We start from the raw sequence: 230,686 nt of genomic DNA on the forward strand, positions 1-230,686 counted from the left end.
CAAAATACAATGTCATTTTTATGGCAACGATAATGCTTATTACATTCTTTTTTGCAAAATATATAGTTTCATTTTTTACGAATGAGGTTCTTATACAAAATATTGCTGTTGAAGCTTTGCAGATTATGAGTTCTGGATATATTTTCTACGGAATCGGAATGGTATTAATTAATACTTTTAATGGTGCTGGAGATACTTGGACCCCTACATTGGTTAACTTTTTTGGATTCTGGTTATTACAGATTCCATTAGCATATATATTAGCAAAGCATTTCAAGATGGGACCAACGGGCGTTTTTATAGCAATTCCAGTTGCTGAAACGGCTATAACTTTGGCAAGTATAGTTCTTTACAAAAAAGGAAAATGGAAACGCATTCAGGTATAAAATTAAATTTGTACAATATTTCTTAAATGTTTGCCGTTGGAATAGACTAAACAAACCAAAATTTAATTAGTATGAAAACCAACATCAAAATTTCAGGAATTCTTAGCGCAGCTCTATTATTATTTTGTCTTTTTGCATTTAAACCACTAGAAGAAAAAAAAGTGGTCGTAATTGATGCAGGTCATGGTGGTGACGATCTTGGTGCAGCGATGTACGGTTTTCAAGAAAAGACTATTTCTGAAGCTATTGCCAAAAAAATTAAAGCATTTAATAAAGATAGTAATCTTGATATTGTTTTAATTCGTGATAGTGATAGTAGTATGGACTTGCATAAAAGAGTCTCATTAATAAACAGCTTAAAACCAGATTTAGTAATTTCATTACATGTCAATGCTTCAAAAGAAGCCCAGGCAAACGGAGTTGATGCCTATATTTCATCAAAAAATGAGTTTTATGAAAAATCAAAAGAAAGTGCAGAAAGAATTGTTAATGGAATTTCTGGAGATAATCTTTTAAGAAGGAGAGTAAACGAAGCCCCTTTTTATATCTTGAAAAATTCTAATTGTGCAGCAATAACATTGCTAATGGGGTTTTTGTCAAACAATAAAGACAGAGAATATCTTACTAGTGAAGCGGGACAAAATGAAATTGCAGCCAATATCTTAGAGGCAATAAAATAAACGATAATTATACAGCATAAAAAAGACCTTCAATCGAAGGTCTTTTTTTTATTTTTTAAACAAACTCATAACCAGCATATACTTCCTGGATTTCGTTCATTACATTAAACAATCCTTGAGGATCATCAATTGTAACTAGTTTTTGTTTGTATTCTTTAAAGGAATGGATTCCTTTAAAGTAATTAGTATAATGACGACGCATTTCAACAATTCCTAAGCGTTCTCCTTTCCATTCCATCGACCACGTAAGATGGTTTCTAGCAGCTTCTACACGATCGCTAACTGTTGGAGCAGGTAAATGCTCACCAGTTTCAAAAAAGTGCTTTATTTCGTTAAAAATCCATGGATAACCTATTGCAGCTCGACCAATCATAATCCCATCGATGCCATATTCATTTTTAAACTTCAATGCTTTTTCAGGACTATCTATATCTCCATTTCCAAAAATAGGCATTGTAATTCTTGGGTTGTTTTTTACACGAGCAATATGCGACCAGTCTGAATGACCTTTGTACATCTGAGCACGGGTTCTTGCATGAATAGTTAGCGCTTGAACTCCAATATCTTGTAAGCGTTCGGCAACTTCATCTATGTTAATAGAGTTATCATCCCAACCTAAACGGGTTTTTACAGTAACAGGCAAAGTAGTACTATCGATTACAGCTTTGGTTAAACGTACCATTAAGTCAACATCTTTTAATACTCCTGCACCAGCACCTTTACAAACTACTTTTTTTACAGGACAGCCAAAATTTATATCTATTAAATCAGGATTTACAGTTGAAACGATTTTTGATGACATTGCCATTGCTTCTTCGTCTCCACCAAAAATCTGAATTCCGACAGGACGTTCGTAATCAAAAATATCCAATTTCATTCGGCTTTTAATTGCATCACGAATTAATCCTTCCGAAGAGATAAATTCCGAATACATTAAATCGGCTCCATGGGTTTTGCACAATCTACGGAACGGTGGATCACTCACATCTTCCATGGGAGCAAGTAGTAAAGGAAATTCAGGTAATTCTATGTTGCCAATCTTGACCATCTTCAATATTTTTTGCAAAATTACAACATTTAGTTCAATTTGCACTAAATTGAAGTTCAAAGGTTCAGAGAAGTAAAGGTTCAAAGGTTTTTGACACCAAAATGTAAATCTTTGTATATCTGTACTTTTGCTGTTTTGTATCGAAATTAACGATTATCAAAAAAACGAATTGGTTTACGGCTCATCGGATTAAAAACTAATGGATTTAGTATTTCTTTTGAAGTAAACTCTATTTTTGGAGTTACTCTTAATTTGGCTCTAAAGTGATCTTTGATTTCAGACAATAATTCATCAGATTGATTTTTCACTGCAATTTTAATCAGGATTTCGTCGGTCCCTAAATCATTGGTGAATATTTCGATAATATGATTTTCGATAGCATCAAAATCGCTTAAAACATCATTCATTGCAGGTGGATAAAGAGTTGTCCCTTTATATTTTATCATTTGTTTTTTGCGTCCAATCACTGGCCCAACACGTAATGTGTTTCTTCCACAAGCGCAAGGAGTGTCATGTAACTGAACAATATCACCAGTTTTAAAACGTAGTAGAGGCATGGCTTCGATACCCAAAGTAGTAAACGTTAGTTCTCCAGCTTCACCATTTTTAACGGGGTTATTATCTTCATCAAGAACTTCTACAATGATTAGTTCGGGATGATGATGTCCTCCATTTTCATGTTCGCACTCAGTAAATGCGGTGCTCATTTCGGTAGAAGCGTAAGTTGAAAATAGCTTTATATCCCATTTTTCAGTGATCTTTTTGGACAAAATATTCATTGAAAAATCCTGGTTTCTAAGTGGTTCTCCAATACAGATTGCACCTTTTATGCTCGAATTATTATAATCGATATTATGGTTTTCGGCGTACTCAATCAGTTTTAATAAAAAGGAAGGAACTGTTATTAAATAAGAAGGATTGTATTTTAAGATGGAATCCCATTGCAGTTCAGGTATTCCTGCACCAACACGAATTACACCAACTTTTAATTTTCGTAATCCTAAAAAGTAAGCTAATCCAGCCATGAATTTACGATCAATTGTGGTCATAAGCTGTACAATATCGCCTTCTTTAATCCCTGCACAATCAAAAGAAATAGCTTCATTATAAGCCAATCTATCTAAATCAGCATCGGTTAAGCCAAAAGTCACAGGATCTCCTAAAGTTCCTGAAGTAGATGCAAAATCGATAACTTTAGTAATGGGTACACACAAGAAGTCATCGTTATTGTTCTGAAGATCTTCTTTGGTGGTAACAGGTAAAAGTTGAAGATCTTCTAATGTTTTAATAGCAGAAATATCAATCTTTTTATTTTCAAAAAGAGCTTTGTAAAAAGGAGATTTCTGACTTATATAAGTCAAAAGTTCAGTTAATTTTTGTTCTTGAAAAATTTTAATTTCTTCTAAAGAACCTTTTTCTATTTCTGGAATCATTTTAACTTGCTTTTGATTTTTTTAATATATTTTTCAACTTTCTGTTTTTCAGGAAGTGTTGTGATCTCTTTTGTTAATGCTTTTTCAAAGTGGCTTTGTGCTAAAGCATATTCTTTTTTCTGATAAAAATAGAATCCAACTTTGTAATAGACTACCCAGTAATCTGGATTTAAAGATTGATATTCCTGAATAAATTCAGCAGAAATTTTATCTTTATTCCTTAGGTATGAGTCGATTTTTTGATCTTCAGTTCTGAATTTTTGATAATTTTTAAATTCGGTTGTAGATAAAAAAGAATCTTTGGCTATATTCAATTGACTTTGTGACAAAGATACAATTGTATCAGTTTGTTCCCGATTTTTAAATATTTTATTCAAGTCATAACAAACAAATTCGCCTAGTTGATATGGATTGGAAGAAACCCAAACTAATTTTTCTTCAGGTTTAAAAATTATACCGTGATGAGCCATTAATTGATTTAAGGATTTTTCGTTGCCATAACCAAGTTTTATGTTTCTTAAACCATCTCTGTTTCTAAGTATTTCGGCAGCTTTCTTAGGATTGATTTTTGGAGTTTCTCCAAAAAGTTCTTGCATTCTGTCATATCGGTATTTTGAATGACTGTTAAGAATTTGTTTTTTATTTCGTTTATCATCTTTTAAAGCATCACTTTGAAAGTGATTTGAACAGATAAGCTGGTTGTTATTTGGTACTTCATAAACTCCAAATTTGTGTGGAGAAACTTCGATTAAAACTGCTTTATTGTCGCTGGCACTTCCCACCATAATTGATTCTGAAACAAATACGGTTGCTTTTTTTGCAATAGCAATTGCTTCATCAATGTTGGCTGCATATTGTAAAATTTCACGAGTAAGAATAGAAATCGGAGTTTTTGCAATTAGCGGAATTTTTGATTTTCCAGCATTGATTGTTACAGTTATTCCTTCTTGATTCATTCCCGAAACTGCTCCAATCATTCCTGGCCAAGTTACCATCATAAACGGATGCCCTGTTTTTGGTTTTATAAAGGCTACGATTTTGTCTTTTGCGAAAGCATCATTTACATAAAAATCGAAATTACGTCCGAGGATTAAATTTCCATTCTCAGATTTTTCATCCCAAGCAGCAAATGAGGAGCAACCTACTAAAGCTAAATCTTGTAATGCATGGCCAATGTCATGTGCTGCATGTAAATATAAATTGCGTAAATACTGTGATGCGATTGCATCATAATCATGAGATGTGTATTGAGAAACACCGTAAATTTCAGTTTGATATTCTTCAGGAACGTTGAGATATAATTTTCTGTTGTACCATTTTAAAAAATTACGAAGCATATTTTGCTTAAACTTTGAAGGCACTAAATCTTTAATTTTAGAGAAGAAGATGCGTTCTTGTTTCTTTAAAAGAGAATCTGTTAGTGCTCCAGAATTAAGACCAATCTGGTAAGCATCTCCTTCGAGATATAGTTCCCAAAGACCTTGTTTGTTTTTTAAGAAGGTATTATTTCCAGATGAGAATACCGAATCGGATTGTTTTTTTACAACGGGTAAAATAGTATCATAATTTGCTATATCAGGCTGATGATGCATTGATTTTGACGTGCCACATGAAAGAAACACCAACAAAAAACCAATTAGGAAGACAATCTGAATTTGCTTTTTCATAATCAAAATTATTCAGAGGCTTGATTGATTTTGTTTACTAAATATTCTTTTCCAACTATTTCAGAGCAGGTAACAACGGCTCCAATAGTTACTCCTAATACGCCATGCATGTTAATACTTTGTCCTGTTAAATACAAATTATTTAGTTTGGTTTTTGAAGCAATAAATGATTTCATGGGATTATTAGAATCTTTTATATAGCCATACATATTTCCGTTATGACCGCCAATATAATCACGATAAGAGAGTGGAGTAGAAGTATGAATGGATTGAATACAATCTTTTATTCCAGGGAATTTTATTTCAATTTCGTTTAAAAACGTAGTTGCTTTTCGGGTTTTGAATTCCTCATAACTTTCTCCACGATCATTTTTTTCTGCAGTCGTATTAAATGTATCTGCCCACGGTAATAGGTCGTCGAATTTCATATAGGTAATAAAAGTCATACCATCTGCCCATTCTTCCTCTTTCTTGGATGCATTCATCGAAGCCATGTATGCTTTTGGCCATGTATTTTCGTCGTATTCATGCGCAGTCCAGACTTCATTACTATTTTTAAAGTGATAATAGTTATGATTGATGTATTTGAATGTGTTTGGTTTAAAAACGATATATAAACTAAATGCCGAAATGACTCCTTCGAGACTCTGAATGCGACTGTAAAATGATTTTCTGAAGTTTTCTTCACCAACCATTTTCAATGTAGTTTTGGGTTCAATATTGGAAATAAAATAAGTTGCAGAAACTTCAGTTCCATCTTTCATTGTAACGGAAGTAATATTGTTATTTTCGGTATTAAAACGAACTACTTCTTTGTATTTGTAAACTTCTCCACCATGTTTTTTTAGTTGCTTGATGAGTTGCTTTGTAATTTGACTTCCACCATTTATGCATCTCCAAGAGCTCTGAATATATGAGTTTACAGATAATGCATGTACATAAAAAGGAGATTTATCTTCAATACCAGCATATAAAAAATTAGAACCGGCAAGCACAGCTCTTAATTGTTTATTATCAGTTATCTCATCAATGGTTTGTTTGGCGTTAAGAGTCAAGATATCACTATCGTATTTTCCTTCCCAACGCAAATTGTATAAAGGGAACGAGTCACAGGTAGCTATTACTTTTTTACAATAATTCTCTATTGCTTCTTTTTCTTCAGGAAAGTGTTTCAATAATTGGTTGACGAAATTTTCATATCCTTGAGCATGAGGATATTCTTTGTTTTCATCTTCAAAGGAAATGATATCAAAACCATCTTCGTCCATTTTTTTTAATTTCAAATCATCTATAATTCCTAGATATTTGAAATATTTATACAAATTTTGTCCTTCGCTCAATCCTCCAATGTAGTGGATTCCTGTGTCAAAGATGGTTTTGTCTCGTACAAATGTTTGGAGATTTCCACCAAACTGGTTGTTTTTTTCGAGTACACAAACACTATATCCTTCTTTGGCAAGAATAATAGCCGAAACTAGACCGCCTAAACCGCTTCCTACGATAACAATATCATAACGTTCTTTCATGCTATTCATTCTTTAAGACTATAATTTTGTCTTCTTCATTTGTACAAGTATAGCCAAAATTAAGAAATGTGTCCTTTAAACTCGCGCTATTTATTAAAATAAAGCAAGATGTTAATGGAATAATTTTTTCAATAATAGAGTTATGACTATCATCCGAAATTAGAACTACATCATATCTTTTTTGCAGGACAGATTCAAGATTTTCTAAATAATGGATGGCTCTTTTTTTAACGATGTAATTTGTTTTTGCAACAGCATGTTTTTCTTCGTCTGTTGTATAGGAATCAATTTTTCGCTGTGGTTCTTGTAATGCTAATAGTAAATCTAGTTGACCATAATCATTACTTAAATGTAAGACTCTAGCTTCAGGATTTATGTGCTTGTTTAATAGATAATAGGTTTCTAAATTGGTATTTAGATTCTTTTTTACGCTGTTTATTATTTCTAATTCTTTGTAATCAAAACTATTGATAATCATTTTTTTGAAATAATCGGGGCCTTCATTTTTTTCACGTATTTTCTTGAATTCTGATTTAAAGAACGTACTTATTTGTTTTGTTTTTTCGGTATAATTTTTTCCAAAAGAAAGGTTTTCGGGAGTAATTCGATCAAGAATAGAAACAGTTATTGCACCGTCATATATAATGAAATCTCCTTTTGGTAATACTTCTGAAGTACCATGAATTACAATTGGAATAATGTCTAGATTAAAATGTTCCGCCAGATAAAATGCTCCTTTATGGAATCGTTTTATTTGATTGCTTTCAGATCGTGTTCCTTCTGGGAATACCATTAATGAATAGCCTTCTTCTATTTTTTGTCGTAAATGTTCAATGCCTCCTTCTAGTCCTTCAGAAACGGGATAAAAACCTGCTTTCCTTACTGTAGCTCCAAAAACAGGAGAATTGTAAACCCAATCACTTACTAGATAAATGATTTTTGGGCTCAACATTCCAACAGCAAGAATGTCTAAAAATGAGGAATGGTTGGAGATGAGTACAGCTGGTTTTTCAAATGTCTCATTATGAATATTAACTACTTTTTTGACTACAAAAGGATTAGTATACAAAACGGATTTCATGAATTTTGAAATGAAATAACGGAATCCTTTTATTTTTGTCTTTTCTTTTAATGGTAGTATTTTCATAATTGTCAAGCTGAAAATGGACATTAAAATGCCACCTAAGCCATAATATAAAAACGAGGTAACTCCTTGGATAAAAGAACGAAGTTGAAAAGGAGCCTTTCCATTTTTTGGACGGTTGGATAAGAACAGTTTGAATAAAATGGGATAAAAAATAAATGTAATTATCAAGGCTGCAAATACTCCAATTAGTGAAATCGAAGAAATCGATTGTAATGCAGGGTGTTTGGCAAATATCAATGCACCAATTCCTAGAATGGTTGTTATTACAGCAAGGATGATAGAGGTTCTATAGATTGCGATTTCGTTCTTTCCGGTTGTATATTCTTTTTGTAATGCACTTGTCATGAAAATACTAAAATCGACTCCATGTCCGAAAATCAGCGTACATACAATCATGCTGAAAATGTTCAATTCGATGTTAAAAAGTCCCATGATTCCGGCAGTTACAATTCCGGTTAATGCAATTGGAATACAACTTATGATAACCAGTTCGATTCTTCTGAAAAAGAAAAAGAGAATAAGAATTACTGCAACAAATGAATAATTTACAAGTAAATTGAAGTCGCTGTTAAGTGTACTAAAAAAGGTTTCATTCATTTGTTGGCGGTCAATTGCCAGTAAATTGTCATGGGATGAAGTTGATTTTACAAAGTGATCACGTTGTTGAGGCGTAACTTTTACTAATGTTGAGATGGTGAAAAAGCCATTTTTCTCACTAATAAATTCTTGTAATTGTAAGGCACTTATTTTTAAATAATCTTGATAGGAAACGGGTTTAAAGGTTGCATCGAGATGATCAAAAAATGGGGTATAGGCTGAAGATTTAAATCCAAGCTTGGTCCCTTCTGTAATTAATTGGGATTTTAAATGTTGCTTTTTATTGGAATCCCAAAATAAATTCCATTTGTCTATTTTTTGCTTTTGCTCTTTTTGCGAAAGCATAATTCCTCCTACTGAGCTATAATTTAGTATTTTGTTTTGCTGTTTTTCTTTTGCGAGAGTATTGAAAAGATGACTGTTTTTTTGTAAAACGTCTTCCATACTATTTCCATAAGATGCGAGATAAATAGTTTTAGAAGTTAAACTAGTGGTGCTTTCTTCAAGTTTTTTTTCGGCAGCCTTAATTTCTTTTGGAACGAAATTTAGCTGTGATAAATCATTATTAAAACCAACATCATTGTAGGTAAAACAACAAATGATTGTAATTAGGACACAAAAACCAATTAAGAATTTATTGTTATGAAATGAAAAATGAGCAAGTCTATCAATTACATTTTTCTTATGATCAAAATTATTTTCTTTTGGTTTGTATAGATGTGGAACGATTAAGAGTGAGAAAAATGCTGAGGACATTACAATTACCGCTGCAAAAATACCTAAGTCATTTAACGCATCTGATTTTACAAAAAGTAAACATAAAAATGCAACAGCAGTTGTTGAACTACTCATTATTACGGGCATGGTTATGTCTTTGTATAGCGTTTTTACATCACTGTTGTGTTTGTAGTGGGTAAGAATATGAATGGAGTAATCTATTGTAATTCCCAAAAGAATGGAACCGATTCCTAGTGAGATTGCAGAGATCCTTTCTTTTACAAAATATAAAAAGGCAACTGCAAACAGAGCTCCAAATACAGTAGGTAGAAAAATGATTAGCGGAATAAATACTTTTCGATAAAATAAAATCAAAATAAGCATAAGGGTAATCATTGCAATAGTTGTAGTAAGTACAATATCACTTTTTATTTGGTTTGCATTTGCTACAGCGATGAGTGCTGAACCAAAATAACTTACGGAAGTTTTTGTTTTAAATTGCTCGTTTAGATTGTCTTTTATGGTATTGAGCTTTGCTACAAAAATGGAGTTTTTTTCTGTTTCGCTAGGAGGCAGATTAGAAGTAATGAATAGAAGTAATTTCTTTTTGTCCTTAGTCATTACAAAACCATTATCTAGAGTAAAATCATCACCTACATTTAATTGTTGTAGTTTTTTTAAGGCTATAAATGAAATCCCTAATGGATCTTGTAATATAAAATCTTTGGTAATGAATCCTGATGGCGAAATTATTGATTTGTAATTTCCTTGTACAGTTGCAGCAATACTGTCTTGTTGCAATTTGGATTGAATGGTTGCATAATCTTTATCATCTAGAAAAAGAGGAACGTTGTTGTAAACAAAATCAATTGTTTCTTGAATGTTTTCTTCGTCTATTTTTCCTTGTACAGCGGTTATGTATGGTTTACAAGTTTTGGCAATACTATCGGTAAAAACAGCTGCCATCTCTTTTAAGTCTTCATCTGTTCCTCCTTTTTCGAGTTGAAAAATTACGGTAATCTTGTCTGCAAAGTTAAGTTGTTTCAGTACTTTGGCAGTAACATCAGTTTTGTCATTGGTTGGAATAAGTTTGGTAATATCTTCTTCAAATTTAATTTGTGAAGCAAAGAATCCAAATATTAAAAGCACTGCGATTGCCAAAAAAACCGATAATGATTTTCTTCGATTTACAAATAAATGTATGGCGTAGAAATAATGATGCATGCTTATTTTTTATTTTTTGATGTATTGAATAATGTTAAAATCAAGTACGATGTTAATCCGAATAATAATGCCATTAAGGTTGCTAAAATAAGACTTCCAACGACATATTGTGTTATGTTTTTTGAAACGTCAGAAAGAACCATTGACTCATTTTGTGACAAAGAAGTATCGCTAGATATAAAAAGGCTTCCCATTTTTAAAGACCCATATATTACTAATGGAATAAAAGGAGGTAAACTAACATTTGAAGCTAGAAAAGCAATGACTTTATTGAGTTTGAATAATGTGGCAAAGAAAAGAAGCAATACCGTTTGAAATCCCCAAAATGGTGAAATCCCGATAAATACACCTAATGCAATTGCAGCTGATTTTTTTAAATTGGACTCATCACTTTCTAGGATATCCTCTAGAAGGAATTTCTTAAGTCCTTTTTTTTTTATTTTTCGAATCAAATCTCTTGGTTTGATATAGACAAGAGCAATAATAACTAATACAGTATTTAAAATACTGATTCGAGTAAAATCCTTGAACGGACGAAAATGCGATACCCTCTCAAGTGGATCGTATAAAACTTTAACTGGAATGTTTTTAACTGGAATTCCTTTCCATGCTGAACGCACAATTACCTCGATTTCAAATTCAAATTTAGGCGTATAATATCTTTCAGGGATTAGTTGTAACGGATACAATCGAAATCCAGATTGGGTGTCTTCTAGGCGTATTCCTGTTTCAAACCAAAACCAGAAGTTTGAAAACTTATTTCCAAAACTACTTTTTTTAGGCACATTTTCCTGTGTCATATTGCGGCTTCCAATAAGTAAAGTATTGGGTTCATTTTGGATGAAATGAATAAACGAAGGAATATCTGATGCAAAATGCTGTCCATCAGAATCTATTGTTATTGCATATTCGTAGTTTAAAGCAATCGCTTTGTCAAAGCCATTTTGTAATGCAATTCCCTTTCCTTGATTTTCGAGATGGTGAATCTGAATAAGGTTTGGGAAATTTTCCAAAATTTCACGTGTTCTATCCGTAGATCCATCATTGACTACAATAATATCGTTGGTGTAGGTCAAAATTGAATTAAGTACTTTCTCCAACGTTTTGTGATTGTTGTAAGTGGGTACAATAACACAAAAATTAGTTTGAGTAAGTTGTTCTTCTTGGGATAAAATAGGTTTCATTTTGTGGTTTTTCTTTAACTACTTTATCGTTTGTTTTTCTGCTGTAGAGAAACTTTTAGATTGTAAGATAAAGTTTTTTAAGTATTCTTTTAGCGCAGTATTCTGATCATCGTAATGTGCTAGAATATACTTTTTATCTTCTTTAATATTTTTTTTATAACCTGTAATTCCGGGAACATTTTCCTGAATACTTAATCGAATCATTCTAATTTCTATCGAATTAGGTTCTTTTGTAATAGTACCTTCTAATAATTGAGCTCCTTCTTTAAAGCGACTCATTTTTGCAGATAATTTTTTCTCATACTTAGAATCTAATATGATGGAAGCAGCTTTGTAGGCTACCAAAATATTTTCGTCGGTATTAGCTATCGCTACAAGTTTTGAATTAAAATCTTTAGCACTAGTTTCAGAATTTGAAGCTGTTGGATATATTTTTCTGATAGTAGGAAGATCTGGTGTACTCATTAAACCTACTAATAAAATCAATGATATAACTAGTTTCATAATTAAGCTTTTTTATAAACATTGCTCAATTTTAAAGCAACTGTTTCGTTAAAATAAGTCGTGTTTTTTACTTTTACTAAACCATCTTCGGTTGTGGTAATATCTAATTCTAAGCGTAACTCAGGTGTAACTTCAGGATTAATCAACGCCATGAATTTTACATTACTCAACGTTTGCATCAGTAAGCTACTTTTAGTAATTGTTTCCGAAAGTTCTTTTATAATCTGAATCATGCATACTCCTGGCATAATAGGATTATCTGGAAAATGACCTTTAAAAACATCGTGTTTATCATTTATTAAAATGACAGCATCGTATTTAGAATCACTTGTGTTTTCTAATGAAAGTATTTTATAAAAGTCTTTTAAAACCATAGTTGTATTTTTATTTTCCGAAAGTGTATGTTGCTCCTATCTGATAAACTAAATTAGTACTATTATAATCGGCAAAACCAAATATGCAAAAATCGCAAACGGGTTTAGCTCCAAAAATACAAAAAGACAGCCATTAAATTGATGACTGTCTTCATTTAGTTTAAACGAGGTTTAAAACCTATTTAAATTCATAGTTTACCTTGTGTAGCAAAATATCAGTAAAGCTTGAATTATAATTCATTTGATTTTGCGTCGTGCTCGTTGTAGAACCTTCGAAAGGATTATACAGAGCGGGCTTATTAGCCATCCACTCACACAGTTCAATTATATTTGACTTACCTGACGTAAAGTACAGATAATTAGTGCCGTTCAATACATCAAGAACATCGAGATAGTCTTTTAGTTTCCAATAGTTTTTGTATGTTCCCACTTCGGTACTTAAATAAGGTGGATCAACCAAGAAAATAACATTATTCGTAGTCTTGTACTTTTGAAACAATACTTTATAGTCAACACTTTCAACTATTAAGCCTTTTAAATAGTCAGTTGTGTAATAATCTGTAGTCCTTATACAATTATATAACGTCTCTTTTTCGAGTTCGCTATATGACTGTACATACTTCATACTAAACAAAACACTACTCGACAATGTAATATAATCAACGTAACCAGTGGCTTTTTCTTCCTGAAGTACTCTTTTTAGGATTAACTCTCTTTCAACCGACGGTATGCGCTTGTCTTTTAAACAATTCGCAACAATTAATCGTAAATCTCTCAATAGGGCATTTGTATAATCCACGTTATTTAAACGCAATCGATAATTATCATAGTCATTGTAAATTACCGTTGAATTAGGGTAATATTGCTTAATTGTATGCGATAACAATCCTGAACCTCCAAATAGATCAACATAGGTAGCGTCATTTGGGCAGTTATCTAAAACAGTTAGAACTTGTTTTAAAAATCGTCTCTTTTGCCCCATAAAAGGTATTGGTGCAGTAGTAAATTTTCTTGTTTTTTGTTTCATTTTTGATTGATTTTGAACATTTATTCATGTTCGTTTTTTGATTGATGATTTTGATTGTATATTTGCAGCTCCTAGGATAATTTAAAACATGACAAAAAGCCACAGCAAGAAGACTTTCCAGTCCTCCAACGCTGTGGCTTTTGCTATAAAATAAATTACCCTAGGAAGTATTTATGTTGGAGGGCTTTTTTTATCCCTCATTTTTACCAAACATTTTTTTAAATATATCAGGTAATTTTATTTTTTTGCTAATCCAATTAAGGACAATTAGCACTATTATTATAAGAAATAACCATAAGTAGAAGCCAAATTGAAAGCCTTTTACATCAGCTTTTTTGTTTTTATTTAGGGTCTTTTTCTTGGTTTCCTTTTTATACCCAACGTCAACTTCAATTCTTGTCTTTTCAGACTTAATCTCATCTTTTTTCTCTGATTGGTTATACTGTTTAGAATCAGTTTGTTTATTGATTTCTCCACCTTCTAAATAAATCTCTTCTTTTAGTTTACCATCGACAAAATGTTTGTAGTGAAATGGTTTTCGATTACCGGAACTATCAATATCTGATATACTCGAAAGCTTTAAATTGTCGTTAAATTCCCATTGACGTTTTTGATAATCTAAATGTAAATCGAGCGATTCTTTAAATACCGAATCGAAATATCTTGAAGCTGATTCCTTTTCGGTTATAAATTCCTTTTCAGTTGTAACCGTCTTAGTTTTACAACTAAACAAGAACATGAATAACACAAAGTATTTTAATGTTTTCATAATATTATTTTACAAATTTAGTGATTGATTTTGCTACAGCTTTTAATGTATTAGCGTAGTTAGGGTCAGTGGCATAACCGGCTTTTGCAATCTCTTCAAAAAATCTATTGTGGTCATGTTTTACTTTTAAAGCTTCACTGTAACGTTTGTTTTTAAAAAAAAACGATGCATGATCTGCAAAACAATCTTCCGGAGTTTCATATTTTCTGAAGTAATCTTTAACCTTGTATTTAAACATTTTACGACCGTTTTTCAAAACTACCTCCTTAGAAATAATTTCAGGGAATTTTAGATCAGCCTTGGAGCTGTATTCGGTTGTCGTTAGTAATTGCTCATTTCCGTTTATTCCGTCGGTGTCTTTTACTCCAAAAAACATGTTTCCAGGTGCAACATCGCCCCAAGCAGATTCAAGTGCTGCCTGTGTTAATATTGCTACTGCAGATATTCCATTTTTGGCCTCAACCCTCTTAGCATGTGGAAGGTATTTAATAACGAATAATTCAGGTTTCATATACTTTTTGTTTTTATTTATTATACTAAACTATCAATGCTAATTAAACAATGATCAGTTTCTATTTTGTCCAGGATAAACACAATAAATCTTCCTGTTTTGGTTAACGTTTCATCACGTTGATTTTTTCCTAATACACTAGAAATTGTTTCCTTTCGTTTGCCAAATTCATAACCTCCTTTCTTAATTAGTAATAGATTAAACAAGTCTTTACAAATAACGTTTCCCGAAGTATCAACGCTTGTAGCTATAGTTAATAATTGTGCATCTAAACGTTTAAAGGAAAACTTCCAACGACGTTTATAAAGATTGACTGCAAACGTAAAAAACAAGCCGACTGGGAATAGTAATGATGCCAGAACTACAGATATAAATGCTAAAAAAGTCCCCATTATATTTCTTCTGATAAAACCCAATTTACTGGCAACGAACCGTACACTGGATGAGTTTGTGTTTCGAGCAAAAGAGCATGCTTTACTTTTGCAAATTCAAGTTCTTTCTTATTTAGATTCTGATAGCTGTAAAGACTTTCTAAATAATCGTTAAGGCTAACAATTTTATCCCATGAATATAGAACTGACTTTTCATTAATATATTCACGTATATTGTTATTAATTGCGTAATCCTTTGCTACATAAGTAATGCCCTCATCATTTACTTTCCAATCTGTAACAATGATCTCAATAATTGCTTTTTTTTCTCCATTACGAGCATCGTATAATAATGGAATTGTTGATACTATCATTTTATTTTATTTTTTACCATGTTTTCCTTCCTGCTAAATTCTCTGAAACGTCAATTATTTCATAAAGCTGTATCATCTCACCATCGGTTAGCCCTTGGTGAATAAATGAAAGCTGAATTCTTTGATTTGATATACCAAAAGGCGCATTATTTATATTTAAAGTCCCTATAAATATTGGAATATTAGGGAGCCTACCTCCGCTATTGCCTGTTGCAACATTTCGCCCAGTCACAAAAACTGAAGTTACCGCCGTGGATTGTCTCGAAATCGAATAGATGCCACGGGATTGGTCGACACCGGCTTCATATAACAATGTCCAGTTTGCTGAACCTCCACGCTGATAAGGCGCACCAAGATTTCTCTTAACAAAAATTGCCGATTCTTGTGAGCTTGAAACCCACGAGCCAATTTCAACAGTATCAATAGTAGGAGGTGCGTTATTTGTTCCACAAACAATAGTAAGTCCATTGTTAACAGTACTTTGATGAACAGAAGGAACAAACTTAGTGTCTGCATACGCATTACTTCCGTTTAATTGATAACCTAAACTGCTGTAAACACCACTTCCAAAAAATACTAATCTGAATGCTGCATCAGAATCAACAGGGTTTTTTATATTGTATTTATGATTATCTGCCGTAGTTCCTTTAAATAAATATCCTGCTTGTATTTTGTTCCAAAGCCCCTTATTAATAAGCTGATAAATTATCTGTTCTGTTGAGCTAATATCTTCGAGAGCACTAATACCTGAAGCGCTGATATAGTTACTCGATTCTGTTGTGCTTGCATAACTTAAATAGTTTATGTTAGCAGTAGTAGCATTGACTGAATTACTATTATCCGATACTTTATTAACATTATCTACCACTACAACACTTATATTACTGTAAAGGGTATTCTTATTCAAATTAGTAATAAACTGACCGCTTTTGCTTATTGACTGTTTAAAGACGCCTCCAACGTAGCAATCGTATCTCTTAATGCCATTTTTTGAAACTGGAACTGTAAACAATAATTGAAAGGCTGTATTATAAATTTGTCCTATTGATAAATCAGTAATTCTCTGAGGTCTTTTTATGTATCCAAATATTGTTTTTCTGAGTGCCATTATAATCCATAGATTGAAATCTTATTAACGTCTCCTTTTCGCTGAACAACAGTAAAAATGCTATTCTGTGGAATTGCACCGCCAGTATAGCCACCATACCAAACCTTTGGTGATGTTATTGCTGTGTTAAGTGTTACTGATGGATCGACAATACCATCGAATTTAAAACCATCTCGTAAACCACTTGCGGGAAACGTCTGCGTTGTAGTTGCTGTAAAGGTTACTATTTTACCATGCCACGAATCGTCAATTAATCCCGATGTTCCAATAAATATTTGATTATCGATGTCTTGTTTTCCTGTAATGTCCTGATTAACCTGAGCACCTGCTTGTATGCCTGATAACTTTGTAATTTCAGCAGCGGTTATCAAACGATCACCAGCAACTTTATCTACTTTGTTAGTCCCTAAAGCATCAATTAGTGTTTTTAAACTTTTACCCATTTCAGCGGTTAAAGCTTTGGTAACACCTCCTGTTGTCAGATCATTCACTAAAATAGTTTCTAACGAAACCCGAATGTTTTCGATCGCATCTACCAACTCCTGAACAGAATCTAAATCGACATTATCAGAACTCAGAAGTACGTTAATTGCATTAATTTGCGACTGCAATAGTTTTCCCTGTTCTGCCGTTAGTAGACTCTCTATCCCACCAGTGACTAAATCATTAACAACGTTCAAATAACCAATCACTAATTTGCCTAAGTCATTTAGTGGAGCATAACCGTTTGACACTCCTTTGTTTGCTTTATCTTCCTTGACTAAAAATAATTCAGCATGTGCGTTTATATCTATTTTATGTGCGTCGAACTGATTTTTTTCTGCTTTTGCATTTAAAGTTGTTGTAAGATTAGAAATAGCACTTTGAGGTATTGTTTCTTCTTTATGCCAAAAACTTGTCCATGAAGCCCAAAATTGCGCCTGTGTCGGTTTTTTTCCAGTTAAGAACCAGTTTAAAATTGTGTTTATGTTTGTTGCCATCTTATCCTATATATTCAATAAAAATTACTACTCGATATGGGTTCAATAGTGAAAATGAATTCCCTCCTCCAAAAGGTTTAATGAGTTGTCCCGGTTCAAAATCTGCCGTACCTGTATCACCTACAGTTAATCCAGTCGACCCGCCAAAACTTCCGCCTTTTTTAATTAAACTTCCATTTATTGGTGATATAATAGGTAGTTCCGTTTCCAACAGTGTTTTCGTTTTACTTCCTCCAATTTTACCAACTGTATTGAATTCAGTTTGTGAGTTGTCCAGACCAACCGGCATCCTTCCACGCCAGTCTACAACTTCCTGCCATCCTGTAGGAATTTGATTTGCGGGTTTATTCCATAACATCATTCCTCCCCCGGCTTGAAACACTGCTGCCTTTTTTTCTAAAATTGCCATTCTTGACATAAGGGAAATAATTGGATCAATCTTTTTGAAGTTTGACCATAGCCATGAAGTTTCGGCCGTTCCAAATGTTGCATAACGTTTCGTATGAACCGTTTTTACAGTACCGTTTTCAAAAGTTCGGTCTATATTTTCTTCAATTATGATTACTGTTGAACCCACAGCAGCTACAGCTTCACGAAATTCTAAAAGTTCGCCATCAATGAAAACAAAACCATTCTGAACATTCGAGCCCACAGGTTCACACCCACTAATAATTGTTAAATTACCCGCCAAGTTTCCAAAAGACTGCATGGTCAAGTATGAGGTTTCAAGTTCTTGAAGTCGTTCTGTTTTTAAGGGAAAACCACCTGTTTGATTAAAATTAGTTTTATTCATCTATGAAAATATTGTAGCGTTTACCGCCTGCTTTATAAAATTTAACATGTGCGTGTAACGCATAGATTTGTGTTTTGTAGATTAATTCCGGTACAAACACAATGAAATCCAAGCCTGTATCAGCTGTCTCAGATTCAGTTCGCAAATGGATTGTTTCCCCTTCAGTTTCGGTATTGGCAAACCTATCCTGTTGTTCAGCTTGAGTATAGATGTAAAAGGTTTCATAAAACTGTCCATCACCTATATAAATTCGCCTTTCAATTGGGTCAAATTTGTCGTTTAAAGAACCTTCTAAAGAGCAAACCTGCCCAGTATGTTCAAGTTTGTAAATGTTCTCAATACGCCAATTATTCCATTTGTAATACAAATCATTAATTGGTTGGAGTAGTACTTTTAAAAATGATATTGAATTAACTTCACGCCACTTAATTGGTAAGTTTTGCACTCCAAATTTGTTCCAACTGATATCAAACCACATAAGCTATATTATCATATGTTACTATTTTGAAATAACCACTCTCAGCTACCTTTGCTATAAATATTGGTTGTGGAATTCCATAACCACCTAATTCGGGATTTATCCATGCACTTTCAGCACTTAATAATGTTGCATCCAAAACACCGGGTACTAATTGTATTTTATCAATCAAGGCAGAAAGCTGTAGCTCACCATTAAATTTGAGTTCTTTCATAAACTCTTTTAAAGCTTCATTAACCGGGTAGTTACCATTTAATTTGCTCATTCCATTGTCCGTTAACACCAACGCATCACGTTTTATTTGCAAATTCAAATACAAATGATCAGCTTTATAATTTATAATAGTGATGTCTGTACCGGCAATTTTTATCCTTTTAAAATAATTTTCGATTGCTTCTACTTGAGTAAAATCTTCAAAATCTGAAAGCTCACCATTTACTTCGCCTGCAATTTTTATGATTACTCTACTACTGTCTTCAGCTTCATTAATTGCTGAATATTTAATTATTTTTGAAGCTTCAATTTCCTCTTCTGTAGCATCACCATTTATGAAATAATCTTTGTCCTGGACTAAAGTAAAACCATACTGAAAACGTAAAGCCATTGTTCTGTACCACGGTAGTGTACCGTGTTTTTCATTTGCAAATCTTTCATCTACTTCTTTTGTGTGAGTATCAAAAAAACTTTCATGGATAGAAATTGCCGAAGCAATAATGAATGTAAACAATCTAAATATGGCATAAATACTGTTCGATGTTAAATAAGTAGACAACACTTCATTTGAAGCGATATCCATTAACATTCCGTTATGTATTTGCGTAGTAGTTCTAGCCATTATTATTGTACTATAAAATTGTTTTCAATTATCCAAAATCCGATTCCTGAATTACCTTCAGTCAATGAAATATGTTCTTGTGTTAAAGCCGTTGCAGGTTCTATTTTATTTGATATGAAATAATTAATCACTTCCTGAGTTCCATAATCTTTTGCAGGTATTCGAATAGGTTGTCCAGGATATAAATCATCTGTAATACTTATATTGTTCAGAATTGCTATTTCTGCAACTGCTTCTGCAGTCCCACAATGTCTAATGGCAACATCTAATAAGTTTTGATTATTCAAGGCTATTATCTGTGTCATCTAATTCAAATTGTTTATAAAACCTTTTATTAATTATCCTGATAAGAGTTTTAGCATATCTGACCCCTAAACTGTCTAAATTTTCTAAGAGACTAACCAGCAATTGCCAAATAATACCCAGTAAAACAGCCCAATACAACCATGAAAAAGGGTCAAGTTCTAATTCCATTATTTTAATAAAATCAGAGTTTTTCGCAAAAGTGTTGAGGATATAAATCGGAACTAAATATGTTGCTATTTTTAAAATCATTCTTCCAAACTTTCGGCTTTCATGCCGTTCACCTCTTTTTAAAGAAGCTTGGACGCCCGTGTACCATTCGGAAACCAACAAGACAACGTATGCGATTAAAAACAAATGATTGAAACCAAATAAAAAACTAACCGCAGAGAATATAAAAGCCAAGATTAGATCGATTTTAATTATAGATGTCGAAGTATAAATGAAGCCAAATGCACTTTTTAAGAAGTCATCTAATGACATAAAACCAAATCCTTTAAAAAAATAATTTATTATTCTCATCATATTTCAATGTTTAAATTTTCAATTCCATTACTGGTATCAATTGTTGCATTGGTGTAACCATCATAGTTTAACTGAATCTTTAAATCACGTTTAAACTCATCTGCAGTAATTGTTTTTTTGATATAGTTGATTGCTCCAAAACCGGCTAAAGGAAATTCTTTTAATTCTCCTGGTTGCAAGTCTAAAATATCTTCAACATGTTGTTGATCACTATGGCCAATTGCAAAATCGCCCTTAGCAAATGACAAATAGCCGTTTTCGTCTCTCAATATATCTTGTCTCATTATTAGGTTATTGCTCCGGTTCCGGTTCCGGTATGATTCGTAGCTGTTCCGGTTGTAGTAACAGTTACGGAAACAGTACCAGATGTTATGTAATTTTTTACAGCCAAAACTAATTTATCCGCATATATAACTTTTGCAGTTTCATAGTCAGTAGCTTCCATCATTTCATCCTGAAGTGCTATAATTTCTTCTTTAAATTCGTTATCGTTTAATGCCATTAGCTTAGTAATTGATCGGTTTTTGTCATTAAATCTGCAAATACCAATTTATCTGCAGCTGAAAATTTCCCAGGGCCTGAAGGTGTCAAAATTGTAGCTTTGTTCAATTGTTCAAAACCATCGTTTAAAATCGATTTAAGATTAATGTTTCCGCTTTTGATTGCGAACTTTCCTGACTTCATTTCGAATAACATTTCACCAATTTTAATTGTAACATTTCCTCCTTTAAATTCGAATAACTGATCACTAAATTTAATGATCACTTTTTCAATCTCTGAAACTCCTAAAACAAAGGCATTATCTTCTTTTTCTAATCGTCCGATAACGACCTTAGAACCTATCTTTGGATAGACAGTATACTGACTTTCTAAATTTTCAATTATGGCATTAAGTCTAACATCTTCGTAATTATCAACCGTACAAGTGTCATTTTCTACACTTTTAACCGTACCAACTATTAGTGTAAATTTGCCTTTATTCTTATTTGAGACACTTACAACTTGCCTAAAAAGCTCATCAAATTCACTCATAGCCTGTAACTTAAATTATTCGTTCTTTTAATACCTTCAGAACCGTTAACATCAATGGTAACACTTTCAATAAAGTATCTTCCATCCTGATGCCTGTCTTTGTAAAATGGTCTGTACAATTGTGCAGCATGTCCGGGTTTGGTTCTAGGAACACACCAACTGTCTAAAGAACCTTCAAAGCCACTATAAGAAACGCTAGTTTGTTGCTTATTAGCCCACAATTGAAGTTCTGATGTTGTCATATTTGGCCATAGCTTCATATTCTTTTCGTCACCTCCCTTTTCTCCGACTGAAACTTTTAAAACGCTTCCGTTTGCTTGTTTACTTTCAACGGTTAGAAAGATTGGTTTACTTTCCTTTTGCTCAAATTTCAAACTACTTCCACGTCTTACATTTTCACTAAAATTGAACTTATGTACTTGTTCAGCTTTAAAGTCAACGATCATTCCAACACATAATGTTGTAGGATTTTTAAAGTAGGCTCTGATTCCTGCTTTATCCCTAAGCTCTTCCAAAACATTGTAAGGAGTCGCATCTTCGATTAACCATTTACCAATGCTGTAATCTGCATTACATTCAATGGAATATTTAGAGGGTAATACAGCTTTAAGGATATCAATCAATTTCCCGGACTTTATGAACTTGGTTATTCTTGGAGCTTTCTTCATCTGAAACATTTCGTCTTCGCACTCTAAAAGCAAAGGCATTTCAGCGCCTATTTTTGTTACGTAACCTTCAAACTCATTTTCAAGATTACCGTCATAACCAAATTCTATTTTCACTGCATCGCCACGTTTCATAAAATCTAAAATGGATTTACCGGAAATATTGACCGTTTTCCCCATTTCATCTACTGCAGTACGAAATTCGCGTGGTAACTCGATTTTAGCAGTATTAGTAAGAACTTGAACACTCGATTCAATACGAATAGATTGACATACTTTAAATTCTAAATTATCAGCAATTGTTATTTTTAAACTGATATTGTGATAGAGATAATTCATTAACTATTCGGTTTCAAAAGCGTAAAATTTACGGCCTTTATTGAACTTGCATTTATTGTAAATTGTATTGTGTCCTGGTAACCTTCTACACCTGTAAAATTGATTGATCGGAAATACAAACTATCAATGTCTTTTTCTTCAAATTGTTTACCAATGACTTTAACAACTCCATTGTTTATCCAGTTCTGATTTAAGCGCCGTATTTCATCACTTGGATAAATTCTGTTTTCTAAATCAATCAGCAACCCATTAATGTTGATATCCCAAGGTTTAGTCCCCCAACGTTCAACTACTATAGGGTCATCGTCATTTACTTCAGTCTCAATTAATGACTTTTCCTGTGAAAATGACATTAATAGTGGAGGCGCAAATAAACTACCTCTATCACCGTGCAAAACTGCTGAAAACTCTAATGGATCTAAGTTTGGAATTACCATTTTCACATATTCAACATTCGACTCCTGAAGCGGGAAAGTTTGAAAAGAATAATCCTGGTCTTGGCGTTTTTCAACAAATACCTTTTCAATTGCTTTTCCTGCTGCCATCATTCCGAAAGCTGCTCCATAACGTGCCACCAAATCAATAGTGATGTTTTTAGTAAAAGCAGTGACATCGTTAAATACGTGTTTGTATGCGTCCGTTACTGCCATTACAATGCGTGTTTTGGGGCAACAATGCCCTTATCAATTAAATATTTTACTTGAGCATATTTCTCTGACCAAACCGTATCAGACAACTGTTCCGGGAATGGGATATGAAGAATATGACTAATTAGTGCATCAATTTTGAAAACAATATCCTTATCAGTATCTTCTATCAATCCCGTACAGTCGTCTAGTACTTTTTTATCTTGTTCTCTCTAATAGGAATCATTTCAGCCAATGCACTTACACACGTTAAGAATAAAGCATCATCTGCCAGTACAGTCTCTTTATCTGTAAGCAAACAGTTCTTAACAAGGATATCTTGAGCTTTGGCAGGATTGACATTTTGATACTTCAGATATTGTCCCATTGTTCTACGATCAGGAACACAGACAACAACTTCTAATATTTCGTTACCATCATCATCCAGTGGTAAATCAACACGTCTTAATTTATCTGCTCCGCCAACTTTATCAATTGTTTCTTGACTTACTGTCTTTTTTTCTGTTTTTGCCATTATATTGTTTGTTTAAAATTGATTTAAGAAAAGCCCTCCCTTATGAGAGGGCTTAATGAAAAATGAAATGAAAATGAATTGGTAATTATGCTGCTACGTTCAAATCTACCTTAAGAGCGAACATTGTGTATTCTTTTTTAAGCCCCATTTCGCCAGTAACTTCACGGCCTTCGTTTTGAAATTTGACTAAAAGTCTATCTGTAACGATGATGTTGTATTCATTTGTGAAAGTGATAATAACATCAAATGGTTGAATATTTAAGATGCTTCCTCCTTTAGCAGCTAATTCTAGCGGAACAATATCATGCATCATTAAACCAATGGAGGCACTAGGTGTTTTTTTTCCCTGACTCCAACTGGAAGGATCATTACCAAGTCCATAGTTCAACTGATGTTCTTGTTCGTTTCCATAAGTTGCTGATGTTACCTCAATAGGAACGCCACTTATAAATACTTCAACATCGGCACTATCATAGGCTTTACCGTTTCTTGTGATTGTAGCCATTATTGTTTTGCTTTAAGGTTAATAGTTCCGTTCAAAAATCCAAGTACACCAGTAGGTTGTATATCAAAAGAAACCTTAAGCTCTTTTGCAACCAACAGATCACTATCAGGGTCAACTGTTGTTTTTCCGGCAGATATTTCTACAGCATTTCGCATATCTGTAAAAATATTATCTCCAATTGTCTCTAAACTAACACGGACGCCTGTAGGTAATTTACCTGCAGCATTTACCGGGTATGTTTTTTTAACTTTAGGCAGGTAAGCGGTTCTTAACTGTCTTGAACAGTCGTCCATAACACGACCGTAAGCAATTGTGTGCTCATTCATGTTGCCTTCAGCATCTATTTTAATAGGTGCGCAAACGTGGTCGTTATTGATACGGATTCCTGCTAGACCAGGATAAGTAACCCCAAATACGTAGCCTTTATCTTCAAAAGTTTGCAATTCTGCATACACTTCTTTATTGGTTTTGTGGTTAGACAATCCCGGAACCATCCATGCTAACTTTGTACTATCCATTAAATTGAAAGCCTCATTGTCGCCAATATTTTGATTGATAGCAGTAGCAGCACAAACTCCTAAAATTGTTCCTACGTCAGCGAATTTCTTTGCATCACCTGTTTTGGTTTCTGCATATTGCCAATCCTGACCAATAACCAATGTTACTTTTGTAGCTTCTACATTTTCAATGTCTCTTAAATCCGGTACAACTGAAGCAAGTCCATTAAGATTGTAACCTTCTACGAAAATGTGAGTAGGCATAAATTGATCATAAGCCCATTCTGCAGTTCCTTGAGCTAACGGAATACTTCCAAACACATCAGGAGCTAAACCGTCAACGTGTACAATTGGCCCTGCAATTGGATTTAAAGCGATGGCCAATTGGCGAACTTTATAATCTGAATCAATCAATAAACGTTTTAATTTATCGCCTGCAGTATCTTGAGCAATGGTCTTTAAAGTCTCCGTTTGAGAAACTGCCATAAAGTTTAACGGAATTCCTTCACCTGCCATCCGATAAAATTCACGTACATGTCGATATACGTTTACGTTATTTGTTTGATCAAATTCAGCGGTTATTCCATTTTGCTCAGCATCATACAAACCATAAAATGTAACAGTTTTCTTGAATGCGAGAGCAGGAATTACTGGTGACCCTATAATGATAGCCGATACACGTCTATCATTATTTTGTCTATTGGCACCAACTTTGCCTTTTTTTATTTTTACAGCATCTAAATCAGCCATTGTTTAAATTGGTTTTAAATTTATTTTTGATTGTCGGTGTCTTTGTTTCCGTTTCCTGTAACTGCAGAAGTAGTTCCAGCCGTAAGTTGATTTACTTTCCAACCATAAACCGATTTAACCGATTTACGCTCATCATTTTCAAACTCCTTTATATCTTCCAATGAAGTAGCTGCTTTTATTTTAGTAATAGTATCATTAGCGTTTAACTCTTTTTTTTCAGAAGTCGAAGCTTCGATTATTACCTTTTCTTCAGGACGTTCGAACTTGGTTAGTTTTTCATCTTTTTTAAGACTTAACCTTCCTGTATTTTCAGAAGTGAAAAATTCCTGATTTGGGTTTTCAACGTTAGCCCAAAGTATTTGATGTGTTGTGGAAGCAAACAGCTTTGCAGCTGCTTGCTTAAAAGTTTCTATACTCATAATAAATTCAAATTATACAGTTGTTGTTACTAAAGCACCAATTGCACGTGCTTTTTTAGGACTTACTAAGTATCTGTGATTGTAATTAAGAGCCGTAAATCTTGTTTGAGTATTTGGCTCATCGTAGTACATTTGTGTAGCACCTTCAGCTTTGAACATATCCGGAGCATAAAACGCTACTGATGCTACGTTATGAGTTGCAGGATTAAAGACAGCACCAAAACTTACTTTAGTATTATTAGATGCCAAATAGAAAGGCATATTGTGATACACATACACTTTGAATCCATATAACAAAGATTTTAGTTGTCCTGTACCTACATTAGCATAATCTTGGTAAAAGTTTTTTACTTCTTTCAAAAGACTTGTAACGTGCTTAGAATTCAACACTAAAATACGTTGGCCATCGTCAGGAACTCCTGCATCACTTAAAGCACCTGCTAATGCAATAATATCATCAACAGAACAAACTTTCTTACCTGAAATGGTAGCTCCTGTAGTTCCTAAAACAGGAGTATCGTTTGTATGACCTGATGGAGCTAAAGCGTGAATCGCTTTACCGAATTTCTTCGCCAAAATCGCATTCTTATGCTTTTTATTTGCTACTTCAATCTTATCATAAGTGATAGCATATAATTCGGTAGCTAAAATTTTTGTAGCTACAGTGTCATAAACATCCAATTGGAAGGCAATATCACCATCAGTCAAAGTACTATAACCGATTGGATAAGTAGTATTATTAATTAGCACTTCAGGATCAGCACCAATATCAACTAAATGGATTACTTGATTTTCGCCTCCTACAGAAGATTGTACGTGTCTGGATTCGTCAGGGATTTCATTTAAGAACGAGGCATCAAGTTCCGGCTGAAAGGATTCTACTAATTGGCCAGTCCATATTTCACGATAGACACCTTCCATCGCAATACCTGCAAAAAAGGAAGGAACAAAAAACTGTAAACCAGTGCCACCTAAAAAAATGACAGCTGTTACAATTAAGGGATTAAAGCCTGTAACTGGACTCATAAGCAAGCCTACAACTAATGCTAAAATTAAGTTAGTTATAATGGCTACAATTGATAATTTTCTTTTTTTCATAATAAAAATTTGGTTTTTGTTTAACTACGCCGCCAAGCCTATTGAACAATGATTTTTTACTTTTTACTTTTTGTATTTGGCTTTTAAAATTTCCTGAAACGTTTCCGGTTCTTCTTTAGCCAAAGCTTCAAAACCTTTTGGGTCTTCTTTTTGCCATTTGTCAAAATCCCAGTTTTCACGACCTACAGGAGCATTATTTTTACCTCCATTACCTTGCATTTGACCTGTAATAGATTGACGTGCCGGAATAGCTGCTAAAACAGTTTTTAAAACTTCAACACCGGAAGCAGTCGCAATACCTTCATAAGTTGCCACTTGGTCTTGTGTAATTTTACCCGCTTTTTTAGCAGCTTCGATTTCTGCAGTAATTGCAGCTTTTCCTTGTATAGCTAATTTTTCTTCTAAAGCTTTAGTTTTTTCATTAGCTGCTTTTACATCGGCTTCCGCTTTTGTTATTTTACCTTCATAGTGATTTCTAACAGCATCAATAATAGCTGTGTCTGAACTTTCAGCAGTTACACCTTGTAAACCCAAGGCTTCAATAATTGGTTTTTTCATATCGTTGTCTAATTTTATATGTGAGGTTTCTTTCTCCGTTAATAATGCAGTAAATTGGTAGTACATCCCTTGAGCACCTAATTCTTTAGGATTAAGATTAGCCATTAACGTATCGCTTTCCGGTTCAATAATTTCAGATATTAAACCTTCTTTCAAAGATTGTTCGGCATCGAACCAGTTATCACCTGTCATCCATTTAGAAACATAGCTTTCAGATTTACCAGTGCTATCAACTAAAAGGAATTTGAAGTTTTTTTCAATTGACCTTAAAAGCTTTCCAGTATTTTCATGGTCGTTTGCGTTACCATGGGTACTACCAGATGGGGCGTGAATCATCAAATATCCATTTCGTACCATACGAGGTTTCTTTTTGCGGGACTGACTGATTATTGCACCCATCGAAGCAGCTATACCAATGATGTCAATATTGTTAACATTTTTACTGTTTTGAATAGTGTTATATATAAGATTTCCGTCAAACACAGAACCTCCATAAGTGTGGAGCTTTACATCAATATCATTGTATTGTCCTTCCATTTGAGAAAAAATAGAAACGAATTCCATTCCATCACCATCCCAAATTTGACCGTATGCGGTTATCGTATTTTGCTTAACTAAAAAATTCATTTTTAAAACTTTGAAGCAAAGATGTGATGATAAAACACGTTATAAAAAATAGTTCGCAAGGGTTGCAACAATTTTAGTTTACACCTTGATTTATAAGGAAGTTTGCATTTAAAACACTATAAAAATATGTCAAGTTTGCTCACAAATCAGGCGAAAAAAGTAATGGCCGAACGAATGTTTGTTGAAGACGGAATGACGGCAAAAGCTATTGCTGAACAATTAGACGTATCTGAACAAACATTATCAAAATGGAGAAAAGGAAAAGAAGGAGAAAAGTCTTGGGATGATAAACGTGCTGAAATGTTGGCCTCGCCACATAAGATTAAAGAGATTTTATTAAAAGAGCTAATTCTTGTAGCAGGTGGTGAAAAATCGAAAGTAGATGCTGATGCTTTAGCAAAAATTAATAAGGTGATTGAAAGTCTTTCCGATAAAATTAGCGTTCAAGTGGTCTTTTCCGTTTTTAAAGAATTTGATAACTGGATGGCAGATCAAGACCCAAAAACAGCAATCTTATTTACTGAATGGCACAAACAATTTTTATTATATAAAATTAATCTTGAAGGCTAATGACTCCAGCATTACAAAAAATACTTAAGCAATACGAGGAGCATTGTAGAAAGGTAGGTCAAGCGACCACGATTAACATAAATGAAAAGCCTGCAGATAAAATCAAACGTATCCAAAATCTTGAAGAGGACTATGTTAGATGGTTTGAGCATTACTTCCCTATGTATGCTAAAGCTCCTTGCGCCCCTTATCATATCGAAATGGCTGATTTGATCATCAATAATAAAATTATTGATATTCTGCTTGAAATATATCGTTCAGGTGCAAAGTCAGTTCATGCTGACATGGGAATTCCGCTTTACTTATACTATACAAAAGATTTGTTTTTCATGCTTTTAATAGGTCAAACAGTCGATAAAGGGAAAAAACTAATATCTGATATTCAAGCTCAATTGCAATACAATCAAAGACTTTTAAATGATTATGGCAGTCGCTATAAATATGGTGATTGGTCTGAAGGTGATTTTAGTACCATTGATGGTGTAAAGTTCGTTAGTCGTGGTTTTCGTCAGTCAGTTCGTGGTTTAAGAGAACAAGCGGAACGACCAGATTACATTGTGATTGATGACGTTGACAGCAAAGAATTATGTAACAACGAAAAACGATCACGTAAAGCTTATGAGTGGGTTTGGGAGGATTTAAAAGGAACTTTTGACGAAGGTTCAAAACGTAAACGCTTCGTCTGTGCAAACAACAACTTTCATAAAAACACCATTATTAACCAACTAAAACAAGAGTTTGAAAGAATAAATGTAAAGGCACAAGATGCTAGACGTAAAATTAAACACTTTGTAGTTACAGCTAAAGCAGTTTTGGATTTACACACATTTGAACCTTCATGGCCACAAAAAACAGATTCCGAATATTGGCGAACCAAGTTTGAAGAAACTCCCTATCGTTCCTTTATGCGTGAATACATGCACGTACACATTCAAGATGGAGAAATTTTCAAACCGGAATACATTCAATACAAAGAAATGTTATCACTTGATCAGTATGAAGGATTGTGTTTCTATGGGGATTTATCTTATAAAGAAGCGGGAGATTATAAAGGAATGGGACTGATTGGGAAAAAGGGACGTGAGTTTCATTTGATATTTTGCTTTTTAAGAAAGTCTTCACGTAAGATATTAGCTCAGTGGTTATACGATCTTGTTGAAGATAACAAGCTACTAGATTATAACATTACATATCAAATTGAAGGATTGTTTGCAATGGATGATTTTGTAAATGATTTTGATGTTGAAGGCGATGAGCGTGGATGGTATATTCCAGTTACTGCAGATAAAAAAAGTAAAACGGATAAGTTCGACCGTATAGAAAGTATGGCAGGATATTTTGAGAGACGAAATGTATTTTTTAATATCAAATACAGAGGAAATAATGACTATCAAACTATGGAAGATCAGTTGTACGCTTTTGAAAAAGGAAGTGGAGCTAACGATGATGGCCCAGATTTCTTTCAGTCCGGAATATCCAAAGTAAACCAAATTACATTCGTAACCAAATTTGAACCAAAAACCACTAGCCGAAAAGATTTATTAAAAGACAAAAAAAACAGATTTTAGATGAGCCGATTTATAAAAGATAGTGATTACGCCGTACTAATTCGTACCGAAATTAAAAACATTTTACTTGAAAATTATAGTGAAACCAAGCTTTTAAGCGCTGAGCAAATGGCGATTTCTCAAATCAAAAACTATTTAGCGGGGCGTTATGATGTAGGATTGATTTTTACACCTCCTTTAGAACCTGTTGAAGGTGAAAACCCGGGCAATCAAATTGACACCCGAAACGCTCATATTGTGATGATCACTATTGATTGTGCATTGTACCATTTATATTGTTCAATTGCTCCAAATAAGATTCCTGAACATCGCAACAATCGATATCAAGATGTTATGGAATGGCTCAAATTGATAGCAGAAGGTAAAGGCTATGCAGACCTTCCACTAATCAAGGACGAAACTACAGGAGAAGTTAAAGACAATTTTAGATTATCAAGTAACAACAAAGCTTCTAATAACAAATGGTAGCGAGTGTAATTTAAAACACGTTTAAACTCAATTCTAAGGCACAATTATATATTTTATGAGAAAGAATACAAACAAACTACTTAACAACCGAAATAAGGGCTTTTTTTCGCCCGTTGCAAAATCTGACACTCAACCTGTAAAATCAGTAAAGCGTGCGGATGCAATCATTATGCAAGTTGCAAAAGCATATAAAGACAGAAGTAGAAAAGATATCCAATCTTGGAGAACAGCACTTATGGCAATCGACCATATTGACACACCAAGGTATAATCGTTATTTTGATTTAGTAGATGATTTAAAAACAGACGGAACTCTTGTGAAAAATGTAATTCTTAGAAAGACCGCTACGTTAAGTGTTGGATTTCAAATAAGAAATAGTAAGACGGGAGAAATAAACCAATTGGCCACTAAGCTTTTTAATCAGAAATGGTTTTATCGTTATCTGAGTCTTGAACTAGACGCTATTATTTTCGGAACAAGATTACTCGAATTTTTAGAGTTTAATGGCAAAAGAATTAAAATATCTGTTTTGCCATCTAGAAATTTAGTTCCTAGTCAGAAAAGGTTTTACCCTGATTTATCCAAAGACAAATCTTTCATTCAATATGATTCTGAAGAAAATAAGCCATGGGTTTTGGAATTAAACCAAGATGATTCTTTAGGTCTTATAAATAACATCATTCCCAATCTTATCTGGAAAAAAAATGTAGCACAAGCTTGGGCTGAATTTTGTGAAAAATTTGGAATGCCTTTAATATCTGCTACCACAAATAACAATAATGCAGCACATATTGATAATGTTGAAAAGCAATTGTTAGCATTAGCAGAAGCTTCTGTGGGTGTATTTCCTGAAGGAACAACTGTCAAGTTTGATGAGGCCAACAGAACGGATGCTTACAATGTTTACTCAAAATTTATTGAACACAATACTACTGAAATTTCGGGTGTTTTGGTTGGTTCTAATACTATTGGAAATAATGAAGCAAATCGTTCCAACACAGAAGTACATGAACGCTCATTAGATTTCAAAATTAGTCAATCCGACCGTAGAGATATAGGCTTTAATATCAATGATGAACTATTGACCTTATTGAAAATTCAAGGCTATAACTACATTTCTGATGATGACGAATTTGAATGGATTGAAAGCAAGGAGGAAATTGATCTAAATAAATTTTGGGAAATCGTTAAAGGCTTTATGGAGGAATATGATGTTGACGAGGAATGGCTATCTAAAACTTTTAGCATCCCTATTATCGGTAAAAAAAAAAGCCCCAACCCAACTTTAACGGAGAATACGAGTAATGCTGTAGCATTATTTAAAATGCCAAATTATCCAGTTTCGACATGTTGCCCTGGATACGAATTTCCAACAGCTGTAGCTAAGCCAAAAAACTTAGAGGATTTAACTAATAGACTACTTGAAGCCCTTTGGAAAAACGAAGATACTAAAGGCATTGAAGGTAATTTGATTGTTGAAGAAGCTTTACAATTAGTACAAGGTTTAAAATCCGGTTATGGCGCAATTACCGGTTACAATACTCCGGATTCCTTAGCCTATCAAATGATGGAATATAACTTGTTTGAGTTTTCAGCATCGAAGACAGAAGCACGTTTAGCTACAATGACCGATTTGCTAATTGACCAGGAGAAAAACCAAATCAGATCAGAAGCTGATTTTAAGAAACTGGCTAATGAAAAAATCAAAGATTTAAATCAAAACTATTTAACAACTGAATATAATCTATCGGTTGCAGTCGGTCAAAATTCAGCAGCATATCAACGATTTTTATCTGAAAAGGATACAGTTACATCGTACGTTCAATATCAAACTGCAGGAGATTCTAAGGTGCGAAATGAACACGCTAAATTGGATGGTAAAATTTTCAATTTAAGTGATCGTGAAGCTATGAAGTTATTTCCGCCAAATGGTCCGGGTTGTCGTTGTGAGTTTATACAATATAATCGCACTCCACAAGCAGGCGAAGTAATGAGCGGTAAAGTAGCTCAGGAAATGCTTGACGCTGAAAATGCGAACTGGTCAAAAAGTCAATTCAATCTTAACCGTGGTGATTTGAAAGAAGTGTTTACTAAATCTCAATTCTACAGCGATATAAAAGGACTTCCAAAAAAGTTAAATGATATGACGTTCGATAAATATGATTTACCTAAATGGAGTGAATTTAAATCTGATTTAAACACTATTTCACTTGACGAAAGCATTACAACAGAAAACGTAAAGGAACTGTTTAAAAAGGATAAATCCGGGGCATTTATGGGTTTTAAAGATTACTATGGTCGTAAGATGGTTTTAGCTGAAAAGAATTTTGAATTTCATACAAAAGGAAAGTATATAAAACCGAACGAAAACAGACATCAACTATTCCCACATATCAAAGATATATTGAACCAACCTGACGAAGTTTGGTATAATACTCAGGATAAATTAGACGGCAAATTTCAGTCCAGGTACTTGAAGTTTTACAATGATAAAATTATAGTAATTGATTGCGAAATGTCGAACAAAGGTCTAGAAGTTAAAACGTGGTATGAAGCAAAAAAAGAAGACCTAAACTTGCGCAAAGGTCTTCTTATTAGGAACTCGAAAAAATAACACCCTCAATTAAATGAACCCTTCACGCTATGTATTCCTTATCTCAGTGAGCGCTAATGTTAGAGGCATCATTTTTACTTGATAGTACAAAGATATAAAAAAATAACAATATGGCTAAAAAATCAAAATTAGAGTTGATGATGGAGCTTGGCGATAAGATGTTTAATAACAAATTATCTCAGGTTCAGGCAAAGCTTTCTAGTGCCACAGAAAAAATGGAAGGCAAGTTAAAAAGTTTTAACATGTCACAAATTAAAATTTTTTCCAATATTGGCGAAGCGTTTGACCCGGTTAAGATAAATCAAATGTCTGAACTATTCGACAAGGTTTCCGAATCATTAGACTTTACTAAAGAGATCAATAATACTAAGACAGCTTTACAGCAAATGGATGTGAGCAATTTAGAGGAAGTGAATAAAAAAGTACATCAAATTAGTAAGGTTTATGGTGAGGACAGCTTAGAAATTGCAAAATCTGCCAATGCAATGACCAAACAGCTTGGAGGAACTTTTGAAAGCAATTTAGCCATACTTGAAGCCGGTTATCAAAAAGGTGCAAATCTTAATGGAGATATGCTTGACCAATTTAAGGAATACAGCCCGCAAATTCGAGAGCTTGGTTTAGATGCGTCACAAATGTTAGCCATCATGTCTAATGCAGGAAAACAGGGCATATTTTCAGATAAGGCAATTGATTCTATTAAGGAGGCTAATTTATCGCTTAAAGAAATGGGACCCACTCAGGTCGATGCTTTAAAAGGTATCGGATTAAGTGTAAAAGATTTAGCCGGAAAAACTTCATTTGAGGCCGTTCAAATGATTTCTAAAGCTATGGAAGGAGCAACAGCTCAGGCAAAGCAATTAGCTTTAACAGATATTTTTAAAGGGGCTGGTGAAGATGCGGGAATGAGTTTTATTTTAGGGTTGGGAACTATGGAACTTGACCCTAACAAAATAGAATCGTTTAAACAAGCTGATGAAGGTTTAAAAACATGGATAGCTAATTTACAAACTTCAATAGCTGATGGAGTGGGTGCATGGATGCCGGCAATTGAAGCATTTGGTTCAGGTGCAAGCACTATAAACGAAATTACAGGATTATTTGGCGGTATGTATGACATTATGAAATCGCTTGGATGGACAACCAAAATTGCTACTGCAGCCCAATGGCTTTGGAACATTGCATTAAATGCCAATCCAGTAAGTTTAATTGTTATCGGAATCGCTGCTTTAATTGGAATTATTGTTCTCGCTATAAATAAATGGGACGAATGGGGAGCGGCGTTAATGTTATTTTTGGGGCCAATTGGAATGGTCGTAGGTGCTTTTAAATCAGTTTATGATCATTGGGAAAGCATTAAAAAGGCTTTCGAAACTGATGGAATTATAGGAGGCTTAAAAAGAATAGGACTTGTTTTATTAGATGCTTTATTGAAGCCATTACAACAAATTTTGGAATTAGCTGCAAAAATAGATCCGACTGGTTTAGCTCAAAAAGGCCTTGATAAAATCAAACAATTTAGAGAGTTAAACAATCTAGTTACACCAGGAGAAAAAGCTGCTAGAACAGCTACAAAATCAGCAACAGAAAACAAACCACAAAGCCCGTTATTAAAACCGCCGGTTATTGATGGCAAGCTAGCTCCCGATGGCAAAAAGAAAAAACAAGGCGATGATTTAAACAGAGTTGCCGGTTCTGCTAATCAAATACGTAAAATAGATATCCGTATTGACTCATTCAATAAAGGCGGAATAAATGTGGCTCAAAGTGCTTATGAAGGTATGACCAAAGATGATGTCGAAGCGTGGTTTAAAGAAATGATGAGACGTGTAATGATTAACGCTGAAACAGCTTAGTATGCAGGATTTTATAGTTAAACTTAACAGATTATCAAAGCTCTACAAAAGATTCCCTGAAATGGCCGCTATTGAAGCGGTCAATTTCAGTAAGGAAAGATTTGTTCGTAAAAATTGGGTTGATAAAAGTGTTAGTCGTTGGAAACCTCGAAAACCATCACCTGAATGGCATACCGATGCACAAAAAAAAGCTGCTGCACGTGGTTCATTAATGGTAAAGTCTGGACGTTTGAAACGTTCGATTAGAAAAATAAAGGTGACCAGGAATAGTGTAACAATTGGTACTGATGTTCCTTATGCTGAAGTACATAATGAAGGTGCGGTTATTAACCAGACAATCACAGTAAAAACGCATAGCAGAAAGCGCAAAGGACGTACTGAAACGGTAAAAGCACACAGAAGAAAAAGAAAAATGACAATACCGGAAAGGCGTTTTATCGGTGAGTCCGCATTGCTTTTAAGAAGAATTGAGAGATTAGTCCAAAAGGAAATAAATGAAATTTTAAAATAGTTTAAACCCCGTTTAAATATGAATACATTCTATAAAAAAACAATTGAAACTTTTGAAAAGGTAGAAAACAAACAAAAGTTTCTTGATAAAAACATCAGTCCGGTACAGTATATTGATCTGTATGCCGGTCAGGAACAATTTGAAGAAAATTTCGAGCTTTTTTCACAGCCTGCAATATTGGTGGATTGGGATGTCGATTACCAAACACAGCCCCCAACAGCAACAATTACCTTCTATTGTTGCTATGAGCAATTGCGTGATACTTCAAACATTTCACTAAATAGAGAGCTTGGTTTAAAGTTCCTGGACTACGTGGCAATCATCGATAGCATAGCCGGAACTATCGAAAGCGAAGAAACCGGAAAACCTGAAATTGTTTCTGAAGGTTTTCATAAAATGGATAGCATTGTAGATATCTACTTATTGACTTATGAATGTAGTTTTAAGGGAAGAAAAAACCCGCTTGATAAATACCAAGCGGGTGATTATGATAAAATAGATTTAAACGGAAATCTAAAGTATGAGTTTGATTAGATCAACTTTTTATAGCTTCTTTTGCAATATTAAAATCTTTTATAAAATCAGTTGTGTTGTCATTGTATTTTGTGTTTGATATTACAATAGAAGCTTTTCCATTAGGATTAACCGTGAACACTGCAAAATCTTGTTTATAATTCTTTGTGGCTTTATTTGACGGTGTTTCATTTGTTGAAAAATTGGTATCGTACAAATAAACAAATAATGTTGCAACATCATTAAAATCTCCGTTTATTTCGATTGATTTAACTACCTCCAAACCATAAGCCTTAAAAGTATTATATTTTACTTTAAGCGGCTCTCTGTGTGTTGGATTGGTGTAAACTTCAAACTGAAATCCGTTTCCACTTGGTGCACTTTGTTTTGGATTCATTTTTAAATTATCCGTTACTAATTTACGAATATTATTAAGCGAAATATTCAACTCATAATAGGTGTTTTGTAATGGCAAATACTCGTTATAAAAAGGCAATTTATTGGGGAAATCTACACTAATTGGCTGTTGAACATCATAATCCCAATCTGGACGGTTTTGGGCTATTAAAAGTGTGGGTAATAAAAGTAATGTAAGTAGTAATTTTTTCATTTTTATAGTGCTAAATGTTGTAAATTCTTATCAAATATAAGAAATAATACTAAAACGAAAATCATGCCACATAGAAAACCAAAAAACAATCCCTTTAAAAAGGATTGTTCTTTTTCTGCTTCAATTAAAATCTTTGTTATTTGTTCCATTGTGTAAATTTATTTGAACTATTAGTAATTTAATTACGGTTTTCAGTAATACCGTTTATTTATTATACTTTTTTGAAGATGTTAATACTCATCGTTATATCTTTTTTGATTAATCCATGTTACCATGTGCGCTTTTGATTGTCCTGTTTTCTTTAAATCTTCATTGTAATTTTTTAGCGACGTAAAGCATTTTATTTTACTCACTAAATCAAGTTTTTCAAAAGCTTTTTGTGATAACTCTTTTTTCCTTTTGAGTTCGTATTTTTCCCAAAAAGCGTCAAAAGAATAATCTTCAAGCTTCAGCTCAATAGTTACTATTTTTCTAAACTTAGACCATTGTTCTATCATTTCTACATTTTCAGGAAATGTCTGTTTTCGAAGCAAATTGATAAAACTGGAACCTTTTAAATTGATAAAACAGTGCAGGATTTTATCCGATTTTCTATACTGAAATATCCATTTTTCCTTCGTTTCAATAAACGTAACTTCATATGTTATAAATTCTTCCATTTTCTCTTATTTTAATAAGTACTTAACTGGTTTTGTGTGTATGAAATTCTTTGATATTTCGAGAGCTTCTCTTTTTAATCTTGCCTCATATTCAAAAATCGATTCTGTTTTATTGAGGCCTTTTTTAGGTATTGTTTTGGTATGCATTAGGCAAGTTTTTGATTTAAAACATCAATTGTTTTTTGAATTTGTCGCCTAATATAAACATCCTCAACACCCTTTATTTCCTGTATTAATAAGAGCTCTAACATATCAGCTTCATGTTATTTAAACGATATTTTTACCTTTGTTTTCGTATTAAGTAAGTCGGTTTTAAGCTTTAACTTACTAAACTTGCTTTCCAATATTGTTACAACATCCAAGGCTATTGATAAAGTTGATTTTTCCCGTCTTGTGTGAGCCTTTGAATTATAAATAGGCTGTAATGTTGCTGTGATGATTGTTATTGCTTCGTGTGATAATCTTAAATCTACTTTCATATTATAAAGGTTTTGACATTTGTAATACCACATATTGAGGGTCTAATCCTTCAATGTTTTTAACAATGAAATCTACTTTTCGGATAACCTGACAACCGGTATATTTTTTGGTTTTAGGGTCATATTCATTAAGAATAAGAATGTCGTATTCCTGATAATTCCGATCATTTTTTCGGACTTCTACTTTCTTTAATCCCAACAGTACATTTTTGTAGTGTTCAGGATGAATTTTTAATTCATGTTCCATTTAAAAAAGGGTTAATTGTTCGTTTTCTGATTTATTTTCGTGTAATTCTCTTAGCTCTTTCCTAGCATTAATGCCTAAATAAGTATCGAAGGTTCTTTTGCTAATATGAAATTCATGTTCAATATGCTTATAGAAAATTTCTTTGAAAAACAGACCTTGTTTGCGGTGATGCAAAACAATGGTCTGAACTTTCAAAACTTTTGTTAAAAAATTTTCTCTGTTATAAGCCATTTATATTATCTTTGGAGCCACACAACCGCCAAGTTGAATAGGCTCTAGATAGAAATATTTAGGGCTTTTTTTTTAGTTTGTAGATGGTTTTGGAATACCTGTAGCATGATGCCACGCTTTTGTTCCGGTCTTTTCAGCACTACTTTCATAGTTTGCTTCTAATGCTCTAAACTGCTTTATCAATTCGTCTAATTCGTCATAATTATAAGCGTTAAGCGCTTTTTTATGAATTGATGAGTTATTCATCCAATTATTAAACTTTGTCCAATTATCCGGTTCTTTTATGCCTGTTTTGGTAGCTAAGGTTAAAATCATACTTCGCTTGCGCTTCATTATCAATTCCATTTCTGCCGAAAGGGATTGTTCGCTTTCCAATTTTGGCGTTTCAGCAACACGTTTATTATTATTTAAATAGTTATCTACAGCACTATCAGAATCCGAAAACGTGTTGAATGTTCTGTTAAATTTCTTCCTTTCCATATTAAAAAAGTTTTTGTTGCACAGGTGTATTCTCTTTTTTATCCCAAATAACTAAGGTTTCATTTCCGCCATATCGGCTACGTGGATATGCTTTATATTTTGACACATACAATTTGATATCGCACATATACTCAATATCTCTAGCGGCTTTATTAGCGGGTTTATCCTTATTAGCCCAACTGGTTACAATGAATGATTTTCTAGGAAAGCTTTTAACAAGTAGCTTAAATTGTTTAGTTGTTAGTTCAGAATAATCCTGACTATCTATAACAACAATTCTTGCAGAAGCTCTACGTTTTAACCTCGTTAAAAGTTCGTCAAAAGTGCCACCAGTCATAAACATAACTTTGCCTTTTACTTCTTCCATTGAGTTACGGATAACGGCAGCTTGAAGTGATTTAGAATGACCCTGCTCATAAGAGAAATAATCTGCTTTTACATTGAACTTTAAGCATAATTCCTTAATAAACTTGACCACAAGTTCTGTTTTCCCACCCCCTGAATCACCAGTAACCGACATTTTGAAATTCTTTTCGATCAAGCCGAAACTGTCTAGCCATTCGCCTTCTATGTCATAAACATCGAAGGACTTTTCTTGAAATTGTGTGATTCCGATTGCTTTCATTTTTACTAATTTTTCATTTTTCGCTCCCACTTACGACTCGAACGTAAGCGTATGCCATTTGGGAATTTTAAACTTAAGAGATAACAATTCTATCTAAATAAAACTCTCCTTTATTCTCTTTATCTAGTATTTCAAGATCTTCCATTTGCTTCATTATTTTGTTAGCTCTATTGTATCCTAACTTAAATTTTATCTGCAAAAGTGTAGTTCTAATTTTGCCGTTTTCCTTAGCAAATTTTATAGCCTCATCTAGTAGTTCGTCATGTTCCATTTTATAAACTACTGATGTTTAAATCAATGTTTTGATATTTACCATTTTCATCTTTTAACCAAATTCTAAAGTAAGTTTTTGATGATGGCCTTCTGATTGCTTCACTAATGCAATCACAGGCTTTCGTAAAAAGTTCATTGCCTACCCTTACTTTGTATTTTGTGATTTTCAAAACTTGTTTTACATCTAATTGTCCGTTTCTTTGAGTTGAAAAAGCATCAGTTATCATGTCTTTTACAAATTCATTTTTACTTTCGATGTTCTCATTTAAAAACTGATCTAAATAATCCTTAGCAGCTAAAATGGTTAAGTCATCAAACTTGATTGGTTCAGAGTTAGATACTTCAATTTTGATACTTCTGTTAAAGTTGTACCAGGTGAAATTTCCTTTTGATTCCTTAGCTAATTCTTTAGATTTCATAAAGGCTTCAAAAGCTTCAGCTGATAACTCCTGTATCATCTTTTTGAAATCTGACAATTGCTTGTTTAATGCCAAAGCTCCTTTGATTAACTTAGCTGATGAGCGTTCGAATAACTTTTCAGTTGGTGTAATTCGATTAAAAGGAATAACGGTTCCTGATTCGTCAATCCATTTTAAATCCTTTGCTGTGTGTGTGATTTTATTCTCCATTTTCTTGATTTATTAATAAAATTTATGTTCTCTAATATCTAAAGTGTCGCTTTCTATAGGTTGTAAATTGTCCGATTCTTTTACTAATTCTAAATCTTCCGGATTAACACCGTTAATGATTACATTTCCAAAATACACATCTAAATAAGTCTTCTGCCTGTGGTTTTTTCCTGTAATGATCACTGGCATTCCTTTTGTGATTATTTCGCCTCCAACGTTTTTTATTTCGTTCAAAACTGTAGCTCGTTTGTTCTCGAAAAAGGCGTTAGATGATTTTTTAACAAAACTTTCTCTCATGGTCTTAAACTTTAATGTTAGGCATTTGGTTTTCTTCCAATTCTATAAGCTTTCTTACATAATAATCCCGCTTATGTTTTTTAGGTGCATACTCAAAATGATTTCCTTTTTCATTATCAAAAAGCCAGTCATTTAGTTCTTTAATTTGGTTTTCTAACCATTGTTTTGATACTGTCATAGTTTGAAATTTTGGTTTTAAATTATTGTCTGTTTCGGTTTGCCACATAGCCTTTGCGATTGCACCGCTGTAGGCTTTTACTATTTTGCTGAAATCATTTTTTATAATCAGCAAGCTGCTTGAGGGATAAAATGTCATCATAATGGAAAAAGTTCGTTTAGTAATGAAATAGTAACTTCTTGGTTTGTCTTTTCGGCTTCTTCAAGTGCCGTAATACAAATGTTTCTTAGGCTGTCAAAGTCTTTTACACGAGCTTTTAGCCAATTTTGAGAGGGTTTATTGTTAATGCCTAATTCATTGCAAATACACTCTATATCTTCGCCTATTGATGGGTCTAAATTTGTCCAACCAAATGACCAACGACGGTTTGTTTGTACAAAACCATTCTTTCTACGTTCAGCACCTTTTAAGAGCATTTTTTGAACATCGATTCCAATTACAATTACTGCAGCATGGCCTTCTAATTCATCAGCAATGGTTTTTACTGTTGGAATATTTCCGGCTTTTGAGTTTTCAAATTCATCAATGATCAGTACTGGATTATTTCCTAAATTTTTAATTTTTTCGCAAACTCTTTTTACAATTGCGCCTTTGGTTCCGGTAGTAGTCACACCCACTTCAATTGCTAAATTGATAGCAAACTCTTTTGAGTTTTCGATACCTGAACATTTAACCAGGAATACTTGTGTAGGATATTTTCTTTTGTACATTCCTGCAGCATAGCTTTTCCCAAGTCCGGTATCGCCATCTACACCTAATCTGATTTTCTTTTCACGTGCATTATCGAAAGTGATAATGGATTGTTTGAAATTAAACGTATTGAAGTGATTCCAGTATGTTTTTTCTAACTTGAAACCAATTGCAAAAGCGATTGCTTCATAATATTTATCAGCAATTTTCGCTTTTCCGATAGCTTCATTTCCTTTTGCAATTTGATTTACATAGGCTTTATCGATGCCGGCCAATTTTGCTAATGCTACCTGAGTAGTGTTGTTTTCAACCAAATACGCTTCAATCGCTGCAGGTATTTGCTCTAGTTTCTGAATTTGTGTTAACTTTGCCATAGATTTAAAATTTAAGCCGACCAATCAGAGCTATTAAAGTCTCTATTTACTCTCTGTTTGGTCGTGTTTTTAAGGTTATTATTCTCGTTATTTATTTGATTTTCATTATAAGTTTCTTTGTTAGCTCCAAGCGCAATAGCATGAGTGTATCCTAAATCATTTATTACTTCATTTAGTGAAGCTTCAAAATCATCTATAAATTCAGTTTGTTTTGCTTTTCTGCCTTTCAGATGCCCTAAAGCATTAGATTTAGTTTCGTCAGTTTCAGCATGTGATTGTGAAGCGCCTATTGAACGAGGACAAGTCATTATAAACTTTTCATCTAGTGTATATAAGTCTGCAAAATCTTCATCCCAAACCACTTTTACTTCAGCTCCTGTAGTGTAACCGGTAGCTTTAGCAATAATTTCAGTTCCCGCACCGCCAAACTGTGGTATTTCAAATTGAAATTGTTCAGTTTCGCTATAGCCTTTTGTACGATAAACATTTACATAACCACGCATGTAACTAACATCTACTTTCGTGTGTTTTGCGAACAAATAGCGCATTACAACAGGTTCAAGCGGTGCGCAATTAGGGTGTTTAATTGCGAAACGTTCTACAGGAGCTACACCATCACGTAGTTTCGTAGTATTCCAACGCTTAACTAATTCATGCATTTGAATTATTGCATCTTCATAAGTTGGCATATCGTCGATATTGATATGATCGGGATTTGCCTGACCTTCGATACCAGTTCCCCAAGATGTTGAAAGGAAGTTTTTAATGTCTTTTAAACTACGTTTAAACAAACGGAATTGCGTTTCTGCAGGATTCGCTTGTGAGTTACCCGCTTCAATAGTTCTTACTTTATTAAAAGCAAGGTTTAAGAAAGATTTACTTTCTTTTGATGTGAAGGCTCCGTGATTATCGGATATAAATTCGAACATAGTTTGTTTGCCTCCGTATTCGATAGCCATTTTAACAGCTTCCTGCATCATTTCGGTAGTTTCTTTATGATCGCCTTTAGGAGATACTGACCATCCGGAAATATGACGGCTTGCTACATCAGTAATCAAAATCACATATAGTTTCATTGTTGACCATTTACCGTTTGCCTTTTTGTATTTGTAATTGATAGTTCCTGAACCATCACCTGCAAATAATGAGTGTGCATATTGCAATCTTTCGGTTGTTACATAAGTCTGAACATGTTTTTTATAATGATCTTCACCATGACGAGCTTTTGCGGTCAATATTGATTTATTAAAACGTGTCAAATGATGGCAAAAAGTACGATATGCAATAGGTTGCAAATCAAATTCCTGAACATCTTCACAATAGTCACGTTCCCAAAGTGTACGGATATACTCTTTTGACGAACCGCCCGGATTCATGTATAAATGAAACATCATGGCTTGGTGTATGTCGAATTGGTATATCTGACCTGTAGTTTCGTCAACTAAAGGGTATTTGCCTACAATTTGAGCATTGTCATTTCCATATTTACCAGAAATAAAGAAGTTCAATTGTTCTTTTAAATCTCCTGATAAAGAAAATTCGTTTACTTTATTACGCAAATAAGCTGCAGAATTAATTTTAAATCCTTCCAGTTCCAACGGTGCTAACATATCAGTACACACTTGGTAGAAGTCTTGTTTTTTATTAATTCCTAAAAGCTTAAAATTGTCGTTGTATAATTGTTTTATTATCCACAAACACCAAGCACGTCCGGTTGCCATTTGTTCAGCTTGTTTTTGATTAAAGCCTACCATTGCACCGTACATGTAATAAGTTATATCAGTATTGTCAATGAACGAATTTACTTGCGTCTGAATAGCGTTTTTAACTTGGTTTTGTTTGCTTGATTTGTCGGCACTTTGCAGAGCTTCATACGCTTGTAGAAGCTCATGCTTTGCGCCAAATGTTGAGCGGTAATGTGTTGGTTTACGATCAGGCAAACAGTCATAATCATAATAGAAAGTACCGTTTACTTTTCCCCAACGCCACGCACTACCGGTATTCGGTAAAAAGTCTCCATATTTATAACCTTTTTGGACTGACTTTTTAAATAATGCTCTCGCACGGGTTCTTAAATATTCTTCCGTTACCTGACAAACTTGTAATACAAGTCGTTGCGATACCCATAGGGTTTCACCGTCTTTATAATTACGAATTAGGATGTCGTTAGGTAAAAGCTGCATCTTTGTGACTAGTTGATTAACATTTTTTCTAGTTCAGCGAACTTCTCCATGATCTTTTTTGCAGCTGCAGACTTTTGATTTCTCTCGTTTATCACAACTTTTTTACAATACACTTTACTACTACCAGTCATGGTATGAAGTAGTTCCCATGTCTTAAATTTTCTTGCTTCGGTTATTAGTATGCTCATATCTTAAAAAATTATATACCTTTGTATCGTTAGAGTGATACAAATGTAAGCAATTTGCATACAAAAGCAACAAAATGAGTACATATTTTACGCAATATGAGTACAGAAATTAATAAAAGCCTTATTTTAAACGCCTTGAAAGCCCATTACGGATATAATTCTGATAGTGATTTTGCTGATTTTTTAGGAATAAAGCGACAAACATTATCGTCTTGGCATAGCAGGAATACATTCGATGTAGAGCTTTTGTATGCAAAATGCGTCAATATTGATGGCAATTTTTTACTTACTGGAAAAGGATCGATTGAAAAACGAAATGTAAAGGATATGTCACAGTCTGAAAATGTCACAAAAACTGTCACATTTTCGGAACAAACGAAAAGTAAAGAAAATGTATCACTTTCACTAAATGAGAAACCGGACAACCTATCTAGTAGAATGCCAAAGCTTGTTACTGTCGATAGCTCCGGAAAAGACAATGTTGTTTTAGTACCTGCTAAAGCAGCTGCAGGATATTTGGTAGGTTATGGTGATTCAGAATTTGTACAATCTCTACCAACGTTCAGTTTACCTAATATTCAGAATGGTACTTTTAGAATGTTTCAAACTTCAGGACATTCAATGTTTCCAACTCTTTGCGATGGTTGCTATGTAGTAGCAGAGTGGGTTGAGAATTGGTATAAAGACATAAAAGACAATAGAGTATATGTAATTGTAAGTAATGATGGAATATTAGTTAAACGTGTCTTAAATCGTCTAAAAAAATATGATAATCTTTATTTGAAATCGGATAATAGAAAAGAATATCCAAATATTTCACTTGAACCACACCAAATAAAAGAGGTTTGGGCTGTAAAAATGCACCTTTCTTTTGAATTACCTGATCCTGCGGTATTATATGACCGTGTAGGTGACTTAGAAGCGGAAATCGACCACATTAAATCACTTTTGAAGTCCAAAAATTAAACCTTTTTTATAGAAACTTCAATTTTTGGTCTTTTTTATTAAAGTAGAATTAAACCTTTTTAAACCTTTTTAGGTATTAATGTCTTATTTTATAGTATATATTTGGTTTAGCCCCTAATACTATTAGCTCCATTTGCATAATAATTAGTAAACGCATCTGTTAAGCCTTTTTTAATTCTTGTCTCAAACGAAACTCCATTTTTCAGACTGTATCCTAATCCTCCAATAATTCCTAAATCGATATCTTGTCCTTTGTTAAAATTTCTTTCTTTGTCTTTAGGATCTACTTTAAATGTATCTGCAATAAGTATGTCACAAAAAGGACCAACTAAGACATAAAAACTTTCAGTAAAATTAAATTTATTAATCGTTATTCCTGAAATGTATTGCAGTGATGCATTTACATTAGCTTCTTGATAACCAGTAGTAAAATAACTATTTGTTCCAGAGTCATAAATAGTTGTGGTTCCCATAGAGAGGTTTCCTTTACCTCCTTGTCTGGAATATGTTAATTCAGGTTGTAATGTATAAAATTTCGAAAGTTTTAGAGCTCCAAATGCTCCGATATAAAAATCGGTTTTGTTTCCAAGATTTGAATCTGTCAATTTTGAAATGTTAATTCCGGCTTGAATCCCCGGTCTAAAAGTTACTTGTGCTTGTACTTGAAAGATTACTATAAATGTAAAAAAAGAAAATAATAAGTTTTTAAAATTCATTAGGGGGATTTATTTTGTTTTAAATGTATAAGTTATTCCAAGTTGGAAGACTTGATTTAGCACAACGTCATTATAGTGGTAATCGTTATTGCTGTCTTCATAAATATAGTCGTTTCCAAAAATGTCAAGAAAACCTTGTTTGATTCTTGCCTCAAATGATAAGCCATTTGGCAATGCATAGCCAACACCACCTACTATAGAAATATCAACATCTATAGGACGATCATAGTTTGCAAAATTATCTTTAACTCTAAAATCTATTGAAGGACCAGCTAATGCATAAAAAGGGTGACCTCCAAAGTTGAATTTATTAATGGCACTTAATGAAACATAATCTATTGAATATGTTTTTGTTTTTGAGCTACTGTAATTAGGCATTGGTGAAAAGAAATTTACATATTCGCTTCTAACCCCTTGTCTAGAGTAATTTACTTCGGGTTGAAGTGTGTAAAAACGATTGAATTTTATAGCTACAAACCCACCTAGATTGAAATCTACTTTTGCCCCATCGGCTTCAAAATTTGTTAATCGGGTAAAATTCAATCCTCCTTTTACTCCTGGTCTTACAGTTACTTGAGCTTGTGTGTATAAGGTTCCAACTAGAAGAACAACTGCAATTAATATTACTTTTCTCATTTTAATTTTGTGTTGATTAATAATTTCTATGATTTATTCTGTTTTGAGATAATTTAATTCAATTTTTAACTTTATATTTTGATGTAAAATCTCAATTTTTTCAGCAAAAATATTGTTTTCTGAACTAAAACTAATAGTTATTTTTTCTTTTGTTTGTGAGGCATGCACCACCTTTTCTAATTTCTGATTTTCTTTAGATAAAAATATAAAATTATATTGTTTGCCATCTTTAGATTGGTAAATAGTATTGGTTTGGTTTTCAAATTGTTTCTCAATCAGGTAATCCTTTCTAAGAAGCAATCGGAAGTCTTTTTTCAAGGTCGAGATAAGAATTTTTCGGTCTAATTCTGATACAATTGAGTTGACTTTAAAACTTGCCTCCGAAATTTCAAAGTCTAGTAATTTATTACCAAATTCAGTTGTGAATACAACGCGATGTGTGGTGTCATTTATTTTTTTGGCGATAAAGATCCCTGATAATTCATGACCATAAACAGTTATGTTTGCTTTATATACATAATCCATTTCGGGACTAGAAAAATAAGGCGCTTGATAAGATGTTTTTTCTAATGGTTTCGGATTGTAATCTCTCGTAATTTTTTGACCACAAGAAAACAGAAAACAGATTAAAAAGCAATTAATTAGTAAAAACGGAGTCGTCGATTTTTGCATTTATTACTTTGTTTTTAAGTACAATTCGGGTGTAATCTTCAGAAGATTCAAGTAATTTTACTTGAACGACTGTAGCATCTTCTTTATCAAAAGTCAATTCTATTTGTTTAATGTACTTCTTTAAAGTTACATCTTTTGGGATAAATTTTGCAATGTTCTGGTTTTTTGATTTAAAATAGCTAATGCTAAATTCCTTATCGTCAAACATATCGCCACTTACACTACCAACAATAAGTTTATTGATTCGACCAAAAATTTTACTGTTTCCAATATCGACAGCACTTTTTTTGCCTTCGTCATTAATCAAGATTTTACCGTTTTTAAAAACAATACTATAATTATATGGTTTTTTGTATTGCCATTGTAATAGGTTCGGTTCCTTAAAAATCATCTTTCCTGATGTTTCAATATCCTTTGATAAGAAATCTAAATGTTTGTATTGTACAAAATCAGTACTTAATGTTTTGATTTTTTTAGAAACTAGATTAACTGATTGTTTGAAAGTTGTAATCTCACTGTCAGACATTTTTTGTTCTTGTGCAAACAAGTTCATAGAGAACAGGTTCAAGATTATTGCCAATAAATATAATTTAGTCTTCATATGCTTTAAGATTCAATAATTTTTCAACCGAAATCACGGTATAATTGTTTTGTTGCAAAAATTGCAAAAACTGTTCCAAGACTAAAACGGAATGCTTAGCCGTATCATGCAAAAGTACAATTCCGCCTGGAGAAACTCGCTTTATAATGCGATTGTAAATTATTTTTGGGTCTTGGATGCCGCCATCGAGTGACCGAATATTCCAACCAATTACTTTATGACCACTTATCTGTAATGCTCTGCGAATAGATGGTGTGGTTACGCCATATGGAGGCCTAAAGAAATTTATTTTTTTTGAGGTAAATTTTTCCAGAAGTGTATCAGTTTGTTTAATTTCTTCAAGTATTTTTTTGGCATTGTAGAAATCAAAAAAATGAGAATGGCTATACGAATGATTCCCAACTTGATGCCCTTCGGATAAAAGGCGTTCTATGATTTCAGGATGTTTCTCAATGTTTTTTCCAATGCAAAAGAAGGTGGCTTTCGCATCGTACTTTTTTAAAAGGTCTAGGACTTCTAATGTAAACATGCTTGGACCATCATCAAAAGTTAATGCAATTTTCTTTTCGGTTAAAGATGGATTATTGCAATAGGCTTTTACATGGTAATTAGAATTTACTCGTGCCGAATTTATAGCAGCAATGCTTAACCAGATTATTCCAATCAATACAAACCACAAAAAATGGATTGCGATATAAAGTTTCGTAAGAAGCAATAAAAGCAATATGATGATAAAAAACAAGGATGTTTTTTTATGCGTTATCATTTTGAAATTAATGTAAAACTATGGTCTTTACCGTTTAGTTGATTGTATAATAGAATAGTATTATAGGCAGGCTTTTCTAGTGAATTGACTTTTATTAATTCTGGGATGGTTTGTGTCTTAATGATTTTAGAACCTACCCATAATCCAAAAGCTGATGCTGTATTATATTCTCCACATAAATGTTTGTAATAAACCTGTGGTGTATTTGCGAAAGCAGTAGTAGTTAAATTTTTATAATAAGAGTCGAATTCAACATCACCATTAAAACCTAAAAGAACAGCATCAATATCTGAAATTTCTAATTTATTAGATTTTAGAAATTCTATAATCTCAGCTTCGATTTCATCTTCTTGTAGAACATTTTTAATTTCTACATCTAAGAGTTGAGCGTAGGTTGTCTCTTTTTTTTCATTTTCTAAAACAAAAAAACTAGCTCCTTCGCCATAGATATATCCTTTTGTAGTTTCGCTTAAAAGGAGGTAAGGTTCATCACTATCTTCTTTAATATATCCTGCTAATTTAAAAAGAGATATTGTATAGTCTCCATTTTCATCAACTCCACCTACTAATACTGAGTTGGCCTCGTTTCCTTCTATTTGCATTTTTGCATCCAAAAGAGCCGACTCAAATGATATTGCACCATTTACATAAGTAAAATTATATCCTTTGCATTGTAATGTTAGGGCAATTTGCGCTCCAACAGTATTGTGTGTTGATTGGATAAAAGCTGTTGGTGTTAAGAACTCCTCGTTATTATCTATGATTGCTTTTAAGAATTTTTCTGAGTCTTCAATGCAACCCATTCCAGTCCCAGTAATGATAGCGTCAATATTGGCAACATTGGCTTCTTTTAGGGCATAAGCTGAAGCTACAATCCCGTTTTTGATTCCATTGGCCATTCTTCGACTTGCAACAGGAGAGATAAAATCCTTGTAAGCAGGTTTTTTTAAGAATAAGACAGTATCATTTTTATTCCATTCAGCGTCTTCCAAAAAAACGGTATCAAATGTTTTTTGAGCTGAAAGACAACCAGTACCATTTATATATGTTTTTTTCATGCGAAGATTATATTTGTTTTTTTAAGGAATAGGGAATCGTCATTCTTCATTTTAGATGTTGTTTGAAATATTGCCGATTTCATTCGCTTTTAGAAAATATAAGTGTGGAACAGTTACCGCCAAATCCAAAAGAATTTGATAATACGTGTTTGATTTCTTTATGTTTTAAAGTTGTTTGTGGCGTTAGATTAAATTCTTGCATTGGAGTTTCAAAATTCAAACTTGGGAAAACCACATTGTTCTGAATTGCAAGGATACTATAAACAGCTTCGATTGCAGCAGCAGCAGCTAAGGTATGACCTGTAAAAGGTTTGGTTGAGCTAAAATCTGGAACTGGGTTTTCTTTATAAACTCTAAGTATAGCTCTTCCTTCTGATAAATCATTATTAGGAGTTGCTGTTCCATGAACATTTATATAATCGATATCGTTTGGATTTAAAGCTGCAACATCAAATGCTTTTTTCATGGCTAGGTAAGCACCGTCACCATTTTCTGAAGAGGCAGTTTGATGAAAAGCATCATTGGCATTGCCATAACCCGAAACACGAGCCAGTACTTTTTTGTTTTCTTTTGTTACAATCTCATCAGATTCCAAAACTAAAAATGCAGCTGCTTCACCTAGATTTAATCCTTTACGTTCATCATCAAATGGTTTATTATATCCATCAGATAATATCATTAAAGTTTTGAAGCCGTTGATTGTGAATTTTGCCAAAGCATCAGTTCCACCAACAACTACACGATCTAATTTTCCTGTTTTTATTAATCTTGCACCGAGCATAATTGCATTTGCAGCCGATGAACAGGCGGTACTTATTGTAGTAACCATGCCTTTTAGTCCAATTTCGTCAGCAATTTTTTGAGCTACATCTCCGCAATTATGACTAATAATGTATTTTCTTATTTCGGGATTATCAAAATAATCATAATAATATTTCTCGGTCATATCCATTCCACCAACACTTGTTGCTGAAATTAATCCTGTTTTGTATTCGTTTATGGATGTAATCCCTGCATTTGAAACTGCTTCTTTAGCAGCAATTGCTCCAAGTAGTGCTGTTCTTGAAAAGTTATTTTCTTCGTCGAGTTGTAATTGAGCGATTAACTCTGCATTGGTTTTTTTTATTTCACCAACCTTAATAACATCGGCATGAACTGTCGAAATGTTTTCGATAGTTGTAATAGCAATTTTGTTATTTATTAATGAAATATAATTTTCTTCAACTGAATTTCCAATTGAAGAAATTATTCCCATACCAGTTATAGCAACGCCTTTTACCATTCTTTAGACTACTTAGATTGTTTGAATTTTAGACTACTTAGATTATAAATTCTAAAAGTCAAATTTTAAGAAGCCATCAAAGTCTAAACTCTAATTACGCTTCTTGAAACTACTTTAATCTTTTAGACTTCTTGGAGTTTAAACAATACTTTTATCTAAGTAGTCTAAAAATTCTAAGTAAGTCTAAGAAATCTATTTCGTTCTGTTTGCTTTAATATATGCTGCCATTGATTCGATTGATTGAAAAATTACTTTTCCTTCTTTCGGATCAACTAATTTAATTCCGTAATCTTTATCTAGAATAACGATTAATTCCAAAGCATCGATAGAGTCTAAACCTAAACCATCTCCAAACAATGGGTCATTATCATTAATGTCTTCAAGAGTAATATCTTCAAGATTTAATACAGTAATAATTTTATTTTTTAATTCTAATTTTAATGCCTCCATGGTTGTTTTTTATATAATGTTTCTATCGTTTCGTTTTGGTATTTCGGGTTTTCTTCTTTACCAATCAGGCAAAGAAAAGCTTTATATTCTTCATTAAAAAACTCAACCCATCCACAAAGTACTGTTTCTGCTTTATTAGTGTGTAAGAGTGTATTTGCATAACTACTTATGAATTCTGGATTGAAAGCGTCAAATATAAAGAAAGAATTTTCACTTTTTAGTTGATGGCGGATACTAATTTCTCCCAAGCAAATATTTGGTAAAGTATAAACAAAAACTGCCGGACTTGGGTAATAGTTTTCTTTATCAGATATTGATTCCTGATACTTTACATCAGTATCAAGACTTGAGGATTTATTTGCAAGAACTAAGGCGGTATTGTTCTCTATTTGTTTTGCCAGTTCACTATCGCTCGGCTCTAATTTCAAAAGTAATTCGGCTCCTAAAAAAGCAAGTTTGCTTAAGGAATCCATTTTGAAAAACTTCGGATAATTTATTTCAAAATTGCGGTACGCTTGTTTCGAAAAGTCAGCAAAAGCAGTTGGTTCTATTTTGAATATAGACGTTCCGTTCAAAACAATTTCGTTGTTTTCAATCGTACAATAATCGTATATGTATGTTTTGTTTTGAGTCATTTATTTTACTTTTTCAAAAATCACTGCAGTATTGCTACCTCCAAATCCTGAAGCTGTTTTTAGAAAAACATTGATGTTTTTCTTTTCATTTTTTCCGATGATGTTAATTGGTTGACTTACGCCCATTTCATCAAAACCTAAGGAAACAAAAAGTGTATCACGAAGGACTGACTCAATTGAGATTACTGTTTCTAATAATCCTGATGCACCCAACGTATGACCGTAAAAACCTTTCAAACTATTTACCGGAACTGTTTCCATCTCTAATCGATTGAAAGCAATGGCTTCCATTTCGTCATTAAAAGGAGTTGCGGTTCCATGTGCTGAGATATAATCGATATTTTCAGGTTTGATTTGGGCTTCGTTCAAGGCATTTTGTATACTTCTGAATAAACCTTCACCTGTTCTTGAAGGCCCTGATATATGATTGGCATCATTTATAGAACTATCTCCTGTAATTTTTATTTTAGCATTTTTAGCATCAGTAGAAACTAAAACTGCAGCTGTTGCTTCACCAAGACTTACACCTGTTCTATGTGCAGAATAAGGCTTGCAAGGCAGACTACTCATTGCTTGAAATGCATTAAAACCAGATAATACAAATTCAGAAACTTCGTCACCTGCAACAATAAAAACGTTGTCATAAAGCTCACTTTGTAGCATTCTTTTGGCAACCGAAACAGCTAGAATTCCAGAAACACAAGCATTAGAAACTACAATTGGTTGGGTTTTAAAACCGAAAAAAAGTGCTACGTTTTGTGCCAAGACATTTAAATGTGCATTTTGAAAACTCTCTAGAGAATCATTCTTTAATGCTGTAATATTTCCTTTTGTTGTCGAAAGTATAAAGGCTGTTTTTGAATTTAAATCTACTTCAGAATTTTTGATAACGGGATCCAAAGCCAAAATCATCATTTTTTCTAATCTAGAATAGTTGGTTTCAGAACTAACTTTGGCAAAAGCAGCATTTAGCTTTTCGTCATTTATAATCGAAGCATAAAATGGATTAGGCATCAAAGAGGAATCTTCATGCTGTTCAATTCCAGATTTACCACTCACTATAGCATCAATGTTTGATGGAACATCAAATCCTAAAGGGGTGATACAATTGGTTTGTGTGATATATACTTCTCTCATTTTATTCCTGATATTGGTATGCTTTTATTTTTTAAGCCTTTGTCTGTCTTTAATGCAATGCAGATTAAGCGGATTTATATAGGTTATTTTACGAGGCCTACTTTTCGTTTCCATTCTTCATAAAATGGAGGATTGGTAAGCATTAAATTTCCTTCTTTATTTAAAAATACTTGAACTGTTTCGCCTGTGCAGACAATTTCATCACTGGCGTTAAAAATTCTAAATCTAAAAATTATTTTAGCTGCTGGCGTATCTACAATACTTGTTTCTACTCGAATAACATCACCATAGCGTAAAGACAATTTATGCTCACAAATTGATTTTACGATTGGTGTTGTATAGCCGCTTGCTGCAACATCAAGATAGGTAATTCCGTGTTTGCGTCCGAAAGCCTCACGGCCATCTTCAAAATAGGTGATGTAATAACCATGCCAAACGATTCCGAGGGCATCGGTTTCGTTAAAGCGCACTCTAACTTCTTCAGTAACTGTTAATGCAATAGCTTCGTTATACTGCTCTTTTCTTCTTGTCATATGCTAAGGCAATTGTTGTTGTAATTATAAAAAACAGAAATAATAAACCTATTTCTGGAATGATTTCTAAGAATGTTGCGTTGCGTAATAACACATCGTAAAATGCATTTAATCCCCAGTTCATAGGAGAGGACTTAGCGATAAGCTGCATGATTTTTGGCATCGCAAATACGGGTACCCAAACACCTCCAATTGCAGCCAGAATAATAACACTTGTTGCGCCAAACGGAGCTGATTGTTCTTGCGTTTTAGCAACAGTTCCTAATACTATTCCGAAACCAATAGCAGCAAATCCAGAGAATAAAGCTACGATACTCATTAAGAATAAATGCCCTTCGATATTAAGTGGTGGTAAACCAATTTCTGGGAATAAGAAAACGGCAACGGCAACCATCATGTAGAACTGAATCATACAAATGATGGAATACGTAATTGTTTTACCTGCCATAACAACGCGATTTGAAACAGGATTTGTTAATAGCCGAACAAATGTTCCTTGTGTTTTTTCTTTTACGATATTAATTGAAAGAGGAATCACAATAAAGAACATAGCAAAAAGTGTCCATGCAGGAACATTATGCTGAGTTGAGTTTGGCAGTACTTCTTTGTTGTTTACTCTAGGAACTATTTCTTTAAAAGTGATGAAGCTTTTTTGTTCAAAACTAGCACTTCCTTCTCCTAATTGTTCTTGAAAAGCGGTGTAAATAGAATGTGTTTCTATTTGTGAAATCATCTTATCGATAGAGTTCATGACTGCATTTTTGAAACTCATTTGTACAGCAGGATCAAAATAGAGTCTAACTTCCTTTTGGTTGATTGTTCTAGGAGTTTCTGTTTTAGCTATAGTATCGGTTAAACCAATGCTGCTTACTATTTTTTGTACATTTTGGTCTATTTTTTCTTGTAGATCTTTGCTTAGATTTTCAGGAATAACAATTGCTAATTGGTATTTTCCTTTGTAGACCGCTTCTTTAGCAACAGCTTCGGTCAAAGGGATATTGTTGATTTGGCTAACTACTGTAAATAGATTGCTTTTTTGTAAGTTATCATAAACTGTTTTGGCTACAGAACCGTTATCGTTATTAACCAAAAGGATTTCTATTTTGGAATCACTCACAGTTTTAAAAGTGCTATCCTGAATTAAGGTTACAGTAATAACAAGTACTAGAGGCATCACAAATAAAATGATTAATCCTCCTAAATCCCTTTTTAATAACAGGAATTCTTTCACGACGGACATCCACAATTTATATATCATCTCTCAGTTCTTTACCGGTTAATGAAATGAAAACGTCTTCGAGGTTTTGTGCATTTTTTGTATTTGCAATTAATCCTGATGGTGTTCCTTGTGCATAAATTTTGCCTTGGTCAAGTATTGCAATATCACTACAAAAATCTTCAGCTTCAGATAAGTGATGTGAAGTATAGATTATAGTTGTTCCGTTTTGGTTGAGGTGTTTTAGATAATCTATAATGGCATTTTTAGATTGTACATCAACACCAACTGTTGGTTCATCTAGAAAGATAATTTTAGGATTGTGCAATATCCCAGCAATTAAATTAATTCTTCTTTTCATTCCTCCTGAAAAGGTTTCGATGCGTTTATCAGCAAATTTTAGTAAACCTAAAAGCTCCAAAGATTCGATTACTTTGTCTTTTAAATCCTGACCTTTTAAACCGTACATACTACCAAAGTAATGTAAATTTTCTCTTGCGGTTAAAGTAGGATATAGGGCATATTCCTGCGGAACAACACCTATGAATTTTTTTATTTTGCTGGCATTATTTGCATACGCCATATCATTAATCGTAAAAGAACCCGAAGTAGGTTTGACCAAACCGCAAAGCATCGAAATCAATGTTGTTTTTCCAGCTCCATTTGGACCTAATAAACCAAAAATTTGACCTTCGTTTATGGTAAGCGTTAAATCGTTCAAAGAATACATTTCTGCATTTTTGTACTTTTTAGATAGGGATGTTATTTGTATAATGGGATGCAAAATATATTAACTAATTGCTTTTTTTAATTTTTTAAAGAATACTTCTTCTCTATTGGCAATGTCCAAAAGTTGGTCGGCAATAGTATTGTAAGCATCATTTTTGGCACTTCGGTTTTTGTAAATCCTTGAAGCTTCTACTGCAAAATCGCGCCATGAGTCTCCAATTTGTGTCATCTCTTTCGAAAGGATTTTTAAATCTTCATTGTTCAAAATAATAGCAGCTTCTTGTAAAAAGGCAGCATATATAAAACGGAAGCCTCCACCACCAGTACCTATTTCTTCTTGCATTCTAACCATTTGAGCCAAATAATGATTGGCTTTTTTGGTTCCGTGCTGTAGCGGCCATTTTCGTATTTTTCTCGAAACCAATTTTATTCCTTTAACACCAATGATTGGCATAGGAGCAAGCATATCGCGACAAGTATTTTTTATTCCTTTGATAATTGCACTTTTTAAATCGATAGTATCAGGAATATGAATAGGGTAGTACATTTGTCCTTTTGGAGCAAAAGCACCTTTGGCAAAACGGACTTTGTCTAATTCATCATGTGTAAGCGTTGTAACGGTTTCCATTACTGGATCGCTAATAAGGTAATCAGTATCTGTTTTTCCGTAAACGACCAAGTTGTGTGCGTTGAAATGAAAGCGATATTCATCAGGAAAATAACTTAAATTATAAACACCAACTTGTAATCCTGTTGGGATATTATTTTTTAGATTTTCATCTAAAGCTTGGTTTGCTTTGGATACAGATGAAAACTTCTGTCTTTTTATTTTTAAATGCAATCTATTGGCAACTCTTCTGAATATCTGACCCGGTAGGGTTCTGTAGCTTATTGCTGGTGCATAATTAACTTTTATAAAAGGCAAATACACGAAAAAAAGACCAGAGCCAATACCAAATACCATAGGCTCACTTAGGTTTAAGCCATTGTTTTTTAGCAAATTTGAGGCTACTCCATTTTCGCAATGTGCCGATTGATGATGTGTAAAAGTAGTTTGCATTAATCTGTTTTAAAATTTTTTAATTCGGATACTGATATCGAAAAAGCATCAGCATATTTTTGTAACATTTTGTCATTTAATTTTGCAAATATAGATGGTTTAAAATGTCTTTTTACACGCCATTTCCAGATACCTACATAATTAGAAAGAATAAGGAGATCCATTCGGTTCAATTCCATAAAATAACAAATAGGACTTACTTCGCCATTTTTCACTTGCAATTTTGCATCAGCGATACGCTCATTTATCTCATCAATAGAATTAGAAAGCGCAATAGTTTTAGGCTCCCAACCTGTACTTAAAGCGGTAGTATAATTCCCGTTCTCGTCGGTTGCATATACTAACTCCTTCATGTTATTTTTGGTTAGATTCCCTTGGTCTTGTGGTACTTTTTCTTTTTCCATATTGTCTATACTATGATATTCCAAACATTAAAGTTACGATTGTAAGTGCAAGAATTATTAAAATTCCTAAATTCGTTAAAGCTATTTTTTTCTTTTTTTAATGAACAAATAGATCATTTCAATCAATATCCCAATACAATAAAGTTGAATAATGACAAATTCTAAAATGAATAATCCTAAAGCTCCATCAACATGACGATGTGTATCTCCTTCACAATATTTATGAGGGTCATATGAAAAATACCAAAACAGGTAAACGATTCCTAGTAATAGCAATAAAATGGCTATTCGTTTTAAAATATAAAAGAATATCTTTTTAGAATCCATGTTTAAATTATTGCATGATTGGATTTGTTTTTTGAATGAATAAATTGATCTCACATTCTAAAAGTTGTGTTTCTTCATGAAAGCTTTCACAACTCATGGTGCATAATGTATAATCGTCTCCAGCAAATTTTGAAACTAAAGTAGCTCGTGTAATTATAGAATTGTTCACTTTTGGCAATTCGTATATTTTGAGATTTTTTAGCGTACTGATAAAACCAATAACTCTTGTGTTTTTTTCTCCATCTGGATTGGCAAAATATTTTTGTGCTACAATAGATGAACAGGTTTGTGCTACATTTTCAATTAATCCAGCTTCAATGAAGGTGTTTTTGTCAACAAAAATATTGTCTTCTTTTATTAAAAAAGTAGTTTCGACACTTTGTGCATCTATTGTAAGTATCAAATCAACCATAAGCATAGGCTCACGATGTGGAAGATAATTTCGAATGTCTACTAAAGTGTCCATCTAAATATGTTATTTGGCCAATACGGTCTTCATTTGACCGTTGGCAATTTCTTCATTATTTAATGTCGTGACAATATCTACTAGGGTTATCCCTGCAAATTCTTGTATAATTGTTATTGTTGATCGAATTTCATCATCAACATTTGGTAGTTTTTTTATATCAATTTGTTTAATAGAGCCAATGTAGCCTGTAGGTGCTTTCTCTTGCTTTAAGAAAAAAGCATATCCAGTATGTAATGCTACAGATTGCGCCATATGTTCTATTAATCCAGCTTCTAAAAAAACACCATTTTCTGAAAAAATATTATCGCTTTGAATTTTTAAACCTGATATTAAGGATGTTTCATCAAATGAAAACATCTTATCTACCATTACAAAAGGGAACTTTTGTGGTAATAAATTCTCAACTGTTTCTTTATCTAGTATAGGTTTTTCCATAATTTAGGAAACCGTTAGATAGGCATATGCAAAAGAGAATCGACCACTTTCAGGAACTGATAATAGGATGCGATCTCCAACTTTTAATTTTCCTGAATTCATTAATTCTTCAACAGCAAGATATATAGATGCAGAACCTACGTTTCCAACACGGGCAAGATTCATGAACCATTTTTCATCGGCTATTCCAACATTATTTTCTTCTAGGTTTTTCTTTAAACCTTCAACAAAAAAGTGTGAAGAAACGTGTGGTAAGAAATAATCGATTTGGTCAGCAGTAATACCATTTTTTGCCATTGCTGCACTCATACTTTCTGCGCCTTTTGATAGAATAAATTCATCCAATAATTTCACATCTTGTTTGATAGAAAATATGGATTGATTTAGCCATTCTTCTGGAGAGTAATCACTCCAAGGTTTTATTTCTCCTGTTTCTAATTTATCTCCTCCAGCATACATGCATGTTTCTAATTCATACGCATACGAAAAAGCTTCCATCCATTCTATTTTTAAGGAGATAGGGCCTCTTGGTTTGTTCTCTAATAAAAAAGCACCTGAACCATCAGATAGCATCCATCTTAAAAAATCTTTTTTGAAAGCTATTATTGGAAGCTCTTCTAAATTTTTTAGATTAGTAACTTCTGGACTATATTTTTGTGATAAGAACCAAGATGAAACTTTCTCTGATCCTGTACAAACTGCATTTTTTGAGTTTCCTGATTTAATTGAAAGAAATCCATATTTTAAGGAATTCATTCCTGCACAACAAACTCCTGATGATGAGTTTAATTCAACAGATTTGTTTTTCAATAATCCATGTACCATAGCAGCATGGGACGGTAAGAAAGCATCTGGAGTTGAGGTTCCACATGAAAGTACCTCCATATCTTGTGGAGTGAAATCTTCATCGAATAATTTTACAATAGCATTTTTGGTTAGCTCAGCATTATTATGTGTACTTTTTCCTTTTTTATCAATCGCATAATAACGACTTACAATTTTGTTATTCCGCAAAATTATTCGTCTCGCTTTAGAAACAGTATCATTGATAAGGCCCAAATAGCTTTCCATTTCATCATTGGTGACAGCTTCATTTGGTAAAAATTTTGCGGCTTTTGTAATATATACTTCAAACATAAATATGGGGGCTAAACTCCTTGGTAATACTGAGTTTCTTTTTTTATTTTGTTTACTTTAATGGGATATGTAATAATGTGCAATATATACACTATTGGGGATATTAACCAAATCGCAAGGAATAAATAAACATTAAATAGCTTAAGAAGTACTTTTCTATTTTTGTTATTTCTCGAGATTAATCCAGACCATTTGGTAAAAATCTTGTTAGCCGTTTTATCTACTGTTACTAAATAAGAACTAATGCGAACAGCTGAATTTGCAATTAGTTTGGGTTGCAGGTCTTTTAAATTGTTTTCCTTTAAATTTGATGCAATAATATCTCCAAATTTTGAAGATTCCTGAATGTCTTTTTCTGAAACTCCTGGTAAAGGAAAAATGCCTAAATACTTTTTTTTAACTCCAGAGAACATCCATTCTACAATCGTAATTACACTAATTAAGTTACCAACACGATCTACTAAAGCTACATTTCCAACTAGATTTGCATTGGCTTCTTTTAGTAAAACTTTAATTTTTTCTTGAGCCATAATCCACATATTTCGAGAACCACTAATGGTTACAACAGGAGTGTTGTTTAATATCTTGTGTGCTTCTGGACTTTTTAAAAATGAATTAATAGGAATGGAAGGGGATAAATACCAAACTTGATAATGCAATAGAACTAAGTCAAATTTTGTATTTACAACTTCTTCAGGAATTGGTTTTAATGCCGTTGGAATTTGCATAAATGATTCTGGGAAAGCATCAAAAAATGAGTTTTTATCCCAAGGAAACGGAAATGGCTTTTCTAATTCTATTTCGTAAAACGTTACTTTAAACTCATCAGAATTCAAGAAAGGTTTAGCAATCTTTCGAGCTATACTTTCGAGTTGTCCTGATTGGGAGTAATAAATAAAAAGAACATTTTTCATTTTGTTCGTGGTTTTGGTTTTTGGTTTGGTTTAGGGCAAAAGTAATTAATTTTATGAAACGATTTCTTGGATTTTGTCTGTTCGGTTTATGCGAATGGAATCTAGTAAATTGAATCTTTCTCAGGGTCATAAATGCATATTTCTTCAATTTTAACTCTAATCAGATGTACAATTGAAGATTAATTAGGGGACTATTTCTAAACGAATTATGATAATGTAAAACTCTTTCATACTTTGATAAACGAATCATCAAAAATATACAAGAAGTTCTATGAAACTACAATTGAGTGGTTTTATTTTTTGTTTTTAAGTTGATTCCAAAAATCAAAATAATTAAACCATTGTAGCGGATATTTTTTGAGCATAGATTCAACGTTTTCGATATAGGCGCTTAATAGCCCTTTTTCATCACGATGTTTTACAATAGCTTCACGGGCATATAAATGATAATGGAGGTTTGGCTCTTTCATTACATAAACAAAAACCACAGGAACTTTTAATCGAGAAGCAATTAAAAAAGGTCCAGCAGGGAAATTAGCTTCTTCGCCCAATAATTTATCAGACAATGATTTTGTGCCTTCAAAGTAACGATCACCAGTAAAACATATCAGTTCATTTCTGCCTAGGGCAGCATTGATTTCGAAGATATGCGATAAGTCGTCTTTTATAATTATAAACTTGACAGTTGGTTTTTGGGTAACGCTCTCTAAATATTTTTTTATATTAGAATGCTCCAAGTCGGTAGTAACCAAATTGATTTGGAAATTAATGTCGATTTCTCCAAAGAAATGTTCAGCAATTTCAAAATTCCCAATATGAGCACTAATTAAAACACCTCCTTTTTTTTCGGCAAGTAGTCTCTTTAGTGTTTCAATACCATCAAATTCATAGGTAAATTGATCTCTCATTCCAGCAGAAATGGAGACTTTATCAATTATGGTTTGTCCAAAAACATAGTAGCTTTTGAAAACCATTCTCTTAGATTTAAAATAAGAATACCCTAGTCTTTTATTAAAGTAATAAAAGATAGCTTGGTTGCTTTTTTTGAGAAAAAGAAAATAATAAGAGGCAACAAAGTACAAAAGGAAATAGGCAGATTTAACCCCCGCTTTTTGTATTAAAAAAACGAATATTTTATAGCCTAAAACGGTACCTTTTGATTTACCATCCCATTCACTCATTAAGCAGTTTTAGCTTTTAGTTTTGTCTCGATAAGGTCATAAAAGTTTTGAAAAGTAGCAATGCCAACAAAATCAACTTCAACTAATTTTACGCCAAAATTTGATTCTATAGATACTACTAAATCTACATAGTCTAAACTATCTAGTCCTAGAGTGTCTTTTAAATTAGCGTTTGGTTCAATATCGTCATTATCAACTTCAAATTCATCAACCAAAAAACCATTAATCTTTTCTATTATGTCTTGCTTATTCATTATTCTATTTAAACTTTTTAACTACCAATGCAGAATTTGTTCCTCCAAACCCGAAGGAATTGGACAAAAATATATCAATTTTTCTATTTAACGTAGTTTTAACTAAATTTAATTTAGTAGCAGCTTCATCTGGGGTTTCTAAATTTATGTTTGGCGCTATAAAATCATTTTGCATCATTAGTATAGAATAAATAACCTCGCTTGCTCCTGCCATCCAGCATTCATGCCCAGTCATTGATTTTGTAGAACTTACATAAGGATTGCTTTTTCCAAAGATTTCGAAGATAGCTTTAGCCTCATTTTCATCACCAACAGGAGTAGAGGTGGCATGTGCATTTATGTAGTCTATGTCTGATGCATTTAATTTTGCATCATCAAGAGCTCTTTGCATTGCTATAGCTGGTCCTTCAACATTTGGAGTCGAAATATGTCCTCCATTTGATGAAAATCCATAACCACCAACTTCTGCAATTATAGTAGCTCCACGTTTTATAGCTGATTCATAACTTTCCAGAATTAAAGTTGCTCCTCCGCCACTAGGAACTAAACCATCTCGACCAGAGTCAAAAGGTCTAGATGCTTTGGTAGGATCACCATCTCCAGTAGCAAAAACACCTAAACCATCAAAGCTGCTCATAGCATATTTGTTGATTTCTTGTGCTCCACCACAAATTACAGTATCTTGAAATCCGCTTTTTATTAAAAAATAAGCGAGACCTATAGCATGTGAACCACTTGCACAAGCAGCACTTATAGTTAGATTAATACCTCTTAACTTAAATATTGTTGAAAGGTTCATTGTAACAGTTGAGTTCATGGACTTAAAAATTGCTCCTGAACCAATTAGGGCAGTATCCTTTTTTTCTCTAATAATGTCGGTTGCATCAATAATAGCTTTTGAAACGCTATCGTTACCATACATAATTCCCACTTCGTTGTCGTCAAAAAAAGAATCGTCTATTCCTGCATTTTTCAATGCTTCGATAGTAGCCATATAAGCATATTCAGTTTCTTCACCGATGCTCATACGTTGTCTTCGGGTTAATAAGCTTTTAAGATCTGGTCTTGGTACCATGCCTGTTAAGGCCGATTGAAAACCAAATTCTTTTCTCTCTGCATCAAATTGTATTCCTGATTTTCCGTTATACAGGGACTCTTTTACTTCATCTAATGAAGTTCCGATACAGGAGTAAATTCCCATTCCTGTAATTACAACTCTCCTATTCATCTTCTTTTTATAGTAATTTTTTAAGAATATATACCACCGTTTATGTTTATAACTTCACCAGTTATATAGCTTGATTTATTTGAAATCAAAAAGCTTACCAAATTTGCAACTTCCTCGGCTTCGCCAAAACGATTAACAGGAATTAATTTTAATAATTCTTTTTCGTCCAGTTGGCTCGTCATATCAGTTCTTATAAATCCGGGTGCAACAGCATTTACGGTAATGTTTCTTTTGGCTACTTCTTGTGCCAATGCTTTGGTAGCGGCTACAATAGCCCCTTTTGCAGCAGAATAGTTGGTTTGACCAGGAGTACCTTTTACTCCTGATACAGAAACCATATTTACAATGCGTCCGTATTTATTACGAAGCATTTTTTGTATAAAAAATTGTGTGACATTAAAAAAACCGCCTACACTTGTGTTCATAACACCATTCCAGTCTTCATGTGACATCCACATAAACAAACCGTCTTTTGTAATTCCAGCATTATTTACAATTGCTTCAACGATGGCTTCTGGATTTGCATCCTGCCATTGGGTTAATACATTTTGAACTTCTTCAAAATTAGAAACATCAAATTGTATAATTTCTGCAGTTGCGCCTAATTTTAATACTTCTTCGAGTGTTTGTTCAGCAGCAATTTTGTTTGAATGGTAATTAATAAGAATGTGATACTGCGTATCTGCGGCTAATTTTTTACAAATAGCACTCCCAATTCCTCTTGAACCACCAGTTACTAATGCACATTTCATATAGGTAAAGTTTGTTTTTTATAAGTCAATATATGTTATCGCTTTTTTTTGTTTACCGGTTTTGCAACGGGTTTCGTTATTGGTTTTGCTTCAGCTTTTGGCTTATCAGCAGCGACTTCATTTATTTCTTTTTTTTCTGTTTTAGAAAATAGCTCTGCATTTTCAAACCATTGATTACTTAATACAGTTCCGTCTGGTTTAAGAAATCCCCATTTTCCTTCATTTTTTACTCTTGCAACACCATCAATAAATCCTTTGTCTTGTTTTACAAACATTGCTATAATACCATTGGCTGTAATACCATATTGTGTTGGGATTATTAATTTTCCTGTTTCATTGATGAATCCCCAATTCTTTTCTTTTACAGGAGCCAATCCGTTTGTGCTAAAAACTTCTGCATCGCTATAAGTTGGAGGAATAATGAATTCTGCTTTTGGGTTAATGTATCCCCATTTTGATCCTACACAAACAGGAGCTAAATTTTTTGAGAACGCTTTTACTTTATCGTAGATAGGCAAAATTGTCCAATTTCCTTTTAGGTCAATGAATCCAATTTTTCCATTTTTCTTAGCGTAAGTTAAATCGTGAGTGTCAAAATCCCAGATTTTTTCAGCACCATCAACCGGAATAAAATTTCCTGCACTTACTAATCCAAAGGTTTTATCTTTTTTTGCCCAAGCTGTATTTTTAAAATAATTGCCTATTTCTTCATATGCAGGTTCTATTAATTCCTTACCTGCAGTATTAATAATTCCCCATTTTTTATTGTTCTCGACTCTTGCAAAACCATTTTCAAAAGGTTTGATAACATCGTATTTTGGATCTAAAACAATTGCCATTTTAGTATTGATTAGTCCAATTTTGTTTCCTTGCTTTATAAAAGCTACACCATCTCCAAAATCATATAACTTATCCGTAGGAGGGGCAATTTGAGTTTCTCCTTTGGTGTTAATGTAAACCCATTTTTTATCTTTGGATACAATACAGATACCATCATTAAAATCTTTTGCATTATCAAAAGTTGCAGGAATGACCCATGCTCCTTTAGTATCAATAAATCCCCATTTTCCATTTTCTTCTACAGCAGCTAAGCCTTCTGAGAAACTTTTTGCAGTTTTGAATTGTGGTTCGATTTTAAATGATCCATCTTTAGCAAGATATCCAATTTTTCCGTTTTTCTTAACTAATGCTAGTTCTTGACTATTAATAAATTGAATAAAGAATAGCAATAAAAAAATAAGTGGTTTTTTCATGATTTTTAAGATTCAAGATTAACAATGTGAAATAAAATATTAATTATTTATCAGGTAGTCTTTTACTTTTTGAACAAAAGGATACATAACCTGATCTTCTTTAAATTTAGGAATAATTGTTCTAATATCGTCATATATTTTTTTAGATACCGATGATATTTTATCTTTTTGTTCTAAGTAATCTATTGCTTGAACAATGGTAATCAGCTCAATAGCTAATACTTCGAATGAGTTTTCAATAACCTTTGCAGTAATTACAGCAGCATTTGTACCCATGCTTACAATATCTTGATTGTCGTTATTGTTTGGGATACTGTGTACATACATTGGATTAGACAACATTTGGTTTTCGGCAGTTGTTGAGGTTGCAGTAAACTGTACTCCTTGCATTCCAAAATTAAATCCTAAAGTCCCAAGATTTACAAATGGAGGAAGAATTTCGTTGATTTTAGAATTCAATAAATAATTCAATTGACGTTCTGCTAACATTGTAAGTTTGGTTACTACAATTTTTAGCTTGTCCATTTCTAATGAAATATAATCACCATGGAAATTACCTCCATGATATACATGTTTGTTTTTTACATCTATAATAGGATTATCATTTGCCGAATTAAATTCGTCTTCAAGAATTGATCCTACATTATTAATGGTTTCCAAGATAGGACCTAAAATTTGTGGTACACATCTTAAAGAGTAATATTCTTGTACTTTTTCTTTGAAGATTTCTTCGGTGTTTTCACCAGTATATAAATGATCTTCTCTTTTGCGAATCAAGGTACTGTCAGAAAGATTTTGTCTCATTCTTGCAGCTACTTCTTGTTGTCCTTTATGGCGTTTTGTTTGGTTTAATTCTTCAGAAAAATGATCATCATAAGCTTGTACAAGTTCATTGATTGCGCATGAAAATTTTAAAGACCAGTCTAATAATTTATTAGCATGGTATACATTTACAACACCAATACCCGTCATTACTGAGGTTCCATTTATAAGGGCAAGTCCTTCTCTTATCTCTACTTGAATTGGAGATAGATTTTCAATTTCAAAAACTTCTTTCGTCGGTCTTCTTTCTCCTTTGTAAAAAACTTCGCCTTCACCAATTAATGTTAGTGCTAAATGAGATAGTTGAACTAAATCTCCACTTGCTCCAACTCCTCCGTGTTCAAAAATTAACGGAGTAATATCTCTATTTATAAATTCTTTCATTAAATGAATTACTGACGGATGTACGCCAGAATTCCCTAAAGAAAGAGTGTTTAATCGTGCTAGAATTGCTGCTTTTACACAGGCTGCGTTTAATGGTTTGCCAGTTCCAGAAGAATGGCTTCTTATTAGATTGTATTGTAGTTGAATTCGATCTTCGTCTTTGATACGGTATTGTGCCATTGGTCCAAAACCAGTGTTTACGCCATAAATAACTTTGTTTGCAGAGAATTCTTTTAAGAAATCAAAGCTTTTATTTACGCGGTCTAAGACAACTTCACTGATGTTAATTTTAGTATTTCCAAAGATTATGGATTCAAATTCTTTTAAACTTAAATATTCGCTGATTGTGTTCATTTAACCCTTTTTGATTATGCTAAATTAATTTTATTTATTAAAATAAATGTAGTTATTTTGATGATGGCAAATGTAAGTTAATAATTAGTAACAATTCATATATGTTAAAGGAGTTTGTAGATGTTTTAATAATAGGTGCAGGGCCATCAGGGTGTGTATCGGCTGCTTATTTACATAAGAATAATTGTAAAATAAAGGTTGTTGAAAAGACAAAATTTCCTAGAATTGTTGTTGGAGAGAGTTTGATACCACGTGTTATGGATCATTTTGCCGAAGCAGAGTTGTTTGATAGTCTTAATGCGATGAATTTTGAAAAGAAGTTAGGAGCACGATTTATAAGAGGAAATGAAATTTGTGTTTTTGATTTTTCTAACAAATTTTCAGAAGGTTGGGACTGGACATGGCAAGTGCCTAGAGCAGATTTTGATAATACAATGGCTCAGGAGTTAATACGAAAAGGGATTGATTTAGAATTTGAGTCGGAAGTGATTGAGGTTTCTTTTGAAGGAAGTAATTCAAAAACAATTGTAAAGGATAAGGATGGAAATCTGAAAGAAATCCATGCTAAATTTATCATAGATTCTAGTGGTTACGGTAGAGTTCTGCCTAGACTTCTAGATTTAGACAAACCGTCAGCATTAGATCCGCATTCTTCTATTTTCACACATGTAGAAGATAGTAATAGACCAGCAGGGGAAGAAGGAACATTGATTTCATTTGATGTTCTCGAAACGGAAGTTTGGTTATGGGTAATCCCTTTCTCTAACGGGAATACAAGTTTAGGAGTTGTAGGGCCAACAGATTTTATCAATTCACTTTCTGAAAACAAAAGTAATAGTGAAGCATTAAAAAATGCAATTCAGCTTTCTGATTATTATATTAAAAGATTTGAAGGAACCGAGTTCTTATTCGAACCTATAAAGTTGGAGAATTATTCACGTTCTGTAAAGAAAATGTATGGAGATGGATTTGCGTTAACTGGAAATAGTACAGAATTTTTAGATCCAGTGTTTTCATCGGGCGTTGCTTTTGCTACTGAATCGGGTATGCTTGCTGCAAAGTTATATTTGAAACAATCACAAGGTATTGCTGTAGATTGGGAAATAGAGTTTACTGAATATATGAAACGTGGAATTAATGTTTTTACGACTTATGTGAAAGAATGGTATACGGGGAATTTACAAACGTTATTTTTCCATCAACCAGAGAATCCAGATGTAAAGCGTAAAATATGTGCTGTTCTTGCAGGTTATGTTTGGGATGAAGAGAATCCATTTGTGAAAAAACACGATAATGTAATTAAAAATATGGCTTACCTTTTGAATATGGAAAGTAAGCAAAAAGAAAACCCTAGTGCAAACTAGGGTTTTCTTTTTTTAATTTTATTTGTATGCTTTTTTCAGAATCATTTTTGCAAGTGTTTTAGCAGTTTTAGCATATCCTTCACCAATTCTGGATTCGTTACTAAAGTTGTTTCCCCATTGATCTCCTGGAGCTTCTTCGCTAGAAATCTCAAGTAATACATTCGATTTATTATTAGTTTCAACAAATCTTAGATTAGTAGTTACTTTTGCTGGTTGCTTCATTATTCCAGCATCCCAACCTGGATAAATCCAAACAGTTTCTACAATTAATGTATAAGGAGCAGTTGTTAAGCCCTCCTGAAAACTTACTTCTTTGTTGTCTTTAGAAAAAATAACAAGCATTAATTCTAAAAATTTAGGGTTCCAAATTAATTCTTTGGCAGAGTCCCATTTCTTTTTCCAAATTTCACCAGTTCCTTTAGATTTTGCGTTTAAATCTTTTACTCGCTCTTCAATATATTGAGCTTCGCTCTTTTTTTCTTTCATCATTGTGAATTTGCTATAGTCAAATTCAACATTGATTTCTTTTTGGTCTTTCAAAAAATTGAAATCTCCAGATAGAACTTTGATGTCTTGTGCTGACATTGCGGAAGAGAAGATTAGAAAGGCAACTACTAGTTTTTTCATTTCTTTAAATTTTGGATTAAGTGGTTAGGTTTTTTTTCGCTCAAATGTAGTTAAAATCAGTTAACAAGTGTGGCTATTTATCTTGACTAAAAAAGGATACCATTATAGTATCCTTTTTTTGTAATTTTCTGAATATATTTAGTTTTAGATATCTTTCTATATGCTTTTTCAGTAGCTTAAATAATAAAAGAGATGTTTTTGCATCTCTTTTATCTTCTTCAACAAACAATTGCTTGTAACAGATTACTTCTAATTTTTTAATATTTTGTTAGAAATCTTTTTACCATTTTCAAGTTTTACGGCTACTACATACCATCCATTTCGAAGCCCAGAAAGGTTGATTTTATTTTTATTTTTCATGGTTATAACATTTTCACCATTCATATCAAAAATATAAACGACTTCGACTTTTTCTTTTGTGTCGATGTTTAGTTCTTCTTTAACGGGGTTAGGGTAGATAATCAGAGGAGAATCAAATCTTAAATCATCATTTATAGCATTAGCACTTAATGCGCGATTGTTAGAAGTTTGATTGATGTAGTACTCTTGTAATTTTTGAATCCAGAAATGATCGTCTGTAAGAGTGGTCCCCGGGTTTCCAATTCCATCCGTACTAGCTCCTACACCTGCTCCCATTAAGACAAGTTTGGTTCCGCTACTTTTTACCTCTGCAAAGTGATTTCCAAAAACTACCTTTTTTGTAGTGGCATTAACCTGAAGTTTGGGATCAGCATGTTTATTCTGGCTGAAATAGTTATAGCGATTCGTGTCATTTGAGAAATTTACGGTATCCCCAAAGAAAAAAGTAGTAGCAGAATCTTCATAGCGCTGGCTGGTATTATTTAAAATTTGGAAAGGACCTGCTGTTCGTTCATTTAGAGTCTCTGAACCATTGATATGCCCTACGGGGATTTGCCAGAGGACAACATGTTTGCCGGAGGCTTCGTAAAGTTTTTGAACAAAATTCAGGTAATTCATCCAGTGGTCATTATTCCAGAACCAGGTATAAGAGAAGGGGTCAGCGGGATCACCTGTGTTTCCGGCGCCCATGGCATCAAGACCATATTTATCAATAGAAATAAAGTCTGCGTTATTAGACATAATTCCCATACTATTGGTGTATTGAAAAATATCTACAGCGGTTTGTTTGATTTTGTTCAATTGGGTAGTAAAGGTGCCGGTATCGGTTTCTCTGATAATTCCTTTTGGACCTGCTACCCCGGATTTTGCCCAAAGATTGAGCTGCCATCCAAATTCCATGTTAAGTTTTTCGTCTGTTCTTTTTTTGTTGAGCTCGTAATTTATTCTTTCTACTAAGGTTTTTAAAGTACCTATATTTTGCGCTATGCTTGTTGCATTTACGGCTGTTGAAGTAGTGATAGGTTCGTTGTTTTGCTGCATATACCCAAGAAAATCAGGCTCTAATACTATTCCGAAAAATTCGTCTCCCAGTTCATTTTTAACCTGATTCAGAAAAAGGTTGAGATTATTGAAATAAGCGGTCATATAGGAAGGATCTTTTACGTGTGCTAAATCTAGTGAGTAGGATTCGCTTCCGTCGGGAATGTTATAGAAAATGAAGAAAGGAATAAGCCCCATTTTTAAAGAGTTCTTTGCAAATTTTATAGCTCTGTCCGGCTGCCAGGTATTCCATCCGGCTATTGGTCCTCCATTGATGTAAATATATCTTACATCCATTCGGTTGTTTTTGAGTAGATTACTGTTGTCCATACCGTTGTTATAAAAATTAACATCATCGGTAGTGTCTTCAGATACAGATCCTACAGAAACATAATCAGAATATTTTAACGGGCTTCCGTTGGTATTGTCTATTCTTAAACCAAGATGATATACCGTACCATCTGAAGTTGTTATTTGAAGTCCGGATCTGCCTGCTTTTTTAGGGGTAATTTTTAAAGTATTTCCGGTAATAGTGTAATCAAATATCGTAATGTCTCTTCTTTTTAAGGAAGTAATATCCTTATCAAAAACGAATGTTTTGTTTATTCCATTAATCGCTTTTATTTGATTTGGAAGAGAGGCAAAAGAAACAGTCTGTGTGGCAGGATTTATAAGGTTAAGTTGCAAATTGGCTGTTGCTGTGGTACCATTGTTGTCTGTCACTACTATTTGTAGTGAATTATTTCCATAATTCTGAGGTGTCCAATTAAAGGTATAAGAATTTTGCGGATTAGTAATTACATTAAAATTAGTTCCGGCGGTGAGATCCTTAAACAGAATGCTGCTCATGGAGCTTCCCGATGACGGCTGAATAGTAAAATTAATACTTATTGGTGAAAAATTAAGTTGCGAATACGAAGTAGTGTTTGCTGGGCTAGTTATGGTTATAACAGCAGGAGAAGTAATCGCGATTTTAACAATTGTATTTACCACTGTACTTACCCCAACTGAATTTATAGAAGTATATCTTATGTTGTAATCCCCATAAGCGGTTGGGATCCAGTTGTACGATACAGTGTTACCGGATATACTCATATTGTAAGATGTATACGAAGATTCTGTTATTTTTTTTATTTCGACCTTATTTTGAGTTGCCGAAAAGCCATATAGATTAAGCGATGCTGTAAGATTGACAGCCGATAATGTACTTTTTATAATAATTTGTCCATCTGGGTAGGCAGGAGATATTGCTATTGGTATGATACACACTCCAAGAAAGGTATAGGCAGAAGACTGATCAGGAATTTCTGTTCCGGAGACCCAGTATTTTGCTTTATAGACGCCATTGTTGTATCTTATAATGTTGTTTGCATTGTAGTTGGGTGTCGAGCTGTTCCAGTCAGAAACAGTATTGCATGCTGCTGTATAAGCTAGGGATGGATTATTGATAATTAATTGTTCATCACAACTTCCTATTGCTGACCAAATACTGTTTGATCCGGGAGTAGAACCAGCTCCTTGAGACCAAGAACTGTTTTTATACACAATATTATTATAACGGACATAAGAGTTACTGGAATATTGCGTAGCTGAATACCAAGTTGGAATTCCGCAGGAGTTGCCCAGTTGTGCTTCTACTAAAGTAGGAATACAGCAGATAAAAAAAGAGAAGAATAAAAGTTTTAAATTTTTTAGCATAGTAAAAATATTTATTAAGTTATACATTCCGTTAATTCTAATTACTTAGAAATACGTATTGCTCATTTCTAAAATCAATAACCTGCAGCCTAGAAAAAAGCAATATGAATATCAAATATAGTAAGAAATTACTTTACTTGATTATTGAGAAATGTGAGTTAAATATTTGAAATACAATGTTTTGGTTTCCTTATTTCGAAAAAAAAGTAAATATTTTACTATTGAATATTTTGTGAGGAATAGTGTAAAATAAGGCGATGACCTACAATAATTAGAAACTAGAGAGGTTCTAAAACTTGTCGGGTTTAATTGATTTTAACGCATTGATACATAGTCAATAAAGCCAAAAAAAAGACGTTTTACACTAAATAAATAACATAATGTTAAAAAATTGTGATTTTATTGAAACGTTTTAAATTAAAAAAAATTAAACCCGACAGCTTTTAAAAACTTGTCGGGTTTAATTTTTTTGTTTTCAAAAAAAGAATATAATAAAAATTAAAAGCATTACCAGAATTTCACATAAAGAGATGCGATTATCAATAAAGTAATTACAATCAATACTGTTGTTTGTGGTTTTAATTTAAACATAGAGGTATCTAATTCGAAAGCTTTTGGATTTACTTTCGGACCAGCAAAACTTACAAGAACCATAGCAAGTGTTGTAAAGAAGAAAGATAATCCCATGCAAATATGGAACGGAATCTCATATGCTCCTTTTCCATTTGGATATGCAGTGTATAATAAGGTGTCGTTGCCAAATAACATTGGGGCATATTCATTAAACAAAACAGATAATACAAAACCTAAAATCACACCTACAATAGCTGCAGTTCCAGTGGTTCTCTTCCAGAACATTCCAAGAATAAACATGGCAAAAACTCCTGGGCTAATAAAACCAGTATATTTTTGAATGTATGTAAATCCACCGACACCGCCAATTCCTAAAATATCATTCCAAGTAAATAAAACAGCTAGGAGCATTGCAGCAAAAACAGCGATTCGACCAATGTTTACTTGTTGTTTTTCACCAGCTTCTTTTTGGATGTATTTTTTATGAATGTCTAACGTATAAATAGTCGAAATACTGTTTACTTTACCAGCTAGAGAGGCCACAATTGCTGCAGTTAAGGCAGCTACCGAAAGACCTTTTAATCCTGTTGGTAAAAAAGTTAATACTGCAGAGTAGGCTCCGTCTTTTCCTCCAACAAGTTGAGGTAAATGCCCATTTTGATATAAAACATACGCTGCGATACCGGGTAACATAACAATTACAGGCATTAATAATTTTAAGAAACCAGCAAATAAAATACCTGTACGAGCAGTTTGTAAATCGGCGCCTAGGGCTCTTTGAGTGATGTATTGGTTGCATCCCCAATAGTTAAGGTTGATAATCCAGATACCGGCAACATAAGATAATAAACCTGGAAAAGTTAAATACTTATCTATTTCTAGTTGCGAAGAAGTTGCGGTTGGTTTTGGGATAATCATTTTAAAATGTTCTGGGGCTTCTTGCATTAATACTTTAAAACCTGCAATTGCATTTTGACCCACACCGAAATACTGCCCGACAGTTGTTAAAGCAATATAAGAGGTAACTAATCCACCGATGATTAATACGGCTACTTGAATAACATCAGTATAAGCAACTACTTTCATTCCGCCTAATGAAATTATTAAAGCAAAAAGAGCTAATCCTACCATAATGACATGGAGGTATTCTCCACCTGCTAATCCGTTAATAGCTACTGCCCCTAAGTATAAAATCGAAGTAAGGTTTACAAAAACATATAAAAACAACCAAAAAACGGCCATAATCAAAGCAGTCGATTCGTTATAACGTGTTTTTAAAAATTGAGGCATTGTGTATATCTTGTTTTTAAGATAAACGGGAATAAACCATACGGCAACTATTATTAGAGTTATAGCAGCTACCCATTCGTAGGCTGCTACAGCAATTCCTAAAAAGAAACCTTCGCCACTCATTCCAATAAATTGTTCAGCAGAAATGTTAGATGCGATTAATGACGCACCAATTGCCCACCAAGTTAAATTTCCTTCAGCAAGAAAATAAGCCTTGGCGTCTTTTTCATCTTTTTTACGTTTTCGGTATATGGTGTAACCGTAAGTTGAGACTACAATAAAGTAGATGATAAAAACAATATAATCGGCGAGGGCAAGGTTTTGGTTCATAGGTACTAGTGTTTTGGAAGGTGGTTATATAGTAATCTTTCGTGGTTTTTAAATAGATTGAAACTTGTAAATTGTTTTATGGTAGTATTTGTCTTCTTTTCTTAGTATTGAATTTGGGAAGTCATTTTGGTTTGGTGCATCAGGATAATTTTGTGCTTCAAAACAAATACCACTTAAAGGATGGTAACTAACGTTCTCTTTTCCTTTGACTTTATCGAAACAGTTACCACCTACGAATACATGAACACTTGGCTGATTGGTATAAACAGTCATTCGCAATCCGTTTGTTGGACTATAAAGAGCGGCAGCAATATCATTTTTGGTTTCTATTATAAATGAATCATCAATATTAGAAGGACAGTTTGCAGGCGTTCTAAAATCGAATGGATGGTTTAGAAGATTTAATACATTTCCTGTTGGGATGTTCTCAGATGTTGCTTCTAATATTTTATCTGAGTTCACAATCATTTCTTGATCAGCAACACTCGAATCATGTCCGTTAAGATTGAAATAACTATGATTGGTTAAATTTATAATTGTATCAGCTGTTGTAGTTGCATGGTATTCTAATTGTAACTCGTTGTCTTCAGATAATGTATATGTTAAGCTTACGGATAAATCTCCGGGATAGTTTTCTTCAGTAGCGTGGCTTAAAAGAGTCATTGTTATTGACGGATTTTCGCCATCAGTAATTGTTTCAACTTCCCATTTTTTTTGAGAAAAACCGACAATTCCACCATGAATAGAATGATTGTCATTATTCTTGTTTAAAAGATATGTTTTATCATTTAGGGTAAAAGTTCCGTTGTTTATTCTGCCAGCATAACGACCTATTGTAGCACCAAAATAAGGAGCACTAGATAAAGAATAGGATTCTATGTATTTTTCCAAACTATCAAAACCTAAAACTACATCTATAAGCTCTCCATTTTCAAGTGGAATCATTAAAGAAGTTACAGTTGCCCCATAGTCGATAATGGTAGCTTGCATGCCGTTTTTGTTAGTCAATTTATAAGAATGAATAGCGTTGTTGTCAGGCAATATACCAAAGAATTCTCTTGTGTTTATATCTGTAAAATGTGATTTGTGTTTAATTTTCATTATTTTTTTGTGAAAAATGAAATTCAAAAATATGTATATATTGACATGATTCATACCAGCACCTACCAGTTTTTTGTATATTGCATAAAAACCAAACCATTTATGAATATAATTTCTATCCAAAATAATCTAGGTATCCCAAAATACAAACAAATTATTGCTTCAATCGAGAGTAGCATCAATAAGAAAAACCTAAAGAAAGGGGACAGATTGCCATCGGTTAATAAAGTATGTTTGGCTTTTAATTTATCGAGAGATACCGTTTTGCAAGCATACGATGAATTAAAAAAAAGAGGTATTATTTATGCCATACCAGGAAAGGGATATTACATTAAAAGTGTTGAAATCACAATAAAAGAGAGGGTTTTTCTGCTTTTTGATGAGCTCAATAATTTTAAAGAAGATATTTATATTTCCTTTCTAAGAAATATAGGAGAAGAGGTACAGGTTGATATCTTTTTTTATTATTTTAATACAAAGGTCTTTAAGAAATTGATAAATGACAATAATGGAGCATACACCAAATATGTAATCATGCCAACTGATTTGGCCGATGCCGCTTCATGTATAAATACCCTACCAGTAAATGAAGTTTATATTTTGGATCAGACTAGTGAAGCTTTAAAAACATATCCATCAGTCTGCCAGAATTTTCCAAAAGATATTTATGATGCGTTAGTAAAAGGAAAGCCTAAGCTAGATAAATACAATAAGCTTATTATGATTTTTCCAGGATTTAGAGAGCCTTTAGGAATGAAAGTGGGGTTTTTGAATTTTTGTAATGATTTTTCTTTTGAGAATGAAGTGATTACTGAGTTTAGAGAGCGAGAAGTAAAAGTTGGAGAAGTGTATATAATTCCAAATGATAGAGATTTGGTTCGGGTTATCGAAAAATCCAAGCGCCAAGATTTAAAGCTGGGGGTCGATTTTGGAATTATTTCATATAATGAAACACCATTAAAAAAAGTGGTAGAAAATGGAATAACAACTATTTCAACAAACTTTGAAGAAATGGGAAAAATTATGGCAAAGATGGTTTTGTCAGGAAAGAAACAAAATATTGAAAACAAGTCTTCTTTAATTATGCGGAATTCGTTGTAATTAGAAGTTTTATAAAATTAATAGATATATGGGATTTAAACATTTATTCAAAGCTGAGGTCAAATGGGCATCTAATACAAGCGACAAGCGACATAATTCTAAAAATCATGAAATTGTGATTGAGGGCAAACCTATTTTGAGTGTCTCAGCTGCAAAAGCTTTTAAAGGCGACCCAGAGTTATACAATCCTGAAGATATGTTACTGAGTAGTCTTGTTTCTTGTCACATGATGTCGTATTTCTATGTTTGTAGTCAGAATGGGATTGAGGTGCTTACTTATTCAGATAATGCAGAGGCTAATCTAGAAGTTGAGTTTGATGGAAGTGGGCGCTTTACTGAAGTTCGATTAAATCCAAAAGTTACGATTGCCAATTCAGATAAAATTGAACTTGCATTGGAGTTACACAAAAAAGCAAATCAATTATGTTTTATAGCCAATTCATGTAATTTTCCGATTTTGCATAATCCAACATGTGAAGCAGTTTAAATTGGTATAAAATAAAAATCCGTCGAGTAGAAGTATACAAGACGGATTTAATATTTTGATAAGAAAGTAAATTTACTCTATTTCAGAAACTCTTACGGTATTAACCATTCCTTTATCTTTAATAGGCATTGCTGCTAAGTTGATTAAGTAATCTCCTTTTACAACATATCCTTTATCTTTTACGATTTGATTTACATCAGTTACAGTATCATCTGTACTTACATCTTTATCATAGTAATATGATTTAACTCCCCATAAAAGACTTAATTGAGTTAAGATTCTTTTGTTAGAAGTAAATACTAAAATATGAGCAGATGGTCTCCAAGCCGAAATTTGGAAAGCCGTATATCCACTATTTGTAAGTGTGCAAATAGCTTTAGCTTTTATAGTATTAGCCATAATAGCTGCTTGCTGACAAATTGTTTTAGTGATAAAACGATTTGTTTTAATTTGCGGCGTATTTTGTGGAACATGAATTAGCGGAGAGTCTTCAACAGCTTCGATAATTTGTGTCATTTTTTGAATAACTTGAACTGGGTAGTTTCCTGCAGCAGTTTCACCAGAAAGCATTACAGCATCAGCACCATCCATAACAGAGTTAGCAACGTCATTTACTTCAGCACGAGTAGGTGTTAAGCTAGTGATCATTGTTTCCATCATTTGTGTTGCCACGATTACTGGAATACGAGCAGTTTTTGCTCTACGGATTAATTCTTTTTGAACCAATGGTACTTCATGAGCAGGAAGTTCAACTCCTAAATCTCCACGAGCAACCATTAAAGCGTCACAATAAGCAACGATTTTGTCCATGTTCTCTAATGCCTCAGGCATTTCGATTTTAGCAACGATTGGAATTTTAACATCCGAGTGTTTTGCAATTAACTCTTGTAAATCTTGTAAGTCACGTGGTGTTTTTACAAATGAAAGAGCAATCCAGTCTACTTTTTGTTCAATAGCAAAAATTGCATCAGCAATATCTTTCTCAGTTAATGCAGGTAAAGATATTTTAGTATTAGGAAGGTTAACTCCTTTTTTAGATTTTAGTTCACCACCTTGAATAACAACAGCAGTAACCTCAGATTTTTTGTCTGTTGTAAGGATTTCAAAGATAAGTTTTCCGTCATCAAGTAAAATACGCTCTCCAGGATTTACATCATTTGGAAAGTTTTGGTACTTCATGAAAACTTTTTTTGCAGTACCGATAATATCTTCTGCAGTAGTAAAAGTGATTACATCACCATCGTTTACTACAACTCCTTCTTCCATTACTCCTACGCGAAGTTTAGGACCTTGTAAATCTCCAAGTATAGCTGTGGTATAACCAAACTCTTCGTTAAGTCCTCTAATGATATTGATTTTCTCTTTTACACCTTCGTAATCTGCATGCGAAAAATTAACTCTAAATACGTTCACACCTGCTTCGATCATGTCTTTTATGATCTCTCTAGTACCACATGCAGGGCCAAGTGTGGCTACAATTTTGGTTTTTTTGTTTGTAAGCATTTCTATTAAAAAATTAAATTGTTTTTTGATTTTATTTTATTTGTATCAACTATATAAACCGTTGAGATAGTGTCAATGGCATTTAATATTTGTTGTATTTTTAATATATCGAAAGCTTCCTCACTCTTTTCAATTTTTAAAAAATAATCAACCTTTTTGAACTCAGGTAGTAAATATACTTTTGTGGCTACTTCCATTGAAGTATCTGAAAATAAATCTTGATTGTCATTTGGTGAATTTTGAATGACTTCGTTTTTATTCTGAATCAAATCCCAATAAAGTTCTTTTTCTTCATCATAATAATCAAATCGTGAAAAATGAGTCTCACCTTCTTTCACATTAATTTGAATTTCATTTTTACTTTTACTTAAAAGAACTGGGAAGTTTTGATTGATAAAATAAGCCAATCTATAATCTTCCATTGAAGTATGTATGGCAATCAAATTATAATCAATTTCATCAAATTCGCCTAATTCTAATTTATGAATAGCCATTTCCTGAAAAAATAAGTTGTAAATATACTATTTCTATTGCTGGTTCAATAGTTAAGATTGGTATGTTTTTGTTAATTTATAAACGAAAACGATATAGTTTTAAGAAAATCGAGTTTATTTCTTGTCCATTTTTTCTTGAAAAGCAAAATACGCACGTTGAGATGCCTTTTCTTCAGCTTTCTTTTTGGAAGTTGCTCGTGCTCTTGCGACTACTTTATCATCGATGCTTAATTTGACACCAAATAAACGTTCGCCGCCAATACCATTATCCTCAAAAATATCGTAATGAAATATCTTTTTTTCTTTCTGGCACCATTCAATCACTAAGCTTTTGTAGCTTATTACTTTACCCTCTAGACGGGTAATATCTACATACGGGCTAATTACGCTATTTTGAATAAATTTTTCACAATAAGAGTAACCTCTGTCTAAGTAAATGGCTCCGATAAGTGATTCGAAGATGTTACCATGAATGTTTTCTCCAAAATGTTGAAGTGGCACTTTGCTTTCTATAAACTGAACCAGATTTAAATCCTTTCCAAGGTCGTTTAAGTGTTCTCTACTTACGATTTTAGAACGCATTTTGGTTAAGTAACCCTCGTCACCAGAAGGGGCTTTATTGAATAAATGTGCAGCAATTACAGCACTTAACATCGCATCACCTAGAAATTCTAGACGTTCGTAGTTAATAGGATTTCCGTTTTCATCCAGTCGATTAGAAGAGCGATGTGTAAAGGCTTTCTTGTAAAATTGAATTGAAATTGGCGGGAATCCAAGTATTTTTTGAATAGAATCAAAAAAAATCCCGTCTTCTTGAGAACGGGATTTTGAAAATATTTTTTTGAAAATACTCATAAGAAAATTAGTCAACTAATTTTTTAAACAAAACACAAGCATTGTGACCTCCAAAACCGAAAGTGTTACTCATAGCAACATTAACTTCTCTTTGTTGAGGTTTGTTTAGTGTTAAATTTAATGAAGGATCTATTTTCTCATCAGCAACCGTATGATTGATTGTTGGAGGAACAAGACTATGTTTCATAGCTAGGATAGAAGCAATTGCTTCGATAGCACCAGCAGCACCAAGTAAGTGTCCTGTCATAGATTTAGTAGAGTTGATGTTGATGTTTTTAGCATGATCTCCAAAAACTGCACTAATCGCTTTTAATTCGGCAACGTCTCCAAGTGGAGTAGATGTACCATGCGTATTAATGTGATCAATATCTTCAGGTTTCATACCAGCATCACGTAATGTGTTTTTCATTACAGCAATAACTCCAATTCCTTCTGGATGTGGTGCTGTTAAGTGGTAAGCATCAGATGACATTCCGCCTCCGCCAATTTCGCAATATATTTTTGCTCCACGTGCTTTTGCATGTTCGTAATCTTCAAGTACTAATGCACCAGCTCCTTCACCTAAAACAAAACCATCACGAGTAGCATCAAAAGGTCTTGAAGCAGTCTCAGGGCTTTCGTTTCTAGTTGATAAAGCATGCATAGAGTTAAAACCTCCCATTCCAGCAATTGTAATAGCTGCTTCAGATCCACCAGAGATGATAACATCACACATTCCTAAACGAATGTAGTTGAAAGCATCAATAAGTGCATTAGCAGAAGAAGCACAAGCTGAAACAGTTGTGTAATTTGGTCCCATATAACCATTTCTCATAGAAATGTGTGCAGGTGCAATATCAGCAATCATTTTTGGGATGAAAAATGGGTTGAATTTTGGTGTTCCGTCTCCTTTACCATAGTAAAGAACTTCTTCTTGAAAAGTTTCTAAACCACCAATTCCAGCTCCCCAAATAACACCAACTCTTTGTTTGTCGATATTGTCATCTGTAAGACCAGCATCTTTAATAGCTTCGTCACTTGCAGCAACAGCGTATTGTGCAAATTTATCTAGTCTACGAGATTCTTTACGATCCATAAAATCTTCAATGTTGAAGTTTTTTACTTCACAGGCAAATTTCGTTTTATGTTTCTCTGTATCGTAATACGTTATTGGGGCAGCACCGCTAACTCCATTAATAAGCGCATTCCAATATTCCTGAATGTTATTCCCAATAGGGGTAAGTGCGCCTAATCCTGTTACAACAACTCGCCTTAATACCATAAATAATGTGTTTTATTAGCTTTAAACAAATAAAACCCACGCTTTCTTGATTGTATTATATTACAAAAGAGCCATGGGTATTACAATATAAATATATTTTTTTGATTGAAAATCAACCCAAAATTTAAATTTTTATAAAAAATAATAACACCCGACCTTTTATAGTTTATAAAAAAATCGGGTGGGAATTTATTATTTTTTAGCTTCTTCGATGTAAGAAATAGCTTGACCAACAGTAGCAATGTTTTCTGCTTGATCGTCTGGAATTTGAATATCAAATTCTTTTTCGAATTCCATAATAAGCTCAACAGTGTCTAATGAGTCAGCTCCTAAATCATTAGTGAAGCTTGCTTCTGTTACAACTTCGTTTTCGTCAACACCTAATTTGTCTACGATAATCGCTTTTACTCTTGATGCAATGTCTGACATAATCTTTAATTTTAGAATTTAATTTGTTGGCAAAAATAAAAAACTTTATTTTAAAACCACGATTTAGTTAATAAATGTAACACTAATTTATAAAATTTATTTCAACAAAGGGGTTGGAATGTTATTTAATTTGGTTTTTTATTCCGTTTTTTGCAAAAAATAAATTGATTCTACTATGAAAAAAATAATCGTTTTTGCTTCAGGTTCAGGGAGTAACGCCGAAAACATAATAAAATATTTTGCTGAGACACAAATTGCAAATGTGGTTTCTGTGTTTACCAATAACGCTAATGCGAAAGTAATTGAAAGAGCCAAAAAGTACCATGTAGAGGTCGAAATTTTTACTAAAACAGAATTAATTGAAAGTAATGTATTACAAAAAGTAAAATTAATTGATCCCGATTTGATTATTTTGGCTGGTTTCTTGCTTCAATTCCCAAAACACATTATCGAGGCATATCCTAATAAAATAATTAACATACATCCAGCATTATTACCTAATTATGGAGGCAAGGGAATGTATGGAATGCACATTCACAGGGCAATAGTTGAAAATAAAGAAAAAGAGACCGGAATAAGCATTCATTATGTAAATGAGAATTATGATGAAGGAGCAATTATTTTTCAGGAAAAAGTAGCTTTATCAGATACAGATACAGCAGAGGATGTAGCAGCTAAAATTCATGAGTTAGAACAAAAGCATTTCCCAGAAGTGATTCATAGATTGATAGCGTCTCTGGATTAGTTAGGTTTTTTTAGATAGTTTGATTAATTTCTGTGAAGTAAAAGTATTTCATGAAGTTTCTCGTTGTCTAATTATTTAAGAATCTATGTAGTCTAAATGTCTAGGCAAGTCTAATTAATCTAAGCATTTTAAAAATGGAACACGAAGTACATATATATACAGATGGTGCGGCTAAGGGAAATCCTGGCAATGGAGGATATGGTGTGGTTATGGAATTGGTAGGAACACCACACAAGAAGGAATATTATGAAGGATTCCGTTTAACAACAAATAATAGAATGGAGCTTTTGGCAGTAATAGTAGGTTTAGAAAAACTTAAAAAGCCAAACATGAAAGTTCTTGTTATTTCGGATTCGAAATATGTAGTAGATTCCGTTTTAAAAAAATGGGTTTTTGGTTGGGAGAAGAAAAAATTTGTTGGTAGAAAAAACCCCGATTTATGGAAACGTTTTCTAATTGTTTATAGAAAACATCAGGTAGATTTTAAATGGATAAAAGGACACAATAATCACCCTCAAAACGAACGTTGTGATGAATTAGCTGTTATGGCTTCAATGCAAAAACAACTGTCTATAGATGCTTACTACGAGAATGTAGGTTCTAAAGAAGCATAAAAAAACAACGTCCCTAAAAAATATTTCTTAGGGACGTGTTTTATAATAATTAAGATAGAGTTTAATCTTTGTCTAAATCTTTGGATTTGTTAAATCCTATAAGTAAACCAAGTCCAGCTATAGTAAAAATAGTAGCAGGGTATACAGCACCATCTTGAAGAGAGGTATAAGTTGTAATAAGTAAAGCTACAAAAATTCCTATTCCACTACCTATTAGCAAGAAGGCAAAATTTAAAACAAGTACTTTCCATATAGGAGTATTACTGTTTTTACCTTTCATAAAAATACTGGCATCTACGCCCTTTTCTATAAGAGCTAAACGTTCTCTGTTTCTAGTAGAGTAAATAAGATAGACAATTCCAAAGATCATAAGGAAAAGACTAATTGGTATTAAAATTTGTGGACCCATAATTTTTTTAATTTAATTGATTGATATTCCATATGACGAAAGAGGTTTAGCGAAGGTTACACATTTTGCTAAAATATTTTTTTTAATTTAGTTGTAACCTTAATGAGGTTGTCGTCGTCATATGGAATATGGATAAAGTAAATGATCAGCATTATATCAATCAAATTCTTTTAGGAGAAACCAATATGTTTGCCGTATTGGTTGATCGTTATAAAGATATGATTTTTACTTTGGCTATAAAGATGGTGAAAAATAGAGAAATTGCAGAAGAAGTTTCTCAGGATACTTTTATTAAGATCTTTAATTCTCTAAGTAAGTTTAAAGGAGATTCTAAGTTTTCGACTTGGATTTATAAAATTGCATATAATACATGTTTAGATTATTTAAAGAAGAGTAAAAAAGAAGAGCATAATGTAGTCATCGATGAACTTAAAGGACATGTAGTTCAAACGACGGTTAATGCTTTAAGTATTTTAGAAGATCAGGAAAGAAAGCGAGATATTCAGCATTGTTTAAATTTGTTGCCAAGTGAAGAGAGCTTCTTGTTGACACTTTTCTATTTTGAAGATCAAAATTTAAATGAAATTGGTAAGATCATGGATATTAGTGCTAATAATGTCAAGATAAAGTTATTCCGGAGCAGAAAAAAATTAGCCGTTATTTTAAAAGAACAATTAGAACCTGAAATATTAGATTATTATGAAAGAGAGCGATGAATATTACGAAAATCTAGTTGACAAAGTAATGGCGGAAAGTGGTTTGCAAAAACCTTCTGCTGATTTTACTTCAAAAATCATGTCACAGGTTTTAGTTATAGAGAAAAATAAAAGTATTGTATATAAGCCATTAATTTCTAAGCCAGTTTGGTTTGTAATTTTTGGATGTTTAATTGCTTTTATTGGATATGTAGTTTTTGCAGGGAATAAAGCGACTGATTATGATTTGATGAGCACTTTGTATTATTCTAAAATAGATAATTTGGTTCCAGTGTTTCAATTTTCAAAAAGTACTTCTTACGCTGTTTTCATTGTAGTTTTAATGCTCTTAATTCAGATACCATTATTGAAGAATTATTATGATAAAAGATATAGATTCTAAGTCGTTATTTTTGAGAATTATTGATTTATTTATTCTTGCAGTTGTAAGAAAATAGTAATTATTTTTTGATTGTAAGCGTTTGATTTTTAATATGTTTGCCTGTTTTATTTGGTTTTGATTTTTATGAAAATTTTGATACAATGAACCGTTGCAACTCTGAAACTTATAAAGTATCTTTGCACCTTAATTCGAAATTCATAAAATGAATAAATTACTGATTGTCGGAACAGTTGCTTTCGATGCTATTGAAACTCCTTTTGGGAAAACAGATAAAATATTAGGTGGTGCAGCGACATATATTGGTTTGTCGGCATCGTTTTTTAACCTACAATCGGCTATTGTTTCTGTAGTTGGAGATGATTTTCCACAAGAACATTTAGATTTGTTAACGTCAAGAAATATTGATATTTCAGGACTAGAAATTGTAAAAGGAGGGAAAACTTTCTTTTGGAGTGGACGTTACCATAACGACTTAAATTCAAGAGATACGTTAGCAACAGAGCTTAATGTATTGGCAGATTTTCAACCTAAAGTCCCACAAAACTTTAAAGATTCAGATGTTGTAATGTTAGGAAACTTACATCCTTTGGTACAAAGCAGTGTTTTGGATCAAATGGAATCAAAACCAAAATTAGTGGTTTTAGATACAATGAACTTTTGGATGGATTGTGCTTTACCAGAATTACTAGACGTTATAAAACGTGTTGATGTAATTACAATCAATGATGAAGAGGCAAGACAACTTTCGGGAGAATATTCATTAGTTAAAGCAGCAGCAAAGATTCATACTCTTGGACCTAAATATGTGGTAATCAAGAAAGGGGAACACGGAGCGTTGTTATTCCATGATAAAGAAGTGTTTTTTGCACCAGCATTGCCTTTAGAAGATGTCTTTGATCCAACAGGAGCAGGAGATACATTTGCAGGAGGATTTGCAGGGTTTATTACACAGAGTGAAAACATCTCGTATGGGAATATGAAGAATGCTGTGATTTATGGATCGAATTTAGCTTCTTTCTGTGTAGAGAAATTTGGAACAGAAAGAATGGTAGCATTGGATAAAAATGAAGTAGTGTCTAGATTGAAACAATTTAAATCGCTAACTCAGTTTGACATAGAACTATAAAGAATTAAGCCTCGTTCACGGGGCTTTTTTAATTTTGTTATTACAAAGAATAGTACAAACTACAACAACAACAACAACACAAACACAAATACAATGAGCGACGCTTTAAAACACGAATGTGGTATAGCTTTGGTTAGACTTCTTAAACCGCTTGAATATTACAAAGAAAAATACGGAACTGCTTTTTATGGGATAGAGAAAATGTATCTTATGATGGAGAAGCAGCATAACCGTGGACAAGATGGGGCTGGTTTTGCAAGCATCAAATTAGATGTAGAGCCAGGACAACGATACATAAGTAGAGTTCGTTCAAACCATTCACAACCAATACGAGATGTTTTTGCTCAAATTAATGATCGTATAAATGAAGAGATGGCTGCACATCCTGAGTATGCAGGTAACGTGGCACTTCAGAAAGAAAATATTCCATATATAGGAGAGTTGTTTTTAGGACACGTTCGTTATGGAACTTTCGGTAAAAATAGTATAGAAAGTGTACATCCTTTTTTACGTCAAAGTAACTGGATGCACCGCAATCTTATTTTGGCAGGTAACTTTAACATGACTAATGTTAAAGAGCTTTTTGAAAACTTAGTTGAGCTTGGACAGCATCCTAAAGAAATGGCGGATACTGTTACAGTTATGGAAAAAATAGGTCACTTTCTTGATAAAGAAGTGATGGCATTATATCAGGATTGTAAAGAAGAAGGGTATTCAAAAAGAGAAGCTTCGCCAGTAATTGCAGACCGATTGGATATTGGAAAAATATTAATGCGTTCGGCTAAAAACTTAGATGGCGGATATGCAATGGCTGGTTTATTAGGTCATGGTGATGCATTTGTTTTTAGAGATCCAGCAGGGATTCGTCCTGCTTATTTTTATCAAGATGATGAAGTTGTAGTTGTAGCATCAGAAAGACCAGTTATTCAAACGGTATTTAATGTACCATTTGAAAGTGTTCAGGAAATTGAGCCAGGAAATGCATTAATCATCAAGAAAAGTGGTAAAGTTTCGATGGAAGAAATTTTAACACCAACAGTTAAAAAAGCATGTTCGTTTGAAAGAATCTATTTTTCAAGAGGTAGTGATGCAGAAATATATCAAGAACGTAAAAACTTAGGTAGATTGATTTTACCAGCAGTTTTAAATGCAATTGATAGTGATACAGACAATACTGTTTTCTCATATATTCCAAACACAGCCGAAACATCTTTTTATGGTTTAGTAGAAGCTGCACAAGATTTCTTGAATCAGAGAAAAAACAATTATATAATAGCAAACAGAAATACACTTACTGCAGATACATTGCAAGAATTACTTGCTGTAAAAATCCGTACAGAGAAAGTAGCTATTAAAGATGCAAAATTAAGAACCTTTATTACGGAAGATAGCAGTCGTGATGGTTTAGTTGCTCACGTATATGATGTAACATACGGAGTTATAAAACCAACTGATAATTTGGTGATTATTGACGACAGTATTGTTCGTGGTACTACACTTAAAATGAGCATCATAAAAATGATGGATCGTTTAAATCCAAAACGTATTGTAATTGTATCATCGGCACCACAAATTCGTTTCCCAGATTGTTACGGAATCGATATGGCTAAGCTGGAAGGTTTGGTTGCTTTTAGAGCTGCTTTAGAATTACTAAAAGAACGTAATTTGTATCATATAGTAGATGAGGTGTATGCGAAGTGTAAGGCACAAGAGAACTATTTAGATAAAGATGTTGTGAATTATGTTACTGCAATTTATGCACCATTTGAACCACAAGAGGTTTCAGATAAAATTGCAGAAATGTTAAGTTCACCAGAGATAAATGCCGAAGTAAAAATCATTTTCCAAACAGTAGAAGATTTGCATATAGCATGTCCTAAAAATCTTGGAGATTGGTATTTTACAGGGGATTACCCTACACCAGGAGGAAATAGAGTAGTGAACCGTGCTTTTATGAATTTTTACGAAGGAAAAGACGCTAGAGCGTATTAAAACATAACAAAAGGTTAAAATGTGCATTTCATCGGTTTTTTTTGCCGTTTATCCTAATTGTTTGGAAGAAATGCACTGCTAACATACTTTTGAAGTACCATAACATTAGTAGGTTAAGTTTATGGTAGATTTGGGGCAAAAAGGGTGGAAGCAATTCCACCTTTTTTATTGGAATAAAGTCAAGGATAATGACTTTAAAAAAAGGCTCAGAGTTATAAAAAAAGGCTAATAAACGTTTTTTTTTGTAGTTCAACAGAAAAAATTGGTAGAGTTACAATGTCAGCATACATTTGAAGTACCATAACATTAGTAGGTTAAGTTTATGGTAGATTTGGGGCAAAAAAGGTGAAAGAGATTTCACCTTTTTTATTGGAGTAAAACGAAAAGATCAAGCAATAAAAAAACCCGATTAATTCATCATGAATTAATCGGGTTTTTTATGTTTTATTTAAAGACTATTTGTCTAAAGCATATCTTCTTGAAACTTCAGTCCAGTTAATTACATTGAAAAAAGCTTCGATATAATCAGGTCTTCTGTTTTGGTAGTTTAAATAGTAAGCATGCTCCCAAACATCCATTCCTAAGATAGGAGTTCCTTCGCAACCAACTTCTGGCATTAATGGATTATCTTGGTTTGGTGTTCCGCAAACATCTAATTTCCCGCCTTTAAGTACACATAACCAAGCCCATCCAGAACCAAATTGAGTTGCACCAGCTTTAGCAAACTTAGCTTTGAACTCTTCAAAAGTTCCAAAAGAAGCCTCGATAGCTGCTAATAAATCTCCTGTTGGTAATCCGCCGCCGTTTGGAGACATTACAGTCCAGAATAAGTTGTGGTTGTAATATCCACCACCGTTATTACGAACTGCAACATTTTTTTTATCTAAATTGATTAAGATGTTTTCTATCGTTTTTCCTTCTAAATCTGTACCTGCAATTGCTGCATTTAGATTTGTAGTATATGCATTATGATGTTTTGTGTGGTGGATTTCCATTGTACGAGCATCAATATGTGGTTCTAATGCGTCGTATGCATAAGGTAATTGTGGTAATTCGAAAGCCATAATATTATTGTTTTATGATTTATAATTAAATTTAATCCAAATTTATACATTTAACTTTGGAATAGAAAATACTATTTGACTATAATCAAATTAAATTAATTGATGATTTGATTTCTCAGCACTTATATTTAAAGGATTTCTTACTTCCCGTTATAAGTTGTCATTGTATTTTCGAGTCCTGCAGTTCCAAATGATTTGATGATTTCTGAGGCTATTTCTAAGCGTTCAGGTAATTTTGCTTTTTCGGTTTCATCCCATTCACCTAACACATAATCGACCTGTTGTCCTTTTTTGAATTCATCACTGATTCCAAATCTAAAACGGGTATATTGTTGTGTATTTAAAACTAAGTTAATGTTTTTAAGACCGTTATGACCTCCATCGCTTCCTTTTGGTTTAATGCGGATTGTTCCAAACGAGAGGTTAAGGTCATCAGTAATTACCAAGATATTTTCTAACGGAATATTTTCCTTGTCCATCCAGTACTTTACTGCCTTTCCGCTCAGGTTCATGTAGGTGTTTGGCTTTAAAAGTAAAAACGTTCTCCCTTTAAATTTGTATTCGGCAAGAGAGCCAAGTTTTACAGTTTCAAAAGAGATGTTTTCTTTTCGTGCAAAAAAGTCAAGTATTTTAAAACCAATATTATGTCGGGTGTTAACGTACTCAGCTCCAATATTACCTAATCCTACGATTAAAAATTTCTTCATATAATCTGTTTTCTCTTCTGATTCCACTTCTGTTTTTGTTGATGAAAACAGGTTTTTTATCCATTTTATCATATTACAAAAATAAGGTTAATTAGAGAATTTGGCAATGAGATAACTATAAAATATGACAATTAGGGAAGTTTAGCTAATCATAAAGAGTGCAAGGTTTTACAGAAAGGTGGTAAGGAATGCGGAATCATATACTGATTTTGCAGATTTGATTCTCATTTTTAATCACACAATATTGTCATTTCGACGAAGGAGAAATCGCATCCAATATTCCGAGTCTGTGTTTAATTTCTTTGGTCATTTTAGCAAAGCTATCGAGGAACTTTTATTAAGCTTATGAGAATTAAAAGTTGTATTTAGTCCTGTCCCGATTGTTATCGGGAGTAGTGGTGTCCTTTTATTTTCTTTTTAAAATAAAAAATAAAGCAAATAGCAGGATGTTATGTGTTTTGAAAACATAAAGGTGCTGCTCCCAAAAAATAAAGAGCAAAAAAAAACACCAGTTTTGCAACTGATGTTTTTTGTAATTGTTTGAAAAAAATTATTTTTTCTTTCCTTTTGCAGGAGTAGCTTTTGCAGCTTTTGCAGCTTCTTGAGCAGCTTTCATAGCAGCACGAGAAATTCTTACTTGAGCAACAACAGTGTTGTCCGGGTGCATAATTTTGTATTCTGGAGAACCAACTTTAGTAACGTATAGTTTGTTACCCATTTCAAGTGGAGTAATGTCAGCTTCAACAAAATCAGGAAGATCTTTAGGTAAAGCTTTAACTTTTAATTTACGTGTGTTTAAACGTAAAACACCACCTGCAAGAACACCTTTAGATGTACCAGTTACTTTTACTGGAACTTCCATAGTGATTTCTTTGTCTTCAAATAATTGAAAGAAATCAATGTGTAAAATTTTGTCTGATACTGGGTGTACTTGGATATCTTGCAAAATTGCATTGAATGATTTTCCTTTTCCAAGCTCAATCACAACTGTGTGTGCGTTTGGAGTGTAAACCAAGTTTTTGAACGCTGCAGCGTCTGCTGAGAAGTGTACTGCTTGATTTCCTCCGTATAACACGCAAGGAACCGCTCCAGCATTACGTAAGGCTTTAGTTGACACTTTTCCCACGCTTTCTCTTTCTGATCCTTTAATTGTAATCGATTTCATTGTAAAAATTATATAGTTATTAAAATATACTTGTTTGTAGCTTTAAGCACCAGGCTTTCCGCTTTTTTAAAATGTGAACAATGCTTGTGACTTATTGTCTAAAGCTTTTTGTTTTTACATAATAAATTTTCCACTAATGGAATTGTTGTGGTGCACCATGTGCATAACTTCAGCAAAAAGAGGAGCACAACTCAACACTCTTATTTTCTTTGATTCCTTTTTTAATGGGATTGAATCAGTTACGATCAATTCACTTAATTTAGAATTCTCTATTTTCTCATAGGCATCGCCAGATAGAATAGCATGTGTACAAATAGCTCTAACACTCAATGCTCCTTTTTCGATCATTAAATCGGCTGCTTTCGCTAATGTACCACCGGTATCGATCATATCGTCTACCAATATTACGTTTCTGCCTTTTACTTCACCAATTAATTCCATGGTGTCGATAACATTGGCAACTTTTCTTTGTTTGTAACAAATCACTACATCCGATTCTAAAAACTTAGAATACGCATAAGCTCTTTTTGAACCTCCCATATCTGGAGAAGCGATTGTTAAATTTTCCAAACCTAAACTTTCTACATATGGTAAAAAGATTGTCGAGGCAAAAAGATGATCTACTGGTTTTTCAAAGAATCCTTGAATTTGATCTGCATGCAAATCCATTGTCATAATTCTTGTTGCTCCCGCAGCATCTAATAGATTGGCTACTAATTTAGCTCCAATCGGTACTCTTGGTTTGTCTTTTCTATCTTGTCTTGCCCAACCAAAATAAGGCACTACTGCTGTAATATGTCTGGCTGATGCACGTTTTGCGGCATCAATCATAAGTAACAATTCCATCAAATTATCTGCTGTTGGAAAAGTTGAACAAACAATAAATACACGTAGCCCTCTGATAGACTCTTCATACGATGGCTGAAATTCGCCATCACTATAAGTTGACATTGTAACCTTACCTAACGGTATTCCGTATTGCGCTGCAATTTTTTCAGCAAGGTAAACACTTTTTGAACACGCAAAAATTTTAGCTTCTGGTTCTTGGTGCGACATTATAATTTGTTGTTTTGTAGTTAGTTGTGTGTGCGTCGTTTTAACGAGGTGCAAATTTATGAAATTTATTGAACACTGAAAGGAAAATTTTAAGTATTTTTATTAGAAAATGTAAAATTATTTTTTACATTTGCACCGTGTTAAAGGAATAAGCACAGTTATGACATCATAATTACTTATTCTATTGCGTTAAAATAATCAATTTTTATTCTATAAAGAAAGGTTATTTTTTCGTCTGCTAAGCCCGGATGGCGGAATTGGTAGACGCGCTGGTCTCAAACACCTGTGGGAAACCGTGCCGGTTCGACTCCGGCTCCGGGTACAAAAACCTCTTCGAAAGAAGAGGTTTTTTTGGTTTTATATAGTTTTGAAAACCTTTTTAGCTCTCTATCTCGCTTATTTTAATAGCATTAATCTAAATCGGGTGTGCCAATAATAGGAACAGTTAATTTATAGAATATAAAAAGACCACTTAATCTTTACGAATAAGTGGACTTTTTATGTTTTGTAATGTGTTTTTGCTTTTAGTATGATGTTCTTATTCAATAAACTTAATGCCTGTTGTTTTGGAATACATTACAAGTAAGTCGTAATTAAGCAGTATTCTTTTAAATTTTGGATTGGTTATTTTGATTTTTCCTTTTCTTATTGCAGTTTGTATTTCGACTAAATCAAATAAACCCCATTCTTCACCCTTTAGTTGGTCACAGAAAATACTGAGACCCTTTAGATCATTTGATTCATTTATATTATAAGGCTGTATTGCTTTTCTTTACAAGACTTTTTTTATCACTCTTTGTTAAGTCCCTTAACTACTTTATCAAAGTCAGATACTATTTTTTGAGTTTTATTAAAGTTATCGTATTCGTGAGAAGCTTTGTTTATTGCTTGTTGGTGGGAAATTGTTCCTAAACCTTCTAAAACTTTATATTCGTTAAAATTAAGAAACTTGTTCACACTTTCTGCCAAGGCTTCCATTGTAAAAGTATTTTGACGTTCAATAAGATTTTCGATATAATCAAAATATGCTGATACAGTACGTTCCAGTTGTTTGATTTCTTTTTCTTCTAAATAGTTTTTGGCTATTCCTGTGTCTAACTTTAAAATTCTTCCGTCTGGCGAATTTTTGAAAGTTGTTAATCCCATTTGTGGTTTTGAACTATCGGCTTTTAAATAAATAATTTCGGCTGCTGTTTTGCCTGTAATTGCAAAGTGGAATTTGTTTTGGACAGTAGCATAAAAGTTTTTAGTTACCTCTGCTTTTGGGTTGTAATCGATGCTACATTCTGCAAATATATCTGTGATTTGTTGGTAGATTCTACGCTCACTTGCACGGATAGAGCGAACTCTATCCAATAATTCTCTAAAATAATCTTTACCAAATGTGGTTGTGCCCTGTTTTAATCGTTCATCATCCATTGCAAAACCTTTGATGATGTACTCTTTCAGGGTGGTGGTTGCCCAAATACGAAACTGGGTTGCTTTGGTTGAATTTACTCTATATCCAACCGAAATTATTGCATCTAAATTGTAGTATTCAATGTTGCGTTTTACTTCTCTATCTCCTTCTTTTTGAACTTGTGCAAATTTTGCACTTGTTGCCTCTTTTAGTAATTCATTCTCTTGATAAATGTTTTTCAAGTGTTTGGTCACTACTGTTCTGTCTACTTCAAATAATTCCGCTATTTTCAGTTGCGTAAGCCAAATAGTTTCTCCCTGAATAAAAGCTTCTATTTTAATATTTCCATTTGGTGCGGAATATAAAATAAAGTCATTGTTATTTGGTGTTAATTCACTCACAGTAATATATTTTAGATTTTCTTGTTTTAAGCTATTATTAAAGATTCTAATTTACTAGTTCTATTTAGTTAGGTAAAAATAGGACAATATTGTGAAATATTTATTAAGCTAGGTAGTTTTGAAAAATAGTTATGTAATTTTTATTTAATAAATTTTAGCACTCTCAATCCTTTGGCTTATGTATTTGAGGTTTCAAAATAGTGTGTTTGGTTGATTTGGTGGTGTTGCCCGCCTTCTTTCATCGGGTGCTCCGTAAGGCTTTTTTAATTTCAGACCTTTTTTAGAAAAGCTGAAGCTATTAATCTCAGATAATTTAATTCTTTACGTTACTTTCTTAATCTCGTTGTGTAAATTTAGAAGTTCGTCATAACTCCAATATTTAGAGGTGTTGATATTGTATTTAGTATCGTCTTCATCGAGTAATTCTAAATGATAGAGGTAAGGTCTTCTGTTTGTTTGCTCTTTTATACAAATGTCAATGTTCTTGGTGTTTAGTGTTTCTTCCCATTTGTTATTATATCTGTATCCTTTAAGTGTTATCGTTTTACTATTTATCTCAACTTCATTTATGAAGATAATTGCTAATCGAAATGTTTTTATGATAGTATATAACGAAAGCAAAAGGCAGCAACACCCGATAAGGAGTATAACATACATTGAGGTAATCACCTTACCATTATTTATTACTATTTCGTAGCTACTCATAGATAAAAATATACCTGCAAGACATAACAAGCCAAAATAGATCAGGATTATAAAAATATCTAATCGCTCTATAAACGGAATGTACTTAGATTTAGGTTTTTTATTACTCATGTTTTATTAGTTGTTGTAAAGCACAAAATTAAGAGTGCTGGTTTTATCACAAAAAAAATGCTCTCGATTAGGAGAGCATTTTTATATATCTATATATAGTTAAGCAACTTTTTTGATAAGATCAAACATAGGACAGCGACTGCAACGCTTGTTTTCGCTCTTTTTGTATTTTTCACAACAAGAGGATTTACAGTTATCTGCACGCTTTAATTTATCAAGGATTTCTTTTTTCTTCTTCTTCTTTTTATCCTTTTTCTTGTCCTTGTCTTTTACTTTATCTTTTCCCAATTTGTCTTGAATTATAAAACTGGGACAAATATAAGTTATTTTTATATATTCTAAATAAACTTTAACTATTTTGGATTAATTGCGATAGAACTAGTTACAGTTAATTGTTGAATGTCTCTGTCAAATAGGTATAAACCACCTTTATCATCTCCAATTAAATTGATTTTGTCAAGGATAGATTTAGCAGTAGCTTCTTCTTCAATTTGCTCAGCAACATACCATTGTAAGAAGTTATGAGTAGCATAATCTCTCTCAGAGAAAGTAATATGTACTAATTCGTTAATAGATTCTGAAACGAATACTTCATGCTTGTAAAGCTCTTCAAACATTTCTTTAAACGTATCGTAGCTCGTTTTTGGAGCTTTAAGGTCGGTAATTGTAGTTGCACCTCCACGTTCGTTAACATAACGAACTAGTTTTAACATATGTGCACGTTCTTCGTCAGATTGAGTGTACATAAATTCTGCAATACCTTCTAGGCCATGTGCCTCTGCCCAACAAGCCATTGATAAATAGGTTTGAGAAGATTCTGCTTCTATTCGGATTTGCTTGTTTAGCGCTGTTTCAATATTTTTTGATAACATAATCGTGAGTTTTTTGTAAAGTTAGAAAAAATAATCTAAACCCCTTTTTGAAACCTAAAAACAGGCAACATTTGGATTAATTCTCAATAAAGTTAAGGCTTCTCTACAGGGAAAGGTTTCGAAAAAACAGCTTTATTAATGATCGGATTTAGTGATTCTTCGGGAGTAAATCCGTCAGTAAATTTTCGCATAACGTACTGTTTTGTTGTAGTGTCATAATAACCTAAAATATGGAAGTCTTTAAATTTTAAGATATTTGGCAATGTTACTTTTCTATTCTGTTCTAAAAAGTAGTTAATGTTGTCAAGGGCAAATGGCTGCTGTTCGAATTTGGTAAATTCATTGTTTTGATTCAATGTACTCTCAAAAAAAACAGTCTCAGAAGAAGAGAGACCAAAGTCCCAAGTGTATAACTGATCATTAACGGTATAATACCTTTTTTCAATTTTAGGAACACCACCTAAAGTAACTAATGTATTTTGGCTGTTTTTAAAAACAGATATAGCGATATCTAAATAGGAGAGGCGTTGCAAAAACTTACTTGTATTTTTTAACTCTTTGGTTCTTTGGTTTTCCCCTTGAATAAGTAGAGGAGAACTTTTAAAACGGATAGTGTCATTTTTCATGACTTTAAAACTTTTTAACGTTTCACCAGAATTATAGTCTTTTATATCAAATAAAAGCTCATCCTGAGTTGCATTAATCTGGTAAATTTTGTCATTATATAAAAATGAGTTGCCTAACTTTTTAGGGTTATTTATAACCGATTGAGTGAAGTTTTTCTCAGTAAGATCATTAGTCTCAAGATTAATATCAAATACTTGTGTTTTGGTAGGATTATGATCTAAAGTCAAAATGATATGTTCATTGAGCATGTAAATTTTGCTTTTTTTGGAGCTTTTAAATAAAGGATTGTACTCATCCAACTCAATTTTTTCAATAGGGTTTTCTGTTATAACCTGGTTAAAAGACAGACGCTGTGTTTTTTTGTCTAGAAAAGTGTAGGCAGAAAAATCAAATAGTTTTTCCTCTACAATTCCGTTTTTAAAAACATAAACAATTAATTCAGGTTCTACTAAATCTCTTGTAACAATATAGAATAGATTATTCTTCTGAAATGTAGTTATTACAAACTGGCTCGAAATAGGAGAATTATAACTGAGCATTTTATAGGTTTTGCCCTCTAAATAATATTTAACTACCAAAATACTTTTATAATCTTCCGTAGCCCAATAAAGAGTTGGATTACCATCTTCACTAAAACTGTATCCAATTATGGAGTGGTTTTCTAGATTGGTACGTGGAACAGTAATATCAGATTTTAAGAATAATGCACTATTGTATTTTAAGATAGTGAGGTTTTCAGTATTAGTTGCAAAGACAAAAACATCATGTGTTGCTGTATTTTCAACATTCAGAATCATATTAGATTCATCGTATTTCTTAAAATCCAACGGATATGAATTCAATACTGTTTGACCTATTAGTATTGATTTGTGGAATATAAGAAAGAAAAGGAATAGTTTTTTCATGTGTGTTTATCGATAATAGTCATTCCAAATTTATCTCTTTATTTTATCAATAAAAAATTAAATGGTGACCAATGAGATAGCTTTAGGATCTGGATTAAAGATATAAAAAAAGTCCTAAAAGAATATTGTTTCCTTTAGGACTCGATTTTTTATTAAGACCAAAATCATAGACAGAATATACTAGCTTAAATAAGATCTTGGTTGTTCATTGATTCTTGAAAATAATCTACAAACCGACCTACATGTAAACCATCCATTAAGGCGTGATGTACATGAACAGACATAGACATAGTTCGTTTACCAGTTTCAGAAACCATCATTTTACCAAAAGAAACTTTTGGGCAACTATCTGGAAAACTATAACTTCTGGCATGAGAGAGCGAAGTGAAATTGACCCAAGGAATAGCCGAAAAATGAATGACATTATCTTCATCAAAAGTTCGAGTAAAAAGACCCGTTGTATTTTGAATACGTTCAATTTCTGTCAATGCAATTTGTTCGAATGTTCTAAAATCTGAATTGTATTCGATTAAAGAAAAACCAAAAGTACCATCTTCTCTACCAATTGTTGCAGAACCATTAATAGTATCATGTACATATATTTGATCGTTGGCGATTCTGTACTTAAAAGGTTCAATTGCATTTATTGCGTCTAATGTTTTGTGTAGGTAATAAATAAAAAAAGAAGAATTTAATTTCTTGGCATTTGCATACCCAATGGTACAATCAATTTCGACGGTAACACCAAAAAAGGGTTCCTCCATTTGTTTAAAAAACAGAAAGTGTTCTTTTCTGTTCCAATTTTCCAAATCTAAAAGAGACTTCATTATATTAATTTGTTTACTACTTCAGTTATTTTTTCAAAAGTAAAAAAGTTTTCATGCTCTACTTTATGATTAATTTTTTCATGCTCCCAAGTGGTGTGAAATGGAATATGAACGGCATATCCTCCGATTCCTAAAACAGGCAAGACATCTGATTTTAATGAATTTCCAATCATTAAAAATTCATCAGCATTGATGTCCAAACGTTTTAATAGTTTTTCATAATCAATTTCTTGTTTATCAGACATCACTTCAATATGGTGAAAATAGTGCCCTAAACCAGAACGATGCAGTTTACTGTGTTGGTCTTTTAAATCCCCTTTTGTAGCAACAACCAGTTTGTATTTGCCATGAAGGGCTTGTAAGGTTTCTTCAACACCATCAAGTAAATCAATAGGTTTTTCAAGTAATTCTTTTCCGTATTCGATGATTTTACCAATAACCTCAATCTGAATTGTGTTGTTTGAAATTAGCATAGCAGCTTCAATCATCGAAAGAATATATCCTTTAATCCCGTAACCATATAAAGATAGATTCTGAATCTCAGTTTTAAATAATTCTTGTGATAGTCCTTGATGTGAAAGATAATCTTGCATTAAAACACAAAATTTTTGTTCCGTTTCCTGAAAGTAAGGTTCGTTTACAAATAAAGTATCATCGGCATCAAATGCGATTACTTTTAGTTTTGATATTTTGTCTTTATGTAACATGATAAATGAATGTTTTTTAGTTTAAGGTTTTTTTGTTTGCTTCGCCAATTCGACTAAAGCCTTGCGTTGGGTTTTTGTTACAAATTGAAATTCAAATAAACTCAGTCTAGAATCTTCAAAATCTGCGTAAAAATATTTCGTCAAGAACCAATAATTTTATTTATAAAAAAAGCGTTTCAACGAAATCGTCTTGTCATAAAAGGTAATCCTGATTCCGAACAGTAAAATAGCTCCTCCAATAAGCATTTGTACAGTAATCTTTTCATCCAGAAATAACCATGCCAGAATAGAGGTAAGTACTGCCTGACTCAATAAGCTTAAAGAAACCCTTGTAGCACGCATGTGTTTTGTGGCATAACTTAAAGAAAGCCAAGCGCACAACTGACAGATTACAGCCTGTAGCAGTAATACAAACCAACCCGTATTAGAAAATCCAGTAAAAGGTTCATCCAAAGCGTAACAAAGAATTCCTAAATAAATGCTAGAAGCTACTAAGGTAATGGTCATAAAGGACAAAACATCAACTTCCGAAAGGACATTTTTACTAACCAATAAATAGATAGAGTATAAGATACCAGATAATACAGCAAGAAGAAAAGCATTGTCAAAACTCAGATTAATAAAAAACGAAAACCCCACCAATGTAATCATCCCAAATAATGCCACAGCGGTTCCAATCCAAAAATTGGTAGCAGGTTTAGATTTTAAAAATAAATAAGAACCAATACCAACCCAAAGCGGAGATAGATTAGTTAATAAGGAAGCTTGAGTAGCGCTCGATTCTTGAATGGCAATATTCCAAACGGCAACATCCGATGCAAATAAAACCCCACAAAGAGCTGCAAGAATCAGGAATTTGGTATTCGGAAGTTTAAAACTCTTTGTCAAAAGCACATAAGGCAGAAGTAGACTTATAGCAAAAGCCATTCGGTAAAAAGCCGAAATCAATCCGGGAGCCAAACGGAGTTTGACTAAAATAGGGAAAATTGATATGCAGAGAATGCCACCAATTAAAGCCAATCTAGGTTTTGTAATGTTCATTTATATAGTATGCTATTGGGGTGTTTTATTTTTTCAGCAAAATTCGACAATTTAAAATTATTTTCGATGTTAAAAATTAAAACGCGTGAATCAATTAAGAGATTCACGCGTTTTTTTTTTGAAAATAAAAGAGAAAATGGAGATAGATTTTTAGTCTACAAATTTTCTTATAATATACTCCTTAGTCTTATTGTCATAGTAACCTAAATAATAGGAGTCAGTTTTAAATAATGTTTGTGAGGATACATCCGTGTTTTTATCAAAAAAAGTTCGAATCTTATCAAATGCCAATGGCTGTAAATCTCCTTTTATATGATTTCCTTCGCTGTCAAATAAACTTTCAATTTTAACTACTTTTCTGTTAGAATAAGAATTAAAGCTTTCCATTGTAGGATTAAATGCTACTGTTCCTATCAATGCTCCTATAAGACCAAATTGATTCATTACAGCTTGTCCACCACCTTGTTGTGCTGCCGATACGCCACCAAAAGTAATCAGAGTGTTTTGTCCAATATGGTAACAAGAAACAGCCGAATTTAAGTTATTTATTTTTCGAATAAATTGAGAGCTGTTTTCCAGAGTTCTTTTTCCTCCAAAAAAATCACCACCTTCTTGATAGATTTCAGAATTTTTAAAATCAATTGGATCAGTTGCATTTGCAGTGTATTCTTTTATAAGATTATCATCTAAATCTTTTATTGTGAAATAAAATAATTCCGAAGAGGATTTTATCTGGTATAATTTGTTTTTGAAATAGAAAGAGTTAGAGTTCAAGTATAAACGATTATCTGGAATCGTAGGTTTTTTAACCATTTTTTCGGTGGCGCTATAATTGTTTAAATCAATACTAATGACTTGAGTATAATCGACATTAAAATCAAATGTCATTATGATTTGTTTGTCATCAAAATAGCATTTTCTTTTGTTTGCAGCATCAGTTAATGAAGTTGGGTTTTTAACATTGATGTTTTGCAATGAAAAAGGACCTTCAAAAGGAAGTTGAGTTTCTTCTAAAACACCATATAAATTTGTTTTTAGATAGTTTTTATTATAAAAATGAAATCCATTTAAATCAATTATTTGTTCTTTATGATTTCCTTCTTTATCAAAAATGTGAAGTTTGAAATTATTACTTTTTTTTATAACACTCAGAATATAAAATTTCTCATTTCCACTAAATTTTTGTAAAATCTTTTCATCTTTTAAGACAAGAGTGTGTTGTTGTGTTGTAACTTTTTGATTTTTAAAGTCGTACAATTGGGTGAAAATATCTTTATAATCATTGGATGACCAAAAGAGCCTTGTGTTCTCATTGTTCATATTATAACCAATCATGTTAGAGAATATTTTAGTATTTGGTCTTTCTGTAGAAATACTATCAATTAGTTGCATTTTTTCGTTAAGGCGAATAGCTTTTACTTTTACTTTATCACTAACAAATAATGTAACTTCTTTTTTATCATCATTTATAGTTTGAAAAACATCACGGTTCTTTTTTAAATCGATAGATGTTGAGCTTATAATTTCTTGTGAAAAAGAATTTATACTAGCCAATAATAAGAAAGTAGAAAGTAATTTTTGAATCATGTTTCAGGTTTGTTTTTTTTGCGAATATCCTGTTTTTTTTTGATTTGCAATAAGACTTGTATGAAATGTTTTCTAAAAATTAAAACGCGTGAATCGATTAAGAGATTCACGCGTTTTATTATTGAGGTTAAGCATTGATAATTTTATTACAAGCTACTTCAATTTGTTTATCCGAAAAAGGCTCAAGAGCTTTCGCCAACATTCGACTCGTTTTTATACAACCAATCATTTTGGTTCTTAGGTCAATGCAGTCACCGATTTCAGATTCCAGAATAGTTTCGAAAATTTTGGTTAAATAATCTGGTTGCTCTCTAAAATCCCCTTCAAGCCAAAGGAATGAAAGGAAGTTTGCCACGGATGGCATTACATCTTCATGTGATGTGTTTTGATTTTCTTTAGTCATATCGAAAATATTAAACGCACGAAACCCCCGCTTTAGGTGTGACTAAATATCCAAAGGATAGATTTAGGGCAGTTTCCTGCTCCAGCACCTTGGCGAGGGTTCGCTTATTGTTAACTTTAAATAAATTTTTATTGAAAGTCCTTTACATATTTAGTCGAGACAAAAATACGATTATAAATTTTGGAATCACATTAAAAAACAAGAATTATCTTATATTTTAATATTCCACATCTAACATTTCATCTTTCACAAAAAAAGCTAGTTTACTGTTTCCCCATTTGGAGCATCAGCATCAGGATTAATGAAAACCAATTTTCCTTCAGCATTAGTTGTCATCAAGATCATTCCTTGACTTTCAACACCACGTAAAGCTCTAGGAGCTAAGTTTGCTAGAACCGAAACACGTTTACCGATAATTTCTTCTGGCGTAAAGCTTTCAGCAATTCCCGAAACAATCGTACGAACATCAATTCCAGTATCAACCTTAAGAACCAAAAGTTTGTTAGCCTTAGGCATTTTTTCAGCTTCAAGAATAGTTCCAACACGAATATCCATTTTAGCGAAATCCTCAAACTGAATCAAATCTTTTTGTGGTTCAGGTTGTTTGCTTTCGGCAAGATTAGCAGTTTTAGTAGCTTCTAGTTTGTCTATTTGTTTCTGAATTTCTTCATCTTCGATTTTAGCAAAAAGAACATCCACCTTTTCTGTTTCTATTGTATGGTTTGGCGAAATTAATTCATCTAAACTTGTAATATCATTCCATTTAATACTATTGTCTAATTTCAGAATTGAAGTTAGTTTATTTGCTGTAAATGGTAAAAAAGGTTCAGATAGAATGCTTAATGCAGTAGTGATTTGTAACGCTACATACATTTGAGTTTTTACTCTTTCTGAATCAGTTTTCATTAATTTCCAAGGTTCTTCATCAGCCAAGTATTTATTTCCAAGGCGAGCTAGATTCATCAATTCCATTAAAGCTTCTCTAAATCTGTAACGCTCCACTGAGCTTGCAATTACAGCAGGATATGCTTTTAATTCAGCTAGAGTTTTCTTGTCAATTTCAGTAAAATCATTCGGCTGAGGAACAACTCCGTTATAGTATTTCTGAGTCAATACAACCACACGGTTAACGAAGTTCCCTAAATTATCCGCTAGTTCATTATTATTTCTTGATTGGAAATCTTTCCAAGTAAAGTCGTTATCTTTAGTTTCAGGAGCATTAGCTGTTAATGCATAACGCAAAACATCTTGTTTCTCTGGAAAATCTTCTAAATATTCGTGCAACCAAACCGCCCAGTTTTTAGAAGTCGAAAGTTTATTACCTTCTAAATTCAAAAACTCATTAGCAGGAACATTGTCAGGCAAAATATAACTTCCTTCAGCTTTAAGCATAGCAGGGAAAATAATGCAATGAAAAACAATATTATCCTTACCTATAAAGTGAACCAGTTTAGTATCTTCATCTTTCCAGTATGGTTCCCAATCTTTTCCTTCACGAGCAGCCCATTCCTTAGTAGACGAGATGTAACCAATAGGAGCATCAAACCAAACATATAATTTTTTGCCCTCAGCACCTTCAACCGGAACATCAATTCCCCAGTCAAGGTCACGAGTTACAGCACGAGGCTCAAGTCCACCGTCAACCCAAGATTTAACTTGTCCGTAAACATTCGGTTTCCAGTCGTTTTTATGTCCAACCAAAATCCATTCAGTCAAGAAATCAGTATATCTGTCCAAAGGTAAAAACCAGTGTTTAGTTGATTTCAATATTGGAGTTTCACCAGTAATAGTCGATTTTGGGTTAATCAAGTCAGTTGCATTCAGCGTCGAACCACATTTTTCACATTGGTCACCGTAAGCTTCCTCATTACCACATTTAGGGCAAGTACCTACAACAAAACGATCAGCAAGAAACTGATTCGCTTTTGCATCATATAATTGTTCCGTTACTTCCTCGATAAAATCACCTTTATCGTATAATTTTCTAAAAAATTCCGAAGCTGTATCATGATGAATTTTAGCCGAAGTTCTAGAGTAATTATCAAAAGAAATTCCAAAATCAGAGAAAGATTTACGGATGATTCCGTCATATTTATCAATAATTTCTTGAGGAGAAACACCTTCTTTTTTAGCCTTCATCGAGATAGCCACACCATGTTCGTCACTTCCACACATAAAAGCGACATCTTTTCCTTGCATACGTAAGTAGCGAGAATAAATGTCAGCAGGCACATAAACGCCCGCCAAATGGCCAATATGAATAGGTCCGTTAGTATAAGGTAAAGCAGCAGTAATGGTATATCTCTTAGGATTTTGTAACATAAAATTGATTTTTATTTTTAAAATAAAGCAGCATAATAACTGACTTTATACATTTTAATATGATAAATTCAGTGCAAAAATAAGCAATAGAATTGAGAGTTTTACTGTTTTTATTAGGAGCAATTTCCAGCTATCCACTTTATCTTTACTTGCCTAAAGGAGGCAAGTAAAGGATGCTGTTTCTATCTGGGCTAAAATTCATCACATTTAGCCTTGATTGGTTTTGGTCGAGCAAGGCAAAATCACTGTAAATAGTTTCTGTAAACGAGTACATTTAAGTAAAGAAAATTCTACAAGAAGATTCTTCTGTGTTTTAGAAGAATCTTGCCAAGTATAACAGATAATATATGTAGTAAGTAACTGTGAGTATGATGTTTGAAAAAAAATTAAAAAAATTAAATAGGATTTATTAGACTCAAAAAAATAGTATTATATTTACCTTTTAGTAATAAAAACGGACAATGAAAAAAACAACATTAGTACTATTATTTTTAAGTCAAGTAGTGACTTATGCTCAAACACAAAAGGTTATTTCTAGAGATTGGAACTCCTTTAGTCAGACTCTGGATATACAGACAGCCACTAAGAAAAAATTTAAAGTTATTGCTTCAGTAAAAGTAGAAACAAATGACCCAGGTGCTTGGGCAGGAGTATGGGCCAGAGTAGATACTAAAAATGAAGAACCAGGCTTTTTTGATAACATGAGAGATAGACCAGTTAAAGAAAAGGAATGGAAATCATATACAGTAGAGGGTACAATAGATGCTAATACAAAATCATTAAGTTTTGGTGGATTGTGCTTGTATAACGGAAAGTTCTATTTTGATAAGTTTGAATTGTTTATAGAAAATGATAAAGGAGTATTAGAGCCTATTAAGTTGCTTAATTCAAGTTTTGAAACTGTTGTGAAAAATGATGAAATTCCAAAGTGGAATATAGGCGTGTCTAAGGGCGAGATGATAAAGGTCAAAGAATACAAAATTGCATCAACTAAAGAAAGTACAGACGGCAATTATGGAGTATTACTAGAAGGTAGTGGTATAAAACCGAAATTAGATGCTAGAATTGGTAATGTTGAAGGTGCTTCTCCACAAATAGGAGCTATGATTTCAATGCTGGAAGATCTTAAAAGACGTGTTGAAAATACAGTGAAGAACATGAGTCAATACGAAATAGATTATTTGCAGGATGCAGAAGCAAATAGAATCGGTTCATTAATCATGCACTTAGCAGCAGCCGAAGCATATTATCAAGTTTTCACTTTTGAGAACAGAGGGTTTAATGAAGAAGAAAAGAAAAAATGGAATGCGGCTTTGAATTTAGATCAAGGAGGACGTGACGAGTTTAAAGGACATGAAGTACAATACTATTTAGACATATATAATGAAGTAAGAGCAAAAACCATTTCGGAGCTTAAAAAACGAGATGATGCTTGGTTTGCCGAAGTACAGAAAGAATACGATTGGTCAAATCAATATTGCTGGTTCCATGTTATGGAGCACCAATCAAGCCATTTAGGACAGATACTGTTTTTAAAGAAACGTATTCCGCCTCAGAAGCAATTAAACTTAGAGCAAAAGATCAAAAACTAAGAATAGAAATTACAACTAAAAACTAGTCAAATACAGTGTAGCCTTTATAGAATATAGCATAACGGCTTTCTTAAATAAACCTCATAAAATAGAATAGTTTTAAACTAAGCTTCAGACTCATAAAAACAAGAGTCCAATGCAAAACGTTCGAAATATATTTTGCAATCTTTGACAAAAAAAAGATAAGAGCATTATGAGCAAGACTAAGTTAATAATTAATAAAAACGGATCTATAAAGATAGAGGGTGATTTCGAAATAATGGATTCAGAGGGGACAGTATACGGATTACAAGGAAGAGCGGCATTAGGACTTTGTCGTTGCGGATTGTCATCAAACAAACCTTTTTGCGATGGAGCACACCGTAACAATTTTGAACACGAATCAAAAGCGTTTGATTTGCCACCAATGAAAACGAATTAAGAATTCTATTCTCAAGTAAAATTACAAGAAGCCTTCTCATATATGAGAAGGCTTCTCTCTTTATATACCACATTATATATAAGGAGCGTCTTTTACCTTATATATAGGTAGTGATTTATTCATAAGAGCTACCTCAGAGTGTTTTTAAGCAAATTAGGAGCTAATGGTTGCAATCTTGGTCGGTTTTTAAAGAATCAGACAAGGGATTTTGGACTATATAAGGATTAAAGCAGGTAAATTCTATGAGATATGCTCGAAAAACGAGGTAAAAAGAAATCCTGAGCTCTTAATAATATTATGTAAACCCCCGAAAGCCCAGCAAAACCAAAGGCAACCTAAACACCACAACAGAAAAACCCCACAAAACCTAAAAGCAAAGAGTTTGTAAAGTTGGTGTTATCAGATGGTTAAGAATTAAAGCTAAAATAAACTAAAAATAGTGGTTTAAAAGTATTGTTTATCTAGATAAAGGTGGTAGTTTTGCACCCGCAACAAACAAAAACGTTCTACTGAAATACTGACAAGAGACTTTAATCAAACGGAAAATTTTTTCTGAAAAAAGATTAAAAAAAGCTTGTGAGTTTGGAAAACGAAAGTTACATTTGCACCCCGCAAAACACGGAGTTCTTTGAAATACTGCTGAGATTTACGAATGATTTTTAAGGAAAAAATTTCTTAAAAAAAACTTCAAAAAAGTCTTGCCAGTTAAAAACAAGTTCACTACTTTTGCACCCGCTTTGAGAAACAAGCGACACAAACAAAAAGAACACGTTCCTAGACATATTGAATTGACAGCCGTTTCGAAAGAGATTTCGAAACACAGAATAAAGAGTAATAGAATCGCAAGATTTGAATATAACCGATAGAATCATTAGTCGCAATATAATATAAAAAATATACGATGAAGAGTTTGATCCTGGCTCAGGATGAACGCTAGCGGCAGGCTTAACACATGCAAGTCGAGGGGTATGCTTCTTCGGAAGCAGAGACCGGCGCACGGGTGCGTAACGCGTATGCAATCTACCTTTTACAGAGGGATAGCCCAGAGAAATTTGGATTAATACCTCATAGCATAGCAACTTCGCATGAAGTCACTATTAAAGTCACAACGGTAAAAGATGAGCATGCGTCCCATTAGCTAGTTGGTAAGGTAACGGCTTACCAAGGCTACGATGGGTAGGGGTCCTGAGAGGGAGATCCCCCACACTGGTACTGAGACACGGACCAGACTCCTACGGGAGGCAGCAGTGAGGAATATTGGACAATGGGCGCAAGCCTGATCCAGCCATGCCGCGTGCAGGATGACGGTCCTATGGATTGTAAACTGCTTTTATACAGGAAGAAACCCTGGTTCGTGAACCAGCTTGACGGTACTGTAAGAATAAGGATCGGCTAACTCCGTGCCAGCAGCCGCGGTAATACGGAGGATCCAAGCGTTATCCGGAATCATTGGGTTTAAAGGGTCCGTAGGCGGTTTAGTAAGTCAGTGGTGAAAGCCCATCGCTCAACGGTGGAACGGCCATTGATACTGCTAAACTTGAATTATTAGGAAGTAACTAGAATATGTAGTGTAGCGGTGAAATGCTTAGAGATTACATGGAATACCAATTGCGAAGGCAGGTTACTACTAATTGATTGACGCTGATGGACGAAAGCGTGGGTAGCGAACAGGATTAGATACCCTGGTAGTCCACGCCGTAAACGATGGATACTAGCTGTTGGGAGCAATCTCAGTGGCTAAGCGAAAGTGATAAGTATCCCACCTGGGGAGTACGTTCGCAAGAATGAAACTCAAAGGAATTGACGGGGGCCCGCACAAGCGGTGGAGCATGTGGTTTAATTCGATGATACGCGAGGAACCTTACCAAGGCTTAAATGTAGTTTGACCGATTTGGAAACAGATTTTTCGCAAGACAAATTACAAGGTGCTGCATGGTTGTCGTCAGCTCGTGCCGTGAGGTGTCAGGTTAAGTCCTATAACGAGCGCAACCCCTGTTGTTAGTTGCCAGCGAGTCATGTCGGGAACTCTAACAAGACTGCCAGTGCAAACTGTGAGGAAGGTGGGGATGACGTCAAATCATCACGGCCCTTACGCCTTGGGCTACACACGTGCTACAATGGCCGGTACAGAGAGCAGCCACTGGGCGACCAGGAGCGAATCTATAAAACCGGTCACAGTTCGGATCGGAGTCTGCAACTCGACTCCGTGAAGCTGGAATCGCTAGTAATCGGATATCAGCCATGATCCGGTGAATACGTTCCCGGGCCTTGTACACACCGCCCGTCAAGCCATGGAAGCTGGGGGTGCCTGAAGTCGGTGACCGCAAGGAGCTGCCTAGGGTAAAACTGGTAACTAGGGCTAAGTCGTAACAAGGTAGCCGTACCGGAAGGTGCGGCTGGAACACCTCCTTTCTAGAGCCTTAGTGTTAGCATTTATGCACGCTAGGGAAAGAAGACGAAATGTCTATTTGTTACATCTCTAAAGATTATATTACTCTGCTGTTAGTTCAAATAATACAATTTAAGTAAAAACAGAGTCTCGTAGCTCAGCTGGTTAGAGTACTACACTGATAATGTAGGGGTCGGCAGTTCGAGTCTGCCCGGGACTACTATTTTAAACTTAAAAAAAAGGAAATTCTAGAAGTTGGAATTCACCAAAAGAAATTGAATCTGAAATAGGGTTTAAAATCTGAATTCAAAATTCTAAAATTGAAATTGGGGGATTAGCTCAGCTGGCTAGAGCGCCTGCCTTGCACGCAGGAGGTCAACGGTTCGACTCCGTTATTCTCCACTATTCCGAAAGGAAAAAAGTTCATTGACATATTGAGATAAGAAAATAATAAAAAGTAGAAAGCATTTTTTATTGACGGTAGTAATACTGTAAATAAAGAAAACGGTCTTAATTAATTTTAAGGCTGGTACAATAAGCAAAATAAGGGCGTATGGGGGATGCCTTGGCTCTCAGAGGCGATGAAAGGCGTGATAAGCTGCGAAAAGTTACGGGGATCGGCACACACGAATTGATCCGTAAATACCTGAATGGGGCAACCCACTATGTTGAAGACATAGTACACCGATAGGTGGGCAAACCCGCTGAACTGAAACATCTAAGTAGGCGGAGGAGAAGAAAACAAAAGTGATTCCGTAAGTAGTGGCGAGCGAACGCGGATTAGCCCAAACCAATGTTGTTACGGCAATGTTGGGGTTGTAGGACCACGACATTTCTTGCACAAAGAATTAGAATCTACTGGAAAGTAGAACCATAGAGGGTGATAGTCCCGTATAGGTAATGAGTGTAAAGGATAGTGGTATCCTGAGTAGGGCGGGGCACGTGAAACCCTGTCTGAATTTGGCGGGACCATCCGCTAAGGCTAAATACTCCTGAGAGACCGATAGTGAACCAGTACCGTGAGGGAAAGGTGAAAAGAACCGTGAATAACGGAGTGAAATAGATCCTGAAACCATACGCTTACAAGCGGTCGGAGCCCTTTCGTGGGGTGACGGCGTGCCTTTTGCATAATGAGCCTACGAGTTAACGTTGCTGGCAAGGATAAGTGGTTAAGCCACGGATCCGTAGCGAAAGCGAGTCTGAATAGGGCGCTTTAGTCAGTAGTGTTAGACGCGAAACCGTGTGATCTACCCATGGGCAGGTTGAAGCTGTGGTAACACACAGTGGAGGACCGAACCGGTTGACGTTGAAAAGTCTTCGGATGACCTGTGGGTAGGGGTGAAAGGCCAATCAAACTCGGAAATAGCTCGTACTCCCCGAAATGCATTTAGGTGCAGCGCTGAATTTAAAGTTATATAGAGGTAGAGCTACTGATTGGATGCGGGGGCTTCACCGCCTACCAATTCCTGACAAACTCCGAATGCTATATAATGTTTCTCAGCAGTGAGGGCTTGGGTGCTAAGGTCCAAGTCCGAGAGGGAAAGAACCCAGACCATCAGCTAAGGTCCCCAAATATATGTTAAGTTGAAAGAACGAGGTTTGTCTGCCCAGACAGCTAGGATGTTGGCTTGGAAGCAGCCATTCATTTAAAGAGTGCGTAACAGCTCACTAGTCGAGCGGACGAGCATGGATAATAATCGGGCATAAACATATTACCGAAGCTATGGATTTTGACTTAGGTCAAAGTGGTAGGGGAGCATTCTAACAGGGTTGAAGGTGTATCGTAAGGTATGCTGGACTGGTTAGAAAAGAAAATGTAGGCATAAGTAACGATAATGCGGGCGAGAAACCCGCACACCGAAAGACTAAGGTTTCCACAGCTATGCTAATCAGCTGTGGGTTAGTCGGGACCTAAGGCGAACCCGAAAGGGACAGTCGATGGACCACGGGTTAATATTCCCGTACTACTTATTACTGTGATGGGGTGACGGAGTGATGAAAGCGCCGCGAACTGACGGAATAGTTCGTTGAAGTACCTACCTATAAGCTGTGCAGGCAAATCCACACGGCTTGGGGAAATACGATAGTACTCGGAGACTTCGGTCAAAGAGATAGTGCGCCTAAGGGCTTCCAAGAAAAACCTCTAAACTTCAGGTAATAAGTACCCGTACCGCAAACCGACACAGGTAGTCGAGGAGAGAATCCTAAGGTGCTCGAGAGATTCATGGCTAAGGAATTAGGCAAAATAGACCTGTAACTTCGGGAGAAAGGTCGCCAGCAGCAATGCTGGCCGCAGTGAAGAGGTCCAGGCGACTGTTTATCAAAAACACAGGGCTCTGCAAAATCGTAAGATGAAGTATAGGGCCTGACACCTGCCCGGTGCTGGAAGGTTAAGAGGAGATGTTATCTTCGGAGAAGCATTGAATTGAAGCCCCAGTAAACGGCGGCCGTAACTATAACGGTCCTAAGGTAGCGAAATTCCTTGTCGGGTAAGTTCCGACCTGCACGAATGGTGTAACGATCTGGACACTGTCTCAGCCATGAGCTCGGTGAAATTGTAGTAGCGGTGAAGATGCCGCTTACCCGCAGTGGGACGAAAAGACCCTGTGCACCTTTACTATAGCTTAGTATTGACCTTGGATAAATGATGTGTAGGATAGGTTGGAGACTGTGAAGTGGCGTCGCTAGGCGTTGTGGAGTCATTGTTGAAATACAACCCTTTGTTTATCTGAGGCCTAACCCCGCGTTGCGGGGGACATTGCTTGGTGGGTAGTTTGACTGGGGTGGTCGCCTCCAAAAGAGTAACGGAGGCTTCTAAAGGTTCCCTCAGTACGCTTGGTAACCGTGCGTAGAGTGCAATGGCATAAGGGAGCTTGACTGAGAGACATACAGGTCGATCAGGTACGAAAGTAGAGCATAGTGATCCGGTGGTTCCGCATGGAAGGGCCATCGCTCAAAGGATAAAAGGTACGCCGGGGATAACAGGCTGATCTCCCCCAAGAGCTCATATCGACGGGGGGGTTTGGCACCTCGATGTCGGCTCGTCACATCCTGGGGCTGGAGAAGGTCCCAAGGGTTGGGCTGTTCGCCCATTAAAGTGGCACGCGAGCTGGGTTCAGAACGTCGTGAGACAGTTCGGTCTCTATCTACTGTGGGCGCAAGAAATTTGAGTGGATCTGATTCTAGTACGAGAGGACCGAATTGGACAAACCTCTAGTGTATCTGTTGTTCCGCCAGGAGCACCGCAGAGTAGCTACGTTTGGAAGGGATAAGCGCTGAAAGCATATAAGCGCGAAACCCACCACAAGATGAGATTTCTTTTAAGGATCGTGGGAGATGACCACGTTGATAGGCTATAGATGTAAAGGCAGTAATGTCATAGTCGAGTAGTACTAATAATCCGTAAGCTTATGTACGCTTTTCCCCACACTTCGGTGTGGGGGAGAAACTTTCTAATAGTATTTATGTTTCTTTATCTCAGTATGTTAAGATATTGTTTGATTGCTTGTTATCCTAGATGATAACAAATGATTGAAAAGTTGTCCAAAGCAACTAACGACCTTAAGGTGGTTATTGCGGCGGGGCTCACCTCTTCCCATCCCGAACAGAGTAGTTAAGCCCGCCTGCGCAGATGGTACTGCAGTTATGTGGGAGAGTATGTCGTCGCCTTTCTTTAGAATCCTCATCATGAATTTGATGGGGATTTTTTTTGTTTTAAACTTTTTTGGAAGTGACAAAGGTTCAGAGTAGCAAAGGAGCAAAGGGTTCTGGAGTTATTTGTAAATTAACAAGCCTACAAATCCACTTTTTAACTGCAAACTTGTCTTTCTGAGGAACGAAGAATCACATAAAGTAGCTACCACAAAGTATGATAATTTTAAAAGAGACAAAGGTTCAGAGTAACAAAGGCTCAAAAGGGATCTATACTCTGGAACTATTTTAGGCGCAAACTTGTCATTCCGACGAAGGAGGAATCACATAAAGAAGCTAACACAAAGTATGTTATTGGAGAGATTTTAATTGAATTTCATTCACTTATGAGATTTCTCGTTCCTCGAAATGACAAACGATACTTGTAAATCCATACTGAATAAGTCTTTTAATGAATAAAACTTGTCCTTCCGACGAAGGAGGAATCACATAATGGGGCTAAATTAAGGTGTTTTTAGTGCTACTTAGCTTAAATATAAAGTTCTCCACGCATTGTTATAGCCGATGAACCACCAACCAAAATATCATTGGCTCTACTCATTACTTCGATTAGCGAGGGTTGATTTAATTTTACTCCCTGTAAGATCTTATATTCCTTATTAGGTTGTGTATACTTGTTTTTAGTTAAGAAGCCTATTAAAGGTCCCGCAGCAGTTCCTGTGGCTGCATCTTCATGTATTCCGATTATAGGATTAAAAAAGCGAGCCTCGACAATATAATCCTCATTTTCCTCAGTAATGCTAAAGCAATAAAATCCTTCAAATTGATATTCTTTTGAAATTTCTATTAGAAGTGCACTATCAGGTGTACAGCCATTAAGTAATTGTGTATTTCTGATTGGCACCATGACATGAGCAACTTCTGTTTGTACTACTGTTGGTACAAGCATATTAACTTCTAAATCTTCAATTTTTAGACCTAGTGCTATTGCAATTCTATAAGTTGGTATTTGGTGTTTGATGACAGCTTGTTTTTGATGCATCTGTACAATTGGATATTGAGTAACTGAATCAAAACTTGCGGTTAATCGTATCGGAGAATGCTTCATTATAACAAAACGATTGTCTTCATTTTGTTCGTTGAATATTGGTAGTTTTTTTAACAGTGCTCCACTCACAGCACCTAGTAGGTTGTGTCCAGCGCCATCTATTTCAAAGCCGATAGGCGTAAAGGAACGCACATTAAGGGCTTTATGTTCTGTTGAATAATAAACAAAGGATGTTTCAGAGTACCCAAATTCTTTTGCAATATTTTGATACACTTCTAATTCTAGATTGCCATCAGTAAAAACAACAGACAAAGGGTTTCCTTTGTAACTCGTATTGGAAAACACATCTAAAACATAGTACTCTAATGTTATTCTGCCTTTCATATCTATCTTTTTAATGAGGTTTTTATATAAATCTATTGGGTTTCATATTGATTTAATTCTTTCCAACAAATGGATATTTCTCGTTGAATTTGTTTTTCTAGTTTAGGGAGCTCATTTATTAACCAGGACTGACTTTCTTTAGTTAAGTAATATTTGTTTTCATTGAGTTTAAAATTCATTGCTCCTATAATTAACGGAATCATTTCATTGACTTCTGATGTTCCGTTTGCAAAATTTGGACCTATCAAGTATTTTAAAATGTCTTTTTCATATTCAGGTTTGTAATATAAAATATGACTGACTATTGGTAAATAGAAATAAAAAAAGCTATTAGTGTTTGAGGCATATTGAATTTTATTCAATTCAGAAATTAAAATATCAGATTGTAAATCGGTACTTTGTAATTCCAATTCTTTTAATAAGTTATATGTTTTTTCCGCGCTCGGGACTATGTTCCCCATCTTTTTTAGATTAGAAAAAGCCTTTTCGAATCGAGAGTTACTACTATTATTACTCATTCAATTATAATTTTCAATTTACTATCTATCCTAATGTATTTTATACTGTTTGTCGAGTCTAAACTAGTTGGATTAACGGCTAATTACCAAGATTAATTTTCATAAAGCTCAAATTCTTCAATATCGTGATATCCGAAAACCTCAATTTCAGGATGCTCATTAATCAAAGTTCTTATTCTCTCTAGTGTGTCTAATCTCAAATTATTGTCATCAGCTCTCATTTCTGCCAACTTATTCACTGGATGATTGGTGTCATGAAGTTCTACTCTCATATAATAAGCGTCTGCAATGTAAAACAACCATTTGTTGTCAATTTTTAAGGTGATACCACAATGACCTAATGTATGTCCAAAAAGAGGAATAAGGAAAATTTCTGTCTCAGTATTTGTTATAACTTTTCTTGCTTCAAAGCCAAACCAATCAGAATTTGATTTTTGATAGGTTTTGATAGTTGGATTATGTGATAACGGGGTTTTTAAATATCTTGGATTAATCGAATGGAAGTTTTCATATTCTTCTATTCCCACGTGAACTATTGCGTTTGGAAAATCGGCAAGACCACCGATATGGTCATTATCGAGATGTGAAATGACACAATCAGTAACTTGTCCCGGGTTGAGACCTAATTTCTCAATTTGCTTTATGGCAGTTTGATTCTGGTTAAAACTATAACCAACCATATCTATTAGTTGTTGTCCTATTCTTTCCAATGGCTGTTGGATGTCCAAAAGTCCAATGCCAGTATCTATTAAAATGAGCCTGTCGCTTTCTTTAAGTAACAGGCAATGTCCACAAACATTATCGTTAACGGGTGAAACAATTTTTACACAGTTTAAATGGTATATATCTTTCATGACTTGTTTGTTGTAGTATTAAGAATGTGACTAGATGATTACTTAACATTGTTGTTTATTGCATTAAGCTTTTCTAGTTATGCTAAAATAGTGTTTTTTTAATTGTTTTAATATTCTCACAAAGTAGTGTTTCTTGTGAAAATGACCTGCGTGTGGGATAGTAGCGGAAAATCCGACCTAAAATTTACTGAGAATACACCCAAAAAGTAGTGCTATTTAAGATTGTACAGATTTGTAATCTATCCTTATTATTAGTTCTTTATATTTGCATACACAATTAAGAAGAGTATAAATTATGGCAAAAGGACCTGAAAAAAACACCAAAAATAAGGCTTTACATACCAAATTGCTCAATCGTAAAAAGGCTAAAATTCAAGAAGAAAAGAAAGAAAAAGCATTGCGATTGAAGGCCTTAGTTGCAAAAATGAATCAGAAAAAGGATAGTGACGAATCGGATGCTGAGTAAATTCTATTGTGTTTAATCCTGTCTGAGAGTACACTAACAATCTCTATGTGAAAAACATGATGGTAAAACGTTAATGATAATTATTGAAATTTTTGAAATTTATATTTTAATTCCTGTTTAGTTGTTAAAAAAATATATTTTAGCGGTTAAATTAACTTAACCCATTCAAATGAAAATTTTACAAAAAATTACTTTTTTTGCTTTTGCTATTTTTGCGTTAGCCACGTTCTCTTCATGTAGTAATAATGATTCCTCAAGCGAGGATGAGATTGAAGTTGAAGAGAATTTTATTAAATTTAAATACAAAGGAAATTCTTATTCTTTTAATCCCGAATTATCAACTTCTGATGCGATGAATTTAATGGGCTATCAAGGTATTGATGATACATATAAAAGTGTTTCTTTATGGATGCCTTTAAACGCTTCTGCAGGGAGTCATCCTATTGTTTATGATTTAAAAAAACTTAATACAACGTATCAAGTAGAATTTAAATTGTTGCCTGAAATTGGTATTGCTAAAGTAACATCTGGAACTATTACTATTACTGTTATTGATAGTAAAAAAATCCAAGGAACATTTAATTTTTCTGGAACAAATGGAGAGACGGCATTTACTGTAACTGATGGTAGTTTTAGTTTCTATAGATTTTAAACAAAAAATAAAATAAATAAATTTTAACCGTGGTAAGTGTAAGCTTACTGCGGTTTTTTATATAAATACTTTAGCATCTCAATATTTTGATGTCGTTTTTGCATTGGGAACCTTAATATGTTGATGCAATTTGTGATTAAAATAAAAAGCATTTCTTTTCTCCAATTTTTACCCGAAATTTGCACCAAACTTATTAAACATAAAGAATATGGAATTCGGTAGAATAATAATTTCTGAAACAGCAATGAATAGTGAAAATCTTCAAGATGTGATTCACTCAAATATTTCGGTAATTAATTTAATGCGTGAGGAAAAAATAGATGATGATCTGATTCATGAAGACGCTTTAATGAGTTATTATTTAGATTATTATACTTCACAATACACAGAAGGAAATTTTGCTCAATTTGTATATAATTCTAGTTGGAATGCAGAATTAAATGAATTAATAGAAGAAGGTTTGACATTACTTGGTGCCGAAAAGCATTTGGAATTATTTCAGCAGCAAAGTAAAAAAGTAAAACTAATGAGTAGTGTTAAGCTCAATAAATTCTTGAAAGGAAAATTAGAAGGGGTAAATCCAATAAGAGACTTGCTTAACAATGATACTTTTTATGAAATAGAAGAGAATCTTGTTGCACTGAATGCAAATTTTTTAAAATCACATCCAGATTTAGAAGTTCTTTCAGTAGATGATATGTTTACTGCTTTGGAAGAGTTTGTTGGACATGAAATCAAAAGATTGTAGGTTTTTGAAAGATTCAGAGACTCAAATAGACAAAGGTTAAGAATAGAAATTTGACAATGATTCATGCTCTACTTATTGAATTTTTCTCAATTTCAGTGGCTTCTTCGTGTCTCTTCATAAAATAATTTCTTCTTATAAGTAAGAAATTGTCTTTAGTGTTAAACTTTGTCCAATTCTTAGCAAACATTTCCTTAAATTTGCTTCCTTAATATATAAAAATACAATAGTTACAAAATTTAAGCTATGTTACAAATCGCATTTATTAGAGAGAATCAGGAGAAAGTAATCACAGCTTTGGCAAAACGAAATATCGATGCCAAAAGTGCTGTTGAAGAAGTGGTGCAACTAGATGAAAAACGTCGTGCAACTCAAGTTGAGTTGGATAACATTTTGTCTGAATCTAATAAATTATCCAAAGATATTGGCGAATTGATGAAAGCGGGTGAAAAATCTAAAGCCGCTATCTTAAAAGAAAAAACAGTTGTATTAAAAGAGAAAAGTAAAGAGTTAGCAGATATAGCCGATGCTTTGGCGCAAGACTTAACTCAAAAGCTATATACATTACCAAATCTTCCAGCTGATATTGTACCAGCAGGAAAAACTCCTGAAGAGAATTTGAATGTCTTTGAAGAGGGTGAAATTCCAGTGTTGCATGAAGGTGCACAACCGCATTGGGATTTGGTAAAAAAATATGATATTATCGATTTTGAGCTAGGTGTAAAAATTGCTGGTGCTGGATTTCCTGTTTATAAAGGAAAAGGAGCTAGATTACAACGTGCCTTAATCAATTATTTTTTAGATAAAAATACTGCTGCAGGATATAATGAAGTACAAGTACCACATTTGGTGAATGAAGCTTCAGGTTACGGAACAGGTCAATTGCCAGACAAAGAAGGGCAAATGTATCATTCGACTATTGATGATTTATATTTAATCCCAACTGCCGAAGTTCCTGTGACGAATTTGTTCCGCGATGTTATTTTAAGCGAGAGCGAATTACCAGTTTTACATACTGCTTATACACCTTGTTTCCGTCGTGAAGCAGGTTCTTATGGAGCACATGTACGTGGATTAAATCGTTTACATCAATTTGACAAAGTAGAAATTGTACGTGTTGAGCATCCAGATAATTCATATAAAGCGCTTGACGGAATGGTTGAGCATGTGAAAAATATTTTGCAAGAATTAAAATTGCCTTACCGAATTTTACGTTTGTGTGGTGGTGACATGGGTTTCACAGCAGCATTAACATATGACTTTGAGGTTTTTTCAACTGCACAAGATCGTTGGTTAGAAATTAGTTCAGTTTCTAACTTTGAAACTTTTCAAGCTAATCGTTTAAAATTACGTTTTAAAGATAAAGATGGAAAGAATCAATTAGCACATACATTAAACGGAAGTTCATTGGCATTGCCAAGAGTTCTTGCTGGAATTCTTGAAAACTACCAAACTCCAGAAGGAATCGTAATTCCAGAAGTATTACGTCCATACTGTGGGTTTGATATCATAGATTAATTAGTATTTGGTTTTCAGTCGCAGTTTTCAGAGCTGCGACTGTTTACTAAGACTACAACTTAAAAACTGAATATGAAAAATATTTTTATCTATATCGTTTTGTTGTGGTCTACTTTTGCGTTATCCCAAAATGAGCAATTAGCGCAATATTATTATGATAAAGGTGATTTTGAAAAAGCTAAAATCAGCTATCAGGAATTATTGGATAATTATCCATCTAATACCCAATATTTTTATAGAGCAATCGACTGTTATCAACAATTACAGCAGTTTGATGTAGCTGAAAAAATTATCCAAAACCGTTTTAATAGGTACAAACAAGGTACTATTTTAATCGAATTGGGATATAATTTTCAATTACAAAAAAATGATGCTAAAGCCAAAAATTACTACGATCAGGCTTTAGAAAAAATCGTAACAAACCCCAATGAGGTATTTGGAATAGCCAATTCTTTTGAAAAAAAAGTATTACTAGAATACGCCCTAAAAGCGTATCAGCAGGCATCGAAAATTCAGCCTAGTTTTAATTTTAATTTTCAGATTGGTTTGTTGTATGGACAAATGGGTAAGACGGATATGATGGTTGAAACATTGTTGACAGAATCCTTTATCAATCAGCAAAACACAGCACTTATTCAGAGTCAGCTATCAAGATTTATGGCTGATGAAGCCGATACAACATTTAATGATGCATTGCGCAAATCCCTTATTTTAAGAACTCAAAAAGAGCAGGATGTTTTTTGGAATCGCTATTTGAGTTGGTTTTATGTGCAACAAAAAGAATTTGGAAAAGCTTTTATTCAGGAGAAAGCTATTTATAAGCGAGACCCAGAATCACTTTCTAGCATTGTTAATTTGGCTCAATTTGCTATTGATGATGATGATCCAGAGGCTGCTCAGGAAATTTTAGCTTTCGTTTTAGAAAACACAAAAGATCTCGATTTGCTCGTACAGGCAAATACTTACTTGTATAAAATGAAAATTGACAAGGCTACTGAGAAAGAATATGTAGCGATTAATACGGAACTTCAAGGATTGCTAACAACTTATGGCATAAGCCCTTTTACCTTATCTTTGCAATTAATTTATGCTCATTTTTTGGCTTTTGACTTAAAAAAAACTGAAGAGGCTAAAACGATTGTGAAAAAAGCACTCGAATTGCAACTTAATGATTATCAACAAGCACAAGCAAAAATGGAATTGGCAGATATTTTGCTTTATGAAGAAAAATTCAATCAGGCATTATTGTACTATTCACAGATAGAATTGGACTTGAAAAATGATGTTATGGCACATGAAGCGAGTTTGAAAGCTGCCAAAACAAGTTATTTTAAAACAGATTTTGTTTGGGCTTTAAAACAGTTTAAAGAGCTTAAATCAGCTAGTACACAGTTGATTGCAAACGATGCTTTGGAGTATTTTTTATTGATAAATGACAATACTATTGCCGACTCGACGCAAACAGCTTTGAAGCAATTTGCAAAGGGAGACTATCTTATATTTCAAAATAGAAACCAAGATGCAATAGTGCAATTTCAAAATATATTAAAAACTTTTAAAGGACAAGAAATAGAAGCCGTAACTTTGCTGAGATTAGGACAAATTTATGAAGACTTAGGCGATTATAATTCGGCTATAAGCCAATATCAATTGATTATCGATCAACACAGTGACGGAATCTATATTGATGAAGCTTTGTTCTTTTCGGCAGAGATTTATAATAAGAAATTACAGGATTCTGAAAAGGCTAAAGCCTTATATGAGAAAGTGATTTTTAACCATCAGGACAGTATTTATTTTGTAGATGCCAGAAAGAGATATAGAGAATTAAGGGGCGATACTAATTTATAGGTGGGTTTAATTGGTTATTTATTTAACTGATTAACCGAAAAACGATTAAAAAATATAAAATGATTATTTACAACATCACCACAAACATACATGAAAGTGTGCATGACCAATGGTTAAATTGGATGCAACAAAAACATATTCCTGAAATTTTAGCAACAGGAAAATTTTCATCTGCAAGAATTGTAAAAGTTTTAGTAGATGAAGAAATGGGAGGAATTACTTATTCGGTTCAGTATGTAACCGATAGTAAGGAAACTTTAGAGAAATATTACCTTGAAGACGAACCCGCTTTTAGTCAGGAAGCATTGCGATTATTTGCAGATAAGATGCTTTCTTTTAGAACAGAATTGGAGTTTATCTCAGATCATTAATAGATTATTCAATATTTGGATGATTCGATTTATCGAAAATCTAATGATACAATAATCTAAGAATCTAAAAAATACAATGGAAAAAGTAAAAGCCAAAAAACATCTCGGACAACATTTCCTGAAAGATGAAAGCATCGCTAAGGCAATCGCAGATACGTTAAGTTTAAATGGATATGAAGAGGTTCTGGAAATTGGACCAGGAATGGGTGTGCTGACGAAATACTTGTTAGAAAAACCAATTAATACGTATGTTATCGAAATCGATACTGAATCGGTAACTTATCTGGATGAGAATTATCCAAAATTAAAAGATAAAATTATTTCAAAAGATTTTTTGAAATATGATATAAATGAAGTTTTTGAGAAGAAGCAATTTGCAATAATAGGGAATTTCCCATACAATATTTCAACTCAAATTGTTTTTAAAACATTAGAATACCGTGATCAGATTCCTGAATTTTCTGGAATGTTCCAAAAAGAGGTAGCACAACGTATTTGCGAAAAGAAAGGGTCAAAAGCTTACGGAATACTTTCAGTTTTAGCACAGGCTTTTTATGATACTGAATACTTGTTTACAGTAGATGAGAATGTATTTATTCCGCCCCCCAAAGTAAAATCGGGTGTTATGAAAATGACCCGAAAAGAAGACTACAGTTTGCCTTGTGGCGAAAAGTTATTCTTTACAGTTGTGAAAACAGCTTTCCAACAACGTAGAAAAACGTTACGTAACAGTTTGAAAACATTAAATTTATCAGACAAGTTAAGAGAAGATACTATCTTTGATTTGCGTCCGGAACAGCTAAGTGTGGCAGAATTTATAGCATTAACTCAAAAAATAGAAGCCGATGGAGTTTAAAATCAGCAAAGGTCTAATACAGGAATTAGAAACACTCATTCAAAGTAAAAACGACAAGCAATTGGAAGTTTTATTGAATGATATTCACCATGCTGATATTGCCGAAATCCTAGATGAGTTAGATTTCGATAAAGCAACGTATATATTTAAAGTATTAGATAGCGAAAAAACCGCCGAGATTCTTCTAGAATTAGACGATGATTTGCGTGAAAATATATTAAGCAGGCTTTCGCCAAAAGAGATTGCCGAGGAGCTTGATGAATTAGAAACAAATGATGCTGCCGATATTATAGGTGAATTATCGAAAGATAGAAAAGCCGAAGTAATATCTGAGCTTCAAGACGTAGAACATGCCAAAGGCATTGTTGATTTATTACGTTATGCTGAGAATACTGCAGGAGGAATCATGCATAAAGAGTTAGTAAAAGTCAATGAAAATTGGAACGTACTTACTTGTGTGAAAGAAATGCGAATTCAGGCAGAGAATATTTCAAGAGTACATTCTATTTATGTAGTTGATGATGAGGACAGATTAAAAGGACGTTTGTCACTTAAAGATCTATTAACAACTTCTACAAGAACTCCAGTTAGTGAGGTTTATATTAAAAAACTGCATTATGTAGATGTAGGAACTCCCGATGTCGAGGTAGGACGTATAATGGAAAAATATGATTTAGAAGCGATACCTGTTGTAGATGAACTAGGGCGTTTGGTTGGTCGTATTACTATTGATGACGTTATTGATGTTATTAAGGACGAAATAGAAAAAAGAGATACGGAGGACATTCAGAAATTTGGGGGTTTGGAAGCGCTTGAATTACCATACGTAGAAACTACTCTTTTTGAAATGGTTAAAAAAAGAGCTACCTGGTTGGTAGTTTTATTTATTGGAGAAATGTTTACTGCTTCAGCTATGGGCTTTTTTGAAGGCGAAATAGAGAAAGCAGTTGTCTTAGCATTATTCGTTCCGTTGATTATTTCTAGTGGAGGGAACTCTGGTTCGCAAGCAGCAACACTTATTATCCGTGCTATGGCGCTAAAAGAGTTGACACTAAAAGACTGGTGGTATGTAATGAAAAAGGAAATTGCATCAGGATTTTTATTAGGTTCTATATTAGGAATTGTAGGATTTGTAAGAATTATGATTTGGCAAAAATCTGGATTTTATGAATATGGAACTCATTGGTTTTTTGTTGCAATGACAGTTTCAATTTCCTTATTATTTATTGTATTATGGGGAACACTTTCGGGCTCAATGATACCATTTATGTTAAAGAAGCTTAAGCTAGATCCGGCTACTTCATCAGCACCATTTGTAGCTACATTGGTAGATGTAACTGGATTAGTTATTTATTTCTCAATCGCATCCTTACTATTAAAAGGCAAATTATTATAAGTAGTAGCATGAATTTAAATATAACTAACCACTATATTTTATGCTTTTAGAGTCTTTATTAGGACTCAAACTATTAAACCAAAACAACCAAAAAACTATAAATTACAACCAGAATGAAAGTACACATAATAGGAGGAGGAAACCTCGGGGTTTCTATAGCCTTAGGAATTGCAAAATTTTCAAAGAATAATCAAGTTACGATTACCAGAAGGAATACAGCTAGTATTTTGTATTTACAAGAATTAGGTATTACCGTTTCATCTGATAATAAATATAAAATACAAGAAGCAGATCTTATCATATTAACTATAAAACCGTATCAAGTTGATACTGTTTTGGCAGAAATACTTCCAGTAATTTCTAATAAAACAATCGCTTCGGCAGTAAGTGGTTTAGCAATAGATGTACTTCAAGATAAAACGAATCAAGAACATCATGTGGTGCGAATTATGCCTAATATTGCGGCGCAATTTGGTGAATCGGCTACATGTATTTCATTTGGAGAAAAAGACAAAGCACAGGCATTACCAGTTATAACTTTGTTCGAAGATTTAGGTACTGCACCAATTATTGATGAAAAATTGATGGATGCGGCAACTGTTTTAGGAGCTTGTGGTACTGCTTATGCATTGCGATATATTCGTGCTTCTATGCAAGCGGGTATCGAAATAGGATTTGATTCTCAAACGGCATTAGCAATAGCAGCACAAACTGTAAAAGGAGCTGCCAAAATGTTACTAGAAGAAAAAGTGCATCCTGAACAGTTAATTGATAGAGTAACTACACCACAAGGATGTACAATTGTTGGTTTGAATGAAATGGAACACAACGGTTTTAGTTCATCATTAATAAAAGGAATTAAAACTTCTTTAAAGCAAATTAAAGGATAGCATTTAAAGGCATATAAAAAAAGGACTTTCGGTTTAAACTGAAAGTCCTTTTTTATTTTAAGTACGTTTAACTCGTTTCTTTGTGAGAGAAAATTTCAAGAATACAAAGCCTAATAATCCAGCTATAAATGAGGCTAGCAAAATGGCTATTTTAGAAAAAGTAATTACTTCAGGTTCATTAAAAGCAAGTAAAGTTATAAAGATTGACATTGTGAATCCAATTCCTCCTAGCATTCCAGCACCTATAACATAAGACCATTTAAGTTCTTTTGGTAATGTGCAAATGCCTAATGTAACACCCAAGAAAGCAAATAGAGTTATTCCTAATGGTTTTCCAACCACCAGACCTAGAATGATTCCTAATGCGTTGGGGTGGCTTAATCCTTCATGCCAATCGGAGTTAATAGCAATACAAGTATTGGCTAAAGCAAATAACGGCAAGATAAAAAAGGCAACTGGTTTGTGTAAAAAGTGCTGTAGTTTATAAGAAGATGTATTCTTGCTACCATCTCCAAACGGAATTACAAAAGCAAGTAAAACACCTGTTATAGTTGCATGTACTCCAGAGTTAAGCATGAAATACCACATGATGACTCCACCAATCAAATAAATATAAAGATTGTGAATCTTCATTCGATTAAAAATAAATAACACTCCTAAAACTGCAAAAGCAAGTGCTAGATTTAGAAAAGATATACTCGTTGTGTAGAATAATGCAATAACTATAATAGCACCTAAATCATCGATTACAGCAAGTGCAGTAAGAAAGACTTTAAGTGAAGAAGGTACTTTGTTTCCTAAAAGAGATAAAATTCCAATTGCAAAGGCAATATCAGTTGCCATTGGGATTCCTGCTCCGTTTTGAGTTGCAGTTCCAAAGTTTAATAATAAAAACAATCCAGCAGGAACTAGCATTCCACCTAAAGCACCAAAAATTGGTAAGGAAGCATTTTTTATACTGGTTAATTCGCCTTGGTAAATCTCGCGTTCTAACTCTAATCCTATTAGAAGAAAAAAGATGGTCATCAAACCATCATTTATCCAATGAGTTATTGAATGATGCCCAATATTGGTTTCCCAAAATGCTATATAATCATTTTGGAATATAGAGTTTGCAAGAAAAAGAGAAAGTAAAGTTACGAAAAGTAAGATGAGCCCACCAGATTTTTCACTTTGAAAAAAGGCCTTAAATGTTTTTGTTAATTTCATTTTTTGGAATAAGGTTGAAAATGCATTATTTTCAAAGTTAAAAAAATATAACCAATAAAACAGCAAATATTGGTTTTTAGAGGTGTTTTAGCATTGTCAATTTAATGAAGAAACGATATAACCCATATTTTTTTTGTTACTTTGTTTGTATAATTTAAGTCATAATTTCATGCCAATTAAAGTTTTACATATCGATAGCAATCACCCAATTCTTTGGGAACAATTGCAAGAAGCAGGATTCGAAAATTATGCTGATTTTACTTCATCTAAAGAAGAAATTGAAGCAAAAATTCAGGATTATCAAGGAATTGTAATTAGAAGTCGTTTTAAAATCGACAAACAGTTTATAGATAAAGCAACAAATTTAAAATTTATAGCACGAGTTGGAGCGGGATTAGAAAGTATTGATTGCGATTATGCCCTATCTAAAGATATTGATCTTATTGCTGCTCCTGAAGGAAACCGTAATGCAGTTGCCGAACATACATTAGGGATGATTCTTTCCCTTTTTAATAAACTCAATCTTGCTGATAGCGAAATACGTTCTGGACAATGGAACAGAGAAAGTAATCGTGGTTATGAGCTTGATGGGAAAACGGTTGGTATTATAGGTTATGGTAATATGGGAAAAGCATTTGCAAAAAAACTAAGAGGTTTTGATGTAGAGGTTTTGTGTTATGATATTCTGGATAATGTAGGAGATGAAAATGCCAAACAAGTTTCGTTAAAAGAACTTCAGGAAAAGACTGATGTGTTGAGTTTACATATTCCGTGGACACCAGAAACGGATAAGATGGTAGATGCAGCTTTTATCAATGGATTCAAAAAACCGATATGGATAATTAATACCTCAAGAGGGAAAAATATTGTTACTGCTGATTTGGTTGAAGCAATGCGATCAGAGAAAGTACTTGGTGCAGGTTTGGATGTTTTGGAATATGAAAAATTATCTTTTGAAACACTTTTTCAAGATAAAGATACTCCGGAAGCATTTCAATATCTATTAGACGGAAAAAAAGTAATCTTAACGCCACATATTGCAGGCTGGACATTTGAAAGTCATGAGCGTTTAGCACAAGTAATTGTTGACAAAATTAAAGCAGCTTGTTTGTAGATGAAAATTTTAAGACGAATTTGTGAATTTTCTCAATAAAATTTCTATTTTTATTCATTATAAATTATTAACCGATAAAAATGGAAAATTCAAAACAAGAAGAGTGGAACAATCCACAAATTATTAAACAAGATAATAAAAAAGTACTTGCTGGAGTTTTAGCAATTGTATTAGGAGGCTTAGGTATCCATAAATTTATTTTAGGATATACTAAAGAAGGTATCATTCAGTTGGTTATCGGAGTGGTGACTTGCGGTGCTGGTGGAATAATTGGACTTGTAGAAGGAATAATTTATTTAACTAAGACTGATGAAGAGTTTTATCAGACGTATCAGGTAGGTAAGAAAGGCTGGTTTTAAGATATAAAATCTCGATATTTCGAGATTTTTTTTTGCCTTTACTTTTGGTTTTAATAGAGCAAAATTAAAGCAGGTTATTTCTTATAAATTCATATATTTGCAAAAATTGGAGTATCCGAAAATCCATAAATAGAGTAGGGACTAATCAAAACTAAAAAATTAATAATGGATTCACAGAAAGTTGATATGTTCATGATGATGAACGCAAAATATTTTGAAGGACATCATTTAAACACAATCAGAGAAAAACTTATGACTTTAGATGAAAGCCAATGGCAAAGATTACAATTAACTCAATTTAAAGACCCAACTACTGCATTGTTGATTTCTATTTTTGCAGGAGCATACGGAATTGACCGTTTTTATATCGGAGATACAGGAATGGGAGTAGGAAAATTGCTTACTTGTGGAGGTTTTATGGTTTGGGCTATTGTGGATTGGTTTTTAATTCAAGGAGCAACCAAAGAAAAAAATGCTACAGCATTTAATAATGCTTTTTTGTAAAATATGAATAAAAACAAGCTTTATTTACTAATCTTATTCGCTTGTTTTTTAGGATATAGTTGGTTGTTCTTTTTTAATTTTGCCACACATTTAAATTCTCATCATGATTTTACAGTGTGCCTTTTTAAAAGAATAACCACTATTCCTTGTCCTTCTTGTGGAACTACACGTGCAGTTGATAGTTTTTTTAAAGGAAAAATACTTACTTCTTTATACCTAAATCCTTTTGGAATTATAGTAGCAGGAATAATGCTTATTACTCCAGGCTGGATTGCATTTGATTACTTCACAAAAAGGCAATCTTTTTACGATTTCTACATCAAAACAGAAACAATAATTAAGACAAAAAAAATTGCAATCTTATTGATTATTCTAGTAATCATCAATTGGGTTTGGAATATAAATAAACAATTATGACCGCATTAGATAAGTTTAAATACAAACCCTACGATAGCGAGTTGGAAAGGGCTTCAAATAGTTATTTGATGTCACTTGTTGCTGTATTGGGAGGATTACCATTGCCAATTATGAATTTATTGGCATCTGTTTTTTTTTATTTAGGGAATAGAAAGAGTACAGCTTTCGTAAAATGGCATTGTACTCAAGCACTATTAGCGCAACTGGGCTTATTCTTCTTTAATACAGTTGGTTTTTGGTGGACAATTTCAATTGTTTTCCGTGAAGGACAATTTACAAATACATATATCGCTTATATGTTGACAGTAGTAGGCTTTAACCTTCTAGAGTTTATTTTTACCCTGTATTTGGCTGGTCAAACCAGAAAAGGAAATCATATCGAAATATATTTTTTCGCTGATATTACTAATTTAATTTGCAAAACCAATGAAAACACTATTTAGAGGATTATCTATTGTCGGATCTTTTTTTGTAATATGGTTTTTATTGGCACAAATAGATTATATCACTTTTTTTAAAATAGATAAAGCCAAAAGCGCTACCGAAAAGGGAGTTGGAGATATGATTTGGGATCAAATTAAAAAAACGGATGACATAATAATAAATGATTCGATTACAAACACCTTAGACAAGTTGCTTAAACCATTATGCGAAAAAAATGGTATTATACGCGATAGTCTTAAAGTTCATATTATTCAAAAAGATGAGGTAAATGCTTTTGCTTTACCTGACGGACATTTGGTGGTGTATTCAGGTTTAATTGAAGCTTCGAAAAATGAACAAGCATTGATTGGAGTTTTAGGTCATGAAATTGCTCATATTGAGAAAGATCATGTTATGAAAAAACTATCCAAAGAAATTGGTTTTTCAGTACTAATGTCTATTACAACAGGAGGCAACAGCGGGGGTGTGATAAAAGAAATAATGCATACATTATCTTCTACAGCTTACGATCGTTCACTAGAAAAAGAAGCAGATATTACGAGTGTTGAATATATGCTTAAAGCAAAAATTGACCCTAGACCTTTTGCTGATTTCTTGTACGATATGTCTTTTGATAATAATTTTGGAAGTGCTTTGTCATGGATAAGTACACATCCAGAATCTGAGGCTAGAGCTAAATATATCTTAGAATATATAAAAGGGAAAAAGCTGGATAAGAAAACAATATTATCCCAGAAAGAATGGGATGGCTTTAAAAAGGCAGTTGATGATTATGAAAATTAATATTTATACTTGCTAATCTTTTTAATCAAACTATAATTCACATAAAAAATCCCGTTTCAAATTCATGAAACGGGATTTTTATTTTATATATGATTTAGATTTAATCTTCTTTCTCAGCTAGTTTTCTTTCCAGTTCTATTTGGAATTCTTCGATAACTGGTTTCATAGTGCTTTCTGGAATATCGGCAATACGAATGTACATTAAACCGTCGATAGCGTTATTAAATAATGGGTCAACATTAAAAGCAACAACACGTGCATTTTGCTTGATATACTTTTTAATTAAAACGGGCAAACGTAAATTCCCAGGTTCTAATTCGTCAATAATTTTGTCAAACTTATTCAAATCTGATTCGGCTTCATCAAAAATAAAGTCTTTATCAGCATCTTTTAGTTTAACCTTATATGCTTTTTTCGGATGAATGTATTGAGCAATATAAGGATCGTAATAATTTGATTTCATAAACTCAATCATCAATGATTTTGAAAAATCAGAGAATTGATTGCTTATACTTACGCCACCAAGTAAATATTTGTGCTCAGGATAACGCAATGTTGTATGAATGATTCCTTTCCACAATAAGAAAAGAGGCATTGGTTTTTGTTGGTATTCTTTAATGATAAATGCACGTCCCATTTCGATAGACTTATGCATCATATCATGAAGTTCTGGTTCAAATCTAAAAAGGTCATTTAGATAAAAGCCATCCATTCCATATTTAGGATAGATTTCAGAACCTAGTCCCATACGGTAAGCCCCAGAAATTTTCTTGGCATCATCATCCCATAAAAACATATGGTGATAATATTGATCGTATTTGTCAATATCAATTGGTTCATTTGTTCCTTCACCAACCTCACGGAAAGTAATTTCACGCAAACGTCCAATTTCATGTAATATATTCGGAATGTTTTTAGCAGAAGCAAAAAACACTTCATAATTTTTACTTTGTAACAATCTGCAATCAGTACTTCTTAAAGCTTCAACTTCGGCATTTATCTTGTTCTCATTTGCAGGAGTAACAATTTCCTTAGGGCTTTTAGGAATTTTTAAGCTGGCAGTATCTAGCAATTTATGTTCCTTTTCAAAAGGATTTGCTAGCATGTATGTTTTCTTTCTTAAGAACTCAGAATATTCTTCAAATGATTCAAGTTCGTTTTGTTCGTTGACAGAAATAGGTTTTCCGATACGTACCTTAATAACACGATCTTTTTGAGTAAGTAACTCCGATGGTAATTTTGCCGTACGTAAAGTATCATCTATTTTAGAAAGCCAATAAAACAATTTGCTGTTTTTGGCATGAAAATAAATAGGAACAACTGGAACTTTGGCTTTTCGTATTAATTTAATCGCGCCTTCTTCCCAAGGTTTATCCACTACCAACTTTCCATCTTTATAAGTAGAAACCTCTCCTGCAGGAAAAATACCTAAAGGTTTTCCATCACTTAAATGACGGAATGTTTCTTTAATTCCTACCACGCTAGATTTAGCATCCTTATGATTTTCAAAAGGATTTACAGGCATGATATACTTTTTAAGCGGAACAATACGGTGTAATAAGAAATTGGCGATAATTTTAAAATTAGGCTCTCTTTCAAGCATTAATTTTAGCAATAAGATGCCATCAATACCACCAAGTGGATGGTTTGAGATCGTAATATAAGCACCGTCTTTAGGCAATCGTTTTAAATCTTCTTCTGGAATTTCGAATTTGATTTGTAAATCATCCAAAACTCCGTTCAAGAAAGCAACATCTTCTAAATGTTTGTTTCTATCGTATACCTTATTCAAGGTCGATATCTTTAGCACCTTCATAAGGACCCAACCAGAGAAAGTACCTAGAACCCCGTACTTGTCAACATTTATTGCCTTGGCAACTTCTTTCGCGGTAACTAAACCCATGTACAATTTGTTTTTTTAGAGCAGGAAACAAAGATAACAAAAAAGTCTACTTTTCCTTATTTCTTATTCAAACTTTCCGCTTTTTTATTACATTTGAAATACATAAAACAAAATTGTAATGAAAATTATTTCTTATAACGTAAACGGAATTCGTGCTGCAATTTCAAAAGGATTTATCGATTGGTTACAACATGCAAATCCGGATGTTATTTGTCTTCAGGAGATTAAAGCCACAGAAGATCAAATTCCTGTAGACGATATTACCAAAGCAGGTTATCCATATCAGTATTATTATCCAGCTACAAAAAAGGGATATAGTGGTGTAGCTATCCTTTCAAAAATAAAACCAAATAATGTGGTGTACGGAACTGGAATTCAGCACATGGATTTTGAGGGAAGAAACCTTCGAGCAGATTTTGATAGCTGCTCAGTAATGAGTTTGTATCTTCCGTCTGGGACAAACATTCAGCGATTGGATCATAAATTCATGTTCATGGATGACTTCCAGACTTATATCAATGAACTTAAAAAAACAACTCCAAACCTTATTATCTGTGGAGACTATAACATTTGTCACGAAGCAATAGATATTCATGATCCAGTTCGTAATAAAACCGTTTCAGGATTTTTACCAGCTGAAAGAGCTTGGTTAGATGGTTTTATGAAAACAGGATTTATAGATAGTTTTCGTCATTTTAACAAAGAACCTCACAATTATTCTTGGTGGAGCTACCGCGCAGGAGCAAGAGGAAATAATAAAGGTTGGAGAATCGATTATAATTTAGTTAGCGATACTTTACAAGACAAACTAACACGAGCAGTTATATTACCAGATGCAGTACATTCAGATCATTGTCCAGTTTTAGTCGAAATTGAAGATTAATGGTATCATTATTGTTAGATAAATACAAGTTTTAAGCTTATATTGCTATCCTGAGTAGAATTTTCTTAGGGTCTATTTCCTTCTTTGCGCTATAATCTTCCTGTTTTTAAAAGCAAAAATAGAATGGATTTTAGTTGCAAATGATAATTCATTGTACTTATATGATAATAAAAGTATAGCGAAAGAATCAGAGCTAGAATTTATGCTAATACTAATAATTACAAAAGAATAAGAATATCTCAAATAATAAACACCACAAATAAAAATGATTAAAAAAGCCTCAATCGGATTATTGATATTAGCACTTACAACATCGTGTGTATCTAAAAAAATATACAATGATTTAGAAACTAAATTTGCCGATTTAAAAAAAGAGAACCGTTCTATATCTGATGAAAATGCAGAATTGCTTAAAGCAAAAAATCAATTGGAACTAGATCGTGACGGACTAAATAAAAACCTTAGCGCAACCAAAGCAGAATTAGAAAAACAAAAAGCGGATTATGCTGCTGCACAAAACAAATTAAAAGTTTTACAAGACTCTTATAATGCACTAGAGAAAAATAGTGACGAAGCCTTAAAAAACAATATGAATAAGAACCGTGAGTTGTTAGAGCAATTAGAGGCTAAAGGAAAAGCATTGGCTGCAGAACAAGCACGTTTGGATAAAACAGCAAAACGATTAGATGAATTAGAAGCTATGATAGCAGCAAAAGAAGCAGCTATGAAAAAGCTAAAAGAAACGCTTTCAAAAGCGCTGAATGGTTTTGAAGGAAAAGGATTGACAGTAGAACAAAAGAATGGGAAAGTATATGTTTCAATGGAAAACAAATTACTTTTTAATTCAGGAAGCTGGTCTGTAGGAACAGAAGGTAAAAAAGCGGTAGTAGAATTAGGGAAAGTATTAGGAGACAATCCAGATCTTTCGGTACTAATTGAAGGACATACAGATGATGATCCATATGTAGGTTCAGGAGTAATTGCTAATAACTGGGATTTATCAACTAAAAGAGCAACTGCAATTGTAGCTATCTTGAGTGAAAACAGCAAAATCAACAAACAAAAATTAACGGCTGCTGGTCGTGGAGAATTCTCACCATTGGCAAGCAATGCAACTCCAGAAGGAAAAGCTAAAAACCGTAGAATCGAAATCATTCTAACACCAAGATTAGATGAAATCGCTGATATGTTGAATAGTCTTAATTAAGAGTTACTAAGATTTAGGAGTCACTAAGGCTCTAAGGTTTTAAAAGATAAAAGGTTCAAAGGATATACTTTGAACCTTTTTTTATTTAATAAATTTAAAAAGTGTTTGCTACTTTGTCTCTCTGTTACGTTGAACCTCCTGAATACAACTTTGTACCTTTTTTAACCTTTGTCTTATTTCCTATTCTTTATTCCCTTTGTACCTTTGAGACATTATAATTCAGAATAGGCAAACTTAGCGCCTTAGCAACTTAGAACTTTAGAAAATGAAATACACTACAATTCCCAACACCGATATTAAAGTAAGTAAAATAAACCTAGGCACGATGACTTTTGGTCAACAAAACACCGAAGCCGAAGGACATGCTCAAATGGATTATGCGCTAGAGCAAGGTGTTAATTTTTTTGATACTGCTGAGATGTATTCAATTCCTGCAAGTAAAGAAACTTACGGAAGCACTGAGAAAATTATAGGAACCTGGTTTAAAAAATCAGGAAAAAGAGAAGATGTAGTTCTGGCAACTAAAATTGCCGGACCAAATGATAATTTCTCTTATATGCGTGAGAAAATAGATTTTTCACCTGCAAGTTTAAAATATGCTTTAGATAATAGTTTAAAAAGATTACAAACGGATTATGTAGATATATATCAATTGCATTGGCCAGAACGTAAAACAAATTGTTTTGGACAACGTGGATTGAAAATCCAAGATGATGCTTGGGAAGATAATATCCATGAGGTTCTGCAAACTATGGAGGGTTTTATAAAAGAAGGAAAAATTAAGCATGTAGGACTTTCTAACGAAAACCCTTGGGGAATTATGCGCTTTCTAGAAGAAAGCAAATACAATAACCTACCACGTGTTAAAACAATTCAAAATCCTTATTCGTTATTAAATCGCCTTTTTGAGAATGCTTCTGTTGAGGTATGCATGCGCGAAAATGTAGGTTTATTGGCTTATTCACCAATGGCATTTGGAGTATTATCAGGTAAGTTTTTATCAGGTGAAAAACATCCTAATTCACGACTAAACTTATTTCCACAATATACAAGATACAGCAGTGAGCAAAGTACAAAAGCAGCACGTATGTACCAAGAAATCGCGAACAAACATGGTTTGAATTTTGCTCAAATGTCACTGGCTTTTGTTAATCAGCAACCATTTGTAACGAGTACTATTATTGGAGCAACTACAATGGAACAATTAAAAGAGAATATAGATTCTATCGATCTTATATTATCAGAGGAGGTTATTGCCGAAATCAATGCAGTTCATGCTGTAATTCCAGATCCAGCACCGTAATTTAGTTTCAGATTATATAAAATGAAAATCCCGATACAAGATAAATGTGTATCGGGATTTTTTTTGATGCTGATTTTTATAAATTCAATACCATATCTTTAGGGTACTTTACTTTATAGCTAATTCGGATTTTCTTTATTTCATTAGGCTTCATTTGCAATTGCCAAGTCAAGATTCCTGTTTCGGTATTTATCTTTGCATTATCACTTTGTAATAACTCAACTTCAATCTCTTTATCGGTACTCAAAGGATATTGGTCTTTTAATAAAAGTTCAATAGCTTCTTTTTTGTTATTTCTTACTGTGATATCATAAGTAAAAGTTTGTTCTTTTTTAGCAGATAAAAACTTAGTTCCTGATTTTTCAGCTACTATTTCTCTTTTTATAGATACTTTTTTGTCGCGTCCCATACTTAAATTAAGCGTATCGCTAGTTAAGCTAGGTTCGATAAATGTTTTACCTACATACATTCCTTCAAAAATAATATTAGCCTCACCGCTTAGTAAATTGTATTGACTATAATTGGCAATCTCAGCAAGAAGGAAAGCTTCTCTTTCAAGTCTTGGAGCTGCATAATATTTATACGATGCAGGAAGTTTTATTTCTTTAAGAGAGACACTATGAACTTTTCCGTTTGATAAAATATCATAAGGAATATCAATATCAAAAGAAACATTAAGTTGGTTTTCGGCAACAGTGGTATAGTTAGAAATCGATGATTCAGTAATTATAGGAGCAACTTCCATTTGAACCATATTATCTTTTGCTTCAACTCCAGCGACTCTTCCTTGTAATTGTAGTGGAACCATTTTTTTTCTTTGATTATATCCGACTGTTTGAATGTTATTATTTCTTAAAAACCACGAACTTAAAATAGGAGCTTGATTATTTTGATTAGGATACCCACTTGATAAAGTAAGCTTTACTTTTTTCCAGTCAATTCCTGTGTTTTGTATTACTTGAGCTTTATACATCATATTAATAGGCGATGTAACACTTTCGGCACGTAAATCATAAAATGGAGTCCATGTAGCATTGTTAGTTAAGTACGAAATGTCTAATGGAATTGCTCCAGCAAGATTATTCATAACCTGAACGATTAGTTTTCCAGATGAGGTTTTCTCTTCCTTACTAGTATCAACTTCAAGTTTATTGTTCAGTTTTTGCAATGTTTCATTTAGCTTTTGTTGCTTTTCGGTTAATGTATTAATGGTGTTGGCGATTTCGAGTTGTTTGGTTTTATAATACTCTACCATTTTCATTAATTCAGTTACATTTAAACCTGAGTTCACTCCTGAAATTTGCTGGTTTTTATCCAAGAGCTGAATCGTTTTTGTTTCAGAATTGATTGTATTATTGACTTTCTGAATCTCTTTCTGAACCAGAACAATACTATCTCGTACTCTTTTTAATGCAGGAGATTTCGTGTCTACTTCATATTCGGAGATATAATTGTTGGTAAATTGTACAGAAAGAACAGTTACTGATGAGGGAGTTCCAATTTGAATAGAACTTTCATTCAAGTCTACGGCTACATTTTTTATCACAATTTCGCTTGTTCCAAGAGGAAGATTGATGTTTGCGGTTTGTGAGATTTCGGCAGCATTAAAATATACTGTTGCAGCTTTTACTTTTGCTGTTGTAAAGATTGGTTTTTGTGCAAATGCAATTGCTCCAATCAATAATAAAGTGGATGTTATTATTTTTTTTATCATGAGTTTAGAATTTATATGATCTGTTTAATGCGATATTAGATTACAAATAACGAAAAATAGAATGGGTTTTTAATAGTAGATAACTAGAATGATTTTCTTTTTAGAGTTGTCAATGATTTTTTCAATTACACCGTAAAATTTTTCATTAACCATAGGGCAGCCAAGACTGTTGGTAATTGGGTTGTTTTGTTCTTCAAATGGGATGTCCCAGTATTTATGTAAGACTATATTTCGATCAAAGGCATTGCTGTTAGATTGATCTAAACCGTATAATTTGTATGCTTTGCCAAACGTACCATTGTAAGAACTACCAATTGCATATTTTCCTAATGAAGTACTATGAGAATCTTTTATATTACTAAATTTTAGTTTTCCTGGAATTCCAGTTTCAGAACCTGAACCATGACCAACCAAACCTTTGTCAAGGACTTTATTGTTTTTAAAATCATATATAAAAAAACGATTTTTACCAGATGTAATACTCATGTCTAAAAAAAAGGCAACCTCAGTATTGTATTTAGAAGACTTGTTTATAAAGTTTTTAACCTCATTTACTTGGTTTATTAGTCTTTCTTTAGAATAATAAATTGGCTTTGAGTTTATAGACGGTTGAGTTTTGTCTTCTTTATGGATGCATGCAAAGCTGACACAAAAGGCTCCTATAAAGATTAAAAAGAAGATGTTTTTTTTCATGTTTTTAAATAGTTGATTTTTTACTGTAATATTTATTTTTCAACAGTGTATCCTTTAATTTTTGCAAAAGCTATTATCGATGTGTTTATGGTGTTTCCTAAGTCATCTTGTTTTTTTGTCTTTTTTGCTTCGGCATCAATATACTGTTGACGTTTCTTTGCTAGCTCACCAATCTCTTTCTGAATTGTTTCTCTTTCTTTGGTTTTTTGTGCAACAATTACTTTTAGTTCGGCAGTCGATTTGTTTTGAAATTCTTTAGGTAATTCTTCTTTTTTGATTTTCGAAATAGCAGTTGCATCGTCTTTTACTTTATCGACTAAATCCCAGCTTTCATTTTTATAAGCTGCTTTTGATTTACTTACAGCACGCTCGGCATAATTTGATGCAGAAACTCCTTGAGCATTTTTGTCTTGCATTTCTTGATTCATTTTTTTCTCAGAACCCATTGAGCCATAACCAATGTAGGTTTTGTTTATTTTTACATTACATTTCGTAATTTCATCATCATAAGGAGTTGCTATATATCTCACGGTTTGGTTGGAATCGATATTGAAATATTTTCCTTTTCCATAATCAGCACCATCTTTCCATAATGTGTTAATACCTTCGGTTTTGTCTCCACAAAAAATGGTATTTACATAAATATCATTCTTTAAGGCATTACTAATAGCCTCTTTATAATTAATTCCCCCTTGATTAAATTCTTCGTTTCCTGCAATATAAATTAGCTTCATATTGTTGTTTTCTTTTGCCCATTTTAATTGTTTGGTTGCATCTTGTATTACAGCACCACAATATTCGTTACCGCCATTAGTGCTTAGAGAAAAAAGCTTTTCCGAAATTAAATCTAAGTCAGTCGAAAGAGGTGCAATTTGACGGATGTAGTTAGATTGTTTAGATAATCCGTCATTGCCATATTCGTATAAAGCAATTTCAATATCTGGTGTTTTTCCATCATATTTTAAGGTTGTTAATGTATTTACAATATTCCAAAGCCTTGATTTTGCTTGATCGATTAATCCATCCATACTACTAGAAGTATCTAATAATAATGCAACCTGTATTTTGGTTTTTTCTGCTGTTACAGTTTTTTCAATTTTAGTATTCTTTTTTGGGGTTACATTAGTATAGTTGCTATTTGCAAAAGAAAATGTTGTTGCTAAAAGCGCTGAGAAAAGAATAGATGTTTTCATGATTTCCTATGTTTTAGATTGTGATTATAGACCAAACTTATAAACTTAAAGAGTTCGTTTTTTGTAGAAATGGTGAAACGGTATTTTCACTTGGTGAAACGAGTTGTAAACGGAACATAAAATACTTTACTTTACAGTATTGTTTTTTAAAGGTTATGAGTCGCTGAGAAATTAAGGGACTAAGATTTAAAAAGAATATAATATATGAGATATTTATTAGTCGTTTTTTCTTTATTTATAATGTTGTTACTTCCATTTGGAGTAATGGCACAGGACTCTATTGCTAAGAAAAAGGCGGTGCCAGTTTCTAAAATTAGTAAGGCAGCAGGTAGTTTAAAAGTAGCCTTGGATACAAATGATGAAACACAGATTGGTCAGAATTATGAGCGTCTAGCTAATGAGTTTCTTAACAAAGGAGATAATGCAAAAGCCGAAGAGTATTTTACAAAAGCATTAGCAAGTTATACCAAACAAAATTTAGCTGAAGATAAAACCCGAGTAAGAAGAAGTATTGCCAAAGTACAAGAGAGTCAAAAAAAGTTTGGATTGGCAATTAAAAATTATGAAGCTGCAGGAGCTATTTCTGAAGGGAAAAATGAAGAAAAGATAAACCTTAATGATGCCAATCGTCTGCGAATGCAAGCAAGCCCTGTTGCACAAGCGGGATATGTAAATTCGAATATTGAGTTGCTTAAAAAAGAAAATAAAGTAGATGAGGTTGCTGCTGCTTATGTTCAGAAAGCCGAAAATTCTTTGCAGCAAAAAAACAAAGAAGTTGCAATTGAAAGTTATAATAAAGCACTTACCTACGCAAAAGATAAGCCAGAGGCAATAATTAAAATCAAAAATGAAATAGCCAATGTATATGCTTCAGATAATGAGTTTGAGAAAGCAATTGGCATCAACGAAAGACTTTTGGCGGAAGCCAAAACCAAACAGGATTATACTACACAAATAAAACAATTACAATCATTAGCAACGCTTTATTTTAAAAAAGAGGAGCCTAAAAAAGCAATCGTATCGCTTAAAGAGGCTTATAATCTTGCATCTAAAAACGGAAATTCTAGTGAAGCAAAGAAAAGTTTGTCTGCCTTAATTCAATATTATAAAACCAAAGGTGATGATAAAGAAAGTATTGCATTGTATGAACAATTCTTTAAAAATTTCGATAAGTTAATTGAATCGGATACAACGCTTATCGATGCTAAAACGTTTCAAGTTACTGAGGATAAAATACGTCAATTAGAAAAAGAAAAGACATTAAAAGATGAGTTGATTACAAAGAAAAACACATTTAATTACTTTCTTTTAGGTTCAATCGTATTGCTTTTGCTTCTGTTTTTATTTATTATAAAAGCATTGTATTCCATAAAAACAAAAAACAAAAAAATTGCATTACAATCGTTGCGAAGAGAAATGAATCCTCATTTTATCTTTAATAGTTTAAATAGTGTAAATCAATTTATCTCAGAAAATAAAGAATTAGAAGCCAATAAATACTTGACTTCTTATTCTAAACTAATGCGAAATATGATGGAGAATTCTAATAAGGATTTCATTTCATTAGATAAAGAGATTGAACAGCTCAAAAAATATTTAGATTTAGAACACTTGAGGTTTGAAGATAAATTTGACTTTAAAATTAGTGTTGATGAAGCTTTGGATGCAGAAACAGTTTTAATTCCTAATATGATTATTCAGCCACATCTAGAAAATGCAATTTGGCATGGATTGCGTTATCTGGATAAGAAAGGGTTTCTATATCTTAATTTTGGGTTTGTTGCAGATAAGGTTGTAATAACGATAGAAGATGATGGAATTGGTTTAACCAAAAGTAGGGAGCTAAAAACAAGCAATCAAAAAGCACATGAATCCAGAGGATTAAGTAACACTAAGGAACGAATAGGTTTGTTGAACGAATTGTATAAAAAGAATATTTCTTTTGAAATTATTGAAAAAGAATCGCTAGAGACAGGTACTATTGTTCGAATTGTTTTTCCGTTAATAGATAAATTATGATGACTTTTCAAAAGATAAAAAGTGTAATTGTAGAAGATGAGTTGGCTGCGAGAGAAGTGCTTAAGAATTATTTAAGTAAGTATTGTCCGCAGGTGGAAGTTATTGGCGAAGCACAAAATATAAAAGAGGCAGTTCCGTTGCTACATGAATTACAGCCTCAATTGGTTTTTTTGGATGTCGAAATGCCTTTTGGAAATGCTTTTGATGTTTTGGAAGCCTGTAAAGATTTACATTTTGAAACTATTTTTGTCACTGCTTTTTCCGAATATTCCTTAAAAGCTTTAAACCAAAGCGCAGCTTATTATTTGCTGAAACCTATTAGTATCGAAGAGTTGATTGTTGCGGTAAACAAAGTGCATCATCAAGTGATGAACCATGAGATTTTTAACAGAAACAAAATTATTGTTGAAAATTTCCATGAAACAAAACCTGAGAAACAACAAGTTATTTTGCCAACATTAGAAGGTTTTGAAGTAGTGAAAATGGAAAAAATTGTGCGTTTAAAAGGCAATGGAAACTTCACCGATTTATATCTAGATGATGGAAGTAAGAAAATGGTTTGCCGGTTCTTAAAGCACTTTTCTGAAATCTTACCATTGCCATTTATACGAGTTCATAAGTCACATATTATCAATATGAATTGTGTGAAATCCTATAATAAAGGAGGGATTATAATGTTAAACGACGGAACTGAAATTGAAGTTTCTCCTACTTACAAAGAGGATTTTTTGAAAAACTTCAAATAACCTTAAAGATTAAATTCATCATCAATACCCATTGAATCAATAGGAACTGCTGTTGAGTCAGGAGCCTTTATTCGCAATAACGAACGGGCATTACCAGAAACATACACAGGTAATCTATTAATGGTGTCTTCTGGTGTCAGAATGCCACGACGCAACATAATATTGCTAAGGAATTTTTGATTTCGAATGGCATAGTCTTTTAAATTACCTTGATCATTAAACTGATAAGTAAATTTTCGTGGACTTGGAATAATAGTAGCTAGGAATAGGCATTCGTTTAAGGATAGCTCTGATGGACTTTTTTGGAAATAGAAATGACTTGCTTCTCCAATTCCATATACATTTGGTCCCCATTCGATAATATTAAAATAAACCTCCAGCATGCGTTGCTTACTTACAACACGATTATTTTCGAGTATATAAACCAATAAAATTTCTTCGAGTTTGCGTGATAAAGTTTTTTCTCTGGTAAGAAAAACATTTTTCACCAATTGCATGCTAATTGTACTTGCACCACGAGAAAATTTCTTAGTTCGGATGTTTTTTAAAATCGATTGTTTGAAAGCTTCATTAATAAAACCACGATGTGAGAAGAATGATGGGTCTTCTGTAGTTAAAACACATTTTTGAAGATAGGGAGAAATTTGTTCAAAAGGAGTATAGTTTGGGTTTCCAGAACCTATCAAAATAGGTCTTTGTAATACATTTTTTATGATGGCGCGATATACAAATTCCCCATTTAACTTGCTGAGGTTTGCTTGACCATATTTAGTAATTGCAAGGTTTTCTTTGTTTAGTTTACTATCAAAAACTAAGCTATTTGGTTTGTTCTTGTTGAATTTGAAATCGAGTTTGTAATCGAAATTTCCAGTTGCTTCCATGCCTTGGAAATTGGTAAATAAACCATCTGGTAATGAAACAATGAAGTCTTGTGCTTTCATTTTAGGAATGGCAACTTTCAAAGTGTAAACAGTATCTGATTTTGTATTATAAGATACGTAAGGGTGAAGTTTTATTTTATTTAATTGAACAGTCGAAGTGCTGTCTATCGAGATAAAATCAGAACCTAATAAGAAGCGATAATCAAAGCGAGCATTCTTTATAATTACATCTTTGCTAGCAATTTTCGGATGGTTGATTTTTAAATTTGTAATAGAAGAATATCCATCTATATGTAGTTCGCTTCCACTTTTTTTAATATTCTCAATATTCAATCGAATGGAGTCGAAGCTAGCGAGCATATTAAAACGATCATCGATATAAGGAACTCGAATTGCTCCTGTATCGAGATTAAAAAATCGAATGTCGGCTTTTTTATTTCTTGGATCGGCAAAACCTTTTATATTCCAACGTTGGTCGAATGTTTTGGTTTGAACGTGTAAATTGGTTTCAAGTTCTTTATCAATCAAGACCAATTTATTTATTGCAATTTGTGCTTTTTTACCATTATCATCAATCTTAAAAATTAAATTTTCCAACTTCATATCAGTTGGAACAAGATTTAATAATTTTGATATAATTCGATATGCATAAGTAGCATATTCTCTTTTTTCATTTTTAGATGTATTGGTATTGTCTTTTTTTAGGAAAGCATCGAAGTTCTTGATGTTTCCTTTTTTTACTAATTGTATATAACCCTTGTCAATTTTTAATGTACCAACTTGAATGTCTCCTACCAATAAATGAGATAGACTAATGCTGGTTTCTATACTATGAATATTACAAAGTGTATCAGCATTTTTTGGGACTAAAATTACATTGGTTAGTTTTATACCCGAAAGGCCATCAAATGAAGCTGTTTTTACTGAAAACGTACTGTTGTATTCTTTATTCATTTTGTCGGAGACTTTTGCAATTGCTTTATGCAAAAGGGCATCTCGAAAGAAATAAGCACCAACTAGTACTACAATAAATAGCATGACTACAATTTTGAGAGCCAATACTATTTTTTGTTTTTTTGTTTTCATATAAATTCTTTGATGTATTTAAGATTATCCAAAAAGAATGCTAGCAACATCTTCTATTTTTGCCACAAGCTCAATTTTGATTCCTGTATTCTTTAACGCAATTTTATTGTATTTTGATACAAAAATAGTCGAAAATCCTAATTTTTCTGCTTCTTGTATGCGTTGATCTACTCTATTTACAGGACGAATTTCACCAGATAAGCCAACCTCTCCTGCAAAACAGAATCCTTTGGTTACGGGAATATCTTCATTTGAAGATAAAATAGCAGCTACAACAGCTAGATCTATTGCTGGGTCATCTACAGAAATTCCTCCGGTAACGTTTAGGAAAACATCTTTTGCTCCCAAACGAAACCCAGCTCTTTTTTCTAAAACTGCCAAAATCATATTTAATCTTTTAGCGTTATAGCCAGTTGTGCTTCGTTGAGGTGTTCCGTAAACGGCCGTGCTTACTAAAGATTGTATCTCGATCATTAACGGACGCATTCCCTCGAGTGTTGAGGCAATTGCTGTTCCTGATAATTCTTCATCTTTATGTGAAATTAATATCTCAGATGGATTAGATACTTCTCTTAAACCGCTTCCTAACATTTCGTAAATACCTAATTCGGCAGTCGATCCAAAACGGTTTTTTAGTGATCTTAAAATACGATATACATGATTTCTGTCACCCTCAAATTGTAGAACAGTATCTACCATGTGTTCCAATATCTTCGGACCTGCGATGTTTCCATCTTTGGTAATGTGTCCAATTAGAATTACGGGAATATTGGTTTCTTTAGCGAACTTTATTAACTCGGCTGTAGTTTCTCGAATCTGAGAAATACTTCCAGCAGTCGATTCGATATAATCAGTATGAAGCGTTTGGATAGAATCGATGATTACTATTTCAGGTTGAATTGCTTCTATCTGTTTAAAGATGTTTTGAGTTTTGGTTTCGGTAAGAATATAACAATTGTCACCATTTGGTGTAATTCTTTCGGCACGCATTTTTATTTGTTTCTGGCTTTCTTCACCTGAAACATAAAGAGTTTTGTATGGTAATTGTAATGAAACCTGAAGCAAAAGGGTACTTTTACCAATTCCAGGTTCTCCACCTAAAAGAGTTAATGACCCAGGTACAATACCACCACCAAGAACACGATTTAATTCGCCATCGGTTGTGTCCATGCGAACCTCTTGAGTCGAATCAATTTCGTTTATTCTTAAAGGGCGAGGTGCTTTACCAGTTGGGGTAGGTTCACTTTTCCAAGCAACTTTTTCTTGTTTTTGAATGATTTCCTCAGCTATGGCATTCCATTCTTTGCACGAATTACATTGTCCTTGCCATTTAGAATATTGAGCGCCACAATTTTGGCAAAAAAAGGTTGTTTTAACTTTTGACATTATTTCTTTTTGATAAGATCATTCATTTCATCTATTTTGTCGTACATCAAATCTTTATTCAGTTTGCCAATAGGCTCCATTTGTGAAGCATTTTGGTATTTTTTGGAAGCTCTTTTTGCATCTCCCATTTTTTCGTACATTAATCCTAGTGCATATTCGCCTAACATTGCTTTAGGATAACTAGTATTTGCTATTTCAGCTAATATGCCTAATTCATCGTATGCATTATTTTTTAAAATAGCAGTTTCTATTGCTATATAATCATTCATACGAACAGGCATTTCAACACCTAAAGTTTTTGTAATTATATCGTATTTTTCTCTTAGGTAATCAACATAGCCAGATTTAAGAATAACAATTTTGTCATTGTACTCGGTTAAATTTATAGGCTTGTAAGCTTCAAAAATTTGATTCAACGCATTTGGGATTGCATATAAAACAGCGGAGTAATAAGTAGTGTTTTTAAATAAATCGTATTTGTAATTTATTAAAGGGTTATTAGCAATCTTAATATTTTGATCTAATTTTTGGATAGGTTCTTTGGTCTTTTTACTATCTCCATCAGCTGCGGATAAATAATAAAACAAAGGTGTTTTTAATTTAGCAAATTTTTCAGGAACACGAACTTCCATTTGTGTTGCAAGTTCTGGACTCATAGAAATGTATGCATTAAATAGTGGCACTTCTTTATATAAGAAAAAATTCAAATAGCCAGCAGTTACTCCATGACCGGCAATAATTCGGAATGGTGCGGTGCGGTAATTTTTTTCAATTTTTGGAATTACTTCCCCTGCAACGAATTCAAAAAACTTAGCTCCTTTTTCAAATGGCAATCCATTGATTCCGTCAAAGGTTGAATCATCTTCACGTTCATCATTTTTGTTTTGATCAATGGCTACAATAATAGTTTCTGGCAGATCATCCCAATATACTCCGTATTTTAAAGCACCGCTAAATGGGTCAAGAAGATATTCTCCATCAAATAAATAAAGGACTGGGTATTTTCTGGTTTTATTGGTTTCGTAAGAAGCGGGTAGTTCAATAGTTATTGTTCTTGCTTCTCCTAATGGTATTGAATTAATAGTTTCTGTTTTTCTTTGAGAAAAAGCTGTAATTGAAAGGAATAATAATAGTAGGTAAACTTTTTTCATAATTTGGGATTTCTGAAATTTTAAGGTTATCAAAATAGAGTAGCAATATAGTACTTTATTTTTTTTTATTTAATTACAAATTGATAGTGCTGTACTAATTTAGTTGACTTATAGATACAAAATTGCCCTTTTTACAAATTTAACTTTGAAAAAGGGCATTTTTATGTGTTTATAAACGGATTTATGTCAACGAATTATCGTTTTCATTTGGGAAAACAATCCATGGTTTGAAGGATTTGGCTTCTTCAAATTCTAATGTTGCATAAGAAATGATGATGATGATATCATCTTTTTGTACTTTTCTTGCTGCAGGTCCATTAAGGGTTATTTCGCCTGAATTTCGTTCTCCTTTAATGGCATACGTTTCAAAGCGTTCTCCATTATTAATGTTAACAATTGCTACTTTTTCGCCTTCAATGATGTTTGAGGCGTCTAGTAAAGCTTCGTCAATAGTAATGCTGCCAATATAATTAAGATCGGCTCCAGTTACTTTAACGCGGTGTATTTTAGATTTTACTACTTGAATTTGCATAGTACAAAAGTAAATTAATTTAATGAAATAGTATCAATCAACCTTATAGAATTAACAAATACTGCTATAAATGCACGGTAGTTTTTGTCTTTACTTTTGTGATCAATAGGTAATAATGTAGATTCGTCAGCAATTACGAAATATTCTAATTCAAACCTGTCATTGTTTTTGAAAGAGTTTTCTACAAATTCAATTGTTTCCTCTGGGCTTTTTGTTTGAAATATTTCTTTTGCTTCAGTTAAAATTTGATAAATTATAGCAGCTTCTTGGCGTTCATCAGATGTTAAACGCTCATTTCTTGAGCTCATTGCTAGTTGATTTGGTTCTCTGAAAATTGGACAGCCAACAACATTTACAGGTAGATGGTTTTTTTCGACCATTTTTTTTACAATTTGTAGTTGTTGGAAATCTTTTTCTCCAAAATAGGCATTTGTAGGAGTAATGATTTCAAACAAACGCTTTACAATTGTACCTACACCATTAAAATGTCCAGGTCTGAATTTTCCTTCCATTTGATTTTCTAATCCGTCGAAATCAAATGATTGTGAAACGGTATGCCCTTCATAAATGTCTTCAACGGTTGGAGCGTATAAAATTATTTTATCGCTTAAAGCGCGCATTTTTCTTACATCTTCTTCTAGGGTTCGGGGGTATTTTGCTAAATCTTCTTGGTTGTTAAACTGTGTAGGATTCACAAAAATACTCACAACTGTATCATCATTTTCGTTCAATGATCGTTGCATTAATGCTAGGTGACCTTGGTGTAAAGCGCCCATGGTTGGTACGAAACCAACACTCGAATTTTCGGTTTTAATAGTTTTCAAATAAGCTATTAAAGCAACTTTACCGTAGAAAATATGCATGGTGGTATTATTAAAATTTAGTGCAAACATAATATATTAGTTAATAACTGCATAAAATTTTGTAATTTTGCATCGTTTTTATTACCAAAAATTAAGCAAATTACTATTATGAAAGATAAGAGGATATTGTATGTATCATCTGAAGTTGTGCCTTATTTAGCTGAAAATGAGGTTTCTTTAATGTCTTATGATGTGCCAAAAATGATTAACGATCAGGGCGGACAAATAAGGATTTTCATGCCAAGATATGGAAATATCAATGAAAGAAGACACCAGTTACACGAAGTTATCAGGCTTTCTGGAATGAATTTGGTAGTGAACGACTTAGATATGCCATTGATTATTAAGGTAGCATCTATTCCTAAGGAAAGAATTCAGGTTTATTTTATAGACAACGATGAGTATTTTAAAAGGAAAGCTACTTTTGCGGATGAAGAGGGCGTATTGTATCCAGATAATGACGAAAGAGCAATTTTCTTTGCTAAAGGAGTCGTAGAAACAGTTAAGAAATTAAACTGGGTTCCGGATATAATACATGTGCATGGATGGATGGCTGCTATGTTGCCGATCTACATGAAACATTATTATAAGCATGAAGCTTTATTTTCAGATACAAAAATTGTTACATCTGTTTATACGCAATCGTTTGATGAAACCCTAGATCCTGAAATGATCAAGAAGGTGAAGTTTGATGGAGTTCCGCATGAAGCTGTTTCGGATTTAGAAATTCCAAATTATGAAAATATATTAAAAGCAAGTATTCTTCATTCAGATGGGGTAATAATAGCCTCAAATAATCTGTCTTCAAGTTTAACAAAATTTATAGAATCTTCAGGAAAACCTTTTTTACCTTTCGTCCCAAAAGATGCATTCGCAGAGGCGTATACAAATTTTTATAAAAACGAGGTTCTTTAAAATTTAACTTTTTTATTACACATGTACAATACTTCTTTTTTTAGAAAAATACTTTTAGTAGCAAGCGTTGTTTTTTTATATTCTTGCGATAAGGATTTTAATGTTATTGGTGATGATTTAATTGGTGAGAATAATTTTGATTTGGCAACATATACATCTAATGTAGTGGCTTATAATCAACAAATAACTCCAATACAATCTAATAATTTAACTTCAAATCAATTGGGGATTCATGTTAATCCTGCTTTTGGTACTACTGTTGCTAGTTTTGCCACACAATTGACTTTGGCAACAGTTAATCCTACAATAGGAGCAGATCCTGTTATTCAAAGTGTTGAGTTAGAGGTTCCATATTATAGTAGATCAACTAAGTTAAATGATGATGGAAGTCGTGTATATCAGTTAGATTCAATTTATGGTCCTACAGCTGGTAAAATGAAACTTAGTGTTTATCAGTCAGGGTACTATATGGCTGATTTGGATCCAAATGGGAATTTCGTAAATCCGCAACTTTATTTTACAGATCAAAATTCTACTTTTGATGCTGCAAAAGTTGGGTCTCGCTTAAATAATGCTGCAAATGTTGGTCAAAATGATGTGTTTTTCTTCGATCCAGCTGAAATAGTTGAGACAACTAAAGACGATGCAGGTAAAGAAACTGTTACTAGACGTGCACCAGCGATGAAATTATCATTGGATAAAACTGTTTTTCAAGATAAAATACTTAATGCTCCAGCAGGTAAGTTGACTACAAATGATGTTTTTAAAGATTATTTTAGAGGTTTGTACTTTAAGGTAGAAAGTAACGGAGAAGTTGGTAGCTTGGCTAATATTGATTTTAGAAGAGGTAAGATTACTATTAAATATAAAGCAAAAACAGAGATAACGACAGATCCTGCTGAAACAACTGAGGATAAAACTCTCGTTCTTAATTTGACAGGTAATACGGTAAATTTATTGCAACAAGTTAATGTTGATCCAACGTTTAATACGGCAATAACAACTCCAAAAGCAACTGGAGATGAAAAGTTGTATTTAAAAGGAGGAGAAGGATCAATGGCAATAGTTGAGCTTTTTGCGCCAGGAGAATTAGCAGAAATAAGAAGTAAAGGTTGGTTGGTTAACGAAGCTAATTTAATTTTTAATATTGATTCTGACGCTATGAAAAATAGTTCGGAGCCAAATAGAATTTATTTGTATGATTTTAATAATAATCGACCTATTGTAGATTATTATAATGATGGAACGCCTAGTGCTACAGCTGATGCAAAAAAAATAAAACAGGTTTTTAGTGGTATTTTAAATGTTGATCCTGTTACTAAAAGAGGTTCGACTTATAAAATCAGAATTACAAATCACGTTAGGAATTTGATAAAATATGCAGATTCTACTAATGTGAAGTTAGGGATTGCTGTTACTGAGGATATAACTGTTATTACTTCTAATAAATTAAAAAATATAAATATAAAAACGGTGAAAGGAGATCCTTTTACTAAAGCGCCGAGAGCATCGGTAATGAATCCTTTAGGAACAATCCTTTATGGAGGAAATACGCCAGATGAGAGTAAGAGATTAAAACTTCAGATTTACTACACGAAACCAAATTAATTAAATATATATGTGTGGAATTGTTGGATATATTGGATATAGAGAGGCATATCCTATTGTAATAAAAGGGCTAAAAAGACTCGAATACAGAGGGTATGATAGTGCTGGCGTTATGTTGTATGACGGAGAAGCAATTAAACTTTGTAAAACAAAAGGTAAAGTTTCAGATCTTGAAGCTAAAGCTAAAGATAATTTTGCTACAAACGGTACTATAGGAATAGGACATACGCGTTGGGCAACACATGGTGTTCCTAATGATGTGAATTCGCATCCCCATTTGTCTAATTCTGGAGATTTGGCGATAATACATAATGGTATTATTGAAAATTACGCTCCACTTAAAGAAGAATTAAAGAAAAGAGGATATATTTTTCATTCAGATACAGATACTGAAGTATTGGTGAATCTGATTGAAGAAGTTCAGAAACAGGAGAATCTGAAATTAGGGAAAGCGGTACAAGTGGCATTAAATCAAGTTGTAGGAGCTTATGCTATTGCAGTATTTGATAGAAAAAATCCAAACGAAATTGTTGCTGCTAGATTAGGAAGTCCATTAGCAATTGGAGTTGGTGAAGGAGAGTATTTTGTTGCATCAGATGCTTCACCTTTTATCGAGTATACTACAAATGCTGTTTATTTGGAAGATGGTGAAATGGCTAACATTAGATTACACAAGCCTATTAAAATCAGAAAAATTAAAGATGATTCATTAGTTGATCCTTACATTCAGCAACTTCAAATGAATTTAGAGCAAATTGAAAAAGGTGGTTATGACCATTTCATGCTTAAAGAAATATATGAGCAACCTAGCGTTATAAAAGATACGTATAGAGGAAGACTTCATGCAAATGAAGGAATTGTTCAATTAGCAGGTGTTGAAGATAATTTAGAAAAATTTCTTAATGCTGATAGAATAATTATTGTTGCTTGTGGTACTTCATGGCACGCAGGTTTAGTTGCAGAATATATCTTTGAGGAATTTGCCCGAATTCCTGTAGAGGTTGAATATGCTTCTGAATTCAGATACCGTAACCCTATTATCAATAAAACAGATGTAGTTATTGCAATTTCTCAATCAGGAGAAACGGCAGATACTATGGCTGCTATTAAATTGGCAAAAGAGCACGGTGCATTTGTATTTGGTGTTTGTAATGTTGTTGGTTCATCTATCTCTAGAGAGACTCATGCAGGTGCTTATACACATGCAGGTCCAGAAATTGGGGTAGCATCTACAAAAGCGTTTACAACTCAAATTACTGTATTAACAATGATTGCTTTGCGTTTAGCAAAAGCAAAAGGAACATTGTCTAATCCAGATTTCCATAGATATTTACAAGAACTTGAGCTTATCCCAGATAAGGTAAAAGAGGTTTTGGAAACAAATGATGTTGCAAAAGAGATTGCGGCTGCATTTAAGGATTCTCCAAATTGTTTGTACTTAGGAAGAGGTTATAATTTTCCTGTTGCATTAGAAGGAGCTTTAAAGCTTAAAGAGATTTCATATATTCATGCTGAGGGATATCCTGCAGCAGAAATGAAACACGGGCCAATTGCTCTTATTGATGAGCACATGCCAGTAATTGTAATTGCTCCTAAACAAGGGCATTATGATAAAATTGTAAGTAATATTCAGGAGATAAAATCAAGAAGCGGAAGAATTGTTGCTGTAGTGACAAAAGGAGATACACAGGTACGTGAATTAGCGGACTATGTGATTGAAATTCCTGAAACTTCAGATGCTTTATCACCATTAATTACAACAATTCCATTGCAACTTTTATCATATCATATAGCTGTTATGAGAGGTTGTAATGTTGATCAGCCAAGAAACTTGGCGAAGTCAGTTACTGTAGAGTAAAAAATAAAAAAAAATATAAGTATTTGAAAAAGCGAGATGTAAATCTCGCTTTTTTTACTTTAGTTAATATGTGTTTTGTGATTATTATTTATAGAATCAATATTTAGAAAACCTTGTAAAATAATAAAAAAGAGAATAATGAAAAAATGTTTATTAATACTTATGTTTTTTGTTTGGCAAATTAATGTTGCACAAAACAATCTTTCACCAACAAGTAATGTTGGTATAGGGACAGTTGACCCTCTAAGTAAATTAACTGTTGCGGGTTCTATAACAATCAACGGAGGTTTGAATAATACTTTGACAAGACCGGCGATTTTAGGAAGTACTTCTGAATATGGTGAAATCAGAGCGTATAGTATGCATGGGAATAAATTAGATGATGGTTTTTTAAGATTGTCGGCTGGAGGTGGTTCAACTGCATGGGCTAAAACATATATTGATTTATCAGGATATTCTGTAGTTCCAGACATGAACCGAAATATTGTTTTTGGAACTTCGGGTGGTGAACGTATGCGGATTGATCAAGCGGGTAATATAGGAATCGGTACAATAAATCCAGATGCTAAATTAACAGTAGCTGGCAATATACATGCCAGAGAAGTTAAAATAACTGTTAATGCGGGTGTGGTTCCTGATTATGTTTTTGCAAATGGTTATAAATTAAAATCATTACAAGAAGTTGAAGAATACATTAAAAAAAATAGCCATTTACCTGAAATTCCATCTGCAAAAGAAATTGAAAAGAATGGGTTAATGCTTGCGGAAATGAATATGGGTTTGCTTAAAAAAATGGAAGAAATGACGCTTTATATGATTGAGCAAGACAAAGAAATGAAAAATTTAAAAAAAGAAAATGAAATTCTTAAGTCATTTTCAGAGCGACTTTCTAAAATAGAAAATGAACTTTTAATTAAGTAGTCTGGGATTGATTAAATGAATAAAAAACATAAGTATTTGAAAAAGCGAGATTTACATCTCGCTTTTTTTATAACATAAATTTAAGAATTCATTTTTGTAGAATATTCAATTTTTTCTTCAAAATAATATGTATGCATAGTATATTTCAATGAGTTAGGGGTAAATAGTTGTCAAAAGTTCAAAAAACGTAAATACGGAATATGTATTTTTGTTACCAAAAAGTTAAGAAAAATTAATATTTCTTAACAATTTTTTAGTAATATTAAAAATATTTGTACTTTGGTAATATAAACCATCTAAAACTAACCAAATGAGAATGTATTTACTTATTTTATCATTGTTCTTTTGCGGGGTATCCTTTGCGCAGAGTACAATTTCAGGTTCCGTTACCGATAATAAAAAAGAAGCAATTCCCGGAGCTAATATTAATGTTGTTGGAGAGGCTAGTAGCACCTCTACTGATTTTGACGGTTCATTTGTTTTAAAGTCATCCAAAAGCCTGCCATTAACTATTAGAATTACAGCAGTTGGGTATGAGACTAAAACGGTCAATGTTACTTCGGCTACACAAAAAGTCAATGTATTGTTAGTTGAGGAAAGAACAATGTTGAATGAGATTGTGGTTTCGGCTTCGAGAACTCCAGAACGAGTAATTGAGTCGCCAGTTACAATTGAAAGAATGGGAATTCAAGAAATAAGAAATACCACTGCTCCGTCTTTTTATGAAGGTTTGGAGAATCTAAAAGAGGTTATTTTTAATACCAGCAGTATTTCATTTAAATCAGTAAATACTAGAGGTTTTGCAACAGTTGCAAATACTCGTTTTATGCAATTGGTTGACGGTATGGACAATTCTTCTCCTGCGTTGAATTTTGTGTTAGGGAACTTAATTGGTCTTAATGATTTGGATGTTGCGAGTGTTGAGCTTTTACCTGGAGCATCATCAGCACTTTATGGTGCTAATGCATTTAATGGTATTTTATTCATGAACAGTAAAAGCCCATTTACGAATCAAGGAATTAGCACTTATTTTAAATACGGTCAAACTTCACAAGATGTAGCTGGAACAAATGATTATGTTGATTTTGGTCTTAGAGGGGCTACAGCATTCAGTAAGCATTTTGCAATAAAAGCAAATTTTAATTTTGTAAGAGCTACTGAGTGGATCGCTGATGATTTAAGAAGTTTGACAGGAGGTTCTATTGGACATGCTAATAATCAAAATTATGATGGATTAAATATTTATGGTGACGAGGTTACTACTTTTCTTCCAAATGTAGGACAGGTAAGTAGAACTGGATATCACGAGAAAGATTTGAATAATAATAAATCAGAAAGTGTAAAAGCAGATTTTGCTATGCATCTTAAACCTTGGGATAACGAAACTGAATTTGTATTTCAATATAAGTTAGGGATTGGTAGTACTATTTATCAAGGAGCAAACAGATATTCTTTGAAAAACTTTTTCATGGGACAAACTAAATTTGAGGTAAAAGGGAAGAACTTTTTTGCAAGAATTTATATGACTAATGAAAACGCAGGTGACTCATATGATATGCGTTTTGCTGGTTGGAACGTAAATAGAGCGGCTAAATCAGATACGAACTGGTTTACAGATTATGCTAGATCATTTCAATTGTCTTCAGCAGTATTAGGACTTAATGCAAATGATGCAGCGAATTATGCTAGAACTTTTGCAGATTACAATGTTTCGCCAGGTTTAGGTTTAACGCCAAATATTGACCCAGCTAATCCAAGTGCTCCTAGATCTGCAAGATTTGAACCAGGTTCTCCGCAATTTGTAAGTGCGTTTGCAGATGTTGTAAGCAATCCAAATCTAAAAGAAGGGGCTAAGTTTATAGATCATTCTAAATTGTATCATTCTGATGTGAATTATAATTTTAAAGATCTTATCAAATTTGCTGAAATTCAGGTTGGGGGTTCTTGGAGACAATATGTAATGAATTCAGAAGGGACAATTTTTACAGATTATGATGGTCCATTAAACTATAAAGAATATGGGGCATATACACAGCTTGCTAAAAAATGGATGGATGATAGATTAAAATTCACAGGGTCTATTCGTTATGATAAAAGCCAAAATTTTAAAGGAAATATATCGCCAAGGGTAGCTTTTGTTTATTCAGCAGGTGCTACAAAAGTGCATAATTTCAGAGTTTCATACCAAACAGGTTTTAGAAATCCAACAACGCAGGATCAATACATTGGTCTTGATTTAGGTCCATTTGCATTAATTGGTTCTGCAGTAGAAAATCTAGATCGTTTTACAGAGGTTAGAGATGTCAGTTTAGCGGGTCAAGGAATGGGTAATCCTGCTACGGTAACAATGAATGGTCATAATGCTTATGAAAATGCATACACTGTAGCTTCTGTACAGGCATTTGGAGCTTCTGGAAACCCAGCTGATCTTAAAGTAGCTGATATCGGGTTAGTAAAACCAGAAGAAGTACAAGCTTTTGAGGTTGGATATCGTTCGGTAGTAAGAGATTTCTCAATTGATGTTAATGCATATTATAATATTTATGATAATTTCATGAATACTGCTCGAGTGATTAGTCCGTATTATGGAACAGTAGGGACGGATTTAACTAATCCAGCGGTGGTACAAAGTGTTCAAGCGTTAGCGTTTGGAGACAGAAGAGTTTATCAAGTTTATACGAATACAACTGCACAAATTACTTCTTTTGGAGTTGGAGTTGGATTGTCTAAAAAAGTATACAAAGATTTTGAAGTAGGAGTGAATTACAATTATTCGCAATTTAATTTTGATCAGTCAAAAGATCCAGGATTTGTTGCTGGATTTAATACTCCAAAACATAGAATTAAAGGTTCATTGGGGAATTCTAAATTGTTTAAAAATTTTGGATTTAATATGAATATCAGATGGAATACGGAATACTTATGGGAGGCATCTTTTGCTGACGGAATGGTTCCTGAGAATACAGTGTTTGACGCTCAGATAAACTACGGAATTCCTAAGTTGAAATCGGTTATTAAAGTGGGTGCTACAAATCTTTTTGGAAAAGACTATATTCAGGTGATAGGAGCAGGTTTAATAGGGCAACAATGGTTTGCTTCATGGACAATTAACCCATAATAAATTATAGTTTATTGCACTTCTTATTGAGTTAAGGGTTTGTGGAAAATGAATATTAATGTAAAAAAATAACAAATCATGATAAAAAATTTTAAATGGCTATTATTGGTTTCATTGGCCTTTGTAGCATGTAATAATGATGATGAAGATACAACGCCTGCAGAGGTGCCTATAACACCTGGTTCGGCAGTTTTTACAAAATATGTTGCTTTAGGAGATTCATTTGCAGCAGGATATAGTGATGGAGCTTTATTTTCAAAAGGACAACAAGGTTCTTATACAAATATATTGTCTCAGCTGTTTGCTCCTGCGGGAGGTGGGGCTTTTTCAACACCATTAATGCTTGATAACATCGGAGGGTTTTCTTCTGGTGGAGTGCAGGTGGCTAAATTTCCAACACGGTTAGTTTTTAATCCACTTACAAGTTCACCAGTAAATGTGCCTGGAGTTTCGGGAACTTCAATTACTGCTCATTTAACAGGTACTTTTAATAATATGGGTATTCCTGGGGCAAAAAGTTTTCACTTGATAGCGCCAGGATATGGGAATCTTGCAGGAGTCTTCACTACTCCAGCTACAGCAAATCCATATTTTGCTCGTATTGCTTCTTCTGGTACGACTACTATTTTGGCTGATGCTATGGTACAAAGTCCAACATTTTTTACATTATGGATAGGAGGTAATGACGTTTTGGGTTATGCTACAAATGGAGGAGTGCCATCTTCTCAAGATCCAGTTTTAGGAGATGATATAACTCCAACGGCTACTTTTGATTTTGCTTATAATACGCTTGTTACTGCTTTAACGGCCAGTGGAGCAAAAGGGGTAGTTGCTAATCTTCCTTATGTGAATACATTGCCTTATTTCACAACAGTACCAGTTAACCCACTTACGCTTAGTTTGCTTGGAGGGGGAAATACAGCAGTAGGTCTTGCGACTGTTAAAGCCTTAAATGCACAGTTGTATGGACCGTTAAAAGCAGCATTAACTGCTTTTGGAGCTGGAGATAGAATTAATTTATTGTCAGAAACAGCAGCAAATCCTTTGTTAATAAAAGATGAGACTTTGCCTAATTTATCTGCACAATTAACAGCAGCTTTTACACCAACATTGGGAGCTACAATGGCAGGGTTTTATGGTCAGATTTTTGGACAGGCTAGACAAGCGAAACAAATAACTGGTTTTAAGGATTATATTTTGCTTCCTACGAGATCAGTTATAGGAACAGCTCCAGTTGGAATTCCAGCACCTTTAGATAAATATGGGATTACATTCCCATTAGAAGATAAACATGTTTTAATTCAGGCAGAGGTAAAAGAAATAGAAACTGCAACAAATGCATATAATACAACTATTGCTTCTACTGCTCAGGCAAAAGGTTTGGCTTTTGTAGATACAAGAGCTGTTATGACACAGTTGTCAAATGGAGGAATCAATTTCGGGAACTTTAATATGACTGCAGCTTATGCAACAGGTGGTGCATTTTCGTTAGATGGAATACATCCAAGTCCTAGAGGATATGGTTTAATAGCAAATATTTTTGTAGATGCTATTAACTTGAAATATGGTTCTACATTACGACATGTTGATTTGGGAGTTTATCCAATTCAATATCCGCTAATAATACAATAAAGCCAATTTTTTTAGTAGGAAAGCCACCCATTTTTTTAATGTGGTGGTTTTTTTTTAATGAGCTGTAATGATGGTCTTTTATGCAATCGATGTACTTATTTTTATTAACTGTAAAAAATATAGTATTTTTCTAAAAAAAAGTTATTGATTTTATATTTTAAAAATTATCTTTGCGCACTGAAAAAAGAGGTATTTTCGTTAAACCTAAATAGCTATTTAATAAACACATACAGTAATGTCAAAAGTAATAGGAAAAGTTGCCCAAATCATTGGACCAGTAGTTGATGTCGTTTTCAACGGTAAAGATGTTGAACTTCCAAAAATTTATGATTCATTAGAAATCACTAAAAAAGACGGAACATTGTTAGTTCTTGAAGTACAATCTCATATCGGAGAGAATACAGTTCGTACAATATCAATGGACTCAACAGATGGTTTGAGCCGTGGATATGAAGTAGTTGGAACTGGAAACCCAATCCAAATGCCAATCGGTCCAGACGTATATGGTCGATTATTTAATGTAATTGGAGATGCAATTGATGGTTTAGGGGACTTGCCAAAAACAGGAGAAAATGGATTGTCTATTCACAGACAGGCTCCAAGATTCGAAGATTTATCAACTTCATCTGAAGTATTGTTCACAGGTATTAAAGTAATCGATTTGATTGAGCCTTATTCAAAAGGGGGTAAAATTGGATTGTTCGGTGGTGCTGGTGTTGGAAAAACAGTATTGATTCAAGAGTTGATCAACAATATCGCAAAAGGTCACGGTGGACTTTCAGTATTCGCAGGAGTAGGAGAAAGAACACGTGAAGGAAATGACTTACTTCGTGAGATGTTAGAGTCAGGAATTATAAAATATGGTGATGATTTCATGCACTCTATGGAAAATGGAGGATGGGATTTATCTAAAGTAGATATGCCAGGAATGAGAGAGTCAAAAGCTACTTTCGTTTTCGGACAAATGAATGAGCCTCCTGGAGCTCGTGCACGTGTAGCACTTTCAGGATTATCTATCGCTGAGTATTTCCGTGATGGAGCAGGAACAGATCAAGGTAAAGACGTATTGTTTTTCGTTGATAACATCTTCCGTTTTACACAAGCAGGTTCAGAGGTTTCGGCTCTTTTAGGTCGTATGCCATCTGCGGTAGGATACCAACCAACATTAGCAACAGAAATGGGTGCGATGCAGGAACGTATTACATCTACAAACAAAGGTTCTATTACATCTGTACAAGCGGTTTACGTACCTGCGGATGATTTAACTGACCCGGCGCCAGCAACAACTTTTGCTCACTTAGATGCAACAACAGTATTGTCTCGTAAAATTGCAGAGCTAGGTATTTATCCAGCAGTAGATCCATTGGATTCTACTTCTAGAATCTTGACTCCTCAAATTTTAGGTGATGAGCACTATGACTGTGCACAAAGAGTAAAAGAAATTCTTCAAAAATACAAACAATTACAAGATATCATCGCGATTCTAGGTATGGAAGAATTATCAGAAGAAGATAAATTATCTGTATCAAGAGCACGTCGTGTACAACGTTTCTTGTCTCAACCATTCCACGTAGCGGAGCAATTTACAGGTATTCCTGGAGTATTGGTTGATATTAAAGATACTATCAAAGGATTTAACATGATTATCGACGGTGAGTTAGATCATCTTCCAGAAGCAGCTTTCAACCTTAAAGGTTCTATTCAAGATGCAATTGAGGCTGGAGAGAAAATGTTAGCAGAAGCTTAATCTAGTTTTCAGTATTGGGTCGTAAGACTATTAACTGAAACTGTAAACTAAAAGAAAATGACTTTAGAAATAGTATCACCAGAAGCAAAATTATTTTCAGGAAATGTGACTTCGGTTACATTACCAGGAGTTGATGGAAGCTTTCAAATATTGAATCATCACGCTCCTATTGTTTCTATTTTAGAAAAAGGAACTATTAAAATTGTAGCACCAAGCTTCAGTTTTCCTAAAGAAGTAGCGGGTAAATTCACGAAAGTAAATGACCAAACTTATACTTTAGATATTGTGTCAGGTACTATCGAGATGAAAGACAATAAAATAATTGTTTTAGCAGACTAAGACAATTCAGAATAAAGTTGAAAAAGCCAGACATTTGTCTGGCTTTTTTTATTGAAAGAAACCACAAAATAATTTTTTAGGAGCTATTTCCTGCTGTTCACTATATCTTTTTTTGTTTGCAGTGGCGAACAAAAAAAGGATGTCGTTTCCATCAGGGCTAAAAATCATAATGCTTAATTTTATAACTTTGTATTTATGAAATTACCAGAAAACCTTGTTCAAAAATTAGTTGTAAGAAAGCAAAATAATGCACTTAGACAATTGCCAGATGCTAATGTGTCAATTGATTTTACTTCCAATGATTATATTGGGTTTTCAAAATCTACAGTAATTTTTAATAAAACGCATCAGTACTTACTTGATACTAAAAATATACAAAATGGAGCAACGGGTTCAAGATTAATTTCTGGGAATCATTCTTTGTATAAAATAGCAGAAACTTTTATAGCACAGTTTCATCAGTCAGAATCAGCTTTAATTTTTAATTCGGGTTACGATGCCAATGTTGGTTTTTTTAGCGCTGTACCACAGCGCAATGATGTTATTTTGTATGATGAGCTAAGTCATGCTTCTATTCGTGATGGGATTTTAATGTCGAATGCTAAAACGTATAAATTTAATCATAATGATTTTGAAGATTTAGAACGACTTATAGTAAAACATCAAAATTCAATACTTTATATTGTTACCGAAAGTGTTTTTTCTATGGATGGAGATTGTCCAAATCTAGAAGAATTAGTACTGTTGTCCGAAAAATACAATTGTTACCTTGTAGTTGATGAAGCCCATGCATTGGGGGTTTTTGGAGAAAAAGGCGAAGGATTATTGCAGTTTCTAGGATTACATACTAGAGTTTTTGCTAGAATTATGACTTTTGGTAAAGGTTTAGGATGCCATGGTGCAGCAGTTCTTGGTTCTCAAGAACTGAAAGAATACCTCGTTAATTTTGCAAGAAGTTTTATTTATACAACGGGATTGTCTCCACATTCTGTTGCGACTATCTTCATTGCTTATCAGCAGTTGGAAATAGAAAAAGAAACCATCGAAAAGCTACGTCAAAATATTGTTTACTTCAATCAACAAAAAAAACTTCTAGGATTGCAGCCTATGTTTGTTCGAAGTAAATCGGCAATCCAATCAGCAATTATTCCTGGTAATGAAAATGTAAAGGCTGTTGCTCAAAAAATGCAAGAAAATGGATTTGATGTAAAAGCAATCTTGTCACCAACAGTTCCAGAAGGACAGGAGAGATTGCGTTTTTGTATTCATAGTTATAATACTTATGAAGAAATTTCATCTGTGTTTACTTGTATTTCCTCACTTTTGTAAAAAAAGGTTTAAACTTTTTGTAACGTTTTGGCAATTGGATTACTTACGAGTCGTAATCAAAAAACTACAATTATGAAAACCAATTTAACTTTAGTAAAAAAAGGCATTTGTAACCTAATGCTCTTTTTAGCCTCTATACAGGTAACCTATTCTTTAGTAAGTCATTTTGTTTATGGAAAAGCGGAACTAGATTTTCCAGTGGTTGTAATTTGTTTGCTCGTTTTGACTTTTGCATCTTCCAAAAAAGAAGAATACAAGATGCAATAAAAGGAGTTTTAATCATTAAATCAATCAATAACTTTAATCAATCAACAAAATGAAAAATTTATTTAAATCAATAGTAGTAGTAATTGTAATGCTTTTTTGCGGAACAATACAAGCACAGGATAAAACTCCAAAATTAGAGAATTCGCTTTTATGGGAAATCTCAGGAAATGGATTAAGCAAGTCGTCTTATTTGTATGGAACAATTCATTTAATGTGTCCTGATAAATATTCTATTTCAGAAAAGGTAAAAAAAGCATTTCAAAAATCAGATAAATTAATCATTGAAGTTAATTTTTCTGATCCAAAAGAAATGGAAGATGCACAAAAATTAGCAATGGGTTCAGAGCCGTTAAGTAAAAAATTGTCTTCGGAGGAGTTGTCAGAGTTGGATTCAATTTTACAAAAATTGGCAGGGTTAAAAATTAAACAGGTCGATAATTTTAGTTTAGCTACAGTTATGAGTTTAATTACTATAAAGACATTTGACTGTGAAAATTTGAAATCATATGAAAAGGATTTTATAGATTTAGCTAAAAAACAAAATAAAACTATTGGCGGATTCGAAACCCTAAAAGGACAATTAGAGATATTAAGTAGTTCTTATTCAGATTCAGAAATGATCAGTATGTTAAAGGAATTGAATAAGGAGTTAACAAACAAAATGATGGATGATTATGTTGCTGAAGATATAGAAAGCCTTTATAAAGCTATTACAAGTGATGAAATGATGAGTGAAAAAGCGAAGAATGTCATTCTTGATCAAAGAAATATAAATTGGGTAAAAAACATGTCTGAACTGATGAAAAAAGAGCGCTTGTTTGTTGCAGTAGGTTCAGGACATTTGGCAGGAGAGCAAGGTGTAATTAATTTATTGAGAAAGGCAGGATATAAAGTAAAACCAGTAATGAAGTAATTGTATTTTGAAAGAAAAAGAGCAACAGTTTTTAACTCGAATAGAGAATCACAAAGGAATCCTGTACAAAGTTTCTAAAATGTACATGGACAATTATGATGATCAACAGGACTTATTTCAAGAGATTATTTGTCAACTTTGGAAAGCATATGATAGCTTCAGAAATGAAAGTCAATTTTCTACCTGGATGTATCGCGTGGCTGTAAACACTGCGATTGTTTTCTTAAAGAAAGATAAAAAGAAGGTCGATAAATATGAAATTGCTTCAGATAATATTAAAGAGGAAGAGACAGATTCACATATAAAAGAAAGTCAGATAGAACATTTTTACAAGGCTGTTCAAAAATTAGAAAAAATTGATAAAGCTATTATTTTTTATCAACTTGAAGGATTCTCACATAAAGAAATAGGAGAGAATTTAGGAATTTCTGAAGGAAATGCCAGAGTGAAACTAAATAGAGCAAAAGAAAAATTAAAAGAAATAATTAAAAATCAAGGATATGGATTTTAACGATATACAAAATGCTTGGAATGAAGATAAACCTAAAAATATTATTCTTCCAGACACTCTAGAAAAATTAGGTTCGGCGCACATGCCACTAGACAAAATTAGAAAAAATTTGCGATTGGATTTTTTTGCACAGCTTTTGGCTATACTACTTATGGGTTTTGTGCCTGCTACTAGTGGTTTTCCAATAAAAATGCAACTGCCTTATTATTTATTGTATGGAATAATGATTGCAATAACTATTTATTATTTAGCCAAATTGTTTTTATTCTATAAAAGATTAGATGGTGTGTTCTTGAGTACTAAAGATAGTTTATATGAAACCTATTATGATATTAGGCTTAATATGCAGCTTTATAAAACGTTTACTTTTTCTTTAATTCCATTTATGATATTGTTTATGGTAGGTTATATCGTATTTAAAACACCAGAGATGATTCAAGTTTTTAATGGTGAAATAGAGCAGAGCAAATTAATCTTTATTGTAGGATTACTTATGTTTACAATTTTAATAATGGGTTTGTTTACAGAAGTTTGGGTGTATTTCTTTTATGGAAAATATGCAAGGCAGATTAAAAAGATTTTGGAAGAACTTAAAGAAGAATAAAAACACAAAGCCCATCTTATGATGGGCTTTGTGTTTTTATTGGTATTTTTGTGCTCAATAAAAACAATGGAATGAAACTATTTATTACAGGTATTTCTACCGATGTTGGTAAAACAATTGCTTCAGCTATAGTTGTAGAAGCATTAGAGGCTGATTATTGGAAACCAATTCAGGCAGGAGATTTGGACAACTCAGATACAGGAAAAGTTCAGTCGAAAATTTCAAATAACAAATCTCAATTTCATAAAAACGCATATGCTTTAAATACGCCAGCAAGCCCGCATTTGGCAGCAGAAATTGATGATGTTACAATAGATCTAAATAAAATAATAGAACCAGAAACGGATAATCATCTGGTTATTGAGGGTGCAGGAGGAGTTTATGTACCATTAAATAATAAAGAATTTGTTATTGATTTAATTCAACCAGATTATAAAGTTATAGTGGTTTCTAGGCACTATTTAGGAAGTATCAACCATACAGTGCTAACAATTGAAGCATTGAAGAATCGAAAATTAAATATTGCAGGGATTATTTTTAGCGGAAGCGAAAACAAATCTTCTGAAGCAATCATCTTAAATAGTACCGGAGTAAAGTGTATTGGAAGAATTGACGAAGAGCCCTATTTTGACCAAAATGTAATTCGGGAATATGCCGATTTATTTAGAGAAGATTTATTAAAATTATAATAGGTAAGGTGATTTTTGTGAAAAGTAAAATGCGTCTTACATAGAATGTATTTTACATTATAACATTTTTCATTTTGCAAAAAAAAACACATTTCACAAGATGACATTATCAGAAAAAGACAGCCAATATCTTTGGCATCCTTATACACAACATAAAACAGCCGCAGTTCCAATTGCTATTTCTCGAGGAGAAGGGGCATTACTTTGGGACGAAAACAATAAAGAATATATAGATGCGATTGCCTCATGGTGGGTTAACCCATTTGGACATAGTAATCGGTTTATTGCTGATGCGATTTACAAACAGTTAACTACTCTGGAACACGTTTTGTTTGGTGGATTTACACATGAACCAGCGATTGTTCTTGCTGAAAGATTAATCAAAATTTTACCTAAAAACCAACAAAAAATCTTCTTTTCGGATAATGGTTCAACTGCAGTAGAAGTAGCGATAAAAGTAGCTATGCAATATTTCTTTAACAAAGGAGAAAAACGTACTACGATTATTGCATTTGAAAATGCTTTTCATGGAGATACATTTGCTGCGATGGCTGCAAGCGGAATTTCATTTTATACACAAGCTTTTCAAGGAATGTTTATAGATGTAGTTCGAATTCCAGTTCCCGTAAAAGGACAAGAACAAGTGAGTTTTGATGCATTAAGAGAGGTAATAAAAGAAAAGAATTGTGCAGGGTTTATTTTTGAACCTTTGGTGCAGGGTGCTGCAGGAATGGTTATGTATGAACCAGAAGCATTAGCAACTTTAATTCAGATTTGTAAAGAAAATAATATTCTTACTATTGCAGATGAAGTTATGACAGGTTTTGGTAAAACAGGTAAAACATTTGCGATGGATTATCTAAATGAAAAACCAGATATGATGTGTCTCTCAAAAGCGTTAACTGGAGGGACAATCCCAATGGCAATTACTACTTTTACTCAAGAAGTTTTTGATGCTTTTTATGATGATGATATTAATAAAGCATTGTTTCACGGACATACTTTTACAGCAAATCCTACAGGATGTGCAGCAGCTTTGGCAAGTATTGATTTGTTGCAAAATCAAGAAATGCAAGACAATATTGCTCGTGTAAATAAAAGCCATTTGAATTTCCAGAATAAAATAAAAAATCATTCAAGAGTAGTTACAACCAGAGTTTTAGGTGTTATTTTTGCATTAGAAATAAAATCTGACTCAGAAGAGAGTTATTACGGCTCGATGAGAACGAAACTGTATAATTTCTTTATCGATAAAGGAGTTATTCTAAGGCCAGTCGGAAATATAGTTTACATATTACCGCCTTATATTATTAGTGATGAACAGCTTGAAAAGGTATATTCGATTATAGAAGATGCCATAGAGATGGTGTAAGTATAGACACTTAGATTTTGCAATCTTCGATCGCATTGCTTCACTCACTTCATTTATTTTACAGTTAAATTAATTATTTTGAACATAAACAAAATCGCAATTACTGCTTTTTCTTCTATTTCGCCTTTAGGAAATAATCCAAAAGACGTTTGGGAAAATTATTTAAGTAATAAACATTGTTTTACTTTGTTAGAATTGGATAAACAAGAAACTCCAGTTGCTGCACTTGATGCTGATTCTAAACAAATTGTAGATCAGGTTCGTAATTCGGATATTAAATATAAATTTCTTGACAATAGTGTTTTGTTTGCATTAGCAGCATCACGACAAGCAATAAAAAATTCAGGATGGGACTCTGAAGCTATTTTTGGAATTAATATAGGTTCTTCTCGTGGAGCAACCGATTTATTTGAAAAACATTTTCAGGAATATTTAGAAACAGGAAAGGCACAAACATTGGCTTCTCCAACAACTACATTAGGAAATATATCTTCTTGGATAGCGCATGACCTACAGAGTTCTGGACCAGAAATATCACATTCTATTACTTGCTCAACAGCGTTGCATGCTTTGTTAAATGGTGTAGCATGGTTAAAGGCAGGAATGGTCGATAAGTTTTTGGTAGGTGGTAGCGAAGCTCCGTTGACAGATTTTACGATTGCACAAATGCGAGCTTTAAAAATTTATTCTCGAGTAGATTTAAATAATGATAAATGGCCAAATCTAGCATTTGATTTGAATAAAACTCAAAACACAATGGTTTTGGGAGAGGGAGCTGCTGTTTGTTGTCTTGAAGCTGGAGAAAAAGAAAATGCAATTGCTTATATCACAGGAGTGGGATATGCTACAGAAGTTTTGGAGCATAATATATCTATTTCGGCCGAAGCAACTTGTTTTCAAAAGTCTATGAAAATGGCTTTAAAAGGAATGAATCCAGAAGATGTAGATGTAATTGTAATGCATGCGCCAGGAACTATAAAAGGAGATTTAACAGAATATAGAGCAATCCAGAAAATATTTGATTCTAAGCTTCCTTTGCTTACTACCAATAAATGGAAGATTGGTCATACTTTTGGAGCTTCAGGAATACTGAGTGTAGAAATGGCAATTTTAATGATGCAACATAATATGTTTATTGGAGTTCCTTTTGCAGAAGAGCAACAGCAAACCAAGCCGATAAAAAAGGTTTTGATTAATGCAGTAGGTTTTGGAGGGAATGCTGTGAGCATTTTAATAGAAAAAAAAGTAGAATCGTTATAAAATCGATTGACAAGTTTACAATAAAATTATATCTACCAGTCAGGTTTTCTTGACTGGTTTTTTTGATGTATGAAATTATTTTGTTTCGGCTGCTTCTAATTCTTTTACTTTTTCGTAAACTAGGTTACTCTCATAGCCTCGACGGAGTATATAATCGCAAAATTTCTTGCGTTTTTTAAGCAGATTATTTTCGTTTATATTATCCCAACATTTTTGGGATAGTTTTTCAAATGTTTCTAGATACTCTTCATTGCTAATTCCTGCCAAGGCAAGATTAATATTGGTAGAAGTAATATGGCGTACTTTGAGTTCATTTACAATTCTTATTTTCCCCCATTGTTTTATGCGATGTTTTCCTTGGGCAAAACTACAAGCAAAACGGGTTTCATTAAGGAAATTGTCCGTAATTAGTTGTACAACAATAGAATCTATTTCGTCAGAAGTCATTTTTAGACTGTATAGTTTTGATACAACCTCGTCATGACAGCGCTCTTGATAAGCACAAAAATGCTCTAATTTTTGTAAAGCTTCTTTGGGAGTACAATCTGATTTCATATAATCTATTATGGTTTAGTATTGAATAAAAAACAAATGTAAAGCTTTAATTTTTTTTCAAAAGCTTGTTTTGCTTTGAAATCCTATTTTGGAATAATTTTCTTAAAAAACGTATGAATAAGCGGAATTGTAAGGTATTGGCAGTTAGGTTGTTAAAAAGTTAATAAGAATGTAATTATAGCCGATGTAATGCATAATAATATGAATAATATTACAATTGGGTTTGATTTTTTTTCATTAAATTTAAGAATGTATTTTATAATTGTCTTTGCCCTAGGATGTTATGGAATTTTGATTCTCCTTTAGAGAAAAGGACATAATGCTAATTAATCTTCAATTAGTTCAGTCGTCTTTTCAATATTGCTCATAAACATCACAAAGATTTAGTTGATTTTTTATCATTAAAACCTACTATTATGAGACTAAAATTATCTTTGTTTTTCATTTTTACTTGTATTTATTCGTGGTCCCAAACTACTAACACTTTTACAACAAGTGGAAGTTTTACTGTTCCAGCTGGTTTGACCTTACTAACGGCAGAATGCTGGGGAGCTGGTGGAGCTGGTGCAGGTACTAATACCAGTAATTCGGCTGGAGGAGGAGGAGGAGGAGGCTATAGTGTGGCTTCTATTTCTGTGGTGCCTAACAGTTCAATTAGTTATGTGGTTGGTGCTGGAGGTACTGGGGGTAATAATGCTGGACCCAATGGAACTGCATCTAGTTTTTCATCTGTATCTGCTAATGGTGGAGCAGGAGGAGGAGCAGGTGGAGCGGGTGGCGTAGGTGGTGTAGGTACAAGTTTCTCTGGAGGAAAAGGGGCTAATGGGAGTTTGGTGCTTGGATTGATATATTCTGGAGGAGGAGGAGGTAGTGCAGGAACTGCCTCAAATGGTAATAGCCCATCTGGATCAGCAGGTGGAGCTGCTGTTGCAGGTGGAGCTGCTGGAGGAGCTGGAGCAACTTTAGCGGGTGCTGGATCTAATGGTGGTGTACCAGGTGGAGGTGGAGGTGGTGGTTTAGTTTTATTAGGTATTGGAACTAATAAAGGAGGGAATGGAGGGAATGGACAGATAAAAATAACATATACATGTCCGACTTATAATATTACTAGTACAGCTGCGCCAGATGTTTGTACTTCTATTGGTACATCTTTGGTAACACTGAGTTCAAGTGTTACTACACAGCTACCTGTAGGTAATTATGTAGTAACATATAATACTAGTAGTCCAAGTGCTACTGGATTAACAGCAAATATGACAGTTAGCACTGCGGGGACCGGTACTTTTACAGCTGCTGGATTAGTAACAGCGGGGCCTAGTACTATAACAATTACAATGATTGCTTCAGGAACTTGTTCCTCTACTATAAGTGCTAATAATACAGTCACTGTAACAGTTTCGCCTCCATCAGTTGGAGGGACAGTAAATGGAGGTACTACTATTTGTTCAGGAAATCCAAGTGCCTTACTTACCTTGTCAGGACATACAGGATCGGTAGTTAAATGGCAGTACGCCATAAGTCCATTTTCTTCATGGACAGATATAGTTAATACTGCTACAACTTATACTTCGGGTGCATTAACAGCAACAACTGAGTTTAGAGCGATTGTTCAGAGTGGAGTTTGTTCTACGGCTACTTCTGCTGTAACTACGGTAACTGTAAATCCTTTGCCAACGATAACACTATCTACAACTGCAGCAAGCGTCTGTTTAAATGCAGGTGCTCAAAACACAACATTAACTTATAGTGCTACAACTGGAACACCAACTACATATAGCATAGTTTGGAATGCTTCACCTACAAATAGTTTTGCAGCTGTTACAAACGCATCATTACCAGCAAGTCCTATTACAATTGCAGTTCCTGCGGGTACAGCAGCAGGTACTTATACAGGTACATTAACCGTTAAAAATGCAAATGGATGTATTAGTACAGGATCAGTTTTTACAGTTACAGTAAATTCTTTGCCAACGATAACGCTATCAGGAACTGCAGCAAGTGTTTGTTTAAATGCAGGTGCCCAAAACACAACATTAGCTTATAGTGCTACAACTGGAACACCAACTACGTATAGCATAGTTTGGAATGCTTCGCCTACAAATACTTTTGCAGCTGTAACAAATGCATCATTGCCAGCAAGTCCTATTACAATTGCAGTTCCTGCGGGTACAGTAGCAGGTACTTATACAGGTACACTGACAGTAACCAATGCAAATGGATGCATAAGTTCTGGTTCAAGTTTTACCGTTACAGTAAATCCTTTGCCAACGATAACGCTATCAGCAACTGCAGCAAGTGTTTGTTTAAATGCAGGTGCTCAAAACACAACTTTAGCTTATAGTGCCACAACAGGAACACCAACTACATATAGCATAGTTTGGAATGCTTCGCCTACAAATAGTTTTGCAGTTGTTACAAACGCATCATTGCCAGCAAGTCCTATTACAGTTGCAGTTCCTGCGGGTACAGCAGTAGGTACTTATACAGGTACATTGACAGTAGCCAATGCAAATGGATGTATTAGTACAGGATCAGTTTTTACAGTTACAGTAAATCCTTTGCCAACGATAACATTATCAGCAACTGCAGCAAGCATCTGTTTAAATGCAAGTGCTCAAAACACAACATTAGCTTATAGTGCTACAACAGGAACACCGACTACGTATAGTATAGTTTGGAATGCTTCACCTACAAATACTTTTGCAGCGGTTACAAACGCATCATTGCCAGCAAGTCCTATTACAATTGCAGTTCCTGCGGGTATAGCAGCAGGTACTTATACAGGTACATTGACAGTAACCAATGCAAATGGATGCATAAGTTCAGGTTCAAGTTTCACCGTTACAGTAAATCCTTTGCCAACGATAACGCTATCAGGAACTGCAGCAAGTGTCTGTTTAAATGCAGGTGCTCAAAACACAACCTTAGCTTATAGTGCCACAACAGGAACACCGACTACGTATAGCATAGTTTGGAATGCTTCGCCTACAAATAGTTTTGCAGCTGTTACAAATGCATCATTGCCAGCAAGTCCTATTACAATTGCTATTCCTGCGGGTACAGCAGCAGGTGCTTATACAGGTACACTGACAGTAGCCAATGCAAATGGATGTATAAGTTCAGGTTCAAGTTTTACCGTTACAGTAAATCCTTTGCCTTCAATTACTACAACAGGAACAGTATTGAGTGTTTGTACAAGTACAGGTTCACAAAATGCAATATTGGCATATACTGCTACAACAGGAACACCAACTACGTATAGTATAGTTTGGAATGCTTCGCCTACAAATACTTTTGCAGTTGTTACAAACGCATCATTGCCAGCAAGTCCTATTACAATTGCAGTTCCTGCGGGTACAGCAGCAGGTACTTATACAGGTACACTGACAGTAACCAATGCAAATGGGTGTATAAGTTCCGGGTCAAGTTTCACCGTTACAGTAAATCCTTTGCCAACGATAACGCTATCAGGAACTGCAGCAAGTGTTTGTTTAAATGCAGGTGCTCAAAACACAACATTAGCTTATAGTGCTACAACAGGAACACCGACTACGTATAGCATAGTTTGGAGTGCTTCGCCTACAAATAGTTTTGCAGCTGTTACAAGCGCATCATTGCCAGCAAGTCCTATTACAATTTCAGTTCCTGCGGGTACAGCAGCAGGTACTTATACAGGTACATTGACAGTAACCAATGCAAATGGGTGTATAAGTTCCGGGTCAAGTTTCACCGTTACAGTAAATCCTTTGCCAACGATAACGCTATCAGGAACTGCAGCAAGTGTCTGTTTAAATGCAGGTGCTCAAAACACAACATTAGCTTATAGTGCCACAACGGGAACACCGACTACGTATAGCATAGTTTGGAATGCTTCGCCTACAAATAGTTTTGCAGCTGTTACAAATGCATCATTGCCAGCAAGTCCTATTACAATTGCTATTCCTGCGGGTACAGCAGCAGGTACTTATACAGGTACACTGACAGTAGCCAATGCAAATGGGTGTATAAGTTCTGGTTCAAGTTTTACCGTTACAGTAAATCCTTTGCCTTCAATTACTGCAACAGGAACAGTATTGAGTGTTTGTACAAGTACAGGTTCACAAAATGCAACATTGGCATATACTGCTACTGGGGGAAGTCCTACAGGCTATAGCATCGATTGGGATGCAACAGCAAATGCAAATTCATTAGCAGATCAACTCAATACTTCTTTTGCTTTTTCGCCAACAGGAGGTAATATAAATACAATAGTAGTATCTGCAAATGCATTAGCAGGGTCTTATTCGGGTATAATGACAATTACAGATGGGAATTGTACAGTAACACAGGCAGTATCTATAACTATTAATTCAACGCCAACACCTCCAGTAATTGGACTAATTACACCTCCAACTTGCACTATTCCGTTTGGAAGTGTAGCTTTAAGTGGGTTGCCTTCAGGTAATTGGATAATAATAACAAATCCAGTAACAGTGACTACATCAGGTTCAGGATCGAGTACAGTTATTACTAATCTTATGCCTAATACCTATACTTTTATAGTAAGTAATTCGGCAACGAGCTGTACTTCATCGGCTTCATCGGCTGCAATTGTTTCAAGTTTGGTTACCAATTATTGGACGGGTTCGGGATGGACAAATAGTACACCCAACATAAATCAGAATATTGTTTTTGCAGGGGATTATACTTCTTTAGCAGGAACTGCAGGGGATGTAAGTGGATGCTCATGTCAGGTAAATTCAGGTATTAAAGTTACGTTTGAATCAGGTGCCACTTTGTCTATTATAAAAGCTGTTAATGTAAGCACAAATTCAGGAACTAGTTTAACTTTTAATAATAATGCAAGTTTGGTACAAACACTTAATGTTTCTAATACAGGTAATATTGTTTACAACCGAACTTCAACAGCTATGAATTGGCTTGATTATACATATTGGTCTTCTCCAGTGTCTGGGCAAAAATTTAATATATTATCGCCAAATTCAGACCCAAAGAGATTGTTTTCTTATAATAATGCCTGGGTAGCCGAGGCTGCGACAAACAGTATGATTGTAGGAAGAGGATATCTTATTAGAGTTCCAAATGCTGGTGCATGGCCAAACGGCGAAAGAGTTAATTATCCTTATCCACAACCTGTTTCGTTTATAGGAACTCCAAATAATGGTAATATAACCGGTCAAGCAATTACAGTACAAGATGCAGCTTATTTTATAGGGAATCCATATCCTTCGGCGATTGATGCGGATATTTTTTTAACAGCAAATAATCTTATTCTAGAAGGGACATTATATTTTTGGACACATAATACTCCTATTGCGTATAATGGGGCTTCGGCAAAGGTTTATAATGCAAATGATTATGCTGTTTATAATTTTACAGGGGGAACAGCAACATCAGCAGCATTAAATCCAGGAGTTAATAATTCGGTTCCATTAGGTAAAGTTGCAGCAGGTCAATCTTTTTTTGCCATAAGTATAGCTTCAAGCGGAAACATTGTTTTTAACAATGATATGAGGGTGGCAGGTAATAATGCACAATTCTTTAAACTTACAAAAGAAGGTAAAGTAGATTTTGTAGAAAAAAAACGCATATGGCTGAACTTAACAAATAGTATTGGCTTTTTTAAACAAATTCTTATTGGTTATATTAGTGGAGCTACAAATGAGTATGATAGTAAGTACGATGGAGCCAAATTTGATGTTGTGCAAATGGCAGATTTATATAGTATAATACCTGATAAAAAATTAATAATTCAAGGGCGTGCTTTGCCTTTAGATATTACTGATACAGTGCCGCTAGGATATAGTTCAGAAATTGTTGGTAATTATACAATTGCAATAGATCACTTAGATAGTTCGTTGATAAATCAAGAGGTGTATCTCGAAGATAAAGCAACAAATATAATTCACAATTTGAATAATGGAGGATATACTTTTGCTACAAACATTGGAACATTTGATAATAGATTTGTATTGCGATATACTAATAAAACCTTACAAGTAGATGAATTTGATAGTTCTAAAAATTTAATTATGGTAGCTATTGCAAATGAAAAAATCGATATTACTGCATATGATAAAATTATAAATAAGGTGCTTATTTATGATATGTCTGGTAAGTTGATGTACAAAAAAGAAGCAGTTAAGAACTCTAAATTGATTATTGAAAATTTAAGATCAAGTAACCAGGTTTTAATGGTAAAAGTAATTTTAGATAATCAACATATTGAAACAAAGAAGGTGATTTACTAAATACATTTTGGTTCGCTTTTATAAACCATTTGCTTTTCAGCAAATGGTTTTTTGTTTCTAATAAGAATAGATCAAACCTCGTTGCAAATTAGTTTTTCTTACTTTTTAAGTATTGTTGGTTTAATTTAATTGTTCCTGTATTTTAAATATAAGTTTTTACTTCATAAATATGTATTTAATCTGATTTTTTGTGCATTTCGTCGGGTATTTAAGCAATTTAACGAAAATGGGTTTTCCAAAAAAAAAAATCTTGTAAGAGGTTTTTTTTTGTGCTTTATTTGGTGGGAATTTGTTAAAATTAACATTTTTTAAATTTTAATTAACTGGTAATTAGTTATTTAAATGTGTGCTTGAGGTCTTCTTGATTTGCAAAATGACTTGTTGAAAAATAATTTGAACGTAAAAACTTACGAAATGTTAAAATTTATTTTTTGAATGATGCTAAAATTGAATATATAAAACCAATAAGTGCTGATTTACTGATTGTTATTAAAAAACAATTAAGTAATTAATTGTTAAAAAAATATTGTTAGTATATAAAATAATACTAGCATTAATAAAAAAAATCATACCAAAAATCAATTTATAATTATAAATCCTACTCATGAATAAAAAATTACTATTAAATGTTGATTTCTTATTTTCTAAACAAGACCGAGTGTCTTTAAATAAATCTAATAATTTGACTAAATGGTTGTGTTTGGTTTTGTTGTTTGTTGTTTCGATTACTAATGCCGCAACTAGAACAAGTACGGCAACTGGAGGAAACTGGAATCTTACAACTACTTGGATAGGAGGAATTGTTCCAGTTGCAGGGGATGATGTTGTAATTTCGACAGGAGCTACCGTAAATACGAATGGAAGTAGAACCTGTGCTGGAATAACGATTTTGGGAACTCTTAGTATGGCAAATGGGAATATATTAACGGTTAATGGGAATGTAAGTGGTAATGGAAGTTGGATAACAACAGGAGGTGGTTCTCAAACCATTTCGTTAACTGGAAATTGGTCGTTTACGGGAACTTCGGCTGGAACTGGTGCAATAGCACTTTTTACAGGAACTGCAAGTCAAACCTTAACAGGAAGAATAAGTTCCGCTAACAGTGGTACTCTTCGAATAAATAAAACAGGAGGTTCTGCGATTTTGGGGAATGCCTTAACTGTAGCTACTTTTACAAATACATCAGGTATTTTTGATGCAAGTACATATCTACTGACTGCTACTACAAATACACTTACTGCAGGAACATTAAGAGTAGGTGCAGCAAATTGGGGTACAAATTATTCATTTACTCCTACAACACCTCCAGCAAATTTTACTATTGATTATTACAATGCATCACCAATAATTAATGGAGCAATTACATATCAAAATCTTACTTTTTCAGGAACAGGTACAACAGCTAGTCCTAGTGGTAATTTAACGATTCAAGGTAATTTATCTAATCTAGGTGGTGGGGAAATTGATTTTAATGCTAGAGACATTACAATCAATGGAGGATATACACAAAGCATAGCCAGTTTTACTACAACAGGTGCAGTTATTATAGGGAAAACAGGTAATACAGCTACATTCACTGGAGATGTGACAGGAGGTAATTTAACTATAAATAGCTCAGCAAGATTAGCATTAGGAGGATTCACGCATACTTTTACAGGTAATTGGTCAATGGCAGGAACTATAGATGCAAACACAAGTACACTTAGAGTACAAGGAAATATTATAGGTGTGTCTGGAAGTTTTAATTCTGATACAGGTACAGTAGATTTATATGGTGCAAATCAATCTATCAGGAAATTGGATTTTTATAATCTTACTTTGTCTGGAAGTGGCACTAAAACTTTTACAGCCGCTTCAGCTATAGGTAATAATTTAGAGATTGGTTTAGGGGTTAATGCAAATCTTGGGACTTTTACTCATACAGCAAATACATTAACATTTGGAGGAGCTATTCAGGATTTGGGTTCTTGGGGTAGTACAGGCTCTTCAGCAAATAATAAAAATGACACCTATTTTATAGCTACTGGTACAGGCATTGTAAATGTCGGCAAGGGATATTGTACACCTAGTTTTACTAATGTAAGACCAATTACAAATGTAGTTTTTAATACTATTACGAATGCTAGTTCTGCACTTACAAGTTCTCCTGCTTATGAAAGTTTTATTAACTATAAAACAAATGTTACTAGAGGCATGGCTTATACAATAAGTATAAAAGGAAATACTAATGGTAATAATACAAACTATTATACTGTATTTTTTGATTGGAATCAGAATGGTATTTTTACAGATTCAGGTGAATCAATATCTGTAGGAAACTTTTCAAATTCTGACGGAATAGATAGTAAGGTTGCGACTGTATCAATTACAGTTCCTACATCCGCATTGTTGGGAACTACGAGAATGCGCGTTGTTAGCAGAAGTTCTTCAAGCAGTAGTTCATGTGGAAATTTAGGCAACGGGCAGGTTGAAGATTATAGCGTAAATATAGAGGCTGCCTGTTCAGGAACTCCTGCACCAGGAAACACGGTTGCTAGTGTAAATCCTGTTTGTCCAAATGTTCCTTTCACTGTATCTGTTGGAAATCCAACCTTAGGAGGTGCAACATACCAATGGGAGACATCTCCAAACGGCTTAGACCCATGGATAAGTGCTACGCCTGCTCCGGTTACAATTATAAATACAAATTTTAGTACAATACCAACTAATGCAGCTATAATAGGAAATAGTTCGTCTATTACTAGTGGTGAGTTAATTTTAACTTCTGTTGGTGTTACAAGATATTCAGGTGGGTATGTTATCAATACGACTCCTGGTTCAAATATTACCCCATTTACAGCAAGTTTTGATTATAGAATTTTTGATGGTGTAGGTGGTGCTGATGGAATGAGTTTGAGTTATGGATCTGATATTAATTCAGGAACTGCTGGTGGTGGTGAATTAGGGGAAGGGACTGGTTTTGTTTTGCAATTAGATACTTATGATAATGTTACGGGTCAAAATACAGGTAGTATGATTCGAATTCTTTATGGTGGTGTGCAGATTTTTGCAAATGCCCTTAATCCTTTTAATCTTAGAAATTCTTCGTATAGAAATGTAACTTTAGCAGTCGATGCTAATGGTACCTTATCTCTTAAAATAGCGGGTGTAACAATTGTTTCAGGTCTTTCAGTGCCAAGTTACGTAGCAGCAGATAAAACAAATTGGAAATTTAAATTCTCTGCTCGTGTAGGAGATATAAATGATAAGCATAGTATAAATAAAATTTTTATTCAGTGTGGAGATATCCTATCAACTAATTCAACATTGACAACCTCACAAACAGAAGCGACCCATTACCGTGCTAAAGTAACTTGTGGAAGTAATTTAGCATATTCATCACCAGTTTTGGTTAATATGTCTTCAGCGGTTATTACAACACAGCCACTAGTTCCAACTGCGACTTGTACGGGTAGTGGTACTCAAAAAATAACTGTAGTTGCAACAGGAACAGGGTTAGCTTATCAATGGAGAAAGGCGGGGGTTGTACTTACAAATGGAGGAGTTATAAGTGGAGCGACAACCGCTACACTTACTTTGACAGATCCGATTGGAACGGATGCAGGTAGTTATGATGTTGTTGTAACAGCAGCATGTTCTTCATCAGTAATATCAAATGCTGTTATAGTATCAGTAAATACTTTACCAATAATTACTACTCAACCTCAGGCACTTCCAATTTGTGAAGGTACTTCTGGTTCATTTACGGTTGCTACTTCAGCTTCAAGCCCTGCTTATCAGTGGCAATATGCTACAGCAGTAAGTGGTCCTTGGACAAACATAGACAATACAGTTGCCAATTTGTCAGGGTATAACTCAGCAACTTTAGTTTTAACAGATACACCAATAGAATACAATAATTATTATGTACAATGTTTGGTAAGAACAGGTGCATGTACATCAATTTCTGCTTCTGCTTTACTAACCGTAAAACCATTACCAACTACACCAACAATAGGAACAATTACACCAGCAAGCTGTACAGTTTCTACAGGAAGTGTTGTTTTAAACGGACTTCCAGCTACAGGAACTTGGGAAATTATAACGAATCCAGTTACAATAACAAGAACAGGAAGCGGTGAAAGTGTAACGATTTCGGGGCTTGCTCCTAATACATATACGTTTTCAGTAAATAGTTCAGATTTAGGATGTACATCTAGACCATCAGTGGGAGCGACAATTTCTGGACCAATTACTAATACTTGGGATGGTTCGAAATGGTCTCATAATAATACTCCTCCTACCATTTATCAAAGTGTTGTTTTTGCAGGTAATTATATTTCAGCCAATGGTACTCTGGGAAATCTAGAAGGGTGTTCTTGTACTGTAAATTCTGGGGTCAGTGTTATAATAAATTCGGGTGCAACTTTAACTATTACTAATTCGGTTAATGTTAATACAGCTATAAATACTAGTTTAACATTCGAAAACAATGCAAGTTTGGTTCAGACTGCTAATGTTAATGTAGTTAATACTGGAGATATTACTTATAAACGTATTTCAAGCCCAATGAAGGCTATGGATTATACTTATTGGTCATCACCAGTTTTAGGACAGAAGTTTAATGTTTTGTCACCAAATTCAGATCCAGCTAGGATCTATTATTATAATACTAATAACTGGAAAGCGGAAGGTGCATCTAATCCTATGATTGTAGGGAAAGGATATATTATTAGAGTTCCTAAAGCTGGAACTTGGCCAGGAGAGATAGTGAGTTATCCTTATGCACAGCCAGTTGCTTTTAAGGGAGTTCCTAACAACGGAAATATTCAAGGAGAGACGATTACTGCTGGGAATTATTATTTAGTAGGAAATCCATATCCTTCTGCTATTAATGCAGATAAGTTTAGATCGGATGTAACCAATAATGCAATCACAAAAGGAACTCTTTATTTTTGGACGCATAATACGGCTATTAGAAATACAGGTTCTGCAAAAGTATATGCATCGGATGATTATGCTTCTTACAATGGTACTGGAGGTACTGAAACAAAGGCAGCAGATAGTCCTGGAAATAAAACAGAACCTTCGGGAAAAATAGCAGCAGGACAGTCTTTCATGGTTGAGAGTAGAGGAGCTGGAACAATTGTTTTTAATAATGGAATGAGGGTAGTTGGTGAAAACAATCAGTTTTTCAGACCAAGGAAGGCTTCTAAAGTATCTACTATTGAGAAAAATCGTGTATGGCTTAATTTAATAAATGATAAAGGAGCTTTTAAACAAATTTTAGTAGGATACATTGAAGGAGCTACAAATGGAGAAGATAATAACTTTGATGGGGCAGCTTTTAATGCAAATAGCTTTGTCGATTTTTATAGTATTAATGATGAGAAAAATTATAGTATTCAAGGACGAGCATTGCCGTTTACAGATACAGATATAGTTCCATTAGGATATAGTTCAACAATAGCAGGTGATTTTACAATTGAGATAAATAAGGCAGACGGTTCATTGTTAAATCAGGTAGTTTATCTAGAGGACAAGACATTAGGTGCAATACATAATTTGACACAAAACGGATATAAGTTTACAACTGCTATCGGTACTTTTGATAATCGATTTGCATTGCGTTATACAAATAAAACACTAGGTACAGGTGACTTTGAAAAAGTAGAAAATGAAATTTTGGTATCTGTAGCAAATGAAGAAATTACAATCAATGCTATTAGTCAAGCAATAGATAAGGTGTTTATTTATGACATATCTGGTAAATTAATTTACAAGAAAGACAAGGTAAAAAATCCGAAACTGGTTATTGAAAACTTAAGATCGAGTAATCAAGTTTTGTTAATAAAAGTTGATCTTGAGAATAAACACACAGAAACAAAGAAAGTAATTTTCTAATATAATAAGATTCTATTTTAAAACCATTTGTCGTAAGGCAAATGGTTTTTTGTTTTTATATGAATTGTAAAGCTTTATAAGAATGCTTTTTTTGGGGCTAGAGTTCAGCTTTAGTTTTAAAATTTGACTATACCTATTGATAGATTTTTTTTTGATTATTCTCTGTAAAATTGAAACATGAAAACGTATTACGAGTGTTTTTTTAGTAATCTTTTTCTTTTATTTTAAAATCTTCTTATTTCTATAAAAACCTTTTTTGTTGAAATATTTTTTTTGCAAAATCTTCTTTTCACGACGTCTTTTTTGAGCTATTTTTTAATTTTAACATAATTTTTTTTTAAATAGTTCTATTTTATTGGAAAAACAGATAAATCAATATTTAATTTATCAGATGAGTTACATAATTTAAATGTTGAACTACATAAAAAAAACATATTTATGAGAAATAACTGAATATTGTGAAGAGGAGGTTTTTTGGTTAAAATATAAGTGATTGATTTAGATTTAATTAGAGTAAAATTGTAAATTGTTTATGGTGTTTTGGGGATAAAATCAGAATAGAATATCTCCTAAGAAAGAGCTTTAAAAAGACATGTTTCTGTTAACAGTTTTTTAGAAAATAATTTACTTCAAAAATCTATCGTTGAATTTAAATACCACTTTCAAATGAAAATAAAAATACTTTTTATTTTTTTAATGTTATTTTGTTTCAATTTTATAAATGGAGCTACTATAACAAGTACTGGAACAGGAAATTGGGCGTCTACATCTTCATGGATTGGTGGAGTTGTTCCTACAGTAAATGATGATGTTATTATTGCTACAGGGTCAGTCATAACAATTAATACAAATGTTTCAGCAAAATCGTTAACGATAAATGGGAAATTGTTAGTAAGCGGAGATCGTACAGTAACAACTTCTGCAGGAAATACCTTTAATGTTGTCATTAATGGTATATTGGGTTTTGCTACTAACCAAAGTACTATTAGATTTTCTGCAGGTACAATTTTAGATATTAATGCTCCAGGAAAAATTGATGATTCAGGAGGATGTTCAAACAATGTTGCTATATTCATTGGTGCTGTAAAATTTGCTGTTTGTGCTGGAGGTGGTAATGCTGAATATACTTTTGATGAACTTAATAACTTAGGAGGAACTGTACAATCTAAACCAGCTAGTAATGCGCCAATTTGTGAAGGAAGTACACTTACCTTTACTGCAGCAAAAGATGGGGCAGATGGCGCTTCGTTAAATTGGATATGGTCTATAAAGTCTCCAGGTGCTACCGTATTCACACAGTATCCTAGTAAACAATCAGTAGTGTCTTTTACAAGCGCTGCGTCGGGGTCTTACGAGGCTACTCTTACTTATACAACGACATATGGAGGGACTAGTTACACAAGTGCCCAAACTATTTTTGCTACAGTTAATTCCAAACCAGGAATTCCAACAATTACTGCTAGTGGACCTATAGCATTTTGTACAGGAGGAAGCGTTACATTGTCTTCTAGTACTGGGACAACTTACTTATGGTCAACAGGAGCAATTACACAAAGTATAAATGTAACTACAGCGGGAAATTATTCAGTTCAAGTTGCAAATGCTACGAATTGCCAAAGTTTAGCATCAGATATAACAACTGTTACAATAAAATCTGTATTAACACAACCCAATATAGATGCCATAGTACAGCCAACTTGCGTAACATCAACAGGGAGTATTTCATTAAGTGGTTTACCAGTTACAAAAGCAGCTATGCCCAACTGGTATATTCAACAAAGTGGAGCAGTATCAAGAACTTATATAGGAGGTGATGCACCTAATTCAACAACATATACCATTTCAAATCTGGATGTTGGATTTTATAATTTTGTAATTGAATATGGGGATAATTGCCCTGTGTCACTTAATAATATTGAAATTAAGGCTCCAATAACAAATGTTTGGAAAGGAACAACTTTAGGATGGTCAAAAGGCAGTACTCCAATAAATACAGATAGTATTGAATTTGCAGAAGATTATCAATCGACGGGTAATTTAAGCGGTTGTTCATGCAAGGTAGATTCGGGTAAAAAAGTAACTATAAATTCAGGACATACATTAACAATAGATAATTCTGTTAATGTTAGCACAAATACAGGAACAAGTCTAACATTTGAAAACAATGCAAGTTTGGTTCAGACAGCAAATGTAATTAATACAGGCGATATTATTTACAAGCGTATTTCAAGCCCAATGAAGGCTTTGGATTATACCTATTGGTCATCACCAGTTTTAGGACAAAAACTGAATCTTTTATCACCAAATTCAGATCCAACTAAATTTTATTATTATAATAATGGATGGAAAGCTGAAGGGGCATCTAATCCAATGATTGTAGGGAAAGGATATATTATTAGAGTGCCTAAAGCAGGAACTTGGCCAGGGGAAACTGTAAGTTATCCTTATTCTCAACCAGTTGCTTTTAAGGGAGTTCCTAATAATGGAGATATTCAAGGAGAGACGATTACAGCTGGAAATTTCTATTTAGTAGGAAACCCATATCCTTCTGCTATTGATGCAGATAAATTTATATTGGATGTAACCAATAATGCAATCACAAAAGGAACTCTTTATTTTTGGACACATAATACAGCCATTGCAAATAATGGCTTAGGGTATAATGTATATTCTTCGGATGATTATGCATCTTACAACATTACAGGAAGTACGGTTACAAAGACAGCAGCAAGTTCACCAGGAAATAATACGCTTCCAACAGGTAAAATTGCAGCTGGGCAGTCTTTTATGCTTGAGAGTAGAGGAGCAGGAACAATTGTTTTTAATAACGGAATGAGAGTGGTTGGCGAAAACAATCAGTTTTTTAGACCAAGTAAGACTTCTAAAACTACTACTATTGAAAAAAATCGTGTATGGCTTAATTTAATAAATGATAAAGGAGCCTTTAAACAAATTTTAGTGGGATACATTGAAGGAGCTACAAATGGAGAGGATAATAACTTTGATGGAGCAGCTTTTAATGCAAACAGCTATATTGATTTTTATAGTATTAATGATAAAATAAACTATAGTATTCAAGGACGTGCTTTGCCGTTTACAGATACAGATGTAGTTCCGTTAGGATATAGTTCCACTACAGCAGGTGATTTTACTATTGAGATAGATAAGGTAGATGGTTCATTGTCAAATCAGGTAGTTTATTTAGAGGATAAGACATTAGGAACAATATATAATTTGACACAAAATGGATATAAGTTTACAACTGCAATAGGTACTTTTGATAACCGATTTGTATTACGTTATACAAATAAAACATTAGGAACAGGTGACTTTGAAACAGTAGAAAATGTAATTTTAGTATCAGTAGCAAATAAAGAAATTACAGTCAATGCTATTAGCCAAGCAATAGATAAGGTATTTATTTATGATGTGTCAGGTAAATTAATTTACAAGAAAGACAAGATAGAAAATTCTAAATTTGTTATTGAAAACTTAAAATCAGGCAATCAACTTTTGTTAATAAAAGTAGTTCTTGACAATAAACATGTAGAAACAAAGAAAGTAATTTTTTAATATAATAAGATTCTATTTTAAAACCATTTGTCGTAAGGCAAATGGTTTTTTGTTTTTAAGATAGGGGTAAGTGATTAATTAATATTGAAAAATCAAATGCTAATTATCTAAGACGGTAATGCTTTGGCAAAAGAAAAATCCCCATTAAATTAATTTAATGGGGATTTAATATATTTTCTAAATTAAGATTATTTAGATTTACCTGAAGCCTCTAAGTTTCTTTCGATAGCATGTCCAGGTCTTGACCATTTCGGTTTTTCACCAAGTGGAGCATATTGTGAATTTTCTGCTTCTACAGTTTCTGGCTGAGAAATTTTAGTAAAAGGTTTTTGAGGAATCAACCCTAATAAATCAAACATTTTCATGTCTTCATGTACATCAGGATTTGGAGTGGTAAGTAATTTATCACCCGCAAATATTGAATTGGCTCCAGCAAAAAAGCACATTGCTTGTCCTTCACGACTCATATTAGTTCTTCCAGCTGATAAACGTACTTGAGTTTCAGGCATTATGATTCTAGTTGTAGCAACCATACGAATCATTTCCCAAATTTCAACTGGTTTTTCTTCTTCCATTGGAGTTCCTTCCACAGCAACTAACGCATTAATTGGCACTGATTCAGGTTGAGGGTTTAAAGTAGAAAGTGCTACTAGCATTCCAGCGCGGTCTTCGATGCTCTCTCCCATACCAATAATTCCACCGCTACAAACAGTAACATTGGTTTTACGAACATTCTCGATGGTTTGCAAACGATCTTCAAAACCACGAGTCGAAATAACCTCTTTATAATATTCTTCAGATGTGTCTAAGTTATGATTGTAGGCATATAAACCAGCTTCAGCCAAACGTTGTGCTTGGTTTTCAGTTATCATACCAAGGGTACAACATACTTCCATGTCTAGTTTATTAATGGTACGAACCATTTCTAGAACTTGGTCAAATTCAGGTCCGTCTTTTACGTTTCTCCATGCAGCTCCCATGCATACACGAGATGAGCCACTAGATTTGGCACGTAAAGCTTGAGCTTTTACTTGGTTAACCGACATTAAGTCATTTCCTTCTACTCCAGTATGATAACGTGCAGCTTGAGGGCAATAACCACAATCTTCTGGACAACCACCAGTTTTAATAGATAACAAAGTAGATACCTGAACTACATTTGGATCATGATTTATTCTGTGAATTGATGCTGCTTCGTAAAGCAAATCCATCATCGGTTTATTATATATAGCGATAATCTCGTCTTTCGTCCAATTGTGTTTTGTACTGTTCATCTATGCGATTTTTTGATGCTCCAAAAGTAGTTAAATTGTTCTAATGAATCAATGCACTATTTCGTAAAATAAATTACAGTATTTAAAATTCAGTCTGTTAAAAGTTTTTGTAATTATATTTTAAGACACAAATTTTGGATGCATGTTAGCAACTAAATTCAAAAAACAATAATTTATTCTTTTGAAAAGCTTCCATCTATTGAGAAATATTTTTTAAACAGTTATGAAAAAAAAATTAATCAGCGGCATATTTATGGTTCCAATAAAGCATTAATAACATGGTTACTACTACCGAAGAAGCAATGCCTTCAAACAATAAACAAATACAATAAGTAGGTACAGAGGGGTTGCCACCGAACATGAAAGTTGCTGATAAAGTTTTTACATAAGCATCTCCACCTTTGACATAACTGTAGATAAGTAATCCAAGGATACTAAGGCAAACACCAATTACAGATGTTACCATAGCTGAAATAGCATTAGAAACAGCATTGTTTTCTCCTTCAGCGAGATTCATCTTTATAGTTCTGTTTACTCCATAAACAACAAAAGCTACGTTTAATGCACGTAAGTAGAGTATATGAGCAAGACCTAAAACATTCATTAATAAAAAATAAACACCAATACCAAGGAATATAAGGATTCCGTTGTATAATTCTTTTGAAAGTTTCATAACGATTATTTTTAAGAAGTTAATAGTATTTGGTTGATAAACAGTGTAATGCTTATCAAATTTACTAAAAAAATCACTATGTTGTCATTATGAATAGTATAAAAAAATTAAGAGAGTTGTAATTTATTTGTAAAGTCTAAGGTAGTTTTTTTATCTTTTTCTAATTGTTCTTTTAAAAGAGTAACAGATTCGAATTTTTGTTCTTCACGAACATAATGTAATAAAGAAACAGCAATTTCTAAATCGTAAATGTCATCATTAAAATTTAAAAAATGAATCTCGATAGATTGTGCTTGACCACCTACAGTTGGGTTAAAACCAATGTTCATCATTCCATAAACCAATTTCTCATTGATAATTGATTTTACAATATAAACTCCATTTTTAGGAATTAATTTGTACTCCTCTTCAATTTTAAGATTAGCAGTTGGAAAGCCAATGGTTCTGCCTAGCTGTTTTCCTTTTACAACAGTACCGGTCAAGAAATATTCATAACCTAAATATTCATTAGCGAGATTCATATCACCTTCAGTTAATGCATTTCTTATTTTTGTAGAACTTACAGATACATCTTTTATTTCTTGTGCAGAAATTTGCTCTACTTCGAAGCCATATTGTTCACCAAATGCAATTAAATCATTAATATCAGCCGTTCGATTTCTTCCAAAACGATGATCGTGGCCAATGATTATTTTCTGAATATGAAATTGATCTACTAAAATAGAGCTTACAAATTCTTCGGCAGTTAATCTTGAGAAGCTTTCGTTAAAAGGATGGATAACAAGGTTCTCTATCCCAGTGTTTTCTAGAAGTTTTGTTTTTTCAGTAATAGTATTCAGTAATTTTATTTCTGATTTTTCCTGTAAAACCATTCTAGGATGAGGGAAAAAAGTAAGAACTAAACTCTCATATTTTCCATCTTGGGTATTTTGAGTAATCTTTTCAAGTATTTTTTTATGACCGATATGTACACCATCAAAGGTGCCAAGAGTTAATATTGTTTTCTTGGTAGACTGAAAATCGTTTATAGAATGAAAGAGCTTCAAAGCAAATAGTTTAAGATGTTGCAAATTTATACTATCTATTTTAAATCTAATAGTAAGGAGAATTGAAATTTTATAAAGTTGGTAATCATTTTGTGAAAATACCTTTATTTGACGGTTTTATATAATTACTTGACGATTAAATCTTTTTATTTCCTTTAATTGAATTAATTTTGACCTAATAAATATTTCTCAACATGAAAAAAACTATACTTCTTTTGTTAATTATCTTTAGCTCGTCTCAAATTCAGGCACAAAGTAACGAAATGTGGGAAAAAGTTAATCAAAGTATAACTTCACCTACTGAGAGGAGAAATGTAGGTGCTGATGATAGAGAAAAGACTGTTTATAGATTGAATGAAGCTTTTTTAAAGCAAAAGCTATCAAGTACCCTACTTAAAACAGATAAAAAAAATACTGTAGAAATCACTATTCCTAATATGGATGGAGCTTTCGAAAGATATACTGTTTGGGAATCTTCTAATTTTGACCCCCAATTGCAGGCGAAATATCCGAACATTAGAGCTTATGAAGGCGTAAGTAGTAAGGATAAAAAAGCAAGAATTCATTTTAGTGTTTCTCCAGCAGGGATTCAGACGATGGTTTTAAGAGCAGATAATGCATCAGAATTTATTGAGTCAGTTGCAGCAAACACTGGAGAATATGTTTTGTTTAGTGCCAAGAATAGAAATAAAGGGAGTTTACCATTACTGTGTAATACAAAAGATGTAGCCTTAAATCAAGAGCTACATAATAAAACAGCAAAAATAGCAGCCAACAATAAAGTATTTAAAACATTACGATTAGCATTGTCTTGTACGGGCGAGTATGCTGCTTTTTATGGTGGCACAAAGGATAATGCAATAGCAGGAATGAATGCTACGATGACAAGAGTTAATGGTGTTTTTAATAAAGACTTGGCTTTAAAATTAATTTTAATAGCTAATAATGATGCTGTTGTTTATACAAATGCAGCGACAGACCCTTATTCAGATGCTGCATCGGGAGTTAAAGGGGCATGGAATCAAGAAGTTCAAAATACTCTAACAAGCGTTATTGGAGAAAATGCGTATGATATTGGTCATTTATTTGGTGCATCAGGCGGTGGAGGAGATGCTGGTTGCATAGGATGTGTTTGTGTAGATGGAGCCAAAGGAAGTGCTTTTACCTCTCCATCTGACAGAAAACCACAAGGAGATACTTTTGATATTGATTTTGTATCACATGAAATGGGACATCAATTGGGAGGAAATCATACTTTTTCTTATGATATCGAAGGTACTGGCGTAAATGTGGAGCCAGGAAGCGGTTCTACAATTATGGGATATGCAGGAGTAATAGAAGTAGAGGAATATAATATTCAAGATCATTCAGATGACTATTTTGCATATGCTAGTATTCTGCAAATTCAAAATAATCTAGCTAGAAAATCATGTCCAATAAGTATAGCGATAACAAATAATCCACCTATGATTAATGCAGGGGTAGACTATACAATTCCAATGAAGACCGCTTTTATTTTAAAAGGAACAGGATCAGATAGCGATGGGGATTCAGTTACATATTGTTGGGAACAAAATGATTCAGCAACATCAACATTAGGAAGTGCGAGTGTTGCCAATCCTAATAAATCTGATGGACCTTTGTTTAGATCTCTTCCTCCTTCAAGTTCGCCTATCCGATATATGCCAGATTTAGGTATTGTTCTTTCTGGAAATTTAAGAAGTACATGGGAATCGGTTCCTACAGTTGCTAGAACATTACATTTTACACTAACAGGTCGTGATAATGCGGCTTTGGGAGCAGGACAGACAAATACAGATGAAATGATTGTGAATGTAAGTGGCGGTATAGGACCATTTGTAGTAACATCACAGAATAAAGATGATGTTGCATGGCTCCATGGTACGAGTCAAATAATTACTTGGGATGTTGCAAAAACAAATACTTTGGTAGGTTCTACCAATGTAAATATAAAACTTTCGACTGATGGAGGAATAACGTTTCCGATTGTCTTGGCAGAAAACACACCCAATGATGGTTCACAAACAATTAGTGTCCCAGGAGATATTACAGCAACAAATTGTAGGATTTTAATAGAGCCTACGGCAAATATCTATTATGCAGTAAATAGTAAATCATTTGCAATTGGATATAGAGTTGAATCTGTATGTGCTTCATACCCGATTAATGCTGGATTTTCAATTCCTAATGCAGCAGCATATACAACAAGAACAATAAATGTTCCTACAGATTTAGGAATTGTTTCGGATGTAAATGTTTTTGTTGGATTAACACATACAAGATTCTCAGATATCGAGATGCAGTTAGTAAATCCTCAAGGAACAACAGTGCGATTATTTAATAAAAATTGTGGAGATACAACAGGAAGTTTATCGCTAAAATATGATGATTCAGGAGAAGCTCTAGAATGCTCAAAAACGGCTTTACAAGTCATAACACCTACAGATTTATTAAGTGGTTTTAATAATCAAGATCCACAAGGAACTTGGACATTAAGAGTAAGAGATGCTTATGTTGGGAGAGATGGTAAACTAGATTCAGCTTCGATAGAAATTTGTACAAAAAAATACACCTTGCAAACAGAAGTTATTGTTGAAATAAAAGACCTCACGGTTTCACCTAATCCGAATAAAGGAGATTTTGAAATTGCTTTTAGAAGTGAATCAAATGAAGGAGTTAGGGTTTTTATTTATAATGATTTAGGAAAAGAGGTATATCGTAATACGTTTGAAAGTATGGCGAATTTTAAACAGAATATTCAGTTGAAAAACCATGTAGCTGCTGGAGTTTATTTTATGGCAATCTATGATGGCGGTAAAAAAATGGTGAAAAAAGTAGTTTTCGAATAGCAACAGATCTAGTTTAGGAATGTGCTATTGCCATGCAAACGATACTAATTTTTGCCCCTGGAATTTTTAGTAATGCACGGGAGCAAGCTTCTAATGTAGCTCCTGTAGTGATTACATCATCGATAAGCAAAAAATGCTTGTGATGTTCTGCATCTGTAAATAAAACATCAAAAGCTTCTGTAAGACCTTCGGATCTTCCTAGTAGGCTTTTTTTAGATTGAGTTTTGGAATGCTTGGTTCTAATTAAGATAGTATCATTGTAATCAATTTTTAAACCTTTTGAAAGAGCAAGCCCAAAAGTCGTAACTTGATTGTAACCTCTTTCATTGAATTTTTTTCGATGCAACGGAACAGGGATTACCATGTCAAAAGGCATAATAAGTTCTAAATTTTTTAAGTCCTCAACATACCATTGTCCAAGAAGAGCACCTATGTTTTGATGTCCTTTGTATTTTAAATTATGGATGAGGTCTTGTACAATTCCCTTTTTATTAAAATAAAGAAAAGCAGAAACGTGTTCGACTTCAATTTTTCCATAAAACTTCTTGAATGCCTCATTTTTTGGATTTAAATAATATTGGGTTAGAGGCATTTCGTGCCTACAAACGGTGCAAATTATAATTTCATTTGCCATTAAAAAAGAGTGGCATCCAGCACACGCTTTTGGAAAAAACAGGTTAATAATGTAATTAAACACAAATAGAAAGAATTTATTTACAAAAATAAATAAATCATTCACTCAATCTTTGTGATTTTTCTTTTTTTTAATGGTACTTTTTATATTTTTGCATTACTATGGCAAAACAAGAAGATTTATTTAAGAATGTAGTTTCGCACGCAAAAGAGTACGGATTTATTTTTCCGTCTAGCGAAATATACGATGGTTTAAGTGCAGTATATGATTATGCGCAAAACGGAGTAGAATTAAAGAAGAACATACGTGAATATTGGTGGAAATCGATGGTCCAAATGAACGAGAATATCGTAGGACTAGATGCTGCAATATTAATGCATCCTACAACTTGGAAAGCTTCGGGGCACGTCGATGCTTTTACAGATCCATTAATAGACAACAAAGATTCCAAAAAAAGATATAGAGCAGATGTTTTGATTGAAGATTATGCCGAAAAGCTAAATCAAAAAGCAATCAAAGAAATCGAAAAGGCAAGAACCCGTTTTGGAGACGCTTTTAACGAAGAGGAATTTGTAACTACAAATGCAAGAGTAGTCGAGTATAAAGCCAAAGAAAGAGAAATTCTAGAAAGAATGGCTCGTTCACTTGGAAACGAAGACCTTGAAGATGTAAAAGCATTAATCGAAGAATTGGAAATTGCTGATCCAGAAACAGGTTCTAGAAACTGGACAGAAGTGAGACAGTTTAACTTGATGTTTGGTACAAAACTTGGAGCTTCAGCAGATTCAGCTATGGATTTATATTTGCGTCCAGAAACAGCTCAAGGTATTTTTGTGAACTTCTTGAATGTACAAAAATCTGGGCGAATGAAAGTTCCCTTTGGAATTGCACAAACAGGAAAAGCGTTTAGAAATGAAATTGTTGCAAGACAATTTATCTTCCGTATGCGTGAATTCGAACAAATGGAGATGCAATTTTTTGTGCGTCCAGGAGAAGAGATGCAATGGTACGAGCACTGGAAAACAACCCGTTTAAACTGGCATTTGTCTTTAGGACTAGGAAAAGAAAATTACCGTTTTCATGATCATGAAAAATTAGCACATTATGCTAATGCGGCAGCTGATATAGAGTTTAATTTTCCTTTTGGATTCAAAGAATTAGAGGGTATTCACTCACGTACTGATTTTGATTTAAAAGCGCATGAGCAATTCTCTGGTAGAAAATTACAGTATTTTGATACTGAATTAAACCAAAATTATGTTCCTTATGTAGTAGAAACTTCAGTAGGATTAGATAGAATGTTTTTAGCGGTTTTTGCTACTTCACTAAAAGAAGAGACACTGGAAGATGGTTCAACAAGAACAGTCTTGAAATTACCAGCCGTTTTAGCTCCAACAAAAGCAGCTGTTTTACCATTGATAAAGAGAGATGGATTACCTGAAATCTCTAAAAAAATAATTGAAGATTTAAAATGGGATTTCAATGTTGCTTATGATGAAAAAGATGCAGTAGGAAGACGTTACAGAAGACAAGATGCATTAGGGACTCCTTTTTGTATTACTGTAGATCATCAAACTATCGAAGACCAAACAGTAACAATTCGTCATAGAGATACGATGAAACAAGACCGTGTTGCTATAGCCGATTTAAGATCGATTATAGAAGACGAAGTTTCGATGAAAAACTGGTTAATGAAAATGTAATTATAATACACATTTGTTTGTGTTATAATTTGTTAAATATAAAAAGCTTCTCATCCGAGAAGCTTTTTTGTTTAAAGAGGATTTTATTCCAATAATGTATCGAACATGAATAAAATATTTAGCTAGATTTCATTTTATGCATTTCATCGGATATATTTGCACTTCATCCTTATGTGTTAACATTTGTTTAAAATGTATTAACAATAAAATGTTTAAAAAAGGGAAATATGTAATTTTAATTGCTTATTTAAAACTAAAAATGAGATTCTGTTATTTAAATTCCAATGAAGGGAATAAATTTGCGTATAATTATCAGTCAGCTTACTAGTAAACAATACCACTAATAAATAAAAGCATTGAAAAATTATTTATACATTATTATTGATGATAATCAAGAAAGTGTTTTGAAAACCAAGGAAATAGCCGATGGTTTTTCAGAACTAATTTTTGTTGGTAGTGCAAATACATATAAACAAGGATTAAATTTAGTTTTGGAGCATAACCCTAATCTTATATTTCTTGAAATTGATCCCGATGATAAAACAAGTAATCTTTCGTTAGTGTTTATTAATGAGCTGTATCATTATTTACGGATTGTTCCTAAAATCATTATAACGACGACCAAAAAAGATTTCGCATTTGATGCAATTAAGTATGGGGTGATGGATTATTTGTTAAAGCCACTTAAACGGACAGATTTACTTAAAACTATTTTAAAACTGGATTTACCCAGTCATGAAGTAAATTTAATCAGCAATGAAACAGTCTCGGATTTTAAAGGAACTCTTAAAGGAGATGGGATAGAACTACAAAAAATTAATCAAGGGTTAGTGTTATGTGTTAAATCGTATGGAGATTATCGTTATATTCAGGCAAAAGATATTACTTATATCCAAGCAGATAATAATTCTACAGATATTTATTTGAATACAGGTGAAATGATAACGGCTTTTAAAACGTTAAAGTACTTTGAAGCGATTTTATTACATCCGTTTATACGTATTCATAACAGTTACATCATCAACAGAAACCACATAGCAAGAATACATACTGGAAACTCAGTATGTTACATAAAAAACTCTACAAAAAAGCTTCCATTTTCTAAAACCTATAAAAGAAATGTAGAGATGATAATTGCCGAATTTGCAAACGGAAACTATATAGAAGTCTAGCAACTAAGTATTTACACGTATTTGACCTACGTACACTACCATTTGATAGCATTCCACCATATATGCCTTTTTATTGATTTGAAAAGGGGACAACAGTACTAATTTTACACCATGATTTAGCAATAAGCGGTCATTTAAAACGTAAAAAAAACACTAACAATAAAATCCCCAAATCATGAAAAAGTCATTCACAACAATCGCATTATTTTCTTTAGTATTAGTAGCAACATCTTTTACTACACCAGAAAAAAACATTTCATTAGAGACAGCAAACAGTATCACAAATCCAATTGATGGAGGTGTATCTGTAGGAGGCGGAAGAAAACAAGATAAATTAATTACAGAATTATCATCAACAGTTAGCTACAATCAACCTATAGATGGTGGTGTATCTGTTGGAGGAGGAAGAAAACAAGACTAGAACAAAAAAAATATACTTGGTATTTAAGGCTGTCAATTTATTGATAGCCTTTTTTTGTATGGATAGTTTTACTATTTTTGGTAAAACTCAAAAAAAACTATTGAAAAATAACTACCATATATTATTGTTATTATTTGTTGTCTTGTTTGGGTGTACCAAGAAAAACAGGGTAGACAATAGTCAGAACTCTACCATAGATAGTCTTCCGATCTATTTATCATTGGCAAATGATGTTAATTTGTCATTTAAGGATAAACAAGATTATAACAAAAAGGCTTTTTCCATTATTATAAATCAGAAAGACGACTCCCTTAATAAAGTAAATTTATTTAAAGTGGCTAATCGGTATTATAATATGAGTGATTGGCAAGCATATAAAGAAACCTCAAAATTAATTTTACAGCGAGCAAAAAGTAGCCATGATTCAATTCATATGGCAAAGGCTTATACTTACCTAGGAGATTATTATACTTTTAAAACAATTTCAGATAGTGCTTTTATGAACTATTTTAAGGCTGAGAAAGTATATCTTCGAATTGATGATAAATATAATCTCGCCAAAACCTTTTTAAGTAAAGCAAATTTACAATTTAGTGTAGGAGATCTCTTTGAGAGTGAAATAACAGTTTTTAAAGCTTTACGAATTTTGAAACAGCAAAAAAACGTAAGTAATCTGCTATATGATTCATATAATCTTCTAGGAGTAATATATAATGAACAGGAAGAATTTAATAAAGCACTAGAATTCCACAACAAAGCATTAAGTACTCTTGGTGATAAATCAATCGCTTCAGATCTTCAGTTAAAAGCTGCTTCACTCAATAATATAGGGTTTGTTTATTTATGCACATATAATTATAAACAAGCAAAAGAATCTTTTCAAAAGGGTTTGGAGCAAAAAAACTTATTTAAAGAGAAAACGGCATTATATGCCATGTTATTAGACAATTTAGCTTATTCTAAATTTAAATTAAAAGAATCGAAAGGACTTCCAGGTCAATTCTATCAGGCCTTAAAAATAAGAGATAGTTTAAATCTAACTTCGGGGATTATATTGAATAAGATGCATCTTTCTGAATATTTTTCATATAAGAAAGACACCTTAAAAGCGATACAATATTCTAAAGAAGCCCTTAGTTTATCTCGAAATTCAAATAGATTGAGGAATATTTTAGATGCTCTAAAACAAATAGCTCTTGTAGATCCTGAAAAAGCATCAGTTTATTCGAAAGAATACATTCAGATAAATGAGAAATTGCAAAAAGAGGAAAGGAAAATGGGAGAGAAATTTTCTCGTATAGAATATGAAACAAATGAAATAAAAGATGAAAATACGAGTTTAAATATTCAGAACAGAACTTTGATATATGTTTTTAGTATTTGTGGTTTGTTGGGACTCTTTTTTTATGTTTATTTGACGCAAAAATCCAAAAATAGAGAACTACTTTTTAAACAACAACAGCAGGTTGCTAATGAAGATATTTATAATCTTATGATTTCGCAACAAAATGCGATTGAGGCGATAAGAATAAAAGAAAAGAAAAAGGTTGCTCAAGATTTACATGATGGAATTCTGGGTAGAATGTTTGGAGTCAGGATAAGTTTAGACAGCTTAGATAAAGTAGATGATGCAACAGCAGCAGTGAAACGTAAAAAATATTTGTCGGATTTAAGAGAGATAGAACAAGATATTCGTGAAATTTCTCATGATTTAAATAAAGAGAAATCCGAATTGATAAATAACTTTGTTGTTATCGTTGACAAGTTATTAGAAAATCAAAAAGCAACTTTTGATTCAGAATTAATCTCGAGTATTGATTCAAGCATTAGATGGGATTTAGTCGGTAACTCTATTAAAATAAATTTATACAGAATTATTCAAGAAGCATTGCAAAATTGTAATAAATATGCACAAGCAAAGACAATAAAAATAGAACTTAAAAATGAAGTAAATCATTTGTCTTTATTGATAAGTGATGATGGGGTAGGGTTTAATGTAAATAGAACAAAAAAAGGAATTGGTTTGCAGAATATTTTTTATCGAACAAAAGAATGTGATGGAACTATTGATATTAGATCTAATAAAGTAGATGGTACAGTTATAGTAATTAAAATTCCGATTGATCAAAAAATAAACCTACAGAATAATGACAATTGATAAAGTCCCCGAAAGAATAATTAAGAAAAATATACTAATAGTAGATGATCACCCTTTTATAATTGAAGGGTATAAAAATGCAATTACTAGATATAAACCTAAGGAGTATGATTTTTTAATTACTCAGGCAAAAGATTGTAAGTCGGGTTATGAGATTATCATAGATCCTGCAACAGCAAGTTTTGATATTGCATTTTTAGATATAAGCATGCCAGCTTATGAAGAAAAGGAAATATATTCGGGAGAAGATTTGGCAAAGCTAATCATGGAGCATATGCCAAATTGTAAAATAATTTTGCTGACCATGTATACCGAGTTACTTAAAATAAAAACAATTATTAGAACAATAAAACCTAAGGGGTTAGTTATAAAAAATGATTTAACATTTGATGAATTGCTTTTTGCTTTTGATAAAGTAATGAAAAACAGTACTTATTATAGTCAGTCAGTTATCGAAATGTTAGAAGAATCACCAAAAGACTCAATAGAAATAGATCAGCTAGATGAGCAAATTCTTTTCCATTTATCAAAAGGAACCAAGACAGATGAAATACCACATTATATTCCTATTTCTTTAAAAGCGACAATAAGGAGGATTGATAATTTGAAAGGGTTGCTAAATGTCAATGAAGGAACAGTTGAAGATTTAGTTACGCAGGCTAGAAATAAGAGGCTTTTATAAATGCCATTTTAATAATAATAAAAAAGACATCGCTTAGATGTCTTTTTTATTATGGATATGTGTGTATTATTCGCTTAATGCATCCCATCCACGAGCTTTTAAAGCAATTTTTGTATTAGCACGTGTTACTAGGTGAATGCCTTCGCTTTCTTGCGTCATATGACCAATAATTGAGAAGTTTGGATTTGCTTTTATTTTTTCAAAATCTTCCATAGCGATAGTAAAAAGTAATTCATAATCTTCACCACCATTTATTGCTACAGTAGTACTGTCTATATTAAACTCTTCACAAACACTTATGAATTGTGGATCTAGAGGTAATTTGTCTTCGTATAAATTACAACCCACTTTAGATTGTTTACATAAATGAATGATCTCAGAAGATAATCCGTCAGAAATGTCAATCATCGAAGTTGGCTTAATCTCTAAAGCATGTAATAATGTACGGATGTCTTTACGGGCTTCAGGTTTTAATTGACGTTCGATTAAATAGGTATAAGCATCTAAATCAGGTTGAGAATTAGGGTTTACCTGAAAGACTTGTTTTTCTCTTTCTAAAACTTGTAATCCCATATATGCAGCTCCAATATCACCAGTAACAACCAATAAATCGGTTTGTTTGGCTCCATTTCTGTATACAATTTCATCTTCATCAGCCTCACCAATAGCAGTAATACTAATAATTAACCCTTTTTGAGATGAGGTGGTATCACCACCAATTACATCTACATTGTATTCTTTGGCAGCATGAGTGATACCTGCAAATAGCTCTTCTAAAGCTTCTAATGGAAAACGATTAGAAACGGCTACAGAAACAGTAATCTGTGTTGGTTTGGCATTCATAGCACAAATATCAGAGATATTTACTACTACGGCTTTATAACCTAAATGTTTTAAAGGCATATAAGCCAAATCAAAATGCACACCTTCAATTAATAAATCGGTGGAAACAACAACTTTTTTGTCTTTAAAATCTAATACAGCAGCATCATCGCCAATACTTTTTAAAGTAGATTCCTGAGTAACATCAAAGTTTTTTGTTAAATGTTCAATTAGTCCAAATTCGCCTAATTGTGCTATGCTGGTACGTTGTGGGTTTTTATCTTCAATCATTTTGTTGAGGTACTAAATTTCTAAGGTACAAAGGTACAAAGTTGTAAAGGTTTTGTCTAATTAAAAAGAAGACCATTTACTAGGGAGGTTTATTTTATAAAAAAAAAGATTGCCTTGCTTTTTAAATGTGAAGAATTGTTAAGGTTTGTTTTTGATTTAGATGCTGTATTTATTTGAAATACAAGGGTGTGTGATTTTTTTTTGAGGTATTTGAAAAAAAAATAAAATACTACTGACAAACAGTTGTCACCGACTCAATTTACTTTTGAAGTAATAAAAAATCAAACCTTTAAAATTATGAAAACACTAGAAGCACAAGTTATTACTTCAGAAGATTTATTAAAGCATTGGCAAGGACATCGTGCATTAACACGTCGTGTGATTGAATTATTCCCTGAGAAAGACTTTTTTGAATTTTCTATTGGTGGGATGCGCCCTTTTTCAAAATTAGCAGATGAACTTTTGGCGATTGCTGCACCAGCTTTAAAGAATATTGTAGAAAGAGATAGTCAGCCTTATAAGGGAGAAGAAGGGAAATTAATTTTTAAAGCCCAATATCTTCAAAAATGGGATGAATCTACTGCTGAGATTAATGAGTATTGGGAAAAGTTAACAATAGAGGACTTTAGTGAAAACTTTAATTTGTTTGGGCAATATGAGTTTCCAATTGTTCAGAATATCTTGTATTTTATCGATAATGAAGTACATCATCGAGGTCAAGGTTACGTTTACTTACGCGCTCTTGGTATTGAACCTCCATTTTTCTGGGAAAGATAAAATGATAAAACTCCTAAAAATAAGATGAAACTTGTTTTTAGGAGTTTTTTTTATAGGAGCCTTTTTTTATTTTTTTCTAGTAATTCTAAAACCCGAAGTTTTAATCGCTCGGGTTCAATTATTTTGGCATAATCACCAAACATTAAAAACCAACGGGAAAAACCTTCTTCAATATCACGTGACATAAAGGTCATTTCGATTTGATTTTCTACTTCTTTTTCAGAAATGAAGCCATGGTATTTTCGCTCATGGGATAAATACCTTGCTATTTTTTTCTCAACAAGAATACGCACTTTGGTAGTTGAGACAGTTTCATTTTTGCTTAAGTAAGTTTCTAGAGAATCATGTTCTAATGTAAAGGGATTGTCTGTTTTTTTTATTCCATGTACGCGATCAGTTCGAAATTGTCGGTAATCACTACGCAAATGGCAATACCCTATTACGTACCAATTGTTGTTATCATGAAAAACGCCTACAGATTCAATGTTTCTATCAGTAATTTCATCTGAATTTAAAGCCTGATAGGAAAGGATAACTTGTTTCTTCTCGGCAATACTTTCAAAAAGTATAGCTAATGTATTAGGTGATTTATCATTAAAAAGTTTTTCAGCAGATTGCATTAAAACACTAGATTCAATTGTAGAAACCCAATCTTTATCATCACTTTTAAGTACAGCCTTTAGTTTATACATGGCCGAAGCATAGTGATTCCCTAAAGCAGTATCAGTAAATTTCTGCATCAATTTTTCTGCAGCAATAAAACTGCTGGCTTCTTCTCGAGTAAACATTACAGGAGGCAAGCGATACCCTTCCATCAAAGCATAACCAACGCCAGCTTCACTATAAATAGGAACTCCAGAAGCTTCCAGAGTACGGATGTCTCGGTAAATTGTTCTTAGGCTCACTTCAAAACGATTGGCTAATTCCTGTGCTTTTACAATTTTTTTGGATTGCAATTGAATTAGAATAGCGACAATTCGGTCAAATCGTTTGGGAGTTTCGTCGAACATTTTTTTTCTTTTAAAGTTACTGAGTTATTAGGAAGCTAAGTTACTGAGGTTTTTTATAAAGATTCAAAGTTACTAAGGTTTCTGAAATTTGTGGATTATAAAAACAAAAAAACCTGATAACTTTCGCTATCAGGTTTTATCTATTTTCTTCTAAATTCTAAAAAGAATTAGTCATTCAATTTAAGTACAGCCATAAATGCTTCTTGAGGAATTTCTACGTTTCCTACTAATCGCATTCTCTTTTTACCTTTTTTCTGTTTTTCAAGTAATTTACGTTTACGAGAAATATCTCCACCATAACATTTGGCAGTAACGTCTTTACGTAAGGCTTTTATTGTTTCACGAGAGATTACTTTTACACCAATTGCGGCTTGAACTGGAATATCAAATTGTTGTCTTGGAATCAATTCTTTCAACTTTTCGCACATCTTTTTACCAATAGAATAAGCGTTGTCAACGTGCATCAAAGAAGACAAAGCATCTACGATTGTAGCATTCAACAAAATATCCACTTTAACCAAATTAGAAGTTCTCATTCCAATTGGCGTATAATCAAAAGAAGCGTATCCTTTAGAAACGGTTTTTAAACGGTCGTAAAAGTCAAATACAATCTCTGCCAAAGGCATATCAAAAGTTAATTCTACACGTTCTGTAGTTAAGTAGGTTTGGTTAGTAATCAAACCACGTTTTTCAATACACAAACTCATAACATTACCAACATAATCGGCTTTTGTAATGATTGTTGCTTTTATAAAAGGTTCTTCTACGTGATCTAATTTTGATGGCTCAGGTAAGTCAGAAGGGTTGTTTACAATAAGAATTGTATCAGGTTCTTTTTTTGTAAAAGCATGATACGAAACGTTGGGAACGGTAGTAATAACTGTCATGTTAAACTCTCTCTCCAAACGCTCTTGGATAATTTCCATGTGTAGCATTCCTAAGAATCCACAACGGAAACCAAATCCTAATGCAGCTGAACTTTCTGGTAAAAACACTAGTGAAGCATCGTTCAACTGTAGTTTTTCCATAGAGTTTCTCAACTCCTCATAATCTTCAGTATCTACAGGATAAATTCCAGCAAAAACCATTGGTTTTACATCTTCAAAACCAGTAATTACATTGGTAGTTGGTACCTTAGCATCCGTCAACGTATCTCCAACTTTTACTTCTTTTGCTTCTTTAATTCCAGAAATCAAATAACCAACATCACCTGCAGAAATTACATTTTTAGGAACTTGATTTAATTTTAAAGTTCCAATTTCATCAGCAAAATATTCATTGCCAGTAGCCATGAATTTAATTTTTTGTCCCTTTTTTATCTGTCCGTTTTTAACACGGAAAATAACTTCAATTCCACGGAACGGATTGTAATGTGAATCAAAAATCAAAGCCTGTAATGGCTCGTCTATATTTCCTGTTGGAGGAGGAATTTTTTCGATAATGGCAGCTAAAATATTTTCAACACCAAAACCTGTTTTTCCAGAAGCATGAATAATGTCTTCTAATTTACATCCTAGTAAATCGATAATATCATCGCTAACTTCTTCAGGATTTGCACTTGGTAGATCGACTTTATTTAAAACTGGAATAATTTCTAAGTCGTTTTCTAATGCTAAATATAAATTTGATATTGTTTGAGCTTGTATACTTTGTGCAGCATCAACAATTAATAACGCCCCTTCGCAGGCCGCAATTGATCTTGAAACTTCGTATGAAAAGTCAACGTGTCCAGGAGTGTCAATTAAATTTAGGATATATTCTTCTCCTTTATAAGTATACTCCATTTGGATTGCGTGACTTTTTATGGTAATTCCACGTTCGCGTTCCAAGTCCATATTGTCTAATAATTGGGCCTTTTCTTCACGAGCAGTAACGGTTTGTGTAGCGCCAAGCAAACGGTCAGCAAGTGTACTTTTACCGTGATCAATGTGTGCAATAATGCAAAAGTTACGTATCTTTTTCATTGTTTATTATGTCAATTCTCTATGCGAGTTTAAGTGTTTTTTTGTTGCGAATCGATGGTGTAGCAAAGCCATAGCACCTCTTCAATAATCCGCAAAGATAATGCAAAGTTTTGGATTCTTGAATCTAGATGTATTATTGTTGAGGCTTTAAGAAATAAAAGATGGATTCGACTGTTTTTTACACTCTTATATGCTTATTCTAAAATCTAAATTGGTGCAAAAAACAAACTTTTTATGTAAGAAAAGGTTTTTTATTTACTTGTTTCAGATTCTTTTTCAGCACTGCTTTTCTTTAAAGTGTCATACCAGTTTTCTATCGAAGGGAAAATAAACCCAGCTACTTTTTGTATTGGATTATAAAATATAGATTTATCTAATGTTTCCTTTTTTGCAAAAGTATGGTTGAAGTTTATTTTTTCAAAAAGAGTAAAAATAACACTCAGAATCAGAACAGTTTTTAGAATTCTAAAAAGACCTCCACCTATTTTATTAAGCCATCCCAATTGAGCAAAATCAGCAATTCCAGTTAAAAATTTGGCTAATAAATATACAGCAATGACGACTAAAATAAATGTTAGGATAAAAGCCGTAATCTGTATTGTATTTGGGTTCCATGAAACATGTTTCATGATGATTTCTTTCATTAAAGAAGAAAATTTAATAGCTAAATAAATCCCTAATAATAAAGAGATAAAAGAGGCTACCTCTACAAAAAGCCCATTTTTGATGCCTTGGTATAAACCGTAAACTAATAAAGCACCTAAAATCATATCGAAAAAACTCATATCCTTGTCTTTGTTTAATAAATGCGCAAATATAAAAGAATTATCAACTATGCATTGTCAAATTTCAAGTTCTTATCTTTGTGAACAGATTTATATTTTTTTAAATCCTAAAAAATGTCATCCTGAGTAGAATTACAGGGTACAATTCATAATCAACAATATATATATGTCAAGAGACACACAACTTAAAGAGCGCTGGGAACAGCTTGTAAATATACTTTCCGATCAATTTTCACAAGGAGAAGACTTAGATTTAGATTCCATAATTTATTTAATTGGCGTACAGGAATTAGGGAAATTGCATCGTGAATTTAAAAAAGATGAAAAATTAAACCTTATGCATATCGCTATCTGTAGGTTATTAGAGCCTTATGGGTTTTATGAATTCGAGTTTTTCGACGAAGAAGGTTGGCCACACTATAAAGTAAAAGAAGAATTACCTCCATTAAAGGCCGGAGAGCAATCTGTTTTAATGAAAGAAGCAATCGTAAATTATTTTTTAGAAAGAAGACTTATTGAGTAATTTTTAGACAAAGTCACAATTTTCATGTATACTGTTAGCCGAAAACTGAGACATGACCATTTACTTTCAACTAAAATTACTAAATTTGTATTCTCAATTATGGAATGAAAATGATAGATAAGATAAAAGAATATATTGGGGAAGCTCAAGCTTTTTCAACAGAAAATAAGGAAGAATTAGAAGCATTCCGTATTAAGTTTCTTGGGAAAAAAGGTGTTTTAAACGATTTTTTTGCCGAATTCAAGAGTGTACCAAATGACCAAAAAAAGGAATTTGGACAAGTTATAAATGCTTTAAAAACAGCTGCTGAAGATAAGGTAAAAGCTATTGTTGAAGCACTAGAAAGCAAAGAAGAAATTAAAGGTATTTACGGAGATTTAACTCGTGCTGCTGAACCAGTAATCATTGGTTCTCGTCACCCTATATCAATAGTAAAGAACCAAATTATAGATATTTTTGCTAATATTGGTTTTAATGTTTCCGAAGGTCCAGAAATCGAAGATGACTGGCATAATTTTACGGCATTAAACCTTCCGGAATACCATCCGGCACGTGATATGCAAGATACTTTTTTCATACAAACAAATCCTGATGTGTTGTTGCGTACGCAAACATCATCGGTTCAGGTGCGTTATATGGAAAATCATAAACCACCATTTCGTACTATTTCTCCAGGACGAGTTTTTCGTAATGAAGCAATCTCGTCACGTTCGCATTGTATATTCCATCAAGTAGAAGGATTATACATTGATAAAGACGTTTCTTTTGCCGATTTAAAACAAACATTACTTTATTTTACTAAAGAAATGTTCGGGAAATCAAAAATTCGTTTGCGTCCGTCTTATTTTCCATTTACAGAGCCTAGCGCCGAAATTGATATTTATTGGGGACTAAAAACAGAAACTGATTACCGTATTACTAAAGGAACGGGTTGGTTAGAAATTGGAGGATGTGGAATGGTCGATCCAAACGTTTTGAAAAATTGCGATATAAATCCAGAGGAATATAATGGATTTGCATTTGGAATGGGAGTAGAACGTATCGCGATGTTATTGTATCAAATTGGTGATATCCGTATGTTTTTTGAAAATGATGTTCGTTTCTTAGAGCAATTTAAATCGAATATATAATTTAAGTTGAAAGTTATAAAGTCGAAAGTTTCAAAGTTTGAGATTTTCGACTTTATGATTTTATTAGTTTAGACTGGTATGAAAAAGGATATAATTATTCCAGAAGTAGAAAATGTATTTCTGGCAGTTGTTCAAGAATGGAGCGACGATTTTATGGAGAAAGTATGGTATGCTTATCTTATAAATGATAGTGATTTTAATATTGATAGTGTGATGGTAGTTTCAAAAGCTTTTGGAACAATCGATGGAGAAATGAAAAAGACGTCTCTTTTGCGTCATGCTTTTGTTGAAGTTCCAGCAGTTTCAGTTGTAAAAATCGAAATGGTCGAAAAAAGTCTATTGACTTTAAACAACGAGTTCATGGTTACTTATTTTATCGGTAACACATTATACGATAAGAAATTTATTTTCAAAGCTCATTCTATTCATGAGGACTTCTCTGAAGAAGTGCCAATCTTATTCGTTCAAGGAATTATGGTAAAATAGGTTGCAGTTGCTGTCGAAGCAATAAGACCAAGTAATTTAATAAAAAAAGAGTCTTAAATTAATTATTTAAGACTCTTTTTTTTTGTAAATATGTGATACTGTTCACTTCTTACAGTAAACTAGAAAACTAATCTAATACTTCAGTTAATTTTTTAAATACAACTTTAGCATCCTTACCTTCATATAAAATACTGTATACAGCATCTATAATTGGTGTTTTTGCACCATAACCTTGGTTTAGTTTGTAAGCACTTTTGGTTGCATAATAACCTTCAGAAACCATACTCATTTCCATCATAGCACTTTTTACAGTGTATCCTTTTCCAATCATATTTCCGAACATTCGGTTTCTTGAGAAAACAGAATATCCTGTAACTAATAAATCGCCTAGGTAGGCAGAATCATTAATGTTACGTTTCATCTTGTGCACTTTTTTGATGAATTTTTTCATCTCACGAATAGCATTACTCATTATGACCGATTGGAAGTTATCACCATAACCTAAGCCATGAGCAATTCCAGCAGCTATTGCATAAATGTTTTTAAGCATTGCAGCATATTCAGTACCAATAATATCATCAGAAATTTTGGCTTTGATGTAGTTTCCTGATAGGTTTTTAGCTACGACACTAGCTTTGTTTGGATCACCACATGCAATTGTTAAGTATGATAATCTTTCAAGAGCAACTTCTTCAGCATGACATGGGCCAGTAATAACGCCAATGTTATAATATGGGATATCATATTTTATATGAAAATGTTCACCAACAATTAAGCTCGTTTCAGGAACAATACCTTTAATAGCAGAGAAGACAATTTTATTTTCTAACGAAACGGTTAGTTTTTCTAACTCAGCATGTAAAAAAGCCGATGGAATAGCAAAAATAATATAATCGGCATATTCAACAGCTTCATTTATATTATTGGTAAGTTTTAGTTTTTGAGTATCAAATTCTACCGAACTTAAGTAATTCGGATTGTGTTTGTATTTATTAATGTGTTCGATAGCAGCGTCATTACGCATGTACCACGAAATTTCAGAAAGATTTACACATAGCATTTTTGCAATGGCGGTTGCCCAGCTTCCACCACCGATTACTGCAAATTTTAAATTTTCGCTCATTTAATTATTAATTTTCATCAAAAGTACTTAATAATGCAGTAATAACACAAAAAAGAGCCCAATTAATGTGCTGATTTTGGGTTCAACAATAAAATGCAACTTTTTTTACAATGTATACAATAAATTGCTCGGTTGTACGTTGTAATGTTTTATGAATTAGAATTTTAGTTAAATTATGTTACAAAGAATTGAGTTAGTTAGTTTTGTTTTAGTATTGTGAAAAGGCGTCCTTATTAAAAAATAAGAGCGCCTTTTCTGTTTTATTTATATTATTTCAAGAAAATTAATAACTCATTTCTACAATTGATTTTACCTTATCTAAAGTAACAAGTTGTTTTTCTCCTAAACCTTTCCAACCTCTTTCTTCGAAACGATTTACTATAAAATCAGCTGTTTTATCATAGTCATTTGTATATTGAGATAGTTTGGTGTCCATTCCCATGGTATGGAAAAAAGCTACTGTTTGATTGATTGCTTCTTTTGCAACTTCATCATCAGAACCAGTTAAATTAAAAATGCGTCTTCCGTATTGAGCTAGTTTTTCTTTTTTAGTTTCAAACATCACACGATATAAACTAGGACCAACAATTGCTAGTGTTCTTGCATGATCTATACCATATAAAGCAGTTAATTCATGACCAATCATATGAGTTGCCCAATCGCTAGGTACTCCTTTTTGAATTAATCCATTTAGAGCCATAGTACAACTCCACATAAAATTAGAAGCCAGTGCATAATCAGTTGGATTTTCAACAACTTTTGGACCAACTTCTATCAAGGTTTGTAAGATCCCCTCTGCAATTCGGTCTTGTAAGTAGCCTTCATGAGGATACGTTAAGTATTGTTCCATTACGTGGGTATAAGCATCTACAACACCATTTTGTAACTGTCTTTTTGGTAAAGAAGCGATAACGGTTGGATCACAGATAGAAAATTTTGGGAACAAAGCGCTACCGCCAAAAGCTAATTTTTCTTGAGTAGCTTCGATAGTTACTACAGCGCCAGAGTTCATTTCGCTACCAGTTGCAGGCAAAGTTAAAACAGTTCCAAATGGTACCGCATTCTCTTTGATTAATAAACGTTTTTGGAGTATATCTATCGGATTTCCATCAAAATTAACTGCTGCCGAGATAAATTTAACACCATCAATTACAGATCCACCACCCACAGCAAGGATGAAATCTATTTTTTCTGCTTTAATAACAGCAACAGCTTTCATTAAAGTTTCAAAATGAGGATTTGGTTCAATTCCGCCAAATTCTACAATATCAAAACCTTTTAGGTTATTGATAACTTGTTCGTGAATTCCATTTTTAAAAATGCTTCCACCACCATAAGCTAATAAGATTTTTGCTTCTTTAGGAACAAGGTCTTTTAGCTTTTCTATTTGTCCTTTTCCGAAAATTAAATTTGTCGGATTGTATAATTCAAAGTTTATCATAGTTTTTTATTTTATAGTTACTAGACACTAAGTTTCTAAGTTTTTTTAATCGTAGTAACTTAGGAACCTAGCAATTTTATTTAGAATTTAAGTGATGCAATAATTTTTCTGCAACCAATTTTGATGATGCAGGATTTTGTCCAGTAATTAGTAATCCATCTTCAATTGCATAAGGTTGCCAATTTGTTCCTTTCGAATAAATTGCGCCATTTTTTTGTAATGCATCTTCTAATAAGAACGGAACTATTTTTGTTAATCCAACAGCTTCTTCTTCGGTATTAGAAAATCCAGTCACTTTTTTTCCTTTTACTAAGAATTCTCCATTTACTTTAACGTCCTTAAGAACGCCAGGAGCATGGCAAACAAAGCTGATAGGTTTATTTTGAGTGTAAAATGCCGAAATTAATGCAGCTGAGTTTTTATCTTCGGCCAAATCCCATAGAGGGCCGTGGCCACCTGGATAGAATACAGCATCATAGTCGGCTGGGTTTACATCGGTTAATTTGATAGTATGTTTTAATTTTTCTAATAAAACTTTATCAGCATCAAATCGTTTAGTGTCTTCAGTTGCCGATGCTGGGTCGGCACTTTTTGGATCTATTGGTGGTTGCCCTCCAAGAGGTGTTGCTATAGTTATTTGAACACCTTTATCTGCAAGAGCATAATAAGGAGCAGCAAGTTCTTCAGTCCAAAATCCAGTTTTTTCGCCAGTGTTACCCAATTTATCATGGCTGGTGACAACAAATAATACTTTTTTCATATTTCTTTTATTTACTTTTTGCGCAGTAGTTTTTACACTGTTTATAGCGAATGCAATAATGACAAATAGAGCGATTTTCTTCATAAGAGATTTAATTTGATACAAAATTAAAGCAATTGAGGTATTAGTAAAAATAAAATAAATTATGTTTGTGATAAAAATATTTATATCATGGTTAATCTAGAATGGTACAGAACGTTTAAATCGGTATATAAAAATGGTAATTTTTCTTTGGCAGCTAAGGAACTTTTTATAAGTCAACCAGCTGTAAGTCAGCAAATATCAATGTTGGAAGCACATGTTGGTTATAAGCTATTTAATAGAAAATCAAAAGGAGTCGATCCAACGGATTACGCTAAGTTACTTAATAATTTGATTATAGATGCGCTTGATCGTCTCGAAAATGTGGAGAATGGTTTTCGTGCAAAAGCATCCGATGCTAATCGATTAATTTCTATTGGAATTTCCAAAAATCTATTTGCAAGTTTAGGGAGTGTTTTGATTTCTAAATTCGATTTTGTAGATTTTAGTTTTCATGATAATGATACTCTTTTTGAATTAGTAAATACTAAAAAACTTGATTTTGCAATTATTACCAAGCAATTTGATACGTTTGATACTATTTATGAAATTGTTGGAAAAATTAAGTTAGTTATGGTTTCATCTCCAGAGCTTGAAGTCAACGAATTCAAATTAAGATTAAAAACTAAAAATATATTCGAAATTGAGCATTGGCTTAATGAACAGAAATGGTATAGTCATGACGCACGGATTCCACACATTAAATTGTTTTGGCTACATGTTTTTAATAAAAAAAGACCAGCAATGGTAGCCAATTATATTATTCCCAATGAAAGTGAAATGTTGAGGTTACTTTCTAGAAACAAAGGAATTGGAGTTACTTGGAATTGTAATGCAAAAGAATTGATTCAGGAAAATAAACTAAATTTATTATGGGACAGTAAAGAAATGCCTAGTATAGACGTTTTTTTGTTATCAGGAAAGAATAATAATTTGGGTTCAATTTTTGAAACCATCGCGACGGAATTAAAGCAGGTTTTAAAATGACAAGAGAAATAAATAGTATTTATATTTGTGTAAATTATACGCATTTGAGTTATGGCAGAAAATCAAAATATTAAAGTTGCAGTAGATGCGATTGTCTTTGGATACCAAAACAATCAATTGTATGTGCTTTTGATTCAACAAAAATTTGGATCAAAAGAATCGTATTGGGCTTTGCCTGGAGGATTGGTTAAAAATGATGAATCGTTGCAAGAAGCAGTAAAAAGAGAGCTTAAAGAAGAGACTAACGTTACTGTGAATTATTTTGAGCAGTTGTTTACGTTTGGTGATGACGTTTTTCGTGACCCAAGAAACCGTGTGATTTCTGTAGCCTATTTTGCTTTAGTCGATCCATCAAAATTAAAAATTAAAGCCGATACGGATGCCGAAAATGTACAATGGTGTAAAGTTGAAGTGGTTCCTGTCATGGCTTTCGATCACAATTTAATTTTAAGAAAAGCAATTGAACGATTAAAAGCAAAACTTACTTATGCTCCTATAGGTTTTGATTTACTTCCAAAAGAGTTTCTGTTTTCTGAACTCGAGAATTTATATTGTACGATTTTAGAGAAAGAAATTGATCGTAGAAATTTTAGAAAAAAGATTCTCAGTTTCGGAATCATAGAAGAAACTGAACATTTTTCTTCACTTAAAACAGGGAGACCTGCAAAATTATTTAAGTTTAATGATAAGAAATATAGCGCTTTACTCAAGGAAGGCTTTCACTTTGAAATTAAGTTTGCGTAATTTTTACACAAAATAATTGTCCAATAAAATATTAAATGTATATTTGCGTATAATTAACGCAAACTAAAAAACTATGATACTTAATTTAGACCCAAATTTTAGACCAATCTCAGGACAAAAAGAAATAGAATTTAAAAGTTTCATTTTCTCAGGAGGAGAACCACATATTAAAATCAATCCTGATTTTGATACCAATCAAGCGATAACAATTACACATAGATTAAATTCATTCAATGATTTTGGATTATTGTGTTTAGCTGTTGACGCATTAAGACGAATGGATGTGAAAATTATTAGCCTATTCATTCCATATTTTCCTGCTGCACGTCAGGATAGAGTGATGATTAAAGGAGAACCACTTTCTGTAAAAGTATATGCGGATATTATTAATGCCATGAATTTAGAGAAAGTGTTTGTTTTTGATGCACACTCTGAGGTTACTCCTGCATTGATTAATAATTGTGAAGTGATTCCGAATCATACTTTTATTCAAACAGTAATAAAAACTATTGGCAACGATGTAAAACTGATTTCTCCAGACGGTGGAGCTTTGAAAAAAATCTATAAAGTTTCTGAATTCCTGGGTGGAGTAGAGGTAGTAGAATGCAGTAAAAGCCGTGATGTAAAAACGGGAAGATTATCAGGCTTTAAAGTATATGAAGATGATTTACAAGGTATGGATTGTTTGATTGTGGATGATATTTGTGATGGAGGAGGAACATTTGTAGGACTAGCTGAAGAATTAAAAAATAAAAATGCTGGTAAATTATATTTGGCAGTAAGCCACGGAATTTTCAATAAAGGATTCGAAGTCTTAGATTGCTTCGAAAAAATATTTACAACCAATTCTTTCAAAGATTTTGAAGGTGAAAGTGTTGAGGTTGTGAAATTAAGTGAATTGATATGAAATACAATTTAGAAAAACTAATAGCAGAAAATCAGAATAATAAATATCTTTTTTTCTGGGGACATCAGCCCAATAAAGACAGAAGTATTTCTAAAACTTGTTTCAGCCAATGGTGGTTAAGTTCTTTTGAAGTTGATGATCTGACTTATAAAACTGCCGAACATTGGATGATGGCAAAGAAAGCAGAGCTATTTAATGACAAGGAAATCTTCGAAAAAATAATTCTAGCTAATTCTCCAGCTGAAGCTAAAAAGTTAGGGAGAGAAGTTAAAAATTATATTGATTCAGTTTGGTTAGAAAAGAGATATGAAATTGTTAGGCAAGGAAATTTTTATAAGTTCACTCAGAATAAGGATTTAAAAGAATTTCTTCTTAATACCAAAGAAAGAGTTTTGGTCGAAGCCAGTCCGGTTGATCCAATTTGGGGAATTGGTATAGCAACAGATCATAAAGATGTTAATAATCCCGAAAAATGGAAAGGACTAAATCTTTTGGGTTTTGCCTTGATGGAAGTTAGGGATGAGTTGAGATAAAAATAAAATGAAAGATATTAAATATATAAAAGGAGACGCTACATCTCCTGATTCGGAAGAGAGAAAAATAATTGTTCATATATGTAATGATATAGGAGGTTGGGGTAAAGGATTTGTCATGGCAATTTCAAAAAAATGGAAAAAACCCGAAAATCAATATAGGGAATGGTTTAAATCAAAAAATAATTTTGAATTAGGTAAAGTTCAATTTGTTCAAGTTGAAGAGGATTTTTGGGTGGCAAATTTAATTGGTCAGCATAAAATTAATAAAGATGAGAATGGGAATGCTCCAATAAGATATGATGCAATTGAAAAAGGATTAAAAGAGGTAGCATCTTTCGCAAATGAAAATAAAGCTAGTATTCATATGCCAAGAATTGGTTGCGGTTTAGCAGGCGGAAAATGGGAAAATATAGAACCAATCATTCTAAAAACACTTTCTCATAATGATGTACAAGTAACAGTATATGATTTTTAGATAAATTTGAGAATCAATCTGTTTAAATTAAAATTTTACAGAAAAATGAACGAAAAAGATATAAAAGGAACAAGCAAATTTTTAAGCCTTGTTCTTAGACATTCGCCTGAAACTATTCATTTAAAATTAGATGAAAATGGTTGGGCAAATGTAGATGAATTGATAACTCAATGCAATAAACATAAAAAGCAATTAGATTTAGATTCGTTGAATATTGTAGTTGAAACTAATGATAAAAAACGATTTGCTTTCAATGATGATAAAACAAAAATACGAGCAAGTCAAGGGCATTCTATAGATGTTGAATTGAATCTTAATGCAGTACAACCATTAGATTATTTATATCACGGTACTGTTGGTACCAATATACAAAACATCAGAGAAGGCGGTTTAAAGAAAATGAAACGTCAACATGTACATCTTAGTAAAGACAAAGAAACAGCTATTAAGGTAGGAAGTAGGAGAGGGATTCCGATTATTTTAACTGTCAATGCTGGAATGATGCATACAGATGGTTTTAAATTCTATCTTTCAGAAAATGGAGTATGGCTTACAGATGAAGTTCCTTCAAAATATATTGATTTTAAATCATGAAAAGAAGGCTAGTCATAGGAGATATTCATGGAGGGTTTAGGGCATTGACTCAGATTTTAGAAAGAATTAAAATCAAGTCAGACGATGATTTAATTTTTTTGGGAGATTATGTTGATGGATGGAGTGAATCAGCCCAAGTAATTGATTTTCTTGTTGACTTAAGTAAAAAATACAATTGCATCTTTATTAAAGGGAATCACGATATTTGGTGCGAAGGTTGGCTTGAATCAGGAAATGTAGATGCAGTTTGGGTTAAGCATGGTGGTGCCGAAACAATAAAAAGTTATGAGAATTATACTGCTGAGTTAAAACGAGAGCATTTGCTGTTTTTCAAGAAAATGGAAAACTATTATATCGATGAGCAAAAGAGATTGTTTATTCATGCCGGTTTCTCATCGATGCATGGACCAGAGAAAGAACACTATTCAACCAATTATTCTTGGGATCGTACCTTATGGGAAATGGCTTTAACAATGGATAAACGTATAAAAAAGGATTCACTTTCTTATCCCAAAAGATTATTGCTTTTTGATGAAATCTATATAGGTCATACACCAACTCTACATTATGGTATTGACGTCCCAATGCAAGGATGTAATGTGTGGAATATAGATACAGGAGCTGGATTTTATGGAAAATTGTCGTGTATTGATATTGATACAAAAACAGTTTATCAAAGTGATGTTGTCAAGGATATGTATCCAGACGAAAAAGGAAGAAATTAAATGTATAAATTAAAATAATAAACCATGAACCCATTATTACTAACAGATGGTTATAAAGTAGACCACAGAAGACAATATCCAACAGGGACAACATTAGTATACTCTAATTGGACACCAAGAAAGTCAAGAATCGAAGGAGTTGAAGAAGTTGTATTTTTTGGATTGCAATATTTTATCAAAAAGTATATTATTCAGGATTTCGATTTGCATTTTTTTAAACAGCCAAAAGAGGAAGTGGTAAAAAAATACGCTCGTAGAATCAATAACTATTTGGGAGAGAATTTAGTTGGGACTAAGCATATCGAAGATTTACATGATTTAGGATATATTCCGATGGTTTTTAAAGCTTTGCCAGAAGGAACAAGTGTACCAATTCGTGTTCCTATGTTTACTATGTACAATACACTTCCAGAATTTTTTTGGTTAACAAATTACTTTGAAACATTGCTTTCAGCAGTGGTTTGGTTGCCTTGTAATTCTGCAACAATTGCAAAACAGTATAGAAAAGTGCTTGATAAATATGCACAGGAAACATCATCTGTTCCTGAGTTTGTAGATTGGCAAGGGCATGATTTCTCTATGAGAGGAATGGGAGGAATAGAGGCAGCAGTAACGTCTTCTGCAGGGCATTTATTAAGTTTTACAGGTACAGATACTATTCCGGCGATTGATTTTCTAGAGGAGTATTACAATGCCAATTCAGATATTGAATTAGTTGCAGGTTCAGTAGCTGCAACTGAGCATTCAGTAATGTGTATGGGAACTACCGAAGGGGAATGTGAAACTTTTAAAAGATTAATTTGCGAAGTTTACCCTAAAGGAATTGTTTCTATAGTTGCTGATACTTGGGATTTATGGAGAGTATTGACTGATTATTTACCTCAATTAAAGGAAGAAATTATTTCAAGAGAAGGTAAAGTTGTGATTCGTCCAGATAGTGGTGATCCGGTAGATATTATTTGTGGTAATCCAAACGGGAAAACAGAAGAAGAAAAGAAAGGTGTTATAGAATTAATCTGGGATGTTTTTGGAGGAACAACAAATAGTAAAGGATATAGAGAGTTAGTGCCGCAAATTGGAGCAATATATGGAGATAGTATTACTGTAGCTAGAGCAACTCAAATTTGCGAAAGATTAAAAGCTAAAGGATTTGCTTCTACAAATGTGGTTCTGGGGATTGGTTCATTTACATATCAGTATAATACCAGAGATACTTTTGGATTTGCAATGAAAGCAACTTACGGTGAAGTAAACGGTGAGGGAAGAGCGATCTTTAAAGATCCAATTACAGACGATGGAACAAAGAAATCTGCTAAGGGATTAATGAAGATAGATTTAGTAGATGGGGTATATCATTTAACAGATAATGTTTCTTGGGAAGAAGAGAGAAAGGGAGAATTAAAAGAAGTTTTTCGAGATGGTAAATTGTTAATTAATCACACATTAACAGCCATTCGAAATAATATAAAAAATGAGGAGCTTGTAATAAGCTAAATAATAAAGAAAAGCCTAAATGAAATTAACATTTAGGCTTTTTTATTTTTTAAATAGATTTACTTCTTGTAGAAATTATTATGGTCAATATATTCCCAAACTTTTTCAGGTAACAGGGGTTGAATATTTTTTCCTTCTTTAATATTATTGCGAATAAAAGTAGAAGATATTTCTACGATTGGAGCATCTATTAAATGAACTTTAGGATGGTTTTTTAGTTCTACATTTTCTACTTCAGATGAAATTCTAGGGTAAACATAAATATCATAATTTTGAAGAATCACTTCATAATTTTTCCATTTGTGAAGAGTTTTCAAATTGTCTTCCCCCATAATCAATGAAAATTCATGATTTGGATATCTTTCTTGCAAATGAATTAGCGTATTTACAGTATAATTAGGCTGAGAGAGTTTAAACTCTATATCTGAAGGTTTGATTTTTTCGAAACTATCAGTAGCAATATGAACCATTTGTAAGCGATGGTAATCGTCTAGTAATGTGCTCTTCTTTTTAAGCGGGTTGTGAGGTGTTACCACCATCCAAACCTGGTCTAAATTGGCATGTTCTGCCATGTGATTGGCAATAATAAGATGCCCAACATGAATGGGATTGAAAGTTCCGAAATAAAGACCAATTTTCATAAAAATGGTTATTTTGTTTGATAGATCAAATTGTAATTAACTACAATAATACAATACAGGGTAGTTAATTCTTTTTTTACTTTCAAAATTGTTCTGAAATGTAGCGATTAAGCTTAAAAACGATTCTTTTTAGTGATCAGGTTATCAACCGAAAATTTACCGCTTCCTGTAACAAAAAGGAGTAAATAGAACAATAGGTATAGTATTCCCATTTCTTTAGTGTCGATTGGGTCAGCACCATGAATAATAAATACAGCTACTAGCATTGTTATTAGTAATGGTATTGCGGCTAATCTTGTTCCTAAACCTATTGCAATAAAGAAAGAACATACAACTTCTGCAAAAACAGCAAGACATAAAGAGAAAGTGCTTCCTACTCCAAGAGGATCGGGAAATTGGATTTCACCTCCAGCTAAAAGTGTGTTTAACTTTGGTAAACCATGAAAAATCATCAATGTAGCAATTGATAATCGAATTATAAGAAGAATAAGACTCAGGCTATTTTCGTTTCTTTTGACTTGAAATAATTTAATCATAATGTTAAGTACTGTTTTCTGTTCTAAAATTAATTTATTCTTTTGATATCGCTCTTTAGTTTAGAATTTCTAATCTCTATTTATAAATTCCTTTACCAGTTGATATGCTTCTTCTTTGGCAGTATCTAAATCGTAATTTTTGATAATCTTGTCAAATTGAGGAGCTGTTGCTAATTCTACAGATGCTTTTGCAATACGCATATTGATTTTATCTTCACTTTCCGTAGAACGTTTTTTCAATCTTATTTTTAGTTCATCAATACTTGGAGGTTTTACAAAAACAGCAAGAGTTTGTTCAGGGAATTTATGTTTGATACGTAATCCACCAGAAACATCAATGTCAAAAATAACATTTTTTCCTAAGGCCCAAATACGTTCAATTTCGCTTTTTAAAGTCCCGTAAAAATTATCACGGTATACTTCTTCCCATTCTAGGAAGTCTTCGGCTTTAATATGCTTTTTAAATTGTTCTAATGAAATGAAATAGTAATCAGTTCCATTAACTTCCTCTCCACGTGGCTCACGTGAGGCTGCAGATATAGAGAATTCTAAATTTAAATCTTCTTTGCTTAATAAATGTCTAACGATGGTTGTTTTTCCTGAACCTGAAGGTGCTGAAAATACTATTAATTTTCCTTTTTTCATTCTGTTTTAATTTCAATTAATTTCTCATTAATGGTAATTGCCTTTGCAATTTTGGTGTCAGCACCATTTTCAGATAATTTAAATTTTTTAATGTGTTTTACGTCACTCTTCATTTGTTCGTAATAGACATTGCTTAAGCAGCTTTCTATTTCTGCTCTTTGAGTATCTATTAAGTTAAAATCGGAATTGTAGTTTAATATTGTGTACCCAATTTCACTGCCAGCACCACACATTCCTTGTATGTTGAATTTGGATATATAGTCAAATTTTAATAATATTTTTGTTCCTGTTGAGGTGCTTGTAAAATTTATTAATTCGAAATCTCTGTCATAAAACCCTAAGTGTGATAAATCGATGTTTCGATTTATCTTAGGACTTTTTATGTTTAAAAGTTGGTATTCTTTTAAAAGAGAAATGTCATTATTGTAAAAATTGAGTTTTAATTTTTTCTTTCCATCACTCCATTCATTAGTTGATTTATCACTTCCTGAATAACTAAATTTCTCATCAAATCCAGTTAGACTCTTAAGAGTATCTAGTTTTTGCCAAATAGTTCCTTTTGAGTCAAAGTTTAAAATTTGATTCTGTTGTTTTTTAGTTTTAAATGAATATAAGGTAAGGTCACCATCATAAATTCCTACCAATGGGATTTTTTTCTTGATATTGTCATAATAATACCATCCTTCAACAGAATAAATTCTCATGTGGTCTTCAGAAGAATTATAAAATTTAAGGTACATGGTGATTGAATATTTTTCATTAATCGAACCCGTTAGTACTTTCTCTTCAGTCCGAATATTCTGTAGTTCAACTTTTAATGTTTGAGCAAATAAAGGGAATGAAGTTATAAATAGAAAAGCCAGTAAGAGAAATGTTTTTTTCATGCATCAACCTATTTAAAGCACATTCAAAACTTGTTCTTTAATTTTTTCTAATTCATCTTTCATCATCACAACCAATTTTTGCATTTGAGCATGATTAGATTTTGATCCCATCGTATTAATTTCACGACCCATTTCTTGAGTAATAAAACCTAATTTTCTACCATTAGCTTCTGTGCCGTTAATAGTTTCTAGGAAATAATCTAGATGATTGGTTAGACGAACTTTTTCTTCGGTTATGTCTAATTTTTCAAGATAATAGATAAGTTCTTGCTCAAAACGATTTTCATCAACATTTACTTTAAGTTCCGAAATTGCTGTTTGCAAACGGTCTTTTATAGCCTGAACACGTTCTGGGTCTAGTGCCAAAGCATCAGTCATATATTGACGGATATTGCCAATGCGTAATTGAAATTCTTTTTCAAGAGATTCCCCTTCATCTTTTCTAAAATTCAAGATGTTTTGTAGTGCTTCTTCAATTACAGTTTGAATTTGCTCCCAATCATTTTCATCAATTTCCTCACGTTCTGTTTTTAATGTGTCAGGCATACGAATAGCCATCTTCATTAATTCAGTTTCATCAGCCTGAGGATAAACTTCTTTTAATTGGTTGATATAAATTTTCACGATAGGGACATTTACTTTCGTAGATGTTTGCTCAGAGGTACTTTCGATAAATATAGAAAAATCAACTTTGCCTCTTTCTAGTTTCAATGCAATCTGATTGCGTAAACCCAATTCCATTTCTCTGTAAAGTGAAGGCATTCTAACATTGAGGTCTAAACCTTTACTGTTTAACGATTTTACTTCTACAGTAATCTTTTTTGTTGGTAATTGCAAAGAAGCCTTACCGAACCCTGTCATGGATTGTATCATATAATTGGATATAAAGGGGCAAAGATAATGAAATATTTGCTGTAATCTTATTGAAGGTTATTTGGCTAAAGCCTTCATTACCTGTAAGATATTTTGTTGAGAGTTGCCAATGTATATTTTTTCATCAATAATAAAGACAGGACGACTCAAGAAAGTATAATGTTCTAGTATGTATTTTTTGAAATCGGCTTCGGTCAATGATTTGTTTTTTAAATCCATCGATTTATACAATTGCGCTTTTTTACTGAATAGCGCTTCGTAGCTACCAGCAAGTTGGTGCATTTCTTCAAGTTCAGTTTCAGTAATTGGATTTTGTTTGATATCATGATATGCTAAATCAATATCTTTAGGTAATCCTTTTATTATTTTGCGACAAGTATCGCAAGAAGCGAGGTAGTATATTTTGTTCATAGGTATCAAAGTTTAGACTGCAAAGAAATCTATTTAAAATTTAAAATGTTTATTTTTATAAAAAAAGTAGAATTATGACTCAGACATTTGAAGCAACAAGAGTAAGCAGAAATTTAATTTCGCAATTTTTAAATAATTTTTCCTTAGAGCAATTAAATAAGACCCCAGAAGGTTTTAATAATAATGTAATTTGGAATATTGCACATATTATTGTTACACAGCAATTGCTGGTTTATAAATTATCAGGGTTGCCAATGATGGTTTCGGATGAGTTGGTAGAAAAATATAGAAAAGGAACCAAGCCTGAAGGAGATATATCGCAAGCGGAACTTGAGGAAATTAAATCATTACTTTTTGAAACTATAAATAAAACAGAGGAAGATTATAGTGCTAAAGTATTTAAAACATATAATGAATTAACGACAAGTCTTGGTTTTGTTTTTAAAAATATTGATGATGCATTATCTTTTAATAACTATCATGAGGCACTCCATGTTGGAATTATGATGAGTATCCGAAAATTTATTTAATTTTTTCTATTGTCTCAATAGTTACTTTCATTGCACCAGCACCTTTATTTTTGGTAATGTCCATAAAAGCACGTTTTGATAAATCTATCTCACGTGTTTTTACAAATGGTCCTCTATCTGTAATTTCTACAATTACAAATTTTCCATTAGCTTCGTTAGTGACTTTTACTTTGGTGCCAAAAGGAAGTTTTTTGTGAGCAGCAGTATATTTATTGTTGTTGAAGCGGCTTCCGTTTGCAGTTTTTCGTCCATTAAAACGATCAGCATAATAGGAGGCATGAGCAGATTTTTTGTATAGTTTTAATTTGGAATTTTTATCTATAGTTATAGAGTCTTTTTCTGTATTAGTAGGAGAGGCAACTGTTTTGTTTCTTGGGTTTTTTAAGGTGTCCTGTATTATTTTAGGGTCAACAGGTTTGGTTTGACTTGTTATATATGAAAAACCACAACTTAAAAAAGTAATGATTAGGATAGAAAGTATGATAGATGTTTTATTACTCATAAATTTTATTTTTAAGGTGATAACTTACACAAATAATATGCCGAAATAAAAAAAAGCCCTGTATTTAGGGCTTTATTTGTGCTTTTAGAACCATGAGCTCCATGGTAATCTGCTTAAAATCAATACTAATCCTAATCCGTAAAAAATCGAAAATGTTTTGAATTTAGATTCGCTTGTGATTAAATTTTTATGTTTTGACCATCCAATAGTTATCAAAATAATTGCAATGATATTAATTAGTGGGTGTTCTAATGAGGTAAGTCTAAGTTCTGCGTTTGCCATTTGTCCAAAAGCTGCTTTACCAAATGGAGAGATAAAATAAAGGATCAAACCAATTAGTAATTGTGTATGAGTTGCAATTAATGTGAAAAGACCAATCTTACGATCAGTAGATGTAAAATCTTTTTTTGAAGTAAAACCAATGATGGCATTTATAACTGCAACAAGTAAAAGGATTAAGACAATGTATGCCCATCCTGAGTGGAATTTTTGTATGAAATAATACATAGAACTAAAGTTTTTTAAACAAATATAAACAAAATTATGGCATAAAAAAACGGCATTAAGCTAAAAGCCAATGCCGTTTTTGATAATTATTTTGATTCTAAATATTAGAAATTATAACTTAATGTAAAGTTCCAAGTTCTTCCAAAACCAAAGAATACTTGGTTGTTTGTTGCTACCCCATTATATGTTCTTCCAGCTGAAGCATAAGTAGCTCCATCTTTTCCATTAATGAAATCATCAGCAAAAGTATTTGTTCTAGATTCAGCAATGTAAATTTTGTCTAAAACGTTGTTTACGTTTAATCTAAAGTTCATTGATTTGTCTTTGTCTCTTCCTAAAAGCATTTTGTATGAGAAACCTGCATCCATAATTCCGTAAGAAGGTAATTCTAAAGCTCCTTTGTTGTCTGGAGAAGTAAAATCTACTGGGCTTAATCCTGCGTATAATTTGTCATTAAAATTGTAGTTAGCATCAAGAGTTACTCTTGTTAGTACTTCGTAAGATGCACCTAAAGAAGCTGTTATTTGTGCAGCATCACCAACTTTTACTTTGTCCATGTAAACTGTAGCTCCTGTAAATTCTGGAATTGGAGTATTGTCTGCTTGTAAATAAGCATTTACAGTTGCATTTCCTTTGTATTCCCAAATTCCGTAAGAGAACATTGCGTTAACTTTTAATTTTTCAGTCAAATTTGAACTTCCTTCAAATTCAATTCCTGAGTGAACTTCATTAAGACCTACGTATTCTGTATAAGTAGTATTTGAAGGGTATTGAGCACTAGTTGGAAGAGCTTTACCTTTTAAATATCTATCATTCCAAGTTGTGTTATAAACGTTAACAGTAGCATTGAAGAAACGAGAACGGAATCCGTATCCAGCTTCAAAACCAATGATTTTTTCGTTAGTAAGGTTAGGGTTTACTGTTGATTTATTATTTGGGTAAACAGCGTTAAAAAACGGTTGTTTTGAGTAATAACCAGCATTTACGTATACATTGTTTTTCTCATTAATGTTGTAGTTTGCACCACCTTTTACGTTTCCACCTACTATATTTTTGTAGTCTGTTGAAGCTAATTCAGGATTTACAGCTGGATCGTACAAGAAGTTATCTTCTCTTTTGTATCCTTGTTGAGAGACTGCCCCTTGAATAAATGCAGTTAAATTATCTTTAGAGTACTCTAATTGAGTAAAAGCTCCATACCATCTTACATTTCCAGTACTGTTGAATGAAATTTTATCATAATCTACTTTTTTGAAAACATTCCATTGAACGTCTGTAGAATACTCAGTTGTAAGGTGTCTACCTCCTGGTTGTAAGCTTTTAATGGATGTATCGTAAAATTCACCTCCACCTAGTAGGTCATTTAGTACAGTAAAGTGATATCCTTTGTAAGTTCTAGCATCAACTCCAAAATCTAAAGTTAATGTATTGCTTAATTTTTTATTCAAGTTAATTACAGCACCAAACCAGTCATGTGAGTTGATAGATGCAGTTTGTGAGATTCCTGAAGTTCCTGAACTTGCAGCAGCAGGAGTGTTAGCATTTGATCCTGAAGAGAATGTGTTTTGGTAAACACCTCCAACTTTAGCTCTAGTTTGTAATCCAGTAAAACCATCTATATAAACCGATTGACCAGAGTTGTAAGCTACAATTTTATCATAATCTACTAAACCATTAGCTGTTCTGAATGCTGTTGCATCACTGTAGACTTTTCCTCTAATACCACCTGAAGCACTTGCTCCAGCTCCACGTCCCATTGAAGCGTAAAATACACTAGAAAGTTTAGTAGTTTCGTTTATTTTGTAATCCCAGTTGATAGAAGCAATTGGTTTGTGGTAGTAGTTTTTTCTAATATTGTACGTTTCTCCATCTAAATATCCTGCATCTGCATTATATCTTGTATTTGGGTTGTCAACAGAACCGTATTTTTGGTAAGTTTCAATTGATATGTTTGAAGATCTCTGATTGTGCCATTGTGGCGCACCAGTTAAAGTAAATTGGAAATCATGTTTGTTGTCTTTTGTAGAATATCCTAAAGCTACATAATAATTAGTACCTTCGAATTCTGTTCCTTTTACATATCCGTCTCCACGAGTTTGTGACAATAAAACAGAAGCAGAAAGACCATTGTCTAATTTTCCAGTATTGTAAGATCCTTGCAATTTTAAATAATTTGCATTACCAAATCCTGAAGAAAATGACCCACCTTCTTTCATGTCAGAAGATTTAGTTACAATGTTTATTGTTCCTCCTACAGAAGATACAGCAAGTTTAGATGAACCTAGACCTCTTTGTACTTGCATTGCTGAAGTTACATCTGCAAGTCCAGCCCAGTTACTCCAGTAAACAGTTCCACCTTCCATGTCGTTAATTGGCATACCATTTACCATTACAGCAATGTTTTTTTGGTCAAATCCACGAATGTTAATTCTTGAATCTCCGTATCCACCACCACCTTTTGTAGTATATACTGAAGGTGTATTTCTTAAGATTTCAGGAAATTCCTGAGTTCCTAATTTTGCTTGAATTTCTGAAGCTTTAATTGTAGAAACAGCAACAGGAGTTTTTCTGTCCTTTGCGATATCAACTATGGTACTTTTTATAACAATCTCTTCTAATTGGTTAGAGTTTGATGTTAAAACGATAGTTCCTAAATTAGTTGTTCCGCCTTTAGAAACAGAAAATTTAATTGTTTTAGTATCGTAACCTAAGTAAGAAATAACTATTTCTCCAGAAGCTACTGAAGTTGAAATAGAAAATTTTCCATCAAAATCGCTTGAACTAGCTTCGGTTGATCCTTTAACAACAGCGTTAGCTCCAGGTAAAGAATTTGAACCATCGGTAATAGTACCTGTGATTTTTCCTTGCGAAAATACGGTTGAAACTATCATGAACAATAGTCCTGTGAGTAACCAATTTTTCATTGTCTTCATTTGTTATTTAGTTAATTGTTTTTGGCAAAATTATAACAAATTAATCGGATTATGTTATCAAAACGTTAAGAAAATTATGTTTTGCGTAATCTCTTGAATATTAAAGGGGTTTTGTTGATTTATAATAAGGAAATTAATGTTTTTTTGAATTTTCAACGTGATTATTTGTTAAAATGGCAATGAGCTTTAGCCATAAAAAGGGAGTTGGTGTTAAATTTGGATGAACAGAATATGTTGAAAATTAGTATTATAAGAAAAAGCTTATTGATCGGATGTGAATCAATAAGCTTTTATGTATTGTGTAGTATTAAGTTTCTAGTACTTACTTATTTTTTAAGAAATAATTTAGTAAAAAAGAAGTTGAACTATCGTGGTTTTTTACTGTTTTTGTATTGATTTCATCAAGTATAGAATTAGCCAATTGCTTTCCTAATTCTACTCCCCATTGATCATAGCTAAATATATTCCATATAATTCCTTGTACAAATATTTTGTGTTCATATAGAGCAATTAATGAACCTAAAGATTTTGGAGTTAGTTTTTGAATCAATATTGTATTTGTAGGTTTGTTACCAGTAAATACTTTAAAAGGTAATAAAAATGCTGCCTTGTCTGCTGCAAGACCTTGTTTGTCAAATTCGGCTTGAACTTGTTCTTTTGTTTTTCCGTGCAATAAGGCTTCCGTTTGTGCAAAGAAGTTTGACATCAATTTATTGTGATGGTCTTCGTTACCGTATAAAGGTTTGATATACCCGATAAAATCAGTTGGAATTAATTTTGTTCCTTGATGTATTAATTGGAAAAAAGCATGTTGTGAGTTTGTTCCAGGTTCTCCCCAAATGATTGTTCCAGTTTGGTAGTTAACAGGTTTTCCATCACGTCCAACACTTTTTCCATTGCTTTCCATGGTTGCTTGTTGCAAATAAGGAGCTAATTTTTGTAAATACTGTGTGTATGGAATTAATGCTTCGCTTTCGGCTCCAAAGAAATTATTGTACCAAACACTTAATAGAGCTAGAATTACTGGAATGTTTTGATCAAACTCGGCCGATTTAAAATGTTCGTCCATTTCATAAGCACCATTTAACAATTCGTCATAATTATCAAATCCAACAGCTAAGCTAATGCTTAAACCAACGGCACTCCATAATGAAAAGCGTCCTCCAACCCAATCCCACATAGGAAAAACATTGTCAGGGTTAATTCCAAATTCAGTAACTTTTTCAATGTTAGTTGATACTGCTACGAAATGTTTTGCGATGTCTTCCTGACTAGCCGATTTTAAAAACCATTCTTTTATGGTTTCTGAATTGGTTAGTGTTTCTTGAGTAGTGAAAGTTTTAGAGACAATTACGAATAATGTTGTTTCTGGGTTTAATTTTTTAATTACTTCATTAACATGGTCGCCATCTACATTTGAAACAAAATGTGTCGTTAGGTGATTTTTGTAAAATTGTAAAGCTTCAACCGCCATTACAGGTCCTAAATCAGATCCACCAATACCAATGTTTACAATATCAGTAAATGTTTTTCCTGTGAATCCTTTTCTTGCTCCAGAAGTAACTTCTTGGGTGAATGTTTTTATTTTGTTTTTTACGCTATAAACTTCAGGTATTACATTTTGTCCATCAGCTTTTATTACTGCAGATTCTTTGGCGCGTAATGCGGTGTGTAGTACAGCTCTGTTTTCTGTTTGATTAATTAGCTCACCATTAAAGTAATCACTAATTGCATTCTTTACTCCAATTGTATTGGCTAATTCAAGTAAAAGAGATATTGTTTCTTGATTGATATTGTTCTTAGAGTAATCAACTAAAAAATCATTCCATTTTAAATTGAATTTTTCTGCTCTTGAATTGTCAGCTTGAAACAATTCTTGCATAGTAGTTCCTTGGATGTCTTTATAGTGGTTTTGTAATTTTTTCCACGCTTCGGTCCCAGTTGGGTTTGTTGTATTTAAAGCCATTTTTATGTTTAAAATTGTAGTTCGGTTATTGAAAAACAAAAATACTGAAATTAGTTTTAATTGTTTGAAACTTTACAGTTATATAACAAAATTAAGGCTTATACGTGTATTATGATGTTCTTTATTAATTGTTCTAGGAGGGCTTGTGGAGTGAGTAATAATGGCTACAAATTACCAATGCTGTCCAGTTCTCTTTTTAGAGGTTCTATTTGTTTCATAAAACGTTCTCTGTTTCTGCCAGTCAACGATTCTCCGGTAGGTAAGTTGAGTTTTAAAGCATCTACTTGTACGCCATTTTTCCAGAAGCGATAACATACGTGAGGTCCTGTTGCTAAACCAGTACTTCCTACTAGTCCAATAGTTTGACCTTGTGTGACACGTTGTCCGCGTCTTACTAATATTCGAGACATATGTAAATATTGAGTAGAGTAAGTACCATTATGTTTTACTTTAACAAAATTTCCATTTCCAGCTGTATACCCCGTAGTTTCTACAATTCCGGCTGCTGTTGTAGATATTGGGGTTCCTGTAGGTGCCGCATAATCGGTTCCTTTATGTGCTTTCCAAGTATGTTGTACAGGGTGGAATCTATTGCTAGTAAATCTAGATGTGATTCGGCTAAATTTTATTGGTGTCTTTAAAAAAAGATTTTTAAGCGTTTTTCCTTGATCGTCATAATATTCTATTCTTCCAGATGTTGTGTCTTGTTCAAAAGGAAATGCATAAACGAGTTTACCTTTGTATTCAAAGAAAGCAGCTTCAAGTTCTTCAACGCCATCATAGATAGAGTCATTTATAAAGCGTTCTTTAAAAATTAAGCCATAGCGATCTCCTTTTTTTAGTTTGAAGAAGTCAATTGACCAAGCAAATATTTTAGTAATTCGACCAGCAAGAGCGGCTTCGACACTTTCATTGCCTAAAGTTTCTGATAAAGAACTTTTTAAAACGCCACCTATTATTTTTCGTTTAAGAGTAACGGGTTTTACTTTTCTGTATGCCTTTGCTATGCTGTCTCGTAAATCAATTACATAATAGCTTAATGCATCGGGCTGGTAAATGAAAACTTGTAGGTCATTTGTTTTGTTTTTTGATCTAAGGAGCGTGTATGGTTTGTGGTAACGTATTGATCTAACGTTAAACGAGTCTTTAATTTGTTCTACAATAGTGTAGACTTGCTTGTTACCAATGTTTTGTCCTTGTATGATAGTGCCAAAGGTTTGCCCTTTTTCTATAGTGTCATTAACTACATTGTAGTCAGCATAATTAAATCCAAATTCAGTTTTAGGTGGTTTTGGTTTGGTAATTTTAGTTTCAATTTTATCCGTTGTTTTATTACATGATATTATTAAAAATAACATTATTATAATTGCTGATACTTGTTTCAAACTTTCCTTTTTTATTAATTAAACTTCTTTTTCATTTCCCCAATTGGCTAATTCTTCTGGACTCCATAGTTCTGGAAAAAATATCCTCCGTTGGTATTTTGGATGCATGTATTTTTGCCAATCACTTCCGCCAGTTGCTTCTCCATTTCCTTTTCCGCTTTCAAGAATGTATTTTATGGCTGTGTTTAAATGTTGCATTACCCAAGTAATATTTACTGTATGGTCATAATGACGCATGGCTTGAATTAATGTTGGGTTCTTTTGATCTTTTTCTGGAAGTTGTTTGAATTTTTGCCAAATGTTTTTGGTTTGATATTCTTTCATTTGAGTCAGAAATTGAGATTTGTATTTTTTCTCAAATTCTTGAAGTAAATATGATTTCTTTCCTGTTTTGTAATCCTTTCCAGCAGCTTGCCAATATAAGTGCTCAAAGCTAGTTTCTAAGTCAGTGTTTGCGTCAAAGCTATCTTTGTACCTGCGATCTGTTAGGTTGATTACATCGGTTGAAGAGAATTCGATTAGTCGATATTGTGCGCTCTGAAAACCACTAGCAGGAGTTAATGTGTTTCGGAATTTCATATACTGTTCTACTTCCATTCCGTTTTCCATTATGCTAAATGAGTTGGTTAGCATATCAAAATATCTTGTAATTCTAGAAAGGCGTTCGCTGAAGAAATCAGTTTGAATATTTTCTACTTCTGAAATTTGTTCAATTTCCCAAAGAATCATTTTGAATATTAATTCATTTACCTGATGGTACATAATAAATACCATTTCGTCAGGAAGTGTCGTTCTTTGTATTTGTAGATTTAAAAGTGCGTCAGTTTGAATGTAATCCCAATACGTAATGGGTTTAGACCAAAGCAGACCTTCTAATTGTACGTCTGTTTTTTGGTTGATAGCATGGTATTTTTTATCAATTTCTTTTAAAATTGATTCTGAATTATCAGTGATATTCATTATTTTTTTACTTTAAGTGGATTTTTTAATCCTTTGAACGCATCTAAATCGGCTTTTATCGAGCCAACAGCAAGTTCAGCTTTTACTCGAACAGGTAATTTGTTGTCGTCATCTGTTATCCAGAGTGTTACGCTTTCTTTTTCTTTGAAAACTCGTCCCGATTGTACTAATGGTTTAAATATCATAGTTGGAACGGTCCCAAATTTAGTTGTAATATCCTCACGACCTACGAATTTTAACTTAAATTTTGTTGTTTCGTTGTCAAAAAACATGTCGATCGTTATTGAGTCTCCTGATTTTAGTTTGTCTATATTAGGATGATTCCTCAAATAATAAAATGCGGATATTATATCTTGTACGTTTTTGTTAACAGTAACTGTTTTTTCGGTTTTGTGTTTGTAGTCTTTTACTAGAACTCGACCATCTTGACTAAAAAAACCTTCTTGATTTTTGGTGTAGCCGCCTTCGTCTATTTTTCGTACAAACTGATACGGGTTTCCGGTTTCTTTGTCAAAGTAGCTTTCATATAGGTCGTCTACTTTGAAGAAAAATCGAGACATACCTGTTGTGTACCCTTTGCCTACTGCATGGAATACTTTTTTATTATTTACTGTAGCTTCTTTTATTTCGAGAGTTGCATACCCGGCATTTATAATGCCATAGTGTATTCTAAACTTGAACCATTCACCTACATCAAAAGCATCTTCTTTTTGGGTGTCGAAGCTAAGTGTAAGGATGACGAATATGGAGAGGATTAGTTTTTTCATAAGTTTCTTTGACAATTTATAAAAATAAATGCAAATTCTATTCCAAATGTATTAAAACAAAAAAACTCAGTCAAGGAATGACTGAGTTTTTATGCTATTAACTAACCAAAAAACTATAAATTATGAAATTTATATCAATTTAGGAAGGAAACCACCCCCTCCTGTTTTGCGAGTGCAAAGATAGATACAAACTCCTTAAAAATAATAGCAAAAAAGTTAGTTTAACATAACATTTGCAAAAAAAGCATCAGTTTAAAGAGGATTTTTTTACATAATGCATAAAAAATGCGTTTTTACAGCGTTCCTCGCAATTCTTGTTCTCTTTCAATTGACTCAAAAAGGGCTTTAAAGTTCCCTGCACCGAATCCTTTTGCTCCCATTCTCTGAATTATTTCGAAAAATAGGGTAGGACGGTCTTGAACAGGCTTAGTAAAGATCTGTAATAAATACCCATCTTCATCTGCATCGACCATGATAGCTAGTTTTTCAATTTCATTTAAATCTTCTTTCATCATATCCATATGAACTCCGAGTCTTTCAGGAATTGCTTGGTAATAGGTATGAGGAGGAGCAGATAAAAACTCTACACCACGTGATTTTAAGTCAGAAACGGTTTTAATAATGTCATCTGTCGCAATGGCAATGTGTTGTATTCCTGGTCCGCCATAAAAATCTAAGTATTCTTCAATTTGAGATTTTTTCTTTCCTTCAGCTGGTTCATTGATTGGAAATTTGATTCTCCCGTTTCCGTTGCTCATTACTTTACTCATTAAGGCAGAGTATTCAGTATTGATTTGTTTGTCATCAAAGGATAAGAAATTCACAAATCCCATAACGTCTTCGTAGAATTTTACCCAAGTATTCATTTCGTTCCAACCTACATTCCCTACCATATGATCAATGTATTTTAATCCAGTTGGTTCAGGGTTATAGTCAGATTTCCATTCTTTGTAACCTGGTAAGAAAACACCATTGTAGTTTTTTCTTTCTACAAAAATATGAACGGTTTCTCCATAAGTGTAGATTCCTGAACGTACTACTTCTCCAAATTCGTCTTTTTCAACAGTTGGTTCCATAAATGAACGAGCTCCACGTTTCATAGTTTCCTCATAAGCGCTTCTTGCATCTTCAACCCAAAGTGCAGCAACTTTTACTCCATCACCATGTTTTTTAAGATGTTCATGAATTGGTGAATCTTGTGTCAATGGAGTAGTTAAAACAATTCTGATTTTGTCTTGTTTCAACACATAAGATGCTTTGTCTTTTACCCCAGTTTCCAATCCTGCATAAGCTAATGATTGATAACCAAAAGCTGTTTTGTAATAATGTGCAGATTGTTTTGCATTTCCTACGTAGAATTCTACATAATCTGTTCCTAATAATGGAAGGAAGTCTTGTGCTCCTTCAAAGATTTTTTCTAAACCGTATTCTACTGATTTTACTTCTTTTGACATGATTTTTTTAATTTGAAAATGTGTCAATTAGAAAATTTGATACTGTGCGCATAGATAGGATTATCTTACGAACATATTTTCTAATTTTTCATTTTTGATGTTGATATTATTTTATTTAAAATTTTTAAAATTTCTGGCAGATCATTTAATAAACCGGTACAATTTGGATATTCTTTGTGCGCTTCACATAAGAATAGCCAATATTCAGTTTCATCAGCTTCTTTTAATTGCTAATTTATTCTGTCCAGGATTTGTAATATTGTCCATCGTCTAATCCCATTGCTTCTTCAGTTACCATTAACGGACGGAAAGTATCGACCATTACTGCTAATTCTTGGGTTTCTTTATGACCAATACTACGTTCCATCGCACCTGGTGCTGGACCATGTGGAATTCCTTTTGGATGTAAAGTAATATGACCTTGTTCTATATTATTACGGCTCATAAAATCACCATCTACATAATATAGTACTTCGTCTGAATCGATGTTACTATGGTTATAAGGTGCTGGAATTGCTTTTGGATGATAATCGTAAAGCCTTGGGCAGAATGAACAAACAACAAAAGTTGCTGTTTCGAAAGTTTGATGTACTGGTGGTGGTTGGTGAACGCGCCCAGTTATAGGTTCAAAATTATGAATTGAGAATCCGTACGGAAAATTGTAACCGTCCCAACCCACAACGTCAAAAGGATGTGTGGCATAAACTACTTCGTGTATCATGCCTTCTTTTTTGATTTTAATTAAAAAATCACCTTTTTCGTCATGTGTTTCTAATTCATTAGGCAGGATAAAATCACGTTCGCAAAATGGCGAATGTTCTAAGTGCTGACCTGATTGGTTTTTATAACGTTTAGGAGTATAAAATGGAGAATAGGATTCGACATAAAAAAGACGGTTGTCTTCAGTTTCAAACTCTATTTGGTAAATAATACCTCTTGGAATAATTAAGTAGTCACCATATTCAAAAGGAATGTTTCCTAACATGGTTCTTAACTTTCCTTTTCCTTTATGGATAAAAAGCATTTCATCGGCGTCAGCATTTTTATAGTAATACTTTCTTAATGATTCTTTTGGAGCTGCCAATCCAATGATGCAGTCTTTATTGACTAGCATTGCTTTTCGGCTATCTAGAAAGTCATTTTCTGGTTTTAATTCAAACCCTTTAAAAAGCAATGATTTTATGTTTTTTCCAATTGCAATTTTTGGCTCAACAGAATAAGAATTTAAAATTTCTTTAACCTGTGTTGGTCTGTGAACATGATAGGATAATGACGAATGTCCGTGAAAACCTTCGGTTCCAAATAATTGCTCGTAATAAAGTCCACCGTTCGGTTTTTCGAACTGAGTATGTCTTTTTTGAGGAAAACTTCCTAGTTTATGATATAATGGCATGGCTTTTCAATTAGATAATTTTGAATTAGATAATTAGAAAATATGAATTGTGCGAACAGATAATTAGTTTATTTTCTAATTGACCAATTACCCCCAATTCGAAACCATTACTCCGGATTTCTCTTAATAAGGAATTGTAAATAATCTAATAAACCTGCCCATTTTGTTTTCATTATAACAAATGTCGTAATTTTTATTGAATTAAATTGAAATTAAAACACAAAACCTATTTTAAACCAAGTGTAGCCTTTTGTGTTCTCGGGAGACCAAGAATATTTTACTTCTATAGGGCCTAACATTGTTTCTAAACCGTAACCTACAGCGTAGCCTGTATACTTTGGTACAGATATCCATTCAACACCTTCAAAAATGTTGTCTCCAAGGTTTGCGAAGTTAGCAGCGAAATTAATATGATTTTTTTTGAAAATCTCATAATCAAAAGTTATATCGGTTTTTATGAGGCTATTTCCTGCAGCACTTAGAAAATCATATCCGTAGAAATAATTAAAATTATCTAATTTTTGATAGCCGTATCCTCCCATAACATAGTTGAAAAAAGGGACACTTGTTTGTCCAAAAGTTAAACCTGCATTGGCTTTAAATACGATGGTAGCTCTGTTGAATATTGTTTTAGCAATACCAATTTCTGCTTTTGCAGTAGAGAAAGGTTCAAATGTTTTTGTGTAATTAGATGAAAATAAATAAGATTGAATATTACCTGAAAACCCCCATCCTCTTTTAGGGAAATCTTTGTTATCGAAACTGTCATAATTCATATAGCCAAATAAACTAAAATAGCTGCTTTTGTCGATATTAGAGTCGATAGTGGTTGATGTCTTCGAATTTATTTTTAAATATTTATACTCAACTCCACCACCAATTAAGAATTTTTGAACAAAAATACTTTGAAAATAAGCTTCATTAGTTATATCCATAAAATCAACATTAACTAAATTTTGGTCTATGCTCTTGCTAAGGGGATTACTTAATTCGGAGGTTATGTTTCGGTTAAATTGTGATAATCTTGATTTGAATCCAAAGCTAATATTGAATCCATTCTCGATATAATAGTCTAAATTGTATCTAAAATTATCTCCTAAAATTATATCTAATGAAGTAATGTCATTTTTAAAAAGTGTTTTTTTATGGGTTAGATTTACTAAAATTGCACTTTTGTATAGGCCATCATAGTGTAAACCAAACTTTAGATAGGTTTGCGTTGGATTTTCTTTTAATGTTAAATTTAGGTCGTCTCTAGAGTTATTAGGATCTAATGAATAGGAAATGGCACTAAAGTTTTGAGTGGCATTAATATTATTGACTCCTTTTATAAGATCAGCATAAGTTATTTTTGATCCAGCCTTAAAACGTAGTTTACTTGTTATGTATTCGTCAGTATAATTGTCTAAATGATTGCAATTTATATTTTCTATTTTTAGGGTGTCAGAAGCAACTTTTAATTCTGGTTTTTTATAATAGCCTTGCTTTTCGACTAACGCTTTGATTTTTTCATAAACTGAAAAAGTAGCATCTTCTCCTCTGCGAATAATTTGTTCCCCTTTGTCAAATGAGATTACACCATATTCTTTAATATCAGGTTTGATATAAATATCGGTATTTTTTATTTTTCTCTTCATCTTATCGATAGATTGAAGATTGGTAATTTGAACTAATATACGGGTAGCATCTTTAAGTTTATGTCGGTCTAGCAAATCATCTTGTACATCGACACCTATGATAATATCTGCTCCTAAATTTCGTACTTCTTTTATGGGATAATTATTTACAACTCCTCCATCTACAAGAAGTTTTCCGTCTATCTCTACAGGTGAGAATAAGGAAGGAAATGCAGCACTGGCAATCATAGCTTGTGCCAAATTACCTTTGTTTAGCAATACTTGTTCGCCAGTTTCAATATTAGTACCGATACATAAAAATGGAGTAGGTAATTTATTAAAATCTCTAATATGTCTTACATTTCGAGTTAGACTGCTTAATAAATTATAGTTATACATCCCTTTAGAAAGAGCCTCGGGAATACCAATTTTAAAATTACTAAAAGGTAAAATTACAGCATATAATTCGTCATTCCTTTTTTCGTAAAAGTTTTTAGATGATCTTGGGATATAATCATTTATTAAATCATCGAAGTTTGTTCTTTTAAAAATAGAATCAATCTGAGTAGCACTGTATCCAGATGCGTATAGACCTCCAATGATTGACCCCATACTGGTACCGCCTATAAAATCTATTTTTACCCCAGCTTCTTCTAGTACTTTTAAGACACCAATATGAGCAAATCCTTTAGCACCACCACCACTTAATACTAGTCCTATTTTCGGACGATATAAACTGTCACCAATCGTTTTTTTTATAGTGTCTTGTGCAAATGTGTTTTGTGTGTACCCAAATAATAGCAATATTGCTAATGTTTTTATGCCCCAGATGGGAATGGAAATTTGCGACTGAATAAGAGTTGTTTTTTCTGGTAAAATTAGAGCGACCCATGAAGCTCCTTTTTTTGTAGTAGAAAAAATGCTTTTTAATCGAGTGTTTATATTGAACAGCTGGGTGAGGCTCATAGAAATAGCTGGTTTGTTTTGTAAAAGTCGGGAATTTTATTGAATTCTATATGTCATTCTTGTTTTAATAACATTATTTTTTTAATAACGTTAGGTTTTTATTTTTATCGAATTTCCAGATATCTGTATGCCATCGTGCACCTCCTCGACAACTTGAAAGGAGTGTTTTCTCTTTTTTGTTTACTTGTATGTCGCAAAATTCATCACATTTTGAACTATAGTTTGAAGGGATTCTTAATTTTTTAAAATAGTTACTCTCAGGGTTATATGTGAATATTTGGTATATTGTATAGACTCCCATTCCATCATCAAGATGATAGTAAGCAAAATCGGTATAACCATCAAAATTGTAATCTTCGATCACTAGATGCATTTGTTTACCTGTAATAGATGTTTCAAGGCTATCTATAACTTGTGTTTTATTGTTTTTAGAATTGGTAATTTCTAATTTTTCGAAATCGCCTATTACTTTTATTCTTATCTGTGTTTTATCTTTTTGATAAAATTCAATGTTTTCTTGACTATAAGAATGGTATGAAAACAATATAAAAATGCTCAAGAATATTATTTTCATTTGGTTATGATTTATTGTTATTGTAAAAGGAAGTGATTTTTTTTGCTTTTGATGGACCTACAACATCTGCTATTTCTTTTTCAGTTGCTAGTTTTAATCGTTTAACACTTTTGAAATGCTGTATTAATGCGAGCATTGTTTTTTCGCCAATTCCAGGAATGCTTTCGATAGAGGAATTTAATGCAGCTTTGCTACGTTTGTCACGATGAAATGTAATCCCGAATCGATGTGCCTCGTTTCTTAATTGCTGAATTACTTTTAATGTTTCAGATTTTTTGTCTAGATACAACGGTA

Annotated in this window: 218 protein-coding genes, 3 tRNA genes and 3 rRNA genes (2 of these 224 only partly in view); 85 read left to right on the forward strand and 139 right to left on the reverse strand. The window is 33.1% G+C overall.

The window, feature by feature from the left end; genetic code table 11:
• On the forward strand, positions 1-386 hold the 3' portion of the coding sequence (locus LNQ49_RS12630) for an MATE family efflux transporter (RefSeq protein WP_229989251.1). 1,042 nt of this gene lie to the left of the window's left edge; only the last 386 of its 1,428 coding nucleotides appear in the window; its start codon lies off the left edge, out of view; the stop codon is at positions 384-386.
• A gap of 71 nt (positions 387-457) precedes the next feature.
• Complete coding sequence (locus tag LNQ49_RS12635) at positions 458-1,066, forward strand: N-acetylmuramoyl-L-alanine amidase family protein (protein ID WP_229989252.1); 609 nt, start codon at positions 458-460, stop codon at positions 1,064-1,066.
• 55 nt (positions 1,067-1,121) lie between these two features.
• Here the strand turns inward: LNQ49_RS12635 and dusB are convergent, their stop codons facing one another.
• From dusB to LNQ49_RS12790, 31 genes are all read right to left on the reverse strand, one after another.
• Positions 1,122-2,114 carry a tRNA dihydrouridine synthase DusB gene (gene dusB / locus LNQ49_RS12640; RefSeq protein WP_229989253.1) on the reverse strand — a complete coding sequence of 331 codons (993 nt, stop codon included), beginning with the start codon at positions 2,112-2,114 and terminating at the stop codon, positions 1,122-1,124.
• A gap of 146 nt (positions 2,115-2,260) precedes the next feature.
• The gene (flxY, locus tag LNQ49_RS12645) at positions 2,261-3,547 is read right to left on the reverse strand and encodes a flexirubin biosynthesis putative acyl-CoA ligase FlxY (protein WP_229989254.1); all 1,287 of its coding nucleotides are present in this window, start codon (positions 3,545-3,547) and stop codon (positions 2,261-2,263) included.
• Positions 3,544-5,214: a C45 family autoproteolytic acyltransferase/hydrolase gene (locus tag LNQ49_RS12650; RefSeq protein ID WP_229989255.1), complete on the reverse strand. Its 1,671-nt coding sequence runs from the start codon at positions 5,212-5,214 to the stop codon at positions 3,544-3,546. The genes flxY and LNQ49_RS12650 overlap by 4 nt, the downstream gene beginning before the upstream one ends.
• Before the next feature lie 8 nt (positions 5,215-5,222).
• Positions 5,223-6,740 carry a phytoene desaturase family protein gene (locus LNQ49_RS12655; protein ID WP_229989256.1) on the reverse strand — a complete coding sequence of 506 codons (1,518 nt, stop codon included), beginning with the start codon at positions 6,738-6,740 and terminating at the stop codon, positions 5,223-5,225.
• A 1-nt stretch (position 6,741) separates the two neighbouring features.
• Complete coding sequence (locus tag LNQ49_RS12660) at positions 6,742-10,425, reverse strand: MMPL family transporter (RefSeq protein ID WP_229989257.1); 3,684 nt, start codon at positions 10,423-10,425, stop codon at positions 6,742-6,744.
• A gap of 2 nt (positions 10,426-10,427) precedes the next feature.
• The gene (locus tag LNQ49_RS12665) at positions 10,428-11,609 is read right to left on the reverse strand and encodes a DUF2062 domain-containing protein (RefSeq protein WP_229989259.1); all 1,182 of its coding nucleotides are present in this window, start codon (positions 11,607-11,609) and stop codon (positions 10,428-10,430) included.
• A gap of 18 nt (positions 11,610-11,627) precedes the next feature.
• A complete protein-coding gene (locus LNQ49_RS12670) occupies positions 11,628-12,113 on the reverse strand; it encodes a hypothetical protein (RefSeq protein ID WP_229989261.1) in 486 nt (161 codons plus the stop codon).
• A gap of 2 nt (positions 12,114-12,115) precedes the next feature.
• Complete coding sequence (locus tag LNQ49_RS12675) at positions 12,116-12,487, reverse strand: ApeI family dehydratase (RefSeq protein ID WP_229989263.1); 372 nt, start codon at positions 12,485-12,487, stop codon at positions 12,116-12,118.
• Between the two features lie 178 nt (positions 12,488-12,665).
• Positions 12,666-13,514, reverse strand: a complete 849-nt coding sequence (locus LNQ49_RS12680) for a DNA adenine methylase (RefSeq protein WP_229989264.1) — start codon at positions 13,512-13,514, stop codon at positions 12,666-12,668.
• 190 nt (positions 13,515-13,704) lie between these two features.
• The gene (locus LNQ49_RS12685) at positions 13,705-14,283 is read right to left on the reverse strand and encodes a hypothetical protein (RefSeq protein ID WP_229989265.1); all 579 of its coding nucleotides are present in this window, start codon (positions 14,281-14,283) and stop codon (positions 13,705-13,707) included.
• 4 nt (positions 14,284-14,287) lie between these two features.
• Complete coding sequence (locus LNQ49_RS12690) at positions 14,288-14,794, reverse strand: glycoside hydrolase family 73 protein (RefSeq protein WP_229989266.1); 507 nt, start codon at positions 14,792-14,794, stop codon at positions 14,288-14,290.
• Between the two features lie 20 nt (positions 14,795-14,814).
• Complete coding sequence (locus LNQ49_RS12695) at positions 14,815-15,186, reverse strand: hypothetical protein (protein ID WP_229989267.1); 372 nt, start codon at positions 15,184-15,186, stop codon at positions 14,815-14,817.
• The gene (locus LNQ49_RS12700; protein WP_229989268.1) at positions 15,186-15,539 is read right to left on the reverse strand and encodes a hypothetical protein; all 354 of its coding nucleotides are present in this window, start codon (positions 15,537-15,539) and stop codon (positions 15,186-15,188) included. The genes LNQ49_RS12695 and LNQ49_RS12700 overlap by 1 nt, the downstream gene beginning before the upstream one ends.
• 13 nt (positions 15,540-15,552) lie before the next feature.
• Positions 15,553-16,647 (reverse strand): hypothetical protein, encoded by a 1,095-nt coding sequence (locus LNQ49_RS12705; protein WP_229989270.1) that lies wholly within the window; start codon positions 16,645-16,647, stop codon positions 15,553-15,555.
• On the reverse strand, positions 16,647-17,627 hold the full coding sequence (locus LNQ49_RS12710) for a hypothetical protein (protein WP_229989272.1): 981 nt from the start codon (positions 17,625-17,627) through the stop codon (positions 16,647-16,649). The genes LNQ49_RS12705 and LNQ49_RS12710 overlap by 1 nt, the downstream gene beginning before the upstream one ends.
• 1 nt (position 17,628) lies before the next feature.
• Positions 17,629-18,420 (reverse strand): hypothetical protein, encoded by a 792-nt coding sequence (locus LNQ49_RS12715; protein WP_229989273.1) that lies wholly within the window; start codon positions 18,418-18,420, stop codon positions 17,629-17,631.
• Positions 18,413-18,898 carry a hypothetical protein gene (locus LNQ49_RS12720; protein WP_229989274.1) on the reverse strand — a complete coding sequence of 162 codons (486 nt, stop codon included), beginning with the start codon at positions 18,896-18,898 and terminating at the stop codon, positions 18,413-18,415. The genes LNQ49_RS12715 and LNQ49_RS12720 overlap by 8 nt, the downstream gene beginning before the upstream one ends.
• Positions 18,888-19,733 (reverse strand): nucleotidyltransferase, encoded by an 846-nt coding sequence (locus LNQ49_RS12725; protein ID WP_229989275.1) that lies wholly within the window; start codon positions 19,731-19,733, stop codon positions 18,888-18,890. The genes LNQ49_RS12720 and LNQ49_RS12725 overlap by 11 nt, the downstream gene beginning before the upstream one ends.
• 2 nt (positions 19,734-19,735) lie before the next feature.
• Complete coding sequence (locus LNQ49_RS12730; protein ID WP_229989276.1) at positions 19,736-20,038, reverse strand: hypothetical protein; 303 nt, start codon at positions 20,036-20,038, stop codon at positions 19,736-19,738.
• A complete protein-coding gene (locus tag LNQ49_RS12735; protein ID WP_229989277.1) occupies positions 20,013-20,561 on the reverse strand; it encodes a phage holin family protein in 549 nt (182 codons plus the stop codon). The genes LNQ49_RS12730 and LNQ49_RS12735 overlap by 26 nt, the downstream gene beginning before the upstream one ends.
• Positions 20,558-20,845 (reverse strand): oxidase, encoded by a 288-nt coding sequence (locus tag LNQ49_RS12740; RefSeq protein ID WP_229989278.1) that lies wholly within the window; start codon positions 20,843-20,845, stop codon positions 20,558-20,560. The genes LNQ49_RS12735 and LNQ49_RS12740 overlap by 4 nt, the downstream gene beginning before the upstream one ends.
• Before the next feature lie 2 nt (positions 20,846-20,847).
• Positions 20,848-21,063: a hypothetical protein gene (locus LNQ49_RS12745; RefSeq protein ID WP_229989280.1), complete on the reverse strand. Its 216-nt coding sequence runs from the start codon at positions 21,061-21,063 to the stop codon at positions 20,848-20,850.
• Positions 21,063-21,593: a hypothetical protein gene (locus tag LNQ49_RS12750; protein ID WP_229989281.1), complete on the reverse strand. Its 531-nt coding sequence runs from the start codon at positions 21,591-21,593 to the stop codon at positions 21,063-21,065. The genes LNQ49_RS12745 and LNQ49_RS12750 overlap by 1 nt, the downstream gene beginning before the upstream one ends.
• Positions 21,590-22,597 (reverse strand): hypothetical protein, encoded by a 1,008-nt coding sequence (locus LNQ49_RS12755; RefSeq protein WP_229989282.1) that lies wholly within the window; start codon positions 22,595-22,597, stop codon positions 21,590-21,592. Before LNQ49_RS12755 ends, LNQ49_RS12750 begins: the two co-directional genes overlap by 4 nt.
• Entirely contained in the window at positions 22,597-23,247 is a 651-nt protein-coding gene (locus LNQ49_RS12760; RefSeq protein ID WP_229989283.1) for a DUF6046 domain-containing protein, read from the reverse strand. Before LNQ49_RS12760 ends, LNQ49_RS12755 begins: the two co-directional genes overlap by 1 nt.
• A gap of 184 nt (positions 23,248-23,431) precedes the next feature.
• Positions 23,432-23,758 carry a hypothetical protein gene (locus tag LNQ49_RS12765; RefSeq protein WP_229989284.1) on the reverse strand — a complete coding sequence of 109 codons (327 nt, stop codon included), beginning with the start codon at positions 23,756-23,758 and terminating at the stop codon, positions 23,432-23,434.
• A gap of 85 nt (positions 23,759-23,843) precedes the next feature.
• A complete protein-coding gene (locus LNQ49_RS12770) occupies positions 23,844-24,263 on the reverse strand; it encodes a hypothetical protein (RefSeq protein ID WP_229989285.1) in 420 nt (139 codons plus the stop codon).
• Positions 24,263-25,510: a DUF2586 family protein gene (locus LNQ49_RS12775; RefSeq protein WP_229989286.1), complete on the reverse strand. Its 1,248-nt coding sequence runs from the start codon at positions 25,508-25,510 to the stop codon at positions 24,263-24,265. The genes LNQ49_RS12770 and LNQ49_RS12775 overlap by 1 nt, the downstream gene beginning before the upstream one ends.
• A 20-nt stretch (positions 25,511-25,530) precedes the next feature.
• The gene (locus LNQ49_RS12780; RefSeq protein ID WP_229989287.1) at positions 25,531-25,929 is read right to left on the reverse strand and encodes a hypothetical protein; all 399 of its coding nucleotides are present in this window, start codon (positions 25,927-25,929) and stop codon (positions 25,531-25,533) included.
• 12 nt (positions 25,930-25,941) lie between these two features.
• Positions 25,942-27,027, reverse strand: coding sequence for a hypothetical protein (locus LNQ49_RS12785; protein ID WP_229989289.1), 1,086 nt, complete (start codon positions 27,025-27,027; stop codon positions 25,942-25,944).
• Between the two features lie 63 nt (positions 27,028-27,090).
• On the reverse strand, positions 27,091-28,212 hold the full coding sequence (locus LNQ49_RS12790) for a Clp protease ClpP (protein WP_229989291.1): 1,122 nt from the start codon (positions 28,210-28,212) through the stop codon (positions 27,091-27,093).
• A 126-nt stretch (positions 28,213-28,338) separates the two neighbouring features.
• On the opposite strand from LNQ49_RS12790, the gene LNQ49_RS12795 reads away from it, so the two are divergent.
• From LNQ49_RS12795 to LNQ49_RS12825, 7 genes are all read left to right on the forward strand, one after another.
• Positions 28,339-28,782, forward strand: a complete 444-nt coding sequence (locus LNQ49_RS12795) for a transposase (RefSeq protein WP_229989293.1) — start codon at positions 28,339-28,341, stop codon at positions 28,780-28,782.
• The gene (locus tag LNQ49_RS12800; protein ID WP_229989294.1) at positions 28,782-30,350 is read left to right on the forward strand and encodes a hypothetical protein; all 1,569 of its coding nucleotides are present in this window, start codon (positions 28,782-28,784) and stop codon (positions 30,348-30,350) included. Before LNQ49_RS12795 ends, LNQ49_RS12800 begins: the two co-directional genes overlap by 1 nt.
• A complete protein-coding gene (locus LNQ49_RS12805; RefSeq protein WP_229989295.1) occupies positions 30,351-30,818 on the forward strand; it encodes a phage protein Gp36 family protein in 468 nt (155 codons plus the stop codon).
• 55 nt (positions 30,819-30,873) lie between these two features.
• Positions 30,874-33,432: a phage portal protein family protein gene (locus LNQ49_RS12810; protein ID WP_229989296.1), complete on the forward strand. Its 2,559-nt coding sequence runs from the start codon at positions 30,874-30,876 to the stop codon at positions 33,430-33,432.
• Between the two features lie 110 nt (positions 33,433-33,542).
• A complete protein-coding gene (locus LNQ49_RS12815) occupies positions 33,543-35,288 on the forward strand; it encodes a phage tail tape measure protein (protein WP_229989297.1) in 1,746 nt (581 codons plus the stop codon).
• A 1-nt stretch (position 35,289) separates the two neighbouring features.
• A complete protein-coding gene (locus LNQ49_RS12820; RefSeq protein ID WP_229989298.1) occupies positions 35,290-35,799 on the forward strand; it encodes a phage virion morphogenesis family protein in 510 nt (169 codons plus the stop codon).
• A gap of 18 nt (positions 35,800-35,817) precedes the next feature.
• Positions 35,818-36,333, forward strand: a complete 516-nt coding sequence (locus LNQ49_RS12825; RefSeq protein ID WP_229989299.1) for a hypothetical protein — start codon at positions 35,818-35,820, stop codon at positions 36,331-36,333.
• A 1-nt stretch (position 36,334) separates the two neighbouring features.
• Here the strand turns inward: LNQ49_RS12825 and LNQ49_RS12830 are convergent, their stop codons facing one another.
• The 15 genes from LNQ49_RS12830 to LNQ49_RS12900 form a co-directional block, all read right to left on the reverse strand.
• Entirely contained in the window at positions 36,335-36,922 is a 588-nt protein-coding gene (locus LNQ49_RS12830; protein ID WP_229989300.1) for a hypothetical protein, read from the reverse strand.
• Positions 36,923-36,924: 2 nt separating this feature from the next.
• Positions 36,925-37,071 carry a hypothetical protein gene (locus LNQ49_RS12835; RefSeq protein ID WP_229989302.1) on the reverse strand — a complete coding sequence of 49 codons (147 nt, stop codon included), beginning with the start codon at positions 37,069-37,071 and terminating at the stop codon, positions 36,925-36,927.
• Between the two features lie 81 nt (positions 37,072-37,152).
• Positions 37,153-37,581 carry a hypothetical protein gene (locus tag LNQ49_RS12840; protein ID WP_229989304.1) on the reverse strand — a complete coding sequence of 143 codons (429 nt, stop codon included), beginning with the start codon at positions 37,579-37,581 and terminating at the stop codon, positions 37,153-37,155.
• Positions 37,582-37,844: 263 nt separating this feature from the next.
• Complete coding sequence (locus tag LNQ49_RS12845; RefSeq protein WP_229989306.1) at positions 37,845-38,060, reverse strand: hypothetical protein; 216 nt, start codon at positions 38,058-38,060, stop codon at positions 37,845-37,847.
• A gap of 1 nt (position 38,061) precedes the next feature.
• Positions 38,062-38,307, reverse strand: a complete 246-nt coding sequence (locus LNQ49_RS12850; RefSeq protein WP_229989307.1) for a DUF3850 domain-containing protein — start codon at positions 38,305-38,307, stop codon at positions 38,062-38,064.
• On the reverse strand, positions 38,308-38,538 hold the full coding sequence (locus LNQ49_RS12855; protein ID WP_229989308.1) for a hypothetical protein: 231 nt from the start codon (positions 38,536-38,538) through the stop codon (positions 38,308-38,310).
• A gap of 72 nt (positions 38,539-38,610) precedes the next feature.
• On the reverse strand, positions 38,611-39,018 hold the full coding sequence (locus tag LNQ49_RS12860; RefSeq protein WP_229989310.1) for a hypothetical protein: 408 nt from the start codon (positions 39,016-39,018) through the stop codon (positions 38,611-38,613).
• Between the two features lies 1 nt (position 39,019).
• Positions 39,020-39,643, reverse strand: a complete 624-nt coding sequence (locus LNQ49_RS12865) for a hypothetical protein (protein ID WP_229989312.1) — start codon at positions 39,641-39,643, stop codon at positions 39,020-39,022.
• A gap of 73 nt (positions 39,644-39,716) precedes the next feature.
• Entirely contained in the window at positions 39,717-39,914 is a 198-nt protein-coding gene (locus LNQ49_RS12870; RefSeq protein ID WP_229989314.1) for a DNA translocase FtsK, read from the reverse strand.
• Position 39,915: 1 nt separating this feature from the next.
• A complete protein-coding gene (locus LNQ49_RS12875) occupies positions 39,916-40,545 on the reverse strand; it encodes a DUF3164 family protein (RefSeq protein ID WP_229989315.1) in 630 nt (209 codons plus the stop codon).
• A gap of 12 nt (positions 40,546-40,557) precedes the next feature.
• Positions 40,558-40,842: a hypothetical protein gene (locus LNQ49_RS12880; protein WP_229989317.1), complete on the reverse strand. Its 285-nt coding sequence runs from the start codon at positions 40,840-40,842 to the stop codon at positions 40,558-40,560.
• A gap of 4 nt (positions 40,843-40,846) precedes the next feature.
• Positions 40,847-41,161 carry a hypothetical protein gene (locus tag LNQ49_RS12885; RefSeq protein ID WP_229989318.1) on the reverse strand — a complete coding sequence of 105 codons (315 nt, stop codon included), beginning with the start codon at positions 41,159-41,161 and terminating at the stop codon, positions 40,847-40,849.
• Entirely contained in the window at positions 41,158-42,084 is a 927-nt protein-coding gene (locus tag LNQ49_RS12890) for an ATP-binding protein (protein ID WP_229989319.1), read from the reverse strand. Before LNQ49_RS12890 ends, LNQ49_RS12885 begins: the two co-directional genes overlap by 4 nt.
• Positions 42,085-42,095: 11 nt before the next feature.
• Positions 42,096-44,267 carry an integrase catalytic domain-containing protein gene (locus LNQ49_RS12895; protein WP_229989320.1) on the reverse strand — a complete coding sequence of 724 codons (2,172 nt, stop codon included), beginning with the start codon at positions 44,265-44,267 and terminating at the stop codon, positions 42,096-42,098.
• 8 nt (positions 44,268-44,275) lie between these two features.
• On the reverse strand, positions 44,276-44,455 hold the full coding sequence (locus tag LNQ49_RS12900) for a hypothetical protein (protein ID WP_229989321.1): 180 nt from the start codon (positions 44,453-44,455) through the stop codon (positions 44,276-44,278).
• A gap of 96 nt (positions 44,456-44,551) precedes the next feature.
• Between LNQ49_RS12900 and LNQ49_RS12905 the strand changes: the two genes are divergently transcribed.
• Complete coding sequence (locus LNQ49_RS12905) at positions 44,552-45,421, forward strand: LexA family transcriptional regulator (protein ID WP_229989322.1); 870 nt, start codon at positions 44,552-44,554, stop codon at positions 45,419-45,421.
• Between the two features lie 107 nt (positions 45,422-45,528).
• Here LNQ49_RS12905 and LNQ49_RS12910 read toward each other — a convergent pair whose 3' ends face one another.
• From LNQ49_RS12910 to flxA, 25 genes are all read right to left on the reverse strand, one after another.
• Complete coding sequence (locus LNQ49_RS12910; protein WP_229989324.1) at positions 45,529-46,137, reverse strand: outer membrane beta-barrel protein; 609 nt, start codon at positions 46,135-46,137, stop codon at positions 45,529-45,531.
• Between the two features lie 9 nt (positions 46,138-46,146).
• Positions 46,147-46,773 carry a porin family protein gene (locus tag LNQ49_RS12915; RefSeq protein WP_229989325.1) on the reverse strand — a complete coding sequence of 209 codons (627 nt, stop codon included), beginning with the start codon at positions 46,771-46,773 and terminating at the stop codon, positions 46,147-46,149.
• A gap of 33 nt (positions 46,774-46,806) precedes the next feature.
• On the reverse strand, positions 46,807-47,445 hold the full coding sequence (gene lolB2, locus LNQ49_RS12920; protein ID WP_229989326.1) for a flexirubin biosynthesis protein LolB2: 639 nt from the start codon (positions 47,443-47,445) through the stop codon (positions 46,807-46,809).
• Positions 47,411-48,046: a flexirubin biosynthesis/transport protein LolA2 gene (lolA2, locus tag LNQ49_RS12925; RefSeq protein WP_229989327.1), complete on the reverse strand. Its 636-nt coding sequence runs from the start codon at positions 48,044-48,046 to the stop codon at positions 47,411-47,413. Before lolA2 ends, lolB2 begins: the two co-directional genes overlap by 35 nt.
• Positions 48,036-48,812: a polysaccharide deacetylase family protein gene (locus LNQ49_RS12930; protein ID WP_229989328.1), complete on the reverse strand. Its 777-nt coding sequence runs from the start codon at positions 48,810-48,812 to the stop codon at positions 48,036-48,038. The genes lolA2 and LNQ49_RS12930 overlap by 11 nt, the downstream gene beginning before the upstream one ends.
• Positions 48,809-49,870 carry a beta-ketoacyl synthase N-terminal-like domain-containing protein gene (locus tag LNQ49_RS12935; protein WP_229989329.1) on the reverse strand — a complete coding sequence of 354 codons (1,062 nt, stop codon included), beginning with the start codon at positions 49,868-49,870 and terminating at the stop codon, positions 48,809-48,811. The genes LNQ49_RS12930 and LNQ49_RS12935 overlap by 4 nt, the downstream gene beginning before the upstream one ends.
• Before the next feature lie 79 nt (positions 49,871-49,949).
• Positions 49,950-51,152 (reverse strand): beta-ketoacyl-[acyl-carrier-protein] synthase family protein, encoded by a 1,203-nt coding sequence (locus LNQ49_RS12940; protein WP_229989330.1) that lies wholly within the window; start codon positions 51,150-51,152, stop codon positions 49,950-49,952.
• Between the two features lie 192 nt (positions 51,153-51,344).
• Entirely contained in the window at positions 51,345-51,602 is a 258-nt protein-coding gene (locus LNQ49_RS12945) for a phosphopantetheine-binding protein (RefSeq protein ID WP_229989332.1), read from the reverse strand.
• Positions 51,590-52,237, reverse strand: a complete 648-nt coding sequence (locus tag LNQ49_RS12950) for a 3-oxoacyl-ACP synthase (protein ID WP_229989334.1) — start codon at positions 52,235-52,237, stop codon at positions 51,590-51,592. Before LNQ49_RS12950 ends, LNQ49_RS12945 begins: the two co-directional genes overlap by 13 nt.
• Positions 52,238-53,374: a beta-ketoacyl synthase N-terminal-like domain-containing protein gene (locus tag LNQ49_RS12955; RefSeq protein ID WP_229989335.1), complete on the reverse strand. Its 1,137-nt coding sequence runs from the start codon at positions 53,372-53,374 to the stop codon at positions 52,238-52,240.
• 83 nt (positions 53,375-53,457) lie between these two features.
• Positions 53,458-53,907 carry an acyl-CoA thioesterase gene (locus LNQ49_RS12960; RefSeq protein ID WP_229989336.1) on the reverse strand — a complete coding sequence of 150 codons (450 nt, stop codon included), beginning with the start codon at positions 53,905-53,907 and terminating at the stop codon, positions 53,458-53,460.
• Positions 53,882-55,165: an ABC transporter permease gene (locus LNQ49_RS12965; RefSeq protein ID WP_229989337.1), complete on the reverse strand. Its 1,284-nt coding sequence runs from the start codon at positions 55,163-55,165 to the stop codon at positions 53,882-53,884. Before LNQ49_RS12965 ends, LNQ49_RS12960 begins: the two co-directional genes overlap by 26 nt.
• Positions 55,155-55,853, reverse strand: a complete 699-nt coding sequence (locus LNQ49_RS12970) for an ABC transporter ATP-binding protein (RefSeq protein WP_229989338.1) — start codon at positions 55,851-55,853, stop codon at positions 55,155-55,157. Before LNQ49_RS12970 ends, LNQ49_RS12965 begins: the two co-directional genes overlap by 11 nt.
• A 60-nt stretch (positions 55,854-55,913) precedes the next feature.
• On the reverse strand, positions 55,914-56,912 hold the full coding sequence (darH, locus tag LNQ49_RS12975) for a BtrH-related acyltransferase DarH (protein ID WP_229989339.1): 999 nt from the start codon (positions 56,910-56,912) through the stop codon (positions 55,914-55,916).
• A complete protein-coding gene (gene DarG / locus LNQ49_RS12980) occupies positions 56,912-57,316 on the reverse strand; it encodes a flexirubin biosynthesis protein DarG (protein WP_229989341.1) in 405 nt (134 codons plus the stop codon). The genes darH and DarG overlap by 1 nt, the downstream gene beginning before the upstream one ends.
• A gap of 334 nt (positions 57,317-57,650) precedes the next feature.
• A complete protein-coding gene (locus LNQ49_RS12985; protein WP_229989343.1) occupies positions 57,651-58,109 on the reverse strand; it encodes a hotdog family protein in 459 nt (152 codons plus the stop codon).
• 9 nt (positions 58,110-58,118) lie between these two features.
• A complete protein-coding gene (locus tag LNQ49_RS12990) occupies positions 58,119-58,547 on the reverse strand; it encodes a hotdog family protein (protein ID WP_229989345.1) in 429 nt (142 codons plus the stop codon).
• A 3-nt stretch (positions 58,548-58,550) separates the two neighbouring features.
• On the reverse strand, positions 58,551-59,684 hold the full coding sequence (gene darB / locus LNQ49_RS12995; protein ID WP_229989346.1) for a dialkylresorcinol biosynthesis protein DarB: 1,134 nt from the start codon (positions 59,682-59,684) through the stop codon (positions 58,551-58,553).
• A gap of 11 nt (positions 59,685-59,695) precedes the next feature.
• Positions 59,696-60,598 carry an NADPH-dependent FMN reductase family protein gene (locus LNQ49_RS13000; RefSeq protein WP_229989347.1) on the reverse strand — a complete coding sequence of 301 codons (903 nt, stop codon included), beginning with the start codon at positions 60,596-60,598 and terminating at the stop codon, positions 59,696-59,698.
• A gap of 293 nt (positions 60,599-60,891) precedes the next feature.
• The gene (locus LNQ49_RS13005; RefSeq protein ID WP_229989348.1) at positions 60,892-61,779 is read right to left on the reverse strand and encodes a lysophospholipid acyltransferase family protein; all 888 of its coding nucleotides are present in this window, start codon (positions 61,777-61,779) and stop codon (positions 60,892-60,894) included.
• Entirely contained in the window at positions 61,779-62,033 is a 255-nt protein-coding gene (locus LNQ49_RS13010) for an acyl carrier protein (RefSeq protein ID WP_229989349.1), read from the reverse strand. Before LNQ49_RS13010 ends, LNQ49_RS13005 begins: the two co-directional genes overlap by 1 nt.
• Positions 62,034-62,037: 4 nt before the next feature.
• On the reverse strand, positions 62,038-63,261 hold the full coding sequence (locus LNQ49_RS13015; protein WP_229989350.1) for a beta-ketoacyl-[acyl-carrier-protein] synthase family protein: 1,224 nt from the start codon (positions 63,259-63,261) through the stop codon (positions 62,038-62,040).
• A 20-nt stretch (positions 63,262-63,281) separates the two neighbouring features.
• Positions 63,282-64,013, reverse strand: a complete 732-nt coding sequence (gene flxB / locus LNQ49_RS13020; protein WP_229989352.1) for a flexirubin biosynthesis SDR family reductase FlxB — start codon at positions 64,011-64,013, stop codon at positions 63,282-63,284.
• A gap of 35 nt (positions 64,014-64,048) precedes the next feature.
• On the reverse strand, positions 64,049-65,266 hold the full coding sequence (locus LNQ49_RS13025) for a WG repeat-containing protein (RefSeq protein WP_229989353.1): 1,218 nt from the start codon (positions 65,264-65,266) through the stop codon (positions 64,049-64,051).
• Between the two features lie 39 nt (positions 65,267-65,305).
• Positions 65,306-66,826 carry a flexirubin biosynthesis tyrosine ammonia-lyase FlxA gene (flxA, locus tag LNQ49_RS13030; protein WP_229989354.1) on the reverse strand — a complete coding sequence of 507 codons (1,521 nt, stop codon included), beginning with the start codon at positions 66,824-66,826 and terminating at the stop codon, positions 65,306-65,308.
• Between the two features lie 101 nt (positions 66,827-66,927).
• Between flxA and LNQ49_RS13035 the strand changes: the two genes are divergently transcribed.
• The gene (locus LNQ49_RS13035) at positions 66,928-68,190 is read left to right on the forward strand and encodes an NAD(P)/FAD-dependent oxidoreductase (protein ID WP_229989355.1); all 1,263 of its coding nucleotides are present in this window, start codon (positions 66,928-66,930) and stop codon (positions 68,188-68,190) included.
• An 18-nt stretch (positions 68,191-68,208) separates the two neighbouring features.
• On the opposite strand, the gene LNQ49_RS13040 is transcribed toward LNQ49_RS13035, so the two are convergent.
• The 4 genes from LNQ49_RS13040 to LNQ49_RS13055 form a co-directional block, all read right to left on the reverse strand.
• Positions 68,209-68,817 (reverse strand): hypothetical protein, encoded by a 609-nt coding sequence (locus LNQ49_RS13040; RefSeq protein WP_229989356.1) that lies wholly within the window; start codon positions 68,815-68,817, stop codon positions 68,209-68,211.
• A gap of 249 nt (positions 68,818-69,066) precedes the next feature.
• On the reverse strand, positions 69,067-71,916 hold the full coding sequence (locus tag LNQ49_RS13045) for a T9SS type A sorting domain-containing protein (protein ID WP_229989357.1): 2,850 nt from the start codon (positions 71,914-71,916) through the stop codon (positions 69,067-69,069).
• A 507-nt stretch (positions 71,917-72,423) separates the two neighbouring features.
• Positions 72,424-74,109, reverse strand: a complete 1,686-nt coding sequence (locus LNQ49_RS13050) for a sodium/sugar symporter (protein ID WP_229989358.1) — start codon at positions 74,107-74,109, stop codon at positions 72,424-72,426.
• 48 nt (positions 74,110-74,157) lie between these two features.
• Complete coding sequence (locus LNQ49_RS13055) at positions 74,158-75,210, reverse strand: aldose epimerase family protein (RefSeq protein WP_229989359.1); 1,053 nt, start codon at positions 75,208-75,210, stop codon at positions 74,158-74,160.
• A gap of 102 nt (positions 75,211-75,312) precedes the next feature.
• Here LNQ49_RS13055 and LNQ49_RS13060 point away from each other — a divergent pair, with 102 nt between their 5' ends.
• Both LNQ49_RS13060 and LNQ49_RS13065 read left to right on the forward strand, forming a co-directional pair.
• On the forward strand, positions 75,313-76,311 hold the full coding sequence (locus LNQ49_RS13060; RefSeq protein ID WP_229989360.1) for a GntR family transcriptional regulator: 999 nt from the start codon (positions 75,313-75,315) through the stop codon (positions 76,309-76,311).
• 28 nt (positions 76,312-76,339) lie between these two features.
• On the forward strand, positions 76,340-76,798 hold the full coding sequence (locus LNQ49_RS13065) for an OsmC family protein (protein WP_229989362.1): 459 nt from the start codon (positions 76,340-76,342) through the stop codon (positions 76,796-76,798).
• A gap of 72 nt (positions 76,799-76,870) precedes the next feature.
• Here LNQ49_RS13065 and pyk read toward each other — a convergent pair whose 3' ends face one another.
• The 5 genes from pyk to LNQ49_RS13090 all read right to left on the reverse strand — a co-directional run bounded on the left by pyk (position 76,871) and on the right by LNQ49_RS13090 (position 81,340).
• Positions 76,871-78,301, reverse strand: coding sequence for a pyruvate kinase (pyk, locus tag LNQ49_RS13070; RefSeq protein WP_229989364.1), 1,431 nt, complete (start codon positions 78,299-78,301; stop codon positions 76,871-76,873).
• 5 nt (positions 78,302-78,306) lie between these two features.
• Positions 78,307-78,795 (reverse strand): IPExxxVDY family protein, encoded by a 489-nt coding sequence (locus tag LNQ49_RS13075; RefSeq protein ID WP_229989366.1) that lies wholly within the window; start codon positions 78,793-78,795, stop codon positions 78,307-78,309.
• A 114-nt stretch (positions 78,796-78,909) separates the two neighbouring features.
• Complete coding sequence (gene rnc / locus LNQ49_RS13080; RefSeq protein ID WP_229989368.1) at positions 78,910-79,650, reverse strand: ribonuclease III; 741 nt, start codon at positions 79,648-79,650, stop codon at positions 78,910-78,912.
• 7 nt (positions 79,651-79,657) lie between these two features.
• Positions 79,658-80,911: a beta-ketoacyl-ACP synthase II gene (gene fabF, locus LNQ49_RS13085; protein WP_229989370.1), complete on the reverse strand. Its 1,254-nt coding sequence runs from the start codon at positions 80,909-80,911 to the stop codon at positions 79,658-79,660.
• A gap of 192 nt (positions 80,912-81,103) precedes the next feature.
• Entirely contained in the window at positions 81,104-81,340 is a 237-nt protein-coding gene (locus LNQ49_RS13090) for an acyl carrier protein (RefSeq protein ID WP_007137004.1), read from the reverse strand.
• Positions 81,341-81,515: 175 nt separating this feature from the next.
• Here LNQ49_RS13090 and purN point away from each other — a divergent pair, with 175 nt between their 5' ends.
• Together purN and rnhA are read left to right on the forward strand one after the other, a co-directional pair.
• Positions 81,516-82,085, forward strand: coding sequence for a phosphoribosylglycinamide formyltransferase (gene purN / locus LNQ49_RS13095; protein WP_229989372.1), 570 nt, complete (start codon positions 81,516-81,518; stop codon positions 82,083-82,085).
• A gap of 134 nt (positions 82,086-82,219) precedes the next feature.
• Positions 82,220-82,699, forward strand: coding sequence for a ribonuclease HI (rnhA, locus tag LNQ49_RS13100; RefSeq protein WP_229989373.1), 480 nt, complete (start codon positions 82,220-82,222; stop codon positions 82,697-82,699).
• Positions 82,700-82,760: 61 nt separating this feature from the next.
• Here rnhA and LNQ49_RS13105 read toward each other — a convergent pair whose 3' ends face one another.
• Positions 82,761-83,108, reverse strand: a complete 348-nt coding sequence (locus tag LNQ49_RS13105; protein WP_229989374.1) for a DUF6249 domain-containing protein — start codon at positions 83,106-83,108, stop codon at positions 82,761-82,763.
• A 128-nt stretch (positions 83,109-83,236) separates the two neighbouring features.
• On the opposite strand from LNQ49_RS13105, the gene LNQ49_RS13110 reads away from it, so the two are divergent.
• The 4 genes from LNQ49_RS13110 to LNQ49_RS13125 all read left to right on the forward strand — a co-directional run bounded on the left by LNQ49_RS13110 (position 83,237) and on the right by LNQ49_RS13125 (position 87,324).
• Positions 83,237-83,824, forward strand: coding sequence for an RNA polymerase sigma factor (locus tag LNQ49_RS13110; RefSeq protein ID WP_229989375.1), 588 nt, complete (start codon positions 83,237-83,239; stop codon positions 83,822-83,824).
• Complete coding sequence (locus LNQ49_RS13115; RefSeq protein ID WP_229989376.1) at positions 83,808-84,206, forward strand: hypothetical protein; 399 nt, start codon at positions 83,808-83,810, stop codon at positions 84,204-84,206. The genes LNQ49_RS13110 and LNQ49_RS13115 overlap by 17 nt, the downstream gene beginning before the upstream one ends.
• Positions 84,207-84,408: 202 nt before the next feature.
• On the forward strand, positions 84,409-85,332 hold the full coding sequence (locus LNQ49_RS13120) for a PfkB family carbohydrate kinase (RefSeq protein WP_229989377.1): 924 nt from the start codon (positions 84,409-84,411) through the stop codon (positions 85,330-85,332).
• A 93-nt stretch (positions 85,333-85,425) separates the two neighbouring features.
• Positions 85,426-87,324 (forward strand): amidophosphoribosyltransferase, encoded by a 1,899-nt coding sequence (locus LNQ49_RS13125; protein WP_229989378.1) that lies wholly within the window; start codon positions 85,426-85,428, stop codon positions 87,322-87,324.
• A gap of 455 nt (positions 87,325-87,779) precedes the next feature.
• Here the strand turns inward: LNQ49_RS13125 and LNQ49_RS13130 are convergent, their stop codons facing one another.
• From LNQ49_RS13130 to LNQ49_RS13145, 4 genes are all read right to left on the reverse strand, one after another.
• The gene (locus tag LNQ49_RS13130) at positions 87,780-88,388 is read right to left on the reverse strand and encodes a superoxide dismutase (protein WP_229989380.1); all 609 of its coding nucleotides are present in this window, start codon (positions 88,386-88,388) and stop codon (positions 87,780-87,782) included.
• A 140-nt stretch (positions 88,389-88,528) separates the two neighbouring features.
• Positions 88,529-89,167 (reverse strand): aminoacyl-tRNA hydrolase, encoded by a 639-nt coding sequence (pth, locus tag LNQ49_RS13135; RefSeq protein WP_229989381.1) that lies wholly within the window; start codon positions 89,165-89,167, stop codon positions 88,529-88,531.
• A 478-nt stretch (positions 89,168-89,645) separates the two neighbouring features.
• On the reverse strand, positions 89,646-90,260 hold the full coding sequence (locus LNQ49_RS13140) for a 50S ribosomal protein L25/general stress protein Ctc (protein ID WP_229989382.1): 615 nt from the start codon (positions 90,258-90,260) through the stop codon (positions 89,646-89,648).
• 114 nt (positions 90,261-90,374) lie between these two features.
• A complete protein-coding gene (locus LNQ49_RS13145) occupies positions 90,375-91,316 on the reverse strand; it encodes a ribose-phosphate pyrophosphokinase (RefSeq protein ID WP_129540445.1) in 942 nt (313 codons plus the stop codon).
• Positions 91,317-91,558: 242 nt separating this feature from the next.
• Here LNQ49_RS13145 and LNQ49_RS13150 point away from each other — a divergent pair.
• Positions 91,559-91,638, forward strand: a tRNA-Leu gene (locus LNQ49_RS13150).
• Between the two features lie 467 nt (positions 91,639-92,105).
• Here LNQ49_RS13150 and LNQ49_RS13155 read toward each other — a convergent pair.
• The 11 genes from LNQ49_RS13155 to metG form a co-directional block, all read right to left on the reverse strand.
• Positions 92,106-93,116 carry a virulence RhuM family protein gene (locus LNQ49_RS13155; RefSeq protein WP_229989383.1) on the reverse strand — a complete coding sequence of 337 codons (1,011 nt, stop codon included), beginning with the start codon at positions 93,114-93,116 and terminating at the stop codon, positions 92,106-92,108.
• A 321-nt stretch (positions 93,117-93,437) separates the two neighbouring features.
• On the reverse strand, positions 93,438-93,932 hold the full coding sequence (locus tag LNQ49_RS13160) for a hypothetical protein (protein WP_229989386.1): 495 nt from the start codon (positions 93,930-93,932) through the stop codon (positions 93,438-93,440).
• Positions 93,933-94,031: 99 nt separating this feature from the next.
• Complete coding sequence (locus LNQ49_RS13165; protein ID WP_229989387.1) at positions 94,032-94,220, reverse strand: hypothetical protein; 189 nt, start codon at positions 94,218-94,220, stop codon at positions 94,032-94,034.
• Positions 94,221-94,285: 65 nt separating this feature from the next.
• Positions 94,286-94,804: a ferritin gene (locus LNQ49_RS13170; RefSeq protein ID WP_229989388.1), complete on the reverse strand. Its 519-nt coding sequence runs from the start codon at positions 94,802-94,804 to the stop codon at positions 94,286-94,288.
• A gap of 92 nt (positions 94,805-94,896) precedes the next feature.
• Positions 94,897-96,336 carry a hypothetical protein gene (locus LNQ49_RS13175; protein WP_229989389.1) on the reverse strand — a complete coding sequence of 480 codons (1,440 nt, stop codon included), beginning with the start codon at positions 96,334-96,336 and terminating at the stop codon, positions 94,897-94,899.
• Between the two features lie 185 nt (positions 96,337-96,521).
• The gene (locus LNQ49_RS13180; protein ID WP_229989393.1) at positions 96,522-97,163 is read right to left on the reverse strand and encodes a chloramphenicol acetyltransferase; all 642 of its coding nucleotides are present in this window, start codon (positions 97,161-97,163) and stop codon (positions 96,522-96,524) included.
• Complete coding sequence (locus LNQ49_RS13185) at positions 97,163-97,870, reverse strand: HAD family hydrolase (RefSeq protein WP_229989394.1); 708 nt, start codon at positions 97,868-97,870, stop codon at positions 97,163-97,165. The genes LNQ49_RS13180 and LNQ49_RS13185 overlap by 1 nt, the downstream gene beginning before the upstream one ends.
• 156 nt (positions 97,871-98,026) lie before the next feature.
• On the reverse strand, positions 98,027-98,911 hold the full coding sequence (locus tag LNQ49_RS13190; protein ID WP_229989396.1) for a DMT family transporter: 885 nt from the start codon (positions 98,909-98,911) through the stop codon (positions 98,027-98,029).
• Positions 98,912-99,061: 150 nt separating this feature from the next.
• Entirely contained in the window at positions 99,062-100,498 is a 1,437-nt protein-coding gene (locus LNQ49_RS13195) for a hypothetical protein (RefSeq protein ID WP_229989398.1), read from the reverse strand.
• Between the two features lie 127 nt (positions 100,499-100,625).
• Complete coding sequence (locus LNQ49_RS13200) at positions 100,626-100,901, reverse strand: hypothetical protein (protein WP_229989399.1); 276 nt, start codon at positions 100,899-100,901, stop codon at positions 100,626-100,628.
• A gap of 258 nt (positions 100,902-101,159) precedes the next feature.
• On the reverse strand, positions 101,160-103,223 hold the full coding sequence (metG, locus tag LNQ49_RS13205) for a methionine--tRNA ligase (protein WP_229989400.1): 2,064 nt from the start codon (positions 103,221-103,223) through the stop codon (positions 101,160-101,162).
• A gap of 461 nt (positions 103,224-103,684) precedes the next feature.
• Here metG and LNQ49_RS13210 point away from each other — a divergent pair, with 461 nt between their 5' ends.
• From LNQ49_RS13210 to rrf, 7 genes are all read left to right on the forward strand, one after another.
• The gene (locus tag LNQ49_RS13210) at positions 103,685-104,815 is read left to right on the forward strand and encodes a DinB family protein (protein WP_229989406.1); all 1,131 of its coding nucleotides are present in this window, start codon (positions 103,685-103,687) and stop codon (positions 104,813-104,815) included.
• A gap of 193 nt (positions 104,816-105,008) precedes the next feature.
• Positions 105,009-105,236: a CDGSH iron-sulfur domain-containing protein gene (locus LNQ49_RS13215; RefSeq protein WP_129540459.1), complete on the forward strand. Its 228-nt coding sequence runs from the start codon at positions 105,009-105,011 to the stop codon at positions 105,234-105,236.
• An 898-nt stretch (positions 105,237-106,134) separates the two neighbouring features.
• Positions 106,135-107,648: ribosomal RNA gene (locus tag LNQ49_RS13220) — 16S ribosomal RNA — on the forward strand.
• A 123-nt stretch (positions 107,649-107,771) separates the two neighbouring features.
• Positions 107,772-107,845: transfer RNA gene (locus LNQ49_RS13225), tRNA-Ile, on the forward strand.
• 108 nt (positions 107,846-107,953) lie between these two features.
• A tRNA-Ala gene (locus LNQ49_RS13230) sits at positions 107,954-108,027 on the forward strand.
• A 130-nt stretch (positions 108,028-108,157) separates the two neighbouring features.
• A 23S ribosomal RNA gene (locus LNQ49_RS13235) occupies positions 108,158-111,041 on the forward strand.
• Positions 111,042-111,187: 146 nt separating this feature from the next.
• Positions 111,188-111,297, forward strand: a 5S ribosomal RNA gene (gene rrf / locus LNQ49_RS13240).
• Together the 16S, 23S and 5S rRNA genes with 2 tRNA genes alongside form the textbook arrangement of a ribosomal RNA operon.
• 508 nt (positions 111,298-111,805) lie before the next feature.
• Here the strand turns inward: rrf and LNQ49_RS13245 are convergent.
• The 3 genes from LNQ49_RS13245 to LNQ49_RS13255 form a co-directional block, all read right to left on the reverse strand.
• A complete protein-coding gene (locus LNQ49_RS13245; protein WP_229989407.1) occupies positions 111,806-112,708 on the reverse strand; it encodes a PhzF family phenazine biosynthesis protein in 903 nt (300 codons plus the stop codon).
• A 32-nt stretch (positions 112,709-112,740) separates the two neighbouring features.
• Positions 112,741-113,226, reverse strand: coding sequence for a hypothetical protein (locus LNQ49_RS13250; RefSeq protein WP_229989408.1), 486 nt, complete (start codon positions 113,224-113,226; stop codon positions 112,741-112,743).
• A 92-nt stretch (positions 113,227-113,318) separates the two neighbouring features.
• Positions 113,319-114,080: an MBL fold metallo-hydrolase gene (locus tag LNQ49_RS13255; RefSeq protein ID WP_229989409.1), complete on the reverse strand. Its 762-nt coding sequence runs from the start codon at positions 114,078-114,080 to the stop codon at positions 113,319-113,321.
• 295 nt (positions 114,081-114,375) lie between these two features.
• Between LNQ49_RS13255 and LNQ49_RS13260 the strand changes: the two genes are divergently transcribed.
• The 9 genes from LNQ49_RS13260 (at position 114,376) to proC (ending at position 122,825) form a co-directional block, all read left to right on the forward strand.
• The gene (locus tag LNQ49_RS13260) at positions 114,376-114,546 is read left to right on the forward strand and encodes a hypothetical protein (RefSeq protein WP_229989410.1); all 171 of its coding nucleotides are present in this window, start codon (positions 114,376-114,378) and stop codon (positions 114,544-114,546) included.
• A gap of 169 nt (positions 114,547-114,715) precedes the next feature.
• Positions 114,716-115,198 carry a hypothetical protein gene (locus LNQ49_RS13265; RefSeq protein WP_229989411.1) on the forward strand — a complete coding sequence of 161 codons (483 nt, stop codon included), beginning with the start codon at positions 114,716-114,718 and terminating at the stop codon, positions 115,196-115,198.
• A gap of 208 nt (positions 115,199-115,406) precedes the next feature.
• Complete coding sequence (locus LNQ49_RS13270; RefSeq protein WP_229989412.1) at positions 115,407-115,946, forward strand: DMP19 family protein; 540 nt, start codon at positions 115,407-115,409, stop codon at positions 115,944-115,946.
• 243 nt (positions 115,947-116,189) lie between these two features.
• Positions 116,190-117,461, forward strand: coding sequence for a serine--tRNA ligase (serS, locus tag LNQ49_RS13275; protein ID WP_229989413.1), 1,272 nt, complete (start codon positions 116,190-116,192; stop codon positions 117,459-117,461).
• Between the two features lie 72 nt (positions 117,462-117,533).
• Positions 117,534-119,312, forward strand: a complete 1,779-nt coding sequence (locus LNQ49_RS13280; protein ID WP_229989414.1) for a tetratricopeptide repeat protein — start codon at positions 117,534-117,536, stop codon at positions 119,310-119,312.
• 59 nt (positions 119,313-119,371) lie between these two features.
• Positions 119,372-119,683, forward strand: coding sequence for a DUF4286 family protein (locus LNQ49_RS13285; protein WP_035623518.1), 312 nt, complete (start codon positions 119,372-119,374; stop codon positions 119,681-119,683).
• Positions 119,684-119,759: 76 nt separating this feature from the next.
• On the forward strand, positions 119,760-120,539 hold the full coding sequence (gene rsmA, locus LNQ49_RS13290; protein ID WP_229989416.1) for a 16S rRNA (adenine(1518)-N(6)/adenine(1519)-N(6))-dimethyltransferase RsmA: 780 nt from the start codon (positions 119,760-119,762) through the stop codon (positions 120,537-120,539).
• Complete coding sequence (mgtE, locus tag LNQ49_RS13295; protein WP_229989417.1) at positions 120,529-121,935, forward strand: magnesium transporter; 1,407 nt, start codon at positions 120,529-120,531, stop codon at positions 121,933-121,935. The genes rsmA and mgtE overlap by 11 nt, the downstream gene beginning before the upstream one ends.
• Before the next feature lie 113 nt (positions 121,936-122,048).
• Positions 122,049-122,825: a pyrroline-5-carboxylate reductase gene (gene proC, locus LNQ49_RS13300; protein ID WP_229989418.1), complete on the forward strand. Its 777-nt coding sequence runs from the start codon at positions 122,049-122,051 to the stop codon at positions 122,823-122,825.
• Between the two features lie 57 nt (positions 122,826-122,882).
• On the opposite strand, the gene nhaA is transcribed toward proC, so the two are convergent.
• Entirely contained in the window at positions 122,883-124,034 is a 1,152-nt protein-coding gene (nhaA, locus tag LNQ49_RS13305; RefSeq protein WP_229989419.1) for a Na+/H+ antiporter NhaA, read from the reverse strand.
• A 169-nt stretch (positions 124,035-124,203) separates the two neighbouring features.
• On the opposite strand from nhaA, the gene LNQ49_RS13310 reads away from it, so the two are divergent.
• The 6 genes from LNQ49_RS13310 to LNQ49_RS13335 all read left to right on the forward strand — a co-directional run bounded on the left by LNQ49_RS13310 (position 124,204) and on the right by LNQ49_RS13335 (position 127,655).
• Positions 124,204-125,148 (forward strand): 2-hydroxyacid dehydrogenase, encoded by a 945-nt coding sequence (locus LNQ49_RS13310; RefSeq protein WP_229989421.1) that lies wholly within the window; start codon positions 124,204-124,206, stop codon positions 125,146-125,148.
• Positions 125,149-125,228: 80 nt separating this feature from the next.
• Positions 125,229-125,507: a TM2 domain-containing protein gene (locus LNQ49_RS13315; protein ID WP_229989422.1), complete on the forward strand. Its 279-nt coding sequence runs from the start codon at positions 125,229-125,231 to the stop codon at positions 125,505-125,507.
• Between the two features lie 165 nt (positions 125,508-125,672).
• On the forward strand, positions 125,673-126,011 hold the full coding sequence (locus LNQ49_RS13320) for a TM2 domain-containing protein (protein ID WP_229989428.1): 339 nt from the start codon (positions 125,673-125,675) through the stop codon (positions 126,009-126,011).
• A gap of 3 nt (positions 126,012-126,014) precedes the next feature.
• Positions 126,015-126,428, forward strand: coding sequence for a DUF2752 domain-containing protein (locus LNQ49_RS13325; RefSeq protein ID WP_229989429.1), 414 nt, complete (start codon positions 126,015-126,017; stop codon positions 126,426-126,428).
• On the forward strand, positions 126,425-126,871 hold the full coding sequence (locus LNQ49_RS13330) for a magnetosome magnetite crystal formation protein family (protein WP_229989430.1): 447 nt from the start codon (positions 126,425-126,427) through the stop codon (positions 126,869-126,871). Before LNQ49_RS13325 ends, LNQ49_RS13330 begins: the two co-directional genes overlap by 4 nt.
• Positions 126,855-127,655, forward strand: coding sequence for a M48 family metallopeptidase (locus LNQ49_RS13335; protein ID WP_229989432.1), 801 nt, complete (start codon positions 126,855-126,857; stop codon positions 127,653-127,655). Before LNQ49_RS13330 ends, LNQ49_RS13335 begins: the two co-directional genes overlap by 17 nt.
• A gap of 100 nt (positions 127,656-127,755) precedes the next feature.
• Here LNQ49_RS13335 and LNQ49_RS13340 read toward each other — a convergent pair whose 3' ends face one another.
• Entirely contained in the window at positions 127,756-129,558 is a 1,803-nt protein-coding gene (locus LNQ49_RS13340; RefSeq protein ID WP_229989433.1) for a GNAT family N-acyltransferase, read from the reverse strand.
• 118 nt (positions 129,559-129,676) lie between these two features.
• Here LNQ49_RS13340 and LNQ49_RS13345 point away from each other — a divergent pair, with 118 nt between their 5' ends.
• The 3 genes from LNQ49_RS13345 (at position 129,677) to LNQ49_RS13355 (ending at position 132,951) form a co-directional block, all read left to right on the forward strand.
• Positions 129,677-130,441: an exodeoxyribonuclease III gene (locus tag LNQ49_RS13345; RefSeq protein WP_229989434.1), complete on the forward strand. Its 765-nt coding sequence runs from the start codon at positions 129,677-129,679 to the stop codon at positions 130,439-130,441.
• Between the two features lie 265 nt (positions 130,442-130,706).
• On the forward strand, positions 130,707-131,648 hold the full coding sequence (locus LNQ49_RS13350; protein ID WP_229989435.1) for an OmpA family protein: 942 nt from the start codon (positions 130,707-130,709) through the stop codon (positions 131,646-131,648).
• Positions 131,649-131,913: 265 nt separating this feature from the next.
• A complete protein-coding gene (locus LNQ49_RS13355; protein WP_229989436.1) occupies positions 131,914-132,951 on the forward strand; it encodes an NADP(H)-dependent aldo-keto reductase in 1,038 nt (345 codons plus the stop codon).
• Positions 132,952-133,027: 76 nt separating this feature from the next.
• On the opposite strand, the gene LNQ49_RS13360 is transcribed toward LNQ49_RS13355, so the two are convergent.
• The 3 genes from LNQ49_RS13360 to LNQ49_RS13370 all read right to left on the reverse strand — a co-directional run bounded on the left by LNQ49_RS13360 (position 133,028) and on the right by LNQ49_RS13370 (position 136,551).
• Positions 133,028-134,665, reverse strand: a complete 1,638-nt coding sequence (locus tag LNQ49_RS13360) for a DUF4139 domain-containing protein (RefSeq protein ID WP_229989437.1) — start codon at positions 134,663-134,665, stop codon at positions 133,028-133,030.
• A gap of 69 nt (positions 134,666-134,734) precedes the next feature.
• The gene (locus tag LNQ49_RS13365) at positions 134,735-135,358 is read right to left on the reverse strand and encodes a murein L,D-transpeptidase catalytic domain-containing protein (protein ID WP_229989438.1); all 624 of its coding nucleotides are present in this window, start codon (positions 135,356-135,358) and stop codon (positions 134,735-134,737) included.
• 32 nt (positions 135,359-135,390) lie between these two features.
• Positions 135,391-136,551, reverse strand: coding sequence for a vWA domain-containing protein (locus LNQ49_RS13370; RefSeq protein WP_229989439.1), 1,161 nt, complete (start codon positions 136,549-136,551; stop codon positions 135,391-135,393).
• A 204-nt stretch (positions 136,552-136,755) separates the two neighbouring features.
• Here LNQ49_RS13370 and LNQ49_RS13375 point away from each other — a divergent pair, with 204 nt between their 5' ends.
• Complete coding sequence (locus LNQ49_RS13375; protein ID WP_229989440.1) at positions 136,756-138,570, forward strand: tetratricopeptide repeat-containing sensor histidine kinase; 1,815 nt, start codon at positions 136,756-136,758, stop codon at positions 138,568-138,570.
• Positions 138,567-139,316: a LytR/AlgR family response regulator transcription factor gene (locus LNQ49_RS13380; RefSeq protein ID WP_229989441.1), complete on the forward strand. Its 750-nt coding sequence runs from the start codon at positions 138,567-138,569 to the stop codon at positions 139,314-139,316. Before LNQ49_RS13375 ends, LNQ49_RS13380 begins: the two co-directional genes overlap by 4 nt.
• A gap of 2 nt (positions 139,317-139,318) precedes the next feature.
• Here the strand turns inward: LNQ49_RS13380 and LNQ49_RS13385 are convergent, their stop codons facing one another.
• The 5 genes from LNQ49_RS13385 to panC all read right to left on the reverse strand — a co-directional run bounded on the left by LNQ49_RS13385 (position 139,319) and on the right by panC (position 145,245).
• Positions 139,319-141,283, reverse strand: a complete 1,965-nt coding sequence (locus LNQ49_RS13385) for a transglycosylase domain-containing protein (protein WP_229989442.1) — start codon at positions 141,281-141,283, stop codon at positions 139,319-139,321.
• 24 nt (positions 141,284-141,307) lie between these two features.
• Positions 141,308-142,669, reverse strand: a complete 1,362-nt coding sequence (radA, locus tag LNQ49_RS13390; protein WP_229989443.1) for a DNA repair protein RadA — start codon at positions 142,667-142,669, stop codon at positions 141,308-141,310.
• Positions 142,669-143,820, reverse strand: coding sequence for an alpha/beta hydrolase (locus LNQ49_RS13395; protein ID WP_229989444.1), 1,152 nt, complete (start codon positions 143,818-143,820; stop codon positions 142,669-142,671). The genes radA and LNQ49_RS13395 overlap by 1 nt, the downstream gene beginning before the upstream one ends.
• Positions 143,821-144,001: 181 nt before the next feature.
• A complete protein-coding gene (panD, locus tag LNQ49_RS13400) occupies positions 144,002-144,352 on the reverse strand; it encodes an aspartate 1-decarboxylase (protein WP_229989445.1) in 351 nt (116 codons plus the stop codon).
• Positions 144,353-144,366: 14 nt separating this feature from the next.
• Positions 144,367-145,245 carry a pantoate--beta-alanine ligase gene (gene panC / locus LNQ49_RS13405; protein ID WP_229989446.1) on the reverse strand — a complete coding sequence of 293 codons (879 nt, stop codon included), beginning with the start codon at positions 145,243-145,245 and terminating at the stop codon, positions 144,367-144,369.
• 78 nt (positions 145,246-145,323) lie between these two features.
• Between panC and LNQ49_RS13410 the strand changes: the two genes are divergently transcribed.
• The 16 genes from LNQ49_RS13410 (at position 145,324) to LNQ49_RS13485 (ending at position 164,298) form a co-directional block, all read left to right on the forward strand.
• Positions 145,324-146,130 (forward strand): glycogen/starch synthase, encoded by an 807-nt coding sequence (locus tag LNQ49_RS13410; RefSeq protein ID WP_229989447.1) that lies wholly within the window; start codon positions 145,324-145,326, stop codon positions 146,128-146,130.
• A gap of 21 nt (positions 146,131-146,151) precedes the next feature.
• Complete coding sequence (bamH, locus tag LNQ49_RS13415; protein WP_229989448.1) at positions 146,152-147,738, forward strand: BamH family beta-barrel-assembly machinery protein; 1,587 nt, start codon at positions 146,152-146,154, stop codon at positions 147,736-147,738.
• Positions 147,739-147,748: 10 nt separating this feature from the next.
• On the forward strand, positions 147,749-149,596 hold the full coding sequence (glmS, locus tag LNQ49_RS13420; protein WP_229989449.1) for a glutamine--fructose-6-phosphate transaminase (isomerizing): 1,848 nt from the start codon (positions 147,749-147,751) through the stop codon (positions 149,594-149,596).
• Positions 149,597-149,734: 138 nt separating this feature from the next.
• A complete protein-coding gene (locus LNQ49_RS13425; RefSeq protein WP_229989450.1) occupies positions 149,735-150,517 on the forward strand; it encodes a tail fiber protein in 783 nt (260 codons plus the stop codon).
• 310 nt (positions 150,518-150,827) lie between these two features.
• Positions 150,828-153,635 carry a TonB-dependent receptor domain-containing protein gene (locus LNQ49_RS13430; protein ID WP_229989451.1) on the forward strand — a complete coding sequence of 936 codons (2,808 nt, stop codon included), beginning with the start codon at positions 150,828-150,830 and terminating at the stop codon, positions 153,633-153,635.
• A gap of 78 nt (positions 153,636-153,713) precedes the next feature.
• On the forward strand, positions 153,714-155,267 hold the full coding sequence (locus LNQ49_RS13435; RefSeq protein ID WP_229989452.1) for an SGNH/GDSL hydrolase family protein: 1,554 nt from the start codon (positions 153,714-153,716) through the stop codon (positions 155,265-155,267).
• Positions 155,268-155,502: 235 nt separating this feature from the next.
• Positions 155,503-157,014 (forward strand): F0F1 ATP synthase subunit beta, encoded by a 1,512-nt coding sequence (atpD, locus tag LNQ49_RS13440; protein ID WP_129540487.1) that lies wholly within the window; start codon positions 155,503-155,505, stop codon positions 157,012-157,014.
• A 57-nt stretch (positions 157,015-157,071) separates the two neighbouring features.
• The gene (locus LNQ49_RS13445) at positions 157,072-157,353 is read left to right on the forward strand and encodes a F0F1 ATP synthase subunit delta/epsilon (protein WP_229989453.1); all 282 of its coding nucleotides are present in this window, start codon (positions 157,072-157,074) and stop codon (positions 157,351-157,353) included.
• A gap of 195 nt (positions 157,354-157,548) precedes the next feature.
• Positions 157,549-158,682 carry an aminotransferase class I/II-fold pyridoxal phosphate-dependent enzyme gene (locus LNQ49_RS13450; RefSeq protein ID WP_229989454.1) on the forward strand — a complete coding sequence of 378 codons (1,134 nt, stop codon included), beginning with the start codon at positions 157,549-157,551 and terminating at the stop codon, positions 158,680-158,682.
• A 72-nt stretch (positions 158,683-158,754) separates the two neighbouring features.
• On the forward strand, positions 158,755-158,949 hold the full coding sequence (locus LNQ49_RS13455; protein ID WP_229989455.1) for a hypothetical protein: 195 nt from the start codon (positions 158,755-158,757) through the stop codon (positions 158,947-158,949).
• A 49-nt stretch (positions 158,950-158,998) separates the two neighbouring features.
• Positions 158,999-159,862: a TraB/GumN family protein gene (locus LNQ49_RS13460; protein WP_229989457.1), complete on the forward strand. Its 864-nt coding sequence runs from the start codon at positions 158,999-159,001 to the stop codon at positions 159,860-159,862.
• A 7-nt stretch (positions 159,863-159,869) separates the two neighbouring features.
• Entirely contained in the window at positions 159,870-160,373 is a 504-nt protein-coding gene (locus LNQ49_RS13465) for an RNA polymerase sigma factor (RefSeq protein ID WP_229989458.1), read from the forward strand.
• Positions 160,363-160,977, forward strand: a complete 615-nt coding sequence (locus LNQ49_RS13470; protein ID WP_229989459.1) for a hypothetical protein — start codon at positions 160,363-160,365, stop codon at positions 160,975-160,977. Before LNQ49_RS13465 ends, LNQ49_RS13470 begins: the two co-directional genes overlap by 11 nt.
• 71 nt (positions 160,978-161,048) lie before the next feature.
• Positions 161,049-161,666 carry a dethiobiotin synthase gene (gene bioD, locus LNQ49_RS13475; RefSeq protein WP_229989460.1) on the forward strand — a complete coding sequence of 206 codons (618 nt, stop codon included), beginning with the start codon at positions 161,049-161,051 and terminating at the stop codon, positions 161,664-161,666.
• Between the two features lie 100 nt (positions 161,667-161,766).
• A complete protein-coding gene (bioA, locus tag LNQ49_RS13480; protein ID WP_229989461.1) occupies positions 161,767-163,038 on the forward strand; it encodes an adenosylmethionine--8-amino-7-oxononanoate transaminase in 1,272 nt (423 codons plus the stop codon).
• 78 nt (positions 163,039-163,116) lie between these two features.
• Positions 163,117-164,298 carry a beta-ketoacyl synthase N-terminal-like domain-containing protein gene (locus LNQ49_RS13485; protein ID WP_229989462.1) on the forward strand — a complete coding sequence of 394 codons (1,182 nt, stop codon included), beginning with the start codon at positions 163,117-163,119 and terminating at the stop codon, positions 164,296-164,298.
• Between the two features lie 75 nt (positions 164,299-164,373).
• On the opposite strand, the gene LNQ49_RS13490 is transcribed toward LNQ49_RS13485, so the two are convergent.
• The gene (locus LNQ49_RS13490; protein ID WP_229989463.1) at positions 164,374-164,853 is read right to left on the reverse strand and encodes a regulatory protein RecX; all 480 of its coding nucleotides are present in this window, start codon (positions 164,851-164,853) and stop codon (positions 164,374-164,376) included.
• A 416-nt stretch (positions 164,854-165,269) separates the two neighbouring features.
• Here LNQ49_RS13490 and LNQ49_RS13495 point away from each other — a divergent pair, with 416 nt between their 5' ends.
• The 3 genes from LNQ49_RS13495 (at position 165,270) to LNQ49_RS13505 (ending at position 180,561) form a co-directional block, all read left to right on the forward strand.
• Positions 165,270-171,104, forward strand: coding sequence for a glycine-rich domain-containing protein (locus LNQ49_RS13495; protein WP_229991367.1), 5,835 nt, complete (start codon positions 165,270-165,272; stop codon positions 171,102-171,104).
• Positions 171,105-171,708: 604 nt separating this feature from the next.
• Positions 171,709-176,988: a GEVED domain-containing protein gene (locus LNQ49_RS13500; protein WP_229989464.1), complete on the forward strand. Its 5,280-nt coding sequence runs from the start codon at positions 171,709-171,711 to the stop codon at positions 176,986-176,988.
• Positions 176,989-177,654: 666 nt separating this feature from the next.
• Positions 177,655-180,561, forward strand: coding sequence for a T9SS sorting signal type C domain-containing protein (locus LNQ49_RS13505; RefSeq protein ID WP_229989471.1), 2,907 nt, complete (start codon positions 177,655-177,657; stop codon positions 180,559-180,561).
• Between the two features lie 188 nt (positions 180,562-180,749).
• Here the strand turns inward: LNQ49_RS13505 and bioB are convergent, their stop codons facing one another.
• The 3 genes from bioB to LNQ49_RS13520 form a co-directional block, all read right to left on the reverse strand.
• Positions 180,750-181,835 (reverse strand): biotin synthase BioB, encoded by a 1,086-nt coding sequence (bioB, locus tag LNQ49_RS13510; protein ID WP_229989473.1) that lies wholly within the window; start codon positions 181,833-181,835, stop codon positions 180,750-180,752.
• 235 nt (positions 181,836-182,070) lie between these two features.
• A complete protein-coding gene (locus LNQ49_RS13515; RefSeq protein WP_229989475.1) occupies positions 182,071-182,508 on the reverse strand; it encodes a hypothetical protein in 438 nt (145 codons plus the stop codon).
• Positions 182,509-182,615: 107 nt separating this feature from the next.
• Positions 182,616-183,554 carry a bifunctional riboflavin kinase/FAD synthetase gene (locus LNQ49_RS13520; protein ID WP_229989477.1) on the reverse strand — a complete coding sequence of 313 codons (939 nt, stop codon included), beginning with the start codon at positions 183,552-183,554 and terminating at the stop codon, positions 182,616-182,618.
• A gap of 194 nt (positions 183,555-183,748) precedes the next feature.
• On the opposite strand from LNQ49_RS13520, the gene LNQ49_RS13525 reads away from it, so the two are divergent.
• Complete coding sequence (locus LNQ49_RS13525; protein ID WP_229989479.1) at positions 183,749-186,424, forward strand: reprolysin-like metallopeptidase; 2,676 nt, start codon at positions 183,749-183,751, stop codon at positions 186,422-186,424.
• Between the two features lie 13 nt (positions 186,425-186,437).
• Here LNQ49_RS13525 and LNQ49_RS13530 read toward each other — a convergent pair whose 3' ends face one another.
• A complete protein-coding gene (locus tag LNQ49_RS13530; RefSeq protein WP_229989481.1) occupies positions 186,438-187,058 on the reverse strand; it encodes a ComF family protein in 621 nt (206 codons plus the stop codon).
• Between the two features lie 161 nt (positions 187,059-187,219).
• Between LNQ49_RS13530 and LNQ49_RS13535 the strand changes: the two genes are divergently transcribed.
• The 5 genes from LNQ49_RS13535 to LNQ49_RS13555 all read left to right on the forward strand — a co-directional run bounded on the left by LNQ49_RS13535 (position 187,220) and on the right by LNQ49_RS13555 (position 193,194).
• Positions 187,220-188,761: a glycine--tRNA ligase gene (locus LNQ49_RS13535; protein WP_229989483.1), complete on the forward strand. Its 1,542-nt coding sequence runs from the start codon at positions 187,220-187,222 to the stop codon at positions 188,759-188,761.
• Between the two features lie 356 nt (positions 188,762-189,117).
• A complete protein-coding gene (locus LNQ49_RS13540; protein WP_229989484.1) occupies positions 189,118-189,933 on the forward strand; it encodes a LytR/AlgR family response regulator transcription factor in 816 nt (271 codons plus the stop codon).
• A 175-nt stretch (positions 189,934-190,108) separates the two neighbouring features.
• Complete coding sequence (locus LNQ49_RS13545; protein WP_229989485.1) at positions 190,109-190,354, forward strand: hypothetical protein; 246 nt, start codon at positions 190,109-190,111, stop codon at positions 190,352-190,354.
• A 100-nt stretch (positions 190,355-190,454) separates the two neighbouring features.
• Positions 190,455-192,512 carry a tetratricopeptide repeat-containing sensor histidine kinase gene (locus LNQ49_RS13550; RefSeq protein WP_229989486.1) on the forward strand — a complete coding sequence of 686 codons (2,058 nt, stop codon included), beginning with the start codon at positions 190,455-190,457 and terminating at the stop codon, positions 192,510-192,512.
• On the forward strand, positions 192,502-193,194 hold the full coding sequence (locus LNQ49_RS13555; RefSeq protein ID WP_229989487.1) for a response regulator: 693 nt from the start codon (positions 192,502-192,504) through the stop codon (positions 193,192-193,194). The genes LNQ49_RS13550 and LNQ49_RS13555 overlap by 11 nt, the downstream gene beginning before the upstream one ends.
• 66 nt (positions 193,195-193,260) lie before the next feature.
• On the opposite strand, the gene thiL is transcribed toward LNQ49_RS13555, so the two are convergent.
• A complete protein-coding gene (gene thiL, locus LNQ49_RS13560) occupies positions 193,261-194,307 on the reverse strand; it encodes a thiamine-phosphate kinase (RefSeq protein ID WP_229989488.1) in 1,047 nt (348 codons plus the stop codon).
• Positions 194,308-194,604: 297 nt separating this feature from the next.
• Between thiL and LNQ49_RS13565 the strand changes: the two genes are divergently transcribed.
• Positions 194,605-195,084, forward strand: a complete 480-nt coding sequence (locus LNQ49_RS13565) for a DinB family protein (protein ID WP_229989489.1) — start codon at positions 194,605-194,607, stop codon at positions 195,082-195,084.
• Between the two features lie 50 nt (positions 195,085-195,134).
• On the opposite strand, the gene LNQ49_RS13570 is transcribed toward LNQ49_RS13565, so the two are convergent.
• The 3 genes from LNQ49_RS13570 to LNQ49_RS13580 form a co-directional block, all read right to left on the reverse strand.
• Positions 195,135-196,094 carry a helix-turn-helix transcriptional regulator gene (locus LNQ49_RS13570; RefSeq protein ID WP_229989491.1) on the reverse strand — a complete coding sequence of 320 codons (960 nt, stop codon included), beginning with the start codon at positions 196,092-196,094 and terminating at the stop codon, positions 195,135-195,137.
• Between the two features lie 167 nt (positions 196,095-196,261).
• Entirely contained in the window at positions 196,262-198,058 is a 1,797-nt protein-coding gene (gene lepA, locus LNQ49_RS13575; protein ID WP_229989492.1) for a translation elongation factor 4, read from the reverse strand.
• Between the two features lie 251 nt (positions 198,059-198,309).
• On the reverse strand, positions 198,310-198,843 hold the full coding sequence (locus LNQ49_RS13580; RefSeq protein WP_229989493.1) for a CvpA family protein: 534 nt from the start codon (positions 198,841-198,843) through the stop codon (positions 198,310-198,312).
• Positions 198,844-199,009: 166 nt separating this feature from the next.
• On the opposite strand from LNQ49_RS13580, the gene LNQ49_RS13585 reads away from it, so the two are divergent.
• From LNQ49_RS13585 to LNQ49_RS13595, 3 genes are all read left to right on the forward strand, one after another.
• Entirely contained in the window at positions 199,010-199,366 is a 357-nt protein-coding gene (locus LNQ49_RS13585; protein WP_229989494.1) for a hypothetical protein, read from the forward strand.
• Between the two features lie 110 nt (positions 199,367-199,476).
• Positions 199,477-200,496: a phenylalanine--tRNA ligase subunit alpha gene (gene pheS, locus LNQ49_RS13590; RefSeq protein ID WP_229991335.1), complete on the forward strand. Its 1,020-nt coding sequence runs from the start codon at positions 199,477-199,479 to the stop codon at positions 200,494-200,496.
• Positions 200,497-200,574: 78 nt separating this feature from the next.
• The gene (locus tag LNQ49_RS13595) at positions 200,575-200,982 is read left to right on the forward strand and encodes a hypothetical protein (protein ID WP_229989496.1); all 408 of its coding nucleotides are present in this window, start codon (positions 200,575-200,577) and stop codon (positions 200,980-200,982) included.
• 127 nt (positions 200,983-201,109) lie between these two features.
• Here the strand turns inward: LNQ49_RS13595 and LNQ49_RS13600 are convergent, their stop codons facing one another.
• The 3 genes from LNQ49_RS13600 to LNQ49_RS13610 form a co-directional block, all read right to left on the reverse strand.
• On the reverse strand, positions 201,110-202,105 hold the full coding sequence (locus LNQ49_RS13600) for an NAD(P)H-dependent glycerol-3-phosphate dehydrogenase (protein WP_229989497.1): 996 nt from the start codon (positions 202,103-202,105) through the stop codon (positions 201,110-201,112).
• A 283-nt stretch (positions 202,106-202,388) separates the two neighbouring features.
• Positions 202,389-203,546, reverse strand: coding sequence for an iron-containing alcohol dehydrogenase (locus tag LNQ49_RS13605; protein WP_229989498.1), 1,158 nt, complete (start codon positions 203,544-203,546; stop codon positions 202,389-202,391).
• Between the two features lie 76 nt (positions 203,547-203,622).
• Positions 203,623-204,390: a type 1 glutamine amidotransferase domain-containing protein gene (locus LNQ49_RS13610; RefSeq protein WP_229989500.1), complete on the reverse strand. Its 768-nt coding sequence runs from the start codon at positions 204,388-204,390 to the stop codon at positions 203,623-203,625.
• An 87-nt stretch (positions 204,391-204,477) separates the two neighbouring features.
• Between LNQ49_RS13610 and LNQ49_RS13615 the strand changes: the two genes are divergently transcribed.
• The 8 genes from LNQ49_RS13615 to LNQ49_RS13650 all read left to right on the forward strand — a co-directional run bounded on the left by LNQ49_RS13615 (position 204,478) and on the right by LNQ49_RS13650 (position 210,849).
• Complete coding sequence (locus LNQ49_RS13615) at positions 204,478-205,374, forward strand: LysR family transcriptional regulator (RefSeq protein WP_229989501.1); 897 nt, start codon at positions 204,478-204,480, stop codon at positions 205,372-205,374.
• A 51-nt stretch (positions 205,375-205,425) separates the two neighbouring features.
• Positions 205,426-206,118 (forward strand): NUDIX hydrolase, encoded by a 693-nt coding sequence (locus LNQ49_RS13620; protein ID WP_229989502.1) that lies wholly within the window; start codon positions 205,426-205,428, stop codon positions 206,116-206,118.
• 73 nt (positions 206,119-206,191) lie between these two features.
• Positions 206,192-207,025 carry a ribose-phosphate diphosphokinase gene (gene prs, locus LNQ49_RS13625; RefSeq protein WP_229989503.1) on the forward strand — a complete coding sequence of 278 codons (834 nt, stop codon included), beginning with the start codon at positions 206,192-206,194 and terminating at the stop codon, positions 207,023-207,025.
• The gene (gene ybiA / locus LNQ49_RS13630) at positions 207,022-207,558 is read left to right on the forward strand and encodes a riboflavin biosynthesis intermediates N-glycosidase (protein ID WP_229989504.1); all 537 of its coding nucleotides are present in this window, start codon (positions 207,022-207,024) and stop codon (positions 207,556-207,558) included. The genes prs and ybiA overlap by 4 nt, the downstream gene beginning before the upstream one ends.
• Before the next feature lie 7 nt (positions 207,559-207,565).
• Positions 207,566-208,036, forward strand: coding sequence for a macro domain-containing protein (locus LNQ49_RS13635; protein WP_229989505.1), 471 nt, complete (start codon positions 207,566-207,568; stop codon positions 208,034-208,036).
• A 45-nt stretch (positions 208,037-208,081) separates the two neighbouring features.
• A complete protein-coding gene (locus tag LNQ49_RS13640) occupies positions 208,082-208,630 on the forward strand; it encodes an RNA 2'-phosphotransferase (RefSeq protein ID WP_229989506.1) in 549 nt (182 codons plus the stop codon).
• A complete protein-coding gene (locus LNQ49_RS13645; protein ID WP_229989507.1) occupies positions 208,627-209,355 on the forward strand; it encodes a metallophosphoesterase family protein in 729 nt (242 codons plus the stop codon). Before LNQ49_RS13640 ends, LNQ49_RS13645 begins: the two co-directional genes overlap by 4 nt.
• A gap of 24 nt (positions 209,356-209,379) precedes the next feature.
• Entirely contained in the window at positions 209,380-210,849 is a 1,470-nt protein-coding gene (locus tag LNQ49_RS13650; protein WP_229989508.1) for a nicotinate phosphoribosyltransferase, read from the forward strand.
• 59 nt (positions 210,850-210,908) lie between these two features.
• Here the strand turns inward: LNQ49_RS13650 and nadD are convergent, their stop codons facing one another.
• The 6 genes from nadD to LNQ49_RS13680 all read right to left on the reverse strand — a co-directional run bounded on the left by nadD (position 210,909) and on the right by LNQ49_RS13680 (position 214,839).
• Positions 210,909-211,490 carry a nicotinate (nicotinamide) nucleotide adenylyltransferase gene (gene nadD, locus LNQ49_RS13655; RefSeq protein WP_229989509.1) on the reverse strand — a complete coding sequence of 194 codons (582 nt, stop codon included), beginning with the start codon at positions 211,488-211,490 and terminating at the stop codon, positions 210,909-210,911.
• Positions 211,491-211,603: 113 nt separating this feature from the next.
• Positions 211,604-212,026, reverse strand: a complete 423-nt coding sequence (locus LNQ49_RS13660) for a DoxX family protein (RefSeq protein WP_229989510.1) — start codon at positions 212,024-212,026, stop codon at positions 211,604-211,606.
• A gap of 69 nt (positions 212,027-212,095) precedes the next feature.
• The gene (gene gmk / locus LNQ49_RS13665; protein ID WP_229989511.1) at positions 212,096-212,671 is read right to left on the reverse strand and encodes a guanylate kinase; all 576 of its coding nucleotides are present in this window, start codon (positions 212,669-212,671) and stop codon (positions 212,096-212,098) included.
• Positions 212,668-213,555 carry a hypothetical protein gene (locus tag LNQ49_RS13670; protein WP_229989512.1) on the reverse strand — a complete coding sequence of 296 codons (888 nt, stop codon included), beginning with the start codon at positions 213,553-213,555 and terminating at the stop codon, positions 212,668-212,670. The genes gmk and LNQ49_RS13670 overlap by 4 nt, the downstream gene beginning before the upstream one ends.
• Positions 213,556-213,567: 12 nt before the next feature.
• Positions 213,568-214,428 carry a YicC/YloC family endoribonuclease gene (locus LNQ49_RS13675; RefSeq protein WP_229989513.1) on the reverse strand — a complete coding sequence of 287 codons (861 nt, stop codon included), beginning with the start codon at positions 214,426-214,428 and terminating at the stop codon, positions 213,568-213,570.
• A gap of 57 nt (positions 214,429-214,485) precedes the next feature.
• Entirely contained in the window at positions 214,486-214,839 is a 354-nt protein-coding gene (locus tag LNQ49_RS13680) for an arsenate reductase family protein (RefSeq protein ID WP_229989514.1), read from the reverse strand.
• A gap of 74 nt (positions 214,840-214,913) precedes the next feature.
• Here LNQ49_RS13680 and LNQ49_RS13685 point away from each other — a divergent pair, with 74 nt between their 5' ends.
• On the forward strand, positions 214,914-215,369 hold the full coding sequence (locus LNQ49_RS13685; RefSeq protein ID WP_229989515.1) for a DinB family protein: 456 nt from the start codon (positions 214,914-214,916) through the stop codon (positions 215,367-215,369).
• On the opposite strand, the gene LNQ49_RS13690 is transcribed toward LNQ49_RS13685, so the two are convergent.
• From LNQ49_RS13690 to uvrC, 12 genes are all read right to left on the reverse strand, one after another.
• Positions 215,362-215,871 (reverse strand): septal ring lytic transglycosylase RlpA family protein, encoded by a 510-nt coding sequence (locus LNQ49_RS13690; protein WP_229989516.1) that lies wholly within the window; start codon positions 215,869-215,871, stop codon positions 215,362-215,364. The genes LNQ49_RS13685 and LNQ49_RS13690 overlap by 8 nt on opposite strands.
• Before the next feature lie 84 nt (positions 215,872-215,955).
• Positions 215,956-216,378 carry a hypothetical protein gene (locus LNQ49_RS13695; RefSeq protein WP_229989517.1) on the reverse strand — a complete coding sequence of 141 codons (423 nt, stop codon included), beginning with the start codon at positions 216,376-216,378 and terminating at the stop codon, positions 215,956-215,958.
• A gap of 104 nt (positions 216,379-216,482) precedes the next feature.
• Positions 216,483-219,311 (reverse strand): TonB-dependent receptor, encoded by a 2,829-nt coding sequence (locus LNQ49_RS13700; protein WP_229989519.1) that lies wholly within the window; start codon positions 219,309-219,311, stop codon positions 216,483-216,485.
• A gap of 322 nt (positions 219,312-219,633) precedes the next feature.
• Entirely contained in the window at positions 219,634-221,277 is a 1,644-nt protein-coding gene (gene pgi / locus LNQ49_RS13705) for a glucose-6-phosphate isomerase (RefSeq protein ID WP_229989521.1), read from the reverse strand.
• 164 nt (positions 221,278-221,441) lie between these two features.
• On the reverse strand, positions 221,442-222,635 hold the full coding sequence (locus LNQ49_RS13710; protein WP_428978353.1) for a peptidoglycan DD-metalloendopeptidase family protein: 1,194 nt from the start codon (positions 222,633-222,635) through the stop codon (positions 221,442-221,444).
• 45 nt (positions 222,636-222,680) lie between these two features.
• Positions 222,681-223,622, reverse strand: coding sequence for a tryptophan 2,3-dioxygenase family protein (locus LNQ49_RS13715; protein WP_229989525.1), 942 nt, complete (start codon positions 223,620-223,622; stop codon positions 222,681-222,683).
• Positions 223,622-224,389: a DUF3108 domain-containing protein gene (locus LNQ49_RS13720; protein ID WP_229989526.1), complete on the reverse strand. Its 768-nt coding sequence runs from the start codon at positions 224,387-224,389 to the stop codon at positions 223,622-223,624. The genes LNQ49_RS13715 and LNQ49_RS13720 overlap by 1 nt, the downstream gene beginning before the upstream one ends.
• A gap of 293 nt (positions 224,390-224,682) precedes the next feature.
• Positions 224,683-225,843, reverse strand: a complete 1,161-nt coding sequence (gene hppD / locus LNQ49_RS13725) for a 4-hydroxyphenylpyruvate dioxygenase (RefSeq protein ID WP_229989527.1) — start codon at positions 225,841-225,843, stop codon at positions 224,683-224,685.
• A gap of 235 nt (positions 225,844-226,078) precedes the next feature.
• The gene (locus tag LNQ49_RS13730; RefSeq protein WP_229989528.1) at positions 226,079-227,236 is read right to left on the reverse strand and encodes a homogentisate 1,2-dioxygenase; all 1,158 of its coding nucleotides are present in this window, start codon (positions 227,234-227,236) and stop codon (positions 226,079-226,081) included.
• A gap of 212 nt (positions 227,237-227,448) precedes the next feature.
• Positions 227,449-229,818 carry a patatin-like phospholipase family protein gene (locus LNQ49_RS13735; RefSeq protein ID WP_229989529.1) on the reverse strand — a complete coding sequence of 790 codons (2,370 nt, stop codon included), beginning with the start codon at positions 229,816-229,818 and terminating at the stop codon, positions 227,449-227,451.
• Between the two features lie 73 nt (positions 229,819-229,891).
• On the reverse strand, positions 229,892-230,392 hold the full coding sequence (locus LNQ49_RS13740; RefSeq protein ID WP_229989530.1) for an XAC2610-related protein: 501 nt from the start codon (positions 230,390-230,392) through the stop codon (positions 229,892-229,894).
• Between the two features lie 4 nt (positions 230,393-230,396).
• Positions 230,397-230,686, reverse strand: partial view of an excinuclease ABC subunit UvrC gene (uvrC, locus tag LNQ49_RS13745; protein ID WP_229989531.1) — the final stretch only. Its footprint extends 1,507 nt past the window's final position; only the last 290 of its 1,797 coding nucleotides appear in the window; its start codon lies off the right edge, out of view; its stop codon occupies positions 230,397-230,399.

The sequence above is a fragment of the Flavobacterium pisciphilum genome (assembly GCF_020905345.1).
In the GTDB taxonomy this organism is placed as follows: Bacteria; Bacteroidota; Bacteroidia; order Flavobacteriales; family Flavobacteriaceae; genus Flavobacterium; species Flavobacterium pisciphilum.

What these genes read in the sequence shown, in the direction of transcription:
- LNQ49_RS12635 (WP_229989252.1), top strand. Translation starts at nt 458, where the DNA reads ATGAAAACCAACATCAAAATTTCAGGAATTCTTAGCGCAGCTCTATTA.
- dusB (WP_229989253.1), bottom strand. Translation starts at nt 2,114, where the DNA reads ATGGTCAAGATTGGCAACATAGAATTACCTGAATTTCCTTTACTACTT.
- flxY (WP_229989254.1), bottom strand. Translation starts at nt 3,547, where the DNA reads ATGATTCCAGAAATAGAAAAAGGTTCTTTAGAAGAAATTAAAATTTTT.
- LNQ49_RS12650 (WP_229989255.1), bottom strand. Translation starts at nt 5,214, where the DNA reads ATGAAAAAGCAAATTCAGATTGTCTTCCTAATTGGTTTTTTGTTGGTG.
- LNQ49_RS12655 (WP_229989256.1), bottom strand. Translation starts at nt 6,740, where the DNA reads ATGAAAGAACGTTATGATATTGTTATCGTAGGAAGCGGTTTAGGCGGT.
- LNQ49_RS12660 (WP_229989257.1), bottom strand. Translation starts at nt 10,425, where the DNA reads ATGCATCATTATTTCTACGCCATACATTTATTTGTAAATCGAAGAAAA.
- LNQ49_RS12665 (WP_229989259.1), bottom strand. Translation starts at nt 11,609, where the DNA reads ATGAAACCTATTTTATCCCAAGAAGAACAACTTACTCAAACTAATTTT.
- LNQ49_RS12670 (WP_229989261.1), bottom strand. Translation starts at nt 12,113, where the DNA reads ATGAAACTAGTTATATCATTGATTTTATTAGTAGGTTTAATGAGTACA.
- LNQ49_RS12675 (WP_229989263.1), bottom strand. Translation starts at nt 12,487, where the DNA reads ATGGTTTTAAAAGACTTTTATAAAATACTTTCATTAGAAAACACAAGT.
- LNQ49_RS12680 (WP_229989264.1), bottom strand. Translation starts at nt 13,514, where the DNA reads ATGAAACAAAAAACAAGAAAATTTACTACTGCACCAATACCTTTTATG.
- LNQ49_RS12685 (WP_229989265.1), bottom strand. Translation starts at nt 14,283, where the DNA reads ATGAAAACATTAAAATACTTTGTGTTATTCATGTTCTTGTTTAGTTGT.
- LNQ49_RS12690 (WP_229989266.1), bottom strand. Translation starts at nt 14,794, where the DNA reads ATGAAACCTGAATTATTCGTTATTAAATACCTTCCACATGCTAAGAGG.
- LNQ49_RS12695 (WP_229989267.1), bottom strand. Translation starts at nt 15,186, where the DNA reads ATGGGGACTTTTTTAGCATTTATATCTGTAGTTCTGGCATCATTACTA.
- LNQ49_RS12700 (WP_229989268.1), bottom strand. Translation starts at nt 15,539, where the DNA reads ATGATAGTATCAACAATTCCATTATTATACGATGCTCGTAATGGAGAA.
- LNQ49_RS12705 (WP_229989270.1), bottom strand. Translation starts at nt 16,647, where the DNA reads ATGGCACTCAGAAAAACAATATTTGGATACATAAAAAGACCTCAGAGA.
- LNQ49_RS12710 (WP_229989272.1), bottom strand. Translation starts at nt 17,627, where the DNA reads ATGGCAACAAACATAAACACAATTTTAAACTGGTTCTTAACTGGAAAA.
- LNQ49_RS12715 (WP_229989273.1), bottom strand. Translation starts at nt 18,420, where the DNA reads ATGAATAAAACTAATTTTAATCAAACAGGTGGTTTTCCCTTAAAAACA.
- LNQ49_RS12720 (WP_229989274.1), bottom strand. Translation starts at nt 18,898, where the DNA reads ATGTGGTTTGATATCAGTTGGAACAAATTTGGAGTGCAAAACTTACCA.
- LNQ49_RS12725 (WP_229989275.1), bottom strand. Translation starts at nt 19,733, where the DNA reads ATGGCTAGAACTACTACGCAAATACATAACGGAATGTTAATGGATATC.
- LNQ49_RS12730 (WP_229989276.1), bottom strand. Translation starts at nt 20,038, where the DNA reads ATGACACAGATAATAGCCTTGAATAATCAAAACTTATTAGATGTTGCC.
- LNQ49_RS12735 (WP_229989277.1), bottom strand. Translation starts at nt 20,561, where the DNA reads ATGATGAGAATAATAAATTATTTTTTTAAAGGATTTGGTTTTATGTCA.
- LNQ49_RS12740 (WP_229989278.1), bottom strand. Translation starts at nt 20,845, where the DNA reads ATGAGACAAGATATATTGAGAGACGAAAACGGCTATTTGTCATTTGCT.
- LNQ49_RS12745 (WP_229989280.1), bottom strand. Translation starts at nt 21,063, where the DNA reads ATGGCATTAAACGATAACGAATTTAAAGAAGAAATTATAGCACTTCAG.
- LNQ49_RS12750 (WP_229989281.1), bottom strand. Translation starts at nt 21,593, where the DNA reads ATGAGTGAATTTGATGAGCTTTTTAGGCAAGTTGTAAGTGTCTCAAAT.
- LNQ49_RS12755 (WP_229989282.1), bottom strand. Translation starts at nt 22,597, where the DNA reads ATGAATTATCTCTATCACAATATCAGTTTAAAAATAACAATTGCTGAT.
- LNQ49_RS12760 (WP_229989283.1), bottom strand. Translation starts at nt 23,247, where the DNA reads ATGGCAGTAACGGACGCATACAAACACGTATTTAACGATGTCACTGCT.
- LNQ49_RS12765 (WP_229989284.1), bottom strand. Translation starts at nt 23,758, where the DNA reads ATGGCAAAAACAGAAAAAAAGACAGTAAGTCAAGAAACAATTGATAAA.
- LNQ49_RS12770 (WP_229989285.1), bottom strand. Translation starts at nt 24,263, where the DNA reads ATGGCTACAATCACAAGAAACGGTAAAGCCTATGATAGTGCCGATGTT.
- LNQ49_RS12775 (WP_229989286.1), bottom strand. Translation starts at nt 25,510, where the DNA reads ATGGCTGATTTAGATGCTGTAAAAATAAAAAAAGGCAAAGTTGGTGCC.
- LNQ49_RS12780 (WP_229989287.1), bottom strand. Translation starts at nt 25,929, where the DNA reads ATGAGTATAGAAACTTTTAAGCAAGCAGCTGCAAAGCTGTTTGCTTCC.
- LNQ49_RS12785 (WP_229989289.1), bottom strand. Translation starts at nt 27,027, where the DNA reads ATGAAAAAAAGAAAATTATCAATTGTAGCCATTATAACTAACTTAATT.
- LNQ49_RS12790 (WP_229989291.1), bottom strand. Translation starts at nt 28,212, where the DNA reads ATGAATTTTTTAGTTAAGCAAAATACGATAACCGCATACGGTCAAATT.
- LNQ49_RS12795 (WP_229989293.1), top strand. Translation starts at nt 28,339, where the DNA reads ATGTCAAGTTTGCTCACAAATCAGGCGAAAAAAGTAATGGCCGAACGA.
- LNQ49_RS12800 (WP_229989294.1), top strand. Translation starts at nt 28,782, where the DNA reads ATGACTCCAGCATTACAAAAAATACTTAAGCAATACGAGGAGCATTGT.
- LNQ49_RS12805 (WP_229989295.1), top strand. Translation starts at nt 30,351, where the DNA reads ATGAGCCGATTTATAAAAGATAGTGATTACGCCGTACTAATTCGTACC.
- LNQ49_RS12810 (WP_229989296.1), top strand. Translation starts at nt 30,874, where the DNA reads ATGAGAAAGAATACAAACAAACTACTTAACAACCGAAATAAGGGCTTT.
- LNQ49_RS12815 (WP_229989297.1), top strand. Translation starts at nt 33,543, where the DNA reads ATGGCTAAAAAATCAAAATTAGAGTTGATGATGGAGCTTGGCGATAAG.
- LNQ49_RS12820 (WP_229989298.1), top strand. Translation starts at nt 35,290, where the DNA reads ATGCAGGATTTTATAGTTAAACTTAACAGATTATCAAAGCTCTACAAA.
- LNQ49_RS12825 (WP_229989299.1), top strand. Translation starts at nt 35,818, where the DNA reads ATGAATACATTCTATAAAAAAACAATTGAAACTTTTGAAAAGGTAGAA.
- LNQ49_RS12830 (WP_229989300.1), bottom strand. Translation starts at nt 36,922, where the DNA reads ATGAAAAAATTACTACTTACATTACTTTTATTACCCACACTTTTAATA.
- LNQ49_RS12835 (WP_229989302.1), bottom strand. Translation starts at nt 37,071, where the DNA reads ATGGAACAAATAACAAAGATTTTAATTGAAGCAGAAAAAGAACAATCC.
- LNQ49_RS12840 (WP_229989304.1), bottom strand. Translation starts at nt 37,581, where the DNA reads ATGGAAGAATTTATAACATATGAAGTTACGTTTATTGAAACGAAGGAA.
- LNQ49_RS12845 (WP_229989306.1), bottom strand. Translation starts at nt 38,060, where the DNA reads ATGAAAGTAGATTTAAGATTATCACACGAAGCAATAACAATCATCACA.
- LNQ49_RS12850 (WP_229989307.1), bottom strand. Translation starts at nt 38,307, where the DNA reads ATGGAACATGAATTAAAAATTCATCCTGAACACTACAAAAATGTACTG.
- LNQ49_RS12855 (WP_229989308.1), bottom strand. Translation starts at nt 38,538, where the DNA reads ATGGCTTATAACAGAGAAAATTTTTTAACAAAAGTTTTGAAAGTTCAG.
- LNQ49_RS12860 (WP_229989310.1), bottom strand. Translation starts at nt 39,018, where the DNA reads ATGGAAAGGAAGAAATTTAACAGAACATTCAACACGTTTTCGGATTCT.
- LNQ49_RS12865 (WP_229989312.1), bottom strand. Translation starts at nt 39,643, where the DNA reads ATGAAAGCAATCGGAATCACACAATTTCAAGAAAAGTCCTTCGATGTT.
- LNQ49_RS12870 (WP_229989314.1), bottom strand. Translation starts at nt 39,914, where the DNA reads ATGGAACATGACGAACTACTAGATGAGGCTATAAAATTTGCTAAGGAA.
- LNQ49_RS12875 (WP_229989315.1), bottom strand. Translation starts at nt 40,545, where the DNA reads ATGGAGAATAAAATCACACACACAGCAAAGGATTTAAAATGGATTGAC.
- LNQ49_RS12880 (WP_229989317.1), bottom strand. Translation starts at nt 40,842, where the DNA reads ATGAGAGAAAGTTTTGTTAAAAAATCATCTAACGCCTTTTTCGAGAAC.
- LNQ49_RS12885 (WP_229989318.1), bottom strand. Translation starts at nt 41,161, where the DNA reads ATGATGACATTTTATCCCTCAAGCAGCTTGCTGATTATAAAAAATGAT.
- LNQ49_RS12890 (WP_229989319.1), bottom strand. Translation starts at nt 42,084, where the DNA reads ATGGCAAAGTTAACACAAATTCAGAAACTAGAGCAAATACCTGCAGCG.
- LNQ49_RS12895 (WP_229989320.1), bottom strand. Translation starts at nt 44,267, where the DNA reads ATGCAGCTTTTACCTAACGACATCCTAATTCGTAATTATAAAGACGGT.
- LNQ49_RS12900 (WP_229989321.1), bottom strand. Translation starts at nt 44,455, where the DNA reads ATGAGCATACTAATAACCGAAGCAAGAAAATTTAAGACATGGGAACTA.
- LNQ49_RS12905 (WP_229989322.1), top strand. Translation starts at nt 44,552, where the DNA reads ATGAGTACAGAAATTAATAAAAGCCTTATTTTAAACGCCTTGAAAGCC.
- LNQ49_RS12910 (WP_229989324.1), bottom strand. Translation starts at nt 46,137, where the DNA reads ATGAATTTTAAAAACTTATTATTTTCTTTTTTTACATTTATAGTAATC.
- LNQ49_RS12915 (WP_229989325.1), bottom strand. Translation starts at nt 46,773, where the DNA reads ATGAGAAAAGTAATATTAATTGCAGTTGTTCTTCTAGTTGGAACCTTA.
- lolB2 (WP_229989326.1), bottom strand. Translation starts at nt 47,445, where the DNA reads ATGCAAAAATCGACGACTCCGTTTTTACTAATTAATTGCTTTTTAATC.
- lolA2 (WP_229989327.1), bottom strand. Translation starts at nt 48,046, where the DNA reads ATGAAGACTAAATTATATTTATTGGCAATAATCTTGAACCTGTTCTCT.
- LNQ49_RS12930 (WP_229989328.1), bottom strand. Translation starts at nt 48,812, where the DNA reads ATGATAACGCATAAAAAAACATCCTTGTTTTTTATCATCATATTGCTT.
- LNQ49_RS12935 (WP_229989329.1), bottom strand. Translation starts at nt 49,870, where the DNA reads ATGAAAAAAACATATATAAATGGTACTGGTTGTCTTTCAGCTCAAAAA.
- LNQ49_RS12940 (WP_229989330.1), bottom strand. Translation starts at nt 51,152, where the DNA reads ATGGTAAAAGGCGTTGCTATAACTGGTATGGGAATAATTTCTTCAATT.
- LNQ49_RS12945 (WP_229989332.1), bottom strand. Translation starts at nt 51,602, where the DNA reads ATGGAGGCATTAAAATTAGAATTAAAAAATAAAATTATTACTGTATTA.
- LNQ49_RS12950 (WP_229989334.1), bottom strand. Translation starts at nt 52,237, where the DNA reads ATGACTCAAAACAAAACATACATATACGATTATTGTACGATTGAAAAC.
- LNQ49_RS12955 (WP_229989335.1), bottom strand. Translation starts at nt 53,374, where the DNA reads ATGAGAGAAGTATATATCACACAAACCAATTGTATCACCCCTTTAGGA.
- LNQ49_RS12960 (WP_229989336.1), bottom strand. Translation starts at nt 53,907, where the DNA reads ATGACAAGAAGAAAAGAGCAGTATAACGAAGCTATTGCATTAACAGTT.
- LNQ49_RS12965 (WP_229989337.1), bottom strand. Translation starts at nt 55,165, where the DNA reads ATGATATATAAATTGTGGATGTCCGTCGTGAAAGAATTCCTGTTATTA.
- LNQ49_RS12970 (WP_229989338.1), bottom strand. Translation starts at nt 55,853, where the DNA reads ATGTATTCTTTGAACGATTTAACGCTTACCATAAACGAAGGTCAAATT.
- darH (WP_229989339.1), bottom strand. Translation starts at nt 56,912, where the DNA reads ATGCAAACTACTTTTACACATCATCAATCGGCACATTGCGAAAATGGA.
- DarG (WP_229989341.1), bottom strand. Translation starts at nt 57,316, where the DNA reads ATGGAAAAAGAAAAAGTACCACAAGACCAAGGGAATCTAACCAAAAAT.
- LNQ49_RS12985 (WP_229989343.1), bottom strand. Translation starts at nt 58,109, where the DNA reads ATGGACACTTTAGTAGACATTCGAAATTATCTTCCACATCGTGAGCCT.
- LNQ49_RS12990 (WP_229989345.1), bottom strand. Translation starts at nt 58,547, where the DNA reads ATGGAAAAACCTATACTAGATAAAGAAACAGTTGAGAATTTATTACCA.
- darB (WP_229989346.1), bottom strand. Translation starts at nt 59,684, where the DNA reads ATGTTTGAAGTATATATTACAAAAGCCGCAAAATTTTTACCAAATGAA.
- LNQ49_RS13000 (WP_229989347.1), bottom strand. Translation starts at nt 60,598, where the DNA reads ATGAAAAATGTTCTTTTTATTTATTACTCCCAATCAGGACAACTCGAA.
- LNQ49_RS13005 (WP_229989348.1), bottom strand. Translation starts at nt 61,779, where the DNA reads ATGAGTGAATGGGATGGTAAATCAAAAGGTACCGTTTTAGGCTATAAA.
- LNQ49_RS13010 (WP_229989349.1), bottom strand. Translation starts at nt 62,033, where the DNA reads ATGAATAAGCAAGACATAATAGAAAAGATTAATGGTTTTTTGGTTGAT.
- LNQ49_RS13015 (WP_229989350.1), bottom strand. Translation starts at nt 63,261, where the DNA reads ATGAATAGGAGAGTTGTAATTACAGGAATGGGAATTTACTCCTGTATC.
- flxB (WP_229989352.1), bottom strand. Translation starts at nt 64,013, where the DNA reads ATGAAATGTGCATTAGTAACTGGTGGTTCAAGAGGAATTGGGAGTGCT.
- LNQ49_RS13025 (WP_229989353.1), bottom strand. Translation starts at nt 65,266, where the DNA reads ATGAAAAAACCACTTATTTTTTTATTGCTATTCTTTATTCAATTTATT.
- flxA (WP_229989354.1), bottom strand. Translation starts at nt 66,826, where the DNA reads ATGAACACAATCAGCGAATATTTAAGTTTAAAAGAATTTGAATCCATA.
- LNQ49_RS13035 (WP_229989355.1), top strand. Translation starts at nt 66,928, where the DNA reads ATGTTAAAGGAGTTTGTAGATGTTTTAATAATAGGTGCAGGGCCATCA.
- LNQ49_RS13040 (WP_229989356.1), bottom strand. Translation starts at nt 68,817, where the DNA reads ATGAAAAAACTAGTAGTTGCCTTTCTAATCTTCTCTTCCGCAATGTCA.
- LNQ49_RS13045 (WP_229989357.1), bottom strand. Translation starts at nt 71,916, where the DNA reads ATGCTAAAAAATTTAAAACTTTTATTCTTCTCTTTTTTTATCTGCTGT.
- LNQ49_RS13050 (WP_229989358.1), bottom strand. Translation starts at nt 74,109, where the DNA reads ATGAACCAAAACCTTGCCCTCGCCGATTATATTGTTTTTATCATCTAC.
- LNQ49_RS13055 (WP_229989359.1), bottom strand. Translation starts at nt 75,210, where the DNA reads ATGAAAATTAAACACAAATCACATTTTACAGATATAAACACAAGAGAA.
- LNQ49_RS13060 (WP_229989360.1), top strand. Translation starts at nt 75,313, where the DNA reads ATGAATATAATTTCTATCCAAAATAATCTAGGTATCCCAAAATACAAA.
- LNQ49_RS13065 (WP_229989362.1), top strand. Translation starts at nt 76,340, where the DNA reads ATGGGATTTAAACATTTATTCAAAGCTGAGGTCAAATGGGCATCTAAT.
- pyk (WP_229989364.1), bottom strand. Translation starts at nt 78,301, where the DNA reads ATGCTTACAAACAAAAAAACCAAAATTGTAGCCACACTTGGCCCTGCA.
- LNQ49_RS13075 (WP_229989366.1), bottom strand. Translation starts at nt 78,795, where the DNA reads ATGGCTATTCATAAATTAGAATTAGGCGAATTTGATGAAATTGATTAT.
- rnc (WP_229989368.1), bottom strand. Translation starts at nt 79,650, where the DNA reads ATGAGTATTTTCAAAAAAATATTTTCAAAATCCCGTTCTCAAGAAGAC.
- fabF (WP_229989370.1), bottom strand. Translation starts at nt 80,911, where the DNA reads ATGGTATTAAGGCGAGTTGTTGTAACAGGATTAGGCGCACTTACCCCT.
- LNQ49_RS13090 (WP_007137004.1), bottom strand. Translation starts at nt 81,340, where the DNA reads ATGTCAGACATTGCATCAAGAGTAAAAGCGATTATCGTAGACAAATTA.
- purN (WP_229989372.1), top strand. Translation starts at nt 81,516, where the DNA reads ATGAAAAAAATAATCGTTTTTGCTTCAGGTTCAGGGAGTAACGCCGAA.
- rnhA (WP_229989373.1), top strand. Translation starts at nt 82,220, where the DNA reads ATGGAACACGAAGTACATATATATACAGATGGTGCGGCTAAGGGAAAT.
- LNQ49_RS13105 (WP_229989374.1), bottom strand. Translation starts at nt 83,108, where the DNA reads ATGGGTCCACAAATTTTAATACCAATTAGTCTTTTCCTTATGATCTTT.
- LNQ49_RS13110 (WP_229989375.1), top strand. Translation starts at nt 83,237, where the DNA reads ATGGATAAAGTAAATGATCAGCATTATATCAATCAAATTCTTTTAGGA.
- LNQ49_RS13115 (WP_229989376.1), top strand. Translation starts at nt 83,808, where the DNA reads ATGAAAGAGAGCGATGAATATTACGAAAATCTAGTTGACAAAGTAATG.
- LNQ49_RS13120 (WP_229989377.1), top strand. Translation starts at nt 84,409, where the DNA reads ATGAATAAATTACTGATTGTCGGAACAGTTGCTTTCGATGCTATTGAA.
- LNQ49_RS13125 (WP_229989378.1), top strand. Translation starts at nt 85,426, where the DNA reads ATGAGCGACGCTTTAAAACACGAATGTGGTATAGCTTTGGTTAGACTT.
- LNQ49_RS13130 (WP_229989380.1), bottom strand. Translation starts at nt 88,388, where the DNA reads ATGGCTTTCGAATTACCACAATTACCTTATGCATACGACGCATTAGAA.
- pth (WP_229989381.1), bottom strand. Translation starts at nt 89,167, where the DNA reads ATGATAAAATGGATAAAAAACCTGTTTTCATCAACAAAAACAGAAGTG.
- LNQ49_RS13140 (WP_229989382.1), bottom strand. Translation starts at nt 90,260, where the DNA reads ATGAAATCGATTACAATTAAAGGATCAGAAAGAGAAAGCGTGGGAAAA.
- LNQ49_RS13145 (WP_129540445.1), bottom strand. Translation starts at nt 91,316, where the DNA reads ATGTCGCACCAAGAACCAGAAGCTAAAATTTTTGCGTGTTCAAAAAGT.
- LNQ49_RS13160 (WP_229989386.1), bottom strand. Translation starts at nt 93,932, where the DNA reads ATGAGTAATAAAAAACCTAAATCTAAGTACATTCCGTTTATAGAGCGA.
- LNQ49_RS13170 (WP_229989388.1), bottom strand. Translation starts at nt 94,804, where the DNA reads ATGTTATCAAAAAATATTGAAACAGCGCTAAACAAGCAAATCCGAATA.
- LNQ49_RS13175 (WP_229989389.1), bottom strand. Translation starts at nt 96,336, where the DNA reads ATGAAAAAACTATTCCTTTTCTTTCTTATATTCCACAAATCAATACTA.
- LNQ49_RS13180 (WP_229989393.1), bottom strand. Translation starts at nt 97,163, where the DNA reads ATGAAGTCTCTTTTAGATTTGGAAAATTGGAACAGAAAAGAACACTTT.
- LNQ49_RS13185 (WP_229989394.1), bottom strand. Translation starts at nt 97,870, where the DNA reads ATGTTACATAAAGACAAAATATCAAAACTAAAAGTAATCGCATTTGAT.
- LNQ49_RS13190 (WP_229989396.1), bottom strand. Translation starts at nt 98,911, where the DNA reads ATGAACATTACAAAACCTAGATTGGCTTTAATTGGTGGCATTCTCTGC.
- LNQ49_RS13195 (WP_229989398.1), bottom strand. Translation starts at nt 100,498, where the DNA reads ATGATTCAAAAATTACTTTCTACTTTCTTATTATTGGCTAGTATAAAT.
- LNQ49_RS13200 (WP_229989399.1), bottom strand. Translation starts at nt 100,901, where the DNA reads ATGACTAAAGAAAATCAAAACACATCACATGAAGATGTAATGCCATCC.
- metG (WP_229989400.1), bottom strand. Translation starts at nt 103,223, where the DNA reads ATGTTACAAAATCCTAAGAGATATACCATTACTGCTGCTTTACCTTAT.
- LNQ49_RS13210 (WP_229989406.1), top strand. Translation starts at nt 103,685, where the DNA reads ATGAAAAAAACAACATTAGTACTATTATTTTTAAGTCAAGTAGTGACT.
- LNQ49_RS13215 (WP_129540459.1), top strand. Translation starts at nt 105,009, where the DNA reads ATGAGCAAGACTAAGTTAATAATTAATAAAAACGGATCTATAAAGATA.
- LNQ49_RS13245 (WP_229989407.1), bottom strand. Translation starts at nt 112,708, where the DNA reads ATGAAAGGCAGAATAACATTAGAGTACTATGTTTTAGATGTGTTTTCC.
- LNQ49_RS13250 (WP_229989408.1), bottom strand. Translation starts at nt 113,226, where the DNA reads ATGAGTAATAATAGTAGTAACTCTCGATTCGAAAAGGCTTTTTCTAAT.
- LNQ49_RS13255 (WP_229989409.1), bottom strand. Translation starts at nt 114,080, where the DNA reads ATGAAAGATATATACCATTTAAACTGTGTAAAAATTGTTTCACCCGTT.
- LNQ49_RS13260 (WP_229989410.1), top strand. Translation starts at nt 114,376, where the DNA reads ATGGCAAAAGGACCTGAAAAAAACACCAAAAATAAGGCTTTACATACC.
- LNQ49_RS13265 (WP_229989411.1), top strand. Translation starts at nt 114,716, where the DNA reads ATGAAAATTTTACAAAAAATTACTTTTTTTGCTTTTGCTATTTTTGCG.
- LNQ49_RS13270 (WP_229989412.1), top strand. Translation starts at nt 115,407, where the DNA reads ATGGAATTCGGTAGAATAATAATTTCTGAAACAGCAATGAATAGTGAA.
- serS (WP_229989413.1), top strand. Translation starts at nt 116,190, where the DNA reads ATGTTACAAATCGCATTTATTAGAGAGAATCAGGAGAAAGTAATCACA.
- LNQ49_RS13280 (WP_229989414.1), top strand. Translation starts at nt 117,534, where the DNA reads ATGAAAAATATTTTTATCTATATCGTTTTGTTGTGGTCTACTTTTGCG.
- LNQ49_RS13285 (WP_035623518.1), top strand. Translation starts at nt 119,372, where the DNA reads ATGATTATTTACAACATCACCACAAACATACATGAAAGTGTGCATGAC.
- rsmA (WP_229989416.1), top strand. Translation starts at nt 119,760, where the DNA reads ATGGAAAAAGTAAAAGCCAAAAAACATCTCGGACAACATTTCCTGAAA.
- mgtE (WP_229989417.1), top strand. Translation starts at nt 120,529, where the DNA reads ATGGAGTTTAAAATCAGCAAAGGTCTAATACAGGAATTAGAAACACTC.
- proC (WP_229989418.1), top strand. Translation starts at nt 122,049, where the DNA reads ATGAAAGTACACATAATAGGAGGAGGAAACCTCGGGGTTTCTATAGCC.
- nhaA (WP_229989419.1), bottom strand. Translation starts at nt 124,034, where the DNA reads ATGAAATTAACAAAAACATTTAAGGCCTTTTTTCAAAGTGAAAAATCT.
- LNQ49_RS13310 (WP_229989421.1), top strand. Translation starts at nt 124,204, where the DNA reads ATGCCAATTAAAGTTTTACATATCGATAGCAATCACCCAATTCTTTGG.
- LNQ49_RS13315 (WP_229989422.1), top strand. Translation starts at nt 125,229, where the DNA reads ATGGAAAATTCAAAACAAGAAGAGTGGAACAATCCACAAATTATTAAA.
- LNQ49_RS13320 (WP_229989428.1), top strand. Translation starts at nt 125,673, where the DNA reads ATGGATTCACAGAAAGTTGATATGTTCATGATGATGAACGCAAAATAT.
- LNQ49_RS13325 (WP_229989429.1), top strand. Translation starts at nt 126,015, where the DNA reads ATGAATAAAAACAAGCTTTATTTACTAATCTTATTCGCTTGTTTTTTA.
- LNQ49_RS13330 (WP_229989430.1), top strand. Translation starts at nt 126,425, where the DNA reads ATGACCGCATTAGATAAGTTTAAATACAAACCCTACGATAGCGAGTTG.
- LNQ49_RS13335 (WP_229989432.1), top strand. Translation starts at nt 126,855, where the DNA reads ATGAAAACACTATTTAGAGGATTATCTATTGTCGGATCTTTTTTTGTA.
- LNQ49_RS13340 (WP_229989433.1), bottom strand. Translation starts at nt 129,558, where the DNA reads ATGGGTTTAGTTACCGCGAAAGAAGTTGCCAAGGCAATAAATGTTGAC.
- LNQ49_RS13345 (WP_229989434.1), top strand. Translation starts at nt 129,677, where the DNA reads ATGAAAATTATTTCTTATAACGTAAACGGAATTCGTGCTGCAATTTCA.
- LNQ49_RS13350 (WP_229989435.1), top strand. Translation starts at nt 130,707, where the DNA reads ATGATTAAAAAAGCCTCAATCGGATTATTGATATTAGCACTTACAACA.
- LNQ49_RS13355 (WP_229989436.1), top strand. Translation starts at nt 131,914, where the DNA reads ATGAAATACACTACAATTCCCAACACCGATATTAAAGTAAGTAAAATA.
- LNQ49_RS13360 (WP_229989437.1), bottom strand. Translation starts at nt 134,665, where the DNA reads ATGATAAAAAAAATAATAACATCCACTTTATTATTGATTGGAGCAATT.
- LNQ49_RS13365 (WP_229989438.1), bottom strand. Translation starts at nt 135,358, where the DNA reads ATGAAAAAAAACATCTTCTTTTTAATCTTTATAGGAGCCTTTTGTGTC.
- LNQ49_RS13370 (WP_229989439.1), bottom strand. Translation starts at nt 136,551, where the DNA reads ATGAAAACATCTATTCTTTTCTCAGCGCTTTTAGCAACAACATTTTCT.
- LNQ49_RS13375 (WP_229989440.1), top strand. Translation starts at nt 136,756, where the DNA reads ATGAGATATTTATTAGTCGTTTTTTCTTTATTTATAATGTTGTTACTT.
- LNQ49_RS13380 (WP_229989441.1), top strand. Translation starts at nt 138,567, where the DNA reads ATGATGACTTTTCAAAAGATAAAAAGTGTAATTGTAGAAGATGAGTTG.
- LNQ49_RS13385 (WP_229989442.1), bottom strand. Translation starts at nt 141,283, where the DNA reads ATGAAAACAAAAAAACAAAAAATAGTATTGGCTCTCAAAATTGTAGTC.
- radA (WP_229989443.1), bottom strand. Translation starts at nt 142,669, where the DNA reads ATGTCAAAAGTTAAAACAACCTTTTTTTGCCAAAATTGTGGCGCTCAA.
- LNQ49_RS13395 (WP_229989444.1), bottom strand. Translation starts at nt 143,820, where the DNA reads ATGAAAAAAGTTTACCTACTATTATTATTCCTTTCAATTACAGCTTTT.
- panD (WP_229989445.1), bottom strand. Translation starts at nt 144,352, where the DNA reads ATGCAAATTCAAGTAGTAAAATCTAAAATACACCGCGTTAAAGTAACT.
- panC (WP_229989446.1), bottom strand. Translation starts at nt 145,245, where the DNA reads ATGTTTGCACTAAATTTTAATAATACCACCATGCATATTTTCTACGGT.
- LNQ49_RS13410 (WP_229989447.1), top strand. Translation starts at nt 145,324, where the DNA reads ATGAAAGATAAGAGGATATTGTATGTATCATCTGAAGTTGTGCCTTAT.
- bamH (WP_229989448.1), top strand. Translation starts at nt 146,152, where the DNA reads ATGTACAATACTTCTTTTTTTAGAAAAATACTTTTAGTAGCAAGCGTT.
- glmS (WP_229989449.1), top strand. Translation starts at nt 147,749, where the DNA reads ATGTGTGGAATTGTTGGATATATTGGATATAGAGAGGCATATCCTATT.
- LNQ49_RS13425 (WP_229989450.1), top strand. Translation starts at nt 149,735, where the DNA reads ATGAAAAAATGTTTATTAATACTTATGTTTTTTGTTTGGCAAATTAAT.
- LNQ49_RS13430 (WP_229989451.1), top strand. Translation starts at nt 150,828, where the DNA reads ATGAGAATGTATTTACTTATTTTATCATTGTTCTTTTGCGGGGTATCC.
- LNQ49_RS13435 (WP_229989452.1), top strand. Translation starts at nt 153,714, where the DNA reads ATGATAAAAAATTTTAAATGGCTATTATTGGTTTCATTGGCCTTTGTA.
- atpD (WP_129540487.1), top strand. Translation starts at nt 155,503, where the DNA reads ATGTCAAAAGTAATAGGAAAAGTTGCCCAAATCATTGGACCAGTAGTT.
- LNQ49_RS13445 (WP_229989453.1), top strand. Translation starts at nt 157,072, where the DNA reads ATGACTTTAGAAATAGTATCACCAGAAGCAAAATTATTTTCAGGAAAT.
- LNQ49_RS13450 (WP_229989454.1), top strand. Translation starts at nt 157,549, where the DNA reads ATGAAATTACCAGAAAACCTTGTTCAAAAATTAGTTGTAAGAAAGCAA.
- LNQ49_RS13455 (WP_229989455.1), top strand. Translation starts at nt 158,755, where the DNA reads ATGAAAACCAATTTAACTTTAGTAAAAAAAGGCATTTGTAACCTAATG.
- LNQ49_RS13460 (WP_229989457.1), top strand. Translation starts at nt 158,999, where the DNA reads ATGAAAAATTTATTTAAATCAATAGTAGTAGTAATTGTAATGCTTTTT.
- LNQ49_RS13470 (WP_229989459.1), top strand. Translation starts at nt 160,363, where the DNA reads ATGGATTTTAACGATATACAAAATGCTTGGAATGAAGATAAACCTAAA.
- bioD (WP_229989460.1), top strand. Translation starts at nt 161,049, where the DNA reads ATGAAACTATTTATTACAGGTATTTCTACCGATGTTGGTAAAACAATT.
- bioA (WP_229989461.1), top strand. Translation starts at nt 161,767, where the DNA reads ATGACATTATCAGAAAAAGACAGCCAATATCTTTGGCATCCTTATACA.
- LNQ49_RS13490 (WP_229989463.1), bottom strand. Translation starts at nt 164,853, where the DNA reads ATGAAATCAGATTGTACTCCCAAAGAAGCTTTACAAAAATTAGAGCAT.
- LNQ49_RS13495 (WP_229991367.1), top strand. Translation starts at nt 165,270, where the DNA reads ATGAGACTAAAATTATCTTTGTTTTTCATTTTTACTTGTATTTATTCG.
- LNQ49_RS13500 (WP_229989464.1), top strand. Translation starts at nt 171,709, where the DNA reads ATGAATAAAAAATTACTATTAAATGTTGATTTCTTATTTTCTAAACAA.
- LNQ49_RS13505 (WP_229989471.1), top strand. Translation starts at nt 177,655, where the DNA reads ATGAAAATAAAAATACTTTTTATTTTTTTAATGTTATTTTGTTTCAAT.
- bioB (WP_229989473.1), bottom strand. Translation starts at nt 181,835, where the DNA reads ATGAACAGTACAAAACACAATTGGACGAAAGACGAGATTATCGCTATA.
- LNQ49_RS13515 (WP_229989475.1), bottom strand. Translation starts at nt 182,508, where the DNA reads ATGAAACTTTCAAAAGAATTATACAACGGAATCCTTATATTCCTTGGT.
- LNQ49_RS13525 (WP_229989479.1), top strand. Translation starts at nt 183,749, where the DNA reads ATGAAAAAAACTATACTTCTTTTGTTAATTATCTTTAGCTCGTCTCAA.
- LNQ49_RS13530 (WP_229989481.1), bottom strand. Translation starts at nt 187,058, where the DNA reads ATGGCAAATGAAATTATAATTTGCACCGTTTGTAGGCACGAAATGCCT.
- LNQ49_RS13535 (WP_229989483.1), top strand. Translation starts at nt 187,220, where the DNA reads ATGGCAAAACAAGAAGATTTATTTAAGAATGTAGTTTCGCACGCAAAA.
- LNQ49_RS13545 (WP_229989485.1), top strand. Translation starts at nt 190,109, where the DNA reads ATGAAAAAGTCATTCACAACAATCGCATTATTTTCTTTAGTATTAGTA.
- LNQ49_RS13555 (WP_229989487.1), top strand. Translation starts at nt 192,502, where the DNA reads ATGACAATTGATAAAGTCCCCGAAAGAATAATTAAGAAAAATATACTA.
- thiL (WP_229989488.1), bottom strand. Translation starts at nt 194,307, where the DNA reads ATGATTGAAGATAAAAACCCACAACGTACCAGCATAGCACAATTAGGC.
- LNQ49_RS13565 (WP_229989489.1), top strand. Translation starts at nt 194,605, where the DNA reads ATGAAAACACTAGAAGCACAAGTTATTACTTCAGAAGATTTATTAAAG.
- LNQ49_RS13570 (WP_229989491.1), bottom strand. Translation starts at nt 196,094, where the DNA reads ATGTTCGACGAAACTCCCAAACGATTTGACCGAATTGTCGCTATTCTA.
- lepA (WP_229989492.1), bottom strand. Translation starts at nt 198,058, where the DNA reads ATGAAAAAGATACGTAACTTTTGCATTATTGCACACATTGATCACGGT.
- LNQ49_RS13580 (WP_229989493.1), bottom strand. Translation starts at nt 198,843, where the DNA reads ATGAGTTTTTTCGATATGATTTTAGGTGCTTTATTAGTTTACGGTTTA.
- LNQ49_RS13585 (WP_229989494.1), top strand. Translation starts at nt 199,010, where the DNA reads ATGTCAAGAGACACACAACTTAAAGAGCGCTGGGAACAGCTTGTAAAT.
- pheS (WP_229991335.1), top strand. Translation starts at nt 199,477, where the DNA reads ATGATAGATAAGATAAAAGAATATATTGGGGAAGCTCAAGCTTTTTCA.
- LNQ49_RS13595 (WP_229989496.1), top strand. Translation starts at nt 200,575, where the DNA reads ATGAAAAAGGATATAATTATTCCAGAAGTAGAAAATGTATTTCTGGCA.
- LNQ49_RS13600 (WP_229989497.1), bottom strand. Translation starts at nt 202,105, where the DNA reads ATGAGCGAAAATTTAAAATTTGCAGTAATCGGTGGTGGAAGCTGGGCA.
- LNQ49_RS13605 (WP_229989498.1), bottom strand. Translation starts at nt 203,546, where the DNA reads ATGATAAACTTTGAATTATACAATCCGACAAATTTAATTTTCGGAAAA.
- LNQ49_RS13610 (WP_229989500.1), bottom strand. Translation starts at nt 204,390, where the DNA reads ATGAAGAAAATCGCTCTATTTGTCATTATTGCATTCGCTATAAACAGT.
- LNQ49_RS13615 (WP_229989501.1), top strand. Translation starts at nt 204,478, where the DNA reads ATGGTTAATCTAGAATGGTACAGAACGTTTAAATCGGTATATAAAAAT.
- LNQ49_RS13620 (WP_229989502.1), top strand. Translation starts at nt 205,426, where the DNA reads ATGGCAGAAAATCAAAATATTAAAGTTGCAGTAGATGCGATTGTCTTT.
- prs (WP_229989503.1), top strand. Translation starts at nt 206,192, where the DNA reads ATGATACTTAATTTAGACCCAAATTTTAGACCAATCTCAGGACAAAAA.
- ybiA (WP_229989504.1), top strand. Translation starts at nt 207,022, where the DNA reads ATGAAATACAATTTAGAAAAACTAATAGCAGAAAATCAGAATAATAAA.
- LNQ49_RS13635 (WP_229989505.1), top strand. Translation starts at nt 207,566, where the DNA reads ATGAAAGATATTAAATATATAAAAGGAGACGCTACATCTCCTGATTCG.
- LNQ49_RS13640 (WP_229989506.1), top strand. Translation starts at nt 208,082, where the DNA reads ATGAACGAAAAAGATATAAAAGGAACAAGCAAATTTTTAAGCCTTGTT.
- LNQ49_RS13645 (WP_229989507.1), top strand. Translation starts at nt 208,627, where the DNA reads ATGAAAAGAAGGCTAGTCATAGGAGATATTCATGGAGGGTTTAGGGCA.
- LNQ49_RS13650 (WP_229989508.1), top strand. Translation starts at nt 209,380, where the DNA reads ATGAACCCATTATTACTAACAGATGGTTATAAAGTAGACCACAGAAGA.
- nadD (WP_229989509.1), bottom strand. Translation starts at nt 211,490, where the DNA reads ATGAAAATTGGTCTTTATTTCGGAACTTTCAATCCCATTCATGTTGGG.
- LNQ49_RS13660 (WP_229989510.1), bottom strand. Translation starts at nt 212,026, where the DNA reads ATGATTAAATTATTTCAAGTCAAAAGAAACGAAAATAGCCTGAGTCTT.
- gmk (WP_229989511.1), bottom strand. Translation starts at nt 212,671, where the DNA reads ATGAAAAAAGGAAAATTAATAGTATTTTCAGCACCTTCAGGTTCAGGA.
- LNQ49_RS13670 (WP_229989512.1), bottom strand. Translation starts at nt 213,555, where the DNA reads ATGAAAAAAACATTTCTCTTACTGGCTTTTCTATTTATAACTTCATTC.
- LNQ49_RS13675 (WP_229989513.1), bottom strand. Translation starts at nt 214,428, where the DNA reads ATGATACAATCCATGACAGGGTTCGGTAAGGCTTCTTTGCAATTACCA.
- LNQ49_RS13680 (WP_229989514.1), bottom strand. Translation starts at nt 214,839, where the DNA reads ATGAACAAAATATACTACCTCGCTTCTTGCGATACTTGTCGCAAAATA.
- LNQ49_RS13685 (WP_229989515.1), top strand. Translation starts at nt 214,914, where the DNA reads ATGACTCAGACATTTGAAGCAACAAGAGTAAGCAGAAATTTAATTTCG.
- LNQ49_RS13690 (WP_229989516.1), bottom strand. Translation starts at nt 215,871, where the DNA reads ATGAGTAATAAAACATCTATCATACTTTCTATCCTAATCATTACTTTT.
- LNQ49_RS13695 (WP_229989517.1), bottom strand. Translation starts at nt 216,378, where the DNA reads ATGTATTATTTCATACAAAAATTCCACTCAGGATGGGCATACATTGTC.
- LNQ49_RS13700 (WP_229989519.1), bottom strand. Translation starts at nt 219,311, where the DNA reads ATGAAGACAATGAAAAATTGGTTACTCACAGGACTATTGTTCATGATA.
- pgi (WP_229989521.1), bottom strand. Translation starts at nt 221,277, where the DNA reads ATGGCTTTAAATACAACAAACCCAACTGGGACCGAAGCGTGGAAAAAA.
- LNQ49_RS13710 (WP_428978353.1), bottom strand. Translation starts at nt 222,635, where the DNA reads ATGTTATTTTTAATAATATCATGTAATAAAACAACGGATAAAATTGAA.
- LNQ49_RS13715 (WP_229989525.1), bottom strand. Translation starts at nt 223,622, where the DNA reads ATGAATATCACTGATAATTCAGAATCAATTTTAAAAGAAATTGATAAA.
- LNQ49_RS13720 (WP_229989526.1), bottom strand. Translation starts at nt 224,389, where the DNA reads ATGAAAAAACTAATCCTCTCCATATTCGTCATCCTTACACTTAGCTTC.
- hppD (WP_229989527.1), bottom strand. Translation starts at nt 225,843, where the DNA reads ATGTCAAAAGAAGTAAAATCAGTAGAATACGGTTTAGAAAAAATCTTT.
- LNQ49_RS13730 (WP_229989528.1), bottom strand. Translation starts at nt 227,236, where the DNA reads ATGCCATTATATCATAAACTAGGAAGTTTTCCTCAAAAAAGACATACT.
- LNQ49_RS13735 (WP_229989529.1), bottom strand. Translation starts at nt 229,818, where the DNA reads ATGAGCCTCACCCAGCTGTTCAATATAAACACTCGATTAAAAAGCATT.
- LNQ49_RS13740 (WP_229989530.1), bottom strand. Translation starts at nt 230,392, where the DNA reads ATGAAAATAATATTCTTGAGCATTTTTATATTGTTTTCATACCATTCT.